Origin of the sequence: Spiroplasma endosymbiont of Phycita roborella, assembly GCF_964031195.1 — a bacterium.
Classification (GTDB): Bacteria; Bacillota_I; Bacilli_A; order Mycoplasmatales; family VBWQ01; genus Spiroplasma_E; species Spiroplasma_E ixodetis_A.
On record NZ_CAXIQJ010000004.1, the window covers coordinates 230,686 to 461,371 of the forward strand.

Consider the following 230,686-nt stretch of genomic DNA (forward strand, 5'->3'; position numbering starts at 1 on the left):
TATTAGTAATTTCGTTTAAATCATTTCATCATTGTAATAAGCAATAACTAATTGTAATATTATTTTTTTCTCCTTTAAATTTGGCTCCATTTTTAGCAACAATTTTAATATTTAAATTTAAAGTTAAAAAATCATTTGGTTTAAAAATATCAATAAAGTATAAATCTTTAAAGTAAAAATATTTTTCAAAAATTTTTATATAAACATCATACTCATCACTTGTAATAGTTTTTAAACCTAATATTGCTACTAATTTTGCTTGTAATTTATTTAAAAATTCAGATTTTATATTTTTTTTAAATTTTAATGTATCTAAATTTATATTATTAGGAATTTTTGTTGAAATATCAATTTTTGTATCTTTTTTTTTGAGTCTGGTGTATCGCAAGCAACTACAGTTAATGGTATTGGTGTTGATATTGCTAAAATTGATAATAATTTTAATAAATTTTTCATTTTATTTTTCTCCTTTAAATTCATTTACCTTCATATAAATTATATAAAATAAAACTTAAATACCATTATATAATATTATTCACGGCAATAAATAAGAATGACAAAAAAATTTCTAAAATAAAGTGTAAAAATAATTAGTAGTTTTAATGATAAAAGTTATCAAAGTTCAATAATTATTGATATAACTAAACAAACAAATATTTCAGATATTTATATGCAAAATTATTTTGCAGAGAAAACTAAACCAGTAACATCAGATAAACAGCAGGCAATTGCAAATGTTACAGATAGTTTAAAGAAAATTTAAAAAAATGAATATCTTACTAAGTCAATTAGAAGTATGTATAAAGAAAAAAATGATTTTAATCAAAGTATAATGATTATACATTAAGATTTGGTAAGAGTCCTTTAATAAAAGGTATTATTGAAGGTAGAAATGTATTAGCGCATCAATTAATTTTTATTAGTCCATATCAAAAAAATAGTGGATGGGTTACACTTTATTGGACACTAATTACATAGACAAGTGAACAAATTAGTTAAAAGAAAGGAATTATAATTATGGTCACTATTAACTCATATTCAGATGAATTTAAAAAACAAATAGTAGCTTTATATCAAAGTGGCAAATCAGTATCTTGCCTTGTTAAAGAATACAATGTTACAAGAGCAGCTACTTACAATTGAATTAAGCAATTTACTAATTCAGGTAGTTTTAAAACTAAAGATAATCTTTCAGATTTAGAAAAACAATTAATTCAAGCAAATAAAGAATTAAAACAGTTACGAATGGAAATTGATATTTTAAAGCAAGCAGCACTAATAATAGGCAGAAAGTAGAGATTATTGCAAATAATAAATCTAAATATAAAATTCGCACAATGTGTCATTTTTTAAAACTCTCTAAATCAACATATTATTTTAATTTAAAGAAAAAAAATAAAATTCAAAATAATATTTATGAACAAGCTGTTATTAGTGCTTTTAAAGAAAATAAAGAAGTTTATGGTACTAGAAGATTAAAAGTCATACTAGCAAACCAAGAAATTTATTTATCACGCAGAAAAATTAAAGAAATTATGAATAAGCATAATTTAATATCAAAATACACTAAATTATCATTCAAAAATTATCATAATAAAGTCAATGATAGTCAAATAACCAATCTTGTTAATAGAAACTTTAATAATAGAATTAAAAATGAAGTTATTGTTAGTGATTTAACTTATGTTCAAGTTAATGGTAAATGAAACTATATTTGCCTATTAATCGACCTATTTAACCGCGAAATTATTGGACATAGTGTTGGAGTTAAAAAAGATGCATCATTAGTATATCAAGCATTTATGCAATCAAATCACTGTTTAAAAGATATTGAAATATTTCATACTGATCGCGGTAATGAATTCAATAATAAAACTATTGATAAACTTTTATTAGCTTTCAACATAACTCGATCTTTAAGCAAAAAAGGATGTCCTTATGACAATGCTGTTGCTGAAGCAACTTTTAAAACTTTCAAAATTGAATTTATTAATGATAAAAATTTTACATCATTAATCCAATTAAAATTAGAATTATTTGATTACATCAATTGATATAACAACATAAGAATTCACAGTACTCTAAACTACCTAACTCCAATTAGTTATCAAAAACAAATGTCTACCAAAAAATAGTTCTAAAAAGGGTTGCCATTCCAATAGTTATTTTCCTCACTTAATTTCTACTATATATTTAGTTTTGTGATATCTTTATGAAATAGATTACTAAAAATTTATTTAGATAATAATTGGAAATTAGATATCTTTACCACTTTTAATTGTTTTAATATCTTTTTTTAACTGCTCTTTTAAAAATTTAATATCATTCTCACTATTTTTTACTTTTTTTAATGCTTCAATTTTAACTTTAGTATCTTTTTTTAATGCTTGAATCTTATCATTTTTTTCAGATCTAATTAACAATTTGGCTCCAACTTTCTTTGTTAAAATGTGTAAACCCATAAAAGGGTCTTTTTTTAATAAAAGTTTTTCATCTTCAATTAATTCTTGATTGCGAGAAGCAATAACAGTAGCTTGTAAACCACCAGAAATATTAACTGCAGTTCTGCCCATATCAAATAAACCATCTAAAGCACCAATAATACCATAAACAGCAGCGTAATAGCTACCAAAACCAAGACCACCTAAAACACCAGCTGTTACAACAGCAGCAGTTCCTGGTACTCCCGCAATTCCTAATGAAGCAACTAATGTTACAATTAAGCCATTAATAAATAAAATAGCAATTGTTCAGTTGGGGAAATTACCAGGAAGGATAACACTAAATCATAAGAAAGATAAAATAATGCCAGCTTGCACTCCAGCACAGCCACTTAAACCTATTGTTGTTGAAAGTGGCATTACTGTATCACTACCCTCTTCTTTCACTTTTAAATCTTCTTTTAAGGTATTCATAGCAATTGGTAAAGCGGCATTAGAAGACTGAGTTGTAAAACCAGCAATAATTGGTTTCTGTGCTTTTAATAATCAACGATAAGGATTAATACCAAATAAATATAATGATAATAAATGTCATAAGAAAGTAATAAGTAGTGCTAAATAAGCGACTCCAATAATAATGCCAATATTAGCAAGTGCACCAATTGGTTGATTAATAATTGCTGTTGCTAGCATACTCATAACAGCAAATGGCATAGTTTTAATAAACATCATTAATATTGAAATAATAATTTTTCACATTGTTTCTAAAGTGTTTCTTGCTTTGTCCATTCGTTCTTCATTATGCTTAGTTAGTTTTTTAATTGCAAATCCAATTAAAGCACCAAGGACAATGATTGGAATAATTAATGTTTGAGTAAAAACACCAATTAAGCTGCTAGGAACGTAACTAATGATAATTTCGGGAATTGTTTTGGCAGTAGTTTTATCGTAACTACCACCATCAGTTAAATTAAAACCTTGGCCAATTTTAAAAGCAATTCCTAGTCCAAAGGCAATAGTAAAAGCAATAGCCACATTTATTAATAAAATAGTAATACCAACTCCTGAAACTTTAGTTATTGTTTTTGAGTTACTATTTTTTTTACTAGTAATTCTAGCAATAGCTAAAAATACTAATGGAATAGTTAACATAGTAATACCAATAATAAAAATAGTTTTTAATAATTCAATTCAGTGTACAATTTCTGCAACTCAGGGTATATAGTCAGGATTAGGTTTTATTGGTGTTCCAGGTAAGTTAGGATAAGTAATGTTATGATTATTAAAACCAGTAATAACTTGGATAATAATACCAAAAATTAGTCCTAATCCCATTCCAGTAAAAATACGAATTGGAAATTTAGGTTTAGTTTTTTTAATAAAAATAGAAAGTGCTAGGATAATACTAAAAAAGACAATTATCCCGATTAGACTTTGTCAGTGTGAAATACCAACAAAGTCTCTTAATAAGTTAATATTGTCATTACTAAGAGTTGTCATAGTTGCTACCTCATTCTTTTTATTTTTTATAGGTTATGACGATGTTACTTTTCTACTTGCTATATGAATAATATCACTAGTACGAGCAAAAGGAGGTGAATAAACTAAATCTAAATTTTGTAAATCACGGATGTCCATTTTATTTCAAATGGCAGTAGCAAGAGCATTAATTCTTAATGTGGCATGATTATAGCCTGCCATTTGTGCTGCCAGTAATTGGAAATTTGTTTTATCATAAAATAGTTTCAAGTATAAAGGACGAGATTGTTTTAAGTATCTTGGTAGATCATAATCTTTAATATAAACACTACCAATTTTATTTTTATCAATCGTATCAAAACTACCAGTTTTTGTTATTTCTAAATTACCAACACGTAAAATACTTGATCCTAAAGTTCCTGGATATTTATGTTCTGGGTTTTTAATATTATCAGCAATAATACGTGCCATTTTATTAGCATTAGTTGCCAAGGGAACATATATTGATGATTTATCAAATTGACTATATATTTGTGCACAATCACCACCACTATACATATTTGAAAACTTTTTTGTAACATTTTCTTTAGAAGGAATTTGACAGAATTCGTTAATAATAATTGCTTTATTTTTATTTAATTCAATGTTGCTATTTTGTAAAAAATTCGTATTTGGTTCAAAACCAACTGCTAGTATTACTAAGTCACAAGGTATTGTTTTTCCATTTTTTTTATCACTTACACTTCTTAAACGCAAATCATTAACATTATTATGAGTCATCATTAGTTCTTCAACTTGATAGTTTAGTAAAATAGTGGCATCGTTTTTTGATTTAGTTTTATGATTAATATTTTTTTTGGTTAGTTCATCATAAATTAATTGGCTAAATTCTTTATCAACAGCGTCTGCCATTAATCGATCTTTCATTTCAACGATTGTGACATCTTTTTTTTGTTTTAAGCATGCTTCTGCCATTTCCATGCCAATGAATCCACCGCCAATAATAACTATTTTTTTAGCATTTTTCATTGCTTTTTTTAGATTTATGGCATCTTCTTTAGTAAAAACATTATAAACATTATGTGGCAAAATACCATGACTAAAAGGTGGCGGAATTTTTGGTTTGGCTCCTGTTGCAATAACTAAGGCATGATAAGATACAACTTTTGCTTTAGTTTTATCGTCTGTTGTTTTTTTGACATGAATTTCTTGTTTTGCTGTATCGACTTTAATAACATTTTGATTTAAATGAATTTTAATTTTATTTTTATTATTAGTTTTTTCTGAAAAATCTTTTTTTGTACGATCATTTAAAAGTTTTTTATCTTTAAATTCATTAGCAATATAATAAGGAATACCACAAACACCAAGTGAAATATAGTTTTTTTCTTGATAAACATGGATATCAAAATTTTTATCACTATTTTTTTCACTACGTAATAATTTACTCGCAACTCCCATCCCAGTCGCGCCAGCACCAATAATAATAACTTTAATTTTCATTTTTATCATCGCTCCACTCTCATTAATTATAATATATATTTAATAAAAATATCAATTAATAGTGTTTATCTTAAGTATTGATTCATTTTTGAACAAATTCTAAAGTAGTGTCACTAATACCTTTATCAGTTACTAAATTATATTCATTAACAACTGTGTGGTCTAAATCACCAATTAAAAAAATTTGACCGTGGTTAGCATCAAGGATAGTGTATAATGAACTTTTTTTTGGTATTTCATATCGAATTTTTTCTTGAAATAATTCGTTAGCATTAGTGTAGTTAATAAAGTGATCATTTTGACCATGAAGAAATAACATTGGCATATCAGGTATTAATTTTAAATATTTAATTGGTTGTATTTCTTGTAAACCATCGACACCAAATGTTTTTTGTGCTTTTTTCCGACTTAATTTCAGCATTAAATTAGTAGGTAAGAAAGCATAATTGTATAGTTTTTCACTATACGTACGATCTAAGCGACTAAATGTACAATCAGAAATAATGAATTTTACTTTTTGATTAATTTTATGTTTTGCATATAAATCGCTTCACATTACTACTGTTGCGCCACCTAATGAAAAACCATATAATCCTAAAGCAGTAGTTTCTTGCTTATATGTTTTACAACAGTATTCAATAATGTCTTGTAAATCTTGTGATTCTTTTAAACCAAAAGTTGTTGGTGATGCATCACTTTCACCATGGTTACGAGCATCATATCAAATAACATTATAGCCAGCACGTAAAAAAATGAAAGCCTGTTTAAATATTCAAAATCTTGTATTAGTTATTCCGTGTAATAAAATTATTGTTTTATTATTATTTTCATTTTTAAGGGCACTTTTTAAAAGATTACCGTATAATGTTAAATTGTCAATTGATGTTTTAATTGAAAAAGTAATTATATTTTCATGTTTTTCTAGGTATTCTCAATATTCAAAATACATTGGCCATTTTGCTAATTCAATTTTAACTTTCGGTTGAGATTGAGAATTATATTGCAAGCATGCTTTAAACATTTCAATTGAATTTATATTAACTTTTTGTCTTAATTTTATTCTATTAATACTACTTTGTTTCATTAGTTTTCCTCACATTTTAGGTCATACATTTTAATAGTCGATGTTATTTAGTATTGTTGGTTTTGGTTTACAACGAATATATTTTTTGTATTTTTTATAAGGTATAAATTTAATATATTTGTATTTGCTAACTACGTGTTGTCCATTATTTTTACTATTTCGTCGTAAACAAGGTTTTACTTTTTTGATTTTAAAAGTACCAAAATTAGAAATAGTAATTACTTTACCTAGTTGGTTAATATTTTTAATTTCTTCAATTACACAATTAAAAACTATTTCAATATCTTGAATGTTAAATTTAGTTTTATCTGATACTCTTGCAATTAATTCTTTTGCGTTCATAAAAATCAACCCTATCTGTTTGCCCATATCCTTCTAATATTATTTTATATTATTTTATTTATAAAATGTAATCTATAAATTTTTCGTACTTTGCTTATTAATAATTTTATATATAAAAGGCATTTTACATATTTAATTTGAATAATTTTAACATTAAAAATAATAAGAATCAAAGATAAAAATTTCTTTATTATATTCAATAGTATAAGTAAGTATATTCCTTAACTATAATTATAATTTCTATAAAATGTAATTACAAAAATAAAAGTGTTTGGCCATTGCTTTAGTTTTAAAGCAAGTGGTTTTTTATTTTTGAAAGAAAAGAAAGAGAGGTTTAAAATTATTCTAGAGATAGCGACAACAAATGTTTCAATAGGTGATATTGAAAATAAAATTAGAAAATTTAAAGAAAATTTAGAAATTTTTAAAAAAGAATTCACATTTTTCATAAATGAAAGTGTTGAGGAACAACGTAATTATAAACAAAGATATCAAGATATTTTATCAGAAGAAGAATTAGAGAATAGTAAATATGAAAAGGATTTATCTTATAAAGAAGATGATTTAAAAAACTTAAAAAGTCATATTGAAGATTTAACAAAAAGTAGGACTAATAATCAACTTAGAAATCAAACATTGGATGAAAAAATAGCAAAAGATCAAAAAGAATTAAAAAAAATAAGAAAAGAAATTAAAGCTTTGCAAAAAGATAAAGAAGAGTTTAAAGAAAAAAGCGCAAAGATAGATAAAGATACTTTTCAAGAAACTCAAAAAAATATTGAAGATTTCCAAGCTACTATGAGAACAAAAATAAAATATGTTGAAGTAGTATCAGCTTTAATTGAAGTTAATTCAAGTGATGCAAACATACAAAAGCATTGAGATGCATTATGAATCGATTATAATAATAAAGTTAAAAATGCAAAAGAAAGAATTCAAATTTTAGAAACAAAAATTTCAAGTTATAAAAAACAAATTTTAGAAAATGAAATTAGTATTAAAAGCCAAGAAAAAGAAATAATAGTATTAACGCAAGAACAATTAAAGTTAGAAATTGATATAAAAAAAATTAAAGATAAAATTGAAAAAAATATAAAAGAAATAAGGGATAAATTAAATGAAATTAATAATAAAATGAATAGTTGTTTTACTGAAAATAAATTGAATATAACCAAAAAGAGTAATGATATTATTAATTTATTTAATGAATTTAAAACTTTTCATGAAAAAATAAAAGAAGATTTTAAGTTTTTCATTACATTAAAAGAACAAGTAGATAAATTTTTAGGTGAATATTTTTTTATTAAAAACTCTAAAATTGAAAATTCTATATCAATAGTTGCTGATTATGATGCTGCACTTAAAATTATTATCAAGAATTTTACTACTTTTTTTGGAGAAAATAAATATGGTGAACTTTTAAAAAGTATAAAACAGTTTAATAACTATAAAGAAAGTAATGCTCAACAAGAATTACAACCATCAACTTCTAGTGATATCACTATTGATATCAATAATGAAAATAATGGTAAATGCAAATTATTTGATTTTGAAGTATTAAAATTAGAATCAGGATCAATAGTAAAAATGACTCTTAATTATTATAATTTTTTACAAGAATATAAAGGTCCATATTCTTATCTAATTTTTATTAAAGATGATAGTTTAAATGAAGGGAAGAATCAAAAAATAGCAAAAAACCTTTATTTTAATCCATTACTATTATTTGAAGATTGTAATGAAGAAGAACAAATGATTTTTAAAAAATTACAAAATAAAATGGCAAAAAATAGTAAAAAGAATTTTCTTTTTAATGAAAACAAAAAATTTGCTTTATTATGTACTAATGAAAATGATAGTTCGCAAAATCTTTTGTTTTTAATTGATTTTACAACGTTAATTAAAATTCCTAAAAAGTTTATTCCATTAATGTATGATTATCAAAAAAAATATAATTTAAATCAAAAAATATGTAAAAAAATAGTTAATAATTTTGAACAAAAAAATAAAAAAGATTATAAATTTATGTTTATAAAAGTTAGAGTACAAAATAATAATATTAAAAATTATATTAAAAATTTAGATTTATTATATGAAAAAATTTATCAACAAAAAGATCAATTACAAGAGTTAAAACATTTATTTTTTGAATTTAATGAATTTCTTGATTTAAATAAAAAACAGCAAAATATAAAAATAAGTGATTATGAAACGCAACAAACTAGCGAATTTCTTAAAGAAAATGATTTTGTATATAAAATGGTAAAAGAAATATCTAATATTTTAGATATAACATTAAATTCAATAAATTCAGATTGTTTGATAGGAAATTCTAATAATGTATTACAAATAGCAGATGTTGAATCAATAAATCAAGAAGTATCAGTTGGTCTAGTACTTTCTGAACAAAAGATAGCATTTACAAATAATATATAATCAAAAGTTTTAAACTTATAAATAATGCAATTTTCCAGATAATTTAATTATCTGGAATTTAAAATTAATAAGGAAAAAAAATAATAATTTAATTTTTTTATATAAATTTTGAAATACTTCTATTTTTAACATTGATTTCTTCTCATGATTTTTCATCATTAATTCTATTTTTAACATTGATTTCTTTTCATGATTTTTCATCATTAATATATTTTTTAAATAAGATTTTTGATCATAATGGTGCAAAATATGAGATTTGTTGTTCTGTAAATGATACAATTTGTTCTTTTGTAAATGATGCAATTTGTTGTTCTGTAAATCATGGAATTTGTCATCATGTAAATGCTTGAATCTGCTCTGTTGTAAAAACCGCAATTTGTGATGGCAAAAATGATGAAACTTGTTCTTTTGTAAATCATGGAATTTGTTCTTTTGTGAGTGCTGGTATTTGTTCTTTTGTGAATGTTGGTATTTGTTTTTCTGTCAATGCTTGAATTTGTTCTTTTGTGAATGCTAGTATTTGTTTTTCTGTCAATGCTTGAATTTGTTCTTTTGTGAATGCTAGTATTTTTTCTATTGTAAATCAACTGATTTGTTCTTCTGTCAATGCTTGAATTTGCTTTTCGGTAAATGCTGGTATTTGTTCTTTTGTGAGTGCTGGTATTTGTAATTTTGTAAAATGTGGAATTTGCTTTATTGTAAATCAGGTAATCTGTGCTGAGGTAAATGTTTCAATTTGTTGTTTGCTAAAGTATGGAATTTGTGTTGTTGCATTGAATGCTCGAATTTCTTTTTTAGTTAATTTTAAAATATTTAAAATATCATTTCCATTAATTGTGATTGGTTTAGGAACAAAATCCTTTGCTTTATCATTGTCTTTTCTTTCAAATATTATTGGTTTTCTTTTTTTTAAACTTTTTTCTTCAATATTTCTTTTGTCTGTTTCAGAAGTTCCTGACTCTTTATTTGAATCTTCACTATTTTTTCTTGTAATTTTTCTAGAACTTTTTTTTATTTTTTTTATCTTTCCTTTATTAGCTGGAATGGCAACCCTTTTTAGGACTATTTTTTGGTAGACATTTGTTTTTGATAACTAATTGGAGTTAGGTAGTTTAGAGTACTGTGAATTCTTATGTTGTTATATCAATTGATGTAATCAAATAATTCTAATTTTAATTGGATTAATGATGTAAAATTTTTATCATTAATAAATTCAATTTTGAAAGTTTTAAAAGTTGCTTCAGCAACAGCATTGTCATAAGGACATCCTTTTTTGCTTAAAGATCGAGTTATGTTGAAAGCTAATAAAAGTGGATGGGTTACACTTTATTGGACACTAATTACATAGACAAGTGAACAAATTAGTTAAAAGAAAGGAATTATAATTATGGTCACTATTAACTCATATTCAGATGAATTTAAAAAACAAATAGTAGCTTTATATCAAAGTGGCAAATCAGTATCTTGCCTTGTTAAAGAATACAATGTTACAAGAGCAGCTACTTACAATTGAATTAAGCAATTTACTAATTCAGGTAGTTTTAAAACTAAAGATAATCTTTCAGATTTAGAAAAACAATTAATTCAAGCAAATAAAGAATTAAAACAGTTACGAATGGAAATTGATATTTTAAAGCAAGCAGCACTAATAATAGGCAGAAAATAGAGATTATTGCAAATAATAAATCTAAATATAAAATTCGCACAATGTGTCATTTTTTAAAACTCTCTAAATCAACATATTATTTTAATTTAAAGAAAAAAAATAAAATTCAAAATAATATTTATGAACAAGCTGTTATTAGTGCTTTTAAAGAAAATAAAGAAGTTTATGGTACTAGAAGATTAAAAGTCATACTAGCAAACCAAGAAATTTATTTATCACGCAGAAAAATTAAAGAAATTATGAATAAGCATAATTTAATATCAAAATACACTAAATTATCATTCAAAAATTATCATAATAAAGTCAATGATAGTCAAATAACCAATCTTGTTAATAGAAACTTTAATAATAGAATTAAAAATGAAGTTATTGTTAGTGATTTAACTTATGTTCAAGTTAATGGTAAATGAAACTATATTTGCCTATTAATCGACCTATTTAACCGCGAAATTATTGGACATAGTGTTGGAGTTAAAAAAGATGCATCATTAGTATATCAAGCATTTATGCAATCAAATCACTGTTTAAAAGATATTGAAATATTTCATACTGATCGCGGTAATGAATTCAATAATAAAACTATTGATAAGCTTTTATTAGCTTTCAACATAACTCGATCTTTAAGCAAAAAAGGATGTCCTTATGACAATGCTGTTGCTGAAGCAACTTTTAAAACTTTCAAAATTGAATTTATTAATGATAAAAATTTTACATCATTAATCCAATTAAAATTAGAATTATTTGATTACATCAATTGATATAACAACATAAGAATTCACAGTACTCTAAACTACCTAACTCCAATTAGTTATCAAAAACAAATGTCTACCAAAAAATAGTCCTAAAAAGGGTTGCCATTCCATATCAGATATTGGTTCGGGTGTAGAAGATATTGGAAGAGGTATAGAAGATATTGGAAATGATATTGGTAAAGGATTAGAAGAAATTGGTAAAGGTGTAGATGATATTGGCTCAGATATTAGTGACATTTGAGAAGATATTTCAAAAGGATTTGAGGATTTTACAAAAGACGTAGGAAATTTTTTTGAAAAAGGTTGACAAGGGATAGAATCATTTTTTAGTGATTTATTTGAAGGATTAGACTTTTTACTTTATGCTGTACCAATAGTTATTGGAGGAGCAATTGCTGCTGCAATAAGTGTCAAAATTTATAAGTTAATAACTAAACTGCAAAAAGATAAACTAGTACGAATGAATCTTAAAGATGCACAACGTCAAAGAAAAATTAATAAAAAAAATAGTCCTTTATTAGGAACACTTAGTGATAAAATTGTAAAAAGTAAAAATAAAATTAAAAAAAGAGAAGATAAACTGCAAGACGCAGAAAATAAATTAAAAAATTTAAAAGCAAAAAATCAAAAATTAGAAGAAAAAGAACTTAATAAACAAGTTAAAATAGCTAAAAAGTTAAAAAAAATTAATAATTTTCAAAATGAAGTAAATGATAGTGAACGATTAATTACTAGATATAATTCTTCACCTTCGTGTTCATTATAATATTTTTCTTATTTAAAAAAAGATTGCAACCGCAATCTTTTTTATTGTCAACAATATAATATTTTATTCATAATATTATTTTTATAAATTATATTAAGTTATTTGTTAAAGAATGATAATTAATTAATGAATTTTGCAAAAAATGAAGTTTTATAAGTAAAAATATAGTTACTCTAACTTATCAATGTTATAATTTATCAAAGGAATAACTAATATTAATTTATGAAAATTTAGATAGAAAGGTGCTATTGCCATTAATATGTTTTTTAAAAGTGTAAAATTTAAGAAGACAAATGATAATTTTGAAACAGATGATAATTCTGAATCAAAAGGTAATATAGAAGGAAAACAAGAAATAATTACACCTTTTAAACAGTATAAAAGTAAAGATAGTAAAAATCTTTTTGCTAAAAAAATGTTATTAAAAAGAAAGCAATCAAAATTAAATAGTAAGAAAAAATTTAGTGTTCATGATTGAGGGATTGATAATACTAATTATGTTTTTATTGATTTTGAAATTGCAAATTCGAATAAAACAAGTGCTTGTCAATTAATTATGATAAAAGTAACACAAGGTAAAATTGTCAAAACTTATAGTTCATTAATTAAACCACATCCCGAAGAATTTACTTTTTCTCATGTTCATGGAATTACAAGTGAAAGCGTATCTTTAATGTCAAACTTTAAAGAATTATGAGTAGACATCGTTACTTTTTTTACTGAAAATACTGTTGTTATTGCTCATCACGCTAACTTTAACATTAATATCTTAAGATCATTAATTAATCATTATGATTTAAAATGTCCTAATTTTTTTTACATTTGTTTAGTTAAGTTATTTAGAAGAACATATGATTATCCTAATAACCGTTTAAGTGCTCTTGCTCATAGTAATCAAATTAAATTTGATCATCATGATCCATTGGCAGATGTTACCACTTTACATAAATTAATTAATATACATTTCAGTGAACATTACCATTTAAAAACTTTATGTAATAATCTTAATATTAAAATGGGGAAATTATTTGGTGATTCTTTATCTTAATTAATATAAGATGTATTTTTATATATAAAAATACTTTTTAAGTTTAAAGGTATAGTAAATAAAAATTTGCAAATTTAAAAATTAACATTATAATTATACTTATGTAGATATTAAGATAAATTATTTAAGTCAAATTGTATACAAAAGAGGTTACAGTTATGGAAAAAGAAATAGATGTTGCATATGTTTTATCACCATTGGATACAGTCACCAATGTTAATGACAAAAGTGTCTTTTCAATAAAAACACATCTTGTGCTAATAAATAAAATACTTAAAAGTAAGTAATTACTGGCTTTTAATTAGTATTAATGATTATTAATTAAAACAGTTGCTATTTTTAGGTGCAGCACTAATTCTTTAAATAATATTTATATCTTGTATAAAAGATAATGAATTATAATTGAGAAGATTATTAACTAAAATTCAATTTTATTTAATAAAAGTCTAAAAAGTACATGAATATTTTGCTTGTTTATGATAACATTACTAAAGAAATTAAAAATAAAATTTCTGATTTTTGATGTTATTAATTTTGATATGTAATATTTTATGAAATGGAGGTGAAATCAATGAAATATGACTATGAAATTATTGTAATTGGTGCTGGTCATGCTGGTGTTGAAGCGGCATTATCTTCTGCACGAGCAGGTCATAAAACCGCTATTATTACTCTTGATAAAACTAAAATTGCATTAATGCCATGTAATCCTTCTATTGGTGGACCCGCCAAAGGAGTTGTGGTTCGTGAAATTGATGCACTTGGTGGCGAAATGGCTAAAGCAGCAGATGCTACTGCTTTGCAAATGAAACTATTAAATCATTCACGTGGTCCAGCAGTTTGAGCTATTCGTGCTCAATCTGATAAAATTGCTTATTCACAATATATGCAAAATGCAATAAATAAACAAGAAAATTTAACAATTTTAGAAGTTATGGTACAATCATTAATAATTGAAGAAAACACTGCTAAGGGTGTTATTTTAGAGAATGGCGAAAAAATTACTAGTGAAATTGTGATTTTAACTACTGGCACTTATATGACAGCTTTAACTTTACAAGGTCATAATAAGAAATCAGAAGGACCAGATGGTCAAAGAACAAGTAATGGTATTTCTGAACAATTAAAAATTGTAGGCTTTAATATGATACGTTTAAAAACAGGAACACCACCTCGTATTAAAAAAAATAGTATTGATTTTGACAAAACTAATATTGAACTAGGTAGTGATTTACCTTTAGCATTTTCACATGAAACTAAAAATTTTTTACCATTAGCAAAACAGTTACCTTGTTATTTACTTTATACAAATGATAAAACTCATACCATTATTAATAATAATTTAGATAAATCACCAATGTATAATGGTGAAGCACAAGGTACTGGACCACGTTATTGTCCAAGTATTGAGGATAAAGTAGTACGTTTTGCTGATAAGCCTCGTCATCAAATTTTCTTAGAGCCAGAATCACTTGCTTTGGATTCAATTTATGTCCAAGGTTTTTCAACATCGATGCCAATTGATGTGCAAGATAAAATGTTGAGAACATTACCTGGTTTAGAAAATTGTGAAGTATTAAAATGAGCATATGCTATTGAATATGATGCTTTTGAACCAACACAATTATGACCAACATTGGAAACTAAATTAATTAAAAACTTATTTAGTGCTGGTCAAATTAATGGTACTAGTGGTTATGAAGAAGCAGCGTGTCAAGGTTTAATGGCCGGAATTAACGCACATTTAAAAATAAAAAAAGAAAAACCATTAATTTTAAAGCGTGATGAAGCATATATCGGAGTTTTAATTGATGATTTAGTAACAAAAGGAACAGTTGAACCTTATCGTTTATTAACTTCTTTAGCTGAACATCGTTTATTATTACGAAATGATAATGCTCAAACAAGATTAATTAAATATGGTTATCAAGTTGGCTTAGTTAGTGAACAACGTTGATCACAATTTAATATTCAACAAAAATTAATGTCTAATATTGTTGAAAAATTAAAAACTATTAAAGTTAGTCCCAATTCAGAAGTTGCTAAGTATATTAATAATAATAATTTAGGTCCAATTCCCGATAATCATATTATTGCTTATGAATTATTAAAACGTCCAGGTCTCAAATTATCAATGTTTACTTCACAGTTACCTTTAATAAATGATTTACAATATCATCAATTAATGGAATTAGAAATTACAATTAAATATTCAGGGTATATTAATCAACAACTAAAAATGGCGCAACAAACTAATAGTTTAGAAAAAAAACAAATTCCTGGTGATATTGATTATGATTTAGTAGAAAGTATTACTGGTGAAGCTAGAGAAAAATTAAAGCGTGTTAGACCATTAACAATTGGTCATGCTACAAGAATTTCTGGTGTTAGTCCTGCTGATATTCAAGTTTTATTATTTTTTTTAAAACGCAAATATCCAAATTTAAATATTTAATAAATTAGCGATTTTTTAATTAAGTTCGCTAATTTTATATATTAAATATTTTACTTGCATTTTAAAGTTTAAAGAAGATTTTGATTTGTGATGACCAAAAAAATTAAACAGTAATAAAAATTGTAAATCTGAAACAATGACACATATTTAAGGGGTGATAAATTTATGAATAATGAAAAACAAAAAGAGTATAAGAAAAAGTGATATCAAAAAAATAAAAAAAGAATACAAGAATATCAACAAAGACCTGAAGTGAAAGCAAAAAAGAAAGAATATGCTCAAAGGCCTGAAGTGAAAGCAAAAAAGAGAAAATATGATCGAGAGTGATATCATAAAAATAAAGATAAAAAACGAAAATATAATCAAAGTTTCAAAACCAAAGTAAGAAAAAAAGAATATGCTCAAAACCCTGAAATGAAAGCAAAAAAGAAAGAATATGCTCAAAGACCTGAAGTGAAGGAAAGAAGGAGAAAATATGATCAAGCTTGATATCAAAAATAAAGAAAAAATGAAAGAATATGCTCAAAAGCCAGAAGTGAAGGCAAGAAAACAAAAATATGAGCAAAAATCCGAGGTAAAAGCAAAAAGGAAAATATATAATCAAAAATGATATCAAAAAAGGAAAAAAACAAAACAAGAATTACAATTTAATAATAATTATCAAAAAGAAGTAATGGTAAATGCAATCAACAAATTAGCTGATGAATATCCTCCTACTGCACATGTTTTAAGTGAAAATCAAAAAATTTGAAAATCTTATTTATAAAATAAAAATAAATTAAAAAAATGAATTGATAAAAAATAAATCTAATTCTTTTTCATGTAAATCATATATAACAATTTTCTTTTCACTCAAAATAAAATTAAGTTGTGATATATAATTTTTATCAATTAATTTAATTAAAATACTATCAGTACATGATTACAAATTAAGTCTTTTACATCTATTCAAATTCAGTCGTTTAAGTTATTACAAATTCAGTCATTTTTACCAATTCAAATTGCAGCTTTTACAAAAGAGCAAATTCAATCTTTTACATTATTACAAATTAAATCATTGACAGAAAATCAAATTTCATTTTTTACGCCTTTGCAAATCCAAATCTTTACGCCAGAACAAATTCTATTTTTTACAAAAGAACAAATTTCTTGATTTACAACCGACCAAATTCAAGTTTTTACACCAGAACAAATTCCATATTTTACAAAAGAGCAGATTCAAGAGTTGACAATGGAACAGATTCAGTCTTTAATAGCCCAACAAATTCAATCTTTTACAAAGGACCAAATTCCATATTTTACAGATATGCAAATTCAATGGTTTAGAACTGACCAACGTAAATTTTTTAAAGTAATAAGAATTCCAATTATTAATAAACTAAAAACTAGTTCATTAATAATTAAAGAAAATCAATTTTTTGTAGAAGAGAAAATTGGAAAAAAAAGTAGTCAATGAAGTTTAAAAAAATTTTGATTTTTAGTTATTAGTTTCTTTTTCACAACAACTTCAATATTTAGTTTATTTTATATTTTTAAAAAAAATAAAAATCAACTTACAAAAAAAAGTAAATTAAAAAAAGAAGAAGACAACTTTAATGAAAATAGTTTAAATAAAATGTTAGAATCTAAAATTAATTTTATTGAACTTACAAAATCAGAAATTAACCAGGAATCTTTTAATAAAAGTAATATTAAATCATATAATAATCAAGTTTTTTATAGTAATTAAAATAATTATAGTAAATTATTTTTTCTAACTTCGAAGAGAAAGAAAAAAATATAATATAAATACAATTTTTTTTGGGTACTAAGTTTTTTAAGTTTTTTTATGTTAAAATAATAAAGATTTTATTACTTTACAAGTAATAATAAGTATAAGTAATAATAAAGAAAAAAATGGTGATTTATTTTATGTGAGATCGTAAAATTTTACGAAAAATTAATAAACAAGTTAAGGAAATAATTAGCCTTGATGAAACAATGAGAAAAATTAAAGATGAAGAATTAGCAAATAAAACAGTTGAATTCAGAACCAGATTGGCAGAAGGTGAGACTTTAGATGATATTTTAGTTGAAGCTTTTGCGACAATTAGAGAAGCAGCACGAAGAATTAGTGGATTACATCCATATCCTGTTCAATTAATTGGTGGTATTGTTCTTCATAATGGCGATGTTGCTGAAATGCGAACTGGTGAAGGAAAAACTTTAACTGCTGTGATGCCAATTTATTTAAATGCTTTAAGTAGTAAAGGTGTTCATGTTATTACTGTTAATGAATATTTAGCAGCAAGAGATGCCGAATTAAATCGACCAATTTTAGAATTTTTGGGAATTACTATTGGCGTTAGTCTTCGTGATCATTCTACTAATCAAAAACGTGAAGCGTATTTAAAAGATGTTACATATACAACTAATTCAGAATTAGGCTTTGATTATTTGCGTGATAATATGGTTAAGGTTTATCCAGAAAAAGTTCAACGTCAGCTTAATTATGCTATCATTGATGAGGCGGACTCTGTTTTAATTGATGAATCAAGAACACCTTTAATTATTTCTGGTGGTTCAAAAAATCGTACTCCTTTATATCAAGCATCAGATGTTTTTGCAAAAACTTTAATACCTGAAGATTATAAAATTGATTGAGAATCACGTCAAATTGCATTAACAGTAACGGGTGTTAATAAAGCCCAAAAACAGTTTAATTTAAAAAATTTATTTGATATTGATAACTCGGAATTATTTCATCATATTCAAAATGCACTTCGTGCTAATCATGTTTTCAAATTAGATGTAGAGTATGTTGTTAAAGATGGTGAAATTGTGCTAGTTGATCAGTTTACTGGTAGATTAATGCCTGGTAGAGTATATAGTGATGGACTTCATCAAGCTTTACAAGCTAAAGAAAATGTTACAATTCAACAAGAAACAACAACAGTAGCTACTATTACTTATCAAAACTTTTTCCGTTTATATAATAAACTAAGTGGTATGACAGGAACTGCTAAAACCGAAGAAGAAGAGTTTGTAAAAATTTATAATATGAGAGTAATTAAGATTCCTACTAATAAACCAATTATTCGAGAAGATAAACCCGATCATGTTTTTGCTTCATTAAATGCTAAATTTAAATCTTTAATTGCAGAAGTTAAAGAACGACATACTAAAGGACAACCAATTTTGATTGGTACTGCTAATGTTGATGTATCAGAACGAATTGCTAATATGTTAACTTTGGAAGGAATTAAGCATGAGATTTTAAATGCTAAAAATCATGCTCGTGAAGCTGATATTATTGCTAGAGCTGGTGAAAAAGGATCAATTACTTTAGCAACCAATATGGCAGGACGTGGAACAGATATTAAACTTGGTAAGGGTGTTATTGAACTTGGTGGCCTTGCTGTATTAGGTACTGAAAGAAACGAAGCACGAAGAATTGATAATCAATTACGTGGAAGAGCCGGAAGACAAGGTGATCCTGGATTTTCACGATTTTATGTTTCAATTGAAGATGATTTGATGTTACGTTTTGGTGGTGAAAAATTAAAAAAAGCTTTTGCAAGTTTAGGTGAAGACTATATTAGATCAAAAATGTTAACTAGATCAATTACTAGAGCACAACAAAAAATTGAAGGTATGAATTTTGATGCACGAAAAAACTTATTAGATTATGATAATGTTATTGCTCAGCATCGTGAAGCTACATATCATCAACGTGATAATATTTTACTTGCTGATGATTTATTAGATTTAATCAAAAATATGCACAGAACAGTAGCACGTGATTTACTAAATATTTTTAATAAAGTTGTTGGTAGAGAACAGTTTATTGATTATGATGAATTAGTTAAAGGTATTGAAAATAAATTAATTAAACCTAATGATTTAATTGCAGAAAAGTTAAATCGATTAAGTATTGAAGAAAATATTGATTTAATTGTTGAAAAATCTTATAATTTTTATCTTGAAAAAAGAGAAAAATTAAATGATGTTATTATAAAACAAATTGAAAATAGTGTTATTTTACAAACTTTTGATCAATATTGAACTAATCACATTGATGCTTTAAGCAAACTGCGTGCAGGAATCCATTTGCGTGGTTATGCGCAGTTAAATCCCTTACAAGCTTATATTGAGGAAGCTTCAAAATTATTTAATCGTATGAAAATCAATGTTGCTCATCAAGTTATTATTATGTTACATAGCATTGATCCAGAACAACATCAGGTTCGTGGTGGTCAAGATGTATTGGATACAGTATTAGCAAGTAATGTTGAAACTAAAACTAAAATTGGATAATTAATCTTTATTTAAAAAACTAAGTATTTTAATACTTAGTTTTTTAAATATGTTTTTTTATTCTATTTGATTTTTTTCTTTATGTTTTCATGACTTCTTTTTAAATATGTTTTTATTTTTTTTACTGTCATAAGTGATTGAAGTTGTTCAATGGGGGAAATTATTACCTTTAGTAACAGTATTATTATTATTCATGGGTACTAAATTTTTAATATAATTAGTTCCATCTGCTGTGGTGGGACGTTCATAAATAATAGTTCAATTTAAACTTTCAATTGGATCATTAAGCTTCGGTTGTGCAATAAAATTATGTCAAAACATTAAGGCACCCGCATAATCTCGACGGTATAATTGTGGATTAAAATTTTTGATAATTTCTCCTTTATTTCATACTTCTTCAATTTGTTGTGGCGTTCATATTGCTTGTTCATTATTATTATTATTATTATTTGTTGAAGAAGTTATGTTTTGATTAATTTCATTTTGTGAATATAGTGCTTTTGCTTCTAGTGACATATATTTCTTTTTTCTACTTTTTTTAATAAAGCATATACAAGAAATTATTAAAACTATAAAATAAAAAAATTCTAATCCTCATGGAATAATGAAAAATAGTTTTTTACGAATAGTTATCACAGAAGCAAATTTATAAAAAGCAGCATATCCACCAAAGGAAAAAAATAAAATTGATCCAATAATAAAAAATAATGATATTCATAACATAATTCTAGTTAATATTAGAGAAATAAAGTCATTATTTTTTAAAAAGATAAAAGGAAAAGCAACAATACCTAAAATTATGAAGCCAAAGCCCAATACTGCAATTGTCAGAGTTGGAAAAGTTAAATTGAATTTAAAAAATTTCTTAGTGATTAAATTATCAATAAGGATTAATAAATCAGTAGTTTCTCTTTTAAAGAAAATAATTCATAAAACTCAACTAATTATTAAAGTTATACTTGTTAATCATAAAAAAATTATAATAAGTCAATTATTATAATAGTTAATACTTTTCTTTGTTGAATAATTATCATCAACAGTTTTTTTAAATATCTTTTTTTTCATTTTTAAAAACCTTATAATATTTTATTGTTAATCAGTTCTATTAATTTTTCTTTTTTCATAATATCTCTCCAAAACTAACTTATTATTTTTGTGTATATTTTGTTACTGTATTATTGAATGCTTGTTGATAACATTTACCACTGCAATATATAAATTTATCACGATATAAAGAGTCAAATGTATATTCTTTCTCACATGATGAAATATAGCATTTAGTTGTAATAATTGGCATAATTTAATTAACCCCCTTTAAATTTATATTATATATTTTACATGATTTCTGTTTTATCATTTTATTAATTATTTTTTTATATTTTAAGTGTTTTATATATTAAAATTTATATTATTTTAAATAGTGCAATAGATTTAGTTAATAAGTTATTAGTATACAATTTTATGAAAAAAGTGTTAAAAAATAATTAAAAGTATGTAAAATATATTTATCTTCTTAAACTTAAGAAGTTATTGGTAAAAATTGAGGAGGATTAATTTATGAAAAAATATTTATCATTATTAATTGCAATATCATTAGTGCCGGTATTTTATTTTATTTATTAATTTAATAATAAAAAATAGTTTCAATTTAAAAATAGTTTAGTTATCGGTGAACATTTTGCAAGTACATTGATAACTTTTTATTTAATTTAAATTTAAAGATAATTGTAATGCTTTGTTTTTTATAACTTATTGTTTATTTATTTTTTTAAAAAATACTAAAATATATTTATCTTCTTAAACTTTAAGAAGTTATTGGAGAAAACTTGGAGGGTGATTAATTATGAAATCATTATTAACAACATTAAGTATTTTAGCAATTACAGGTAATTTAACTAATGTTATCTTAAATATAAGTTCACAAAAAATTCAACTTTTAGATAATAAAATTTCAGCAAGATACAATTTACATTGACAAAGATGGAAAACAAGTGAAAACGAGTGAAGTAGATTTATCAAATATAAATAGCAAAGAGGTTATTCAAATTGGATTTTTTCAAAATCGAGAAGGAATAATTCAAGTTGTTAAAATGCCAGTAACAATAGAAAAAGTATCTGATCAATTACCATCAGAAATTTGGAATGGCAACCCTTTTTAGGACTATTTTTTGGTAGACATTTGTTTTTGATAACTAATTGGAGTTAGGTAGTTTAGAGTACTGTGAATTCTTATGTTGTTATATCAATTGATGTAATCAAATAATTCTAATTTTAATTGGATTAATGATGTAAAATTTTTATCATTAATAAATTCAATTTTGAAAGTTTTAAAAGTTGCTTCAGCAACAGCATTGTCATAAGGACATCCTTTTTTGCTTAAAGATCGAGTTATGTTGAAAGCTAATAAAAGTTTATCAATAGTTTTATTATTGAATTCATTACCGCGATCAGTATGAAATATTTCAATATCTTTTAAACAGTGATTTGATTGCATAAATGCTTGATATACTAATGATGCATCTTTTTTAACTCCAACACTATGTCCAATAATTTCGCGGTTAAATAGGTCGATTAATAGGCAAATATAGTTTCATTTACCATTAACTTGAACATAAGTTAAATCACTAACAATAACTTCATTTTTAATTCTATTATTAAAGTTTCTATTAACAAGATTGGTTATTTGACTATCATTGACTTTATTATGATAATTTTTGAATGATAATTTAGTGTATTTTGATATTAAATTATGCTTATTCATAATTTCTTTAATTTTTCTGCGTGATAAATAAATTTCTTGGTTTGCTAGTATGACTTTTAATCTTCTAGTACCATAAACTTCTTTATTTTCTTTAAAAGCACTAATAACAGCTTGTTCATAAATATTATTTTGAATTTTATTTTTTTTCTTTAAATTAAAATAATATGTTGATTTAGAGAGTTTTAAAAAATGACACATTGTGCGAATTTTATATTTAGATTTATTATTTGCAATAATCTCTACTTTCTGCCTATTATTAGTGCTGCTTGCTTTAAAATATCAATTTCCATTCGTAACTGTTTTAATTCTTTATTTGCTTGAATTAATTGTTTTTCTAAATCTGAAAGATTATCTTTAGTTTTAAAACTACCTGAATTAGTAAATTGCTTAATTCAATTGTAAGTAGCTGCTCTTGTAACATTGTATTCTTTAGCAAGGCAAGATACTGATTTGCCACTTTGATATAAAGCTACTATTTGTTTTTTAAATTCATCTGAATATGAGTTAATAGTGACCATAATTATAATTCCTTTCTTTTAACTAATTTGTTCACTTGTCTATGTAATTAGTGTCCAATAAAGTGTAACCCATCCAGAAGTATTATGACATGGATGATTTGCTAAAAATTCAGGATTTGAAAACGATCCTAACAAATGACCCAAATTTAAAAATTAAAATTTTAAAATAATAAATATTTTTTTGTGTCATTTTATTTAATTAGTAAAGTCACTTGCTAATTAGCATCAGCAATATTTTTGCTTTAATTTGTCATTTTAATTAGATAAAATTTAATATTATTGTAAAATTAAAATAAACAATAGAGGAGTCATAATTATGGCAAGTAAATTTTATGCAGTAAAAAAAGGTAGAGTCATTGGAATATTTGAAAACTGGAATGAATGTGAAATACAAATTAGAGGTTTTGCTGGTGCTCAGTATAAAAAATTTGCAACTAAAAAAGAAGCTCAAGATTATTTAGATGATAAAATTCAAATAAAATCTGAAAATCACTATAAATATGAAGTAATAGCATATACTGATGGTAGTTTTAAAGAAGAAATTAATCAATTTTCTTATGGACTTGTTTTCTTAAATAATGACAAAAAAGATATATTTTATGAAAAATTTGATGATGAAAATTGAGCAAAATTAAGAAATGTTGCTGGAGAAATAATGGGTGCACAAAAGGCAATGCAGTTAGCTTTGGAAAATAATATAAAATCAATTTTAATTTGTCATGATTATGTTGGAATTAGTAAATGATGTACTGGTGAATGAAAAACTACTAAAGTAGAAACAAAGGCATATAAAGCATTTTATGATAAAATAGCAAAAGATGTTAATATTTATTTTAAATGAGTTAAAGGTCATAGTGGTGATATATATAATGATGAAGCAGATGCTCTTGCTTGAAAAGCATTTAATTTAAAAAAAATATCTAAACCAATAATTTAAATATTAAAAAGGTGGTAAATAACATGATTAATAAAAAAATAATATTAGCAAGTTGTTTAGGGAATATTATTGGAGGTAGTTTGTTTGCTCTTTCTGATTTATATCAAAAAAGAGAACAAAATATTTTTGAATTTGATATTACTTCAGCTGTAACAGTGTTTTCAGGGTGTTTTGCTGGTGCTCTTTTTGGTTTTATTTCAGGTCTTTTTTGTTGTTTAAATGATGGAGAAGATAATAGTGATTATAGAGAATTTTTTGAAAGTCAACAAATCATTGATAACACTCATTCTTTTCAATCTTCAAACGAATTTGCGCCTTTATTGCAAGAATATATTCTTGAAATTAATGATGAACAATTCATTCCTAATAATAATGCAGATCTTGTTTTTAATCCTAGTTTAGTTTATTAAATATAATAAAAATTATTCAAAAAATTTAATACCTTGATCATTAATAACTTTATTAATATCAATTTTATTATTAAGGATGTCTCTAATTTTTAAATCAATAGTATTAGCACAATATAAATTAATAATTTCTCTAGTTTTATTATCGTTTAATTGAGTTGGAAAAAAGCGACTTTCAGCTTGCTCATTTTCGGTTGGGTTTAATTCACGATCTAGAAAAATCATAACATCACCTTGATCTAATGTGATACCAACATTAGTAGATTTAATGTTACATAAAATAATTTTAACTTTTTTACTTTGAAAATCACTAATAGCTTTAAGTCTTTGTTCATGATTTACTTTACCAGTAATTAATTGATGATTTAATTTATGTTTATCTAAAATGTTACTTAAAATGTTAATTCCTTTATCACTAAAACTACTATAAATAATAATTGAATCATTTTCATTATCATGTAAGTAGTCTAGTAATCAATTAAATTTTGCTCCTAATTCTTTCATTCCCTCATTAATAGGTGTTGAACAAATAGTTCTTAATTTGGTAAATATTTGTAAAAAAGTTATTTTAGATTTTTTATTATAAAATAATTCTTGTTTCATAGTTTCAAGAGTATCACAATAAATTGCAGTTTGTGCTTTGGGCATAGTTAAAATTAAATCATTTTTAATAATTTTTGGCATTTCATTACGTACATCAATTTGTTTACGCATAATTGATATTTTTTTAACTAAATAATCAAATTCTGCTGCTAGTTGTGGTTTAACATTTGGTTTTGGTATATTAATAGTTACAAAATTAGTAATACGTTTTCTAATTATTCCAAAGTAACGAGCAACAAAATCTCAATAATCAATATTTTTATATAGTTTATTATCAATAATTTTTAATATACCAAAAATATCACTAGGATGATTGTTGGCGGGAGTACCAGTTAAACAATAAACTGATGATACTTTATTTGCAACTTCCAAAATTGTTGAACTTTGTGCAGTTTTGTAGTTTCTTAAAAAATGTGCTTCATCAATAACTAATGTAAAATCAAATTTAGTTAATAATTTATTTTTTATATCATTTTTAAAAGTGTTTTTAGAAACTACTAAAATACAATTATTACTATTTTTAAATTGATTATATTTTTCTGTTCGCACTTTAGTAATATCATCTTTAATAGTAATACAATTATAGGTAGTTCATTTTTTAATTTCGGGAACCCATGTTAATAAAATAGTTGACTTAGGAACAACAAATAATATTTTATTAGTTTTCATTTCTGATAATGCTGTTAAAATGGTGGGTGTTTTACCAGTTCGCATTTCATTAAATAAGCCAAATCTTTTATTTGCTTTTAAAATTGCAACATCAACACGTTGATAATTTCTTAGTTTAGGATTACCTGGATAATCATTTAAGTTTTTTTCTTGTTGGATTTTTTTTCATAATATTAGTGAGTGTTCATATATTTGTTTTAATTTATCATTATTATTTGTATATTTAAGTACTATTTCAAGAGCAAACGGAGTATTAAATATTTTAAATTCATTAGTATTATTGATATCAATAATACCTAGTGCATTTAAAATTTCTTTTTTATTTTTTTTCACTTTAATTGTAATATGTTTATTATTAAGACTTATGATTTCTAACATTATTAACCTACTTTAGTGTTTGTATATGATATTAAATATTATAATAAAATTAATATAAATTAAAAAATAATTTATTTTTGTTAGTAAATATTAGATTATTAATAATTTATTTTAAAAGAATTATAAGTTATTGAATTGTATATAGAAAATAGTATTAATGTATATATCATGTAAATTTATTATATTTATATACAATGTAAAAGAAAAACTAAATATAGTTTTCAATCTATTATTTTTTTAAGAAAGTAATGATTTTTTTTATATTAAATAAAAAAGAAAGGAAGAAGTTAGTGATAGAAGCAATTAGAAAGGAATTAAAAATTTTTAAAGAAGAAATCAAAAAAATAGATACTGTAATAAAAACAAAACAAAACAAAATAATAGTTTTAAGGATTGAAAAACAAAAATTAGAAAAAGAAAGAAAAAAACATTTTGAACAAATTAAAAAAATAGACAAGATTATAAATATTAATGAACTTTATGAAATCCAAAAACAAATAGAAAAAAATAGAGAAGAAATATTAAAATTAAAAAATCAATTACCAAATAAACAATTACAAACAACATATATGATAAAAAAATGAAAAGAAAACATAGTAGCATTAGATGAAGAAATATCCAAAGAAATGATACGAGAAGAGAAATTAGATAGTGAAATAAGAGTATTGGAAGTTGAAGGAACAAATATAGAACAGCAAATTGAAAATTTTAATGCTCATGATTTAAATAAAAAATTAATTTTATCAAAGTTAAAATTAAAAACAGCAAGATTAGCTGTTAAGTTAGAAAGAAGAACATACAAAACAAAAAGAATATTTTGTAAAATTGCTAGAAATGAACTTGAAATAGCAAATAAATTTTTTTCAATAAAACAAGAAAATTGATGATTATGTCCAAATCTAAAATTAGAAAAAGAGGTTTTAGATGCAAGATTAAAAATAAGATTAAAATTGAAGATGGAAAATATTTGCGATTTAAATCGTAGTATGAGTAGAAGAAATTTAGATATTGCAAAAATAGATAAAAAAATTGCAAAATTAAATGTTAGTATAAATAAAAAAAATATCGAAATTAATGGTTGTCTTGCAACAGTAAGACAAATTTATAATTCACAAAGTATAAAAACACAAATAAAAATATTATTAAAATCTCCTTTTATTTGATTGAATAAACAATTTCAAAAATATAAATATGAAGTAACGTTAAATCAATATCAAGCTCAATTAGAAAAATTAGAAAAAGAAATCCAAAAATTAGAAACAGATAAAGGAGGGCGAAATTTTTCTAATAAATTTTGAGTTATTATTAGTTGTGGTCGTTTTAATAATAGTAGAAGTAATGAAATTAAACAACAAAAAATTGCAAAATTATATGAAATTAAACAAAAGATTTCTGGATTAAGAAGTCAAGCAACTATGCAATCTCAACCTTCAACATCTAGACATGCTGTATCTTGAAATGAAATGGATCCCAATCGTTGTTTCAATGAAATTGGATATAACGATAATAGGGGGTTTACTTCTTCGTTTTAATATATTAAATAATTGTAATAATAAAAAAGTGAATTATTAAGAGGCTTTTTAATAATCTGTGTATCTTTGTTTTACAAAGTTACTAATTTAGATTAATTCTGTCTTCAAATTTTATCATAAAATGAGCAATTGCTGTATTTCAATTTTGAATAAGCAATGTTCATTTTTTTGTTATATTTTCAATTGCCAAGTAAAATATTTTGAAAACTGCCATATCATTAGGAAAAACTTTTTTATTTCTGATGATTTTTCGTAATTGACTATTAACAGATTACTAAACATTTCCATTATTAATTCACTTTTTTATTATTATATAATGTATTTTTCAGTTAATATATTAAACTAAAATGTGTTATTTTTTTATATTTCATCAAAAGATGAATTAATGACTTTACTTTTACATAACTTGGATAGATGGTTGATTTGAATCTGGATGATCTATCGATTCGCTTTCATTTATTAAGTTTGCATTAAATGGTTGAAAATTAAATTGTTTTATTAATTTTTTAAAACTATAATTTTGTGCTTGTTGATTAGCAAATCTTTCTATTCCTTTTATACTATTGGTTGCTATTTCTTTTGCAATTGAAATTTTTGTTCAAAATCAATCAAAATAAGAAAAAGAAAAAGAAGTAAGAGTATTTTCAAGAATTACTGTCAATAGTGTTAGTGGAAGTGCTTTTTTAATATTTTCTAAATTTATTTCTTTTTCTTCGCCATAAAGACCAGTTAATATATTTTTAAAAATTGATACAAAAAGAAGCATACTAACAGTACTACCATATTTAATAATTTTTGAAAAGTTTTGATTTTTTAAATTTTGTCATAATTTTTCAATGCAAGGTTGAGCAATTTTATCAAAAATTAATTCTTCAATTAAAATACTAATAAAAAAAATACTTATTCTTTCTATAAAAGAGATGAAGTTGAAATTTTCTTCGCTAACATATAAATATAAAAATTGATCTCAAATACTAATACCACCAATTACTAAAGAAAAAGATAAGTATTTTCATTTATTTTTTAAAGAAATAAGTTTGTAATTTAAATACGATAAATTCATTACTGTAATACCACTAATACCACTCATTAATACATCTCAAAAATTATGATAAAGATTTTCAGGTAACTTTTCTTTATGAAAATAATTTTTAGCTTCAAATAATAATACTGATCCGAAAGCAAAATTTAAAAAAAATGTATTAGGTAAAAACATATATTTTGAACTGAAAAATTTTTTTAAAAAATTAGTTTTTTCTTTATTTATTGGTAAAAAAGTAGTTAAATCCAAGTCATTTAAATTATTATTGTATTCTCTTTCTTCTTCATTATTGTATATTTTATATTTTGTTTCAATTTTTTTATTTTCATTTAAATTTGATAATTCTAAAATAACTCTGCCATCATTTAATATAATTTCTTTCATTAAATATAATTGATTATCAATATTTGCTATTTTTTCATTTAAAATATCACCTGTTATAAATTTCGTATTATATTCTCAATTACCATTAATATCTAATCTTTTCTGTGTTTTTCCACCATAACGATCATCAGTATCCCTTCAATCATTGCTAAAATTAACAATAGTATTTACTGAATCACCATCAAATAATAAACTGTTTAAATTATTATTTTCTCTTCCATTTGTTATTTGATCATCATCTAAAGTTATAATACTTTCAGTACTAGATGAATCATTATGATTTATTGACATATTTGAATTATTAATTCCATTATAATTAATATGTGCACTTGTTTCTAATAAAGGTAATTTTTCTGTATTAATCATCTTTTCATCCCCTTCAAAATAAAAAACCATTTACTTTGAAATGAAAGTAAATGGATTAAAAAACTTATATTAATTTTTATATTTATTATAAAGAAATAAAACGTATTTCACAATATATTTTTATCTGGTATTTTAAATAAAGTTTATTTAATTCATTATATTTTATTAAAATAAAATTGAATATAAACTAAAAAGCAAAAAAATATGGAAGAAACTAATAAAGCCTTTGCTCACTATAAATGATAATAAAGGGGATAGAAAATGGCAGAAAAATCAGAAAAAAAGTTTTAGACAAAGTAGTTTAAATATTAAAAATAATTTAATTATTAGATTCTTTAATATCATTAAACAATTATCACTGTGAATTCAATTATCATCATAGGCAGTTTGATTTGCTTCTATTTTAATAAAAAACAATTCTCGGTACCCAGAATTGTTTTTAAAGAAAAATTAAAAGTTATTAACGATCATCACCATTATTAATAGTACCTTTAACAATAACATAATCACATTTTGTTAATGCAGATAAATCTTTACCGCCACCATAAGAAATAGCAGATTGTAAATCTTCTTCCATTTCTTTATAAGTATCAGCAATTGAACCTTTATATGGAACAAGTATTTTTTTACCTTCAATATTTTTCGCTTCCGCTTTGTTAAAAATACTTGCTGATCCAAAATATTCTTTGTAAGATTGACCATTTATTGTAACAATTTTGCCAGGTGATTCATCATAACCCGCTAAAATACTTCCTGCCATAATCATAGTGGCACCAAAAGCTATTGCTTTAGCAATATCACCATTACATCTAATACCACCATCTGCAATTAATGGTTTAGTGGTGCTATTGGCAACATCTTGTAAAGCATTTAATTGTCAACCACCTGTACCAAATCCAGTTTTTAGTTTAGTAATACAAGCTTTTCCTGGACCAACACCAAATTTAATTGCATCAGCGCCTCATTTTTCTAAATCTTTAACAGCGGTTTTTGTCATAACGTTACCAGCAATAATAAAAGGTTTAGTATTTGTTTTAGTAAAAGTAGTTTTTATAAATTTAATCATTTCTTCCATAGCATTACTATGACCATGAGCAATATCAATAGTAATAAATTCAGGAATTAGATTCAGTTTGATTAATTGTTCAAGTAACTCTTTATCCTCTTTTTTAACACCAATGCTAATTGAAGCATATAATTTTTGTTCATGCATATTTTTAATAAATTTAATTTGATCGATATTAAAACGGTGCATTACATAAAAGTAATTATTTTTAGCCAATCAAATACATAATTCTTGGTTAATGACAGCACTCATATTTGCCGGAATAATTGGAATTTTAAAAGTAAAACCATTTAGTTTAACACTGGTATCACATTCTTTTCGCGATTTAACTATTCCTTTATTTGCAATTAGATTTATATCTTCAAAATCAAATTTCACATTCATTTTTTATTTATTCTCCTTAGTCTTTACTAATTGTAATAGTCAAAATATGTACATATTATTTTATAACGTTTTAAATAAAATGCTAAAGGACTAAAACACCATTAGTATTATATATTATTTTTTTGCAATTTAATTATCTTTATTATTAATTAAGTCTGATAATTGGTTAATCATTTTCTTTAAATTAGTAATTAATGGGTTATAAACATCAATTTGTGTTAAATCAACACCCGCATCTTTTAAAATATCTAATGGATATTTGCTGCCACCAGCTTTTAAAAAGTTAAGTAAATTTTCTTTTTTACCATTTTTAACATCTTCATAAAGTTTATAAGAAACGGTAATTGAAGTAGCATATTTATAAACATAATAAGGTGAGTGGAAAAAATGAAGAATTCGTGGTCATGAGTATCCTTTTGCTTTTTCTTCGTATTTATCTAATGCTTTTTGTCCATATTTATTAGCTGTATTTTCAAATAAATCAGCCAAAATATCGGCGTTTAATGGCACTTCTTTTTCTACTAATTTATGTGCTTCTCATTCAAATTCAGCAAATTGAATTTGACGAAAAAAAGTACCAATTACAGTTTCAATATGAGTTTGTAGTAAGTAAATGCGTTCTTGATTATTTGACGCTTTATTATATAAATAATCAAATGCTAGATGTTCATTAACTGTTGAAGCAACTTCAGCTAAAATAATTGGATAGTCAGCATTTGGATATTTTTGATATTTTTCTGAAAATAGGGTGTGAACAGAATGACCTAATTCATGAGCTAGTGTATTAAGTGAATTAATAGTATCATCTCAATTCATTAAAATAATGGGTTCTACGCCATTACCACCTGTTGAATAAGCACCAGTTCGTTTATTTGTGTCTTCATAATAGTCAATTCTACCTGGTAATAATGCTAAGTTTAATTGTTCTAAATATTCATCACCTAAGATACTTAAAATTTCTTTGATTGAATTAATACCTTCTTCAACACTGAATTTTTTGGTTGGTATTGTTGTCATTTTTAAACTAGTATCGGTACTATAAAATTTTTTAAATTTAAAAAATTTACGTTTTAAATTATAAAATTCTTCTACTAAAATAGCGTGTTTCTGTCCCATTTTTATTAAATTTTCATATAGTATTAATGGTACATCATCACTTAATAAACTATATTCTAAAGTAGTTAAATGTTTTTTATTATCTTTTTCTTTATCGTTGTTACGAATTTTTATTTCTTCAACAGCTACTTCTAAAATACTTTCATAAACTTGTGCTAATGAATGTTTTTTATTTTTAATATCTTCATAAAATTTTTTTGAAATATCAATTCTTAATTGTTGATCTTTTACTGGATTACTATTTTCTAAAATGTCTAAATATAAAGTTTGTGTTAATTCTTGTTCTTTATTTTGATAATTAAACATTGTTTTTTGTTTATCAGCATAAACCAAACTATCATATAAACCACCAGCAGCACTTCTTGATTTACTAACTTTACTAAGTAAAGTTTCATCGTGTTCACTTAAAATAAATTTTTCAAATTTAAAGAAAACTTCCATATCATGTTTATATATCATTAATGAGGGATCATTATTAATCCAGTTTTTAATAGTTTGTAAACCAATAGTTTTAATTTCTGGTTCAATCCATGCTAATTTTTCCGATAACTTACTTTGTTGAGTCGCAAATAAACTAGATAATTGTTGCAATTCTAAGTTAGTTTGATCTAAATCTCCATAATGTAAATATTGTACAACTTTAGATCCTAACATTGATATTTCTTTGCTAATTGCTAAATATTTTTTAAAGTTATCAATATTATTTAATTTTCCTTTAAAAGTTAAAAGTTGATTGGCAAATTTATCAAACTCAGGTAAAGCTTTTTTTCAAGATTCATTATTAATAAATAAATGCTTAAAATCTCAGCAGTACTTTTTTTTATCTTTTTCATTTAATTCAGAACGCTTCATAGTTTTTGCTCCATTCTATGGTAATATTACAATACAATAATAATACAATAATATTGTTTAACTTATCTATTTTTGTTGTAATTTTCGAAAATATTAATTCAGATATATTGTAATTATTTTAATATTACCATTTAGGAGTGAAAATATGGATAAAAATATTCTACTTAATGTTAGTAGTAAACTTGAATTAAAATTAAAATTAACAGCGGTATTTGCTGATAAAGTTCCTCATGAATTGATTGCTAAAGAAAAAAAAAAATTAACATTAATTTCTGAAGATAAAACTTATTACCTATATTTAGGTGATAGTAAAGGTTTAACTCGTAATGATGTTTATAATTTTTTTGTAAATTTTAGTAGTAATAATAGTCAAGATTTGGATATTGATGTCAAATCTTTTGTTACGAGTAATTTAAATGAAAGTATACTTTTACAAACTATATATGAAGCATTATGATTCGGTACTTTTAAAGAATATACTTTAAAAAGTAAAAAGAATGAAGAAAAAAAAGTTAAATATAATGTTGTTTCAACAGCAAAATTCCCTAGCTATACTTCACAACAACAGATCGAAATTCAAGGAGAAAGTATTAATTTAGCACGTAATTTGCAAGATATGCCACCTAATTTATTATATCCCGAAGTTTTTGCAAAAAAAATTCAAGATGCAGCAAAAGGTATTAAAAATTTATCAGTAAAGGTTTTAGGGCAAAAAGAAATAACAGAGCTAAATATGAATTTATTATTAGCAGTTAATGCTGGAAGTAATTTTGATGCTCGTGTTGTTGTTTTGGAATATAAAGGTGATCCACAGCATGCCGATGATATTTTGGGAATAGTTGGTAAAGGAATTACTTTTGATAGTGGTGGTTATTCACTAAAACCTTCTTCAGCAATGAAAGGTATGAAATTTGATATGTCGGGTGCAGCTAGTGTATGTAATGCTGCCATTGCTGCTGCTAAATTACAATTAAAAATAAACTTTGTCGCTGTTGCTTGTTTAACAGAAAATAAGATTGGTGGTCATGCTACTTTAGTAGAAACAGTTTTTACTTCAATGAATGGTAAAACTGTAGAAATTAATAATACCGATGCAGAAGGAAGATTGGTATTAGCAGATGGTATGACATATGCTTTACGTAAAGGAAAAGCAAATCGTATTATTGAATTATCAACTTTAACTGGCGCAATGCTAGTGGCATTAGGTAGCTATATGACTGGTGCTTTTGCTACTGATGATAAATTATTTAATGATTTTGATTTATCATCACAACAAACTAATGAGGAAATTTGAAGAATGCCAATTCATCAACAAAATATTTTAAATATGCGTTCATCTAAAATAGCTGATTTAAGTAATCTTTCTAAAGATCCATATGGTGGTTCATCAAATGCTGCTGCATTTTTAAAAGAATTTAGTGAAGATAAACCATTTTTACATTTAGATATTGCAGGAACTGCTTATAAAAATGATCGTGGTATGGGTATATTAATTAAAACATTAGTTCAATATATGAAAAATTATAGTACAAGTAAATAAAGTTATAAAAAGGAATAATCATAACAATCATTCCTTTTTTATTTTATAAAAAAGTTATTTGACAATATTTTTAGTTAATTGGTATTGAAATAATATTTGATTCTATTTTTTGTAGTGTTTTTAATAATGGTGGTAGTTGAGAATTATTAATTTTATTAATATTTAATCGATTACTTGTATCAATAGTATCATTTAATTTAATATTTATTTTTTCTAAGATTTTAATATTTTTATCAATTTTTTCATAATAATTTTTGACTAATTTTTCTAAATTTTCTTCAGTAATATTTGAACTTAATTGGAAAATTGAATTATTTGAGTAAACAGACTGATAACATTTTTTAGGAAAATTACATATATAACTTAATACTTGATAAGTATATGTATTTTTAAATCTTTCTCAATAAAAATCAGTAATATTAAGTTTAAATGAAAAACCAATTTGGGCTATTATTGCAACTATTATATTTTCTTTAGTTATTAGTAGCTTTAAATCTTTTATAAAATCTATTTTTTTGTTAGCACTTATTTGAGCAGTAATAATATCAAAATAACTATCAAGTGTCATCGAAGATACTATTGATATTAATCAAGTAAATAAATATTTAATATTTTTACAAATATTGTTATTGTAGTCATTATTAGGATTTAAAGTTTGTATTTCTAAAATTTTTTGTATTTCATTTAAATTAAATTCTAGTTTAATAAAATTTAAATCATATCATCTTTTTAAAGCAGTTATTTTTTCATATTCTAATTCAATATCTGCTTCACTAACAGTAGGTTTATTAATAATTTTTTTAATGCATTGTCATAATAATGAGTGTTTAATATTTTTTAATCCATTTTCAAATAGATTAAATTTTAATTTAAAAATTATTAATGCTAAAAAGGATACAATAATAGTTTCAAGAGCAGTAAAAGTTTTAACAAAGGATGTTGGATTTAAAGGTAAATCATTGGCTATATCGTTTTTTATAATACTTATAGAACTAGCAAAAGATACTCCGCTAGTGAAAACTGCGAAAGTAGCAATAATTTTTATTAATTCATTAGTAATTATTGAATATGCTTTAAGATTGTTATTAATGTTTTCTTCAATGGTTAATATAATATTATTTTCAGTATTATTATTTAAAAGAGTTTTAAACTTTGTAACTAATTGTTGACATAAGTTTGAAAACTCTTTCATTTGTGTTTCTAATGTATTTTTATTTGTTTCAAGAATATTAATTTTAGTTTTTATTTCCTCAAAATTAAGGTTAGTTATTTCAGTAGTATTAGTAAATACTTTATCTTTTATTTTATTTCATACTTTATAAAATAAAGTTTTTTCTAATTGACTATTACCGAAATTTGTTAAACATTTCTTTAGAAATGAAACAAAGAGTGAAATAGTAGTATTGCCAAGTACTTCTCATTTAATTAAAGTAGTAAATGCCTTTTTAAAATCTATATCCTCATTACTATTTACTTGAGTACTAATAATGTTTAAACTAGCAATTGTAATAATAGCTGATGATATTCATAGCGATCCCGAAACTAAATGTTTAATTTCTTGGTAAAATCCATTAGTTCAATTTTTAATAGTTTGTTTTCATGTGCTAGTATTATTTGATAGTGGTAATAAAGGTGTGGTTTCAGTTATTAATGATAATGGCATTAGTATTCTCCTTAATTACTTAAAATATTTGTTTTTCTTTTTAATCTTTATAATAAATTCAAATAAAATCAATAATATTTTATTAGAAATATTACTTTTCTAATAAAATATTTTATACAATATTTACTTTTAATGTTATTTATAAGATTACTATTATCAATATTATAAGTTTTCGTATAAATTAAATAATTAATTATTACTTATTTATATAAGAATAAAAAGATAAAATTTGTTAAAAATAATGTTAATTTTAAATAATTTCATTAATTTTTTTGACTTTAACTATTTTATTGTATATCATTCATTTATCTTTAAATCATTATTTGTTCTGCTAATTAAGATGGTCACACAAAACATGTGTGTATAAATATTTAGGAGGAAAATAATATATGATCAAAATGGAATGGCAACCCTTTTTAGGACTATTTTTTGGTAGACATTTGTTTTTGATAACTAATTGGAGTTAGGTAGTTTAGAGTACTGTGAATTCTTATGTTGTTATATCAATTGATGTAATCAAATAATTCTAATTTTAATTGGATTAATGATGTAAAATTTTTATCATTAATAAATTCAATTTTGAAAGTTTTAAAAGTTGCTTCAGCAACAGCATTGTCATAAGGACATCCTTTTTTGCTTAAAGATCGAGTTATGTTGAAAGCTAATAAAAGTTTATCAATAGTTTTATTATTGAATTCATTACCGCGATCAGTATGAAATATTTCAATATCTTTTAAACAGTGATTTGATTGCATAAATGCTTGATATACTAATGATGCATCTTTTTTAACTCCAACACTATGTCCAATAATTTCGCGGTTAAATAGGTCGATTAATAGGCAAATATAGTTTCATTTACCATTAACTTGAACATAAGTTAAATCACTAACAATAACTTCATTTTTAATTCTATTATTAAAGTTTCTATTAACAAGATTGGTTATTTGACTATCATTGACTTTATTATGATAATTTTTGAATGATAATTTAGTGTATTTTGATATTAAATTATGCTTATTCATAATTTCTTTAATTTTTCTGCGTGATAAATAAATTTCTTGGTTTGCTAGTATGACTTTTAATCTTCTAGTACCATAAACTTCTTTATTTTCTTTAAAAGCACTAATAACAGCTTGTTCATAAATATTATTTTGAATTTTTTTTTTTTCTTTAAATTAAAATAATATGTTGATTTAGAGAGTTTTAAAAAATGACACATTGTGCGAATTTTATATTTAGATTTATTATTTGCAATAATCTCTACTTTCTGCCTATTATTAGTGCTGCTTGCTTTAAAATATCAATTTCCATTCGTAACTGTTTTAATTCTTTATTTGCTTGAATTAATTGTTTTTCTAAATCTGAAAGATTATCTTTAGTTTTAAAACTACCTGAATTAGTAAATTGCTTAATTCAATTGTAAGTAGCTGCTCTTGTAACATTGTATTCTTTAACAAGGCAAGATACTGATTTGCCACTTTGATATAAAGCTACTATTTGTTTTTTAAATTCATCTGAATATGAGTTAATAGTGACCATAATTATAATTCCTTTCTTTTAACTAATTTGTTCACTTGTCTATGTAATTAGTGTCCAATAAAGTGTAACCCATCCAAAAATATGAGGAAATTATTATCATTAATGTCTATTTTAGGATTTTCAACAGTAACAGTAACGAATGTAGTTGCTTGTACTTCTGCTGATACTTCTATAAAACATGAAACAAAAAAGAATGGACTTACTTGATATCCACCAGATAATATGGAAAATATTATTAAAGATATCAATAATACAATTATTCCAAAAAATGGATGAGTAGCAGATGGTAATTATGAAATACCAATTTCCATGAAGGATTTGATTCAAAAAGAATATGATAAATATTTTACTGGCAAAGAAGGTACTTTAAAACCAATAAAGACTGTTGCTAAAGATGAAAATATAGTAGATTCTTTTCAAGACATTTATACTAATAGTTCTAATACCGAACAAATTTATCAAACTCAATCACAATCTAAAACTATTACTAATACTAATACTGGATGGGTTACACTTTATTGGACACTAATTACATAGACAAGTGAACAAATTAGTTAAAAGAAAGGAATTATAATTATGGTCACTATTAACTCATATTCAGATGAATTTAAAAAACAAATAGTAGCTTTATATCAAAGTGGCAAATCAGTATCTTGCCTTGTTAAAGAATACAATGTTACAAGAGCAGCTACTTACAATTGAATTAAGCAATTTACTAATTCAGGTAGTTTTAAAACTAAAGATAATCTTTCAGATTTAGAAAAACAATTAATTCAAGCAAATAAAGAATTAAAACAGTTACGAATGGAAATTGATATTTTAAAGCAAGCAGCACTAATAATAGACAGAAAGTAGAGATTATTGCAAATAATAAATCTAAATATAAAATTCGCACAATGTGTCATTTTTTAAAACTCTCTAAATCAACATATTATTTTAATTTAAAGAAAAAAAATAAAATTCAAAATAATATTTATGAACAAGCTGTTATTAGTGCTTTTAAAGAAAATAAAGAAGTTTATGGTACTAGAAGATTAAAAGTCATACTAGCAAACCAAGAAATTTATTTATCACGCAGAAAAATTAAAGAAATTATGAATAAGCATAATTTAATATCAAAATACACTAAATTATCATTCAAAAATTATCATAATAAAGTCAATGATAGTCAAATAACCAATCTTGTTAATAGAAACTTTAATAATAGAATTAAAAATGAAGTTATTGTTAGTGATTTAACTTATGTTCAAGTTAATGGTAAATGAAACTATATTTGCCTATTAATCGACCTATTTAACCGCGAAATTATTGGACATAGTGTTGGAGTTAAAAAAGATGCATCATTAGTATATCAAGCATTTATGCAATCAAATCACTGTTTAAAAGATATTGAAATATTTCATACTGATCGCGGTAATGAATTCAATAATAAAACTATTGATAAACTTTTATTAGCTTTCAACATAACTCGATCTTTAAGCAAAAAAGGATGTCCTTATGACAATGCTGTTGCTGAAGCAACTTTTAAAACTTTCAAAATTGAATTTATTAATGATAAAAATTTTACATCATTAATCCAATTAAAATTAGAATTATTTGATTACATCAATTGATATAACAACATAAGAATTCACAGTACTCTAAACTACCTAACTCCAATTAGTTATCAAAAACAAATGTCTACCAAAAAATAGTCCTAAAAAGGGTTGCCATTCCACAAAATGAATTATTCAAACTAGATGATAACCAATTTAACTGATTATCTATTACAAACGAGTTAGAAAGCAATAATATACCGTCATTAATTCCTGCTGATTGAACATTAGGTAATGGTGAGTATGGAAAGTATTTTACAAGAGCAATTATTAGTAATAATAAAATTGAAAATACTTTAAATTTATATGGTTCAAATAAATCTCAATTATTTTCTAAACTAGAATTCTATAAAGAAATTTCACAAATTGATAATAATAGTGAATTTGAGTTAAAAATTGAAAATCCGATTAATAACTTAAATCGGATTGAAATTAGTGGTATATTTGGTGCTGGAAATTATGATTTAATTTTAATAAGTGATAAACAAGAAATAAATTTAACTAATATTAATTTATTTGACAAATATAATGAAAATATTTTTTATATAAATATTGAAATTTAATATAATATATTTAATTTTGTAATTTATTATCAAAGTCACCATTTTCTATTTCTTTAATGAATTTTTTTCAAAGTTGAATTTCAAAGTCATTAAAAACTATCATTTCCATATTTTTAAATTCTGTTATTTCATCAGTATTTTTTGATTTTTGATTTTTCAATTTTAGTTGATTTTCAGTTTTTATTTTTTCACATATTTTAATTTTATCTTTTAATTACTAATTCTTTACTAAGCATATTATTAATATCTCCTTAATTTATTTGTTAATTACTAAAATATCCATCGGGATAAATTCCATTTCATTTTATATCATTTTCAGATGTAGGTTTAAATCCAAAATAAAGTGATATTTTATGTTTATCACTTACTTTATATTCTCATATAGTTACCCTCCCAGTGCGCATTACCATCATAATCTAAATAATAAGTTAAATCATTTGTTTTATGATGTGTTATTGCTCCAACTATTAATCCAGTTGTTGCTAAAAATAATGCTAAAATTGATGTTATTTTATAAAAATTTGTTTTTATTCATGTTTTCATATTAAATTACTCCTTTTTTCCTTGATTTTACTTATAAATTGTACTATTTTTGATTATTTTTACAAGTATGCTTTTAAATGCAAAATAACACCTAAATTAAAGGCGTTTATTTTATGATACCTATACTATTAATTATATTGAAATTGTTTATTATATGGCAAATATGAAAGTACTTTTTTTCGCAATACCATTATTTTAATAATAATTACGTTCTTATGTGGATTATTGTGAATAAAATAAAGAAAAATAGATTATTATTTTAATTTACTATATTTTAACACTTTAAATTTATGTAAATTAAAATTAATAATTGATGCAGAAACAGATTAGGAGAGTAAAAAATATGAGTTTTAATTATAAATGAAATTTTAGAGAACAATATGCTAAAATTGATAAATTAGTTTTAGAACATATAACAAAGAAATGAGAAAAACGAGATTGAAGAATATTTAAAACAAGAGATAAAAAGAAATATAAAATTGTTGATTATCAATATAGAACAAGAAAAACAATGTATGGATTAGTAACTTATAAAAGAAGAATTTATGAATATTTTGATGAAAAATTACAAAAATTAGTTTGTGTTTGTTTAGTTGATGAATGACTAGAATTACCTAAATATAAAAGAATTGGTGAAGATATTGAACAAACTATTATTGAATATTTTGCTGACGGAAAAAGATACCATGATATTTGTGCTATTTGTAAAAAAGCAGGTATTAGTGTTAGTACTGTTCATAGAGTTTTTAAGAATTTAGAAGTAATTGAAGCAAATCCAATAAAAGTAAAATTAGAAAAAAATCAACCTATTTTTGTAGCAATTGATCATGGTCACCGAAAATTTTGAAATTTTAAACGTAAGGGTATAAAACATTCTATGCGTTTAATAGTAACATATACAGATAATATTAATCACAAAGTACAAAATAAAAGAGTAAAAGCAATTATAAGACCAACAAAAACAGCAATTGGTGTTAAAAAAACTGCTAAATTTGTTAAAGAACACTGTCAAAAATTTTATGAAAATATTGAGCAAGCAAAAATTATTATTTGTGGTGATAGTGCAGGATGAATTAAAGATGTGGCAGATTATTTAGGGGCACAGTTTGTTTTAGATAAATTCCATTTAATTAGAACATTATATCTTGGAATAATGGCTGGAAATAAAGGAAAATATTTAAAAGAATATAATCACTGTAAAAATTTAATTAATAATGGTAAATATGATGAATTAATTGACTATTTATATAATCAATTAGATAATCATAAAAAATTAAAGAAAAAATATTTTAAAAATAATAAACAAGGTATTGAAAATCAAGGTGCAAAATGAAATATTGGTTGTTTTACTGAAACTAATATTTGACATGTTTTAAAAGAAATGCTTGGTAATAGAACATATAATATTTTGATTTATATTAAAATGGTTATTTTTAAATGTAATAAAATAAATTTAGAAACATAATTTAATGAATATAGTAATTATTGATTATTTCACAATTTGCAATAAAGTCTCAAAAATTTTAATTTTTATTTTTAAATAAATTATTCATAAAATTAATAATATAGTTATAAATATTAAAATTGGTACTAAAATCTCGCAAAAAATAATTCCAATTTTAAATTGTAATAAAGAATAATGATAATAATTATGAACAGTATAATAGTTTCCAAAATTTTTAAGAGAAATATTATTATTACTTAGAATATAATATAAACTATATTTACTTCATAATATAAAACCATTATATTTAAATATTTTTTTTAAAATTTTATGTAAAGAAATATTTTTCGAGATTACTACTTCTTTTCCATGAAATAAACCTATTATTCACAATCCTATAATTAAAGTTAAAATAGTTAAAATAAATAGTAATACAGTTATTAACTGTAAATTTTTAACTGCTTTAATTTTCATTTTTAAATTCTCCTTAATTTTATTTCATAAGTTTAACATTTAACAAACTTAATTATAAGTATTTTTGTTGCAATTTATTTAAAAAAATTATATTATTTAAATACAATTTCATAAAAATCCAAATTATTTCTTGTCTAAAATATAATAAGACTATATAGATTTAATTTATTCCGGATTTTTGATAATCTCCTATTAAATGTAACATTTGATGAAAAATCTTTATAGTTTAATATGAATATAATCTTAGTTAATCATTAACTTTTTTTAATAAAATTGAAGTTTAAACTTCAATTTTATTTTTTTTGTATTAATAAATAATTAATGTTTTTATTTTGTTTAATGAATTTTTCTTCATATTCAGTTTTAATAAATGCTTCATCATTTTTTATTATATTATTATCTTGATGTAGATTAATTGTATATTCTAATAAATTTCATTTATTTTTTTGAAATTCTAAAAGTGAATAATTAAATAAATTGTTATTATCTGTTTTAAAGTGAAGTTGACCATTTTTTATTAAAATTTTTTTGTATATTTCTAAAAATTTTTGGTATGTTAATCTTCTTTTAAAATGTCTTTTTTTAGGTCATGGATCAGAAAAATTTAAATAAATTTTATTAATTTCATTATTGGCAAAAAAATCTTTTAAATTTATAGCATCTTCTATAATTATTTTTAAATTACATAATTTATTTTCAATTAATTTTTTTAATAATATAGTTACAATAGAAATATTTTTTTCAATAGCAATATAATTTTGATTTGAATTTTGTTTAGCAAGATTTATAATGAAATTTCCTTTGCCACTTCCAATTTCAATATTGATTGGATTTTTATTTTGAAATATTTTTTTATTTCATTTCCCTTTGTAATTATAGGGATCATTAATACATAAATTATTATGTATTAAAATAAATTCTTTTGCTCATGGCTTATTTCTTACTCTCATTGTAATTCCTTTTCTAATTTAATCAACATAGTTGTTATAAAAGTGTAACTTACTAATTTTAGAATTATATCAAAATTGAAGTTTAAATATCTTTTGCTAAAAGAATTTCATTATTATATTTATATCATGTAATATTTTTATTTAAATAAATTTTGTGAAATATTATAATTATATATTACCTTTTACTTTTTTAAAGTAAGAAAATAATAAAAAAATAATGGTATTTTATTATTTTTTTAATAAAAATCTTTATTTTTTACAACTAAATTAATAGTTAAAAGATTATGAGCAAAAAACCCATTATTTTTTTTGTATTTTTTGTATTTTGCTATTCCCTTTTACCATTACACTATGTTATACTTACAAGGCATGATTGTTATGTATAAATGCTGATACACTGATATCAGTTGTCATTATATCACATGTTTTGTTCTTTATTTTATTAAAAATCGTTCTAAGGAGGATATAACCAATGGCAATCATAGGAGACAAAGTAAAAATTCGTTTAGAAAGTTATGATCACTCAGCTATTGACCAAATAGCACAGAAAATTAAAGATGTGTTAAAAAAAGAAGGTGCTGAAGTGGTAGGTCCAATTCCATTACCAACTCATAAAGAAATTTTCACTATTCTTCGTTCACCGCATAAACATAAAGATTCACGTGAACAATTTGAAAAGAGAACTCACAAAAGAATTATTGGTGCTCAATTATCACCAAAATCTTTAAATGCTCTAAGTGGACTTACTATCCCTAATAGTGTTAGTATCTCTTTGATAATCGAATCTAAAGATGAAAAAAAATCAACTTTAAATCAAGTATCAAAAAAGATTAATAAAAAAAATTATTAAAATCGATAAATATTAATTATTTACAACATATTCCAAGGAGGAAATTATGAAAGGAATCTTAGGTAAGAAACTAGGAATGTCACAAGTTTTCTTAAACAACGGACAACTAGTTCCAGTAACAATTATCGAAGTACAACCAAATGTAGTAAGTCAAGTTAAAACAAATGTAAAAGACAAATATAGTAGTTTACAACTTGCAACGTTCGATCTTCGTGTTACTTTATCAAACAAACCAACAATCGGACACTTTAAAAAAGCCGACAGTCAACCTAAGCGCTTCGTGAAAGAAATTCGTAACATGAACGGATTTAATCATAAAGATCTTATTAATGTTGCTGACGTATTCACAGCAGGTGAATTCGTTGATGTTCAAGGAACTTCTAAAGGTAAAGGATTTACAGGACGCATTAAACGTCATAATCAATCACGTGGTCCAATGGGTCATGGATCAGGTTTACATCGTCAAATGGGTTCAACAGGTTCTATTAATGCTAACCGTGTGTTTAAATCACAACCAATGCCAGGGCAAATGGGAAATGTTAAACGTAGTGTTGCTAACTTAGAAGTTATTAAAGTAGATAAAGAAAATAATTATCTTTTAGTAAAAGGTTCAGTTCCAGGACCAAAACAAGGCTTTCTTGTTATTAAACAAGCAGTTAAAAAACCAATTCTCAAAACCCCAGTATCATTAGTTGTTAGAAATCAAAATACTACAACCGAAGTTACTGATGGTCAATAAAGTTAATTATGGAGGATAGCAAAATGAAAATTAATGTTGTTAACAACGCTGGAACAAAAGTTAGCGAATTAACTTTAAACGAAAAAATTTGAGGAATTGAACCCCACAAGCAAGCGCAGTTTGATAGTTTATTAAGTTATAATGCTACAAAACGTCAAGGAACACACGCTGTTAAAAGTCGTGCTGAAGTTGCTGGCGGTGGTAGAAAACCATGAAAACAAAAAGGAACAGGTAATGCGCGTCAAGGCTCAATTCGTTCACCACAATGAAAAGGTGGGGGGATTGTTTTTGGACCAAATACTGATCGTAATTATTTAATTGGATTACCAAAAAAAGTAAGAAGATTGGCAATAAAATCAGCATTGGCTGCCAAATTCCAAAATAAAAACATAGTTGTAATTGATGAATTAAACTTTGAAAAACCTTCAACTAAAATTATGTTAGAAACTTTAAAAGTTTTAGAATTAGCAAACAATAAAACACTAATTGTTTCAGGAATAAGCAATAAAGAAACAGTTATTAAATCAGGTCGCAATTTACCTAGAACAACAACAATCGCTGCTAATAGTATTAATATTTACGATTTATTAAATGCTAAAAAAGTATTGTTTACTACTGAGGCAATTAAAATCGTTGAGGAGGCTTTAATTTAATATGCATTTAAGTGAAGTTATAGTAAAACCAGTATTAACTGAGAAAACTTATAAACAAATGGCTGAAGGTATCTATACATTTACTGTTAACCGTAAAGCTAATAAAAGTCACGTTAAAAAAGCCTTTGAACAGATTTTTGAAGTTAAAGTAGCAGACGTTAATATTATTAATAGTAAACCAAAAACTAAAACTGTTGGTAGATTTGTTGGAAAAACATCGGCAGTAAAAAAAGCTCTTATTAAATTAGCTCCTGGTGAACAATTAAGTTTGTTTAGTTCTGAAGAACAAAGCTAATGAGATTGGAAGGAGAAAAAAACAATGGCAATTAGAAAAATTAATCCCACTACTGCAGGAAGACGTAATATGACCGTTCTGGATTACAAACAGAACTTAACTATTGGTAATAGCCCTGAAAAATCTTTATTAGTAAATTTAGTTAAACAAGCTGGTAGAAATAATCAAGGTAAAATTACAGTAAGGCATCAAGGTAATGGTCATAAGGTTAAATACCGTATTATTGATTTTAAACGTAACAAAGACAATGTAGTTGGAACAGTTAAAACAATTGAATATGATCCAAATCGTAATGCTAACATTTGTCTTATTTCTTATCTTGATGGTGAAAAGCGTTATATCTTAGCACCAAAAGGAATCAAAGTAGGAGATAAGTTATTAAGTGGTGAAAACAGTGATACTGTTAAAATTGATATTACTGTTGGTAACTGTTTACCATTATCACAGATTCCACAAGGAACAGTTGTTCATAATGTTGAATTAAAACCAGGTAAAGGTGGACAAATGGCACGAAGTGCTGGTGGTAGTGTTCAAATTCTTGGTCGTGATGAAACAGCTAAGTATACATTATTAAAATTAACATCAGGTGAAGTTAGAAAAGTATTAAGTAATTGTCGAGCTACAATTGGTACAGTTGGAAATGATGATCATAACTTAGTAAATATTGGTAAAGCAGGAAGAAATCGTTGAAAAGGAATTAGACCTACTGTTCGTGGTAGTGTTATGAACCCAAATGATCACCCACATGGTGGAGGAGAAGGTAAAGCCCCAATCGGAAGAAAAGCTCCAGTAACACCATGAGGTAAAAAAGCATTAGGTTTAAAAACTCGTGATAGTAAAAAAGCATCAAATAAATTAATTGTACGAAGAAGAAATGCAACAAAGTAGGAGGAAAGTAATATATGTCAAGATCTTTAAAAAAAGGACCCTTTGCTGATAGTCATTTATTAAACAAAGTGGAAACTCAAAATAAAAATAAATCAAAAAAAATTATTCAAACTTGATCTCGTCGTTCAACAATTTTCCCACAATTTGTTGGACATACATTCGGTGTACATAATGGCAAAACACATTTACCTGTATATGTAACAGAAGATATGGTTGGTCATAAATTAGGAGAATTCGCACCCACACGTAAGTTTGGTGGTCACGGTTCTGACAAGAAAAAGCGTTAGGAGATAGAAATTATGGAAGCAAAAGCTCATTTAGATAAATTACGCATTAGTCCAAGAAAAGTGCGTTTAGTAGCCGATTTAGTTCGTGATAATGCTGTTGCCAAAGCTCTAGTAATTCTAGCTCATGAAAAAAAACGCGCAGCACAGCCAATTATAAAATTAATTAATTCAGCAGTTGCTAATGCTGCTAATAACTATGGAATGGAAGCCAACAAATTACGTATTAAGGAAATATTTGTAAATGAAGGTCCAACTATGAAAAGATTTATGCCCCGTGCTCATGGTAGAGCATATCAAATCTTAAAAAGAACAAGCAAAATCACTATCGTGGTTAGCGATAATTAGGAGGTAAATAAGTAATATGGGTCACAAAGTTAGTCCAAATGGATTAAGATATGGTATCAATAAAGATTGACAATCACGTTGATATGCAACTAGTAATGAAGATTTAGCAAAATGAATTTTAGAAGACCACAAAATTAGAAAAGCACTATTTGCGCATTTAAAAACTTCTGGTGTTTCTAAAATTGAAATCGAAAGAACTAAATCACAAATTACCTTATTTATCCACTGTGTTCGTGTTGGTTCAGTTTTAGGGCAAGGCGGTTCAAACATTGAAGTATTAACAACATTAATTCGTAAAACAATTAAAAATCGTAAAATAGGTATTAGAATTAATGTTGTTGAAATTAAAAATCCTGATATTGATGCGCAAACAATTGCTAATACATTAGCACAACAAATAAGCAATCGTATGTCACATCGTACAACACAAAAATTAGCAATTCGTAAAGCACTTCGTGCTGGAGCAAAGGGAATTAAAACTCGTGTTTCAGGAAGACTTGGTGAAGCGGATATGGCACGTGTTGAAGGTTATTCAGAAAGTAGTGTTCCTCTAGCAACATTACGTAGTAATATTGATTATGCTACTGCTGAGGCAAAAACAACTTTTGGTCAAATTGGTATTAAAGTTTGAGTATATAAAGGTGAAATTTTATCAGGAACTGACTCAACTCAACCTGAAATTATTTCAAAATATAATCAAAGAAATAATAACAATCGCCGAAATAATTACCCACAACAACCACGTAAGGAGGTAAAGTAAGATGGCTATACCTAAGAGATATAAACACTCTTGCGTCCACCGTTTAAGTTATGAAGGAACTGCAAAAGGTTGTAAAACAGTTGCTTTTGGAACTTACGGACTTCGTGCTGAAGAAGGTTCTTACATTACTGAAAGACAAATTGAAGCAGCCAGAGTAGCAATGACACGTTACATGAAACGTGGTGGAAAAGTTTGAATTAGAATCTTTCCACATTTACCAATTACTAGAAAACCAGCGGAAGTACGTATGGGTTCAGGAAAAGGTTCAATTGATCATTGAGTCTCAGTAGTAAAAGCAAAAACAGTTATGTTTGAAGTATCATATCCTAATGAAGCAACAGCACGTGAAGCATTGCGTCTTGCAATGCACAAGTTGCCAATCAAATGTAAAATTGTTACTAGAGAAATAAAACCAACAGAAGAAGTAAAGGTTGCTAAAAATTTAACAACAGAATTGGGTGAAGCAAATGGAAATGCAAGTAATTAAAAATAAATCAACTTTAGAATTACAACAAGACGAAGAAACTCTTCGTGCACAATTGTTTGCTTTACGAATTCAAAGTTCGTTAGGTAAACTAGAAACTCCGCATATGATAAATAATCTTCGTAAGGATATTGCTCGTATTAAAACTGAATTAACTATCAGAATTAATAATGGTGAAAAAATCAAACCATTACATATTAATAAAATGGTATTACCAGAAGAAAATAAAGAAAGCAAAAAAACTAAAAAAGTTGCTAAAGTTGATGATAAAAAAGATATTAAAGTTAAAACAATAACTAAATCAGAAGTTATTAAAGAATCAGATAAAATTGTTAAAAAAGAAGTTACTGAAAAAACAACTAAAGCAAAATCATCAAACAAAGAAGTTAAAAAAGTTACTGCTACTAAAGTAGAAAAACCATCTAAAAAACCTACAGTTAAGAAAACTGTAACACCAGCTAAGGAGGACAAAGAATAATGACAAATATTATTCCAAACAAACAACGTAAAACTTTTGTTGGAATTGTAAGTTCTGACAAAAATGATAAAACAATTACTGTTGTTGTTGAAACTTCAAAACGACATCCAATGTACCATAAAAGTTTTAAGTCAACTAAAAAGTATCATGCCCATGATGAAACTAACCAAGCTAAAATTGGTGACAAGGTTGAAATCATTTCAACTCGTCCACTTTCAGCTCTAAAACGCTTCCGTTTGTTAAAGATTATTGAATCTAAAACAAATAAAAAAGCTTAATTAACCAGGAGGATAAGAAAGATGTTACAAAATCTATCGTGAGCCAATGTGGCTGATAACACTGGTATTAAAGAAGTTATGGTTATTAGAGTTTTGGGTGGTAGTACTAAAAAATTTGCTAAAATTGGTGATATTGTTGTTTGTTCAGCAAAATCAGTAACACCTAATAGTGCAATGAAAAAAGGACAAGTTGTTAAAGCAGTTGTCGTACGTAGTAAATTTGGTGTAAAACGTAATGATGGTTCTTGTGTAAAATTTGATGATAATGCAGTAGTAATTATTAAAGAAGATAAAACGCCACGTGGTACTAGAGTATTTGGTGTCTTGGCTCGTGAAGTTAAAGAGCGTGGTTATAATAAAATTGCTTCTTTAGCAGAAGAAATTGTTTAGGAGGATGAAATAAATGGCAAGCAAAAAGAAACCAGTTATTAGTCTTGATACTAAATTAAAAAGAGGCGACCAAATTAAAATCATTGCAGGAAAGCATAAAGGTCATACCGGACCAATTATCCAAGTACTTCGTGAAAAAAATCGTGTTATTATTGAAGGTATTACTGCTAAGAAAAATAAAAAACCTACTCAAAATGATCAAGAAGGTGGAATTGTGGAAGTAAAAACTAGTGTTCACATTTCTAATGTAATGATCCTTGATGGTAAAAAAGATAAAAAAGTAACAAAAATTGGGTACAAAATTGATAAAGATGGCAAAAAAGTTCGTATTGCACGAAGATCTGAAACAGAATTACGATAATAAAGGAGTAACAGCATAAAAATGAATCGTTTACAAGAAAAATATAATAAAACTATTATTCCCCAATTGCAAAAAGAATTAAATTTTATATCAATAATGCAAGTACCCAAAATTGAAAAAGTTGTTATTAATATTGGTGTTGGAGATGCAAGTAGTAATCCAAAAGCCATTGATAAATCAGTATCTGAATTATCAAAAATTACTGGTCAAAAACCAATTATCACTAAAGCGAAAAAATCAATTGCCGGCTTTAAATTAAGAGCGGGAATGCCAATTGGTTGTAAAGTTACATTACGTGGCGAAAAAATGTATGATTTCCTTGATAAATTTATCTCAATTTCTTTACCAAGAATTCGTGATTTTCAAGGTTTATCAGTTAAAGCATTTGATCAAAATGGTAATTACACTGTTGGTATTAAAGAACAAATTATTTTTCCTGAAATTAATTATGAAGAAGTAGATAAAGTTCGTGGTATGGAAATCTCAATTATTACCACAACATCAAATAATGCAACAGCATTATTGTTATTAAAAAAAATAGGATTACCGTTTAAAAAACAAGGAAAGTAGGTGGCATAAGATGGCAAAAACTTCATTAAAAGTAAGACAAGCCCGTAAATCAAAGTTTAGTACGCAAGCATATACACGCTGTCAAAAGTGTGGCCGTCCTCATGCGGTTATTCGTAAATTTATGTTATGCCGTATTTGTTTTCGCGGTTTAGTATACCAAGGACAAATTCCTGGTATTAGAAAAGCATCATGATAGGAGGTATATAATTATGATGACAGATCCAATAAGTAATATTTTAACAGTTATTCGTAATGCTATTAGCGCTGCGGATAGCAGTAAACATCGAGTAGTTAGTGTACCTTCTTCAAAACAACTAGTTAAGATAGCCGATATCTTGCAAAAAAATGGTTATATTGAAAAATATCGTGTTACTAAAGAAAATCCTAGCAAATCTAAATTAGAACTTTTATTAGTTCATACTGGTAAAAGTCCAATTCTTGGTTTAAAAAGAATATCTAAACCAGGATTAAGAATGTATGCAAAATGTGAAGACTTACCAAGTGTGTTAAATGGTTATGGAATTGCAATCATTTCTACATCAAAAGGTATTATGACAAATAAACAAGCAAAAAAACTTGGTCTTGGTGGCGAAGTTCTTGCTTATGTATGATAAGGAGGAAACTATATGTCACGTATTGGTAACCGTATCCTTACCATTCCAGTAAATACTTCAATAACGCTAGATGCAAGTAACTTGTTAACTGTTACAGGAGCAAAAGGTTCTTTAAAAAAACTATTACCAAATGTTATTAAAATTAACGTTGATGAAGAGAAAAAAACAATTACTACAACAAGACCTGATGATAACAAAAAAAATAAACAACTTCACGGAACAACTAATTCATTAATTAATGGAATGTTAGTTGGTGTATCAACAGGTTTCATGAAAGAATTAGAAATAAATGGTGTTGGATATCGTGCTGCTGTCCAAGCTAATATCTTAAATTTAACATTAGGATATTCTCATCCTATTAAGTTTGAAATTCCGCAAGGAATTACCATTGTTGCTCCTAAACCAACAGTATTACAAATTAGTGGTATTGATAAACAATTAATTGGAGAAGTTGCAGCCAAAATTCGTAAATTCCGTAAACCAGAACCATATAAAGGTAAAGGAATTAAATATAAAAATGAACACATTCGTCGTAAGGAAGGAAAAGCTGCTGGTAAAGGTAAATAATCTTATACTGGCACTTAAGGAGAATAGAAAATGATTAATAAACAACAAGCTCGTAAAGTTCGTCATTATCGTATTCGTAGTAAAATTATGGGTACTAGTGAAAGACCACGCTTAAATATCTTTAAATCTAATAATAGTTTTTATGCTCAAATTATTGACGATACTGCTTCAAATACAATTATTGGTGTATCAACATTAACATTTAAAGATTTAGCATCAAAAAGCAATATAGATGCTGCTACTAAACTTGGAGAAACAATTGCTAATTTAGCTATTAAGAAAAAAATTAAAAAAGTGGTTTTTGATCGTGGTGGATATTTATATCATGGTAAAGTGAAAGCATTCGCAGAAGCAGCGCGTAGTGCTGGATTAGAATTCTAAAAAAGGAGAATTAAAAGTATGAGTTTAGAAAATAAAAAAACAATTATTGATGATAAAGAAAATACTGAAGTTCAAAAATCAGTAGCAAAACCTTCTGTTAAAGCAGAAGTAAAAAATCCTACTGGTAATGAAAATAAAATTAGACATACTAATTCATCACAACCAAGAAATAGCCACGATAAAAAAGAAAATAAAGTTCGTGAACCACGTAAAAATTTTGAACGTAAACCAAAAACTCCAAGTGAATTTATTGAAAAAGTGATTTGAATCAGAAAAATTAACAAAGTAACAACTGGGGGAAGAAGATTGCGTTTCTCTGCTGCTGTTGCTATTGGTAATGGTAAAGGAGTAGTTGGTTTTGGTATATCTAAAGCCAATGAAGTTCCTGATGCAATTAAAAAGGCAATTGAAGCTGCTCACAAAAATTTAACAACAATTACGATAACTAAAAACAGTAATTCTATTGTTCATGAAGTTAAAGGTAAATATTGTGGAAGTGAAATTTTATTAAAACCAGCTAAAGAAGGAATCGGAATTAAAGCTGGTGGATCTGCTCGTGATATTTTAGAATTAGCTGGTATTCATAATATTTATTCAAAAGCATTTAGATCTAGAAATAAAATTAATTTAGCTAGAGCAACAATTGCAGGTCTTGGCAATGTTAAACCAGCAGAATATTTTATAAAAAATAAAAATCTTACTACTAAGCGTAGTAATGGTTAGAGGTGGATTATGGAAACAACATTACATAACTTAAAACCAACACCAGGTTCTCGTAAAGACATTAAACGTTTAGGTAGAGGAACTTCATCTGGAAAAGGTAAAACGGCTGGTAAAGGGACAAAAGGACAAAATGCCCGTACCGGTGGTGGAACAAGACCCGGATTTGAAGGAGGACAAACACCACTATATCGTCGTATTTCAAAACGAGGGTTTACTAACTTTACTACAACCAATTATAGTATTATTAACTTAGAACAAATTGATTTAATTAAAGAGCATGAAATAACACCTGAACTTTTATTTCAATTAAAATTGATTAGAAGTAAAAAAGATGGTATTAAAGTTCTTGGTAAAGGTAAATTAACAACACCAAAAACAATTAAAGCTCATAAATTTTCAAAATCAGCAATTACTGCTATTGAACAAGCCGGAGGAAAAGCGCAGGTGATCTAAGTGTTCACAACAACCCGTGAATTAATAAAAAAGTATAAAGAAGTTATAATTAGAATTTTATTTACCATTTTTATTTTATTTATCTTTCGTGTTGGAGCATTTATTACAGTTCCAGGAGTAACTTTGAATGAAGATTTAAGTAGCAGTAATAGTAGTGGTATTGAATTCTTTAATTTAATTTCAATGTTAGGTGGTGGTGCTATTAGCAGATTTTCTGTTTTTGCACTTGGAGTGTCACCTTACATTACTGCATCAATTATTGTGCAGTTATTATCAACTGATGTTGTCCCTACTTTAACAAGATGAGCTAAATCAGGAGAAAAAGGTAAGAAAAAATTAGAGTTAATGAATCGAGTATTAACTGTCCCCTTTGCTATTATGCAAGGTTTTGCCACAATCTTTGGTTTACAATCTCAACATATTATTAGTGTTGATTGAAGTTCGGGATCGGGAGCAGCTGGACCAGAAGTTTTCTATTATGTATTGATTCCAGCTATTTTACTAGCAGGGACAATGTTATCATTATGAATGGCTGATCAGATTACTAATCGTGGTATTGGTAATGGAATTTCACTAATTATTTTTGGTGGAATTGCTGCTAATTTACCATTTAACTTAGCTTCAACTTTTAAGTATTGAGTAGGACCAGATACTAATAATGGTGTTATTTTTCAAGGGGCTTTAAAATTTGCTCTTTATTTTGCAGCCTTCCTACTGATTATTCTTGTTGTTGTATTCTTTAGTGAATCAGAGCGACACTTACCAATTCAACAAACTGGTAGTGGTTTAACTTTAAAGGGTGATAAAAGTTCTTATTTACCTTTAAAAGTTAACTCAGCTGGAGTAATTCCTGTTATTTTTTCTTCGGCACTAATTACTGCTCCAATGACAGTGGCGCAAATTGTTGATCAAAATAGTGGTTTTGCTAATTTTGCTAGAAATTATTTATCTTTACAGTCGTGGCCGGGAATTAGTATTTTTGCTATAATGACGATTATGTTTACCTTTTTATATGCACAAGTGCAAATTAATCCCGAACAAATGGCTAAGAATTTTCAAAAATCAGGAACTTATATTCCTGGCGTTCAGCCAGGGAAGGAAACAGAAATTTATATTAAAAGAATGTTAAATCGTTTAAGTACAATTGGTTCCTTTTTCTTAACTGCTGTTGCAGTAACCCCATTTTTAATTTCTAAATTTACTAATCTACCTTCTTCATTAGCAGTTGGTGGAACTGGATTAATAATTATGGTTGGAGTAGCACTAGATACAACAAAACAAATTAAGGGACGAATTACTCAACATTCATTCTTAAATTATAAGGAAAACAAAGATGTTAAAGAACACTTATGGTCTTAGGGGGTAACGATGAATTTAATTATTTTAGGTCCACCAGGATCAGGGAAAGGGACACAGTCACAGTTTCTGAAAGAACAATATAATTTAATGCATTTATCAACTGGTGATTTGTTTCGTGATGAAATCACGAAACAATCACCAGTAGGTAAAAAAGCTCAAACTTATGTTAATAAGGGTCAATATGTTCCTGATGAGATTACAAACGAGATTATTAGTAATACTTTAAAAGATATTAAACATAATTTTATTCTTGATGGTTATCCAAGAACAATTTCACAAGTAGCATCATTAGATAAAGTATTAACAAGTTTGAATGAAACGCTTTCAATGGTATTGTATCTAGATATTAATGAAGAAACAGTTATTAAACGTTTGTCTTCAAGAGTTACTTGTCCTCAATGTAAAGCAATTTATAATCTTAATTTTCTACCACCAAAGATTACTGGTATTTGTGATAATGATGGGGTAAAATTAATTAAACGAATTGATGATAGTGATGAAAAGACAATTATCAATCGTTTAAAAACTTACAAAGTAGCAACGGCACCATTGGTAGATTCTTATCAAGAACGTGGACTGTTAAGAACGGTGGATGCCAACCAAGATAATAGTGATATTAAAAAACAAATTAAATCATATTTATCATCATTAAAAGGAAATAAAAATAATGGTTAGCATTAAAAGTCAAAGTGAAATTCAAAATATCAAAGCCGCTAGTCAAGTTGTAGCACTTATTCATAAAGAGTTAGCAAAGATAATAAAAGTTGGAATAACTGGTAAAATGCTTGATAAAGTGGCAGCACAAATTATTAAAGAAAATAATGCTATACCTTCTTTTTTAAATTATCATGGTTTTCCTGCCACGATTTGTGTTTCAGTTAATGAACAATTAATTCACGGCATTCCTAATGATAAACCTTTTAAAATGAATGATATTGTGAAAATTGATGCTGGTGCTGCTGTTAATGGTTATCATGCAGATGCTGCCTTTACAATGTGTGTTGGTAGTAAACCAACACCAGAACAAGCAAAACTTATTAATGTGACTAAAGAATCATTAAATAAAGCAATAGCAATTATTGCACCAGGAGTTAGAATTGGTGATATTAGTAACACCATTCAAACTTATGTAGAAAGCGAAGGCTTTTATTTACCAACATCATATACTGGGCATGGTATTGGTAAAAAACTCCACGAAGACCCAGCTATTCCTAATGTTGGTAAGCCCAACACCGGAATAAAATTGCAGTCAGGAATGACAATTTGTATTGAACCAATGGTTCAAACAACAACTGATAAAATTCTGGTTTTAAGTGATAAGTGAACAGTAGTTGCTGCTGATAAACAACAAACTGCTCACTTTGAACACACTATCCTAGTAACTAATGATGGATGTGAAGTACTAACAATACTTAATGAAAATCAAAAAAATAATGAGGAATGTAATTAATGGCTAAACCAAAACAAGTAGTTAAACCCAAAGTTCAAAAAGTAAAAAAAACTAATGATAGTACTATTGAATGTGAAGGTATAGTAATAGAAGTCTTACCTAATGCTAGATTTAAAGTAAAGTTGAATGAATATGACTTTACTCCTATTGTAAGACCATCGGGTCGTATGCAAACACATAAAATTAAAATTATCAAAGGTGATCATGTAAAAGTTGAATTATCAACTTATAATTTAACTGAAGGACGAATTACTTTTCGTAACAGAATGGCTACTACACATTTACCGATAAATAAAGATGATGAAAACAAAGAAAACTAATAGTTTAACAGGAGGAAAATGATGAAAGTACAAGCATCAGTTAAAAAAATTTGTGACAAATGTCAACCAATCAAACGTAAAAAACGTAATGTAATCATTTGTGAAAATCCTAAACATAAGCAACGTCAAGGATAGAAATATTAAGGAGGAAAAATAAATATGACATCAAATACTAACAATGCAAGTCGAAGAATTGCGCAAGTAAATATTCCTGGTAATCAACATACAGTAATTGGTTTAACAAGAATTTATGGAATTGGTCGCAGCAAATCTTCAGAAATATTAAAAGAACTAAAAATTGAAGAAACTAAAAAAATTAATGAATTAACAGAAAAAGAATTAAGTTCAATTAGTCAATTAATTGAAAAGAAATATAAAACTGAAGGTGAACTAAGACGTGAAGTGTCTTTAAACATTAAAAGATTAATGGAAATTGGATGTTATCGTGGTATTCGTCATCGTAAAGGATTACCAGCCAGAGGACAATCAACAAAAACTAATGCAAGAACTTGCAAGGGACCACGTAAAACGGTTGCTAACAAGAAAAAAGCAAGTTAATTAGGAGGAAAAAAATAATGAATATAAAAACAACAGTAAAGAAAAAAATTAAAGTTAATCCTAATTTTATTAAAGCAAAAGCATTTATTAAAGCAAGTTTTAATAATACTATTGTTACTATTACTGATCTTAATGGTAATGTTATTGCTTGATCAAGTGCTGGAGCAGTAGGTTTCAAAGGAACTCGTAAATCAACTCCTCACTCAGCACAGTTAGCAGCTGAAGCTGCAGGTAAAACTGCTATGGAACACGGAGTTAAAATTTTAAGTGTTTTTGTTAATGGAACAGGACCAGGAAGAGAACCATCAATTCGTAGTTTACAAGCAGTAGGTTTTGAAATCAAAGATTTAAATGATGTGACACCAATCCCTCATAATGGTTGTCGTCCACCAAAAAAACCAAGAAAATAAAGTAGGTGAAAATAAAACATGGAACAACAATTTTTAAAACCAAAATTTAGTTTAAACAGTGAAAATAGTGCTATTAATTACAGTGAATTTATTGTGAGTCAATTAGAATGTGGTTATGGAACAACTTTAGCTAATGCCTTAAGAAGAACATTATTATCTTCAGTACCAGGTATTTCTGTATATGCAATTAGAATAAGTGGTGTATCTCATGAATTTACTGCAGTTAAAGGTGTAATTGAAAATGTTTCTGAAATAATTTTAAATGTTAAGGACTTAGTTTTAGCCTTTGATGGTGATATTCAAAAGGACGAAAAAATTGCTAATTTAAAAATTAGTATTACTGGTGAACAAGATATTACTGCTGGAGATATTAGTTGTCCAACTGATGTTAGAGTAGTTAATCCAGAATTAATTATTGCTCGAACAACTTCAAGAAATGTTCTTTTTGAAATGGAATTAATGGTAAAGAAATCTCGTGGTTATTCTTCATTTGAGGAAAATAAAAAAGAAATTGCTAATAGTTCAGGCATTATTGCTATTGATTCAAACTTTTCACCCGTTGAAAAAGTTGATTATAAAATTGAACCTGTAACTAAAACATTAAAAGGTATTGAATATGAAAAATTAATTCTTGGTGTACAAACTAATGGTTCAGTTAAAGCAGCATCAGCTATTGCAATGGCAGCTAAAATTTTAATGAGTCATATTGAATTTTTTGTTAATTTAGATGATAATGTTAAAAACTTTGAAGTTATTTCAATTACTAATGAGCAAGAAAATAATGATTTAAACAATGCCTTAGAAGAATTGAATTTAACTGTTCGTTCATACAATTGTTTAAAACGTGATGGTTATAAAACTTTGGGTGATATTGTAAGTAAAAGTTTAGATGAAATTAAACAAATTAAACATTTAGGTTCAAAATCAATTAAAGAAATTGAAGATTGTGTATCAAAACATAATTTAGAGTTTTCTATTAAAAACTAAGAAGGAGGATAAGAAAAAATGTCATATATTAACGATATCGGAAGAAATAGTGCTAAAGTAGATGCTGAAATCCGTAATTTAGCAAGTGAATTAATTGTTCATGGAAAATTAGTTTTGTTAGAAAAAAGAGCAAAAAGATTACAAACATTTATTGAACCTTTAGTAACATTAGCTAAACGTGGTGATTTGCATTCAAGAAGAATGGTAATTGCTAAATTACGTAAAATTACAACTAAAGAGCATCCAAAGGATGGTGTTATTCCAACATTATTTGGCAATATTGCTGAAAGATATAAAGACCGTAAAGGTGGATATACAAAGTTAATTAAAGTAGATAATAGAACTGGTGATAATGCGCCAATGGTATTAATTACTTTTGTTTAATTAAAAATATTAAAGCAAGAAAATTTTGGAAAGAGTAAAGCATTTTTATGTTTTCTCTTTTTTATATGGTTGACAATTTTAAATAAAATTGTATTTTTTAATACAATTATTGATAAATATTTTTTATGGTATTTTTATTATTTCAATGTTATATTATATATGTAAGTTTTATTTTATAATTAAAACTCCTTATTTTTATAAGGAGTTTTTAGTTTCTTTAATAAAAAGTAAAACTTATATATTTGATTGGGGTAGTATTTGGATTATTTGTATTTAAAACAATAATTATCAAAAAAATATCAGTCAATAATTAAAATTATTTTTGTAAAGAAATTTATTAGATATAGTAATTTTTAAATATTTATCTCAAATAAAGGAGAATAAAACATGAAAAAAATAATTATTGCTAATGCACAAGGTATTGTTGAAGAAAATCTTACTAAGGAACAAAGAGTACTTAATCATTCTAAATTTACTCCAACAGGAATTTTTGTAGTTAAAGGATCAAAAATAACAATAAAATTATTAGAAAATGATGAATCTTTACTTAGCATCTTTATTGGACAATGAGGAAGTTATAAAAATTTAAATGATGGTCAAAGTTTAAAACCAAAAGAGTATGTTATTAATGAAGAAAATCAAACTATTATTTCTGAAATAGATGGTATGTTGTATCTATATAATAAAAATGAATATACTGATTATGACGTATTGATTACTGCTGAATCAGAAATTGAATCAGAAATAGAAGATTCAACATTTGTTGCTAGTAAAATAATAAATGAAGAATTTCAACAAATGTTATATGATAATATAGAATCACCATTTGTTGAAATTATTGGAGAGCATGTTTTTGGAACATTCCAAATGGAACTTGCAAAAGAATTATGAATAGATGAAGATCCTAATAACTATAATATTAATGAAACATTTACTCGTTTAGATAAAGTTTATGAATTAACAAGTATGGTTAGTGGATTAAATTTAGAATATAATGGTATTGCTCGAAAAGTTAATAATAAAATACATATTACAAATCCTGATACTGGTGCAGGATATGCTAGTGCAACACACTATTATATTATTATTCAACAAGCTACTGGTGCGGGAAAAGCATTATTTAAGAAGAAGCCTAATGAGGCTTGATATATATGACATGAGATAGGACACACATTTCAAAATCCGCGTTATAAATGAAATGATCTAACTGAAGTTACAGTAAATATTAGTGCACTTTGAGTTGAAAGAGAATTTGGATTTCAAAATAACTTAATTAAATCACATGCTGATAAAGATATTAAAGAATTTATTTTAAATTCAAATGCTGATAAAAATTTTGATAAACAATCACTTTTTGTTAAATTAGGTATGTTTTGACAATTAGATCAAGCTTTTGGAAAATGATTTTATTCAACTTTAAATCAATCTTGTCGATTATTAGATGATAAGTTATTACCAACTGATAATGAATTAAAAAAACAATTTTTTATTCAAATGACTTCAAAAATAGCTAATCGAAATCTAATTCCATTCTTTGCTAAATGAGGAATTAAAGCTGATGAAGATACTGAAAAAATTATAAGTAAATATCCAAAGTTAACAAAAGAGATTTGAAATAATATCTTTGATGGTCATTATGATGATAATGCTATTGTTGAACATGAATTACGAAGTTATCAACCAGTGCAAGAAGTAAAAGTTATTAGTTTTTTAGAAAAAAGTATTGGTGATGAAATTTTAAAAAATGAAGTTAAAGAAAATATTATGATGGAAGATAATTTAGAAGTTGAAACTGTTGAAGATATTTCTTATCAAAAACCTGATTTTCTTGATAAAAAAAGTATTGATACTAATTTTGTAGTTATAGATAGAAATGAAGATTTTGTTGGTAATAAATATCAAATTCCAGTGAAATTAAATTTTGCAAATAGTATATTATTAGAAGGAATGGGACAGGACTTAACACAATATCGAGCAATTATTAATTTAAATAAAACTAAGAAAACATTTTTCATCAGTGGTAATAATGAAAAATTTAATATTGGTTATGGAGGCAGTGATTATATAAAAATTACTATTAAAGATGCTAATGGTAATTCAATTTATAAAAAAGTGGCAGTAGGAAAGGATCCAACATCGGTTTTTGATGATAAACTAATTAAAAAAAATATAAGTTAAAAGAATAAAAATAGAATTTACTATTAATAGTAAATTCTATTTTTATGACATAGTAATTTTGATTTTTTTGGTTTTATTTTTATATAGTAAAATTTAGTTTTTTTTATATATTTTTTAAAATTATATAAAGTTAGAAAACCTTTATGATATTATTAATTCATAATTTAATAAATGTTTAGTACTAATATGGATATTTTATCTATATTAGTTTCTTTTATGTTTATTAAATTGGAATGGCAACCCTTTTTAGGACTATTTTTTGGTAGACATTTGTTTTTGATAACTAATTGGAGTTAGGTAGTTTAGAGTACTGTGAATTCTTATGTTGTTATATCAATTGATGTAATCAAATAATTCTAATTTTAATTGGATTAATGATGTAAAATTTTTATCATTAATAAATTCAATTTTGAAAGTTTTAAAAGTTGCTTCAGCAACAGCATTGTCATAAGGACATCCTTTTTTGCTTAAAGATCGAGTTATGTTGAAAGCTAATAAAAGTTTATCAATAGTTTTATTATTGAATTCATTACCGCGATCAGTATGAAATATTTCAATATCTTTTAAACAGTGATTTGATTGCATAAATGCTTGATATACTAATGATGCATCTTTTTTAACTCCAACACTATGTCCAATAATTTCGCGGTTAAATAGGTCGATTAATAGGCAAATATAGTTTCATTTACCATTAACTTGAACATAAGTTAAATCACTAACAATAACTTCATTTTTAATTCTATTATTAAAGTTTCTATTAACAAGATTGGTTATTTGACTATCATTGACTTTATTATGATAATTTTTGAATGATAATTTAGTGTATTTTGATATTAAATTATGCTTATTCATAATTTCTTTAATTTTTCTGCGTGATAAATAAATTTCTTGGTTTGCTAGTATGACTTTTAATCTTCTAGTACCATAAACTTCTTTATTTTCTTTAAAAGCACTAATAACAGCTTGTTCATAAATATTATTTTGAATTTTATTTTTTTTCTTTAAATTAAAATAATATGTTGATTTAGAGAGTTTTAAAAAATGACACATTGTGCGAATTTTATATTTAGATTTATTATTTGCAATAATCTCTACTTTCTGCCTATTATTAGTGCTGCTTGCTTTAAAATATCAATTTCCATTCGTAACTGTTTTAATTCTTTATTTGCTTGAATTAATTGTTTTTCTAAATCTGAAAGATTATCTTTAGTTTTAAAACTACCTGAATTAGTAAATTGCTTAATTCAATTGTAAGTAGCTGCTCTTGTAACATTGTATTCTTTAACAAGGCAAGATACTGATTTGCCACTTTGATATAAAGCTACTATTTGTTTTTTAAATTCATCTGAATATGAGTTAATAGTGACCATAATTATAATTCCTTTCTTTTAACTAATTTGTTCACTTGTCTATGTAATTAGTGTCCAATAAAGTGTAACCCATCCAAATTTTACTTTTAATTTGAATAAAAAGGAGAAAATGAAAGATGATATCTATAGAAAATATTAGTAATTTAGATATAGAGATATTTATTAAGAATGTAAAAAAAATATTTCAAGAAAAAATTAATACTTATCAACTTATTGATAAATCTTTTAAAGAACTAGAAAATTTTAAAATTATAGAAGAGATAAAATTAAAATTACAAGATAATCTTGAAATAATAAAAGAAAGATTAATTAACTATGAATATGCTAAAGATGGAGATAGTTTAAAAGATTCTGCAGAATTAAAAAAGCTAGAATGGTTTTTAGAAGAATTAGAAAATATAATAGTAAATAATTATCATATTAATATTAGTTATAGATGTGCTAATTTTCTTATTATGAATGATGAAAAGGAACAATTAATAAAATTATTTAAAGTTAATGATTCAATTTTATTTAAAAGTAAATTAAGTTTTGCATTAGCAAAAAAATTAATTGAAGAAGGAAATATCAAAGGTATAAAATTATTAACTAATATTATTAGTTTAGAAGAAATAATTGATAATGAGAGTAATCTTTTTCATATTGCTGCAAATAATAGTCAAATTGATATTTTAAAATATTTATTATCAATTAATAAAGAATTAATTAATAATAAAAATAAAAATGGAGAAACACCTATTGAATGTGCTTTCGAATATGCTGCCAAACGTTTTATCAAATATGGTGAATTTGATAATGAAGTTATTGAATTTTTAATTAATAATTCTAATGTTAATTTATTGTTTACTAATAATGAATTATGAAAATCATTAGATCCTAACTGAAATATTAATTCAATTAAAGGATGAAATATATTCCATATAGCAACACTTTTTGGAAATGTAGATATTGTAAAATTATTAATACAAAAATTAAATGATCAATCATTAATAAATTATGTAGCAAAAAAAATTGGTACTCCTTTACAATCTGCAATTGTAGGTGCTAGTGTTGACACAACGGGCTTACCTAAATAGGGAATGCCTTGAGTTAATCCATTAGGTTACTTTAGATTTATATCAAATAATGATATGGGTATAAAGGACAGTAGAACTAAAATTTTAGTTGAAAATTATAAAGAAATTGTAAAAACATTGCTTTCTATTTTATCTTATGATCAAATTAATTCTAAGGACACTGAAGGAGATAGTCCAATTCATGATTGTGTACTAAGATCTAATGTTGAATTATTAAAATTAGTATTAAACGCAGGTGGTGAAATAAATATACAAAATAATTTAGGATATACTCCCTTGCATCAAGCAGTTCTTTATTCTAGATTTGAAGTAATAGAAGAACTGTTACAAATACCTAATATTGATTTAACAATAAAAGATAAAACTGGATTAACTGCATATGATTTAATTGTGAAAAAAAGTAATAGAAAAGATAAAATTAAAATAATGAATTTAATAGAAAATTATCTCTTAAGTAAAAATATTAAATTTGAACGTTTTGTTGAAGTTATTATTGATAATAATATATCTGATACTAATATATCTGATACTAATAGTTATTATGATGAGGTTGATACTGTTTCCTTATTAAGTAATGATGATACAAGTGATGTAGACAGTATAATTTGAGAATCTAATAATAATTTTCCAGATAGTTTAATTACTGATACTTTTTCTTATACAACAAGATTTTAGTGTTTAAAAATAAACTTTTTTAATAATTCTTAAATATTTTATAAAAATTTAAAAGTGTTATCTAGCAAGTATAATATATATTCAATAAAGTTTATATATAATATAGATGAAAAACTAAATATAGTTTTCAATCCATTATTTTTTTTTAAAAAAATAATCGATTTTTTTTATTTTGAAAGGAAGATTTTGATGCAGTTACTAAACAAGAAAACCGTAAAAAAGAAAGTTCAGAAATAAAAAAATGAGAAAAACTAAAATTAAATATTAATGATGAAAAAGAAGGTTTAAGTAAAGAAATTAAAAAACTTAAGATAGCTTTAAATGAAATTAAAAATAAATTAAAGGAAAAAAAAGAAAAAAATATTAAATATGAAGAAAAAGAGGTAAAGTTTAAAGAAAAAGATTTAATAAAATTAGAAAACTTAAGAAAAGAAATTGAAAATAAAGTTGAAGTAGAAGAAAAGCAACAACAACAAATACAAGAAAATATAACAAAATTAAAAGAAAATGAACAAGAAATAATAAATGAATTAGAAAAATTCAAAAAAAATGAGAAAGAAATGGAAGAAGAAATAGGTAAATTAAAAGAAACCATAGTTGATGATGATACTAATGTGAATCTTTTGATTAAAGAAAAAGAAAATGAAATATTAGAAGTAAGATTAAAAATTGCTAATTTATCTGCTAGTTTAAAAAGAAAAGAGAAAGAAATAACATTATTAGAATTTGAAGAATTTAAACATAAACAAATTATTTTAGAAAATAAAGAACAATTAATAAAAGCAAATCATAAATTATATTCAAATAAAAAAACAGAAAATGAAGTTAAAATAGCAGAATTGGAGATCAAAAAAAACAAGAGAATTTGTGAAATATATGAATTACAGCATAAACTAAATATAGTGGTTATAGATGAAGCAAATATTAATTCAAAAATTTTAAGTTTACTTTTGATAATATGTAGGCTTGAAAAATCTTCTATAAAAATTGTCAAAGAAATTACAGAAAAAAAAGATGTCTTAAAACGAATAAAAAATAATTCATTAGAAGAATCAATAATAATTTCACCAGAAGAAAATGTTACTTCTACTCAGCAAAATGCAAAACCATGATTTAAACGTATATATAAACCATTTACTAAACTTTATAGAGGTAGTAAACAAAAACTTACATTAGGATATTATCAAAGAAAAGAAAAATCTTTAGAAGCGGAAATTAGGAAATTAGAAGCTGAAAAATTAAAAGATTTTTGAAATAAATTTTGATTACTTATGAGCTGTGGTTGTTATAATAATCATGGTAAAACAACAAGAAAAATAGAAGAAAAAAAACGAGAATTAAAAGATATTAAAAAAGAACTAGAAAAATTATCAAAAAATAATATTTCAAATAATGATCCGCAACCTTCAACTTCATCAGCAGTACCCAGCTCATCTAAAAGTTGAAGTGACAAATTATTGAAATCAACAGAAGAAGTAACAAAAAATGATTCTTTATTAAAAGAAAATTCTAAAAATCCGGATATTTCTTTACATTAATTTTATAGAATAGAAATTTATATAACTTTAATTTATAAACTAAATTTTATTAGAAAATGAACAATAATTTTACTTCAATTTTGAACAGATATTGTTCATTTTTTTCTTTTTTTATAATTTTTATAAATTATAAATTGATATATATAAAATTACTGTTATAATTTTACTAGCATAATATTTAAAATGGAGTTAGAAGTAATATGAGTAAATCTAAAATTTCATTAAGTTTAAAAAATGTTGAATTTCGTTATAAACCAGAATACAATAACGCTGTTGATAATGTTAGTTTTGATATTAATCATGGTGAATATATTACTATAATTGGTCATAATGGTAGTGGTAAGTCAACACTTTCAAAAATTATTATTGGTGTTTTACACAAACAAAAAGGTACAATTCAATTATTTGGTGAAACAATTACTAATAAAAACATTAAACAATTACGTCGTCACTTAGGTATTGTTTTTCAAAATCCTGATAATCAATTTATAGGTTCAACTGTTCGTGATGATATTGCTTTTGGCTTGGAAAATCATTTAGTTGAACCCAGTGATATGCCAGCAATTATTGACAGAGTTTCTAGGGCAGTGGGTATGGAAAAATATTTAGATCATGAACCGCTATGATTATCTGGTGGTCAAAAACAACGTGTAGCTATTGCTTCAGTTTTAGCTTTAGAACCTGATATTATTATTTTTGATGAGGCAACTAGTATGCTTGATCCAAAAGGTAAACGAGAAGTTAAAGAAATTATGTTAAAATTACAAGAACAACGCAATAAAACTATTATTTCTATTACTCATGATATGGATGAAATTATTAATGCCGATAAAATTATTGTTATGAATAAAGGTAAGTTAGTTCGTTATGGAACTCCATCTGAAATATTAAAAGAATGAGAGTTTTTACAAAGTATTCATTTAGATATTCCTTTTGTTTTAAAAGTATCGTTAGGTTTAAAAAATAAGGGGATTAATATTAATGAAACATTAAGTGAAGAGGAGTTGATTTCTAGCTTATGTCAATTAAATTCAAAGAAGTAAGTTATACTTATTCTCCAAAAACCCCTTATCAATATCAAGCATTAAAAGATATTACTATTGAAATTGTTGAACAAAAAATAGTTGCTATTATTGGTGAAACTGGTAGTGGTAAATCAACTATGATTCAACATATTAATGGTTTATTAGTTCCAATGGCAGGTTCAGTTGCCATTAATGATTTTATTATTAAGGCTAATCAAAAAAAAATTCGTGATATTAAAAAAATACGTAAACAAATTGGCTTAGTCTTTCAATTTCCCGAATATCAGTTATTTGAAGAAACTATTGAACGAGATATTATGTTTGGACCAGTTAATTTTGGTGAGAAAAAAGATAAAGCACGAGAGTTAGCAAAAAAATATATTAATTTGGTTGGATTAGACGAAACATACTTATCAAGAAGTCCGTTTGATTTGTCTGGTGGTCAAAAACGAAGAGTTGCTATTGCTGGTATTTTGGCATTACAAGGTCATACTTTAATTTTAGATGAACCAACAGCAGGACTTGATCCCGATGGTGAAAAAGAATTAATTAATTTATTTTATGATTTAAATCATAAAATAAACAAAACTATTATTTTAGTAACTCATAATATGAATCATGTACTAATGGTTGCTGATGAAGTTATTGTATTACATAATACACAGATTTATAAAAAAGCAGATCCAATTACTATTTTTAGAGATAAAAAATTAATTACCGAAACCGGAATTGAACCACCAAAAATTTATAGTTTTTTATATAAATTAGAAGCAGCAGGATTTGATACATCAAAAATTACTGCTAGAAGTGATTCAGAATTAATTGACCAGCTATCAAAAATATTATCCAAAAAAAATAGCAATAAAAAGTAAGGAGTAATAAATAATGAAAGTTAGTTTTGGTCGTTATTTACCTTTAAATTCAATCATTCATCGTGTAGATCCAAGAATTAAATTACTAGTTTTAATTTGTTTAATTGCTTCACTTTTTTTTCATACTGGTTTTGAAGGTTACGCTCTTATTGGTTTTACTGTCATAACAATTTTCTTTTGTGCAAAATTACCTTTTATGATGTTATTAAAATTAATGCGTCCCATTTTATTTATGGCATTTATTTTATTTATAATTAACTGTTTTTTAACTGATGGCCCTAATGTTGGAATGATTTGACGTTGGCATGGTATTAAGGTATCATATAAAGCTATATTTGTTAGTATTTATATTGCTCTTAGAATTTATTTAATGATTTTAATTACAACAATTTTAACAACCACAACACAATCATTAGATTTAACATTAGCATTAGAAGATTTAATGTTACCATTAAAATTAATTAAATTTCCAGTACATATTATTTCAATGATTATTTCTATTGCTCTTCGTTCAATTCCTACATTATTAGATGAAGCCGGTAGAATTTTAAAAGCGCAAGCATCACGTGGTGTAGATTTAAAAAATGGTCATTTTAAAGAAAAAGTTAAATCGTTAGTATCATTAATTATTCCCTTATTAGTTTCTTCATTTCAAAAAGCAGAAGATTTAGCGTACGCTATGGATTCAAGGGGTTATGATCCACAAGGTAAAAGAACACGTTTTCGTCAATACCATATTGATTTTAAAGATATATTTTTCTTTATTATTGGTGTAGGATTGTTAGCATTTCTTATATCTTATACTTATCATCCAGAAATTTTTTGAAGAATTCCATTTATTGATGTTTATTATTCACAATAATAAACGTATATGAATTAGCTTTACTAATTTCAAGTATATAGGGACTTCGTCCCTCGCCACTACGTGGTTCACCCAAATTATAGTCCCAGTAGGTTCACTGGGACTATAATCATTTTTATTTATCTTTATTTTTAGGTTTATCTTTTTTCTTTAAAATATTATCCAATTTATCCAAACCAGCAGACTTAATATCACTATAAGTCATATCAATACTACTTGCTTCTTTAAGATATTTCTTAGGTGACAATTCACTTTTAAGTTCATGCACATAATGTAAAGCACGTGAATTATACCTTTTTAACCAGTGTCTAGGAAAAAATAAAGTCATAGCCATTGCTTCACCACTATAACTTGGAGGCATAATACCTCTTTTAATCATTTTCTTTGTTCTACGACGTGAAAATACTACTTTATTATAATCCTCAATATTAGTATATAAATTAAGATTGAATATAACAATAAAACCCAAAAAACGCATACGTTTAACTTGAACAACATACTCAACTTTTTCTCTTACTTGTACTGGTATTCTATTAGGGTGTTGTTCAATCAAATACATTGTACCATTAAACATGTGACCTATTAACTTACAAAATTGTCCTAAACTTTCTTGTTGATTTTTAAACTGTACTCCTAAATCATTAGAATTTATTTTTAATGCTAATTCATCTAAAATTATTAAATCTTGTTCCTCAAAAGCATAATTACTTTCTAACTGATTAAAAGTAAAAACATCGTTATAATTAACCAAATAAGAATAACCAGTCTTTAACTTAATAGGGAAAGGACTAACTACTCGTTTCTTATGAGTTTGTGCTAAACAACAAACAAGGGCAGATTTGCCAGTTCTTGGAGGTGCTGAAATAATATAACTACCAACTCGTTTTAAAATTTTAACATTACGAATAGTTATAAGAATTGGATAAATAATTATAATCAAACCTATAACTAATAACACATAACCATATCAAGGCATAATAAACTCCTAACCTATAATTAAACTAATTGCTCTAACAAATAATCATAAAGGTATAATATTTTCTATTCCACTAACAATATCAACATTTAAAGCAGTACTAATCGTATCTGAAAAAATATGTCGTAATAAATTATCTGTTGTAAAAAGAAATTGTCTTAATGGTTCAACTGGTAAAACTTTACCAACAACACCATAAAGTACTCATCTAAAAGCATTACGTAAATGTCCAAAAACATCATATCAACTTGGTCTTTCATATTCGGGATTAAAAGGACTATTTGGTGGCACTGGCGTTATATTTTCACTTGAAAAAATATTAATTTGACCAAAATTCAACTGTGGTGAAAAAGTTGGTCTAGTTGATTCACCATGAACATCAAAAAATACTGTTAAATGTCTTAAATTTGGAACACGAATAGGCATAGTAACAAAATTATATAAATCTTGTTGATAAATATCGTTATCCACTTTACCTTTAAAAACATATTTTGTATCACCAACATAATCTAAAAAACTAAAAGTAAAATTAGCAGTAAAAGTTTTAAAATATTCATATTCAAAATAAAACATAAAACCTTGAATATAAAAACTTAAAGGTTTATCAATTTCAAAATTTAACTGTGTTTGAAAATTTATAATACTTTTACCAGTATTAACAAAATTTAAATTATTAGTATTATTCTTTGCAACATAATTATGATTAAACATAATACGTGAAAATTCATCTAATTGTTTTCTATTAAAAGTATAAACGCCAGTTCCCATATCTATCATTTGTGACGGAACACCAACTGTATCACTATAATAATAACACGTATATAAACCTTCGTTATTACCTATAAATTCACCACTAACTAATTTTAAATCCGGTTGGTCAACATCAAAATAAGCAGAATTTCATGGAATTGTTGCTCAATCATCAAAATTATGATACTTAACATGTTTAACCATTTCTTTTGTAATATCATAATTAACGACATTAGGGTCATTTGAAACAATTAAACTAGTTGGTGCTTGAACAGAAGTATTTACAACAAAAAACAATTTAGCAAATTTAAATCACATAATTATTTACCAAACAAACATCTTAAAACTCATCATAAACCATAAAATATAATAAATCCAATAAAAAACTGCGTTCCATAAACTACTAAATTTCATAAAATAGTAGTAAATTGGTCAACCGGACTTCCTATAAACATAGTTCAATAATCAACTATACATTGATGTATTTTATTGTAAATATTTCAAACACTCATACTTAACACCTACCCAAACAATGACCTAAAAATAAATTTAATACTACGATAAATAAAATTAAAAAATACACCTAATACCAACCAAAAAGTCAAATTAAACAAAATATAAACTTCATCAGTAATATTAGTTTGATTTAAAAATATACCAATATCATTACTAGAAAATATAAAAATTAAATGCAATATACTATTAACAAAATCACTCATAACTAATTACCAACTCCTCAACCACTAGATGTTCCAGTAAATTTATTACCACCAGCAGCACCTTTAAACTTACCTTGTTTTTTATTTTTTTCTTTTAATTTATCAATACGTTTACTATGAACCTTAGCAATTTTTTACCAACAAATCTTGAACTACCTTTAATATTTTTATAACTTTGCTTTACTGTTCCAGATGTAGAAACTGGCTGAATATCAATATTTAAAAAAACAGACATAGCAAACTTTATTAAAAGAATAAAAACAACAAAAGTTCCCAAATTAAAACCTAAATCTGCCATTGGTAAATTTCAAAATTTCATAAAAATTTGTCCAAATAATTCTAAAACTTTTGAAATAAAAGCAACACCCATAATAAACTACTCCTATATTATTTTTAATAATTTTAAAATTAATGAAAAAGTAAAAAGTACTAAAATAATTGCTAACAATGGTGCTGGCATTGAAACTATTTGTTGTGAACTATCACCAAAAATAAAACTTTTAATAACCAAAGATAAATTATGTAAACCAGAAAAATCAGTAATATAACTTTGCAAAATATTTTGCACAATATTATTTAAAGAAGGTAAAAGTTTACCTAATAAAGGAAAAACAAAAATTATTGCAAAAAATAATTTAATCATAACTATTACCTCCTAAAATAACTTTATTTTTTCCTATCTAAATCCACGAATAATATGTCCTATGAATTCTTTAATAAATACTAACACCATCATAAATATTGGAATTAATACCGGTCAATTTGTCATTATAGAATCACCCGCAAATACTCAGTTAAAAACATAACTAAAAGATTCTAATAATTTTTGGCCAATACCTCCAATCATTTCTATTAAAGCACTTAAACCTTTTGGCATACTAATCACCTCCTTCCTCTAATTCTTTTCTTGCTCTTTCTTTACGTTTTTGTTCTTTACAATATCAACAATCTGGGTCAACTACATTGTGTTTTCTATGTTTAAATTTTCAAACTAACTTTTTAATAGTATCTTTAAAAGCCCAAGAAGTACCAAGCACAGCAATTATCACAACTATTCATTTAACCATTATTTTTTACCTCCTAAAAAACTATCAAAACTCACATTTTCATATAATCTCTGTTCAAAATTTCTTTTTGATTTTTTCTTATGTAACTTTTGTCTTGGCATATTTTTTCATTTATCTCTTTTCATAAATTAATTCGCTCCTTATAAAATAAACGTTTTTATTGTTTTATTTTGTTCATTAATCTTTGGAATTTCATTATTAATTTCCAATAATTTATTTTGAAATTCTAATGTTTGTTTTAAATCTTTTATTTGATTATTTAAATTTTCAAATTTTCTTTCTAATTTTTGTTTTTCATATCTTTTTCTTTCAACTTTTAAATCATTTTTTTTAATAAATTTATTTTCTTTTCTCTTAAAAACTCAATCTGTTATTTTATTTTTCATTTTATTTCATGGAATACCAATGTAACCTACAACAATACCAATTAAAATAGATACTGGTTTAATTGCAACAATTCCTAAAACTATAATGCTAGGAATTAATCCTAAAAATATACTAAATGTAATACATCCAGTTAATGCCATAAATTTTAAAATTCATCACATATATATTTTCACTTTAAACACCACCACCTAATGTATAAGCATAAGAATAATCCCAATTTAAACTTGCTCTATCCAAATTAATCTCAGACATACTATCATCATTTAAATCAACATCAACCATATCATCATCTATACTTTGATAATCATTAACACTACTATTAATTAATCTTGCTCTTTCATCAGTAAATACTTCTTGTAACTCTGTATTATTATATGTACTTCCCAAAGGTAACAATAAAGTATTAATAATCTCACTTGCACCGGCAATAATTGTAGGAATAGCAAAATAATTACTAAAATCATTATTTATACCCATAGCAACACCACTACTAATCAAACAACCACCAGTACCCATATTTGCTATCTTTCTTATATTTTGAAATCTATTAGGGATTAACTCAGTTAAACCACTAATAACATTTGCTATACCAAAACTATTTAAAGATATATAAGTATCTCAATCTACAAAAGGAACATCAATTATCGGTTTAACAGTTGTAAATGGTGGATACGTTGGTTTAGGTGGTTCAGTAGGGCATGGTGGTCAAAAACAAGGTTCATCTCTTAATAAAGAAACTGACTTATCTAAATACTGAACAAACTTAGCATAATTTATTAAACCAATTGTTCCTAAACCTAAAAATATCTTTTTATAACTATTAATAACTTTATTTTTAGTAGTAGGTCTTTGATTAATATTCCATATATCAATTCCTAACTTCTTACTAAATAACAAAGAATTAATAGAACCTAAAATTGGGTCTTTTAAATACTGACCATAATAAGCACTAATTCCTACCATAGCACTTAATGGACTTAATCCAGTTCTTAAAATTTTAGTTAAAGTATAATTACTAGTTTGTTCTAATTCATTAGGCATAAATAAAACTCCTTACTTTATATGCTAATAAGGAGCTTATTTATGAATTATAATCTAATCCATTGGGGCTTAATGAAAAATATATAATCCATATATAAGCCCCTTATTTAATTTTTACTTATTTCTTTTATTCTCTTTTCTTATTCGTTCCATTTCATTAGCAACTCTGTAACACATTTCACAACCATATACTCGTTCATAAGTTCAATCACTACATTTATGTCTCATAATTTAACTTACTTTCTTGTTGTCTCATTGCCTTATTTAAAGCGATATCTAATATACAATTTGGACAATAATATTTTTTAGTATATAAGTTTTGTAAAACTCTTTTAGGACAAATAACTTGGTCACAAAGTTTACATGTATAAATTGCTAAATGAAATGCTTGTTCACATGAACAATTATCATTTTTAGCCATAATTTAATTAACTCCTAACATATTAATAATTATTTAAAATTACCCTTTTAATAAATAACTATTTTCAATTAGAAAGTTTTTTAATATTACCGCTTAAATCAAGTTCAAGTGAATAAAAATTACCAACTTTTAAATCAACAGTAGATAAACAATTATTAAAATCACTAGCAAATTCCGGATTATATCATTTATCACGTGTTTGACCAGTTGGCACGCTTGTTTGTCATTATTTAGTGATAATTTCCTATTAGTTATCGAGTGAAAATTTCTCAAAAAGTGAAGTTAAATATACTTGGTGATAAAAATGGAAAGAAGCATGACTATGAAAGAAAAATATAAATACAAAATTATAAATGACATTGTTATTAATAAATTATCTAAACATCAAGCCAAAAATAAACTTAACCTAACTATTAGAAGAATTAACCAATTAATTCAAATTTTTAATAAAGAAGGTAAAGTTGGTTTTATTCATAAATCTCGCAATAAAATTTCTAATAAGGCAACAAAAATAGAAATTAAAAATAAAATTATAAACTTATATAAAACAAAATATTATAATTTTAATTTTCAACATTTTCAGGAAAAATTAATTAATGAAGAAAACACTAAAATTGCATATAGTACAGTTTATAATCTATTAATTCAAGAAAAAATCACTTCACCAAAAAGACATAAGAATAAAAAAAATAACTTGCATCCCACAAGAAATCGTAGAACAAATTTTGGTGAATTAATTCAAATGGATGCAAGTAATCATCATTGATTTGGTAACGATAAACCAAAAGCATTTTTACATGCTGCAATTGATGATGCTACAGGAAATATTGTTGGACTATGATTTGATCACCAAGAGACATTAGATGGTTATTATAATGTTTTTTATCAAATTTTAACTAAATATGGCATACCAAAGATATTTTATACTGATAATAGAACAGTTTTTGGATATAAGAAAAAAATTGATTCAGGTAAAATAAACACAGAAAATGACACTTATACTCAATTTCAAAAATGCTGTAATGATTTAGGTGTTGAAGTAATTAGAACCTCAATTCCACAAGCTAAAGGCAGAATTGAACGATTATTTGGAACACTTCAAAGTCGCTTAATTAGTGAATTACGACTTAATAAAATTAAAAATTTAGAAGATGGTAATAAATTTCTTAAAACATATATAAACATTTTTAATAATCAGTTTGCTTTTCCTATTGATGATAATAAATCTGCTATGGTTAAAGCTCCTACACAAAATGAAATAAATGTTTATCTTTCAAGATTTTGTAAAAGAAAAACAGATAGTGGTTCAACTATAACATATTATGGTAAAAAATATTTTCCTTATAAAAATAACAAAGTTCAATATATACAACCTAGAACTGATGTAATTGTACTTAAATCATTTATTAATGAATTCTATCTTAGTTATAATAATAAAATATATGAACTAAAAGAAATAGCATTAAAACCAATTATTAAAGAAGATTTGATAAAAACTAAAAAAGTTTATATATCAAATAAAGACCATCCTTGAAGATATGGATATCAATAATTTTTAATTAAAAGTAAAAAAACATATTTTAGAAGAGATTTATTTTATTAATACTAAACCATATAAAATTTTAAAACATTTGTATATGAGCAAATTTGGTGTCTTAAAATCAATTTTAAAGATATAAAGATATTGCAAATGCAATATCTTCCCCTTTTACATCTGTGGTGAGCTTGGTTTATATCCACTTGTTAAAGGTTGATTTTCACTGTTTGCACTGCGTTTTCATTGTTCAAAAATTGAATCAAAATCATAATCTAAACTTGATTTTAATTTTAAATATTTTCCTACATTATCAACCCTTTTTTGTCCTTTTGATTCGATTTTATCTTCTAAATCATATATATTTAATTTTTCAATATATGGAATTATTTTATATTTCTTTTTTAAATTTTCATTTAATGTTTTTAGATATATTTCTAGTTTTTCTATTTCTTCTTTAAGATTTTTTTCAGTATTTATTATATTATCTAATTCTTTATTATCTTTAATTTTACCCTCTAATTTTTTTATTTCAGAATAATAAAATTCATAAACTGGTGAATTAGGTTTAACTTTAAACATTTTTTCTTTTCTCCTTTGAATAAATAATAAAAAAACTCATTTATTTTAAGATAAAATAATGAGTTAAAAACTTATATAATTTTTTGTATAAATTAATTATACAAAAAATTTTAAAAAATTAAAAAACTTTATTTCTATTTTTATCTAGAAAAGAATTTATTTGGAATTTATGTTTATTTAACAGTATAACTTTTCAAAATAATTTATTTTTTAAAAAATATTTTTGGGAAATTTTCACTCGATATTGACAATAATAAAAGAAAAACGTTACTTAATTAAATGTTATTAATATTAAATTTAATTAAAAATTTTGCAACAAGAGTCATAATATTTATCATTTTTTTTTCTTATACTCACTATTATTTTTTTTAATTAAAAATTCTTAATTTAAATTTAAAATATATTAATAATTAAAATTAATTAAGGAGTAAGTCCGGTTGATAAATTATAATCATAAATATCACTATCTAAGTTACTTGTAACTACAATACTGTTATTTCATTCAACATTTTGTTGTGCTATTTTTTCACTAACTAACAATTGTTCAATAGCTTTATCTAATAAATTTAATTGATCTAATTCTAAATTATTTAATGCATTTTTTATAACTTGTTCATCATATACATCATCACAATTAAAATTACTTAAATCAAAAATTTGTTTTGAACTAGAAACATGATCAGATTGCAATTCTCTTTCTTTTTCTTTAATAAGTTGATTTCTTTTTTGGTCATATTTTTTCTTTCTTACTTTTATTTCGGATCTTTGATAATATTTTTTCTTTTTTGCTTTTACTTCGGGTTTTTGATCATATTTTTTCTTTCTTTGTTTATTTTTTTGGTATCACATTTGATCATATTTTTTCTTTTTTGCTTTTACTTCAGGTCTTTGTCTATATTCTTTCTTTTTTGCTTTTACTTCAGGTTTTTGTTCATATTCTTGTCATTTTCTTTTTTTTAGATTGTTTATTAACTATTTCTTCATTGGTTTGAAATGAAGAAATAGTATTAGTAACTATACTTAAACTATTATTCATGTTTTTTCCCCTAAATATAATTAAAGTTAATTTTATTTAAACTTTTATTATATATATTTTGCTATTTATTAAAAATAATATTTTTTGATACATAAAAATGCATATTATAACTTTTTCAAAGTTTTAATAATAAGATTAATAAGATATATAAATTAAAATTATATAAATTATACCAATTTTAAATGTTTTTTCAATCTGTAAATCAGGGTATTTGTTTTGTTTTTGGTGTTCTTAATTAAAATTAATTGAGAAAGGAATCAGTATATTGCTAAATTTTTAATCATAAGTATTAGTATCTAAATTACTTGTAAGTTAGTATTGTTAATAAAATTTGATTAATAAATTGATTTAATAAGATATTATCTATTACATTTTTATGCTTTTTATTAAGGGCATAAAACTTTATTTTAAGAGTATTTAAATTAATAATTAACCATAATTATTAATTTTAAATTGTGTTCTAATTGTTAATAGTAGCATTGTTTTTTTATTATTGTTACTGTTATATATGAAAATTAGATGATTATTTTTGTAGTTTTATGAAAAAAAATATTAAAAAATGATAAATTTATTGTATAATATTTAACGGTTTTACTTATAGAAACTAATATGGCGACTGTGGCGTAGCGGTCTAGCGCATCAGTTTGTGGAACTGACATTCGCGGGTTCGAATCCCGTCAGTCGCCCCATTTAATAAAATTATGTTTTTTACTACTCCTTTTTGGAGTTTTTTCTTTTTTAAATAAATATTATTATAAATTTATTTTTCGCTTTTTATTTACTAAATAAATAATGGTATAATTATTATGTATTAAATTAAGTATCACAATTCACCGCAAGATAATTTAATTAAGTATCACAATTCACCGCAAGATAATTTATTAATTATTTTGTTTTTTGTGTTATGATTATTTTGTTAGTAAAAATATATAAAATTAATAATACTGTCGAGGATTTTTATATATGCAAGAAAATTTTTATATTAAAAAAGTTTATTATGGTGCTTATGTTAAAAATATAGTTTTGCCTATGAGTGCTATTTTAAATAATAAGTGCAATGAAATTGGTATTAAAAATTTAGGGATTAATGATAAAAAATTACGTAATAATGCAATTCGGACTAAAACAAAATTAATACATAAAGCGTATCATAATTTTTATAATTCAAAAGTTTTAAGTTTTGTTACTTTGACTTATGCTGATAATATGCAAGATATTAATAAAGCAAAACATGATATTGCTATATTCTTTAAACGTTTAAAGCGTTGATGAAATGACCCTAAACGTTCTAAATATTTAGGTGAATTAAAATATATGTATGTTTATGAATATCAAAAACGTGGTGCTATACATTTTCATATACTATTTAATAGAAAAATACATAAAAGTATGTTACCACAATGATGACCATTTGGTTTTAATGATGTAAGAGTTGTTCAAAAAGGTACTAATGAAAATATAGTTAAGTATTTAAGTAAATATGTTGTAAAAGTACAAAATGATATAAAATCTCAAAATCAATATGATTTGGGTGTTCGTGCTTATGCTTTTTCTCGTAATTGTTCTAATCCAAAAGTAGTTAAAGGTCAAAAGATAATGTTATATCAACGTTTAATTGACGCTTCTGTTAATGCATTACATACACAATTTTTTAAAAAGAAAATTGATAATTTAGGTCGTACTATACTTTTTGGGGGTAGTTTTGATACTACTGTTTTTGGTGATAATTTTAAAGATTATGATGAATATCTTTCAATTGATAGTATTAGATTTAGGAATGCAATTAAATTTATACCGAAAATTTTACATTAAATTTTATTTTTAGAGTATTTTTCACATAAATTTCTGAGTAATTGTGTTTTTTCATTACTTACAGGTTTTATATTATTAGTCATAATTTCTTTATATTTATGTTGTAATTTACAAAAGTTACATTTTGATTCATAAACAATATATTCTATTCCTAATAATCCGTTATATTCTTTTCATATTTTTATATTATTGAACTTTTTTTCATCAAAATCATTTTCATTTAAACCATTGTTTCTTTTAACATAATAACAATCACATTTTTGCATTTTATCACCACCTTTTTATATAAATATTATAGTATTTTTATTTTTAATTAAAAATAAAATTTTGGTTAAAATACTTGTATATATATATATATATATATATAATGGTTATTGTCATAAAGATATTTATTGTGTCCTCGACAGACATTATTTTTCTTTATGGCGTTTTTTTGTTGTTTTTTTATTTTTTTATGTTATATTATAATTAATAATGTTAATTACCCGCATTATTAATCTGACTTTAATTAAGTCTCTGTCGAGGAGGTTAAGATGTATTTTTTATGTCAATTGACAAAAATTAGAAGTAATGAAGTAATTAAAGATGAGAAAAGTGGTAAGTCCAAAAATTATGATGTACTTACTTTTTCGCCGTTTTATGTTACTGATAAAGGTATTAAAATATCAACTGGTGAAAAGTCTAAGGATAAATGAGTTTTACATGATAGTGAATTATATACTAAACTTTCTAAAATGAATTTAAGTCTTGGTTCTTATTATGATGTTGAAATAACATGAGAAGCAAAAATTATTGATATACATAATTTAAAAACTAAATAGTTATTTATTATAGGGTAATTATTAAATAATTATTTAAAGGATTTAAGTTATGTCAAAAATTAATAATTGCGCTTGTGAACAACATTTTCATTTAGCAATGTATGTATGCAAACTTTGTGACCAAATTATTTGTCCAAAAAGAGTTTTACAAAATTTATATACTGGAAAATATTATTGTCCAAATTGCATATTAGATATTGTTTTGGTTAAACAAAAAGAACAATTACAACAAAAAGAAAATTAAAAACTAAATAGGGAGCATATTTATACTTTTTTGTGTACTTTGCTCCCATGTTATACAAATTAGTATAAATATGCTCCTTATTAATATAAAAGTAAGGAGTTTTATTTATGCCTAATGAGTTAGAACAAACTAGTAATTATACTTTAACTAAAATATTAAGAACTGGATTAAGTCCATTAAGTGCTATGGTAGAAGTTAGTGCTTATTATGGTCAATATTTAAAAAACCCAATTTTGGGAAGTATTAATTCTTTGTTATTTAGTAAAAAGTTAGGAATTGATATATGGAATATTAATCAAAGACCAACTACTAGAAATAAAGTTATTAATAGTTATAAAAAGATATTTTTAGGTTTAGGAACAATTGGTTTAATTAATTATGCTAAGTTTGTTCAGTATGTAAATAAGTCTGTGTCTTTATTAAGAGATGAACCTTGTTTTTGATCACCATGTCCAACTGAACCATCAATTTCTACTCCAATACCAACTCCTAAGCCAGTAATTGATAAATCTTTTGTAGATTGAGATACTTATATATCTTTAAATAGTTTTGGTATGGAATGGCAACCCTTTTTAGGACTATTTTTTGGTAGACATTTGTTTTTGATAACTAATTGGAGTTAGGTAGTTTAGAGTACTGTGAATTCTTATGTTGTTATATCAATTGATGTAATCAAATAATTCTAATTTTAATTGGATTAATGATGTAAAATTTTTATCATTAATAAATTCAATTTTGAAAGTTTTAAAAGTTGCTTCAGCAACAGCATTGTCATAAGGACATCCTTTTTTGCTTAAAGATCGAGTTATGTTGAAAGCTAATAAAAGTTTATCAATAGTTTTATTATTGAATTCATTACCGCGATCAGTATGAAATATTTCAATATCTTTTAAACAGTGATTTGATTGCATAAATGCTTGATATACTAATGATGCATCTTTTTTAACTCCAACACTATGTCCAATAATTTCGCGGTTAAATAGGTCGATTAATAGGCAAATATAGTTTCATTTACCATTAACTTGAACATAAGTTAAATCACTAACAATAACTTCATTTTTAATTCTATTATTAAAGTTTCTATTAACAAGATTGGTTATTTGACTATCATTGACTTTATTATGATAATTTTTGAATGATAATTTAGTGTATTTTGATATTAAATTATGCTTATTCATAATTTCTTTAATTTTTCTGCGTGATAAATAAATTTCTTGGTTTGCTAGTATGACTTTTAATCTTCTAGTACCATAAACTTCTTTATTTTCTTTAAAAGCACTAATAACAGCTTGTTCATAAATATTATTTTGAATTTTATTTTTTTTCTTTAAATTAAAATAATATGTTGATTTAGAGAGTTTTAAAAAATGACACATTGTGCGCATTTTATATTTAGATTTATTATTTGCAATAATCTCTATTTTCTGCCTATTATTAGTGCTGCTTGCTTTAAAATATCAATTTCCATTCGTAACTGTTTTAATTCTTTATTTGCTTGAATTAATTGTTTTTCTAAATCTGAAAGATTATCTTTAGTTTTAAAACTACCTGAATTAGTAAATTGCTTAATTCAATTGTAAGTAGCTGCTCTTGTAACATTGTATTCTTTAGTAAGGCAAGATACTGATTTGCCACTTTGATATAAAGCTACTATTTGTTTTTTAAATTCATCTGAATATGAGTTAATAGTGACCATAATTATAATTCCTTTCTTTTAACTAATTTGTTCACTTGTCTATGTAATTAGTGTCCAATAAAGTGTAACCCATCTAACGTGAGGGTATAGAAAAATATAAACATAGAAAACATATAAAGGAGAATGATAGTGAGCCTGATTGTATTTTTTGTCGTAAAGATTTTGAAAAGAAGAAACGTAAATTAGAAATGGAAAAACAACAAAGAGAATTAGAGAAAGGAGGTGATTAATATGCCCGCTGGATTATCAGCATTATTAAATATGATTGGTGGTGTTGGCCAACAATTATTAAATGCTTTTACTTATATTTTTGGTTGAGTATTTACAACTGGCGATGGTGGAACACTTACAAATTGACCAGTGTTAATTTCAATTGTATTTATGGTATTAGTGTTTATCAAACAATTTGTGGGACATATTATTCATGGAACACATTAGTAATTAGAAAGGAAGTAAGCAAATGGTAAAGTTATTTTTTAGTTTGGTTTTTGTTTTACCTTTATTAGGTAGACTTTTACCAGTTGTTAATACTTTGGTATAAACTATTTATATGCAGTATTTAAGTTCTTTTGCTGGATTACATACTGTGACACTTTTTATTAAGTCGTTCTTTTATGATAGTTTATACACTTTACCTTTGCCTATTCTTGCTTTAATAAATGTTAGTTTTGTATTTTATTTAATTTTAGGATTATTTAGATTTACAAGACATTAGGAGTGAAATTATGTTTATACCTTTTATTACAACCGTTATGCAATTATTTGCTTCAATTTTTATGAAGTTTTTTAGTTTTCCACTTGGTAATTTAGGTTTTAATTTAGGTACGTTAATGATATTTTTGATTTTGCTTAGATTTGCATTTAGGGTTATTTTACCCGAGTTGATGTTGCCAACATTAGGGTTAGGATATGCTGTTAAGTTTATTGGTAAAAGTTCTGTTTCTTTGGGTGTTGGTACTGGTCAACAAATTGCTAAGAGTTATCAAAGACGTGTTGAAAAAGTAAAAACAAGAAATAAACAACAAGGTAAGTTTAAAGGTGGTGCTGGCGGTAATAAGTTTACTGGTAGTTCAACTCGTGACTTTGGTATTGGTGATTAATTATGTCTAATTTTGTTTTTAGTATATTGCATTTTATTTTTATATTTTCTAGTAAAGATATTCAAATATTTTTAAATCAACCAAATATTACTAATGAAGTTTATATTTTGTTTAATTTGACTTTTTGATTGGTATTGCGTGTATTTTTTAATTTTATTTATCGTGCTATTAAATTTGTTTTTAGGTCATTGTTTGGGTAGGTGTTAAGTATGAGTGTTTTAGAAATTTACAATAAAATACATCAATGTATAGTTGACTATTGAACTATGTTTATAGGTAATCCAGTTGATGATTTTACTACTATTTTATGAAATTTAGTAATTTATGGAACTCAGTTTTTTATTGGATTTGTTTTGTTTTATGGTTCATGGTGAATTTTAAAATGTTTATTTGGTAAATAATTATGTGATTTAAGTTTGCAAAATTATTTTTTGTTGTAAATACTTCTGTTCAAGCACCAACTAGTTTAATTGCTTCAAATGACCCTAATATTGTTAATTATGATATTACAAAAGAAATGGTTAAACATGTTAAATACCATAGTTTTGATGATTGAGCAACAATTCCATGAAATTCTGCTTATTTTGATGTTGACCAACCGGATTTAAAATTAGTAAGTGGTGAATTTATTGGTAATCAGGGTACTTATATATGTTCTTATTATAGTGATACAGTTGGTGTTCCGTCACAAGAGATAAATATGGGGTCTGGTGTTTATACTTTTAATAGAAAACAATTGGATGAATTTTCACGTATTATGTTTAATCATAATTATGTTGCAGAAAAGAATACTAATCGTTTGAATTTTGTTAATGCTGATAGGAGAGTTATAAATTTTCAAACACAGTTAAATTTTGAAATTGATAAACCTTTAAGTTTTTATATTCAAGGTTTTATGTTTTATTTTGAATATGAATATTTTAAAACTTTTACTGCTAATTTTGTTTTTAGTTTTTTAGATAATGTTGGTGATACAAAGTATGTTTTTAAAGGTAAGGTTGATAATGATATTTATCAGCAAGATTTATATAATTTTGTTACTATGCCTATTCGTGTTCCAAATTTAAGACATTTAACAGTATTTTTTGATGTTCATGGTGATTCATTTTCACATATGTCACCACGGTTAAATTTTGGTCAAATTAATATTTTTTCAAGTGAGAAAGTAACCCCAGTACCACCAAATAGTCCTTTTAATCCTGAGTATGAGCGTGTTAGTTGATATGATGTTTTTGGTCATTTGCGTAATTCTTTTAGGTGAGTACTTTATGGCGTTGTTGGTAAAGTTTTACCAGTAGAACCATTAAGAGAGTTTTTTACTAAACTTGACGGATTATTGAGACGTATTTTTGATGATACTATTAGTTCTGTTTTAAATGTTGATTTTACTAGTGGTTTAGAACAAGTTTTAACATTGTGAGTATTTTTAAAAGCAGTTGGGTTTTTAGTTGGTTAGGAGTTGAAATAATGCCTTGATATGGTTATGTTCTTTTAGGACTTTTATTATTAATAATATTGTATCCATTTTTAATAACTAGAAAAAATATAAAGATATTACAACGTGTAGGTAGTTATATTATTTCTGCACCTCCAAGAACTGGTAAATCTGCTCTTGCTTGTTGTTTAGCACAAAAACATAAAGGTAGAGTAGTAAGTCCTATTCCTATTAAAGTACGTAATGAATAAAGTACGTAATGAATATAGTTATCGTTGTTCTTATGATGATGTTTTTAAATTTAATCAATTAAATAGTAATTATGCTTTTAAAGAGTGTGATATGGTTGTTTTAGATGAGTTAGGTTTGAAAATTAATAGTAATGATTTGTCACCCGAATTTAAAGAAACACAAGAAAGTTTGGGAATGTTTTGTAAATTAATAGGTCATAATTTTAATGGAATTATGTATATGATTGAACAACACCCCGATAGAATACCAAAACAAGCACGTGAAAAAGTGGAATATATTGTGCAAGTTAAAAGAATGCGTATTTTGTTATTTTTAGTTAAGTTTAAACTAAATATTTACACTAATATTGATGATTATAATAAAGTTGTATTATCTAAAAGACAAACAAAGCGAATAATTAAACGTGGTGGTTTACCACCAAGTTATAGTGGTGAAACTATGACTTTTAGTTTATGATTTCCTAGGTCTTATTTACAAAGATATAATAGTCGTGCTTTAAATTATATTCATTCTTTAAAGAGTGAATTAAGTACTGTTAAAGACTATGAACAATCACAAGCATTAGATTTTACTGTTGATGATATTAGAGTAGTAGGATTAGATAAGTTGGATAATATATTACAAACTGAAAAGAAAGAAACTGAAAATACTGTATGCCGTGCTTGTTATTATAGAAATAAATATTCTAAGAAAAATAAGAAAGATGTTAAAATAGAGTAAACCTATATTATTGGTCGAAGCCAACCAGAACCTTGGTTGGTTGGCCGTGGCGTTTACGCCACTGGGGTAAGTTGCGAAGCAACTAGGGGCAACGCCCCTATATACTTGTTTATGATTTGCAGAAAGTTGAGGTTTAAATGTATATGTACCTTAAAGAAGGGCAAATACTTTCAATTCATGCATATAAGCATAATGGCGATTTATATCGTAGTTGAAATAATTCAATTGTTTTAGAAGATACTGAAAAATATTTAGTTTTAGTAAATGAGAATGTAACAATTACTGAAATTAATGGTCGTAAATGAACAACCGTTGATCCAGCAATTTGGTTATTTTTTAAAAATGATTGATACAATATTATTTGTATGATTCGTAATGATGGTGTTCATTATTATTGTAATATTGCCAGTCCCTTTATTTTAGATTCGCAAACAGTTAAATACATTGATTATGATTTAGATATTAAAGTATTTCCTAATCGTTCTTATAAACTGTTAGATTTGAAAGAATTTAAAACTAATCGTCGAATATGAAAGTATCCAATACCTTTACAAAATATATTATGACAAAATATAAATAAATTAAAAAAAGGAGTTAAAAAAAATGAAATTAATTTATTTAATGATGATGTAATTTTAAATTATTGAAAAAATTACCAAAACCAAAGTTTACAAAAATAGTAAGAACATATGTTCTTACTATTTTTTATATTAAAACTTTTTATAATTAAATTAAATTTTTTTATAAAATAGATAATTTTTTTGCATAATTATGTTCTCTCATAATACTGTTTATATTACTTTTTTTACTTTTATTTTCAATACCATTATTTATATTTTGAATATCTATATCATTAAATTGTACGTTTTTTTTGTAATTATGATAATTAATAGCATATGTTCTTAATTTTTTTATTTCTTTAAACATTAAGTTTTTTATTTCTTGTTCAATTTCTTTATTCATTTTTTTACTCCTTTTAAAAATAAAAACCTATTTACTTTGAGAAACAAAGTAAATAGGTTAAAAACAATATTTAGTTTATAGTTATTTTTAACATCTTTTTGAAAATTTACAATTAATATATATATATATATTAATTTTATTTAGAGATTGAATATTAATTTTTGTAAATTATTTTCATATATTTTCATATTTTTTGAAATAATGTTTTAGTAAATTTAATCAATTATCTAAATTAGAACGATATTTTTTTTCTAAATCTCATAAAAAATTACCATATACATCATTACCACCAACCAGTACATAAGTTTCTTTTCAATTAATTTTTCCTTCTTCTAGTTTAATTTCTTTTACAAAACCAAGGTTTTTTAGATCACTATCAATTAAACTATTTTTTTCATTTTCTTTTCAATAATGTTCTATTATTTCTCCATTTTCATTTTTTGTAAATCAAAATTCATCTCCCACTTTACCAATTAAGTTATTAAAATTTTTATTATTTATTAATTCATTTTTTAATGATATTTTATCAATTAATTTTGAATTAGTTAAATTAGAATGAAAATCATTAATGTTATCACCCAATCTCATTACAATATGTGATGGTACATTTTTTATTGGTACTAAATCATTTTCTCAATTTTTTATTTGCATACTATTTTTATCTTTTGATGATAATTTAAAATTGTTATTATTAATATAATTAAAACGATTTTCTTTTGATATTAAATCTTTATAATTATTTGAATCATATTTAGTTACTCCTTGCATTCATCAAACATAACTATCAAGAAATGCCTTTGGATAATAATTATTTTCTAGTAGTTTTTTAGTTGGTATTGCTTCATCTCCATACTTGATATTTTCGCCTTGAAAACGATTTGAATCAAATAAAACAATACCACCACTTTTTCATACATGTTTAACAAATGCTAAAACTCCATTATAAAGTTGTTCTTCAAAATTGACTTGATGATCAACTCATTTTTTAAATTCATAATCCATATCTTTCATTTTTGGATTAAAAAATTTATAAATTGAAAAACCAATATTATTTATGAATGTTTCATCCAAATCAGTAATAACAATAGGTACATATTTATTAGCTTCAATTTTTGATTCATTATAATGCACAGTATAATTTTTATCTTCTTCATCATTTTTGGCATTAGGTTTATTTGCGGTTGCGTAAATAACATCTAATGATAAATTTTTATTTGCTTCTATAACATCATCATACTGTTTTATTGCTGCACGAAAAGTATTTAATAATGATATTTTTCTTTCTGCTGATTCTTGTCAAATTATTGATTGTAACACTTTTAAATCATAAATATTGTTATTTTTATAACATCCAATAGCGCTTAAACTTGTACTTGTAATAATTATTAAACCACTTATTATTTTTAATATTTTTTTCATGTTTTTTCTCCTTTTAAAAATAAAAACCTATTTACTTTGAGAAACAAAGTAAATAGGTTAAAAACTATATTTAGTTTGTAGTTTTTTTAACATTTTTTTTGAAATTTTACAATCAATAAAGATAATATATTTATTTTTAAAATTTAAAAGACAAGATATAATTATTTTTAACTATTTAAATTACGTATTATTGTTGATTTATATTGGCTAAATGTTAAGATAAATATAAAATTAGATACTTAATTATTAATTACATTTAGTTTTTAATAATTTTAAAAATGATTGATAAATAAAATTATTGTTTATAGATTTTAAATTTTTTTTGCATAAGATGTTAAAGATAAAGTACGAATAGTTTACTAGAAATATTGCGAAATAATAATTATAAAGAGGTAAAAAGGATGTTAAAATTTTCAAAAACATTATCTAACATTGGTATTTATCTACTTTTGACAACATTAATGCCGGTAATGGTTATTTCTATAATTATGATTTCTTTAAAAGGATTAATGGAAAGTTCTTATGAATTATTATGGAAGTTTGGAGAATGATTACAAGAAGTTTTTGATTCTGGATTAAGTACTATTCAATGATTGGGATGAATTATATTGATAGCTTGTCTAACAACTTATGGTATTCTTATATTTATTTTAGTTATGATAAATTCAAGAAAAGCATTTGAACAAAGAATTGGTTATATTCTTGGTTTAGTAATTGGAGTTGCTTCAATTGTTGTTACATTATTACCATTAATTATTGTTAGTATTGCTAGTCTTGGCAATGGAGTAATAACTTTAGTATTAGGATTATCATTTGTTTTTATTGGATTGAATGGTGGTTTAGTTGCTTGTGGATCATTATTTGGTTTAATTAGTGCAAAAAACATTATAAATTTATGAGATGCAAAGAAAAAGTAGATATAATCTACTTTTTATTATTTATATATTTACTTCATGGTAATTGTAAATTTGTTAATGTATAATGCATTAATTGTCGATGTATGCTAATAATTAAAACGTTAAATATTGTTACAATAAGTAAAATTCATCAATGATCGTTTAAAGTATTAAAATAATCAAGTTTGCTTTTAAAAACGGCAGTTTCAACTAACATAAATAATGCATTTAAAATGAAAAAAATTAATCAACCAAAACTAAATAGAATAATTAGATAACGATAAAATTTAGTTTGAAAAGTACTACCTTTGACTTTAATTTGATAAACCGTTTCATAAGTATAATGATTAATAGAAAAAGCAAACAAAATTAATAGAATTAAACTATTTATGCCAACTATTAATAAAATATTAATTATTTTTTCGCTAGTAGTATTTATTAAAATTGAACCTATTATTATAAATATAATTTGAACAATTAATCACAAAATGCTAACATAAAAAAAACTTTTTTTTGTTCAGTATTTAATTAATTCATTTTCCATTTTGTATCACCATATTAATTTTAGTATATTTTATGCAAATATAGAATAAAATTTATCTTTTTATAATTTTTCATAACATAATAAGTTTGGGAATAACTAAAATTAGAGAGGGAAATAAAATGGCAATTGAAGTAGAAATTAGGCGTATACGTCTAAGACTTGGTTGAACGCAAGCATATTTGGGGAAATTAGTAGGTGTTCGTCAAGCAACAATTAGTAGAATTGAGAGTAATGCTAAAAATTCTTCATGAGGAATAATTCATAAAATTCTTTTAGCATTATTAGTAGATATGAATGATATAAAAGGTTTTACGCATGATTTTGTATTAAAAGAAAATGATTTTGAACTATTTATTAAACTGTTAATGGCTAATTCACAATTAAAAACTAATATTTTATATAATCCTGTTCATTGCGCACGAATTATTATTGATGCATATAATAGAGGAATTATTAATTTTGATGAAAAATATGGTAAAAATAAAGCATAAAAAAATTGTAAATAAATATTAATATTTTTACTGTAGTACATTTTTTTATTTATAGGAGAAATTTATGAAATATTTTTTAAAATTATTAATTATTACTTTGTTAATAAATAGTTCGTCAGTAGGATTAATTGGATGTAGTATTCCTAGTGTTGGTGATATTTGAATAATTACTGATGGTGGTGATTTATTTGATAAAGCTTTTAATCAGCAAGTATTAGAAGGTTCAAAAGAGTTTACTAAAACATTTAATGATAATCGTATTATGATTAGTAATTTACCCGGTAATGAAGTTTGAAAAAATAAAAAAATGAAAACACGTTGAATTATTTCACGAGATAGTACTGTTTCAACTTTACAAAATAATTATAATTTAGCAACATTTGCTGGTGCTAAAACAATTATTGTTGTTGGGTTTAATCATCTTGGTGCATTAACACCAGCTATTCAAAATCAATATAAAAAGTTAGGTGTTCGTTTTATTTTAGTTGATGCTAAATTAGAAAAACCAGTTGATGTAGCGTGTTTAAGTTATTCAGCAGAACAATCAGGGTTTTTATCAGGATTAGCAGGAGCAATATGATTAGCAGCTAATCATGAAACATATGATGATAATGGTTTAAAAATGTCAACTTTTGGTAGTTTACCAGCTGATACTATTGTTAGTTATATGATGGGTTATTATTGAGGTGTATATTATTTTAATAAATATCGTAATAGCAATGATAATTTATTGGAAATGACTAATGCCATTAGAATTAAAGAGGGTAAGGAAAAAATTGAAAAATGAACTAATAAATTTGATATTCATTTTGATAAAATTGCTAAACAATTTACAGGTAGTTTTGAATCTGGTACAAAATCATCAAAAGCAATAACTTCACAATTAATTGATGGATATAAAGATGATATTGTAATGCCTGTTGCAGGAGCACAAACAATTGATTTAGTATCAGCTGTTAAAAACTCTACTACTAATAGCAAAGCAAAAATTATTGGTGTCGATGTTGATCAAAGTGTTCAATATAGTTATGCTAAAGATATTTTTATTACATCAGCTTTAAAAGGAATTCATAAGTCAGTTAATACTTGATTATGACATTCTTTTAATTTAGATTATAATAAGGATGATCAACATTCAGTTATTAAACCTATTAATGGTGAACAATACTTTGATGGCAGCATATCACAACCAGCATTAGGTGGTCAGCAATATCTTGGAATTGCTAATAATGATTCTATTAGTGCTATTTATAATAACTTAATTATTGATAGTAATGATTATTGACGTTTAGCACAAAAAGTAACTAACGCTTATAATAAATTAGTTGCTGATTTAGTTAATGATTCTACTCGTGATAAGTGAGAAAATGCTTGAAAAAATTATGTTGATGAAAGTGTTGAAAAGTATAAACCACAGTTTTAATAAAACTTTACTATATATTTTAAAAAAATTATAATTATTCTTGAATTTTTAAAGAATAAGTTTTATTATCTTATATAATGGTAGTTATGCCATTAAAGGAGAAACTAGTGTTTAGAGTTAATTGTGAAAATAAGAAAATAATTAATATTAAATACATATATACTGTATTTTTTAATAGTAAGTTATTCCCACCTATTTATTTTCAAAATTTATTTATACACAGTTTTATTTTATTTTGAATAATTGAATTAAGAAAGCAATGTTTTTGCTTTCTTTTTTTATATTTTTTTTTTATAAATATTTATATATATTTGTAGGAGGAATATAATAGTATGCGTAAAATTTTTACTGTATTTAGTGCAATATCATTGTCAGTAATAATGATATTACCAATCATTGCTTGCAATAGTCAGTTTAATGATCCAAATATTTATCGAATAACTGTTGTAACTGATGGACATACTATTAATGATGTTTCTTTTAATGAATCATCATATAATGCTGCTCTCAAGTTTAAACAAGAGTTTAATGATTGAACACATAGTGATTATGTTGATCCTCAATATAAAAATAAAAGAGTTGAGGTTTCTTGAGATAATCCCCAATTAACTAATACTGATGATTTAATGACATCATATAATAAAGCCGTTTTCATAAATAGTAAAGTAATTATTGCTTCAGGATTTTTACATCATAATGCTTTGGTTAAAGCACAAAATACTATTTTAAAACATAAAGTGAAATTTATTTTTATTGATGGTGATACTCCAAATAAAGAAGTACCAAAATCTAATAAGCAATTGGCTGGTTTACTTTACAAAGCAGAACAATCAGGCTTTTTAGCCGGATTGGCAGGGGCAATATGGTTAACTGCTCATGCTAATCAATATGGTGGACTTGATAATTTAAAAATGTCAACCTATGGTGGACTTGATATTCCAGCAGTTACTAATTATATGTATGGTTATTATTGAGCCATACAGTTTTTTAATAATAAATTTAAAAATAAAGAAGATGAAGAAAAATTAATATCATGAGTTAAAATTTTAAATTCAGATTTTAAAGAACCATTACCAAATATTAAATTTATAAATTCAGGTACTCAATTTAGTGGTGATTTTACTCAAGGTTCAAAAGGTTCACAAGCAATTAATGATGATCTTGCTCGACAAAAAACTAATATTATTTTTCCAGTAGCAGGACCACAAACCGAAGATACTTTATCATCATTAAAAAAATCTGGTCAAGGTAAAATTATTGGTGTTGATACAGATCAACAACTTCAATATCCACAATCTGCAGATAGATTTATTACTTCTGCAGAAAAAGATTTAATTAGTTCAATTAAACTTATGCTCTGAAAATCAGTTGGTAAAACTAATCAGAATCCAGAGCATCCAACTGATCCAACTGCCGATCAAACATTTATTGATGATGCACCATACAGAGGTGGACCTAATTTTACTGGAATAGCACCAAATAAAGCAATTAAAGATGGTGATAAAGATATTTACACACCATTAATGACAGAAACTACTAATTGATTAGATAAAATTTCTGCTGGATGACAAAAAGTACTCAATTTAAAAGATCATTATTGAATTAATGGTATTAAAAAAGAATATGATCCATTTAAATAATTAAGAGGGGTGATAAAATGCAAGTAAATATTGAAAAACAGAACTTACAATATGCTGTTGAAATGGAAGGTATTACTAAAGTTTTTTTAGATACTATTATTGCTAACAATAATATTTCTATTAAAATTAAAAAAGGAGAAATTCATGCTTTGGTTGGTGAGAATGGTGCAGGTAAATCGACACTAATGTCAATCTTATTTGGACTATATCAACCAACAAAAGGTATTATTAAAATTAATGGTAAAGAAGTAGTAATATCAGGACCAATTAGAGCAGGTGAATTAGGTATTGGAATGGTACATCAACATTTTAAATTAGTTGATAACTTCACTATTTTACAAAATATTATTTTAGGTAGTGAACCAGTTCATAAATGACAGTGAATTAATTATAAAAAAGCTAAGTCTAAAATTTTAGAAATTTCAAAAAAATATAAATTAGACATTAAACTTAATTTAAAAATTGAGAATGCTAGTGTTGGTATGCAACAACGTGTTGAAATTTTAAAAGTTCTTTATCGTGGTGCTAGTATTATTGTGCTTGATGAACCAACCGCGGTTTTAACACCACGAGAAATTACTAGTTTATTAACAATTATTGAAGAACTTAGACGTGATGGTAAAACTATTATTTTTATTAGTCATAAATTAGAAGAGGTTAAACAAGTTGCTGATAATGTTACAGTAATTCGTTTAGGTAAAGTTATTGAAACTTTTGAATCTAAGAGTAAAACTAAAGAAGAAATTGCTACTTTGATGGTTGGTAGAGATTTAGTTGATATTAGAAATCAAGGTAATGTTGTATTAGGGCCAGTATTATTAAAAATTGATAATTTATTTGTTCATAAAATTGGTAATAAGAAATCAATAATGGGTCTTTCTGATTTTAGTTTAGAAGTTAAGTCACGAGAAATTGTGGCTATTGCTGGTATTGAAGGTAATGGTCAAACTGAATTAATTTCAGCAATTACTGGTTTAATTAAGCCAGAAAAAGGTGATATTTTTTTTGGTAATAAGAATATGAAACACAGTTCAATTCAAAGTTTATATAAAAATGGTTTAAGTCATATTCCTGAAGATCGTCATAAATATGGACTTGTTTTAGATTATAATGTTATTGATAATATGGTTTTACAAAATATTAGCGAATATCCTTTTTCTAAGCATGGTTTGATTCGCAGTAAAGCTATTCAATCTTATGCACAAAATATTATTAATAATTATGATGTTCGTGGTAGTAAAAGTGGTTTTGCTTTAGTTAGAGGTTTGTCGGGTGGTAATCAACAAAAAGCGGTTGTTGGTAGAGAATTAACAAGAAAACATAAAATTTTAGTTGTTGCTCAGCCAACACGTGGCTTGGATATTGGTGCTATTGAATATATTCATAGTCGTATTCTTGATGAAAAAAATGAAGGTAATGCAGTATTATTAATTTCTTATGAATTATCAGAAGTTATGTCATTAGCAGATCGAATTGTTGTTTTACATGCTGGTAAAATTACTGGTAATGTTAGTGCTAAAAATGTTACTCGTGAACAGTTAGGATTAATGATGGCAGGACAAAAAATGTTAATGGAAGGAAATGAAGATAATGTTTAAACAAAAAACATGATTTTTAAAACGACGAAGTCGTTTATATCTTGGTTCAAAAGAAATGAATAGTAGTCTTACTAAATTTAAGGGTTCAATTTTTGCCATTATTTTTGGATTAATTATTGCTTGTTTTGTTATAATTGGTTCAGGTCAAAATGCTTTTACTTATTTTCAGTTGTTATTAACATATGCTTTTACAAGTTGGCCAGCTAATAATTGAGATAATACTTTAGTTTGATGAGCAATTTATATTGTAGCAGGATTAGCACTAGTTATTTCTTTCCGCTTAGGAATGTTTAATATTGGAGTTGCTGGTCAAATGTTAGCAGCAGGAGCTGTTGTTATAGCAATTGGTATTCGTTATGACTTATCACAACCATTAGCTATAATTAGCACGTTTTTTGCTGGAGTATTAGCAGCAATATTGGTGGCGTTGGTAACAGTGTTATTAAAAGTTTTTTTTAATGTTCATGAGGTTGTTACTTCTATTTTATTAAATTGAACAATTTGATATTTAGTAAAATGACTATTTAAAATCAATAAAGATTTATATGATGCTGATCACGGAACATCAGCAACTATTCATTATAGTATGAGTATGAGTATTAATGGTTATAATTGTATACTACCATTATTAATTTCTATTATTTTAATAATAACAGTTTGATTCTTATTGAAAAAAACAACTTTAGGTTATAAAATTCGAACAGTAGGTTTAAATCCATTTGCTGCGGTTTATAGTGGTATTAATCATAAACATTATTGCATAACATCATTTGTTATTTCAGGAGCATTAGCAGGAGTAATGGCTGTTATTTATTACATTGCCAAAAATCCTTCAATTAGTTTTTTAACTGATGATTTGCCGACTATTGGTTTTGATAGTATAGCTGTTGCTTTAGTTGGTCAAATTAATCCAATAGGTGTTGTGGGTTCTGCTTTTCTTTGAGGTTTAATTAAGAGCGGTGGTTCAATTGGTTCAGTATTAACATTACCAACAGCAACTGGTGATATTATTTTTGGTGTTATTATTTATTCAGCTGCCTGTGCAGTTTTATTATCTCGTTTACAGCCAATTAAATTTTTAATTCGTTATTTAAATATAGCCTTTGATGGAGAAAAACGAAAAGTTACAAATAGTTTTATTGCCAAGATGTACTATCATTTTATTGAAAATTTTAAAATAAAGAGACAATATAATAAGTTAAAATCAGATTTAATTAAAGAAAAAAATAATAAAATTAATCACTTAAAGATAGAATATAATAAATCATTATCAGATTATGAGTCAGTAGTTAAAAATTTAAAACAAAATCTTTCACAAGAAATTAATAAATTGAAACAAGAATTAAGTGATCAATTAAAGTCATTAAAAAATGAATTAGTTAAAACTAATGATAAAAAATTAAAAGAACAATTAATTTTAAAAAAATGTCAACTTCAAATTACTTATAAAATTGAAATTAAGGAATTAATTAAAAAATATAAAATTGATAAAGAACAATTAAAAGGAAAATATAATAAAATACTATGAGATGATAAGTCAGTAGTTAAAAATTTAAAACAAAATCTTTCGCAAGAAATTAATAAAGTTAATAGTGATATCAACTTACAGTTACAAGCAGTTATTAATAATAAAAATGATAAAGTTGGTGTTAATTGAGCACAATTTTTCCAAGAAAATAAAGCTTTAAATCATTATATATATAAACAATATAATGCAATTTGAAAAAAAGGTAAAATTGGTAATTGAAATAATTTTCAACAAGAAATAAAAACGATTTATGGTGAAAGTTTAAATATGTATATTAATGAAAAAATGAAATATGAAAATAATGTTTATAACTATAAGCAAGATTTAATTCGAGAAATAACATTATTAAAAAAACAAAAAGCAATATTAGATAAGTCAAGAGTAAAAGACTTAAAATTAAATCTTTATCGAGAAATTAATAAATTGAAACAAGAATTAAGTGATGAATTAAAGTCATTAAAAAATCAAAAAGTTAAAACTGATGATAAAAAAATAAAAAAACAATTAATTTTAGCAAAACATCAACTTCAAACTAATTATAAAAATAATGTTAAAGAGTTAATTAAAAATTATAAAATTAACAAACAGCAATTAAAAAGTCAAATTATCCCAATTAATAGTAATATTAATATATTAACCAAACAATTTACTAAAAAAGCGGAAATTGAAAAGACAACTTTTATTAATAAATTTACTGATATATTTAAAAATGAACAACAAGCAATTATGAAAATAAAAACCGAAAGAACAGGAGGAAAAAGTTAATGGAAGCACTCAAAATAATTCTTGAACATTCTAGTTTAATTTTTGTTGTTTTAGTACTTGGTGCATTATCTGGATTAATTTCAGAACGTGCTGGTGTTGTTAATATTGGTATTGAAGGAATGATGACAATTGGTGCTCTTGCTTTTTCTTCATTTGGAAAAAATATAGGTGTTAATTGAGGTAATTGATCACAAATTATTGCTTTATTAGTAGGTGGATTAGCGGGAATGGGATTTGCTTGTTTCCATGCTTTTGCATCAGTTACTTTAAAATCTGATCAAATTATTTCTGGCGTTGCAATTAATATTTTAGCAGCAGCAATTGCAGTTTTTGTTGTTCAGTTACCAGGGAATAATGGTTTTATTTCATTAACAAATATTTATCAATTACCAAAAATTGGTAATAATGAATTTTTTAATTTATATTTATTTTTAGCAATTATAGTTTTAGTCAGTATTGCTATTATTTTGAAATATACTAAATGAGGATTACATCATGTTGCGACTGGTGAAAATCCCAATGCAGTTGATCCTGCGGGAATTAATGTTATTAAACAACGATATGTTGCTGTATTATTATCTGGTTTTTTAGCAGGAATTGCTGGTGGTATTTTTCCAATGTATGCTAGTCAAACTTTTCGTGGAACAGTTAGTGGAAATGGTTTTATTGCTTTAGCTATTTTAATTTTTGGACAATGAAGGGTACCATTGATTACAATTGGTGCTGCCTTATTTGCTATTGTTGAAACAACAGGTGCCAGAATTACGTTTTTACCAAATATTCCTCAATGAATATCAAGTAATTCTGATATATGGAATATATTGCCTTTTGTAACATCTTTATTAGTTTTAGTGTTTACATCAAAATGAAGTAAAACACCAAAAGCATTGGGTATTGCTTTCAATAAATCTAAACGATAAAATTAGTTATTAATACAGTTTATTCATTTCAAATTAATGAAATAGTTAATAAACAATCTAATAAAGAAAAACAACAAAAATATGATCAAAAACCTGAAATAAAAGCAAAAATAAAAGAATATAATCAAAAACCTGAAGTAAAAGTAAGAAAGAAAAAATAAAGAAAGCCGAGAACAAATATGAGTAACCATGTCCAAAAATTAATTCGTATCTTGATTATTCCTTCATATGCAGCACTGGTCTTTGCTTTAAAAGAAGTACTAGCAATATTACCAAATATTGAAGTTGTAACTTTCCTATTAGCATTTTCAGCATTAGTTTTTCCATTATATATGTCAATTACTATTCCTTTAATTTTTGCTTCATTAGAAATTCTACTTTACGGTGGTAATAGTTGAATATTTTTATATTTTAGTATATGACCAATATTGGTAATAATAATTTGAATATTTCATCATTTAATTAAAAAGCATTGATGAATTTTTGTAATTATTACAAGTTTATGAGGTTTTACTTTTGGTACATTTGATGCTCTAATTCATTTAATATTATTTGGTAAATCCAGTTTTTATCTTTACTGATTATCTGGATTAAGTTTTGATGCTATTCATGGCATTGGTAACTTTATGTTTAGTAGTTTTCTGTATAAACCAATTATCAGTATTTGAAATAAATATTTACAATATTATATTATTATTGATAATAATATTATTGAAGAACGCAATGATGAACAAACATCAAATAATGAAATATTAGTTGAACCATAAAACTAAATTTATATTTAAATCATTAACTATTCATATAATATTATTTATATCATTAAACTGATGATGAAAAGTGTTTATTTCAATCTCTTATTGAATCTTTTTCTTCTAAATTAAATGAATTTATATATTTTTTCAAATCATCTTCTTTTGCAAATGATTCTTTAAGATCTTATTGTAATAAGTTTTGCTCATTAATTAATATTTGCATATTAGTTTTTACTATATCATATTTTTCTTTTAAATTTTCTTTTTCCCTATTGGTTTTTATAAATTCATTTTTATTTTCACATAGTTCTTTTTCTGTTATTTTATTTCAATCATAAAAATCTAAAGTAATACATTTAATATAAAAATTAATTCTTGGATTTATTTTCTTTGTATTTAAATTAATAATAGATTTTCTTAATTTAGAACTTTTTGACTGTAAAGTTAAAAGTTCTTTTTCTAATTTCTTTAATTCTATTTTAAAATCAAGTATTTTAGGTAATAACTCAATATAATATTTTTTTATTTTTTGATCAATTTCTTTTTCAAATATCTTAAATTTTTGCTTAACTAAAATTTCTTCTTTTTGTTTATTTTGAAATGTTTCTTGTTCTGCTTGTTGTTTTTTTAAATTTTCTTTCCATATTTTATTAGTTTTTTCTTCATATTCTTTTTGTTTAACTAAAACATTACGCGCTTCACTTAATTTTTGAAAATTAATAGTTGCTTCTGGATTATTAGTATTTTTATCTGGATGTAATTTTAAAGATAAACGTCTAAAAGATGCATTAATTTTAGGAATTGTTGCACCAATAGATAAACCTAATAATTCATAATATTGTTCCATTTTTAGTTTTTTTCCTTTTTAATAAACACTACTATATTCATAAATAATGGTTATATTTATGGTAAGTTTTGTACACGATCATTTACTGGTGTTTGACTAGTTAATTCTAAAGCATTAATTTCTTGAACAAATTTAGAACAAGAAAATTCTTTATCTTGTGAAGTGTTTTTTATACTATTTTTTTTATCATTAATATTTTTTCATAATTCAGTTAATTTAATTAAATTATTTAACTTATCATTTATTTTTTTTCTTTCTAAACTAATATTTTCAAATATTATTTTTAAATCTGTTCGTTCATTAGTTTTTTCTTGTATTTCCTTTTTATTTTTATTTAGTTTTTTTTCTATTCTTTTATTTTTATTAACAGAACCACAACTAAGCATTCAAAAAATAAAATTTTTAAAATTGCCGATTTTTTGCTTTTCCAAAAAAACATTTTCTTCTAATAAACTAGTTATTTTAAAAATAGCATCAGTAATTACATCAATATAATTTGATAATATTATGGTTCTTTTTTCAACTTCTTTATCTAATACTTTAATTTTTTCATTAAATACTTGAATTTGTTCAATTGATAATGATTTAATATCATCTTCGGTAAGTAATTGAATTTGCTCATCTGTAAATATTTTAATTTGTAAATCTTGTTTATCCTTATCCTTATCTAATGGCATATTTTACTCCTTATTTAATAAGCATTTTTGTTAAGTTGTTTTTTAACTTCATTAATCATTTTTTCTAATTGATTAATTGCTTCTATTTGTTCTACAATTCCTTTTTTAGTTTCCTTAGAAACAGAAACTGTTTCTGCTTCATTTTGTAATTTTATTAATTTATCTTTTTCTTTTTGTAATTTTTCTTGTCCAATTTCTATTTTTGATTTTAACTCATTACTAGATGTTTGTGTTTTACTTTCTTGCTGTTCCATAAGTTCATCTCCTTTTTAACATAAAAACCCATTTGCTTTAAAATTAAAACAATGGGTTTAAAAACATTATAAATTCATTATATGCCTTTCTAAGTGAAAATCAATTAAAAACATAATAAACTTCCTTTTTTAAATTTTTACTAGAATAAAATTTTTATTAACTAATATCTTTACTCCATAAATGCTCATAACTTATATTTTCTAAAATTTAATAATCAAGTAATAATATAAGCACTAATATAAACAATAATATTAATACCAAAAGCTAATAAAAAATATCATCAACGAAAAATAATTGGATAAATAACATGACTAAAAGTAATTAACTGCTGTGCTAAAATATTAATCAATATTGGGGTAATAAAAATACTAAAAACTGAAAAAATTAAAATTAAAGGGACAACGATTATAATAAAATTGTAAGATACTTCCATAGTATTATATCCCAATACTTTTAAAATATTAATCAATATTCAATTATCACGAACTAAAATATTAGTAACCAAAGTCATAATCATAAATGATAATATAATACTACAAATTGCAAAAAAACCAATAAGTAATTGAATACTTATTTCATTATTTTCTAATGCTGCTTTTTCATTACCAATTGGAACAATACCACTCAAAGAACTAACAAAACCACTAGAATTAATGTAGTCAGTATTCAAAATTTTAGTTAAATCAAGATTATAATTATTTTCAGTATTAATAAAAGTTAAGTAATGTCGTAACTCATTATCATTAAATTTACTCATTTTGGCATTATTAATTAATAATCCTGTATTTTCATTAATAGCACTATTTAAAAGTGATTGTGATACTAATAATGTTGATATTCCTAAATTCCTAAAGCCATCATAAATAATACCAATTAAATATTTTTTATTACCATTAAAATCAAAATATGGATATAAAATCGCTTTACCAATATTGTTACCATTACCAGTACTAGTATTGGATGCTGGGGCATTAGATGCTACAATCGGTAAAAAGGTAACATTTGGGGCATTAGTACTAGTAATATGCAATTGTTTTTTTATATTGTTAACATTTTTAGTAAATTCTTTATCTAATCAAAAATCAGAAGTGTTCATTGTATCACTGTTCATATTAATAAATTTTTTAAATTTACTATTAATTAAATTAGGTTTAATAAAATTATTACTATTTGCATTAATACCATAGATAGTTTGTCTTATTGTAACTTCATTACTAAAGCATGAATCATTAAAAGTTTGAGTTACACTATCATAAGTATTACCAATAGCATTATTATGACTAAAATCCAAATCATAAGAATCTTCAATATTCAATTTAATAAAAGGTAACTCATTTTGTTCTTGATAAGGAATAATACCAAAGCTAATTAATAAATCATTATTATTACCACTTTCATTTGTTAAATAATTAATAATATTTATTTGTTTTGTTCACTGTTTTTTAAATGTTTGTGGTAATAAATTTCATGTTGTCGATTTTTCAAAATTTTTACGCATCTTTAATAAATCGCTACCCAAAATATATTTATTACGTAAATCGCGAATAACGGGTGCTGGATTATTAGGATTTATTAAATATGAATCAATAGCATCTTGTAAATCTTGTTTAAGTGATACTCCTGATTCTATTTGTGAAACTGGAGCAATGTTATAAAGCAACTGCTTGTTATTATTAATAAAATTATTTTCAATGTCTTCATAATGATAACTATTTAAATAATTAAAATTAATTCCTTCAAATTGTAATGATAACATATCATTAACTAAACCACTAGCTGCAATTGAAAATAGCATTAATGTGGCAGCAAAAATACTAACTATACTAATGATAACTAATTTACCAAAACTACGCATGCTAATAGTTATTGCCAATTTATTATGATAACTAATATCACCAATAACTTTAACACTAATAAAATTAAAAATTTTGCTAATATTTAAATGATGATATTTTTTAAAATTTTTACTACTAATTAAGTCAAGTGGTTTTTTTTGTAAAAATAAATAAACTATAAAAAAACTAATAATTACTAATAACAATAAAGGAACAGTTACCATAATAATTGTCATATGCACATTTATATATCATCCATAGTTAATTAACGCTAAATACAAGTTATGACTATTAATAAGAATATGACTAATAAATACTGATATTAAAACACCAATAATAGCAAAAATAAATAAAGGTCAAATAATAGCTAAAACCAAAGAAATTGTTAATTGTCAATTTTTATAACCCAATGCTTTTAAAATTCCAATTAATTTATGATTATGATGAATCATCTTTCATACTACCATTAAAATAATAACACTAGTGACAGTAAAAATTAATGTTAAAAATATTATACCGACATTTTGTGTCAAATTAATTCGCTCATTTAAGAAAAAAATAGCATTTTCATTATAAGGTCTTCATAAATAATCATCATTTGTTAAAATACTAGCAACATTAGCAAAATTTATACCATTAGTAAGATTTTGATAATGGTGACCATATGCTAATTGATTATGTAATATATTATATAATCATGGATTTAAACTACGTTCAGGATAAACTGAATTAAAACTATTTTTTTGTTTATTTTTATCAATAAAACCCTTAAAATCATTATTGATATTAGTCATTGTATTACTATTAACAAAAGCAACTGTTTTATTTTTTGGATCCATCAATCCACTAATATTATTAGCAATAAAAGCACTATTACGACTAGTAACAAATCCTCTAACAGTAAAAGTACGATTAACAATATTATACTTATCACCAATTTTTAAATTATTATTATTAGCAAATTGTTCATAAATTAAAATTTCATTATCTTGTAATGGTAACTCTTCCAAACTTTGTTTATAATTACCTACTAAAATTGGTGGATCAATAATATTTTTAGGAACTGTTTGTGTAAATAGAAAAGATTTACCGGTCATTAATAAATCATTAACTAAAGTATATTGATTTCATTCAATATTTTGAAATAACATGCCATTAATAATTAAAAAATATAGTTGTGATTGCAAAGAAATATCAATTGTATTATATTCATGATTAGCGTATGATATTTTATGATAAATTTCATCTTGATAAATTTTTAATGCTTTATCATTTAAAATAAAATAGTTTACTTGATTAATATTTGTCTTTCCATCATAAACATAACTATTAATTAAATTACGCATTGCATTTTTATATTCTTCAGAAGAATTATAACCTTGATGATAATCATTAGGAACTAATAGTTTAAAATCAACATAATGATGATGATATTTAGTAGATATGTTATTTCCGATTTGTAAATAATTATTAGCATGAGAATCACTTAAATCACTACTACCATTAAAAATAAAACGATAAGTATCGCTATTAGCATTAACTAAAACAATTTGAAAAGTTGCATGATTTAATTTAAAAGTATCAATACTATCATCTTGTTTATAATATGACATATTTTCCAATCATAATCCTAAATGTGTTTTATAATAATTATATTCTTTTTCAAAACTATTTTTTTCAATTGGTAATTCATTTAATTCTTGAAAATTAGTATTTTGACTAATATCATTTAAATATTGATTTTCTACATATTGATCAGAAAATTGAATGCTTAAAAAAGTTATAATCATAATCATAACTAAAAAGCCTAACCCTAAAACTTGAATAATATTTTTTCTTTGTTCACGCAAATAATTGAAAAATATTTTTACCATATTCCACTAACCCCAGTTGATACTTCAAGTTAATTTTATCAATTTAAAAATATTTTTTAAAATTAAAACATTTTAATGTGTAATTTTTTATTTTAAGCAGTAAACCAGATTATATATTATTTAGTTAATGTCATTAATTGTTTATTATTAACGTTTAACTTTCAAGTAATAATGTATGAGACTAAATAAATTAAAATATTTATACTAATCATCAATGCAAAATATCATCAACGAAAAACAATAGGAAATGCGATTTTTGCAAAAGTTGCTAATAAATTAGAAAGTACCATTACTAAAGAAGGAACAATAAAAACAGCAACCAAACTACTCATTACCAATGCAGGTATTATTACCAGAAAGAAATTATAAGAAACTTCTAATGCAGTATAACCTAAACTTCGTAAAATATTAATTAATATTAAATTATCACGAACACTAATATTAGTAACAATAACAATAATCATTAGTGATAATGTAACACTAAAAATACCAAAAAATGAAATTATTATTTGTAAACTATATTGATTATTCTTCATAATACTACGTAAATTACTAATATCATACACCGATGATAATGAAGTACTAATACCTTTACTTTCCAAATATCCTGAGTGTGAAATTTGTGCTAAATCAATATTATAATCATTTTTATTACTAATAATTGGTAAGTAATGTTTAAAATCATTATCAGTAAATTTGCTTAATTTACTATTAGCAAAATTATTTTCTAATAAATCACTTTTACTACCAAATAAAATCTCATTAAGTCAAAGTTTGGGCATTACTATTATTTTTGGATCTAATTTATTAATATAATCATAAGCAACACCAATTATATATTTTGTTTGATTATCTAATCCTTTATACCTATAAATAACACTATTATTAAGTTGTTCTCCACCATTATAAACATTAACAACCGAAGGTAAAGCAGAAGTAGCGATTGGAATAAATTGAACAGGACTACTATCTGGATTTTTAATTCCTAATTTTTGAATTAAATGATTACGAATATTAATAAATTGTTTATCTTGCCAATTATTAGAAACTTCCATATCAGTTAAATTTAATTTACTAAAAGTAGAGAAATCACTTATACTAAAATTTAGAGATAAAAAATCACTTAAACTATCATCAATACCATAAGCAGTTCTTGGTGCACTTCAATTTTTAAAAGATTCTTTTGATAAGGTTTGTGTATCATTATCAAAAACAGCACCACGCTGATTAGGAAGTAACAGATTAGCCTTATCAAGTTCTAATTGTGTGTATGGTACTTCATACTGTTCATCATAAGGAATTAAACCAAAACTTATCAATAAATCAGTATTGTTTTTACCATTATTATTGGTTAAATAATTAAATAATATTTTATTTTTTTCTAAAAAATTCTTAATTATTGATGGAATCTTTGATGGATTAGCATCAATTCATTGTTTTATTTTTAATAATTCACTACCCATAATATAACGATTTTGAACATTAATCACAATTGATTTATTAGGATTAAGAGGATCAAATTGTTTAATTGCCGCTAATAATTCTGGATATAATGAAATTTTACTTTTAATATTATCAACACTATTAAATTGATACATTAATTTATTTTCGTTATTAATAAAGTTAGTTTTAATATTATCATCAAATTGATAACCATTTTGATAATTAAAATTAGTTCCCGCAAATTGTGAACCTAACATATTATTAACTAAACCACTAGCAGCAAGCGCAAAGAATACTAATGTTGCAGCAAAAATACTAGTAAAACACATAATTAATGTTTTACCAAAACTACGTAGTGAAGTAGTAACGGCCAACTTATTACGATAACTAAATCTACCAATCACATATCTTGCAATAAAAGTAAAAGTTGAACTAATATTTATTTTATATTTTTGTTTTGAAATATTATTAGTAATTAAATCTAAGGGTTTATTTCTTAATAAGAATAATACCATTAAAAAACTAATGAAAGTTAAACTAATGATTGGAATAACAAGTAATAAAATAGCAGTAACAATATTAAAATACCAACCATAACTAATTAAGGCAACAGTACTAATATTAGTAATATAAATTAAATAATGCGCAACTGGAATCGAAATTAAAACACCAATAATAGCAAAAATAAATAAAGGAGCAATAATTGAAATTACTAATGATATACTTAATTGTCAACTTTTATATCCTGTTGCTTTTAAAATTCCAATTAATTTTTTATTACGATCAATCATTTTAAAAGTAATAATAAAAATAATAATAGTAGTCACAATAAAAATTAAAATTAAAAATAAACTAGAAATCTCTTCAATAACATTAATTCTATTATTAATGGAACTAAAAGATCATTCTTGCATACTAGTATAAAATCTAGGATTATTGATATTTAAAGGTGAAACTATTTTATTATATTCAATACCATTATTATAATATTTTGTACTTGCTATATCAGTAGGTGTTTTATAAGTTGCATGAAGATAATTATAAATTCATTCATTATTTATTTGTGAATCAATATTTTTAGCCAAGTCAGGATTAATACCTAAAAAAAATCATCAATATTACTGCTAAATGCCTTTAAATCAGATTCAACTTTGTGCATCGTATTACCATTAGTAAAAGCAACAGTATTATTTTTTAAATCAAGTGAATTACCAAAATAACGACCAACAAATGCTGCTAATGAGCTTGTAGCATAACCACGAATAATAAACGTTTGTCCAGCAATTACATAATTTTGACCAATATGTAAATTATTTAGTTCAGCAAAATGTTTGTAAATTAAAATTTCATTATCTTGTAATGGTTTTTCTGTTAAACTTGGGCCACCATCTTTGACAATAATTGCTTTATTAACAATATATTCAGGTCCTGTTTCAATAAAAGCAAAATTTTTACTAGTAATTAATAAATCACGGACCATAACAGCATGTTGTCATTCAATATCTTTATATAACATTCCCATTGACATTATTTCATATAACTTAGCTTCATTTTTAATATCTATTTCACTATAGTTTCGATTAGCATATGGATACTCAGTTTTTCCTTTAAAATTATCATTATAAAACTGTAAAGCAGCTTCACTAGTAATCATAAAATTTGTTGCATTTTCTGGATGTAATGGATCATATAGATATTGATTTAGAATATTAGCATATTGTTCTATCGTTGCTTTATGAGTATCATAAGATGGATAATTAATAGGAATATTAATTTTAAAATCAATATATTTATGGCTAGTATCATTAAAAAGACTATCACCAATAGCAAAATATTCTTTACTATTAGCGAGTCCTCCATAAAAAGTAAAACGATATATATCAGGTCTAGTAGCATCTGGTATTGTTAACTGAAAAGTAGCTTTTGCCATCTTTTCTTTATCAATAGTATTATCTTTTTGATAATAATTAATATTATTTAAATAAGAACCATTTTTATCTTTTTCATTATATTTTCCATCAAAATTAACATATTCCACTGGTGAAAAAAATGTATATTGGTTAAATTCATTATGAGCAATATCGTTAACATATTGTTCAAATAAATAATTATTAGAAAATTTAATGATAAAAAGGCAATAATCATAATCATTACTAAAAAACCTAAACCAAACATTTGTAATAAATTGTTTTTTTGTTCACGAATATAATTACGTAATAATTTAAACATGATTATCCCTTCTTATGATCACTTATTAATAAATTAGATTTTGACAGTTTTGCTAAAGCTGACTTTGCTGCTTCTTGCTCAGCTTTCTTTTTATTTGTTCCTACTCCTTTCCCCATTAGTATTTTATTATCTAAATACACATGAACAATAAAATAAGTAATATTATCTTTTTTAATTTGTTCCATAGTTTTATAATTAATAGGATCTCTTTTTTCTGCCTGTACTAATTCTTGTAATTTAGTTTTATAATCAATAATTGTTTCTAACTGATTAGTTTTAATTAATTCAAATAAAGTTAAATCTAAGATTTTTTTAACGGCACTATTTCCTAAATCAAGATATACTGCAGCAAGAAATGATTCAAAAACATCTGATAAAATACTTTCGCGTTGTTGCCCACCTGTATTTTTTTCACCATTTCCCAAAAATAAATAATCTTGTAATCCTAGAGCAATTGCCACTGCTGCCAATGTTTCTTGTCTAACTGCCTTACTACGTAAACTTGTTAATTGTCCCTCATCTTTATTTGGAAATAAGTGCCAAATGTAAGTTGAAATATTTTCCCCTAAAATCGAATCACCCAAAAATTCTAATCGCTCATATGAATAATCTAAATTATGTTCGTTTGAAAAAGAACGATGAGTAAACGCTTCACGATAATTACGATTAGATTTAATTTTTTCTAAAATACTCGATTTTAAAATATGTTCAATATTAATCATATTTTTCTCCTTAATACTTATTTATAAATTATAATTCTTGAATTTGTTTAGCTATTTTATTAGTAACATCTTGCTCAATAGCACGAATTAAAAGTTTTAAAGTACTATAATAAGATTTTTTATCACTAGATCCATGTGCTTTAAAAGCAATGCCATTAATACCTATTAATTGAGCACCACCTGTATTCTTATAATCAAAAGTCTTTTTAATATTTTTAAAAATACCAATTGACATTAAACCTAAAAATTTAGTTCATAAATTTTTTTTATAACCATTTTTAATTAATGTAAATAATAATGATGCCATGCCTTCAACTGATTTTAAAACAATATTACCTGAATAACCATCACAAATAATAATATCAACATCACCACTTAAAACATTTCGTGGTTCAATATTACCGTGAAAATTTAAAAAACTTAACTTTTCATTTTTTTGTGTTAATTGTTTTAGTTTAGCATATGTTGCTTTAGTTACTTCTGGACCTTTGCTTTCTTCAATGCCAATATTTAATAAACCAATTTTAGGACGTGAAATATTTTGAATAGTTTGACAATAAATATGACCCATTAATGCAAAATTAATTAATTCATCAACAGTGTTTTCAATATTTGCTCCAACATCCAATAATACTACTTGTCGATTTTTTATTAAAGTAGGCATAATTGGCATGAATGCCGGACGTTTAATGCCTTTGATTTCGCCTAATAAAAAATGACAAGCACCAAGATAGGCAGCAGTTGAACCCGAAGTTAGAATCCCATCTGCTTTTTTATTTTTAACTAACTGAATGGCTTGATTCATAGAAGAATCAGTCATTCTAATACCAGCGAGTGGACCATCATTCATAGTTATTACTTGGGTTGTTGCTAGTATTGTTATTCTTGATGATAATGGCTTATTTTTTAATAAAATCTGCAAGTTTCCATTAATTTGTTTTTCATCACCAACTAAACAAATTTCAACGTTTTTGAATTCTTTAATAACTTCTAACGCTGCAGCAATAGCGGGCAAACTACCATGGTCTGAACCCATTACATCAAAAGCAATTTTCATAGTTCCTCCTAAAAACAAAAAATAATTTAAGAAACCTTAAATAATATTATATTATATTATTGATAGTTTAATTATACGTTAATTTTTTTAATTCCTTAAGATTAACAATCCAACTAATACTGCATTTATTTATTTTAAATATGAATATTTCATTATTTGCTAGTAAAAAGTTAAAAAACAATTTATCTCTAATTATTTTGATATTGATTTTCTAAATAATTGTTTTTATTTACACCAGTTTTTTTTAAAGACCAAAACCCTTTTATTTATTTTATTAATAAAAAAAACTTTAAAAGCAAAAAACTAATATAAATATAAAAATATCTTATCATAATTTTACTAAAATCAAAAATAATCAAAGAATTAAAAAAATATTAAAACATTTAATAGTGTTTATTTTTATTTATAAAATAAACACTATTAATTTGATTATTATTCATAAAAAATAAAAATAAAGTTAATTAAAAATAATTTTTATGTCAATATCGAGTGAAAATTTCCCAAAAATATTTTTTAAAAAATAAATTATTTTGAAAAGTTATACTGTTAAATAAACATAAATTCCAAATAAATTCTTTTCTAGATAAAAATAGAAATAAAGTTTTTTAATTTTTTAAAATTTTTTGTATAATTAATTTATACAAAAAATTATATAAGTTTTTAACTCATTTATTTTAAGATAAAATAAATGAGTTTTTTTATTATTTATTCAAAGGAGAAAATAAAAAATGTTTAAAGTTAAACCTAATTCACCAGTTTATGAATTTTATTATTCTGAAATAAAAAAATTAGAGGGTAAAATTAAAGATAATAAAGAATTAGATAATATAATAAATACTGAAAAAAATCTTAAAGAAGAAATAGAAAAACTAGAAATATATCTAAAAACATTAAATGAAAATTTAAAAAAGAAATATAAAATAATTCCATATATTGAAAAATTAAATATATATGATTTAGAAGATAAAATCGAATCAAAAGGACAAAAAAGGGTTGATAATGTAGGAAAATATTTAAAATTAAAATCAAGTTTAGATTATGATTTTGATTCAATTTTTGAACAATGAAAACGCAGTGCAAACAGTGAAAATCAACCTTTAACAAGTGGATATAAACCAAGCTCACCACAGATGTAAAAGGGGAAGATATTGCATTTGCAATATCTTTATATCTTTAAAATTGATTTTAAGACACCAAATTTGCTCATATACAAATGTTTTAAAATTTTATATGGTTTAGTATTAATAAAATAAATCTCTTCTAAAATATGTTTTTTTACTTTTAATTAAAAATTATTGATATCCATATCTTCAAGGATGGTCTTTATTTGGTATATAAACTTTTTTAGTTTTTATCAAATCTTCTTTAATAATTGGTTTTAATGCTATTTCTTTTAGTTCATATATTTTATTATTATAACTAAGATAGAATTCATTAATAAATGATTTAAGTACAATTACATCAGTTCTAGGTTGTATATATTGAACTTTGTTATTTTTATAAGGAAAATATTTTTTACCATAATATGTTATAGTTGAACCACTATCTGTTTTTCTTTTACAAAATCTTGAAAGATAAACATTTATTTCATTTTGTGTAGGAGCTTTAACCATAGCAGATTTATTATCATCAATAGGAAAAGCAAACTGATTATTAAAAATGTTTATATATGTTTTAAGAAATTTATTACCATCTTCTAAATTTTTAATTTTATTAAGTCGTAATTCACTAATTAAGCGACTTTGAAGTGTTCCAAATAATCGTTCAATTCTGCCTTTAGCTTGTGGAATTGAGGTTCTAATTACTTCAACACCTAAATCATTACAGCATTTTTGAAATTGAGTATAAGTGTTATTTTCTGTGTTTATTTTACCTGAATCAATTTTTTTCTTATATCCAAAAACTGTTCTATTATCAGTATAAAATATCTTTGGTATGCCATATTTAGTTAAAATTTGATAAAAAACATTATAATAACCATCTAATGTCTCTTGGTGATCAAATCATAGTCCAACAATATTTCCTGTAGCATCATCAATTGCAGCATGTAAAAATGCTTTTGGTTTATCGTTACCAAATCAATGATGATTACTTGCATCCATTTGAATTAATTCACCAAAATTTGTTCTACGATTTCTTGTGGGATGCAAGTTATTTTTTTTATTCTTATGTCTTTTTGGTGAAGTGATTTTTTCTTGAATTAATAGATTATAAACTGTACTATATGCAATTTTAGTGTTTTCTTCATTAATTAATTTTTCCTGAAAATGTTGAAAATTAAAATTATAATATTTTGTTTTATATAAGTTTATAATTTTATTTTTAATTTCTATTTTTGTTGCCTTATTAGAAATTTTATTGCGAGATTTATGAATAAAACCAACTTTACCTTCTTTATTAAAAATTTGAATTAATTGGTTAATTCTTCTAATAGTTAGGTTAAGTTTATTTTTGGCTTGATGTTTAGATAATTTATTAATAACAATGTCATTTATAATTTTGTATTTATATTTTTCTTTCATAGTCATGCTTCTTTCCATTTTTATCACCAAGTATATTTAACTTCACTTTTTGAGAAATTTTCACTCGATAACTAATAGGAAATTATCACTAAATAATGACATTAAAAATAATTTTTATTGTATTTTATTTTAAAAACTTTAGAATTTAGTTACTTCTTATTATATATCTAAGAAGGCATTGGGGAAAAATTAATAACACAACTAAAAACTTTACTTATAAACAGTAATTTTTTGGATATGATTTTGAAATACTTATAAATTTTTGTAGTAAAACTAATTCAAAAAAATTAATACTACTACTTTTGAGGATCTTGTTAAAAGAATATGATCCTTTTTAAAATATATACTTACTGTTATTAATAACAAATTAACATTATATTAAATAAAACTTTTGTAATTAAAAAGGAGTAAAAATGATAAATTTAAAAAAAATAAAATTAACAAAAAACAATAATCGCTTTGGTGGAAAAACAAAGAAATGAAAAAATAATAAAGGAGAATGAGAATATAAAACTGAAATTAGAAATAAATCTAATGAACTTGATTCAGTTATTTATGAATCGTATATGACAATTTATGACAAAAACAAAAATGATTTTAAATGTTGAACTAAAAGAATTGCCTTTCCAAATAGTCAAATTATTTTTGAAATATTTTTAATTAAAAATAATAAATTATATAAACACGTTAAAAAATATGAAAACATTGACAAATTATCAGATGACCTAAACAATAATAAACTTTTAGATTCCTCTCCTATCAAAGTTAAAGGAGGCGAAAAATCAGATCCAAAATATTATTATTTTTTAGAAAACGCTACTATAAATTCTATTCATAATATAGATATGTTTATAAAAAATATTACCTCATTTAATCAAGAATTAAGTATTAATATTAATTATGATAATTTATTAAATTTATATCAGTATTTAACAAATATGCAAAAAATTATTGATAATCCTACTTCGTCTAGCAATATTTCAATAAATGCCAAAATTAAAAAAACATTACCTAATTTATTGTTAGGATTACTACTAGTTTATATTGCATTTACTGGAAAAAATGCACAAAGAATAATTTCTACATATATTTTTGATGAGCAAGAATATACATCAGAAGATTATTTTTATGGAATATTTCAAAATAAACAAAACTATTTCACAACATTCATTGATACTATTTTAACGACATTTTTTACCTCAGCAATTGCTGATTGATCAAGAAATACAATTTTAAATATAATCCAAAGTCAAAAAAGTAATCCAATAAATGATTTTAAAATTAAAAAAATTCCTATTGAACCATTTGAAAAATATAAACATGAATTTTTAACCCTTTTATATGAAGAAAATGAAGTAAAATTAAAAAATAATATGTCACGAATAAAACGTATTAATAATTTAATAAAAAAACTTAATAATATTCCAAACTCTACAGATTTTGAATATCATCCAAATTTTAAAAAAGAAATTGAAAAAATTAGTGACTTTAATTGTTTAAAGAAGCCTATTGATAATAGTATAATAAAAGAATTAACATCTTCGGCAAACAAAGTGATTGATAATTTAAATAAATTAAAAAAAACTGATTTAGATACTTTAGAATGAAAAGAAAGAATAAATTATTCATTATTTGATTTATTTTTAGAATCAGTAACATGACTAATGGCACATTCTATAATGACAGGTGCAATAGCAAATGCTATACAAGAAAACTTTAAAATAAGTGATTGAATTAAATTTTTTACTAAACCAAATATTATATTAGCAAATACAATCACTTATTTTTCTATACGACCAGTTAATTATATATTTAAATGAGGATTAGAAACATTAAAAATTAAAACTAATATTTGTCCTCAAATAATTTCAAACTGAATTACAAAACAATCAAATTGTGGAAAATTTTCAATGGCAATTTTGTCATTTTTTTTCAATGCTGTTTTTACTAATATTACTAAAACAACAACACTACTTACTAAATATGAAGTTACAAAATCTCATGATCTACTTGAATTAAAATTAAAAAAATGAGAAACATGATTTTTTTTCTTAGCAACAGGTTCTCAAATGATTTCTCTTTCTATTTCAAATTTTTATAAAATCTTTAGTTTTGAAACTTTAATAAAAAAAAATAGATATTTTCATAAACCAAACATAAGTTTACTAGAAGAAAAATTAATAGAATTAGAAAATAATAGTAATATTCCAATTTTTAATAAATCAGAAGTAATAAAAATGCAAGATAGTATAAATGAAGTAAATAAGGCTTATAAAGTAATATATTCAAATACAAAAAAATTCAAGACAAAGATAATAAATAGCACTGATTATGATTCAGATCAATTTCCATTATCAAACAAAAAAATGATTTTATTTGCTTAATTCATAATATAACTTAAAAATATATTTTTTTTAAAAAATATTTATACTAATTTATGGATATTTTTAAAAAAAAGAAAAAAATAATCCAAAATTTAACATTAGAAAAAAGGATCTTTTTATTATGGATAAAGATAAGGAAATTGAAAAGTTAAGAAAACAAGATGCAGAAAATAAAAAACAATTTGAAGAAGAAAGATTAAAAAAAAGAATTGAAGAAGCTGAAAAAGAAAGAAAAAGAATTGCAGAAGAAAAAAAACAATATAAAAAAGATAAAAATTTATAGACATAATACATTTTTATTATACTTACAATATAAAAAATGGAAATGTTTAGTAATCTGTGTAACTTACAAAAATAACTATGTTTAATTAATTCTAGTAAATATAATTAAATGACTAGAAAGAGTGAGTTACAGATGGCTAAAAAAGATAACTTTAATAATAATGATCCAATATCAAAAGCAGTAGATTTATTACTAGAAAATACTGAAGATTTAACAACAGTTTTTAAACCTGGCGGTTTATATAAAGAATTAACAAAAAGATTAGTTGAAAAAATGTTGAATTCTGAAATGCAAAATTATTTAGGATATGAAAAAAATCAACATAGTACTACTGAAAATGCTCGTAATGGTACAAGTTCAAAAAAATTAATAACTCAACAAGGTAAAATTGAAATTGATGTACCAAGAGATCGCAATAGTAATTTTACTCCTGTAATAGTTCCTAAAAGGCAAAGAAGATTTGATGGTTTTGATCAACAAGTTCTTTCCTTGTATGCAAAAGGAATGACATTATCTGACATTAGAATGCAGTTGCAAGAGTTATATCATGGTGCTGATATTAGTGAAAGTGTTATTAGTCAAATTACTGATGATGTTATTGATGATGTTAAAGCATGACAAAATCGACCATTAGAAAGTATTTATCCTATTGTTTATTTTGATTGTATAGTAGTTAAAGTACGACAAGATAAACGGATTATTAACAAATCAGTTTATATAGCATTAGGAGTTGATTTAGAAGGCAAAAAAGATGTTTTAGGATTATGAATCAGTGAAAATGAAGGTTCTAAGTTTTGATTATCTAATTTCACAGAAATGAAAAATCGTGGCTTAAATGATATTCTTATTGCTTGTAGTGATAATTTAACAGGCATGTCAGAAGCAATACAATCAGTTTATCCTAAAACAGAACATCAATTATGCATTGTTCATCAAATTAGAAATAGTTTAAAATATGTTTCATACAAACATCGAAAAGGTCTAGTTGCAGATTTAAAACCAATTTATAGTGCATGTAGTGAAGAACAAGCAATGCAAGCTTTAGAATCGTTTGAAAGTAAATGAAATAAACAATATCCTCAAATTACTAAATCTTGATATAAAAATTGAGATAATTTAATGGTTTTTATTAGTTATCCAGTAGAAATCAAAAGAGTGATTTATACTACAAATGCTATTGAATCTGTTAATAGTCAATTACGAAAAATCATCAGAAATAAAAAAGTTTTTCCTAATGATATGGCAGTTTTCAAAATATTTTACTTGGCAATTGAAAATATAACAAAAAAATGAACATTGCCTATTCAAAATTGAAATACAGCAATTGCTCATTTTATGATAAAATTTGAAGACAGAATTAATCTAAATTAGTAACTGGATGGGTTACACTTTATTGGACACTAATTGCATAGACAAGTGAACAAATTAGTTAAAAGAAAGGAATTATAATTATGGTCAATATTAACTCATATTCAGATGAATTTAAAAAAAAATAGTAGCTTTATATCAAAGTGACAAATCAGTATCTTGCCTTGTTAAAGAATACAATGTTACAAGAGCAGCTACTTACAATTGAATTAAGCAATTTACTAATTCAGGTAGTTTTAAAACTAAAGATAATCTTTCAGATTTAGAAAAACAATTAATTCAAGCAAATAAAGAATTAAAACAGTTACGAATGGAAATTGATATTTTAAAGCAAGCAGCACTAATAATAGGCAGAAAGTAGAGATTATTGCAAATAATAAATCTAAATATAAAATTCGCACAATGTGTCATTTTTTAAAACTCTCTAAATCAACATATTATTTTAATTTAAAGAAAAAAAATAAAATTCAAAATAATATTTATGAACAAGCTGTTATTAGTGCTTTTAAAGAAAATAAAGAAGTTTATGGTACTAGAAGATTAAAAGTCATACTAGCAAACCAAGAAATTTATTTATCACGCAGAAAAATTAAAGAAATTATGAATAAGCATAATTTAATATCAAAATACACTAAATTATCATTCAAAAATTATCATAATAAAGTCAATGATAGTCAAATAACCAATCTTGTTAATAGAAACTTTAATAATAGAATTAAAAATGAAGTTATTGTTAGTGATTTAACTTATGTTCAAGTTAATGGTAAATGAAACTATATTTGCCTATTAATCGACCTATTTAACCGCGAAATTATTGGACATAGTGTTGGAGTTAAAAAAGATGCATCATTAGTATATCAAGCATTTATGCAATCAAATCACTGTTTAAAAGATATTGAAATATTTCATACTGATCGCGGTAATGAATTCAATAATAAAACTATTGATAAACTTTTATTAGCTTTCAACATAACTCGATCTTTAAGCAAAAAAGGATGTCCTTATGACAATGCTGTTGCTGAAGCAACTTTTAAAACTTTCAAAATTGAATTTATTAATGATAAAAATTTTACATCATTAATCCAATTAAAATTAGAATTATTTGATTACATCAATTGATATAACAACATAAGAATTCACAGTACTCTAAACTACCTAACTCCAATTAGTTATCAAAAACAAATGTCTACCAAAAAATAGTCCTAAAAAGGGTTGCCATTCCAAACTTTGTAAAACAAAGATACTAATTTAGATTAATTCTGTCTTCAAATTTTATCATAAAATGAGCAATTGCTGTATTTCAATTTTGAATAGGCAATGTTCATTTTTTTGTTATATTTTCAATTGCCAAGTAAAATATTTTGAAAACTGCCATATCATTAGGAAAAACTTTTTTATTTCTGATGATTTTTCGTAATTGACTATTAACAGATTCAATAGCATTTGTAGTATAAATCACTCTTTTGATTTCTACTGGATAACTAATAAAAACCATTAAATTATCTCAATTTTTATATCAAGATTTAGTAATTTGAGGATATTGTTTATTTCATTTACTTTCAAACGATTCTAAAGCTTGCATTGCTTGTTCTTCACTACATGCACTATAAATTGGTTTTAAATCTGCAACTAGACCTTTTCGATGTTTGTATGAAACATATTTTAAACTATTTCTAATTTGATGAACAATGCATAATTGATGTTCTGTTTTAGGATAAACTGATTGTATTGCTTCTGACATGCCTGTTAAATTATCACTACAAGCAATAAGAATATCATTTAAGCCACGATTTTTCATTTCTGTGAAATTAGATAATCAAAACTTAGAACCTTCATTTTCACTAATTCATAATCCTAAAACATCTTTTTTGCCTTCTAAATCAACTCCTAATGCTATATAAACTGATTTGTTAATAATCCGTTTATCTTGTCGTACTTTAACTACTATACAATCAAAATAAACAATAGGATAAATACTTTCTAATGGTCGATTTTGTCATGCTTTAACATCATCAATAACATCATCAGTAATTTGACTAATAACACTTTCACTAATATCAGCACCATGATATAACTCTTGCAACTGCATTCTAATGTCAGATAATGTGGATGGGTTACACTTTATTGGACACTAATTACATAGACAAGTGAACAAATTAGTTAAAAGAAAGGAATTATAATTATGGTCACTATTAACTCATATTCAGATGAATTTAAAAAACAAATAGTAGCTTTATATCAAAGTGGCAAATCAGTATCTTGCCTTGTTAAAGAATACAATGTTACAAGAGCAGCTACTTACAATTGAATTAAGCAATTTACTAATTCAGGTAGTTTTAAAACTAAAGATAATCTTTCAGACTTAGAAAAACAATTAATTCAAGCAAATAAAGAATTAAAACAGTTACGAATGGAAATTGATATTTTAAAGCAAGCAGCACTAATAATAGGCAGAAAGTAGAGATTATTGCAAATAATAAATCTAAATATAAAATTCGCACAATGTGTCATTTTTTAAAACTCTCTAAATCAACATATTATTTTAATTTAAAGAAAAAAATAAAATTCAAAATAATATTTATGAACAAGCTGTTATTAGTGCTTTTAAAGAAAATAAAGAAGTTTATGGTACTAGAAGATTAAAAGTCATACTAGCAAACCAAGAAATTTATTTATCACGCAGAAAAATTAAAGAAATTATGAATAAGCATAATTTAATATCAAAATACACTAAATTATCATTCAAAAATTATCATAATAAAGTCAATGATAGTCAAATAACCAATCTTGTTAATAGAAACTTTAATAATAGAATTAAAAATGAAGTTATTGTTAGTGATTTAACTTATGTTCAAGTTAATGGTAAATGAAACTATATTTGCCTATTAATCGACCTATTTAACCGCGAAATTATTGGACATAGTGTTGGAGTTAAAAAAGATGCATCATTAGTATATCAAGCATTTATGCAATCAAATCACTGTTTAAAAGATATTGAAATATTTCATACTGATCGCGGTAATGAATTCAATAATAAAACTATTGATAAACTTTTATTAGCTTTTAACATAACTCGATCTTTAAGCAAAAAAGGATGTCCTTATGACAATGCTGTTGCTGAAGCAACTTTTAAAACTTTCAAAATTGAATTTATTAATGATAAAAATTTTACATCATTAATCCAATTAAAATTAGAATTATTTGATTACATCAATTGATATAACAACATAAGAATTCACAGTACTCTAAACTACCTAACTCCAATTAGTTATCAAAAACAAATGTCTACCAAAAAATAGTCCTAAAAAGGGTTGCCATTCCAGATTCTAAAGCTTGCATTGCTTGTTCTTCACTACATGCACTATAAATTGGTTTTAAATCTGCAACTAGACCTTTTCGATGTTTGTATGAAACATATTTTAAACTATTTCTAATTTGATGAACAATGCATAATTGATGTTCTGTTTTAGGATAAACTGATTGTATTGCTTCTGACATGCCTGTTAAATTATCACTACAAGCAATAAGAATATCATTTAAGCCACGATTTTTCATTTCTGTGAAATTAGATAATCAAAACTTAGAACCTTCATTTTCACTAATTCATAATCCTAAAACATCTTTTTTGCCTTCTAAATCAACTCCTAATGCTATATAAACTGATTTGTTAATAATCCGTTTATCTTGTCGTACTTTAACTACTATACAATCAAAATAAACAATAGGATAAATACTTTCTAATGGTCGATTTTGTCATGCTTTAACATCATCAATAACATCATCAGTAATTTGACTAATAACACTTTCACTAATATCAGCACCATGATATAACTCTTGCAACTGCATTCTAATGTCAGATAATGTCATTCCTTTTGCATACAAGGAAAGAACTTGTTGATCAAAACCATCAAATCTTCTTTGCCTTTTAGGAACTATTACAGGAGTAAAATTACTATTGCGATCTCTTGGTACATCAATTTCAATTTTACCTTGTTGAGTTATTAATTTTTTTGAACTTGTACCATTACGAGCATTTTCAGTAGTACTATGTTGATTTTTTTCATATCCTAAATAATTTTGCATTTCAGAATTCAACATTTTTTCAACTAATCTTTTTGTTAATTCTTTATATAAACCGCCAGGTTTAAAAACTGTTGTTAAATCTTCAGTATTTTCTAGTAATAAATCTACTGCTTTTGATATTGGATCATTATTATTAAAGTTATCTTTTTTAGCCATCTGTAACTCACTCTTTCTAGTCATTTAATTATATTTACTAGAATTAATTAAACATAGTTATTTTTGTAAGTTACACAGATTACTAAACATTTCCTTGCATTCAGAATTCAACATTTTTTCAACTAATCTTTTTGTTAATTCTTTATATAAACCGCTAGGTTTAAAAACTGTTGTTAAATCTTCAGTATTTTCTAGTAATAAATCTACTGCTTTTGATATTGGATCATTATTATTAAAGTTATCTTTTTTAGCCATCTGTAACTCACTCTTTCTAGTCATTTAATTATATTTACTAGAATTAATTAAACATAGTTATTTTTGTAAGTTACACAGATTACTAAACATTTCCTTGCATTCAGAATTCAACATTTTTTCAACTAATCTTTTTGTTAATTCTTTATATAAACCGCCAGGTTTAAAAACTGTTGTTAAATCTTCAGTATTTTCTAGTAATAAATCTACTGCTTTTGATATTGGATCATTATTATTAAAGTTATCTTTTTTAGCCATCTGTAACTCACTCTTTCTAGTCATTTAATTATATTTACTAGAATTAATTAAACATAGTTATTTTTGTAAGTTACACAGATTACTAAACATTTCCAAAATTATTTAGGATATGAAAAAAATCAACATAGTACTACTGAAAATGCTCGTAATGGTACAAGTTCAAAAAAATTAATAACTCAACAAGGTAAAATTGAAATTGATGTACCAAGAGATCGCAATAGTAATTTTACTCCTGTAATAGTTCCTAAAAGGCAAAGAAGATTTGATGGTTTTGATCAACAAGTTCTTTCCTTGTATGCAAAAGGAATGACATTATCTGACATTAGAATGCAGTTGCAAGAGTTATATCATGGTGCTGATATTAGTGAAAGTGTTATTAGTCAAATTACTGATGATGTTATTGATGATGTTAAAGCATGACAAAATCGACCATTAGAAAGTATTTATCCTATTGTTTATTTTGATTGTATAGTAGTTAAAGTACGACAAGATAAACGGATTATTAACAAATCAGTTTATATAGCATTAGGAGTTGATTTAGAAGGCAAAAAAGATGTTTTAGGATTATGAATTAGTGAAAATGAAGGTTCTAAGTTTTGATTATCTAATTTCACAGAAATGAAAAATCGTGGCTTAAATGATATTCTTATTGCTTGTAGTGATAATTTAACAGGCATGTCAGAAGCAATACAATCAGTTTATCCTAAAACAGAACATCAATTATGCATTGTTCATCAAATTAGAAATAGTTTAAAATATGTTTCATACAAACATCGAAAAGGTCTAGTTGCAGATTTAAAACCAATTTATAGTGCATGTAGTGAAGAACAAGCAATGCAAGCTTTAGAATCGTTTGAAAGTAAATGAAATAAACAATATCCTCAAATTACTAAATCTTGATATAAAAATTGAGATAATTTAATGGTTTTTATTAGTTATCCAGTAGAAATCAAAAGAGTGATTTATACTACAAATGCTATTGAATCTGTTAATAGTCAATTACGAAAAATCATCAGAAATAAAAAAGTTTTTCCTAATGATATGGCAGTTTTCAAAATATTTTACTTGGCAATTGAAAATATAACAAAAAAACGAACATTGCCTATTCAAAATTGAAATACAGCAATTGCTCATTTTATGATAAAATTTGAAGACAGAATTAATCTAAATTAGTAACTTTGTAAAACAAAGATACACAGATTATTAAAAAGCCTCTGAAATTTTTAAATTTTAAATTTTTCTATTAATTTATATAATGTAGTTTACAAAGTTATTGGATTTTTAATTAATAAAATAAAAAATTTCTTCAACCGAAACTAATATACAAGTTGAAGAAATTTTTTTATTACTTTCAAATTTTCCAGGAATAATTTTCATGTTTTTTTACTAAATGCACTATAAATTATTTTAAATTGATTTTCAATAGTCTTTAGTATTTTTCTAAACTGGTTCTAATTTAGTAAACATTATATAAATTTTAAAATTAGTTTAAATATGAAAAAATTATATAATTTAAGGTTAATGATAATATCATTAACCTTAAATTTCATTAACAACTGTTAAAATCATAGGTAACTTACCAGTTTCTTTTTTAATATAATCTTGTAAATCATTTTTCATTTTAGTCTTAACTTCACTAAGACTAAAAGCAGTATTAGTTTTATATTTTTCAATAACATTAATAATAATGTTTTGCAATTTTTTCAACATTTCTTCATTATTAGTTAAATAAACAACACCACGCATTTGTGCATCAATTAAAGAAACAATTTCCTTAGTTTTACGATTTATTGTCATTCCTGTAATTAAAATACCATCACGTTGTAATTGTTTTCTTTCACTAATAACAATTGAACCAATATCACCAACACCAATACCATCTACATATACATCACCAGTTTTTATTAAGTTATCTGTTGTTTTATTAGTAGCATTTTTATCATTAAAACGAGAAGGACGTGCAACATACTGTTTAACAAAATTATCAATTAATTTACCATTTTCAAAAGTAATAACTTCACCATTATCATGAATTAAAGCATTGTTATGTAACACACCAGCATCAATGGCTGCTGCTTGTGCTGCTACAAAATCTTTATATAAACCTTTAACTGGTAAAAAATATTTTGGTTCAATAATATTAACCATTAACTTAATATCTTCATAAGAAGCATTTAAACTTCAAGCTTGTTTTTCTGATATATTAATAACTTTAACATCAGTACGTGCTAAGTCATCTAATAAGGCTGCATGAGCCAATTCATTTCCTGGAATTGGTGGAGTTGCTAAAATTATTGTATCTTGCGATTCAAGTTTTAAATAATCATCATTACCAATAGCAATTTTATTCATTCTAGTAAATAAACGTTCACCACTACCAGTAACAATAATTACTGTATCTTTAGTACCAATTGTTTGTGCTAAATTAATAATTTGTGATTTATCAATATTGAAAGCGTTTAAATCATTAACTTTTAATAAAATATCATATAAAGTTGCACCATAAACTGCAATTTTACGTTTAGAGTCAGTTTCTTTAATAGCATTAAGAATTTCACTAACACGATATAAATCTTGATCATAACATGCAAGAATAACCCTTCCTGGTGCTTCTTTTAATACTGGTTCAATAATAGTTTGAATTTTATGCTTAGGAGCTGTAAAAGCTTTTCTATTGGCACATGTTGCTTCACTAATTAATAATAAAACATCATTTTTAGAAACACTAGCTAAATGTTGAATATCAGTAGTAAAATCACTACGATATTCACCATCAAAAATATAATCACCCGTATAAACAATTGTTTCATTTAATTTAATATTTTCACCATTATTTACAGTTAAAACAAAACCTAAACTACCTGGAATTGAAGTAGTTGTTTTAAATGTTTTAACAACAACATTACCAAACGATACTTTTTGTTCAGGCTCAATAGTTTTAATTATAATTTCATTTTGATTAATAAAACGAAAACGTTCTAATTTCTGCTTAATCATAAAATCAGTTAATTTACTAGTAAAGATTGGAACTTTATACTCGGGTTTTATTTTATTAAAATCTTTTAAAATATAAGGTAGTGCTCCAAAAGCATCATCAGATGGTTTTGAAATAAATATACCTTGAATACGATGTTTATTTTCTTTTAAATATGTATAATCTGGAATAATAATATCAATTCCTAAAATTTCTCTTTCTGGGAGTCTAATGCCGGCATCAAATACAAATATCTTATCATTTACTTCAACAACATATAAGTTTTTACCACGTTCATCTAATCCACCCAGAGCAAATACTTTTATCTTTGCCATGTTTTCACCAGTTTTCAACTTTCTTTATTTTTATTTTATAAAATTTAATATCTTAGAAGAACATAAAAATTAAAATTTTAACTTAAATTCCCAAGATGCTGCTATATTATGTTATTAGTATTTTAACACTAATTTAATAATAAAACTGTAATTAATTTTCATTAAAAATAGTTTCAAATTATTTATCAATAATTTCTAAGCTAAGCTTACTATTATCTTCAACTTTAATTACTCGAACTTTAATTATATCATTGATTTTAACGACATTATTTAAATTATCAATACGTTTATTAAATTTTTTTGAAAATTCTGAAATATGAATTAAACCATCAATCTTATCTTGTAAATTAACAAAAACACCAAAATTAACAATTTTTACAACTTTACTATCAAATTCAGAACCGATTTTAATTTGAACAAGATTAACAATACTTTCAATAATTTGTCAAGCTTTATCAATGGCTGATTGTTCATTATGATAAATCATCAATCGTCCATCATCTTCAATATCAATTTTAACATTATCACAGTCGGTAATAATTTTATTAATAACTTTCCCACCAACACCAATAATATCACGAATTTTATCAATTGGAATTAACTTTTGAATAATTTTTGGAGCATTAGGTGCCAATGTAGTTCTAGGCTTTTTAATTACTTCATTCATGTTTGCTAATACTTGTAATCTCGCAACTCTGGCTTTTTCCAAAGCTTGTGTAATAATATTAAAATCAATACCAGTAATTTTAATATCCATTTGTAAAACACAAATACCATTGGCTGTTCCTGCCACTTTAAAATCCATATCACCTAAGTGATCTTCTAATCCTTGAATATCAGTTAAAATTGTAAAATCTTTTTCTTCTTTAATTAAACCCATGGCAATACCAGCAATTGCAGCTCTAATTGGTACACCACCAGCCATTAATGCCATTGATGAAGCACAAATTGCTGCTTGTGAAGTTGAACCATTTGATGCTAATACTTCTGATACTAATCTAATTGTATAAGGGAAATCTTTTTCAAGAGGAATAATTTGTAATAATGCTTTTTCACCAAGGGCGCCATGACCAATCTCACGTCGTGAAGGAACACCCATTCTTCCGGTTTCACCAACAGAAAATGGAGGAAAATTATAATGATGAATAAAACGTTTATACTCTTCTTTACCTAATCCATCAATAATTTGATGTTCAGCAAGTGCACCCAACGTTAAAACTGATAAAACTTGTGTTTCACCACGAGTAAACATTGCACTACCATGAACAATAGGTAAAACATCAATCATACTTGTTAATTTTCTAATATCATCAGCTTTTCGTCCATCAACTCGTACATTATTTTTTAAAATCATAGTACGCATTGCTTTTTGTAATAATTGATCAATACTTTTGCGTAAATTATGAATAGTTGTTTCTTCACCAATATTTAAAACTTCTTGATTAAATTCATTTTTAAAACTTTGAAATGTTTCTTCAACTAAATTTTTAATCAAGTTGCTTCGACTTTTTTTATCAACAGTAGTACTAATTTTACTAATTTGTGATTGACAATTTGTTTCTACAAATTGTTCAATATTAACAGGAATTAATGCTAACTGTGGTTCAAATTTATTTGGTTTTAATTTTTCAATGATACTTTCTTGAAAAATTATTAATTTAATAATATGTTCATGTGCAAATTTTAATGCTTTAATCATATCTTTTTCTAAAATATCATGACATCCTGCTTCAACCATATTGATGGCATCTTTTGTTCCACCAACAATTAATTCCATTTTTGAATTTAATAATTGCTCTTGTGTTGGATTAAGGACAAGTTCATCATTTATTTTACCAACAACAACAGTAGCACTAGGACCCTGAAATGGCAAACTACTTAATCCTAAAGCAAGTGAAGTCCCAAAAGCTGCATTTACTCTAACATCACAAGCATCATCTAACGCAAAAACATTATTTACAACTTGCACTTCATTAACAAAACCTTTTGGAAATAATGGACGAATTGAACGATCAATTAATCTAGCACATAGTGTTGCATATTCACTAGGTCGACCTTCACGCTTTAAAAAACCACCCGGAATCTTACCAACTGAATATAACTTTTCTTGAAAAACTATTTGTAATGGAAAAAAATCTTGATTATTAATAACTTCATTATAAGATACAGTTGTTAATACAACTGTATTTCCATAAGTAATTTTTACTGATTTTTCTGCTAAATTAGCCATTGTACCTAATTCAACAATTAATTCATATTTTCCTTCTTTAAAAAGGAATTTTTCTTTTAACATTATTTTACTCCTTAACTTCCATTTTTTGTCGCAACTATGAGCATTATAGCATAATAAAATGTTAAAATAAGTTATAGAACAATTTTATTTTAGGAGGTCATAACTTATGTTTAAACATAAAATACAAAATGAAATTTCAATTTCAAATAAAGACTTTGATAAAATTAAAAATAAAGCTTTAATTATTGATGTTCGTGATGTTGCTGAATATCAAATTTTAAAAAAAATAACAAATGATAATGGTGAACTTAATATTGTTAATATTCCTTACTATGATTTGATTAAAAATCCTAGTAAATATATTGAAAGCAAAAATCAAGTGATTATAACTATTTGTAATGCAGGAAATCGTTCAACTGCTGCTGCACTAACACTCAGAGAATTGGGCTATACTAACACTTATGTTTTAATTAATGGTATTTATGGATATTACAAAAAATAACTTATTTCTCATTATTTAATTTAATAAGATCATTAATAGCAATACTTAAATTATTACAATAAGTTCCTAGGACTAAACTAACACTATCGTCTTGGTCTAAAATACCACGATTTTTAATTTTTTTAAGATTATTAAAATTAATTTTTGAATGATCAATAATCTCTACCTTAATTTTATTTGCTGTTGCTGTTGTCCCTTTAATATTATCAATTCCTCCTAAATCAACAATAAAATTTTGTAATTTAAATGGGAATTTTTGTGGTTTATTAATGGGTTTTAAACTACTTTCTTGTTGATTGCGTAATTTTTTAGCTGTACTAACATTTCATATTCAAATCCCAATACTAGCCACAGCAAATAACAATGCAATAACTAATAATACTATTTGTCAAATTGGCATGATTACCTTCCTTAATTAATATATTTTTAAATATTTTCTTAATCTTCTTGAATAAAAGCTTTTTTTACTTTAGCAAGTAAAGAATGATGATTAAGTCGATATTCTAAAACTTGTAACGTTAATTTTGATAATTTAATTGTTACCTTATCATTTAGTTTATCATTAAAATCAAAAGTATCAACAATTAATTTTCCAAAATCGCTCAATTTACTATCTTTTTGAATATTTTTCAAAGTAATTTCATGATTTTCATCCAAAATTAGTGGTGAATTTAAACTGCGATAACTATTATTAGCTACTGGAGCAATTTCATGAAATTGCATTAAGTTATGATTTGAAATTAAAACAGCACCACCAAGTGATTTCATTAAACCCGTCGAACCAGTTCTTGTTGCAATAACTAAACCAGAACCACGAAAGTTTTCAAATAATTGATTATTAATTAACACTTGACATGAAAGAGTTGTTGTTAAATTAACAAATTTAAATTCATTAATAGCATATAAAATTTTATTATTAATATTTACTTCTAATAATGAAAATTTATTTACTATTAAATTATTATCATTTTTATCAATTCACATTAATACTTTGTCAACTTCTGTGTTTAAAAAGTTTTCATAAAAACCAAGATTACCACATTTAAAACTAACAAACTTAACAGTATTGAGTATATTATTATAATCATGAACAGCTTTTAAAAATGTTCCATCACCACCAATAATAAAAACAATATCTGGAAAAGAAGTATCTTCAAGTGCTTTAAGGGCCAATAACTTGGCCCTTAATTCCTTAGCTAATGATTGAGAATTCTCATATTTATTAGCAATAATTGTAAATTTATAATTTTTCATCATGTATTCCAATCATATTTCAATTAAAATATTTCACAAGAATCTTCAAATTCGTTTTCAATAGAACTACGTAAAAATAATTCAATCTCATCTTCATTATAACCAATTTGAATACGTTGTTTATTTTCTTGAACAATAATTGGACGTTTTAAAACAGTTGGTGAAGTTTTAATTAAATCAAAAACTTGTAACATTGTTAACTTTTCAATATTAATAGCATGTGTTTTAATAAACTTTGCTCTTGTTGAAATAATATCACCAACACCATTTGGTACAAATCTTAATAATAATTTAATTTCAATATCGGTCAATGGATTATGGATAATATTACGTTTAATATATGGAATTTTATGCTTATCAAAAAATTGAATAACTTTTTTTGAAGACAAACAACTTGGCGAAACATATATTTTAATCATGACAATACCCCTCTTTGCTTTTAGACTACATTTGATTTAAATACTCTTTTTTTAAAATTAATATTTTTTTATCTTTTAAAGATAAAAGTTAATAAACTCTACATTACTATAATAATATATATTTCCACACTATCTTTGACCAAACTTAGAAAATAAGTACATGAAAGACCTTTTCCGCTATATCCTTCACCCACATATTATATCATATTATTTTTTGAAAAATAGATACTTTTATTCCTTAAATTTTATAAAAAAATTTAACATATATTTTACTGTCAAATTTTATTTATAATTTGAATTATAATATAATGAAATTATAAAATTAAATTTTCTTTATTTTAAAGTAAATAATTAAAAATAAATAATTTTTATGCGTAAAAAACAAGGAGTTAACTAAACATGCCTATTCAAAATAATAACAGTAAATATTTTAAAGAATTTATAATTGGAACTATAATTAGTTCCACCGGAATATTATTAACTGGTCTTAGTTTATCAACTATTTTATTTTTTTTATGATAATACAAGAAATGGAAAATCAATAAAAGATAAATTAAATACTATTTTAAATCCAAATAATTTAGTAGTATGCATAATGGGTTCTGTATCTTTAATTCATAGTTTAAACATAACACAATTTGGTAATAAAAAAATAACAAATGCCACTAAGGGATTAATGGAAAATATGCTAGTATCATTTTCAAAATCTAAAAAAACAACTCCTTTATTAGCAAATAATGATGTAACGAACATCAATAACTTTGAATTACAAAACCCAGTCAATAATATAAATAATAAAGTAACAATTAATACTTTATAAACATTTCCTTTTTAAATTTAAAACCACCTCATAAAGGTGGTTTAGTTATACTAATCGGAGATAAAACATCAATTAAAATTATATAACTGTTATCTGCACCCAGAGATTAGTTTAGTAGTATTAAATAGATAGGTCTACTGGCTTAACTTCATTTTACTTGTTACCCTTCTCAAAATCTTTGATTTCAATGGATTATGTAACTTTTATCAGTATCACAGTTGCTGGGGCAGCTTAAGATTACTTAATTCCCTTTTATGAACAGTTGTTCATCTATTTAATTTTATTTAGTTGTATTTAATGATAAATGATTTAATATATTTTTAATATATTAAATTTTTTCTTTATTTTTTGTTTAATAATGACACTAATTGTGCTTTTGGTAAATTATTCATTTCATTTTGATATTGTTTAAACATATTTTTACATATTGTAAGTTCAGTTAATGCTTCTTTTAAGTTACCTCAACCTTCAATTATGACTTTCTTTTTTTGTAATTCTTTATATTGTAGAAAGAAATTAACAATTTCATCACGTAAATGTTGTGGTACATCTTTTAGATCTTGATACTCATTAAAGCGTGGATCAGAATTAACAACACCAAATAATTTAGTATCAACTTCACCACCGTCAATCATTTTAATCATTCCTAAAATTCTAACTTCTACTAAGCAACCAGGGAAAGTTGGATAAGTAATTAAACTAATAATATCTAAAGGATCACCATCGTAATCTAAAGTTTCAGGAATATATCCATATTCACCGGGATAAAAATTAGCACCATAAAGAACACGATCTAATATCATAGTTTTAGATTTTCAATCATATTCATATTTATTACTTGATCCTTTGGGAATTTCAACTACCATTTGCACAATGTTATTTTCGCTTTTATTCATTAATACTTCATCTCCTTTTAAAAATTAATTTTATTATATAATAAATAAACGTTTTTTTATATATAATTAAAATAATAAATGTATTTTAAGGAGTAAAAGATGAGTTTAAAATATGAGAAAAAGTGACAACAATTTAAAAGTAATATGAATAATTCTTTAAAACTAACTACTCATAGAATAGCATTAGTTAGTAGTTTATTAGCAGTTACGACATTAATGACCTTATTAGAAACACCACCTATTTTTTTACCTTTTTTAAAAATTGATTTTGGTAATACTATTAATTTAATTGTATTGTTAATTATTAAACTTCCTTATAGTTTGTTAATTGCCATTATTGTTCCTTGACTAAGTTTAATCTTACCTCATTTTCCTTCTGGTAATGCTGAACCAATTGGTGAATTTGCTTATATGTTAAATACTATTACTTTATTGTTATTATATAGTAGTTTTAAATTATTATTTAAGCAATTACCATTTTGAAAAACGCAATCTAATAATTCTTGAAAACGATTAATGATTATTGAAATACCAACAATTGTTATTACTTGTATTTTAGTATCATTAATTAGTGCTTTTTATAATTGAGCTTTTATTTTAGACATGTATGGTGCTGCTGATCTTAAAGATAAGATTTGAATTGTATTTGTACCATTTAATTTAATTAAATTTACTTCAGTTTTGTTTTTATATTTATTATTAGTTAGGCCAGTACAAATTTTAGTACAACATTTTAATATTTAAATAATATATTTTAATTGATCTTTTTTTATTTCTATTACTAAAGATTCTTCATTATTTTGTTTTATTTCTGATTCTTCTCAAGGTCTTTAAATATTTACTTCTTCTTTATAATCTTCATCAATTACTAATCGTTCTGAATCACTATCTTCTTCTGAATTATCAAAATAGTTGTTTTCTATTTGTTTGTTAATATTTACTGATAATAAATTTATTGCTTGTTGTTGATTTAAAAATTCTTCTTTATAATTTTGATTCTCATTATTATCACAATTTATTTCCACAATATTGATAGCTTCTTCTAATATATCTTTTGGAGTTGAGTTGACTGAATGTTTTGTTTTAAGTTCATTCTTTCTTGCTTTTTGTTTTCAAATTCAAATTGTTGTTTTTGAAATGCCAGTTTCTTTTTTTGATTTCATCATAACTTTTACCATCTTGTAAATATTGTAATACTTTTTCTTTTATTTCGAGTGTATATTTTTTTGCCATCTTTTAATCTTCCTTTTCTTTTTCAATATTTAATTTAATAAAAATCCTAATACAGAAAAATAGCTATATAAGGATTTAACACTGTTTAAATTAATGATTAATATTATAATTTATTTTTTAGTTTTTGTTATTTTTATTGTAATAAAAATTATTTATCAAATTATTATTATGATATTTTCATTGTTAATTAATTTTCTAAATTAGAGTAGTATTAATAGTTTTTATAAAAATTTAATAAATTTCTTGTTTTTTAATTAAAATTAATTTATAATTTTTATAAATAAGTATTTATTTAATTAAATACCTATTTTAAAAAGGAGAAGTTATAATGAGAGTTAAAAGTGTTGACCAAGAAAAAAAAAAGTAGATATAAAAACAAAGAAAAAAATAAAGATTAATTCAAAACAACAAATTTTTAATATTACTTTGACAGGAATTTTATTGGGATTAGCTGTTGCTTCTTCATTAATTGAAATACCTATTCAGTTTATGGGAGTAATTTTACCATTAAGAATTTTTGATTCATTAATTATTGCTTTTGCTTTACCAATTATTGGTTTATATTATACATTAGCAATTGGTATTATCGAACCTTGATTACATTTATTAGCAGATAGTGATCATCCACCAATTCAAATTTTCTTTGATAATATTGCTAATATTTTATTTATTGTTTCTTTTTATTTTATTTACTACTATCTTTTTAAATTGTGCAATAAAAGTAAAAATTTAAAAGTAGATACTATCAAAAAAATAAGTGCTGGTCTAGTAATAGTACCCTTAAATGCGATTATTGCTACTTTATCTTTTGCTTTAACTTTAGTAGTACTTTATTTTAGTCCTAACCTACCAAGACCTGATGAATATGATAATAATATTCTTAATTTTAATAATCATTCAGTAATTATATTATTTATTTTACTTGGTATTGAAATTTTAAGATTTATTTTTATCTTTATCTTATTTAGTTTAGTTGAAAGAAAGATAGGTTCTGCTAAACGTTATTATTTTTAATAAAAAGTATTTTATTTTATAAAATAAAATGTTAAATTAATACTTATTAATTAAAAATAAAATTAGGGAGCAATATATGAAGTTAATAGTTATTTTAATTATTATCATGAGTATTATTTTTTTAATTGGTTTTATAATAATATTTTTTCTGAAATTAAGAAAAAAGAAAATAAAATCATCAAGGAAAATAAAATATTGTTTATGTGTTCCAAATTCTTATCATAGCATTATCAAGAATAGAAAGTTTAAAAGTAATAATGATTTAGTAAATAATAAAAAAGTTTTGGAAATGTTAACATATTTACAGGAAAGAGATATCGCTAATTATAATAATATTATTCCTACCTTTTATAGCATTTTAGAAAAACCTATCCAATATAATTTGGAAGCTAATAAAAATGTTAATTATTTATTAACTAATATTGTTGATATTTTATGTCATCATCATCACTGTATAGTAAATCCCTTACATTTGATTAAACATTTGTTTAATAAATGTAATAATAAATTACATCAACACAAAAAACATTCTCATTTTACTCAAGAGAATAATCATTCAGTTAAACCAACACATGTTTTTAATAAAACACAAACTAATGCTTCTACACCAAAAACTAATGTTTCTATACCAAAAAAACATAATAAACATACTTTCTCATAAATTTATAAATATTCCTTTACTAGTTATTAGTCCTAACTTAACAAAAACGGAATATCTAATTAAATTCATAATTAAAATGTATTAAGTATCTACTAATTTAACTTATTAGTAGATATTTTTTTTAAAAATAAAATTTACTGTACATTATTTTGTAATAGTTTATAATAATAAGAAAATCATTATAAATGGAGTTTAAAATATGAGACGAAAATTAAATTTATTTTTTACTACCAGCCTTTTATTAAGTTCTAGTATGTCGCTTTTAGCATTCACAATTGATACAAACAATATTAGTATTAATAATTTTGCTAACAACAATGTTGATACTAAAACAGCAACTAAGTATGCTAATGAAACCTCTATTGTTGGTAAATCGTTATTAATTGGTAAAAATAAAGGTTTTAATACTAATAATTTATTAAATAATATGTATAATCAAGCCCCTTCTATTCAAATTGATAATCTTACAGGTAAGAATAATGGAAATGATTTTATTAATGATTGAACTAGCAACTTAGATGGTAATAGTATTAATACTATTCAGTCTTTATTTCAACGTAATGGTATTAATCAATCTAAAGTTGACACTATCGCCAATAATATTAATAGCTATAGTAGTTATCGTGACATATTGCCAATGGTTAAAAATTATTTAAATAATTCTATTTTATCTAATGATGATACTGTTAATATGATTGATGGAATGTTAAAAAATATTAAAAATTTAATACCAAATATTAATGATTACTTATCTTATACTAATTATATTCCAATTATAACTAATACTATTGATGAATTATTAGCAGATTGAGATCAAGAAGATAATTTTAGTGGTAATACTACTTTTGAAAAAATGCAAGATTATATGTCAAAGAAAGCGACATTTGCTCAAGCTTGAAATATTCCAAGTCATGAAAAGTGATACTATGTTAAAGATGAAGCAAAAAATTGAAATTGAAATCAATTTTATGAATATATAGCTGGTGTTAATTTTAATTATATGTTTAAGTCAATATCAGGAAAATATATTGGTGAAATGATTAGCGATAATATTAAATATGCTTTATGAGGTGCTGGACCTATTGGTTTTAATTCTGATAATTTTAATGCTACATTTAGTGAAACTCTTAATAAGATTTTAACAAATCCAGTGGCATGACCTTATTTAATAAAAACAATAATACCAATGGTTAAAAGCGAAGTATTAAAATTAACTAATCCAACTTTTGGCATTGATAGTATTACTTGAGATGATAAAACACTACTTAAAAATAATACAGTTCAACTAAAAAAAGTATTAACTATTTTTCAAGAATTAATATCTTCAAAAGATAATATGCTTAAATTAGTTACCAATTTAATGACCGGACCTTTTGGTGAAGATATTATTGCGAAAGCTACCTTTGCATGAACTGATTCATATTGAACATTACCTGAGATTCAAAAGAAATTTTCTTTTATTTCAGCTATTAGTGATATTCCTCAACAAGTTGTTAATAGTTTAGAATCAGCAATTAAAAATGTTCCAATTAGTGACACAATTAATAAAATATTTGAGTTTACTAATAAATATTTAACAACAAATCCATTAATTGATTTAAAAGATTTAGTAAAATATTTAGATTTAACTTTCGGTAGTAAAGATTTTATTAATGCTTTAAATAATCTTAAATATATTATTAATCATCCAACAACAGATAATATTAGTAAAACTAAAGAAATATTACAATTATTAGGTGTTCAATTTGGTGGTGAAACTAATTTTAAACAAGATAGTGTTTTTGCAAACTTTTCTAATTGATTAAATACTTCTACTAGTAGTTTAAATTCCTTACTAAATATAATAGTTGATAAAACACATCATAATGGTATTCTTGATAATATGTTAAAGGACCAAGAAAATTTATATAAAGATATGTATAGTAAATATTTTGATATTAACAATAATAGTTATTTTACTTTAAGTGATATTGCAATGAATACATTTAAACATGATGATGGTAGTGTTAGTGCAGTTTTAAGTTATAAAATTAAAAATAATTTAGATAATAAAAGTTATGATATTACATTTAAAAATGCTAATTTTCTTACAAGTAAAATCTTTAAAATAAAATTATTTCATATTAGTCAATAATTTTTAATAATTTTCTTCAATAATTAGATATTTTAATTTAAAAAGTATCTTAATATACAAGACGGTTATTGCATTTTTTCTTTAAACAATTTAAAATATAGATAACTTATAGATTTAAGAAAAAGTTATTGGGGAAAATAAAGGGGACTAATTATGAAATCATTATTAACAAGATTAAGTGTTTTAACACTTGCAACAACCATAGGAAATTTAATCAATATTTTAAATACCATTGAAGAAAAAAAGTAATGTAAAGATTGTTGTTTACATTACTTAATATTTTTCTATTTTCTTTATTTTGAATATTGTTTTTTAAATGTTTTGATTTTATAATGTATATGAACAGACAAGAAATATGTGCTTAAATCATTAAGCCTGTTTAGTATTATTACCTAAACAGGTTTTTTTGTTGTTTAATTAGAGAAATTTTAACTTAGAAAGAAGAGTAATTAAATGATAAATAATCAAGAACAGTATAAAAAAATTATTACTATTGCTTTAAATGCTATTGGTGCTGGTAGTGCTGGTGCAACTACTAAATTATTACATAATGCTCGTCAAGTTTCACAATGATTAAATTTAGCAAATGCTTTAAATAGGGGTGTTTTTGGGACAGCATTTACATTTTTACCAGATAGTAAAAAAGTAGCAACATTAATAGAAGTTTGAAAAATATTAACAAATACCTCATATATAGTTACAACATTAGATGTTAATTTTATTAAAACAATATTTACTAAAGCAAGTAATTGAGATTTAACAATTCCTAATTTACTACCATTTATTAGTTTTGAAATATCTGCTATTTCTGGTGTTTTGGCTGGAACAACAACACTTACACGTATTTATTTTACTAATAAAGATTCAACAACTAATAAAATATTAAAGTCAATTGAAGATGGTTTTAATTTATTATGTCCTTTTGCTGCAGTTATTGGAGGAGGATCATTATTTTGAACACCTGGTCTTGATTCAAAAATTATTGCTCCAATTTTTGCTACACTTGATGGAGTTTCTGGAACTACTAATTGATTAATAAATAAATTTTGAAATGCTATTGATTTTGAAACTAATAATGAAAATCAGAGCATATTGGATAATGAAGAAAATGGTACTTTATTAATTAATGATGAAGAATTTAAGACAAGATGTAATGAAACAAATATTGATAATGATTCATCTTCATTAAACTCTGTTAATTCAGTTTTTGTTGCTAATTAGTAATAGTTTTTTGTTAAATTTATTTAAATAAATTTTTAAAATTTAATAATAAAAAACACTAGCATCTTTATTGTTGCTAGTGTTTTTTATTGTTTGATTTGTTAACGTTATGCTAAAAGTAGTGTTTTGTGGGAGTATAAATATTTGTTATTGCATTATCTTAAAAAGCATTCTAAGATATAAATAACTTATAGATTTAATAAAAAGTTATTGAATAAAATAAAAGGGGAGGTTTTCAATATGAAAACATTGATTACTGCACTAAGTGTTTTAACATTTGGGACATCTATTGGAACTTTAAATACTGGTTTAAATAAAACTTCACAAAAAATTGAACTTTTAGATAATAAAACACAACAAGATACTATTTACATTGATAAAGATGGAAAAGAACAAACAACTAATAAAAGAGATTTATCAAATATAAAAACTACCAAAATTACTCAAATTGGTTTTTATAAAAACCAACAAGGTGAAATTCAAGTTGTTAGAATGCCAGAAACAATTAAAGAAGTACCTGACAAATTACCACCAGAAATAACTTCTTTAAATTTTATGTTTTTGGGTGCTTCACAATTTAATCAAGATTTATCAACTTGAGATGTATCTAATGTAACAGATATGCTTTCTATGTTTAATGGTAGTTTAAAATTTGATCAAGATCTTTCAAAGTGAAATGTATCTAATGTAAGAAGTGTGGGTGGTATGTTTGCTGGTGCTTCATCATTTAATGGTAATATTTCAACTTGAGATGTATCTAATGTAAGAATTATGACTGGTATGTTTGCTGGCTCAGTATTATTTGATCAAGATCTTTCAAAGTGAGATGTATCCAATGTACTAGATCACACTCATTTTGCTGTTGGTTTAGCAATTTCTGATTCTAATAAATTACCTAAATTTAAAAACTTTTTTATTAATAACACTATTTAATTTGATCAAAAGTATTTAATTTCTAAGTAATTAACTATAATAAAACTTAGAATAGTATAATAAAATATTATATTTGTTTTTTATAAAAGCATATAATATTGACAAACGGTAAGTTTAAAAAGTTTTAACTCATTTCTTTATTTTTTTAAAGTAAATGAGTTTTTATTTTTATTATTGTATGCTCTTTTATTTTACTGACTAGTCATACATTTAAAGTAATCAATTGCAATTATATGCCAAAGGTTATATAATATGGGTAATAGTGGGAAAGTGTGGGTGATATTATGCTACTAGGACAATCATTGTCAACATTAGATGAAAAGAAACGAATGATAATTCCTTCTAAGTTTAGAAGTTATTTTCATAACAATGAGATTGTTATTGTTTCTAAAGGTTTTGAAGGCTGTTTAGTTATTCGTAACGAAATTGAATTTATTAAATGACAAGATAAAATCTTATCACAATCTGAAGGTCAGAAAGAAGCCAGAATTTTGGCAAGACAAGTATTTGCTAATTCAGAAGAATTAACTATTGATAGTAAAGGTCGCATTAATATTCCACATTCATTATTGACACTAGCTGATATTAAACAAAAAGTAATTATGATTGGACTATCCAATAAAATTGAGATTTGATCAGAAACTAATTGAAATAGTTTTAATCAAGATACCAAGGATAAATTTGAGTCAGCGGCAGCAGCTCTAGATGAGATATAAAAATTATGAATAATATCAATGCAAGACACATTTCTGTAATGTTAACAGAAGCAATTGATTTCTTAAATATTAAACCTGATGGTATTTATGTCGATTGTACATTAGGACGAGCAGGTCATAGTAAAGTTATACTATCAAAACTTACCTCTGGCAAACTATATGCTTTTGATCAAGATCAAATGGCCATTGATAATAGTAAAATTATTTTAAAAGATTTTAAAGATAAATATGAAATAATTAAAAGTAATTTTGCTAATATTCAATATGAGCTTTTAAAAAGAAATATTACTAAAGTTGATGGTATATTATATGATTTAGGTATATCATCACCACAAGTTGATGAAGATATTAGAGGATTTAGTTATATGAAAGATGCTAAGTTAGATATGCGTATGGATCAAAGTCAAAAATTAAATGCGTGAGATATTGTTAATAATTATAATTATGAGCAATTAAAAACAATTATTAAAAATTATGGTGAAGAAGTATTTGCTAGTAGTATTGCTAAAAATATTATTAAAACAAGAACTTTTCAACCAATTGATACCACTTTACAATTGGTTACGATTATTAAAAAATCATTACCAGTAAGAGTATTAAATAAGCATCATCATCCTGCCAAAAAGACTTTTCAAGCATTAAGAATTGCTGTTAATAACGAGTTAGAAACATTAAAATCTTCTTTAAAACAATCTTTGAAATTATTAAATTCTAATGGTAGAATTGTTGTTATTAGTTTTCATTCTTTAGAAGATCGTATTGTTAAACAAACTTTTAATGAAGTTTTAATTGATCCACAAGCGCAATTATATGCTAAATTACCAGTTCATAATAATTGAAAAACAAAATATCAATTAATAATTAAAAAACCAATTACACCAAAGCCTAATGAAATAAATAAAAATCCAAGAGCACGAAGTGCAAAGTTAAGAGTTATTACTTATATTGATTCATAAAAATGTTTGGAGGTGAACAATATGAATTTTCAAGAATTATATGTTGTATGTCAAATTGAAGACTTTAGTTTAAAAGTTATGGTTAATAATTATGTTAATAATCAAATTCAGGTTTTATATAAAGAAACTGTTGATACTGAACAGTTTTCTGAAAATGGTGTAATTATTAATTCAATTGCTACAGGTAAGTTATTAAGGCAAATTATTAATAAAATTAATAATACTTTAAATATAAAAGTACAACGTATTGCCTTAACTTTACCTTCAAATAATTTAAAAATTTATCAATCACAAGCATCACTTGATTTTAAAGATGCTAACCACATTATTACTGATGAAGATTGTAGTAAAGTGATTGAAATGGCTAAAAACATTACTATTGATAATAGTGAAATTATTTGTTTAACTAAACCATACAATTTTAAAGTTGATCATGCAATTGGTAATGAACAATTACCAATTGCTAAAAAAGGACAAGTTATGCATGTTGATGCTTTAGTTTATTTATTACCTAAAAGTTTATATAATTCTCACCTCGAAGTATTAACTAATGCCGAAACAGAATTGTTAACGGTTACTTTAGATCAATTTGCATTAGTATGTAATATTAAAAATACTGATTTTAATCGTAATACAGTTTTAGTTGATTGAAATATTAATAGTACTAAGATTAGTGTTTTTAGTAATTCAGTATTATTTGCAACAACAAATATTAAAATTGGTTGAAATCAAATAATTCAATCATTAATGAAGCAAATGCATTGTGGTTATGATAAAGCTGAAAGATATTTACAAAAAATTATTAATATAAGTAGTAATTATTTATGCGATGTTGTTGTTGATAAGTATGTTGATGAGCAGACAAAATCTATTGTTCGTTTAACAAAAACTGATTTACAAGCAACAGTTAAAAAACAAATTAATGAAATTATTGCTTGTATTGAATATTTTCTTGATGAAGTTAGTGATAATAATAGTTCAGATATGGAAATTATTTTTACGGGAATTACTATTGGTTTATGTGGTTTTGCCAACTATTTTAAAAATAATAGCAAACTAAAAGAAGTAAAATATATGCTTAGCCAAACTCCTGGTGCATATAGTTATCAGTGAACTACTTTAATCGGTAATACTCACTACCAACATTTAGTAAATGTTTTTAGTAATAATTATATTTCATCAATACATAAACCAGAAATTGTATCAAAATTAAATCATTATACGCATTCTAATAATCATGATAATAAGCATTATAATTCCCCCTTTCAACCAAATTATCAGTATAATGATGGTAGTAAATAGAAGAAGACAATTTGATTAATCAGGAGGAAAATAAAATGGAACATAATAATTCACAATTTAAACCAATAGCATCAATTCGGGTAATTGGTATTGGTGGTGCTGGTAATAATGCTGTTAATAGAATGATTGAAGCAGAGGTACAAGGTGTTGATTTTTATGTTGCTAATACTGATGCACAAGTAGTTAATGCATCTCCAGCTGAAAATAAAATTATTTTGGGCAAAGAATTATCAAAGGGACTTGGAGCGGGAGCTAATCCCGAAATTGGTAAACAAGCCGCAATTGAAAGTGAAGCAGAGATTAAACGTGCTTTAGATGGTGCAGATATGGTTTTTATTGCTGCTGGTATGGGTGGTGGTACTGGTACTGGTGCTGCATCAATTGTTGCAAGAATTGCTAAAGAATGTGGTGCTTTAACAATTGCTATTGTTACTAAACCATTTAAATTTGAAGGACGTAATCGTAATGCTCATGCCGTAGTTGGAATTGAAAATTTAAAGAAACAAGTTGATGCAATTATTATTATTTCTAATGATAAATTATTACAAGTAATTGGTAATATTCCTCTTAAAGATTCGTTTAAAGAAGCAGATAATATTTTACGTCAAGGTGTACAGACTATTACTGACTTAATTGCTGTTCCTGCTTTAATAAATTTAGATTTTGCTGATGTTCGTACTATTATTGAAAATAAAGGTAATGCCTTATTTGGTATTGGAATGTCAAAGGGTGAACATAAAGCTAAACAAGCCGCAACAAAAGCTATTTCTTCTCCTTTACTTGATGATGTGACAATTAAGGGTGCTAAAAATGCTATTGTTAATGTTACTGGTGGAACAACAATGACATTAACTGATGCTAATATTGCTGTTGATTTAGTTCGTGATGCTGCGGGTAATGATGTTAATATCATTTTTGGTGTCGCTGTTAATGAAAATTTAAATGATGAAATGATTGTAACAGTTATTGCCACTGGTTTTGATGAAGAAGGTGCTAATGCCAATAATTTTGTTTATAGTTCAAAAGTTGATAATCATGAATTTATTACTAATAAGACTCAATATTTAAGCGAAGAAATTAAAGAACAAACAAAGAAAAAAGAAGAAGAACAACAAAATTTAGTCCAAGAAGCAGCAATGGAAGCAGATGATGATTTACCATCATTTTTACGAAGACGAAAGGAAGTTTAATTAATTATGGGATGAAGAAGTAAAAAATATAAAGACAGTGATGAAAATAGTAATTATAAAACCAGTTTTCAAGAACAAATACAAGAATTTGCTCCTAAAAATTATCAAGAAATTGAATCAATTGCTAATGCTATGATTTTACAAAAACCAATTAAAGTTAATTTAACAACAACTGTTGAAAATGATCGAAGAAGAATTATAGATTTTCTTTGTGGTATTTCGTATGTTATTGGTTTTGTTGTTGATAAAACTGATATTCATATTTATGAATTTAAAAATGAATTAAGTTAATCTTGAACAAATAGATTTTTATTTCTTTCTAATAATAAAGAAATAAAATTATTTATTTTTTAAATTGTTCTTAGATTAATTTTAGAATAAAAATCCCTTCTAAATTAGAAGGGATTTAGGAAATGTTTAGTAATCTGTGTAACTTACAAAAATAACTATGTTTAATTAATTCTAGTAAATATAATTAAATGACTAGAAAGAGTGAGTTACAGATGGCTAAAAAAGATAACTTTAATAATAATGATCCAATATCAAAAGCAGTAGATTTATTACTAGAAAATACTGAAGATTTAACAACAGTTTTTAAACCTGGCGGTTTATATAAAGAATTAACAAAAAGATTAGTTGAAAAAATGTTGAATTCTGAAATGCAAAATTATTTAGGATATGAAAAAAATCAACATAGTACTACTGAAAATGCTCGTAATGGTACAAGTTCAAAAAAATTAATAACTCAACAAGGTAAAATTGAAATTGATGTACCAAGAGATCGCAATAGTAATTTTACTCCTGTAATAGTTCCTAAAAGGCAAAGAAGATTTGATGGTTTTGATCAACAAGTTCTTTCCTTGTATGCAAAAGGAATGACATTATCTGACATTAGAATGCAGTTGCAAGAGTTATATCATGGTGCTGATATTAGTGAAAGTGTTATTAGTCAAATTACTGATGATGTTATTGATGATGTTAAAGCATGACAAAATCGACCATTAGAAAGTATTTATCCTATTGTTTATTTTGATTGTATAGTAGTTAAAGTACGACAAGATAAACGGATTATTAACAAATCAGTTTATATAGCATTAGGAGTTGATTTAGAAGGCAAAAAAGATGTTTTAGGATTATGAATCAGTGAAAATGAAGGTTCTAAGTTTTGATTATCTAATTTCACAGAAATGAAAAATCGTGGCTTAAATGATATTCTTATTGCTTGTAGTGATAATTTAACAGGCATGTCAGAAGCAATACAATCAGTTTATCTTAAAACAGAACATCAATTATGCATTGTTCATCAAATTAGAAATAGTTTAAAATATGTTTCATACAAACATCGAAAAGGTCTAGTTGCAGATTTAAAACCAATTTATAGTGCATGTAGTGAAGAACAAGCAATGCAAGCTTTAGAATCGTTTGAAAGTAAATGAAATAAACAATATCCTCAAATTACTAAATCTTGATATAAAAATTGAGATAATTTAATGGTTTTTATTAGTTATCCAGTAGAAATCAAAAGAGTGATTTATACTACAAATGCTATTGAATCTGTTAATAGTCAATTACGAAAAATCATCAGAAATAAAAAAGTTTTTCCTAATGATATGGCAGTTTTCAAAATATTTTACTTGGCAATTGAAAATATAACAAAAAAATGAACATTGCCTATTCAAAATTGAAATACAGCAATTGCTCATTTTATGATAAAATTTGAAGACAGAATTAATCTAAATTAGTAACTTTGTAAAACAAAGATACACAGATTATTAAAAAGCCTCGGGATTTATTGTTTTAATTTGTTTATTTGTTATTTTTTCATGTAATAATAAAATTTATTTCATAATAACAGTGTTTATTATTTTTATATAATATCAATGATGTTTTTATTTATCATTTTAATTAGTAAAATTAATGTAATATAAAGTATGATTTTTGTATATTATTTGCAATACGTTTTATACATGCTATTATTTAGCAATAGTTATCTTAAATATTAGAGATAAACTATATGCATTATTATAGGTAATTAACAAGAGATTTTAGAAATTGTTAATTAACTTTTTCAAATAAATTATAACTAATTTATTTTAGAATTGTTCCTTTGCTTATTTTAATGAAAATTTAAAATAAAAAATTTAAAAAAATATGTTTTTCAAGCCCATTGTTTTATTTTTAATAAAATAAATGGGTTTTTTATTTGAAAGGATGTAAAGAAGTGCCTACAGAAAGTCAAGAAATAGGTTCTGATAATAAAAAGCAAAAAAATATTAAGCATTTTAGAAAAGAAATAATTTCTAAGATTACAAGTGCAAAAATAGAAAGAAAAAGTATTGCAAACAATTAATAGTGATGACCTTGCTATATTTTTTAATAGTTTAATTAAAGCAGATTCATTATTTTGATTTTTAAATATTGTTCATCATCTTTATCAAGAGTTATTTTCTCTTTATAATAATAAAAAGTTTTTAGTATTTGATGAACTTTTATTAGAAAATTTAAAAAATTCATGACAATGAATTGAAAAAGAACGGCAAATTTTTAATGAAGAACATAATTTAATTACTGAATTAAAAAATATAGCTAAAGAAGCATTTCCAGAACAATATTTTGAAATTATAAAATTTAAACAAGAACAAGCGCGAATTAATTTTGATTACTTTTTTCCTGAATTAAAACTTCCCAATAATGCGATTAATTTTTGAAAACAAATTATACAAGAAGAAAATCTAGAACAGTTTTTATCGGTAGAGTGAAAAGAAAAAATTGCTGAGTTGTGTAACGTTTTTATTAATTTTGAAAAAAATATTAAAAAATTTAAAATTATTGGTGAAGATTATCAAGAATTTATTTTAAATCATAAAAGAAATCTAGAAAAAGTTAAAGAATGTAGTGAACAAGTGGCATTAGTTAGTAATGTGATGAAAAGAAAACAATTTTTAATTGATTTAGAAGATTATAATAATGAAAGTTATTATAATAGTTTTCAAAAAAAGATAGCAAAAAATATAAATGAATTAAAAAATTTTATTAATAATATTGAAGATTCTAGGATAATGGATTATTATTATCAATTTCTTATTCTTAATAGTACTGAACAATTTGCAGCAGATAGTTTAGAATGAAATATTAATAGAATATGTGGTGCTATCAATAATGAATTTACTATATTAAAAAAAATAAGTGATTCATATACAAGTGACTTAGCAAAAAATTTCATAATGAAATATATAACAGAAGCAGTAAAATTAACAAAAAGTACTTCTGAAAGAATAAAAGAAATTACATTACAGTTTGATAGACATTGTGAACAATTAGTTGAAGAAGAAAGTAAATCGATTGAAGTTATTAATAAAAAAATAGCAGCATTAGAAAATATTAATAAAACAGAAAGAACAACATATGAAAATTTGTCAAGAACTTTAGAAAATGTAAGTTTAGACAATGATAAAAAAGTGCTAGCAGAGTTAAAACAGCAAATTGAAAACATTAGAACTATTGCAAAAGAAAAAATAACAGAAAGTAAAAAAAAGCAAAAAGAAGCTATTGAAGAAGAAGAAAAACAAAAAACGCTTCAATTAGAAGAAACTAAACAGGGAATTATTAATAATACAAATTTAATGAAAGATAATATTAAAAATTATCATCAAAAAATTATTGAATTTATTAAGTCTTTTACAATTTCACTTTATGAATTTATTTTATGATTTAAAAATAATGAATGAGATCGTGAAAAATATAAATTAAACAATACGATCAATAATATTTTACAACCAGGATTAATTATTAAAATTGAATATAAAAATGATAATTTACAATATAAGTTACCATGATCAAATTTTATTTATTTAAAAACAGAAAATGATAATCATTTGGTATTAGCAGTTCCCGATAGTGAAGAAGCTAATTTTCAAATATTAAATAAAGAAGGTAGAAAAATTTTGCTTAAAAAATTAATTGAAGAGGAAAAATATTATTTTTTATCTAGAAAATTTTGTAATTTATACACTAAATTTATATTAGTTGAAGATAATTTCTTAAGTGAAAAGGAAGTAAGCAAAATTTTTAAAAAAATAGAAGTATTAAAGAATATTAAAACTATTGAAAATGAAACTCCTCAATTAACAAATAATAAACAAAAAGAATTTTTTCAAGCAAAACTTAATGAAATATTTCAAAAAATTGAAGAACAATATTAGTCACTTGTAACATCATTAAAAGAATTTTTTCAAGCAAAACTTAATGAAATATTTCAAAAAATTGAAGAACAATATCAGTCACTTGTAACATCATTAAAAGAATTTTTTCCTATTGAAAGATTAAAAGTTATTGATAGTTGAAAGACAATTGATAATAATGAAAATGTAGGAACTAAAGATGAAAGTTCTTTATTATTTGAAATGATTATTAAATATATTGATACATATATAGAAGATTCAATTCCAAAAATTAAAGCAGAAATTGAAAAAGAATGAGAAGAAAGCGAAGATGAAGATTGAGATGCAGTTGAAGCAATAACTACTGCTTTTAAATCTGAGTTTGAAAAAAAAGATACTGAAATTAAACATTTAAAAAAAATTATTGAAGAAAGAGAGGAAAAAATTGCACAACTAGAGACACAATTAAAAAATGTGCTGGAAATGTTTAGTAATCTGTGTAACTTACAAAAATAACTATGTTTAATTAATTCTAGTAAATATAATTAAATGACTAGAAAGAGTGAGTTACAGATGGCTAAAAAAGATAACTTTAATAATAATGATCCAATATCAAAAGCAGTAGATTTATTACTAGAAAATACTGAAGATTTAACAACAGTTTTTAAACCTGGCGGTTTATATAAAGAATTAACAAAAAGATTAGTAGAAAAAATGTTGAATTCTGAGATGCAAAATTATTTAGGATATGAAAAAAATCAACATAGTACTACTGAAAATGCTCGTAATGGTACAAGTTCAAAAAAATTAATAACTCAACAAGGTAAAATTGAAATTGATGTACCAAGAGATCGCAATAGTAATTTTACTCCTGTAATAGTTCCTAAAAGGCAAAGAAGATTTGATGGTTTTGATCAACAAGTTCTTTCCTTGTATGCAAAAGGAATGACATTATCTGACATTAGAATGCAGTTGCAAGAGTTATATCATGGTGCTGATATTAGTGAAAGTGTTATTAGTCAAATTACTGATGATGTTATTGATGATGTTAAAGCATGACAAAATCGACCATTAGAAAGTATTTATCCTATTGTTTATTTTGATTGTATAGTAGTTAAAGTACGACAAGATAAACGGATTATTAACAAATCAGTTTATATAGCATTAGGAGTTGATTTAGAAGGCAAAAAAGATGTTTTAGGATTATGAATTAGTGAAAATGAAGGTTCTAAGTTTTGATTATCTAATTTCACAGAAATGAAAAATCGAGGCTTAAATGATATTCTTATTGCTTGTAGTGATAATTTAACAGGCATGTCAGAAGCAATACAATCAGTTTATCCTAAAACAGAACATCAATTATGCATTGTTCATCAAATTAGAAATAGTTTAAAATATGTTTCATACAAACATCGAAAAGGTCTAGTTGCAGATTTAAAACCAATTTATAGTGCATGAGTGAAGAACAAGCAATGCAAGCTTTAGAATCGTTTGAAAGTAAATGAAATAAACAATATCCTCAAATTACTAAATCTTGATATAAAAATTGAGATAATTTAATGGTTTTTATTAGTTATCCAGTAGAAATCAAAAGAGTGATTTATACTACAAATGCTATTGAATCTGTTAATAGTCAATTACGAAAAATCATCAGAAATAAAAAAGTTTTTCCTAATGATATGGCAGTTTTCAAAATATTTTACTTGGCAATTGAAAATATAACAAAAAAATGAACATTGCCTATTCAAAATTGAAATACAGCAATTGCTCATTTTATGATAAAATTTGAAGACAGAATTAATCTAAATTAGTAACTTTGTAAAACAAAGATACACAGATTATTAAAAAGCCTCTTATTTTTTGGTCTTTAATATATGGTTCTAATAATTTTATTAATTCATTACCACTTAATTCTCTTTTAATATTTTCTAAATTAAAAACTCAATATGTGTAACTGTTATCAACAATAAAAGAATTATTTTTAATCATTCATTTTGGAAGTGATAATTTATATTCAACATAATCAATAAGAATAGATTGTGGTTTATCTTTAACAATTTGTTCTTTTTTAAATTCTATTTGCATAATAATCCTTTCCTAATATGTTCTGTTGCTTCTAGCATAAAGAACATATATTTTGATTTTTAGATTATTAATAATACTACTATTCGTTTTATTCATTTCAGCAATTCTGGGCTCAAAAATAAATTGTGAAATTTTAAAAAACATTGAGGCATTCGATTCAATATTTATTTAATTTGTGTTTAACAAATTAATATTTTAATTGAACCGGCACCGCTCAATTTTTTTTACAAGTTTGAAATTTATTTTCTCGCCCAAAAAAATTTTTCAATAAAAATAAAAAATAAAACCAACACTTGCTCACTGGGGAGTGGCAAGGTTGGTTAAATAAAGAATAGAATTAATATAGTAGGTTCCCTAGTAGGTCTATATATACTAGTTTCCAATTCGCTCCCACCCCAAGAATTACCATTAAATGGTTAGTATAATTTATTAGGTATCACTCCACTTTTTATTTATTCATGCAAGTCCACATGTTCTAGCTACTATTTTTAACAACTGTGTTGTAGTTCACTTTTTTAGTTCCCTAACACGTGTTGATAATAGCGTTAAAGACGGTTATTAAAAATTTTAAAATTTTACAATTACAAAAAAAGACAAGATTATTTCTTGTCTTTTTCCTTGTTAATAATTTTTATTTTATCTTATAAAATCTATATTTTTTAAAATACGTCGAATATAAATTTAAGGGTAAAAGAGAATTTAATTTGTCTATCATCATTTTTAAATGGTAATTTCGGAAATAAGTTACTAATATGATAATTAATTATTTCGTAACTTTGACAACCGCCCAAAAGTATTCCTTGCTTTAGGAAAAGTGTATTTTGCTAAAGATAATGTATCATAACTATAAAATTTATGATCTGTTATTGATTGATTAGTAATTCACTCACTATTGCTTAAATAGTTAAATTGGTTATTGAATGAAGCATTATTTTCTTCTAATTGATTTATTAGTACAGTATTTTCAATATTTATATTATTAATATTGTTTCCTAAAAAAGTTAAAGGTGGTATCACACTTAAAAAAATTAAATATTTATTCATAATTTTATACCTCTATTTTTTAAATAATTATTTAAAAAATTAATAAATATATATTTTATAACACTTTAGTCATTAAAAAGTGTTGATTTAATTATAAACATTTTATTTGAAATTAGCAAAAACTAAAAAACTTAAATAAATAATGTGTATTAAACGTACTTTACAATATGTTTCAATATTAATAATTTGCATATTAAATAAGTCCTTTTTTAAGTTATAATATTTATTTATAACTCAATGAAAAAAAATAATACGAATTTATTGGAAAAATATTATTATTATTATTATGATAATATTCTACAAAAGAATATAAAGTTTTTTAATCCTCTTATTTTAATTTTAAAATAAATGGGTTTTTTTATTTTTAGAAAGGAAGAAGAAATAATGGCAGCTGAAACTTATATTAGAAAATTAAAATTATCGCCAACATTTGCATTCACAACACAACAAATCCGTTCATTGACAAAAGAGCAAAGAGAAGCGATTGATAAAAAACAAACACCAGTATTTACAATGGAACAAATGAGAACATTCACACTTGAACAAATGGAACAACTTGCAATTGATCCAGGTCTTATTGATGAAATCATGAGATTATGGATGGGTTACACTTTATTGGACACTAATTACATAGACAAGTGAACAAATTAGTTAAAAGAAAGGAATTATAATTATGGTCACTATTAACTCATATTCAGATGAATTTAAAAAACAAATAGTAGCTTTATATCAAAGTGGCAAATCAGTATCTTGCCTTGTTAAAGAATACAATGTTACAAGAGCAGCTACTTACAATTGAATTAAGCAATTTACTAATTCAGGTAGTTTTAAAACTAAAGATAATCTTTCAGATTTAGAAAAACAATTAATTCAAGCAAATAAAGAATTAAAACAGTTACGAATGGAAATTGATATTTTAAAGCAAGCAGCACTAATAATAGGCAGAAAGTAGAGATTATTGCAAATAATAAATCTAAATATAAAATTCGCACAATGTGTCATTTTTTAAAACTCTCTAAATCAACATATTATTTTAATTTAAAGAAAAAAAATAAAATTCAAAATAATATTTATGAACAAGCTGTTATTAGTGCTTTTAAAGAAAATAAAGAAGTTTATGGTACTAGAAGATTAAAAGTCATACTAGCAAACCAAGAAATTTATTTATCACGCAGAAAAATTAAAGAAATTATGAATAAGCATAATTTAATATCAAAATACACTAAATTATCATTCAAAAATTATCATAATAAAGTCAATGATAGTCAAATAACCAATCTTGTTAATAGAAACTTTAATAATAGAATTAAAAATGAAGTTATTGTTAGTGATTTAACTTATGTTCAAGTTAATGGTAAATGAAACTATATTTGCCTATTAATCGACCTATTTAACCGCGAAATTATTGGACATAGTGTTGGAGTTAAAAAAGATGCATCATTAGTATATCAAGCATTTATGCAATCAAATCACTGTTTAAAAGATATTGAAATATTTCATACTGATCGCGGTAATGAATTCAATAATAAAACTATTGATAAACTTTTATTAGCTTTCAACATAACTCGATCTTTAAGCAAAAAAGGATGTCCTTATGACAATGCTGTTGCTGAAGCAACTTTTAAAACTTTCAAAATTGAATTTATTAATGATAAAAATTTTACATCATTAATCCAATTAAAATTAGAATTATTTGATTACATCAATTGATATAACAACATAAGAATTCACAGTACTCTAAACTACCTAACTCCAATTAGTTATCAAAAACAAATGTCTACCAAAAAATAGTCCTAAAAAGGGTTGCCATTCCATTATCAGAAGAAGAAGAACAAGTGGAACTGGCAAAAAAATTATCGTTAGAAAAAGAAAAACAATCTGACATAATAGTAAAAGAATTTAAAGAAACATCAATTCCCTCATCACAAACATTTAAAGTAGAGACAGAAGTAAAATTAGTTACTGAAGAGGAAATACTAAAACAAGGAATAAGACCCAAAGGAAGTAAGATTGTTCAACGTCAAATTCAACATACAAATAATAATCATCAAGAAAAGGCAATAATTTCCGAACCAACCATTTCACCATCTCTTTATGAAAGTAGTTTAGATTTACAAGCAACCAATGAAGATGATGAATTTGGTTTTGTAGTTGTTGATGAACCTTATAAAACATTACAATCAGAAGAAGTATCTGAGAAAGAAAGAGAAGATATTGATAGAGCGATTGCATTGTCATTGCAAGACCAATTTAATGTAGAACAAGAGCAAGAAGATATTGATAGAGCGATTGCATTAGAGGCTTTATCATTAAAAAGACAAGAAAGAAATAATAAAGCAATTGGTTTATATTTAGAAGAACAAGAAGAACTTGAAAAATCAGTACCATTATCCTTACAATCAGAAGAAGTATCTGAGAAAGAAAGAGAAGATATTGATAGAGCGATTGCATTGTCATTGCAAGACCAATTTAATGTAGAACAAGAGCAAGAAGATATTGATAGAGCGATTGCATTAGAGGCTTTATCATTAAAAAGACAAGAAAGAAATAATAAAGCAATTGGTTTATATTTAGAAGAACAAGAAGAACTTGAAAAATCAGCAAAAAGACAATCAAATTTAATGCAAGTAATCAAAAAATCTGAAATAGAAGAAATTAAAGTTTTAGAACAACAAAAAATAAATAAATTTTTAAATTTATTTATTAAATTAGTAACTTTTGGAAAAATTAATAAAAATAAGAAAATTGAATTAGAAATTAGTAAAAAATGAAAAAAAATATCAGAATCATGTAGTAAAAAGCCAAAAACAAATCCAACATTATTTTCAAAATCATTTGGAAAAGCTTTTAATAAACAACAAGTAAACAATGACTCAACAAACGCACCATTAACAAATTTAAATAAACCAAGAACATCACAAATGTAAAATATTAAGAAAAGAGTTATCTTATTTAAGATGAAATATTATTTTTTTTATCTTGGGGTGATCTTTTCTTTTTTAATTTGTTCAAAGATTCAAATTAGTTAAAATAAAATTATATTTTTGTCATTATTATTTATACTTTTTTAATTATTTTTAAAAAATTACTTATTTTATTAAGAATATTGTTAATATTATATTAAATAATAACTATTAAAAATTTAAGGAGAAATTATGGAAAATAAAATTAATTTAGATAAATTAACTATTAATTCAATTCGTATGTTAGGAGTACAAGCAGTTAATGCTGCTAAAAGTGGCCATCCTGGTATTGTTTTAGGTGCTTCACCAATGACTTTTTCTTTATTCAAAAATCATTTATCTTTTAATCCAAAAAATCCAAAATGATTTAATCGTGATCGATTTGTTTTATCAGCAGGTCATGGTAGTGCTTTATTATATTCAATATTACATCATGCTGGTTATAAATATACAATCAATAATATAAAACAATTCCGTCAATTAAATAGTAATACACCCGGTCATCCCGAATATCATTTAGACTATGGAGTAGAGACGGCTACTGGGCCATTAGGTCAGGGTATCGCTAATGCTGTTGGAATGGCGCTTACTGAGAGTTTTCTTGGTGCTAAATATAATCAAAAAGATCTTAATATTATTGATCATTATACATATGCAATTTGTGGTGATGGTGATTTACAAGAAGGTATTGCGCAAGAAGCACTTAGTTTTGCTGGACATTTTAAATTAAATAAACTAATTATTTTATATGATTCAAATGATGTTCAATTAGATTCATCTGTTAAATTAGTATATTCAGAAAATTTAAAAATGCGTCTTCAAGCATTAGAGTGAAATTATTTAAAAGTTGAAGATGGTGAAGATGATAAACTTATTTCTGAAGCTATTAAAAAAGCAAAACTTAGTGATAAACCAACTTTAATTGAAATTAAAACTATAATTGGTTATGGGGCTAGTAAACAAGGAACACCCAGTGTTCATGGCTCTCCTTTAATGGAAGATATTAAAACAGTTGCTAAAAATTTAAACTGAGAATATCCTGAATTTACTGTTCCAAAAGAAGTAAGTACTTACTTCACACAAACAGCACTTAATCATGGTTCTAAAATAGAATTAGTTTGAAATCAAAAAGTTGAAAAATATGCAAAATTATATCCAAAATTGTATAATGAAATTAAATCAGCATTGAAAAATGAAATTTTTAATGAAGATTATCAATTAAATAAAATTGATTGAACTTCAATTATTGGAGTAAATTCACAAGCAACAAGAGTAGACTCTGGTAATATTTTAAAACTTTTATCAGCTCATTGTCCAACATTAATTGGTGGTAGTGCTGATTTAGCTGGCTCAACTAAAGCATTAGTAACAGATAAAGACTTTTTACCTCTTGATCATTCAGGAAGACATATTCATTATGGAGTAAGAGAATTTGCAATGGGCGCTATTGTTAACGGTATGACGTTACATCAAGGCACAATTCCTTTTGGTTCTACTTTTCTTGTGTTTAGTGATTATCTAAAGCCTACATTACGATTAGCAGCTTTAATGTCAATTCCATCTTTGTTTATTTTTAGTCATGATAGTATCGCAGTTGGCGAAGATGGTCCTACCCATGAACCAGTTGAACAACTAACAATGTTAAGAACTATTCCTAATTTTAATGTAATTCGCCCCGCTGATACAAAAGAAACAATTGGTGCATATTTAATGGCATTATCTAGCAAAACTAACCCTAGTGCTATTATTATTACTAGACAAAATTTACCACAACTTGCAAATAGTAATATTGAGGCAGTTCAAAAAGGTGCTTATATTATTAGTAAAGAGAAGAGTAGTAAAGCTTTAGATTTAATTATTATTGCTACCGGTAGTGAAGTTTCGTTGGCTATTGCTAGTCAAGAACAACTATGAAACGATCAAAAACTTAATGTTCGTGTAGTTTCAATGCCTTCTACTTTTATTTTTGATAAACAAGATAAAACATATCAAAATAAAATTTTACCTAATGATATTATAAAAGTTGCTATTGAAATGGGTTCTAAAGATAGTTGATATAAATATGTTGCAGGTAATGGCTTTGTTATTGGCGTAAGTACTTTTGGTATTTCTGCTCCTGATAAGGTAGTACTAGAAAAATATGGCTTTACATCAAATCAAGTGTGTGATAAAATTAATAAGTTTTTAAACAGTAAGTAAGGAGAAATTAATAATGATGGTTTGGTGAGCAGTATTAATCATTGGCATTGCTAGTGCGTTAATTGGTGGATTAGTTGGTTTTATTGTTACTAAGAAGATTTTCGAAAAACAATTACAGAAAAATCCTCCTATTAATGAAAATATGATTCGTGCAATGTATTTACAAATGGGGCGTAAACCTACTGAATCTCAAATTAAATCAGTAATGCAAGCAATGAAACGTCAACAAAGTACTACTAAAAAACGATAATTTTTATTAAATATAAAGAGGCTTTTTAATAATCTGTGTATCTTTGTTTTACAAAGTTACTAATTTAGATTAATTCTGTCTTCAAATTTTATCATAAAATGAGCAATTGCTGTATTTCAATTTTGAATAGGCAATGTTCATTTTTTTGTTATATTTTCAATTGCCAAGTAAAATATTTTGAAAACTGCCATATCATTAGGAAAAACATTTCCAATATAAATTGTAAAATAGTTACTATTATGGTAACTATTTTTATTCATTATATTTGTGATAAATTTAATGTTTTATATATCCGCTTGTTGATGGCTTATTTTGTGGATAATTTTCTTCTTTTAATTCTTGTTTAATTTTTTTCTGTCATTTTTTTCTTTTTCTTGATTAGTATTTAATTTATTAATGTTACATTTAAATATTTTCTTTATTCTTTGTTCAATTTTTAAAATTTTTTTCTTATTGATTTTTAATCCAATTAATATTAAATTTTCTTTTATATTTTTTACTGAATTATTTGTATTTAAATGTATTAATATATTATCTTTAATATCATGAAATAATGAGTTATTTGAAAATTTTGGCCTATATTTAATAATTTCTACTTTCGCCTTATTTGTAATATATTCTTCATATTCTTGATAAAATATGTTTTCTAATATATTTTTTATGTTTTTATCATAAAATAAACTATCATTAATAATGATTGTCAAAGCCGTATCACCATTTTGATTTATGAAATGAATATTTGCATTATTTATTAGTAAAGTATTAACTATTTGTGCTAGTCCATTTTTAGCAGCTAAATGCAAGGCTGTATCACCATTTTGGTTTGCGTGGTTGATATTAGCGCCATTTTCTATTAAAACATTAATTATACTTAAATAACCTTTTTTAGTAGATATTATTAGTGCTGTATCACCATTTTGGTTTGCGTGGTTGATATTAGCGCCATTTTCTATTAAAATTTTAATGGAATCTATAAGTTGATAATAGTGACTTGCTACTATTAAAGGACTATCACCATTTTCGTTTGTATAATTTAGATTAGCATTTTTTTCTATTAAATTATTGATCTCTTTTTTTATTTCAGAACTAATTTTTTCTTCTTTAATTATATAATCCCAATAATTAAAATATGTAATATTTTGATATGAAGTGACAGAATTTAAAATAACTGATATTATTTTTTCACCATTAATATCTTTATCATTCATTATTTTGTTCCTCCTTTTGAAATCAAAAACCCATTTATTTTAGTGAAAAATAAATGGGTTAGAAACATATAATAATTAATAATTATATTATAACACTTTTAGTATTAATTTTATTATCGTTTAAATCATTTGTAAATTTATTTCTATGTTTAATATTATTTAGATGTATATAAAAAAAATCAGTATTAATAAGTAAATACTGATTTAATATTAGTTATCTTTTAGTGATAGTGCTGTTAATAATTTATTGTATGTAGCAACATCTTGTTTTTTAAAGTATTTTAAGAAACGTTTTCTGCTTGCTACCATTTTTAACAAACTTCGTTTTGCAGTAATATCTTTTTTTTGTACTTGTAGATGGGCTGTTAATTCTAAAATTCTTTTTGTTAAATTAATAATTTGAACTGCAGAAGAACCAGTATCTTTGGCATTTAAGCGAAATTTTTTAATCAATTCATCTTGTTTAATTTGTTCCATATTTGACAACTCTCCTTTAAATATAATTCGGCTTAAGCAAAGCTAATATCGGAGAGAATATTAACAATGTTAAGTCAACATGGTTATAATATTACATTAATTTTAAACATAAAACAAGCATTTTTTAAAAAAATATTTTTATTAATTTTGTATAAAGAGATGATTTTTTATTTTTTTTCTTCATTTGCTTTTTTATTTTTTTTATCAAAAATAGTCACTTTACGTTCAGTATGATTAAGAATTCTTTTACAATTATCTCAATGACGAATAATAATTAATATTCAAATTAGAGCCATAATTATATTAACAATATAGTATTGAGTGTCTTGTTGGGAAAGAAAAGCATGCAGTGGCATATTCGGTATTCATGATAAGATAAAAGCAAGTATCATCATTAACATTGAAGATAAAGATGACATTCTACTTAAATATAAAATAAATCATCAACTAGCAATTGTGATAACGCAATAAATAGGATTAATCATTAATAGTACTCCTAATGAAGATGCAGCTCCTTTACCACCACGAAAACCATAAAATAGTGGTCAACAGTGACCAATAATTGCAGCAAGACCAGTTGGATAAATATATGCTTGTTTAAACATTGTTTCATAATTAGGATTAGTAATATTGATAAAGGTTAAACCATATGCAATTAAAATAGGAATAGCGGGCTTAAAACCGTCAATAATTAAAATAATAGCTCCTCATTTACCACCCATAACTCGTGTTGAATTAGTAGCACCAGCATTTTTAGAGTAATAATCTCTAACATCGGTTTTAAATTTTATTTTACTAATAATAATTGAAGGTGAGATTGAGCCAATTAAATAACCAATGATAATAAAAATAAAAGTTCCTAATAGATTAATATGTTCCATTTTTTTCTCCATTCTTGTGCAAGTATTATGTTAATAAAAATTTTATTTTTTGGAAGTTAAATTGTTCTTTTTATCTTTATTATTATAATATAAATTATAAATTATTAATGTTAATAATATGATATTAATAACTGTGCCAAAGGCATTTGCTGCTAGTAAGGGAATGTTTTTAATTAAACTAGCATAAATTATGAATGAAGTTAATCCTATTTGATATATGCTATAAGAAATTAACGATAAACCTTTTGTGTTTTTAGTTTTAATTAGTTTAATAGTTTGTGGTAAAAAGGCAACCGAAATAAAAAAGGCACCTATATATCCAATAATATCAATTGCAATATTAGACATTTTTTTCCTCCTTATTTTTTTGTTTAATTAAATTGTTAACAATAATTCCAATTATTATGAAATTTAGTATAGCAGTAATAGTTTGACAAGTAATCATGGGAATATCATTACGAAGTATGCCAAATATTAAAAAAGTAAGACCTCCCAGTTGATAGATACTATATGAAAAAATAGAAAGACCTGAAGTATTTCTTGTTTTAATTAGTTTAATAGTTTGTGGTAAGAATGCCAAAGGAATACAAATGGCTGCAAGATACCCCAATATTTCTATAAAAATGTTCATTTTTTCTCCTTTTAATTAATTTAATTTATCATAGTAATTATAATAAAATATGAAAAGGAAATGTTTAGTAATCTGTGTAACTTACAAAAATAACTATGTTTAATTAATTCTAGTAAATATAATTAAATGACTAGAAAGAGTGAGTACAGATGGCTAAAAAAGATAACTTTAATAATAATGATCCAATATCAAAAGCAGTAGATTTATTACTAGAAAATACTGAAGATTTAACAACAGTTTTTAAACCTGGCGGTTTATATAAAGAATTAACAAAAAGATTAGTTGAAAAAATGTTGAATTCTGAAATGCAAAATTATTTAGGATATGAAAAAAATCAACATAGTACTACTGAAAATGCTCGTAATGGTACAAGTTCAAAAAAATTAATAACTCAACAAGGTAAAATTGAAATTGATGTACCAAGAGATCGCAATAGTAATTTTACTCCTGTAATAGTTCCTAAAAGGCAAAGAAGATTTGATGGTTTTGATCAACAAGTTCTTTCCTTGTATGCAAAAGGAATGACATTATCTGACATTAGAATGCAGTTGCAAGAGTTATATCATGGTGCTGATATTAGTGAAAGTGTTATTAGTCAAATTACTGATGATGTTATTGATGATGTTAAAGCATGACAAAATCGACCATTAGAAAGTATTTATCCTATTGTTTATTTTGATTGTATAGTAGTTAAAGTACGACAAGATAAACGGATTATTAACAAATCAGTTTATATAGCATTAGGAGTTGATTTAGAAGGCAAAAAAGATGTTTTAGGATTATGAATTAGTGAAAATGAAGGTTCTAAGTTTTGATTATCTAATTTCACAGAAATGAAAAATCGTGGCTTAAATGATATTCTTATTGCTTGTAGTGATAATTTAACAGGCATGTCAGAAGCAATACAATCAGTTTATCCTAAAACAGAACATCAATTATGCATTGTTCATCAAATTAGAAATAGTTTAAAATATGTTTCATACAAACATCGAAAAGGTCTAGTTGCAGATTTAAAACCAATTTATAGTGCATGTAGTGAAGAACAAGCAATGCAAGCTTTAGAATCGTTTGAAAGTAAATGAAATAAACAATATCCTCAAATTACTAAATCTTGATATAAAAATTGAGATAATTTAATGGTTTTTATTAGTTATCCAGTAGAAATCAAAAGAGTGATTTATACTACAAATGCTATTGAATCTGTTAATAGTCAATTACGAAAAATCATCAGAAATAAAAAAGTTTTTCCTAATGATATGGCAGTTTTCAAAATATTTTACTTGGCAATTGAAAATATAACAAAAAAATGAACATTGCCTATTCAAAATTGAAATACAGCAATTGCTCATTTTATGATAAAATTTGAAGACAGAATTAATCTAAATTAGTAACTTTGTAAAACAAAGATACACAGATTATTAAAAAGCCTCTGTGAAAATAGTTATTTATTTTATTTTAAATAATAAAAAATGTGTTTTGCTAAACACATCATTAATTTATTTTTCTTCTTCTTTAATGAAACATTTTTTACATAAAGATTTCCCTTCTTTTGTATCAAGAATGTCAAAAGGTTCAAACATCATTTCGCAATCAAAACATTTTACGGTTTTTGTTAAAGGTTCATCATCAGTTTTTTTGTTTTTTTTATTGAATCATTTCATTATATCCTTCCTTTCTAAATATATTAAATAAATGTGTCATTAACACACTTATTTAATATATTTATTTAGCACAATCTTTACACAAACATTTACCATCTGCTGCTTTAGTACATTCAGATGAACTTTTCATTTTCCCACAACCATCACATTTTTTTTGATCTTTTGCTTCTCCGGTTTTATTTCTTTTTTTAAATGGTCACATGTATATAACTTCCTTTCCTCATATCATAATTACTCTACTCAATTATAACAAATTTTATTATTTTCTATGGTATTAACTATTTTTAAAACTTTTTTGTTAAATTTTGATTAATTATTTTTTTCTATTTTAAGAATATTATTTTTGATTTCTTCAATTTCTTCAATATCAGTTATTCTATTAAATAAGTGAAAAAGCATATAGTTTAATTCTTTTGGTTTATGAAAGTGTTTTTTAAAAAATATTATTGTTTCATCAATAGTTGCCATTAGCATTACTGCTTGTTTGGTGTTAATGCTATTATTTTGTAATGGTATACGAACAAGTGTTGGCAACTGACTAACAAACATGTAGTCTTCTAAAGATTTTTCTTTTTGTGTATAATAGAAAATTTGAAAAGCACTAATTTTAGCACCAATTGTTTTAATAGCATTTTTTACTGCTGTAACTTGTGAATTAAGCATATTTTTGATTAATAAGGTAATAAAGATGGTAATTGTTCCAATTGGTAAAATAATTGATAAAATTAAGTCTAAGTTAACATTAAACTTTTGAGCAAATATTGATTTTAATAAAGTATAACCATTTTGGAATAAAATAACAGATAAAAATAAAGCAAAGTTTGGTGTTTTTCATCATTTATGCATAATTAATATTTCTGTTTTAATTTTTAAAATATATCAAAAGAAATAAGAAGTTAATACCAAGATAATACCATAAATTAATACAATGATAGTTGTTAGAAAATTGAAAAAACTAAAAACAATAGCTAAATTAACTGTAAAACCTAGATACATTTTAATATCATAAATTGGATAATCATTTGCAAATTGAGTTGTTAAACCATATTTTCTTTGAAATGCTCGACGACGATAAAGTTTAATGATTATAATAATATAAAAAAGTAAAGCAATTAAAGCGATTAAAATTGTAATAAAGATATATGAATAAGCAGTATTAATACTATTTAAACGTTGTGTTTATGCACTTCCTCAGTCACTTATTGGTGCATCATCATGTTGAGTAAAAATAAATGACATTAATGAAAAATCAATTAATGGATAATAAATAGCCATTAATTTTTTATAGAAAGGAGTTTTGTCACTTTCTTGTTTTGCGTTAGCAATTTGTTCTAGTAGTTCTTTAACATTATTTTCTTTATCAATTCTTGTTCTTTCATTTAAAAATAAGACTAATGCAGTAATTAGTAATGTAATAAATATTATTCAAAAAAATAATAAAACAAAATATTGCCCTCCCAAAAAATTATGCGGTCGTAATTTTTTAAATTGAATTTTTTGTACTTCCAAAATTTATTCCCTCCCCCAAAAAAAATATTTTTTAAAATCGCTTACTTAAATTATAGCACTAATTAAAAATTCACTTATTAATTGGTAAAATTTACTAATTGTTAAATTAAATTTAAAAATTAATTATATAATTAATTTAAAATATTATTTATATTTAAGGAGAAAACATGAAAATTGAAATAGTTAATAATATTGAAATGTTAGAACAAGCATTTTTGATTAGAAAAAAAGTTTTTGTTAATGAGCAAAAGGTTCCTTTTGAAGAAGAAATTGATCAATTTGAAGATGTATCGATTCACTTTTTAGTTTTTGATGATCATAATAAACCAATAGCTACTAGTAGAATGCGAAAAGTTGAAGATATTGTAAAGATTGAAAGAGTGTGTATATTGCAAGAATATCGTAAATTGGGTATTGGTAAAAAATTAATGGAATTTATGGAAAAAGTTGCAATTAAAAATCAATTTAAAGTTATATCTCTTTATGCCCAAATTCAAGCACTAAATTTTTATAAAAATTTGGGTTATAAAGTTTGTTCTGAAATATTTTTGGACGCTGGTATTAAACATTGTAAAATGGAGAAAAAAATATATAATGAAGGTAAATTTTAAAAAATAATATTTTAAATACATTGTTTTTAAAAAAACAATGAAAGGAAAAGAATATGTTTGAGTGAGTTAGAGAAATATTTGGAATAAATATAAATATTAATAACAAAGAAGCAAAAATGATAGATGCTATTAAAAATAAAAAGTTAGATGTAGTTAATAAAATATTAAAATATGATATTAATATTGATTATATTGATAGAACTGGTTATACGCCTTTAATGTGGGCCGCTGAAAAAGGTTATCTAGAAATAGTTAATGTTTTATTAGAATATAATGCTAATATTAATTACATATCTGTAAATGGTAATACTGCTTTAATCTTAGCTGCTAAAAAAAAATATACAAAAATAGTTAATCTGTTATTAGAACATAATGCTAATGTTAGTTGTGAGGATCAATTTGGTAATACTGCTTTAATTTTAAGTACTGAAAATGGAAATTTGGAAATAGTTAAAACTTTATTAACACTTAATGTTAATGTTAATCATGAAAATCGATATGGCGAAACTGCTTTGTTAGTGGCTGCTAAAAATGGATATACAGAAATAGTTAATGATTTACTAGCAAATGGCGCTAATATTAATCATGTCTCTATAAATGGTAATACTGCTTTAATATTAGCAATTAAATCTAATTATTTAGAAATAGCTAATGCCTTATTAACAAATTATCCTAATGTTAATAGAAAAAATATGTTTGGTTATACGCCTTTAATGTGGGCTGCGAGGAATGGTCATTTAGAAATAGTCAGAACTTTATTAGAATTGGGAGCTAATGTTAATTGTATAAATGAAAATGGTGATACGCCTTTAATGTGGGCTGCGAGGAATGGTCATTTAGAAGTAGTTAATTTGTTATTAAATAAAGGTGCAAATGTTTATTCTATAACAAAAATTTGTGGTTATACTGCTTTAATTGCTGCAGCTGGTAGAGGTCATTTAGATGTAGTTAATACTTTAATCAAAAATGGCGCTAATGTTAATCATGTAACTATTGATGGTTTGAGTGCTTTAATGTGAGCTGCTGAAAAAGGTCATTTAGAAATAGTTAATACTTTAATCAAAAATGGCGCTAATGTTAATCATGAAAATATAATTGAAGAAACCGCTTTAATTGTTGCTGCTAAAAATGGACATTTGGATATAGTTAAAACTTTATTAATAAATAGTGCAAATGTTAATTTTATAAACGAAAAAGGTTGCAATGCTTTAATGTGAGCTGCTAAAAATGGACATTTGGATATAGTTAAAACTTTATTAGCACATAATGTTAATATTGATGATGTAGATGTAAATGGCAATACTGCTTTATTATTTGCAACCAAATATAATCATTGACAGATAAAAAAGATAATTATTGAAGTAAATAGTTTAAAAAGAGAAAATTTATTAAATGTTAAAAAAATGATAAATAAAATGAATATTATTTTTATTAAAAATAAAGAAAGAATTTATTCAAAAAAAATAGAAAGAAAATTTATTAAAATATTGCAAAATTATGAAGATTATATTAATAAAAAAACCAAAAATATTGATGGACAACTAAATCTTTTTTTTAAAAAAGAATTTATTAATAGTCTAAAATTTGAAGAGGAAAATTATTCATTATTGCATATAGCAGTATTAAATGATTGACAAAAATTAGTAACTTATTTAGTAACAAAATGACCGGTTGATATTGATTATAAAGATAGTTCGGGGAATTCGGCATGAAATCATGCTTGTATGTTACTAAAAAAAGAAAATGCTTTAGCAATTAAATCAAAAGTTCAAATAAATGAAGAAGATAAAATATTTTTAGAAAAAAATATTGATTTATTATCAAGAAAAGAATCTTGTTTTATTAAACCTTTAAATAAAAAAGATAAAAATGCTAATAAAAATAGATTTAACATTATAAATTATTATTATGATGTAGATGAAGTTGCTATTGATGCTTTTGATTATTTTAAAAATAACATAAATTTAATTGAAGATGATAATACTTTTTTAACAATTAATAATAAACAAACTTTACAAATATAAAGGTAATTTTCATTTAATTATACAGATTAAATTTTAAGTAAACACTCAAATCATAATAAAATAATAATTAATGTAATATAACAAAAATTATATATAATAGGTATAGTAAAAAAGATTTAAAGATTGAGGAGAAAAATATGAATATTATAAAATCGGTATTAAGATTAATGTCGGCAGTTGCTTTAACTACAGTTAGCACAAGCTCAGTTATTGCATGTGATAATCAAGATTTCGAAGAAAATTTATTAAATGCAAAAGTTTCACAAGGTTTAAAATTGACTAATGCTACTGGTGAAGGATTATTAATGCCTACTATTAATATTGATGAAAATGATAAATCACAAGTAACTTGAAAAATCAATACAACTAATATTAAGGTAATAAATTTGATTAAAAATGATAAAAAAGCTAAAGATGAAGAAAGTTTTCAATTTTTAAAAAATGTTTTAAATATTAAAATTGATAGTGGCACAAAATTAGAAGATGCTATTTTTAATGAAACAGAATTAAATAATGTAACTACTATTATTTCAAATATTAATGTTGATTTAAATCCAGTAACACAGAAAAATGATTTTTATATTGTAAAAGGTTCATATAATATAATGTTTACAAATGGTGTTACAAAAACTGATAAATATAAAGTAGTTACAAAAACAAGTCCAAATGGAGTAATTAATCATGATATTTTTCCAATTAAAAAACAGATTTTAATAGTAATTTTCAAAGTGAATTTAAAGTAGGCCAATCAGTAAGTAAATTTCAAATTAAGAGTGATTTGACTTCAATGTTAGATAATTCTAAAGATAATGTTAAAACAATCTTTGGAATCCAAAAATTATTAAATAAAGGTTCACTAAAATTATTAGTAACAAAAAATGATAAATCAACAGGTAATTTTATAGCCACTGATAAAATTACAGTTAGATTTAAAATCGGTGAAGTTATGATTTTTGTAGGAGAAGAATTAATAGTTAACCCTTAATAATAACATCATACTCAATGCTAATTATTTTAATAAAATATATCAAAAAAATAAAAAATAGTTTTAAAAACTATTTTTTATTTAATATAACAGGAATAATTAAAGGGTTTCTTCTTTTCTTTTTAAATATATAAGGTGCTAATGTTGATTTGATAGCATTTTTTATTGTGGCAAAAGTAGGTCTTTCGCTTTTTAATACTTCATTAATAGATTTTGTTAATAATGATATTGCTTCAGATACTAAAGGTGCTGCATCGCGAACATAGAAAGAACCGCGAGAAATAAACGTTGGTGGTGCTAATAATTTATTATTTTGTGAATCAATAGAAACAACAATTGCAATTAAACCATCTTTAGAAAGAATTTGTCTATCACGGATTATTGCAGCAGTTGTTACTCCTGACATATCTTTACCACCATCAACATAAATAGGATCAGCAGCAATGCGTTTATCACTTAAAGAACATTTACCATTATCCATAATAATTGGATCACCGTTAGCACAAATAAATATATTTTCTTCAGGGATTCCAATTGATACAGCTGTTTCTTTATGAACTTTTAACATTCTATAATCACCATGCATTGGCATAAAGTATGATGGTTTAATTAAATTTAACATTAGTTTTTGTTCTTCTTGTGAAGCATGACCAGAAGTATGTAATCAATTTAATGGTGAATTTTCTTCAACAATCGCACTAAGTCGTGTTAGTTTATTAACTACTCTTTCAACGTCAGCACGGTTACCAGGAATTGCCGATGAAGAGAATATTACTGTATCACCGGGTATAATTTTTATTTGACGATGTTCGCGATTAGCAATTCTTGATAATGCTGCCATTGGTTCACCTTGGGAACCCGTACAAATAATAACAATTTGATTATTATCATATTTTTTAGCTTCTTCTGCTTTAATAAATGAACTATCGCGAACTTTTAAATGTCCCATTTGACGAATAACATTAACTATTCTTTCTAAACTTCTTCCAACAATAATAACTTTTCTATTATGTTTTGTTGCAACTTCAATAATTTGTTGTAAACGGTGTACATTAGAAGCAAAAGTAGAAATTAAAATTCTGCCCTTCGCTTTAGCAAATATTTCACTAATTCTTTTAACAACAAGCATTTCTGTCATTGTATAACCGGGTACTTCAGCATTGGTTGAATCTGCTAAAAATAATGTTACTCCTTTTTGACCCATTTGTGCCATTTTATCAATATCTGCTTTATGACCTAAAGGTGTTCAATCGAATTTATAATCACCTGTTGTTACAACAGTTCCATTTGAATTTTCTACACAAATTCCATATGCATCAGGAATTGAATGATTAACAGCAAAGAAACTAATAATAAATCTGTTAGTTTTAATTTTACTATTACCATCAACAATATTTATTTTTATTTTTGATTTTATCCCTTTGTCTTTAATTTTATGACGAATTAAAGCTGCTGCTAAATTAGGAGCGTAGATAGCCGGAATATCACTAATTTCTTTTAATAAGTATGGTATACCACCAATATGATCTTCATGACCATGAGTAATAAATATTCCTTTAATTTTATGTTTATTTTCTTTTAGGTAGCTATAATCAGGAATTACTGCTTCAATTCCTGGCATAGAAGCATCAGCAAATTTTACTCCAGCATCAATAATAATAATTTCATTATCTTGTTCAATTACATAAGTATTTTTTCCAACTTCTTCTAGTCCACCAAGCGCAAAGATTTTCGTGACGAACTTTTTAACTGGTATAGTATTTTTTGTCGATGTATCACTCATATTTTTTCTCCTTCATTCATTTTAAAATTATAAGAAAATAACATAAAACATAACATAAAAAAATGTAATGAATTTAATCATGTTTTTACTTATTACTTATTTGGTATATTATATTTAACTATAATAAAACAATTTAAAAACTTAAGTTTATCATTCTACTTTATATCATAATCCATTTATCATCATTAAGTCAAGGATTATCCTTATTAATGTGATGATAAAAGAGTTTTCTTTCTAAATGGTCTTGCTCATGTTGAAAAACAATTGCTTCATAACCTCTAACAGTTAAAGTTACTTTTTTCTTTTTTAAATAGTCATAACCTGTAACGTTGATTTTATAACTACGTGGAACTAAACCTTCATGAGGGTGATTAGTTACACTTAAACAACCTTCACCTTTTTTTAAATAAGCTATTTGTTCGCTTTTACCAATGATTTTTGGATTTATTAATGCATGTTCATAGTAAATAATCTTTTCATTTTTATCAGGAATTGGTAATAAAATATAATACATTTTTATATTTTCTCCAATTTGTGGTGCAGCAATACCAATAGCTTCGGTTAAAATGTTGTTAGCATTAAATTCTTTATCTTGTGATGCTTTTACTCAATCAATCATACGTTTCATAATATTTTCATCTTTAGGTGTTAAGGGTAAAATAACATCAGCACAAGGTTTTAATAAACTAGCTTTTGTATCTTCAGTAATTCAAGATGCTGATGGTACTTCGTTTTGTAATTTGTTTAACATTGCAGATCCTTTCATCAGTTTGTAATAAATAATAAATTAAACTAATTTGCTTTTATCAAATTTAATGATAAAGTTATTATAAACTAAATTTTGGAGAAAACATGAAAATTATTGCTGGAAAATTAAAAGGAAAAAAAATAATTACTTTAGATGGTTTATCAACACGGCCAACATTAAATCGAATTAAAGAAAATATTTTTAATATTATGTTAAATTATTGTAGTTTTGAAGATAAAATTGCTGTTGATTTATTTGCTGGAAGTGGTAATTTAATTCTTGAAAGTTTATCACGAGGGGCAAAATTTGCTTTTGCAAATGATATTAACAAAGCTGCTTGTAATATTATTAATCAAAATTGTTTTGCTTGTAATTTACAAGAACAAGTTAAATTAAGTAATTTGGATTATCAAATTTTTAGTAAAACACTAGTACAACAGTGTGATATTGTTTTTATTGATCCACCGTTTGTAAATATTACTTGTCAACAGTGAATTATTGATTTCTTTTATAAAAATAATTTACTTGCTAATAATGCTTTAATTGTTTTAGAAACAAATGTACCACTTGAAAATTTACAATTAAATTTCCATTTTAAAGTAGTATCTAATAAAAAATACGGTAAAATATATATTAAAATAATTCAATTTTATGAAAAGTAGAAAGTAGAATCTAAATGGCACAAAAAAAAGGAAAATTAATTATTCTTTCTGGACCAAGTGGTGTTGGTAAGGGTGCAATTATTGCTAAATTATTTGCTGATAAATCATTAAATTTAGCATATTCAGTTTCGATGACAACAAGAAAACCACGTAATAAAGAACAAGATGGCATTAATTATTTTTTTGTTGATGTATCAACTTTTTTAAATCATGTTAAAGGTAATGATTTTTTAGAATATACAAATTTTATTGGTAATTACTATGGTACTAGTAAGAGTTATGTTTTAAATTTGCAAAATCAAGGTTATAATGTTATTTTAGAAATTGAGGTTGATGGTGCTAGTCAAGTTTTAAAAAATTATGAACATCGCAATGATATTATGAGTATTTTTATTATGCCTCCTTCTTATCAAGAATTAGAACAAAGAATTCGTATGCGTGCTAGTGAGTCAGAAGCAATTATTGAGAAAAGGTTAAATAAAGCAAAAGAAGAATTTAAAGTTCAACATGAATATGATTATATTGTTATTAACGATGACTTAGATATTGCTGTTAAAGAAATAACAGATATTATTAAAAATAATATTAATTAGTTTTTGATTTGATAGTTTAGAATTAAATATTAAAAACATTTAACGATGTTAATTTGTATAAAAATATAATGGTATAGAAAACTATATTACAATAATTTTATAAACTTAATATCAAGTTTATTTTAAATCCTATTTCTTTAATTTTAAAGCAATAGATTTTTTGTAAACTTTTTAAATGTTAAAAATGTTTTTTATGATTTTTTTGTAATTTTGGTAACCAGAATCAGCCAAAATTTGTATTTTTGGATTAATAAAAAGTAAAAATTATAAGTAGTGCTAAAAGAAAAAAAGTGTTGAAATAAGTTTTGGTATTAAAAATTATTAAAAACTAATAAGTGTTACAATTAAACAAAGGGGGAAGTATATTATGGATTTAAGTTGATATGATTGTATTAAGGATTGAAAATTTTATTTTAAATTAGGTTTTGGTTTATTTTTTCTAGCAGTTTTATTATATGGATTATTATCACCTTTAATTAATGGAATTACTGTAACTGATCAACAAAAAAAAGATGCTAGAAATTGAATGTGATTTACTGAAGATAAAGGAGATTTTATTTTAAATTATTTTTCTTTTTTTACAATTCAAACTAATGTTTTTGTTATTATTTGATTAATATCATCTGCTATTTTTTGAGAACAAGAAGGTAGAATTAATAGTAAATGATTTGGCCAATATATGACTTTAGCAGTAACAACTTTTATTACTATTACAGGTATTGTTTTTAATGTTATGTTATTACCAACTTTAGTAAATCAACTACAAACCTTTTATGCATGATTTACTAATATTGTCCAACATATGGTAGTTCCAATTATAATGATTATTTACTTTTTTATTATGCCAAGAGAACAAGGTAGTGTTTTCACAACTAAAGAATTTTGAAAAAAGCGTATGTGAATGTACTATATTTATCCAGTTATTTGAGCAGTTATAATGTTAATTCGTGGTGAATTTCGTTGACAAGCAGGAAAGGTTTGAGATTATCAATATTTCTTTTTAAACATTCACAAATCTTTTTATGGTATTCCAGGGGCTATATGATTATTAATAACTGCATTATTAATTATTTTGATTATTTTTAGTATTTCAACTTTATTTAATTTAATTAATTTAAAACAATTAAAACGAAAATATCATACATATTATTTAAATGATACAACAAAATAAAAAAACAAATCTTGCTATGATCGTGTTTCGTTTGGTTTATAGTTTTATGAAAAGAGATTACAATTATTATATTTGTTAATTTTAATTATAGAATACTTTAATATACTAATATTATTAATTTATAATAAAGGTTAACAATTAAGGTAGGTTTAGAATAATCTTTAAGTGTGTATTCATTTTTAAAAACAAAACAGGCATAATTGTGTTAGTCATAAATTTAAATAAAAATAATAAAGTTAAATCAAAGAATATAACAAAATAATTTGCTAAAAGTACTATTTATAATTAAAAAGTAGATTATAACGTAAAGTATTTTTACGTTGTGAAAAGAGAATTTAAAAAATATTAGATAAAAACTAAATAAAAAAATATAGAAAAGAAATGATTAAAGACAATGAATGTATAGTATTTTTATTGATAAAGATTAATAAATTTCATTTCTTAAAAAATATTGTAAGAAGTATTTTTATCTTTAAAGGAATTAGCAAAACTATCAAATGCATTAAAAATGATAATACAATTAAAACAAAAATTATCTTCAAGAGAAAATAGTAAAGATAGTGATAATGATTTTTTAATAAAAGCAGAAGTAAATGAGAATTTACCAACATTATCGGTAGTAAATAAAAATAATGTTCATAACACTGTACCAAATTTATAGTAAATAAAGATAATTAACAAATAATAATTTTATAAACTTATATAAGGTAAAATCTAAAATTATTAGTAATATTAATACTCCTTTTAAAAATAAATTTAAAAGGAGTATTTTGTAAATTATGATAAGTTGTTATACTAATAATATCAAAAATAATTTTTTTACTTTATAATTAAAGTAGTGGAATCAAAAAATAAAGGAATGGTGGTATTTAATATGAGTGTATTACCGTTAAATATTATTTCGACTGTAATTTCAGCAGATATTGGAACAGTTATTGCTGAAATAGCGGTTTTATTTGGAATAACCATTTCTTTATTAATGACAATTCTTATTTTAATAGTTATGAATACTTTTATTCGTGGTAAAAAAGTTTGATGAACAACAAGAAATAAATCTCATATGAAACTACTAGCAACTTCAGAAAAGAGAATGTTAGCAAGTGTTTTAGCAGAAGCAGTGATTAAATTAGCAGAAGAAAAAATTGGAGCACTAATTACTATTGAAAGGAATGTTTCATTAAATGAATATACTGATTTGGGAGTAAAAATTGATGGTGAAGTTACTTCACAACTATTACAGTCTATTTTTATTAAAGGTTCACCATTGCATGATGGTGCAGTTATTATTCGTTTAGGTCGTATTGAATGTGCCTCTACTTATTTTCCACTAACTAATAAAAAAATATCTAGTCAATTTGGTTCACGTCATCGTGCTGCTATTGGAATATCAGAGCAAACCGATGCAGTATCAGTTATTGTCAGTGAAACTAATGGTTCTGTTTCAATAGCTCGTAGTGGTAAGTTTTTACAAGTTGAAAACTTAAATAATCTTGTTCGTACACTATATGATGAATTAGCTTCAACTAAAGAAATGGTTCAACAAGTATAATAATGAAAAGTTTGTTATTAGTAGATATTGGTAATACATTAATTAAGATTGCTATGATTTATGATAGTGAAATTATTGAACAATGAGCAGTAATAGAAACCAAAAGTAAAACTGCAATTGATCAATTGAAAAAAGCATTTAAATTAAATAAAAAATTACATTTTGAAGAAGCTGTTATTAGTTGTGTTGTTCCAAATTTTTTAATAATAATAGAAAAATTAATTGTTTTTACATATAATTTAAAACCGTTAATTGTTGATTTTAATTTGCTAAGTTCTTTACCTTTAAAACTTAATTTAGAAAATCGCCAATTAGGTAGTGATTTGATAGCATTATCATATGCTGCTTATACTAAGTATCACAATGCGATAGTTGTTAGTTTGGGAACTGCTACTACCTATAGTATTGTTGTTAATGATGTTTTGGTTGGCGTTATTATTGGACCTGGATTTAGTACAAGTAAAGATGCATTGATTGATAATGCTGCTTTACTTGTCGATTTTGAAATGCAACATTATCAATCAATGTTAGGTAAAAATACTAATCATGCTTTATCAATTGGTTATGGTTATGGTTTTAGTGCAATGATTAATAGTATAGTTGTTAGGATTCAAAATGAAACAAATATTAGTTTACCTGTAATTTTAACAGGAGGTAGTGTACCAATTTTAAAATCTTATTTTGATTTTTCTTATATTTATGAACCACAAATGTTATTTTTAGGTTTAGTTGATATTATTAAATATTTTAGAAGTAATAATAAAATAAAAGATTAATATCTTTTAATATATTTAAAATATAAGGAAAGGAGAAAAAAACTATGTTAATGTTAATAAAAATTTATAAATTAACTAGTGCACAAATTATTATAATAACTATTATTAGTTTATTAATTTTTACTATTATCGTTTTAACAAGTTTATTAGTAATTTTTAGTTCGTATAAAAATAAACAATTTATGGTTTATAAAAATTTGCAATATATTCAAAATATTAATATTAAAGAAAGATTAAATCGTATTAATCAAATGGTACAAGCAAATGAACAATATAGTTCTATTTTAGGAATTTGAATTAGTCGTTATAATCTTTTTTTAAAAAAAGATTTAAATAAGGTTTTTAAAAATTATATTCAAATTTTAAAATTACAAAATAATAAAGAATTATGAAAAAGATATAAATTAATGTATAGAATGCATAATAAGAGTAATAATTTAAAAAATCAGTTGCAGTTATTAACAATTGAAATAGATTATTTTATTAGTATTGATCAATTATTACGAGAATATCAATTATTTTTTAAACAAAATTTTAATTATTTACAAGATCAAATGATCAAGATTAATTTACAAAACGATCTTAATCGAGAACAATTAGATGAAGTTATTAAGATAATTAATGATATATTTAAAGAATTAGAAACAAATATTAATGCTATTAATGTTAGTCAAATTATTACTATTTTAAGTGAGATTGCGATTGCTGTTGTAACATTGGCAGAAATTTTAGATAATTTAACAACACTTCGTTATATTATAACATATGAAATTAAACAGAAAATGGCTGCCTTAAAAAATAAATATCAAATGATAAAAATAAATAATACTTTACTTTTACAATACGAACAATTAGTAGCAAACGTTGATGAAAAGTTAAGTTTTATTAATAAACAAATTAATAATTTACAATACAAAAAAGCTAAGGTTAACACTCAAGAAATATTAAAATTAATTGCTACTTTTAGTAATAAAATTGATAAAGAACAAATATTTTATAATATTTTTAAACAAAATTATGAAAAATTTTTAGTTATGAGTTTTAATTTTAATGAAATATTTGAAACTATTAAAAATGAAATTGCTCTTTCAAATAAAATTAATTCTAAAATGATAGAAAATAGCAAAATAACTAACTTAGAAACTATTTTTAATAAACAACTTGCTACTGTTAATCATTTTGATAATTTATTAATCATAGAACATCAAAAATCAATAAAAAATACTAGTTATGAAACATTAGTGATGTTATTAGCGGCGTTATTTGAAAATAGTATTGTTGTTTTTAATAGTTTAAAAGAGTATAATAAATTGTTGAATGAACAAAATAAAGCAAAAATTAAATTTAAAACTTATGTTGATAAAATCAATTCAATGATGTTACAAATTGATAATATTTTAAATAATATTAATTTTTATTATTTAAATGAAATTTATAAAGAAAAGTTTAGTGATTTACAATATTTAATAAATGATACTATTTTAAATTTTAAAAATGGAAATTATGATAATTCTTCTTTTAGTAAATTTAATGATTTACAAAATAAAATTTTTCATCTTTATACTGAATTAAAAATGGAAATTACTATTCATAAATTATCACATTTAACTCTTGTTTATGCTAATCGTCATCGTTCAATTAATCAGCAACTTAATAGTAAATTTAATGAAATTGAAAATAATATCACTAATAATCATAATCAAAAAGCATTAACATTATTATTGGAATTAATGGAATAAATTTTAAAAAAGAGGAAAATTAAATGGTACCAATTATTATTATTCGTTATGGTGAATTAACAACTAAAAGTAAAAATCGGATTGATTTTATTAAACAATTAAAAATAAATATTAAGTATGCTCTTAGTGATTATAAACAAATAAATATTATTCATTTTCATGATCGGATGGAACTAACCAATTTATCTCTTGATGTAATGAATGATGTTATTAATATTTTGGTGAAAATATTTGGTATTAGTTCATTATCACCTGCTTTTAGAATTGCTAAAAATATGGAAATATTATCAGAAAAAGTAATATCATTAATTTTAAGTCAAGATCTAACAAATTTTAAAACATTTAAACTTTTTGTTAGTCGTAGTGATAAGAGTTTTTCATTAAATTCAGAACAAATAGTTAAAATTATAGCTTCTATAATTTTAAAGAAAACAGATTTAAAAGTTAATGTTACTAATCCTGATTTAAAAATAAATATCAAAGTTAATAACGATGATATTTATTTATTTGCAAATAAAATTATTGGTGCTGGTGGATTTCCAGTAGGTAGTTCAGGGAAAGTGTTATTATTATTGAGCGGTGGTATTGATTCCCCTGTAGCAGCATATAAATTAATGAAACGAGGATTACAAGTTCAATATTTATATTTTGCTACTCCACCTTTTACTTTACCAACAGCATTAAAAAAAGTAGAAACTTTAGTTCAAATTTTAGCACCTTATAATGCTGGTAGTAAAAATTTATATATTTGCAATTTTACTAACTTGCAAAATGAATTAAGTCATATTAAGAAAGAAAGTTATCGTATTACTTTAATGCGTAGAATGTTTATTAGAATTGCTAGTTTATTTGCAGAAAAATATAAAATTCAAGCATTAGCAACTGGTGAAGCAATTGGTCAGGTTGCTTCACAAACATTAGCAAGTATTAATGCTATTAATATTGTTAGCAATTTACCAATTTTGCGTAGTTTAATTGCCGAAGATAAAGTTGATATTATTAATCTTGCTAAAAAAATTGGTACTTATGAAACATCAATTTTACCATTCGCTGATTGTTGTTCATTATTTGTTCCCAAAAACCCTGTTACACAACCAAAGATTAAAGAATGTGAACTTTTAGAAAATGATTTAAAGCAAATAATTGATTGAGAACAAATTTTAATAAATAGTTTTAAAGATATTGAAAAAATATAAATAAATTTATTAATAATTTAATAGTTTTAATAAATTGTAGTTTATTTACTTTAAATATAAAAAAAGAGTGAAACTTCACTCTTTTTGTTATTTTTTAATAGTAAACTATAAAATATTACAATAAGTATTTTGATTACTTGTTGAAGCTTGATTTTGTAAATCGATTGCATTTATTTCATTTACTAATAATTTTGTTTTTTCAATTCTTTTATTGATTTCATTTATTTTTTTCTTATCAATTTCTAATTGAGCAAGTTTTAAATTTATTTGTAATTTTTGATATGGATTTGGTTCTCTAAAATCAATATTGGTTGTTATTTTTTGTACTTCATTTGCTAATTCTTGAAGAGATTTAACTTCAAAATTATTTTTATTGGTTGTAACATTAAGAATAGTAGGTAATCCAAATTTATATCGTTGCTTTATTTCTTGTTCATAAATTTCATAGGCTAATCTTTCAACTATTTTTGGGTGTTTGTTTTTAGCAGCTATTGTTAAAGCTGTATCACCATTTTCAATAGTATCTAGTAGTTATAATAACCATTTGTTTTTAAATATTTGGCTATAATTATTTGTCCATTAATATTATTTAATATTCAAGGATCAGGTCTATTTTTAACTACATGATAAATATTAACATCATTATCTATTAAGATATTAACTACATCTAAATGACCATTTTGCGCTGCTCATATTAAAGCGGTTATATCATCGCATATATAATTAACATTGCCACCATTTTTAATTATTTTTTTAATTACTTGTAGATCACCACTTTTAGCAGCTTTTATTAAATTAATATTTTGAATGTCCATTTTTTTCTCCTTATTTGATTAAAAATAACAAACTCACTTACTTTAAAATGAAGTAATAAGTTGAAAACTTATATTAAGTTTATGCAGATTTTATCATATTATTGGTTTTAATATGCAAAAAATATATTATAATTTTTCCAAGTTATTTATTATTAATTATTGAAAAAAATAATGTTTATTTTAAGTGTTTTAAATAGTTTTGTATTGAAAACAATAACTTAAGAATAACCTAGCAAGATAAAATGATGTTAAAATTAACTTGTAATATAAGTCATTCAAGAATTGTAGGGGATAGTATGAAATATATAGTTAATTTAAATGTTCGTTCTAATTATTCATTTCTTTCATCAACTATTAAAATAAGTGATTATATTGAATTTGCTAAAAAAAATAATTTAAAAGTTCTATCTTTAGTAGATAAAAATATAATGTATGGTGCTTATGAATTTTGTAATTTATGTATAGAGAATGAAATTAAACCATTAATTGGTTTAAATTGTGTTTGAGAAAGTGCTAGTGATAAAGTTGAATTAACTATTATGGCAACTTCATATGCTGGTTATCAAAGATTAATAGAACTTTCTACTATTATTAGTACTAATAATAATATTGTTACTACTAATGATGTAAAAAAATATCTTAATCAAACACGTGAAGTTTTAGTTATTATTCATGCTAATAACAAAAATATTAGATATATTAAAAATAATTATGATATTTTAAATTCAACAGGTCATGAACTAGTTTATTTTGGTTTAGTACCTAGTGATATGGATAATATTACTTTATTAAAATCGATTACATCTAATATTATTCCAATTGATTTGGTTTTATATTTAGATGAAAAACAACATCGTATTTATCAAATTTTACAAGCTATTAAAGAACAAAAAACATTAAAATCAGAAGATTTATCAAAAAGTAATGAGTTTTTATATAAAACTAAACAAGATTTAATGCAACATTATCCAAATGAAATTATTGAAAACATTGAAAAGGTTATTTGATTATGTAATTTAAAATTTCCTAAAAATAAGCCAAATAGTGCAGAATTAAGTTTACCAAAATTTACTTGCCCTAATAATCTTACTAGTAATTTATATTTGCAAGAATTATGTAAGCAGGGATTAGAAGCGCATTTTCAAAGTCGTGAAATTCCTGAAACATACGTTAAAAGAGTTTTATATGAATTACAAGTAATTAATGAAATGGGTTTTGCTGATTATTTTTTAATTGTTAATGATTATGTTAAATTTGCAAAAAGCAAGAATATAATGGTTGGACCAGGTAGAGGAAGTGTTGCTGGTAGTTTAGTGGCATATGTTTTAGGAATTACTGGTGTTGATCCTATTGCTTATAATTTAATTTTTGAAAGATTTTTAAATCCAGAACGAATATCATTACCAGACATTGATATCGATTTTGAAGATACAAGAAGAGATGAAGTTATTAAATATATTCATCAAAAATATGGCAAAGAACATGTTGCATATATTGTTACTTTTCAAACAATTGCTAGTAAAATGGCAATTCGTGATTTGGGAAGAGTTTTTCAAGTTAATATTGAAGATATTAATGAAATGACAAAATTAATACCAATTCAATATAATTTTGAAATAGATATGGCTATTAAACAATCACCAAAATTAGCATGATATGCAAATAAGTATCCTTTATTGTTTACTTTAACCAAAGAAATTCTTGGTTTTCCACGACAAACTAGTACTCATGCAGCAGGAATCGTTATTACAAGTGCACCATTAGTTACTGCTATTCCATTACAATTAGGATTTCAAGGTATTTATCAAACGCAATTTCCAATGCAAACCCTAGAAGCTCTTGGTTTGATAAAAATGGATATTTTAGGATTACGTAATTTAACTATTTTGCAAAATATTTTACAACAAGTAAGTAAACATTATTTTTTAAATTTAAAATTATCTCAAATTCCTTTAAATGATGAAAAAAGTTTTAGCATTATTAAAAATGGTGATACAACCGGTATTTTTCAATTGGAATCTTCAGGAATGCGTCAAATTTTAATTAAAATGAAAGTTGATAGCTTAGAAGATATTATTGCTAGTTCTTCTTTATTTCGTCCTGGACCACAAGAGTACATTCAAGATTATATTAATCGTAAATTAGGAAAACAAAAAGTTACGTATATTCATGAAGATTTAAAAACTTATTTAGCATCAACTTATGGCATTATTATTTATCAAGAACAAATATTATTAATTTTACAGAAAGTTGCTGGTTATTCATTAGGAAAAGCTGATTTAATTCGTCGTGCAATTAGTAAAAAAGATACTACAGTTATGAAAGAACAAGCAAACTCATTTATTAAAAGTGCTGTTAATAGAGGTTATTCATCAAGAGTTGTTAAGAAAATATGAGAAGATATTGAAAAATTTGCTAGTTATGGATTTAATCGATCTCATGCTGTTGCTTATTCATTAATTAGTTATTATTTAGTTTATTTAAAAGCAAATTATCCATTGGCATTTATGGTATCGTTATTAAGTAGTGTTATTGGTAATGATCAAAAAATGTTACAATATTTGAATGAATGTCAAAAATATCAAATTAAAGTTTTACCACCATCAATTCAATTTTCTGGCATTGATTTTTTAATTGATGATGCTAAAAAAGCTATTCGTTATAGTTTACAAGCAATTAAGCAAATGAGTCAAGGTAGTTGTAGTAATCTTATTAAAGAACGTACTAGTAATGGATTTTTTCAAGATTTTTTTAATTTTTGTGCTCGAGCAATATTTATTGGTTTGAATCGTAAAAACATTGAACATTTAATTGCCGCTGGTGCTTTAGATGATATTCAATCAAATCGAACAATGTTATTATTAAACTTGGATGCTGCATTAGAATATGCCAATATGGTGCAGGTAAAAGATGAAACTAGTGGCGAATTATCATTAAATTTTAATTTAATTGCTAAACCAATTATGTTACAAAGAGAAGATGATTGAAATAATAATAGTATTAATGAACATCGTGCATTAGGACTTTATTTAAAATATAATCCTAAATTACTATGAAAAGAACAATTAGATCCTCATAATAAAGCTATTGATTTAGCATATATTAATAATTATGTTGATCAACATGTTAGAGTATATGGAGTTATCAATAATATTAGAGTAATTAAAACTAAAACTAAAAAATTAATGGCTTTCTTTGAAATGCAAAATGATAGTAATGTTATTGAAGTAACGGTTTTTGAAAAGTTATATCAAATATACCAAGAATATTTACAAGTTAATAAAGTAATTTTAATGGAAGGAAAGGTAGAAATTTATAATGATAATATTCAGTTAATTTTATCAAGAGTAATTAAAAATTTATAGTAAGCATATAATTTTATCTATGCTTACTATATTAAATAATAAATATAATCAATAGTTTTTAAATTTCTTACTTTAATTTCTAATAATAAATAAAAAATTAATGAACATAATAATTATTAATAATTTCACAATTTTCAATAGCATCTCAAAAGTTATTATCTACTTTTTTTATTTTTAAATAAATATTTAAAAAAATTAGTAATATAGTTATAAATAATAAAATTGGACTTAAAATTATAGCAAAAACAATTCCAATTTTTAGTTGTACTAATGATTTAAGATTATAGTTTTCAACAATATTTTGGAAGAGGTAATGTTTACAAAAATATAATTTATTATTAGTTAACATATAAATTAAACCACGTTCTTTTATTAAATTAAAACCATTTTCTTTTGTTATTATTTCTTGTTTTTGATAATAATTATAGAAAGAAGGAATATATTTTATATCATTTTTTATGTTAAAAAAATCTATTAGGGTTAAAGATGTAAATATAACCAAAATAGTTAAAATCAATAGTGATAGTGTTATTAAATTTATTTTTTTAAGTTTCTGAATTTTCATTTTTAAAAATCTCCTTATATTTTATTTATAGGTTAATTTTATTTGTTAGGAAAGTATTATAATATATTTTTTATTAAATAAAATTAAATTATAAAATATTTATATATAATATTTTAATAATGATTTGCTATTATTTTTTTGTTTTTTTGTTATATTATAAGTAGTAATATTTATTACCAATTTTGTGATGAATTGCAAAGCAACGAGCATTAAAATCCCAATATATTTATTTAAAATTTTAGTTTATTATTTTATTTTAAAGTAACTATTTTTCTTTTAAAGGAGCACACATTACCATGGCAATTAAAGATGTACAAAGAGATGGCAATTGTTTATTATGAGCAGTAATTGTTTCATATTTAGAACAAGTTAAAACCAATAAAAACCAATTTAAAAAAAGATATAAATCACTTTTTGGTATAGAAATCGGTTGAGAACGAATTTTTAATTTTGCTGATTTTAATTTTACTGATAAAGAAAATGAAAAATTAGTTAAAGTCTTTCGTAATCGTATTTGTGATTATATTGAAACAAATTTAGATACAAAACGGCCAGATAATAAAGCTAACTTTAGATCAATGTTATTAGAAAGTGAAATCAATAAAAAAAATAAAGAATTGTATCCTAACAATAGTGAAGATACACAAATAAGAAAAACTTTAGAACAAATGAGAAAAAATGGCGAAATAACAGGTTCTGTTGAAATTGAAGCAATTTGTAATATTTTAAATTGTAATATTATTAGAATTAATGAAGATTTTGATGTTGCAAGTAGGGAAAGATTTGAACCAGATAATAATGTAATTGCTAATAATGAGGTGAAGTTATACTATCAAGCTCGACATTATCAATATTTTTCAAATGTTACTAATCAAACACCAACAAAAAGGAATGAGGAAGAAACTACAAAAGTAGTGACGCCTTCATTTGAAGTTAATTCAAGTAATAATAGTTTTCAAGAAAGTATTTTATTTCCAAGAGAGGAAAGTGCTGATTTTTTAATTAATGCTAGATTGAAACTTAAAAATCAGTTGTCTGATAAAGAAATTAATGAAGAAACACAAAATGCTATAATTGATATTTTTATTGAAGATATAATTAAAGTACCAGCACATCAAAAAAATGAAATATTAGAAAAATCTATTTTTGAATTAAATAATCAAGATCAATTATTTACAAATCCTAATCTGGTTTTTGAATCATTTATTAAACCAATAATTAATAGTTCAAAAACAGGAGATCAACAATTATTAAAAGAAAGTACTAATGCAAATACTAATTAATTAGTATTATCAATTTTATATTTATTGATTTATTATATTAATAAAAAATAACCAAATATTTGGTTATTTTTAGTATATTTTAAATTTATTTTACTTGGTATTTAATAGTTGTATTTATATTAAAAAAAGAATTTGGTAAATGTTTGTTTTCATCATAATTATGTAAAAATACTCACAAATTATTAAGTTTTAATTCTTGATTATCAGTAATTATCATTTGTTCTGGTTTAAAATGAAAATAAATTCCTTGTTCCATTAATCCAATTTTATAATGTGATATTCTAATTTGTCTAATATAATTTTCTAATTTTGTAAAAATTTCTTCTTTATTTATTTCTGTAGGTTTTACATCTATAATTCAAGGATCTATTTTAAATTTTGCTTCGATAGATTTTTGAAGAAATGCAAAATATTCCTTATATGCCTTAACATATTCCTTGCCATATCTTTCTTTATCAGCGGCTGTTTTTATTTTTTTAATAATTTTTTCTAATTTTTCTTCTTCAGTATCAATTTTTGTAATTGTAATGTTAACTTTTCCTGTATATTTACTGTCGGCTTTAGCATGTAGTTCTGCTGAACCAGCAGTTCCTTCTGATGCTGCTTTGAAGTTTTTAATTTCAACATCATTAGCAGTTACATCTTTGTTTTGTTTAATGATTTCATCAAGAACTGTTTTTTCGGTATTAAATTTGGGGAGCGTGTCGAAGATGTCGATAACTAAAAAGTTTTAAAAATAGCTCCTTTCTTTTTTAAACCCTTGAATTAAAAATAAATGACAAAAGACGAGAATAAAATTCTTGTCTTTTTTTTGTAATTGTAAAATTTTAAAATTTTTATTATTAACATCCTTTAAATATCTACTACACGCAGTGACCAAGTAGGAGAAAGTTAATGGAATGGCAACCCTTTTTAGGACTATTTTTTGGTAGACATTTGTTTTTGATAACTAACTGGAGTTAGGTAGTTTAGAGTACTGTGAATTCTTATGTTGTTATATCAATTGATGTAATCAAATAATTCTAATTTTAATTGGATTAATGATGTAAAATTTTTATCATTAATAAATTCAATTTTGAAAGTTTTAAAAGTTGCTTCAGCAACAGCATTGTCATAAGGACATCCTTTTTTGCTTAAAGATCGAGTTATGTTGAAAGCTAATAAATGGATGGGTTACACTTTATTGGACACTAATTACATAGACAAGTGAACAAATTAGTTAAAAGAAAGGAATTATAATTATGGTCACTATTAACTCATATTCAGATGAATTTAAAAAACAAATAGTAGCTTTATATCAAAGTGGCAAATCAGTATCTTGCCTTGTTAAAGAATACAATGTTACAAGAGCAGCTACTTACAATTGAATTAAGCAATTTACTAATTCAAGTAGTTTTAAAACTAAAGATAATCTTTCAGATTTAGAAAAACAATTAATTCAAGCAAATAAAGAATTAAAACAGTTACGAATGGAAATTGATATTTTAAAGCAAGCAGCACTAATAATAGGCAGAAAGTAGAGATTATTGCAAATAATAAATCTAAATATAAAATTCGCACAATGTGTCATTTTTTAAAACTCTCTAAATCAACATATTATTTTAATTTAAAGAAAAAAAATAAAATTCAAAATAATATTTATGAACAAGCTGTTATTAGTGCTTTTAAAGAAAATAAAGAAGTTTATGGTACTAGAAGATTAAAAGTCATACTAGCAAACCAAGAAATTTATTTATCACGCAGAAAAATTAAAGAAATTATGAATAAGCATAATTTAATATCAAAATACACTAAATTATCATTCAAAAATTATCATAATAAAGTCAATGATAGTCAAATAACCAATCTTGTTAATAGAAACTTTAATAATAGAATTAAAAATGAAGTTATTGTTAGTGATTTAACTTATGTTCAAGTTAATGGTAAATGAAACTATATTTGCCTATTAATCGACCTATTTAACCGCGAAATTATTGGACATAGTGTTGGAGTTAAAAAAGATGCATCATTAGTATATCAAGCATTTATGCAATCAAATCACTGTTTAAAAGATATTGAAATATTTCATACTGATCGCGGTAATGAATTCAATAATAAAACTATTGATAAACTTTTATTAGCTTTCAACATAACTCGATCTTTAAGCAAAAAAGGATGTCCTTATGACAATGCTGTTGCTGAAGCAACTTTTAAAACTTTCAAAATTGAATTTATTAATGATAAAAATTTTACATCATTAATCCAATTAAAATTAGAATTATTTGATTACATCAATTGATATAACAACATAAGAATTCACAGTACTCTAAACTACCTAACTCCAGTTAGTTATCAAAAACAAATGTCTACCAAAAAATAGTCCTAAAAAGGGTTGCCATTCCAATTCTAAAGCTTGCATTGCTTGTTCTTCACTACATGCACTATAAATTGGTTTTAAATCTGCAACTAGACCTTTTCGATGTTTGTATGAAACATATTTTAAACTATTTCTAATTTGATGAACAATGCATAATTGATGTTCTGTTTTAGGATAAACTGATTGTATTGCTTCTGACATGCCTGTTAAATTATCACTACAAGCAATAAGAATATCATTTAAGCCACGATTTTTCATTTCTGTGAAATTAGATAATCAAAACTTAGAACCTTCATTTTCACTAATTCATAATCCTAAAACATCTTTTTTGCCTTCTAAATCAACTCCTAATGCTATATAAACTGATTTGTTAATAATCCGTTTATCTTGTCGTACTTTAACTACTATACAATCAAAATAAACAATAGGATAAATACTTTCTAATGGTCGATTTTGTCATGCTTTAACATCATCAATAACATCATCAGTAATTTGACTAATAACACTTTCACTAATATCAGCACCATGATATAACTCTTGCAACTGCATTCTAATGTCAGATAATGTCATTCCTTTTGCATACAAGGAAAGAACTTGTTGATCAAAACCATCAAATCTTCTTTGCCTTTTAGGAACTATTACAGGAGTAAAATTACTATTGCGATCTCTTGGTACATCAATTTCAATTTTACCTTGTTGAGTTATTAATTTTTTTGAACTTGTACCATTACGAGCATTTTCAGTAGTACTATGTTGATTTTTTTCATATCCTAAATAATTTTGCATTTCAGAATTCAACATTTTTTCAACTAATCTTTTTGTTAATTCTTTATATAAACCGCCAGGTTTAAAAACTGTTGTTAAATCTTCAGTATTTTCTAGTAATAAATCTACTGCTTTTGATATTGGATCATTATTATTAAAGTTATCTTTTTTAGCTATCTGTAACTCACTCTTTCTAGTCATTTAATTATATTTACTAGAATTAATTAAACATAGTTATTTTTGTAAGTTACACAGATTACTAAACATTTCCAAAAATAACTGTTAATAAACCAACTGCTCCAAAAGAATATTATCTTAATGATATAAAACTTGAACCATTAAAATTTTATGAACAGCATAATAGTTGATTTATAGGTGAAATAACAGATAACAAAACTAAAATTACTAATCCTTGTTTTAAATATAACATTACGTGAGAAGAAAACAGAAAAGGTTTTAAACTAAATAATCCATATAAACATGATGATTTACCAATTAATTATCTAGTTACTTCTTATAAGGAAATTTCAACTCATAATGAAAAAATATTTTTGTTGAACATGTAAACAAAATAAATTAGATTATTTATTCTTTAATACTAATGATATAAAAACAAGAAAATATTTTTTTAAGAGATAAAAATAGTAAAGCGATTTGTTATGATTGTATTTTAAATATTAGGTTAAGTAGGAGGTATAAATATGGATAAAGAATATTTAACTAAAAGAGGAACGATTTGCATACCAGACAGTGATGATATTGAATTTAAAATAGGACTAATTAAACTGATTGATGATTTAAAAAAAGATAATTTAGTTTGTGGTCATAAAGAATTTATTGAAGAATGTAAACCCCATGATTAATCCTATTGTTCCAGTTGTAGCACCAGTTAGTGCTAATGCTAATGTTATTTTACTTAAATTTGTTTTTATTCATACTTTCATATTAAATTACTCCTTTTTAATTTATTAAATGTTCTGCATTATTAATTTCTTCATCATTTTCTATTTTTTTGATATTTTCTAATAATTCAGGTACAAATCTATCTTCATATTCATCTGCATGTTCTTCACATGTAAAAATATTTGCTAATTCTTCGTCATCAATTACTACATGAACAATATTATCTGAAATATTATTGCATCCTTTTCTTTGACAAATTACAATTTCTTCATCAAAATTATTGTTCATTTTTTGAAATTGTTTTTGCTTACTTTTTACTTTTTTTCGAACTTTACTTCTTTTTTTACTCATAAATTCTCCTTTTTTCCTTGATTTTACTTTTAAATTGTACTATTTTTGATTATTTTTACAAGTATGCTTTTAAATGCAAAATAACGCCTAAATTAAAGGCGTTATTTTGTGAGACCTATACTATTAATTGTATTGCACTTGTTTATTATATTTTAAATATGAAAGTAGTTTTTTTAAAAATATTTACAATAAATTTAGAAATTTAAAAAAATGGTTAGGAGAAAAAATGAATTTTAATATGGATTTTAATATTGATTTTAATTATAAATGAACTTATAAAGAACAATATCCTAAAATTGATAAATTAATTTTACAACATTTTAAAAATAAATGAGAAAAATGAGATAGAAAAATATTTAAAACAAGAGATAAAAAGAAATATAAAATTGTTGACTATCAATATCGAACTAGAAAAACATTATATGGAATGGTAACTTATAAAAGAAGAATTTATGAATATTTTGATGAAGAATTACAAAAATGAATTCGTGTTTGTTTAGTTGATGAAATACTACAATTACCTAAATATAAAAGAATTGGTGAAGATATTGAAGACACTATTATTGAAAATTTTGCTGATGGAAAAAGATATCGTGATATTTGTGCTATTTGTAAAAAAGCAGGTATTAGTGTTAGTAGTGTTCATAGAGTTTTTAAAAATTTTGAAATAGTTGAAGCAAATCCAGTAAAAGTAAAATTAGAAAAAAATCAACCTATTTTTGTAGCAATTGATGATGGTCATCGAAAATTTTGAAATTTTAAACGTAAAGGTATAAAACACTCTATGCGATTAATAGTAACATATACAGATAATATTAATCACAAAGTACAAAATAAAAGAGTAAAAGCAATTATAAGACCCACAAGAACAGCAATTGGAGTTAAAAAGACTGCTGAATTTGTTAAAGAACATTGTCAAAAATTTTATGAAAACATTGAACAAGCAAAAATTATTATTTGTGGTGATAGTGCAGGATGAATTAAAGAAGTTGCTGATTATTTAGGTGCACAGTTTGTTTTAGATAAATTCCATTTAATTAGAACATTATATCTTGGTATAATGGCGGGAAATAAAGGAAAATATTTAAAAGAATATAATCACTGTAAAAATTTAATTAATAATGGTAAATATGAACAATTAATTAACTATTTATATAAAGAATTAGATAATCATAAAAAATTAAAGAAAAAATATTTTAAAAATAATAAACAAGGTATTGAAAATCAAGGTGCAAAATGAAATATTGGTTGTTATACTGAAACAAATATTTGACATGTTTTGAAAGAAATGCTTGGTAATAGAACTTATAATATTTCAATTTATATTAAAATGGTTATTTTTAAATGTAATAAGATAAATTTAGAAACATAATTTAATGAATGTAATAATTACTTATTATTTCACAATTTGCAATAGCATCTCAAAAATTATTATTTTTCATTTTTCTTTTTAAACCAATAATTAAGAATGTTAATGACAAAATTATAGACACAAAAACTGGAACTACAATTGTAGAAAAGATAATACCAACTTTTAACCATAATAAAGAATAATTATAAAAATTATGAATAATATAATAACTTCCAAAATTATTAAGGCAAATATTGTTATTAGTTAATATGTAATATCAACTATATTTACTTCATAAATTAAACCCATTATATTCATAAATTAAAGATTTTGTATTTTTAAATAAATGATTATTTTTAATAGTCACTACTTCTTTTCCATGAAATAAACTTAGTAATAATAATCCTGCAATCATAATTAAAATAGTTAAAATAAATATTAATACAGTTAATAACTGTAATTTTTTAAGTTTCATTTTTAAATTCTCCTTAATTTACTTTAAAATTTTAGCACTTACTAAATTTAATTATAAGTATTTTAGTTGCAATAAATTTAAAAAAATTATATTATTTAAATATAATTTCATAAAAATCCAAATTATTTCTTGTCTAAATTATAATAAGACTATATAGATTTAATTTATTCCGGATTTTTGACAATCTCCCAATACTTTTTTAGTAGATAACTATGGTAACCTAGTTTATAACCCTAATATAAATATTCCTGATAAAGATAAAGTAAATATTGAAAATACAAAACAAGAAATGAACAGCCACAAAAAAGTAACTATTATTAAAGATGATTATAATCCATATAGTAAAAGTGAATATTCTGATTCATACTTTACTGGTTATAATAATTGAAAATATATTCAACAAGGTGATATTGAAAAACATATTGATATTTCTAATCAAGCAGGTGCTGATAAAGTTGAACATAGCAATAATCTAAATGAAACACTAGGTTTATATTATATTGCTAAAGCAACACATGATAATAAAATTAGTAAGACAATAGCTAATAACTTAGCAATGTATTTTATTAATCAAACTAGTTTAAAAGGGCAAATTAACAATCAATTAACTAGTAACATTATTAATTTAATTATTGATAATCAAAATGTTTATAATTTTTTGAATAAATCACCACTAACATTAACTACTAAAAACTATTCATTAAATTGAATTTTTGATAAAAGTAATAATCTAGTTGCTATTTATTATAATAATTGAAAAAACACTAATAATATTATTAATGATAAAATAAATTATTCTTTTTCAGATTGACATAATGGAACATCAATCGCTACTGATAATTCTAATATTTATAATATTCTTAAGTGAAGCAATTATGCGAGAGACTGAAATACCTTCAGTAATATGTATCCAACTTTTTGTTTTATTAATTCATATTTCAAAGTATCAACTTCAACAGGAATTGAAAGTAGTCCAACACTATCAACTAATACTGCAAAAATTGAACAATATAAAAACCTCGGTAATGCTAATGTTCTTTTTATTGCTTATATTAATACTAAAGATGGTGGAGGATGAGGAACAGAAATTGCTCTTAACTTAGATCTTTGACATGATAATGATAATATTTACTTTCAATGGTATTGTTTTTTAAATTCTTCATTTGGTCGTATGACATATGTTAACATTGCATTAAACAACATAAATTTTGATAACATAATGAACAATTAATAACTTTATTTACAATTTTTAATTAATAAACAAAATTAATAATAAGGACAAAGTTTATTTTGTCCTTATTATGATTATAAAGATATATTTTTTATTATTATAATAATTTAAGTAAATCTATTCGAAAAAATTTATCTAATTTTTCTCATCCAAGATCACGATTTTGTTCAGGAGTCATTATTCAACGACCAAAAGCTTCTGGAAATAAGTCAATATATGATGTTCTTCCATATCAACTTCTAACAATACCATAACTTAAAAGTTTTTGATAAGATTTATTATTAATCTTAGTTCCTTTTGCTAATAATGAAATCATATATTTTCTTGCATCAAAATTATTATTTTGTTTATTACGAATTAAAGAATCCAAAATATGACCATATTCATGTACCATAACTTCCATTCCATACTTTATATCTCTAAAAATATCTGTATCAAGTATTATTTTAGTATTACACATATTATTATTACAAGAACCAAAATATGCTTCTCCTGACATATTTATTTTTAGACTGTTCTCACAATTTTTGATCTAATTCAATTTTTTCTAACATTTTAAAAACATTATTTTTTTCCATATAATTGAGCTAAAATATTATAAAAACGACATATTGCTGTTTTTAATTCATCAATGTTTGCATTTATATGATAATTACTAATTGTTTTAATAAATGATTCAAAATCAATTTTGCCATCAAATAAAAGATGATGATCATTAAATTGTTTTTTTAAATCTTCAAAATTTTCAAAATTATCATTATTATTTTCCAACTTTTTAAAAGCATTATTTGATTCTTCATTTGCTTTAAATTTAACTTGTTCATTTAAAATATTAATAAAATCATTTACAGCAGGTAAATTTTTAAATTCATTATCATTTAAAATATCATTTTTTCCAAATAAAATTTCTTGATGATGTTGATAAGAATAAGTAGGAACTTGTTCATCTCTTATATTCAAATCAGGAACAATATAATCTAACGTTACAAAAGATCTATTAGGACTATATTTAAGCTTTACTGTTCCAATATAAATATCTTCATTTATTGAAGTAATTATTGCTTGATTTTGGTTATTAACAATTTTAATTTCCAAACTAGTTACATCTATATTATATTTATTACTAAAAATATCTATAATTTCTTTTTTTACTTTTTCATCATCATTTATAGCAGTTATGTTTTGTCCAATATAAATTTTACCTAAATTTCTTTTTCCTTTAGGAAAAATTATTTCTAAGTTTTTTTTCTTTTCAATTTCAATTTCTTCTTCAATATTTTCTTCCATTTCAGAATTATATAAAATACCAGTAGTTGCACCACTAATTAAAACCGCAGAACTAATTATTCCGGCAATAATTTTTGAATTTTTATTTTTTTTAGACATATAATACTCCTCCATATTTTGATTTCAGAAATAAGTTCTTTATATTCTTGCCTTTGATATCAATAGATATAGACTAGTATTGTTTTTATTTATAATTTGTTTTATTAACAATTAAGATGAAAATTGTTTTAGAAATCTAAAACAATCAGTAAAAATTTTTAAAATTAGTTGATAAGGACTATTGATAATAATATAAATTTTATTAATAATCAAAAAATTATTGATTAGCACACTCTGGGCATTTCATAATTTTTCTTGCTGTTTTTGAGTTTGAAGCTAAATCATTACCATTAATTTCTTTATTACAACTTGAACAATGTAATACTTTTCTTTTTTTCATATCTCAATCTCCTTTATTTTTTTTATTAATGCTTAAAATTATAGCATCATTAATAAAAAATGCTTTTTTGATGAAAACAAAAAGGTAGTTATGCCACTCATCAATTAATAATTTTTATAAAATTTGATAATTAATAACTATTATAATATTTTTTTCTTATTATTTATGTTGAAAATAAACTCTAAAAATATTATTAATTATTTATTAAAAATTGGTTTAATACTATTTTTAACCAATATTTTAAGTTATTAATAATTATTTTATGACTTATTTACTATTAAATATTCATAAAATAGAGCCAAACGCCATGATAATATGTGGTAAAGCATTAATATAAGTTCATGTTGACTTATAATCTACATCTTTGCCAACAAATAAACCAATAACTATTATAACTGAAAGAAATGATATAAATAGTGCTCATAGTCTTGATCATAATCCAGGTTTAACTGAAAATGGTATTAGAATATAAATAATACCTATTATAACTAATGTAGCTCCATTTTCATTTCAGCCATAGAAACTATAAGTTATAACTCCCGCTGCATACAATAAACTAAAAACAATAATTCATACAGCACCAATTAGCATTAATATTTTAGGTAAAGTTAATAACTTAAGACTTTTCATTTTTTTCCTCCTTAAATATTTTTTACATTAATTGTGATTTTAGTATTTTTTTAATATTATTAATATCATCAATTGTAACATTTTCTTTTGTCCTATTAATTAAAAACCCTTTTTCACGAATATATTTTGGAATAATATGAACATGATAATGAAACACTTCTTGAAATGCTTCGCTACCATTATTAGTTAAAATATTAAATCCTTTAATTTCGGGAATAGTTTTTATTAGCAAATTAGCAATTTTATGAGTTGTGATACTAACATCACTCACTATTTTGGGTGTAGTATCAATAAAAGTTTCAAAATGCTGCTTTGGAATTACTAGAATGTGTCCTTTAGTTACGGGATTGATATCCATGAATGCTGCTGTATTTGTATCTTCAAAAATTAAGTTATTTGTATCTTTAATAATTGTACAAAAAATGCATGCTTTATTTGTCATATATTTCACCTCAACTTACTTTATAAGTATAACTTAAAATATTAAGTATTATTATGGATAAAACTCTTTTACCTTATTTCAAAATCCTTCTTCATATATATTATTTTTTGGAATATATGTTGGAAATAAATTTTGAGCAGCGATTTTAAAGTTTTCAGCTACTGGTGAATCTTTAGTTGCAGAATCACTAGCAGATATAGAATATAACATTTGTCAAAATATATTTCACTTTGTTTCTTGGGTAATAGTGCTTTCGTTAGCATCACCCCTTATATACTTAGAGAAATCTGTCTCAAGACTAGCATTACCACTATTGTTTCATGAATGAATTAAATTACTAATTTCTGGAACTCAGCCTTTGTTTTTATTATTTAAAAAACTAAAATCTAAATTTTGTAAAAGGTTTAGGAAATAAATAGGAGCAGAGTAAGTAAATGTAGCAATATTATTATTCGCAGTGTAATGTAATCCACCATTAGTTACTCAACTTGCAGCTTCTTGGGTAGTAGTAGCAGTACTTAAGAAACCATTAACACCAAAATTAGGATCAATTTCACTAATAGTTGAGGCATTACCGCTTGTTAATTGAGTAAAAAAATCAGAATTTAAAGTTTTTTCTTTTCCTGAATCATCATTTTTAACAATCGACTCTCACTTTGGAGATTCAGAAGGACTACTATTTCATTTTTGATCAATGCTTTGCGCATTTGCTAAATCAGTAGTAAAGTTTCAATTTACATTATAGTTACTCTTTTGTCAACCAGTAGTATCTTGTAATTGACTTATGTAAAGGTTATTTGTTTGGGTTGAAATTATAGGTTTACTTGCTTCATTATCTTTAATATCAACAATATTGTCTAAAATATAAGACATTGTAAATAAAGTTTGATTTAATTCTGGTAAAATTTGATATTGATAATATTGTTGATAACGAAAACGTAATCATCATTGGAAACGTTTTAAATATTTTGAATAAGTTGGAATATCAGTACCAGAAAGACCTTTTTGTGTTTTATTAATACCAGCACTACTATTTCATTTTTTAGCATCATTTGGTAATAATTTACCAATTTCATTACTATAATTGTCATCTGGATGTTTAGCAATGGCAGCTAATTGTTCATCAAAAGCAGCATCTTTATCACCATAATCTTTATATAAACTATCAGGAGTAAATATTTGATCAGGATCATTAACTTTATCAGTATCTTTATTTTTTTCTTTATAAAATTCTACATTTTGATAATTAAATTTACTTGTACCATCCTGATGTCAACTTTGATTTTGAAATAATAACTCATTATTATCTGCTGCTGATACTTTATCTAGTGAATTAGCTGTATTAATACCACTTAAGTACTTTTGAGTTAATAAATTTAATCCTAAATCATCTTTAAGTTTTATAAAAGCTTTATTGGCTTCTCCCATTGTAGTAGTACCATTTGCATTTTTTGTGTCTTCACTATAATGAAGTTTCTTATGAAAAAATTCATAAAATTTTTGCTGAGCAATTGTTCCTTCAACATCTTTTAAAATAAAATCAAGACCTTGTGAATAAGTATTCTTAAACTGAGCAGAAATCGTTTCATTAAAGTTTACTCCTAAAAAATTAAATAATACACGATTTTTATAATCATCAGGAATTTTACCACTAGGTAAATTACTCATATCACGTTCATTATCACAAGCAACTAATAATAATACAGGGCCAGATAAAAGAGTAACTGAAGTTAATAATGGTAAAATCTTTTTTATCTTTTTCATTTTTTATACCTCCCGTCTAAGAACTAATGATACTTGGATCATATCATCATAATGTTCGTTTCCCAACAACATCTAGATAATTAGCAATATTAGTATCCATACGAGCAACTGGTGCATCTTGTGTAAAGCCATCTCATGTATTATTAGTTTTTATAATATTATCCTTAAATGTTGCATTAATATTAATACCTTGTCTATTGTTTCAACGATTTTCTTTAGTTTTATCAAATCAACTTTTCATTTTTTCAACAAAGTCATTAATTTTCTTATCAGTTGGATCAAGAGGACTTGAACCAAATATATCCTGTAAATTTCAATGAATTAAACTTGAGTTATTATTAAAGTATAAATTATAATCTCATCAAGTTGCATCACCAAGGCTACCAGTACCTCCAGTAAAGGCTGTTAATGCATCATTTAAATTAAAAGTAGGAGTTGTATTTGGAGTATATTTTTGTAATAAAAAACCAGTTTGTAAATAATCAAGATAAGGAGAATCAGATAATCCACCTGGACGCTCAGATAACGGTGCTAAGTCTTTTCACTGATAAGTATCTTTTCTATGATTTTTAAATGTTTTAATTATATTATAAGTTGATTCATCGCTTTTAGGTTTGTCTTGCTGTTGATATGTGATACCTGGCGTTTGAATAAAATGAATACCACCAGTATCAATAAAAATGCCAACTCCAGGTCCATTATTAACTGCAGCATCAGGAAGTTGTGGTCCTTTTATATCTTTCATATAAACTAAATCATTATATTGACTAGTACCATCTTTACCTTTATCTTTAATACTATCGCGATCTATATAAGGAATTAAGTCATCTAAACCCTTTTCCTTGTCAGTTGGTGAAGTAAATTGTGTTAATTTATATGGTTGAATACCATCAACATTTTTACCAACACCTTCAGCACTAGTTACATAACGATATAAGTAATAATAAAAAGGACTATTCTCTTGTGAAGATTTAGTAATATCCATTAATCCTAAATCACCAGTTTTACTAACATCAGTAATAGCGGCCCCTTTTTCTTCGGTGAATGTTTGATCGAAACCATTGGTTCTAATATTGTTTAAAATTTCATTAATTTTAGTTTTATTTTGAGAAAACTGAGAAGCATTAATCTTTTCTTGTAAAGGTTTAGCAGTAGAGTCAAAAGGAATAACAATTTGACGAGTTCAAATTAATTCTTGATTTCTTAACATTACTTTAGCTATTTTAGATTGATTATCACTTAATAAGCCATCAATAGTATTATATGAATCTGTTTCATAATTACTATCATTCTTATCATCACTAGTTTTTACAACAGGAAGACTAATATTAACACCAGTTCATGTTTTAGCAATTTTGACATTATCGTTTAATTTTGCAATAGCATCTGATTCTGAATTATTAGCATTAGCAACAATTCAAATTTTGCTAGAATATTTACCAAGAGCGATACTACCTGCTTTACCATTAATGTATTCTTGTACACTATCATAAGTACCATTTGGATTGTTTTCGCTCTTTACTTGTTCTCATAAATCCTTTAATCAAATATTAATTTCATTTTGATTGTAGTATTTATAATCCTTATAATTACTAGTAACATAACTACGTTGAATAATACCTAAAGCACTCTTTTTTAAAATATTATCAATGTAAGTATTAACATCATCATCGCCCAATACTTTCTTTCATTGTTTTTCTCATGAACGACCATATTTTGCTTGTAATGATTTTATTTTATTTTCCATTTCATATTGAGCTGCTGTCAAAGCAGCAAGATAATCATCTTTATATTCTGGAGTATTTTTTAAAATTGAAAGATTAATATATTGATTAATATCAGTATATAATGTTTTACCTCATCCACTGTTGGGATTATTTAATAAGTAATTAAAAAAGGTGTCAGTCGTAGTACTTGTATCTATAAAAGCACTATTTCAGTCGAAAACATTAGTTGTGCCTCTTTCATTTGAATTATTACAAGCTATAATAGACATAGTTGATGTTGATGATAACGTGAAAGCTGCAACTAAGGCAAGAATATTGCGCACTTTATTCACTCCTTTTAATTAAATCTATAGCAAAAAAAGATTTTTTAATTTATTTTACTAAGATATCTTAACATAAAATTTATATTTAAGGGATAGTTTTTTCTAATTAATTTTAAAATGAAATAACTAATTACCAATTATTTATTTTAAAAAATTTAAAATATTATTTTTTTTAAATATTATTACTTTATAGTGCACAAATAATATTTTATTCATTTTTTAATTTTAAGAAAATTAGCACAAAATTAAGTGTATAATCATTAGTATAAGTATATTATATTTGGTGTAATGATATAGGAGTAAATATGAATAAAAAAATAAACATTAATGATAATACCTTTAAAACTGATTTTCCCTTTTTTAAAAATAATCCTGATTTAGTTTATTTAGATACAGCCGCTTCTTCACTAAAACCACAAATAGTTATTGATGCTGTTAGCGATTATTATGAAAAATATTGTATTAATCCACATAGTCAAGATTATCAACTTGCTGTTAAGGGAAATGATATATTTGAAGATACTAGAAAAACAATTAGTAAATTTATTAATAGTAACGAAAACGAAATAGTTTTTTGTCCTTCAGCAACTTTTGCTTATAATCAAATTGCTTTTGGCTTAGAAAAATATTTACAAGAAAATGATGAAATTTTATTAACCACTTTAGAACATAGCTCATTACTCTTACCATTTTATCGTTTGATACAAACTAAAAAAATTAAAATAAAATTTATTGAAACAAATAAACAAGGATTCATTACTGTTGAAAGTTTAAAAAAAGTTTTAACACCTAAAACCAGAATAGTTGCTTTTGCAAATATTAATAATTCTTTAGCAATAGAAAATGATACTGAAACATTAACTAATTTTATTAAAGAATATGGTAAAAAAAATGTTAAAAGTGATAATTGAATTTTTAAAAATATTTTAGTAATAATAGATGGTGCACAATCAATAGGACATATAAAAACTGATGTTAAAAATTGAAATATTGATTTTTTTGGATTTTCTGGTCATAAAGTTTTTGGTCCAACTGGAATCGGTGTCTTTTGAGGAAAAAACGAATGATTAAATATGCTAGATCCACTAATATTGGGTGGAGGCATGAATGGTGATATTTATGAAAATGGGAAATTTAACTTATTAAATAGTCCTTATCGTTTTGAAGGTGGAACACAAAATATTGCGGGTGTATTTGGGCTAGGTGCAGCTATTAAGTATTTATTAAACATTGGTATTGAAAATATTAGAAATCATGAAATTTTACTAAAAAAATACGCAATTGAACAATTAACAGCGCATTTAGGAAATAATATTGAAATTTATAATATTGATGGCAATAGTAGTAACATAATATTTAATATTAAAAAAGTATTTGCACAAGATGTTGCTAATTTTTTAGCAACACAAAATATATGCGTACGCAGTGGAACTTATTGTGCTAAATTATTACCTAATATAATTAACGCTGAAGTAACAATTCGTCTTAGTTTTTACATATATAATTGTAAAAAAGATATTGACTTATTAGTAATATCTTTAAAAAAAGGGATTAATGAAGGAGGAGATTTTTTAAATGAATTCTTTTAATAACAATCAAGACTATTATCGCAAACTAATTGTTGAACACTATAGTAATCCAAAAAATAAAGGTTTTAAAAATTTACCAAATAGTTTGACATATCATCAAAACAATGAATCATGTGTTGATAATTTTCATGTTGAAATTTCTATTAAAAATAAAGTTATTAATAGCGCACGCTTTACTGGAATTGGGTGTGCTATTTCAACTGCAGCAACCGATCTTTTTTGTATTTTAATTGAAGGTAAAACAATATCACAAATAAAAGAAATTATTATTAATTATCAAGCAATGTTATCAGAAAAGCAATTTAATGATAAAATAATTGAAAATCTGATTGCTTTTAAAAATGTACCAAGACAGCGTAATCGAATTAAATGTGCCCTTATTGGTATTAATGGTATTAATAAAATAATTGAGAAAGAATGTGAAAAAAATGGAAAGGGAAATTAAGGATAAAATTAGTTTAAGAACCATTTATTTAAAAAAATTAAAAAATGTTTCTAAAAATAATTATCAAAAGTGAAATAAAATTATTTTCAATAAATTTAATGAATCACATTATTTTAAACAAAATAATGTATTTGCTCTTTATAATTCCTTACCATATGAAGTAGAAACTAAAGAAATTATTGAATTATTATGAAAAAATCTAAAACAAGTTTGTTTACCAAGAATGAATGGTGAACATTTGGAATTTTACTTTATTAATAGTTGAAACGATATCGTATTTGATAATGATTTTAAAATTGGACAACCAAGTTTAAATTGCCAAAAAGTTATAGGAAGTCAAATTGATTGTATGTTAGTACCATTAATTGCCTTTGATAAAGATTATTACCGTATTGGTTATGGTAAAGGTTTTTACGACCGTTATTTATCTAAAAATAAATTTAACTTTAGTAAAATAGGACTTGGTTTTGCTATTCAAAAAATTCCTTATATAATTAATCACGATAATTGAGATATACCATTAGACTATATTTTTACTAATTAATATTTTAATCTAAAATTAAATACAATAATCAATAAATAAAAGATAGTTTAATTAATCAAATTATCTTTTTTTATTTTTATTGTATATTCATTTTTTCAATTATAGACTTAAATTAAGATTTACTTATAATAATTATTTTAAAAAGACTAAAACTACTCATTAGTTTAGTTTATACACACTTGAATTTTATAAAAACTGAATTAATTAAAATTATTTTATATTTTTTATCAAAATGAATTCAAAATTAAAAAAACAACAAATAATATTTTTAGTAAATCTTAATACTAAAAAATAAATATTTCTAAAAAAAATAATGAAAAAATACATAGGAGGCGAATAAACATGCGTTTATATAACTTAACGTGTGCTAGACTTTTAAGTTCATTATCTTTATTAACTATTAATTCAAAGCATTGTTATTTAAATAAAGAAGAACGAGCTATAGAACAAGTTGATAATTTATACGTTATTGGTGATAGTTTATCAGATAATGGTGCACTTGTTGGAGCTGGAACACAATTTTAAAGGTAATAAAATCCTTCCAAAAATTCAAGAAATTAAAATGGAGGAACCTTATCATAATAATCAGTTTTGTAATGGTCCAAATGCAGTTAGTATTGTAGCAAATTATTTTCATAAACCTTTAACACCAGCATGGAAATTTCAAAAAATACCATTTGTTGGCAAAATTTATCAACAAATTGGCGAAAATTATGCTGTTGGTGCTGCTAGATTAGAATATAGTATTTATCCAGGTGGATTTTTTGTTAGTAAATTTTCAGCACAAGCACAAGTTACTTCTCTACTTTCACAACATAAAAATATTAATGATCATGATTGAGTACTATATGTAATGGGGGCTAATGATCTTTTAGCAGTAATGCAAGATACAACTTCTCCTTTCTTAACATGAAAACTTTATTTAGATTCTGCAATCCTTAATGAAAAAATATCACTAATGCGACTACTTAAACATCATGTAGCGAATATTGTTGTTACTGATGTTCCAGATATTAGTGAAACTCCTGCTTATAATAATGATCCTATCCTAGAAACAAAAGCAGCAGCAGCTTTTAAATATTTTCATTCACAATGAAAAGCAATGATAAAAACTTTAAAAGAAGATTACCCAAAACAAATTAATGATTTTGAACTTTCATCAGTTGTTAAACAAACATTAAATGATTTAGGTAAAAGGGGAATGAATATTAAAGAAGGAGCTAGTGATATTAGTTTTTATGAATCATTTTTAAAAGATGGGATTTTACAACCCAAATTAAATCCGGGTGTAACTTTAGATACAGTTAATAACTACTTTTTTGTCGATACTGTTCATCCAACTGAAATACCATCAAAAGTGGAATGGCAACCCTTTTTAGGACTATTTTTTGGTAGACATTTGTTTTTGATAACTAATTGGAGTTAGGTAGTTTAGAGTACTGTGAATTCTTATGTTGTTATATCAATTGATGTAATCAAATAATTCTAATTTTAATTGGATTAATGATGTAAAATTTTTATCATTAATAAATTCAATTTTGAAAGTTTTAAAAGTTGCTTCAGCAACAGCATTGTCATAAGGACATCCTTTTTTGCTTAAAGATCGAGTTATGTTGAAAGCTAATAAAAGTTTATCAATAGTTTTATTATTGAATTCATTACCGCGATCAGTATGAAATATTTCAATATCTTTTAAACAGTGATTTGATTGCATAAATGCTTGATATACTAATGATGCATCTTTTTTTTAACTCCAACACTATGTCCAATAATTTCGCGGTTAAATAGGTCGATTAATAGGCAAATATAGTTTCATTTACCATTAACTTGAACATAAGTTAAATCACTAACAATAACTTCATTTTTAATTCTATTATTAAAGTTTCTATTAACAAGATTGGTTATTTGACTATCATTGACTTTATTATGATAATTTTTGAATGATAATTTAGTGTATTTTGATATTAAATTATGCTTATTCATAATTTCTTTAATTTTTCTGCGTGATAAATAAATTTCTTGGTTTGCTAGTATGACTTTTAATCTTCTAGTACCATAAACTTCTTTATTTTCTTTAAAAGCACTAATAACAGCTTGTTCATAAATATTATTTTGAATTTTATTTTTTTTCTTTAAATTAAAATAATATGTTGATTTAGAGAGTTTTAAAAAATGACACATTGTGCGAATTTTATATTTAGATTTATTATTTGCAATAATCTCTACTTTCTGCCTATTATTAGTGCTGCTTGCTTTAAAATATCAATTTCCATTCGTAACTGTTTTAATTCTTTATTTGCTTGAATTAATTGTTTTTCTAAATCTGAAAGATTATCTTTAGTTTTAAAACTACCTGAATTAGTAAATTGCTTAATTCAATTGTAAGTAGCTGCTCTTGTAACATTGTATTCTTTAACAAGGCAAGATACTGATTTGCCACTTTGATATAAAGCTACTATTTGTTTTTTAAATTCATCTGAATATGAGTTAATAGTGACCATAATTATAATTCCTTTCTTTTAACTAATTTGTTCACTTGTCTATGTAATTAGTGTCCAATAAAGTGTAACCCATCCAATATACTAACCATTTAATGGTAATTCTTGGGGTGGGAGCGAATTGGAAACTAGTATATATAGACCTGTTGTAGGGACCTATTGTATTAATTCTATTCTTTATTTAACCAACCTTGCCACTCCCCAGTGAGCAAGTGTTGGTTTTATTTTTTTATTTTTTTTGGAAAATTTTTTGGGCGAGAAAATAAATTTCAAACTTGTAAAAAAAATTGAGCGGTGCCGGTTCAATTAAAATATTAATTTGTTAAACACAAATTAAATAAATATTGAATCGAATGCCTCGATTTCTTTTTAAAATTTCACAATTTATTTTTGAGCCCAGTTTTCATGGAATGAATAAAACTAATAGTATTAATAATATAAAAATAAAAATATATATTCTTTATGCTACAAGCAACAGAACATATTAGGAAAGAATTATTATGGCAATAGAAATTCTTGATTATGAAGCACTAAGAAAGATTGATAAAAAAATTAAAAAAAGAAGAAAAAGATGTGTTGAATGTAATGAATTATATGAAGATGACAAAATCCAAATGCTTTATTATTTTAAAACAGAATTAGAATCAGAACAACATAATATTAGAAAATTTGAAGATGATTATGATATTGCTGAACATTTAGATTATACAAACCCATATGGATATGTTTGTGATTGATGTAGAAGTCATTAATTATGCAAAAAAAGTATTTTTGTTGAACTTGTAAACAACATAAATTAGATTATTTATTCTTTAATACTAATGATATAAAAACAAGAAAATATTTTTTAAGAGATAAAAATAATAAAGCAATTTGTTATGACTGTATTTTAAATGTTAGGTTAAGTAGGAGCTATAAATATGGATAAAGAATATTTAACTAAAAGAGGAACGATTTGCATACCAGACAGTGATGATATTGAATTTAAAATAGGACTAATTAAACTGATTGATGATTTAAAAAAAGATAATTTAGTTTGTGGTCATAAAGAATTTATTGAAGAATGTAAATATTGTTGATGTAATTGTGATTTGGAAATTATCAAAACAGTTGTTAGAGGTTAAGTGGGAGGTTTAAATATGAATAAACAAAAACCATTTTCTTATAAAGACCAAGAAATTATTAATGAATATAATAAAAAAAGTAATCAAGAAATAACAAAAAAACATTTAAATAATATAGAAAAATTAAGAGCAGATTTTAAAAAAGAAGTAATTAATCAATATAAGGAAAATTTAATTAATTATCTTGAAAATGAATTTATGGAATTACTTAAAGATGATATTAGTGATGTAATTAAAATTAATATTAGTAATTGAAAACTTAAATTAATAATGAAATTACAAGAAAAAATTCAAAATGGTGACTTTGAATAATGCAATATGACTTAATTATTGGAATTGACCCTGCTGGTATTGGTAATAATGGAATTGTTATATATTCAAATGAAACTAATAATATTATTTTTAATGAAACATTCAATACATTAACTGTTTTATGAACTAAAAATATTTATAAAGAAAAATTGCAATTAATTAAAGAAAAATTTATTGATAAAAAAATATTAGTTATTGTAGAAAATTTCTTTTTAAATTCAAAACAATTATTAACTAATCCATTAGCAACTCCTAAAATTATTGGTGCATTAATGGTATTAGTACAAGATGTTTTCAACTGAGATTATTTCGAAAATCACCCAAAAAATAAAAATAAAATAACAGAATATAAAGGAAATATAAAATTAACAAAACATGAACAAGATGCTTATAAGCATATTCAATATTATTTAAAAAATCATAAAAAAATATTAATTTTTGATAATTATTTAAGGAAATTATAAACATGAAAGATAAAGCAAATTATGTCAAATTAACAGTAAAACTGAGTAACACTATTGAAGCAAAATATTACGAAAAAGGTAATAAAGAATTATATTATAGTGTTCGAGGTCAATGAAATGGTTTAAACTATGTTACTTTAATTTTTAACAACCCAAAATTTTATAGACGATGTATTTTATTAAACAAAAATGATGAAATTTTAGTAACTGGTGAAATCTTTAATAATTGAAATATGAATATAAATCGTGCATTTTGTTCAATCAATGTTAAATGATTTAAAAAATGAAAAGAGTAAAAAATGATTAAAAATACACCATTAGAATATATTAATAACAGAATTAATCAACATAAAGAGAATATTAAAGAATATAAAAAAGAAATTGAAAAATTACAAAATTTTATTAAAGCAAATGAAATTAGAATGACTGAATTAGAAATAATAAAAGATATTTTACAAAAAGGAGAAAAAATATAATGAATTTTAATCAAAACCAAAAACAAATGAGTGATATAGTAATGAAAAAAGATATTGAAAAGTTATTAGAAAATTTAAAAAATAAAATAGGAACTATTGCATTTAATAATATTTACGAAGAATTAGACTATATAAATTTAATAATAAATAGAATGTCAGAATATATTTATTCATTAGAACAAGAAATAATTAGAAAAAATCAAATAATTAAAGATAAATTGGAATAAAAAATGATATTATGAAAAATTTTATTAATAGTACCAATATTAATAAGTAGCATAACACTAATAATATTTTTAATATTTATTATTAAAGAATTAAAAAATGAATATAAAGTATTAAAAATATTAAATGAAATTGCTAATCAAATTGAAAATAAGGAGAATAAGTAATGAATAGATGTACATGAACTGAAAATATAAAAAAAGAAAGACCAAATTATATTGGTATTACATCATTTCAAGAACAATGTGAAAATATGACAGAAGAGCAATTTGATGAATATGGAAGAGTATATTGTAAAGAACATAGAATTAAAGTTGATGAAATTAATAAATCAAGACATAAAAATTGTATTAATAAAGAAAAATTAATTAATTTTCTTAAAGAACAAATACAAGATGAATTAGATAAAGGTGATAATGGAATACCATATATCGAAGCTTTGGATTTAATTAAAGATTTAGAAAATGGAGACTTTGATTAATGATTATATTACCTACTTTGTTTGAAAATAAAGATGAAATTGAAATATTATCACCATTTCCCAAAGCAATTCATACAAGTAATGATATTAGAGCAATTATTTTAAGACAATATCCAAATGTTAAATCAAAACACATAATTGTTTCTGAGCCCGAAAGTAATGTTGCATTAATAGTTGGTGATAATGATGTTTATCAAGGTTGAATTAAAGTAACAATTAAAAAATTAGAAAATTAAAGGAGAATAAAATGCCAAACGAAAATACACAATCAAATTATACTTTAACTAAATTAATAAGAACTGGTATAAGTCCTATTTGTGCAATGATTGGTACAAGTGCTTATTATGGTCAAGTAATTGCAAATCCAATATTAGGTTCAATTAATAGTTTATTATTTGGTAAAAAATTAGGTTTAGATATTTGAAATTTAAATCAAAGACCAAATACTAAAACTAAATTAATTAATAGTTCTAAAAAAATAGCATTAGGATTAGGAACAATTGGTTTAGCAAATTATAGTAAATGAACAGAAAATAATATTAATCCTATTATTCCAACAACACCAATTCCAGTAACTACTACAACTACAACAGAAGGTCCGCCATGATTACTATTAAATAAACAAGAAAATCAGTCATTAATGGATTGAGATACATATATTAGTTTAAATGCTTATGGTATTTCAAATCTTATTAGTGGATTAACTGAGTTAATACCTAATAAATTTGAAACAATAAGAAAAATTTGTAATATGGCTACTGGTGGTTGTTTAATTTCAAGTGGTGTTGCAATGGGTATAAATAATGATTTTAATAATGCTTATGCAGTACCTACCATAATTGCTGGTGCAAGTGAAATAATCCATAATTTACTACCTATGGAAACTACAAATCATATTCAAGAAATGCAAGAAACACCATTTAATAATGAAACTGCAAGATTAATTAATGATAATAGATTCACAATTAATAGTGAAACAACCAGTCAATATGGTAGTGATAATATGAGCGAAGTACCATTAAATCATGATAATACTTCACTAAATTGAGATTATAATCACATGAGTTTATAAAGGAGGTGAATAATTTATGAATAAAGAAAAATTACTAGAATATTACAATGATAAATTAAAACAACATGAAAAAGATTTAGAAGACATAAGATTGAATGAACGTTTAATTGCAAATCTTTTAATAGATGCAAAATGTATGATTGAAAGAATTATTAAAGGTGAATTTGATGAATAATCAAAAATAAACAATAAATAGTTGAAAGGAAAATTTATATGAAAGAATTTTTACATGAATTAATAATTATTGGAACAAGTGTTGGAACATTAATTTGCAGAGAAATTGAGGCTTTTTAATAATCTGTGTATCTTTGTTTTACAAAGTTACTAATTTAGATTAATTCTGTCTTCAAATTTTATCATAAAATGAGCAATTGCTGTATTTCAATTTTGAATAGGCAATGTTCATTTTTTTGTTATATTTTCAATTGCCAAGTAAAATATTTTGAAAACTGCCATATCATTAGGAAAAACTTTTTTATTTCTGATGATTTTTCGTAATTGACTATTAACAGATTCAATAGCATTTGTAGTATAAATCACTCTTTTGATTTCTACTGGATAACTAATAAAAACCATTAAATTATCTCAATTTTTATATCAAGATTTAGTAATTTGAGGATATTGTTTATTTCATTTACTTTCAAACGATTCTAAAGCTTGCATTGCTTGTTCTTCACTACATGCACTATAAATTGGTTTTAAATCTGCAACTAGACCTTTTCGATGTTTGTATGAAACATATTTTAAACTATTTCTAATTTGATGAACAATGCATAATTGATGTTCTGTTTTAGGATAAACTGATTGTATTGCTTCTGACATGCCTGTTAAATTATCACTACAAGCAATAAGAATATCATTTAAGCCACGATTTTTCATTTCTGTGAAATTAGATAATCAAAACTTAGAACCTTCATTTTCACTAATTCATAATCCTAAAACATCTTTTTTGCCTTCTAAATCAACTCCTAATGCTATATAAACTGATTTGTTAATAATCCGTTTATCTTGTCGTACTTTAACTACTATACAATCAAAATAAACAATAGGATAAATACTTTCTAATGGTCGATTTTGTCATGCTTTAACATCATTAATAACATCATCAGTAATTTGACTAATAACACTTTCACTAATATCAGCACCATGATATAACTCTTGCAACTGCATTCTAATGTCAGATAATGTCATTCCTTTTGCATACAAGGAAAGAACTTGTTGATCAAAACCATCAAATCTTCTTTGCCTTTTAGGAACTATTACAGGAGTAAAATTACTATTGCGATCTCTTGGTACATCAATTTCAATTTTACCTTGTTGAGTTATTAATTTTTTTGAACTTGTACCATTACGAGCATTTTCAGTAGTACTATGTTGATTTTTTTCATATCCTAAATAATTTTGCATTTCAGAATTCAACATTTTTTCAACTAATCTTTTTGTTAATTCTTTATATAAACCGCCAGGTTTAAAAACTGTTGTTAAATCTTCAGTATTTTCTAGTAATAAATCTACTGCTTTTGATATTGGATCATTATTATTAAAGTTATCTTTTTTAGCCATCTGTAACTCACTCTTTCTAGTCATTTAATTATATTTACTAGAATTAATTAAACATAGTTATTTTTGTAAGTTACACAGATTACTAAACATTTCCTAAAATTACTATTGCGATCTCTTGGTACATCAATTTCAATTTTACCTTGTTGAGTTATTAATTTTTTTGAACTTGTACCATTACGAGCATTTTCAGTAGTACTATGTTGATTTTTTTCATATCCTAAATAATTTTGCATTTCAGAATTCAACATTTTTTCAACTAATCTTTTTGTTAATTCTTTATATAAACCGCCAGGTTTAAAAACTGTTGTTAAATCTTCAGTATTTTCTAGTAATAAATCTACTGCTTTTGATATTGGATCATTATTATTAAAGTTATCTTTTTTAGCCATCTGTAACTCACTCTTTCTAGTCATTTAATTATATTTACTAGAATTAATTAAACATAGTTATTTTTGTAAGTTACACAGATTACTAAACATTTCCGTTTGAAAAGAAATATTAACTTATTATTGTGATGGTGATTTAACTAAGACAATTAATTCCGAAGAGTTTAAAGAATGACAGGATAAATTTATTGAAAATTGTGAATCATTAATTGAAAAATGAAAAGGTAAAGAAAAATATAAATTGATATTAGATACTTGTAAAAAATTATGTGAGATTGTCAAAAGTTTAGTAAATGATGTATGTAGTGATCATGAATTTCAAAGAAGTGAATCATTAAATATTATTGGTAATAATATATTTTTACAAGCAAATATTGCTAAAGAAAATGAGTCTACTGATTTATTAAATAATAATTGAAAAGAAGAAATTAGAAGAGACTCAAATCACTTAATGCCAAAAACTGAAAAACCTTGTTGAAGAAGATATGTAATTAGAAGATAATTAGCAAAAAAATAAATATATATTTAAATAAATTAAAAAATAAGTTTTAACCCCTTGTTATTTTTTACTTTTATATGCTATTATTGTATAGGTAACGGCTCGGTAGCTCAGTTGGTAGAGCATTCGCCTGAAGAGCGAAGTGTCAGTGGTTCGAATCCGCTTCGAGCCACCATTATTTAAAATATAGGCAATTAAGCCTTTTTTTTAATTATTTTTCTTAGATTTAGGTTTAAGTTAAAATTTTAGGTATAATAGTGTCATTAGCAATTTTAAACAATTAATAATTCTAGAAAGAAGGGTATTAGTGTCTAAAATTTTAGTTTTAAATAATGCGAAAATAATTAGCATTAAGAAAATAATAAATAATGGTTTTTTAGTAATTAAAGATAATTTAATTTTCCAAATTAATGAAGGAAAGTATAATTATGAATTTCAAGATGCTCAGGTTATTGATTGTCATAATCAAACAATAATACCTGGTTTTATTGATTTACATGTACATGGAGGTTATGGCTATAGTTTAATGGATGGTACCATTGAATCAATTAATAATTTTGCAAAATTAGTTCCAAAAGAGGGAGTAACAAAGTTTTGTTATGCAACAGTTACTGCCAGCAAAAAAGAAATTGATAATGTTCTTTCAGTATTTGCTAAGTATATGAAAACAGAAAATAAAGGTAACAAGGCACGAATTATTGGTGCATATTTAGAAGGACCTTTTATCTCAGAATTACAAAAAGGAGCACATACTCCGTCATTACTTCATGTTCTTGATCTTAATTTAGTAAAATCTTGAAATATAATTAGTAACAAAAATTTAAAATTTATTGTTTATGCTCCTGAGATAGATCCTAATTTAAATAATAAAAATTCAAATTTTATTTCTTCATTAATTAAAAATAACATTATTCCTAGTGTTGGTCATAGTAATGCTACTTTTAAAGAAATAACTAAAACTGTTGAATATGGTTTAACGCATATTACCCATCTTTATAATGCAATGAGCCCATATAATCATCGTGATCCTGGTGTTGTTCCGGCATCATTATATTATGATCAATTAGTTACTGAGTTAATTTGTGATGGAATTCATGTTGATATTGATATTTTAGCAATAACATATAAAATTAAAGGTGCCGATGGAATTTGTATGATTACTGATGCCATGAGTGCGAAAGGACAGCCTGATGGTAAGTATTTATTGGGACCATTACCTGTCATTAAAAGTAATAATAAGGTTACTGTTGAAGCAACCGGAAAATTAGCAGGCAGCATTGCAACAATGATTGCTGGTTTTAAAAATTTATTAAAAATTACTAATAATAATTGACAAGATTGCATCAAAATGGCTTCTTATAATAGTGCTAAACAAGTAGGAATTGCAAATAAAACGGGTGATATTGTTATTGGTAAATTAGCAGATATTATTGTATTAACTAAGAATAATGATATTTTTTTAACAATATGTGAAGGAAAAATTGCATATCAGCAAGAATAAGTAAGTAATGTAAGGGGTTTTTAAATTATGAAATTAATTATTTTAAAAGATAAAACTGAGGTTGCTCAATTATTAAGTAAAATTATTATTGATATTATTAAAGTTAAACCAAATGCTATTTTAGGATTGGCAACGGGAAGTAGTCCAATTGAAACATATGATTTATTAATAGCAGATGCAAAAAATAACAAAAGAGATTGATCAAAAGTCGTAACATTTAATTTAGATGAATATGTTGGTTTAACTCCAGATCATGTAAAAAGTTATCGTTATTTTATGAATCATCAATTATTTAATCATATTAAAAGTCTTAATTTAAAAAATACGTATGTTCCTAAAGGTATTGGTGATTTAGACCAAAATGTGGAAGAGTATGAAAAATTATTAAAAGAAAAAGGACCAATTGATTTACAAATATTGGGCTTAGGTACTAATGGTCATATTGCTTTTAATGAACCAGGTACTCTTGCAAGTAGTAAAACACATGTTGTTAATTTAACTAAAGAAACAATTGAAGCTAATAAAAGATTTTTTTCTAAAGTTGAAGATGTACCAACCAAAGCTGTTACGATGGGTATTCATACTATTTTACAAGCTAAATTGATTGTTTTAATTGCTACAGGAACTAATAAAGCACAAGCTATTCGAGAGTTAGTTGAAGGTAAAGTTTCTCCAAATTATCCATGTACTTTTTTACAAAATCATGATGATGTTACAATTATTATTGATGAAGAAGCAGCAACATTATTAAAGCCAACTATATCAAAAAAAAAAAATTAACTTAAAGGAGAAACAAATGGAACGTAAAAAGATTATTATTGGAAATTGAAAAATGTATAAAAATATAGAAGAAACTCAATTTTTTTTAAATGAATTTAATAAATTATTAAAAACTAAAACTATTAAATATGATTATGGAATAGCAGCTAGTTTTACTAATTTACCTTTATTAAAAATGAATAAAACTTCTGCTTTAATTATTGCAGCTCAAAATTGTCATTATGAAACCGAAGGTGCATATACTGGTGAAATTTCAATTAAGATGCTAAAAGATATGATGGTTAGTCATGTTATTATTGGTCATTCTGAACGCAGAATGTATTTTAATGAAGTAGATGAAACAATAAATAAAAAATTACATTCACTATTTAATGCTAATATTATACCAATTTTATGTTGTGGTGAAACTTTAAACCAATATGAAAATAAAAAGACTAATGAAGTAATTAAAAATCAAATTAAGTTAGCATTAAAAAATATTAAAGCAGAAAATATTGCTAAGTTAGTAATTGCCTATGAGCCAATATGAGCAATTGGTACTGGTAAAACAGCAACAGCTCAACAAGCTCAAACGGTTTGTAAAATGATTCGTGAATTTATTAGTGAATTATATAATAAAAATGTTGCAGAACAAGTACGTATTCAGTATGGTGGTTCAGTAAAACCCGATAATATTAAATTAATACTTTCTGAACCTGACATTGATGGTGCATTAGTTGGAGGTGCTTCATTAGTACCACAATCTTTTTTTGATTTACTAATTTAACTCTATTTAAATTACTAATAAAAATAAGGAGTTAACTAAACATGGAATTATCAAAGATACAAATTAAAAGTATGTGAACAAAACTAACAAAAAAAATTAAACATCGTGCCTTTCCGGCAACCACTTTTGTCAATGCTTTTAGGAATAAGTCAGAAATTTTAGCATTGTTTAGTAAAAATGGTGAAGACACTAATCAATTAGAACAAATTGGCTTTATTATTTGTACTAAAACTATTTTTGCTTCTAGTAGTGATAGTATTGTTAGTGACAAAGGTATTATTACTAATGAATATTTTACTGGTGAAGTAATTGATGTTAATAATACTCTTATTCCTAATACTTATATTCATTTAGTTAAAGTTAATAGTGGACCAATCGTTATTAACGATATTCCATTATATTTAACCATCAATGAAAGTCATCATCAATCATTAGTTAATAATAAAATTGGTGCTAAATTATTTACAAATAGTTTGATGAAACAATTAAATTATAAAACTTCTAATTTTAGTTCTATTTCTATTACTGAACAAAATTTTATTGTTGTTCTTAATAATTTAAAGATAAATAGAAAACAAATATTGCAAAGTGAATGTATCATTAATTCTTTATTAGAACAAAAATTATCATTAGAACAGTTAATTTTATTGCAAAATAAAAAAGAATATAGTTATTTAAAAAAATTTAATGAAGTTGAATTACAAGAAATTATTAATTTGCAAAAAATAGCAGTTGTTGCTATTAAAACTAATAAAGATCAGCGAAAAATAACATTAATAGCAGGTAATAAACAACGAATTGAAAACTTTTTTATTAATGCTAAAAAACCAATCATTATTGCTATTAATGCTATTAATAAAAAAATTAGAGCAATTAATCAGCCTGAAAATATTCAACCAATAGCACCGATAACTAATATTACTAATTATCAAGATTTATGACAATTACAAAAAATTCATAAAGAACTATTGAAGTCATTTTCAAAATGGCGGATAGTATCTCAAGATATATTAGAAAATTTATCGCAGACTTTTGCTTATGGTTATTATTCAGAAGTCATTGATAATTTGAAAATTACTCATTATTCTTTTAATAATGATTTATTAGATTATAATTTAATGGAAATTAAAGGACACAATTTATTAGCTAATAGTAGTAATACTATTTTATTTCTTTCTAATAATATTAGTGATAATCCTAGTATGGTTATTTTATTAAGTGAAGATTTAAAATCAATTTGTGATTTAAAAACAATAATTACTAAAATTACTAAAAAGCAATCTATTAAAATAGTCTTTAAAAAAGATATTGTTATTTTGAGTACTGTTCATTATCAATGTATTACTGATTTTATTACTAAAATGATTACTATTTTTAAATCTGATAATTTTAAACATCAGTTGCAAGTTATTAAATAAAATATGAGGTGAAATTTATGAAAACAAAACAACCAATATTACTATGTATTTTAGATGGTTTTGGTATTGCAAAATCTAGTGCAACTAATGCCATTAGTTCTGCAACAAAACCTAATTTGGATTATTTATTAAAAACTTATCCGCATACTGAAGTTTCAGCTTCTGGCCTTGCAGTTGGTTTACCAGAAGGACAAATGGGCAACTCTGAAGTTGGACATTTACAAATTGGTGCCGGTAGAGTAATTTATCAGTCATTAACATTAATTAATAAGTCAATAAATGATAAAACATTTTTTAAAAATGAAACAATATTGTCAGCAATTAATCATGCCAAAAAGAATAATAGTAATGTTCATATTATTGGTTTACTAAGTGATGGTGGAGTACATGCTCATATTAATCATATTTTGGCATTATTAGAAATTGCTAAACAACAAAATTTTAAGAATGTTTATGTTCATGCTATTTTAGATGGTCGTGATACAAAAGCTGATATTTCTAAAATTTATATTGAACAGTTATTAAAAACTATGAAACAATTAGGTGTTGGTATGCTTGCTACTATTTCAGGAAGATATTATGCTATGGATCGCGATAAACGTTGAGATCGTTTAAAAATAGCATATGATGTAATAGTTAATCATGAAGGCGCTTCATTTATTGATCCTATTGCTTATGTTAATGCAGAATATAGTGCTGGTCGTAATGATGAATTTATTATGCCTGCTTATAATTCTGAAATTAATAATGGCAATATTACTAATAACGATAGTATTATTTTTGCTAATTTTCGTCCTGATCGTGCAATTCAATTAGCATCAGCATTAACAAATAATAAATATGATTTTAATATTAGTATGAAAATACCAACATTAAAAAATACTTTTTTTATTTCAATGATGGAATATGCTAAAAGTGTTAAACCACAAGGTGTTATTTTTCCACCTATATCAATGCTTGATGCTTTAGGAGAATGATTAAGTAAAAATCAATATCATCAATTACGAATTGCTGAAACTGAAAAATATGCACACGTAACTTATTTTTTTGATGGTGGTGTTGATGTTGAATATCCACTATCAACAAGAATTTTAATTCCTTCACCAAAAGTAGCAACTTATGACTTAAAACCAGAAATGAGTGCTCGCGAAATTACTACTCGTTTAGAAAGTGAAATTTCTAAAAACATATATGATGTTATGGTTTTAAATTTTGCTAATCCAGATATGGTTGGTCATACTGGTGTTTTAAATGCTGCCATTGATGCGATTGATGTTATTGATGAATGTCTTGGAAAATTGTATCAAGCAATAAAAAAAGTGAATGGTATTTTAATGATTACTGCTGATCATGGTAATGCTGAAATCATGATTGATAAAGAGGGTAATCCTAATAAAAAACATACATCGCAACCAGTACCATTTATCATTTGTAAAACAGGATTAAAATTAAAATCAGGTGGTTGCTTAGCAAATATTGCTCCAACGCTATTAGACGTTTTGGGTTTAGTTAAACCAACTGTTATGACAAGTGAGTCTTTAATTATTAAATAAAAATATATTGATTTTTTCTTTTTATTGATAAGTGCTTGTTTTAAGAATATAAAAGTATTAAAATATAGGTATATGAATTAAATATAGTGTTTCCACTTTTATTTTTTTTAAATAAATATAAGGGGTTTATTATATTTAGCTTTTATATTTTGGAAATTTATACATTTATTAAAAATTATGGAGGTAGAGTATGCCATTATCAGAGACAGTAGAATATCGAGAACTTAATGATTTTCTACAAAAATCATTAAGTTCTAAAAAAGATGAATCATCACCCAATATAACTTTAAATAGTTTGGAAGTTAAGATTGATGATATAAAAACACAATTGGATAGTAGTTTAAAAGAATATATTATTGAACTTGTATATGTAGATGAAAAGGGACGTTTAGTAAAAAAAACTAATGATGAAAACGTTAGTATTATTCAACAACCACCTTTAGTAATTAATAGTGATCAATTACAACAACTAGTAATAGTAAAAGAAAAATTAGATAGTTCTCTAGTACATTTATATCGAACTAAAAAAGAAAATGATAAGATTATTCTTGAATATTTAGGTAAAAAAGAATTACCAGCATTATTATTAAAAACTGAATCAGAATCCAATAATTTAAATAATGAAGAATATAAAGAAGAGTTAGATGATCTTAATGTTAATATTATAAAAAGATCTGAAGAGCCTATGAAATTATCATTTGCTGAAAATGGAACGTGTTATTTGTTTATTGATAATAAAAACAAAACAATTGTTCCTGTAGATATAAATGATGCTAAGGAATTTAAAAACTTTGTAGCCAAAAAATGTCCTCGTAATGGTAGTATAAATATTGAAGTTGATAAAAATGGAAAGATTTTGTTTGCATATATTATTGATAACCAGACTCATAAGAGGAAAGATATAAAAATTGCTGAAAAATTAATTGATACTTTTGAAAGAGTAATTAGTACAGCCTCTTCTTTACATTCACAACATTCACAAAATAATTCTGTTGCACCTAAAAAAGAAGTACAAAGTAATAATTCTTTTCCTGCAAAGGAAGTTAATGGTACTGAACCACCATCAAAACCAGTAGAACAAAGTGTTAAGTCAGTTTTATCTACACCAACACCATAAATGTAATAATTAAAGGAGAAAAATAAAAATGCCACTAATGAAAAATTTTAAATGATTTACAAACATTATGAGAAATATATATCAATCAGAAATAAGTGATGTTGAAGATATTGCTATTGAAGTAGAGGATGACCTATATTCAAAAAAGAATACACTTAATATTTTAAAGAATTCTTCTTTCAAGATTAATCCATTAAAAGTAAAAAAAATAGTTAGTTTAAATCAAGATGGAAAATTTGTTGTTGATAGTGGTTCATTAGTTAATACTATATTTATTAGTGATGAATCATTAACTCAAAATGATCAAAGTTTATTTAAAAAAGACCAATTAGTTTTCGTTGAAGATGAAACTGACAATACTAAAATTAAAATATATAAAATTTTATTTGATGAATCTGAAGGTGAAATAAGACCTGAATTAGGATTATTAGGAAGTATAAAATTATCAGAATTTAATGGAATTTTTATAAATTCTGGACTGTTTAAAGAAAATGATGTTTTAATTAATCAAAAGATTAATAATTTATTAGATGCTCCACAGTTGCGAAATCCATTTGAACAACCAAACCCAGTTTGAGATGTGGAACACTATAAAATTAATGATTATTCTTCAAATAGTACAATGATTGAAAATTTTAAAAAACATTTAAACTTAGTGAATGTTGAAAAAGACTATTTTATTTATCGTCAAGGAAATGAAATTTTTATTAAAAATGTTACTGATCCAAATGATACTTTTATAATCTCAACAACTGCTCAAAATATTACTGATAATGATATTTTTTATTTAAATAAAAAGATTAACGAAAATGGAGAAACTTTTTGAGAAACCTATAAAATAACAAAAAAACCTGTTCTAGGATGGTTATATGATAATGTAAAATATCAAGCATATGAATTTAATCCTTTAACCGATCAGCAATTTGATGATTTAAAAGCATTAAGTATTCCTCCACAATTAGGATTTACTATAGAACCAACAATTAATAATGGATTAGCATCTCTTCTTAAAGAAGAGCAACAAGAAATTGATTTAGTTGCTATGTGTTTTTTAGTAAATGCACCAGAAGTGTTACCAGAAGATTTACCTGAACCTTTACAGATTGCAAATAATATCTCTGAAACATTGCAAAATAATAGCATAGAAGGTTTGTATAGTTTAGTAATAGAAGATGGTAAAATAAAAATATCAGATGCTAAATCAGATCCAGAAAATGTAATTTTTGAACAAGAACTTTCTCAAGAAAATAAAAATATATGAAATAATGATATAGAAGTTGCTGGTAAGTATCAAAAAGTATACTTTGCGAAAAACCCAAGTAATAATTTAGTAGAAAAATGAGTAGTTATTGCTGATCAAAATCAACTACAATGTATTGGAACAATTTCTTTATCGGAATTAAGAAAAAGTTTTGCAAATAATAATTTATTTCCTGATGGATTAAAGGGTATTCACTGTGGAGAAAATGGAGCACAAGTTAAAGTGGCAAGAACTGCTGCTGAACAGGTAATATCACCAAAACCATCAGCTACAAAATTATCTCCAGTTATCGTTAAAAATGTTATTAATTTAAAATGAGATGATAGTAGAAAATTATGAGATTTAAATATAACAACTGATGAGCAAACATTGGATAAAAAATTAAAATTAGAAAAAAATGAAAATGATATTTTGAATAATTTAATAGAACAAAATAAAAAAGCAAATACTGTTATTTTATTTAATAAGTGTGATGGTAAATTTTTAAGAGCATATTATTTTGATGAAAATAATAAGAAAGTAAATTGCTCTAATAAGTTAAGTGATGAAGATAAAGAACAACTTAGTACCATAAATCAAAAAGCAAAAGCAAGAGTATTAGAAGCAAGAACAGTAACACCAATACTTGATTTAAAATCAAACTTATTTTTAAAAAATACTAAAACTTTTAATTTTAATATTTTTAATGGAAAATGTTATGTTTTATGTAATGATGAACTTGGAATTCCATTAAAAGCAGAAGTGAAACTTAGTCCTGAACAAATTCGTGTATTATCATATTTAGCTAAAAATGAAGTTGATTTTTCTTTAACTTTTGATAAAGATGATAATTTTAAAAGTATAAGTTATACCTTTTATAGAGATGAAGTAAAACAAAATGTAACTATTAATAGGAAAGATTTATCTGATAGTAATAATTTTAATCAAAAAAGGATTGAAACTGATGAATTAATGGAAACAATAGTTACTGCTCTTAATAATCCTGAAAGTTTAATACCAGAAGATGATGGAGTAACTTCAAAACCATGAAATAGTGATACTGCTGCTAAAGTTAATGGAGCATCATTACCAAGTAGTACAACTCAACATCCACAACAACAACAAATGTAATTAAATCATCATTATTTTAGAAGCACAAATAAAAAATATTTGTGCTTTTTTGATTCTAAACAATATTTTTTTCTGTATAATAATTAGTGAAATATTAAAGAAAGAAGGAATTAACAAATATGTCTTGCATTATTGATATTAGAGCACTACAAGTAATAGACTCAAGAGGAAATCCAACTATTCAAGTTGAATGTTGAACTGAAGATGGTGGATACGGGCTTGCTTTAGTGCCATCAGGTGCTTCAACAGGTACTAGAGAAGCTTTAGAACTACGAGACAAAGATACTAAAGTTTATGGTGGACTTGGTGTTATGAAAGCCATTAAAAATATTAATGAAAATATTGCCGAAGCTATTATTGGTTTGGAAGTTACTAATCAAAGATTAATTGATCAAACAATGATTAAGTTAGATGGAACAGAAAATAAAACAAAATTAGGTGCCAATGCTATTTTAGGGGTATCATTAGCAGTTGCTAAAGCTGCCGCTGATGAATTATATGTGCCCTTATATACATACTTAGGTGGTACTAATGCTTGTCAGTTGCCAGTCCCAATGTTAAATGTAATTAATGGTGGTGCTCATGCTGATAATAATATTGACTTTCAAGAATTTTTAATAATGCCAGTTGGTGCTAAAACATTTTCAAAGGCAATCCAAATGGCTGCCGAAACTTTTCATGCTTTAAAAAGTATTTTAAAAGGTAAGGGTTTAGTTACTGCAGTTGGTGATGAAGGTGGTTTTGCTCCTAATTTAAAATCAACCGAAGAAGCATTAGATTTAATTGTTGAAGCTATTAAAAAAGCGGGTTATACTCCAAATAAAGATATAAAAATTGCTATGGACTGTGCATCATCAGAGATTTATAAAAATGGTAAATATGTTTTTGGTAATAAAGATGGTAAAAGTAAAAATACTGAAAAATTATTAACTTCAGCGCAACTAGTAGATTATTTAGTTGATTTAACTAAAAAATATCCAATTATTTCAATTGAAGATGGTTTGGCTGAAGGTGATTGAGAAGGATTTAAATTATTATTAGAAAAATCAGAAGGTAAATTCCAAGTTGTTGGTGATGATTTATTCGTTACTAATCCAAAAATTATTAAAGAAGGAATTATTAAAAACGTTGCTAATTCAGTATTAATTAAATTAAATCAAATTGGAACATTAACTGAAACTATGGAAGCTATTGAAATGTGTCAAAAAGCTGGGTGAACGGCAGTAGTATCTCATCGTTCTGGGGAAACTGAAGATACAACGATTGCTGACTTAGCAGTAGCTTTTAATACTGGACAAATTAAAACAGGTTCAATGTCAAGAACTGATCGTGTTGCAAAATACAATCGTTTATTAACAATTGAAGCTGATTTAGCAGATCAAGCTAAATTTTTAGGTGACGATGTATTTTATAATATTAATTAATTAAAATCATATTTTATGGTTAAATTTACTGATATCCTTTTTAATTTTAAACAAATTATAATAATTATCACTAAAATAATGTAATTAGAAGAGAGGATGACTAAATATGCAAGAATTAAATAAAAGAAGAATTGGAATCTTAACTTCTGGTGGTGATTCACCAGGTATGAATAATGTTATTAATGCAGTATATAAGACTTTTCGTGGTATAAATCATGAAAATAGTAAAATTGCTACTGCTGATAAAAGACCATTTGAATTAGTTTTAATAAAAAATGGTTATAAAGGAATAATGACAAATGACATTCATGTTATTGATAACAATTGAGCAAATTTAATTGATCTAGGGACTGAGATGGGGGGAACAATCATTGGGTCTGCTCGTTTTAGAGAATTTGAGCAAGAAGAAACTCGTAAAAAATGTATTGAAATTTTAAAATCTAAAAAAATTGAAGGTTTAATTGCTATTGGTGGTGATGGCACATATAATGGTTTGCAAAAATTAAGTAATGAAGCAGCTATTGAATGTGTGGGTATTCCAGGTACTATTGATAATGATATTAGTTCAAGTGAGTTTACTATTGGTTTTGATACCGCTCTTAATACAATTGTTGAAAATCTTGATAAAATTCGTCAAACCGCTAATTCTCATGGAAGAATTATGATTGTTGAAGTAATGGGTCGTAATTGTGGTGACCTTGCTCTTCATAGTGCTGCTGCTGCAAATTGTGATTTAGTTGCAACTAAAGATTTAGGAATTGGAGAACAGTCATTGATTGATATTATTAAACAGTTGTACACTAAAAAACAACGTCGTTCATTAGTAATAGTAGTAACTGAACGTCAATATGATGTTAATAAAATAGCTAAAATCATTGAAAAAGATACTGATTGTGAAACAAGAGCAGTAATATTGGGTCAAATTCAACGTGGGGGAACACCAAGTGCATTTGATCGTTATTTAGCAACAATGATGGGTATTTTTGCTGCCGAAAGATTTGCAAATAGTAATAAATCTAGTATTTGTATTGGATTACAAGATAATAAATTAGTAGCTATTGAAATTCAAGATGCATTAAACACACCTTCAATAAATAAAAATAACGTTGCTAATAAAATTTTACGTTTGTCAGGAGTTATTTTTAAAAAAAATACTTAATAAAAAGAGGTGAATAATTTGATATCAATTATAAAAAGAACTAAATGTGTAACTACTTTAGGACCTGCTTCAAATTCTGCTGATGTTATTAAACAACTAATAGAAAATGGCTCAATTTGTGGGCGTTTAAATTTTTCTCATGGTACTCATGATGAACATTTAGCAAGGGTTTTAATGATTAGAGAAGTATCTAAACAATTAAATGTACCAGTTGCTATTATGTTAGATACTAGAGGTCCAGAAGTTAGAACACATACCTTTACAAAGGGTAGTGTAGAAATCAAAAAAAATGAAATTATTACGATAATTGATAATAAAGAGATTATTGGTACTGCCGATAAGTTTTCTGTAAATTATGTTAATTTAGCAAAGGATATTAAAGTTAATGATAATTTACTAGTAGATGATGGTAAATTAACATTAAAGGTTACAGCGGTTAAAGATCATACTGTTATTTGTCAAGCTTTAAATACACATACTATTAAAGATCGTCGTGCTATTAATATTCCAAATGTTAAATTGTCTTTACCTTTTATTTCTGAAAAAGATAGAGCAGATTTAATTTTTGGTTGTCAGCAAAAAGTAGATTATGTTGCTGCATCATTTGTTTGTTCAGCAGCTGATATTAAAGAAATCCGCAAAGTTTTAGATGATAATGATGGTAAACATATTCAAATCATTGCTAAAATTGAATCACAATTAGCAGTTAATAATTTTGATGAAATTTTAAAAGAATCAGATGCTATTATGGTTGCTCGTGGTGATTTAGGAGTTGAAATTCCTTTTGAAAAAGTTCCTTTTTTAGAACGTGAATGAATTAAAAAATGTCGTACTGTTAACAAACCGATAATTGTTGCTACGCAAATGCTAGATTCAATGATAGATAATCCTCATCCAACACGCGCTGAAGTTACTGATGTTTGGGTTGCTATGGATTGGGGAGCAACATGTACAATGTTATCGGGTGAATCTGCCAATGGTAACTATCCTGTGTTATCAATTGCAACAATGAGTAAAATTCTTGTTGATGCTGAAAGTCATCAAGAACAGAGTAAAATTGCTACTGATTTATTGCATACAAAAGATCAATTAGTTGCTAAAACTATTAAAAAAATTATTGAAGAAAAACCACAATATTTAATTACTAATAGTCAAGATAGTAATTATATTAGAACTATTGCTAATGCTCATTTGCCAGTTTATATAATTCCTATTGTTAATAATGTTATTGATTATAATAAATTTGCAATAAACTTTGGAATTTATACTTTTTTAGCAGTTGAAGGAATTCCAGTAGAATTAAGTAATTCTTCGCAATTAGTTAAAAGCATTAGTAGCACTTATATAATCCCTACTAAATCAAAAGTATTAGTAGTAGATATTAATAATAATACTAATCCTTTTACAACTTTTATTGTCAAATAACCTAGTACTACTGAGGTAAATTAGAAAAGGAATTAGGTAAAACATGAAAATTAATGTAATTAAATTAAATGGAAAAACGATGACTTATAATATTGAAAATCCAATTACTGGTTATCAATTATTAAAACAGGAAAATGAAAATATAGATTCTTCAATTATTGCTTTTACTCTGAATGGACAATTAAAAGATTTATATTGAGAAATTAAAGAAGATGCTGAAATCAAGTTTATTAAAAAAGATGATGCTTTAGGATGAACTATTTTAAATTATGGATGTGCTATGATTTTAGCTCATACTATTAAATTAATGTATCCACAAGCGTTAATTACGATTGCTAATACTAATGATAATGGTTTTTATTTAGATTTTGGTTATGAAAAGCGACTTTCTAATGATGAATTAATTAAAATTGAAGAGAAAATGCGTGAAATTTTAATAAAAAATATTGAAATTAAAAGAGTTTGTCAAACTAAAGAAGAATCTTTAAAAACTCATAAAGACAATCCTTTTGCTTTAGAATATATTAAATTAAATCATGTTAATGGATTAAAATGCTCTTATTTAGTTGATAATAAGACTTTAGTAGTGGCATCGGGTGTTGCTATTAATAATTCTTCATCAATAAAAGATTTTAAATTATTAAGTATTACTGGTGCATATTGATTAGGAAATGATAAAAATAAACAATTACAGCGCATTTCTGGTATTTGTGATTATTCAAAAGTAAAATTAGTAGATAAACTTAATGAACTTGAAGAACGAAAAAATCGTGATCATCGCAAACTAGGTAAAGAATTAAATATTTTTACTTTTAATGATGATTGTGGTAAAGGATTACCTATATTTTTACCAAATGGTATGGTTATTAAAAAAGTTTTGCAGAAATATTTGAGAAAACAAGAATTTATGTGAGATTATCAAGAAGTATCAACACCAGTTTTAGGTTCTGTTGAATTATATAAAAAAAGTGGTCATTGAGATCATTATCGTGAAAATATGTTTACTCCAATTAAAAAAGAAGAAGAACAATTGGTATTAAGACCAATGACTTGTCCTCATCACTGTATGATTTATAAAAGTGCTCTTCGTAGTTATAAAGATTTACCTTTGCGTTTAAGTGAGCATGCTTTATTATATCGTTATGAAGCAAGTGGTGCTTTAACTGGTTTAGAACGAGTAAGAAGTATGGAATTAACTGATTCTCATATTTTTGTTAGATTTGATCAAATGAAAACAGAATTTAAACGTTGTTATCAGTTAATTGCTGAGGTTTTAAAAACTTTAAATATTAAAATTGATTATTTATCATTATCTTTACGAGATCCTGCTGATAAAGAAAAATATTTTAATGATGATAAAATGTGAAATCAAGCAGAAACAGCATTACGTGAAGTATTAGATGAATTACAATTAGAGTATAAACCAATGATTGGTGAGGCTGCTTTTTATGGACCAAAATTTGATGTTCAAATTAAAACAGCATTAGGTCATGAAATTACAATATCTACTATTCAATTCGATTTCTTATTACCAAAAAAGTTTAATTTAACTTATATTGATGAAAATAATAATGAAACAAATCCAGTTATTGTTCATCGAGGATTAATTGGTACATATGAACGTTTTATTGCCACATTATTAGAACAAAATAAAGGCGTTTTTCCACTATGATTAGCACCAAGGCAAATTGCAATTTTACCAATAAATGAAAAAGAAAAAACCTTAGAATATGCTAATAAATTATTGCAAACTTGTAAACAACATAATTTACGAACTGAAATTATTAGCAGTGGAACTATTGGCAAACGTATTGTTGAAACACAAACTCAAAAAATTCCTTATCAAATTATTATTGGTGATAAGGAAATAGAAAATAATAATTTAAGTTATCGTCAGTATGGTCAAAAAGAAAGTAAAATTGTTACTTTATCAGAATTTTTAAAATTATTAACAAAACAAGTTGAGAATAAAATATAACTATAAAAATTAAAAAACCATTTAAGGTTCTAATTCTTAAATGGTTTTTTAGTTAATTAAGCAATTTAATTTTACTAAGTATATTAGTAAAATTTAAACCATTTTTTTATACGAAAAAAATATTTATATTTTTACTATTATTTTCATTGACATTGGGTTTTGTTTTCTGTAAGATATTTATTGTGCCCGAAAATAAATGGGTTACAAACTAGAAAAAACGATCTTTGAAAACTAAATAGAACAAGAATTAATCCGTCAATTTTTTATTAAAAATTAAATAAGTCAGACATCATCTTTTAACAAAAACAATTTTATTGAGAGTTTGATCCTGGCTCAGGATTAACGCTGGCGGCATGCCTAATACATGCAAGTCGAACGAAAGTAGCAATATTTTAGTGGCGAACGGGTGAGTAACACGTATCTAACCTACCATTTAGTGGGGAATAACTGTTGGAAACGACAGCTAATACCGCATATGTTATTTATTTGCAATGATAAATAATGAAAGGAGCATTTGCTTCGTTAATTGATGGGGATGCGGCGCATTAACTAGTTGGTAAGGTAATGGCTTACCAAGGTAACGATGCGTAGCCGATCTGAGAGGATGAACGGCCACATTGGGACTGAGACACGGCCCAAACTTCTACGGAAGGCAGCAGTAGGGAATTTTTCACAATGGGCGAAAGCCTGATGGAGCAATGCCGCGTGACTGATGAAGGTCTTCGGATTGTAAAAGTCTGTTGTAAGGGAAGAAGTGCTAGAATAAGAAATGATTTTAGTATCGACCATACCTTACCAGAAAGCCACGGCTAACTATGTGCCAGCAGCCGCGGTAATACATAGGTGGCAAGCGTTATCCGGATTTATTGGGCGTAAAGCGTGCGTAGACGGTTTTGCAAGTCTGAGGTTAAATTTAGGGGCTCAACCCCTGACCGCCTTGGAAACTACATTACTAGAGTATAGGAGAGGTTAGTGGAATTTCATGTGTAGCGGTGGAATGCGTAGATATATGAAGGAACACCAGTGGCGAAGGCGGCTAACTGGCCTATTACTGACGTTGTGGCACGAAAGCGTGGGGAGCAAATAGGATTAGATACCCTAGTAGTCCACGCCGTAAACGATGAGTACTAAGTGTTGCCATGAGGCAGTGCTGTAGCTAACGCATTAAGTACTCCGCCTGAGTAGTATGCTCGCAAGAGTGAAACTCAAAGGAATTGACGGGGACCCGCACAAGCGGTGGAGCATGTGGTTTAATTCGAAGCAACGCGAAGAACCTTACCAGGTCTTGACATACCTTGCGAAGCTATAGAGATATAGTAGAGGTTAACAAGGATACAGGTGGTGCATGGTTGTCGTCAGTTCGTGTCGTGAGATGTTTGGTTAAGTTCAGCAACGAACGCAACCCTTGTCCTTAGTTGCCAGCATTAAGTTGGGGACTCTAAGGAGACTGCTAGTGTAAGCTAGAGGAAGGTGGGGACGACGTCAAATCATCATGCCCCTTATGACCTGGGCTACACACGTGCTACAATGGCTGATACAAAGAGTCGCTAAACCGCGAGGTCAAGCAAATCTCAAAAAGTCAGTCTCAGTCCGGATTGAAGTCTGCAACTCGACTTCATGAAGTCGGAATCGCTAGTAATCGCGAATCAGCAATGTCGCGGTGAATACGTTCTCGGGTCTTGTACACACCGCCCGTCAAACCACGAGAGTTGGCAATGCCAGAAGTCGGTGTCCTAACCGCAAGGAGGGAGCTGCCAAAGGCAGGGTTGATGATTGGGGTTAAGTCGTAACAAGGTATCCCTACCGGAAGGTGGGGATGGATCACCTCCTTTCTATGGAGTTTAGTTTCTAATAAGAAACCAAGACAACAAGAAAAATTAGATGGATGATTTATTGGATTACTTCTTTTGTTCTGTTTAGTTTTCAGGGATTGTTTTCTCTGAGCAATTGTTCTTTAAAAACTGGATAATAGACATCTTTTAAAAAAATAAGATAATTTTTATCTTGCAATAGGATATTCTAAAAATAAATTATTAAGAGCGTATGGTGGATGCCTTGGAATTGGAAGACGATGAAGGACGCGATTACCTGCGATAAACTTCGGGGAGCTGGAAATAAGCTTTGATCCGGAGATGTCCGAATGGGGAAACCCACTATCTTTAATCAGATAGTACTGTACAATGAATTCATAGTTGTGCAGAGTGATACCTAGAGAATTGAAACATCTTAGTACCTAGAGGAAAAGAAAGCGAATGCGATTCCCTTAGTAGCGGCGAGCGAAAAGGGAGCAGCCTAAACCAGTCGTCAGACTGGGGTTATAGGACTGTCTATTAGGTTCGACCTATGAAGAGTTACAAAATTTATATATAGCAGAAGTTGTTGGGAAGCAACGCCATAGATGGTGAAAGCCCAGTATGCGAAATGTATAAATCTCTTGACAGTATCCTGAGTACGGCGAGGCACGTGGAACCTTGTCGGAATTTGCGCAGACCACTGCGTAAGGCTAAATACTAACCAATTACCGATAGTGAACCAGTACCGTGAGGGAAAGGTGAAAAGTACCCCGAGAGGGGAGTGAAATAGTTTCTGAAACCATATGCTTACAACAAGTCGGAGCCCGTTAATGGGTGACGGCGTGCCTTTTGTAGAATGAGCCGGCGAGTTACGATTACATGCAAGGTTAAGTTGAAAAGACGGAGCCGAAGTGAAAGCGAGCCTGAATAGGGCGTTTAGTATGTGGTCGTAGACCCGAAACCAGGTGATCTAGCCATGAGCAGGTTGAAGTTAATGTAACAGTTAATGGAGGACCGAACCAACGTTCGTTGAAAAGACCGTGGATGACTTGTGGCTAGCGGTGAAATTCCAATCGAACCTGGAGATAGCTGGTTCTCCCCGATATAGTTTTAGGACTAGCGTCAGAATTAGTGCAATGGAGGTAAAGCTCTGAATGTATGATGGCCCCACCTCGGGGTACTGAATGCAATTAAACTGCGAATGCCATTGTTACATATCTGGCAGTCAGTCTATGGGTGATAAGGTCCATGGACGTGAGGGAAACAGCCCAGATCATCAGCTAAGGTCCCCAAATCAATGCTAAGTGGAAAACGATGTGGAATTGTTCAGACAGCTAGGAGGTTGGCTTAGAAGCAGCCATCCTTTAAAGAGTGCGTAACAGCTCACTAGTCGAATGATTCTGCGCGGAAAATGTACCGGGGCTAAGCATTGTACCGAAGCTATGGGTCTATATATATGTTTACATATATTGTGGGCGGTAGGGGAGCGTTCTAATCTGCGACGAAGTTAGACCGGAAGGACTAGTGGAGCGTTTAGAAGTGAGAATGCCGGCGTGAGTAACGATTGAAGGTGAGAATCCTTCATGCCGATTGACCAAGGTTTCCTGGGCTAGGTTCGTCCACCCAGGGTTAGTCAGGACCTAAGGCGAGGCCGAAAGGCGTAGTCGATGGATAACAGGTTGATATTCCTGTACCACCATGGTGACTGATGGAATGACGGAGAAGGCTAAAATGTCCCAGTGGTTGGTAGTGCTGGGCTAAGTACAAAGAGGGTTGTGTAGGCAAATCCGCACAGCGTTAACCTTGAAGTACGATGGGGAGTGAACGGTTCGCTTAGTAACGAAGCATTTGATGCCATACTTCCAAGAAAAGTTTCTAAAGACATCACCATGGTGCCTGTACCGAGAACGGACACACGTGGTCAAGGAGAATATCCTAAGGCAAGCGAGATAACTATAGCTAAGGAACTCTGCAAAATAACCCCGTAAGTTAGCGAGAAGGGGAGCTCATAGCAATATGAGTCGCAGTGAAGAGGTCCGGGCGACTGTTTAGCAAAAACACAGCTCTCTGCTAAGTCGTAAGACGATGTATAGGGGGTGACGCCTGCCCAGTGCTGGAAGGTTAAAGAGATTTGTTAGCGTAAGCGAAGCTTTGAACTGAAGCCCCAGTGAACGGCGGCCGTAACTATAACGGTCCTAAGGTAGCGAAATTCCTTGTCAGGTAAGTTCTGACCCGCACGAAAGGCGTAACGATCCGGACGCTGTCTCGGCTATAGACTCGGTGAAATCTTAGTACCTGTGAAGATGCAGGTTACCCGCGATTAGACGGAAAGACCCCGTGGAGCTTTACTACAACTTGATATTGAATTTTGGTGTAGTTTGTACAGCATAGGTGGGAGACGTTGATATGCAGACGCTAGTAGGCATGGAGTCACCATTGGGATACCACCCTTGCTATATTGAAATTCTAACTTGAGACCATAATCTGGTCTAAGGACAGTGTCTGGTGGGTAGTTTGACTGGGGCGGTCGCCTCCTAAAAAGTAACGGAGGCGCCCAAAGGTACCCTCAATATGAATGGAAATCATATGTAGAGCGCAAAGGTAAAAGGGTGCTTGACTGCGAGACATACAAGTCGAGCAGGAACGAAAGTTGGGCTTAGTGATCCGGCGGTGCTGTGTGGAAAGGCCGTCGCTCAACGGATAAAAGTTACCCCGGGGATAACAGGCTAATCTCTCCCAATAGTTCATATAGACGGGGAGGTTTGGCACCTCGATGTCGGCTCATCGCATCCTGGAGGTGTAGTCGCTTCCAAGGGTTGGGCTGTTCGCCCATTAAAGCGGTACGCGAGCTGGGTTCAGAACGTCGTGAGACAGTTTGGTCCCTATCTGTCGTGGGCGCAAGAAATTTGAGGAAAACTGTTCCTAGTACGAGAGGACCGGAATGGACCTACCTCTGGTGCACCAGTTGTCACGCCAGTGGCACAGCTGGGTAGCTATGTAGGGCATGAATAAGCGCTGAAAGCATCTAAGCGCGAAGTCAGTTCCAAGATGAGATTTCTCATTCGAAAGAAGTAAGATCCCTTGAATACTACAAGGTTGATAGGTCAGGTGTGTAAGCATAGTGATATGTTCAGCTTACTGATACTAATAGATCGAGGATTTATTGAAGAATATATTCTCTATTGCAAATCAAAAGTAATCAAATTTAAAGATGTCTGTTTCTAGTTTTTAGGGAGCAATTGCTAAACTATTTGGTGTCCATGGCGGAGTGGTCACACCTGTTCCCATCTCGAACACAGCAGTTAAGCACTCCAGCGGCGAAAATACCAGCAATGGGAAAATAGCACGATGCCAAATTTTTTTTATTGTTAATCTTAATGTAAAAATTAAGATTTTTTTAATTTTTACATTAAAATAAGTAAATAATTTTATTTTTAATTTATGATTGTTTTAAACCACTTATACGCTCTGCTATTGATAAATCATTTTTTATTCATCAATATTATTAAACGCTTGCTTGATCTAAGCATGATAATGAGCATGTGCGACGACTTGCTAGTGAAGGTTGTCGTCCTCAATTACCATGAGGACAAGCATTAACAAATTTTAAAAAAACTCATATCCAATCCTTAAAATTTTACAACAATTAAAAGCCGATCCCTCTTTTTATGTTCGTAAAAGTGTAGCAAATAATTTAAATGATATTTCTAAAACACATCCTGACTTGGTTACAAAAATTGCAAAGGAATGATATGGTAAAAACAATCATACTGATTGGATTGTAAAGCACGGTTGTAGGACCCTTTTGAAAAAAGGCAATATGGAGGTAATGAAAATCTTTGGTTTTACCAATATTGATTGTGTAAATGTGATTGATTTTGCTTTAGGTGCTGAATTTGTTTCTATTGGAGAAAATATGACTTTTTCTTTTAAGATTGAGACAAAAAAGCAATCAAGGTACGATTAGAATATAGTATTGATTATGTGAAAGCAAGTGGTAAACGGAATCGTAAAATATTCCAAATATCAGAGATATATTTAAAGGAAAATGTGAAGAAATTTTACGCAAAAAAACATTGCTTTGCAGATATAAGTACAAGGATTACAGGAACTCATTCAATTTCACTTATTGTGAATGGTACTACTTGAGATACATTAATTTTAAGATGTTGGCTATTAAATAGTCTAATTAATTATTTAATTAACCTACATATCAATTTAATTAGAATTACAAAGTTGGAAAATTAAAAGATTTGTATTTTATTTTAAAAGTCTTAATATATATTATATATATTGTATACTATAAAAAACTATTAGTAGTATCAAAAAGGGGGTACTTATGAAAACATTAATAAAAACATTAAGTGTTTTAACACTTGCAACAACAACAGGAAATTTAACTAATGTATTAAACACAATTGAAGAAAAAACTAATATTGCAACTAATTATATTCAAAATAAAAAAAGTTTAGAAAATAAACATAGTGCAATTAACTTAGCAGATATAATAGTAAATAATAATTTAGGACTTATTAATAGTGGGAAGGATTTAGCACCATCTAAAATGAGTTTACTAATAGGTATTATTGAAGCAAATCATGCAATTAAATCATTAACTATTAATGATTTTGATATTAAAAGACAAGATAATAGTACTGCTACAATTATTGGTAAAGGTGATTATATAGGAACAGTTAATTTGTATTATAGTATTACTAATTTTGTTTCTCAAAAATTAACAAATGGAAACATTTATGCTTTAGGTGTTGATTCACAAGGTAATATTTTTAGAGCACAAGAAGATAAGGTTTATAAGATTACTCCAACAGGATTAGAAATTTTAATGGCAGGATTAGAAGGATATTGGGCAGTTAGAGCCTTAGTAATTGATAATGAAGATAATGTTTATGTTGATAGTGATAATGGTTTTGTTTATAAGAGTGATGGTGTACGTAGTTTTGAAAAAATTATAATACCAGGACCAAAAAACTGAATTTGAGCTTTAACATTTGATAAAAATACTGAAACTGTTTATGTTGGTAGTAATACTGGTGTATACAAAATCAGTAAAAATGGAAGCACTAGTTTAATGTAAGGAACAAATGGTGATCATATTCATAGTTTAGCAGTTGGTTCAGATGGCTCAATTTATGCTGGTGATGATGATCGTGGAATAATTTATAAAACTGATAAAATAAGTCAAACTTTTGGAATATTTCAACAAATAAACGATGGGCATCAAATTGATAGTTTAGTAGTTGACAAGGATAATACTGTTTTTGCTGGTTCTTGAAATGGTCGTCTTTATAAGATAAAGAATGGAATATATGAGGTAATATTAGAAACAAATCCAAACCACGAGGTTAAAGGTTTAGTCATTGATAGAGATAATAATTTATTTGTTGGTATTGACTCTAATAAAGTATATAAAAAAATAGAAGATACAGATTTATGTTCTGAATTATCTGGAATAAAAAATACTGATGATCATATTTTTGCTTTAGCAGTTGGTCCAGATGATTCAATTTATGCTGCTGGATCGCAAGGAATCTTATATACAGCTAAAAATTTTAATAAAATATAGGTTATATATAAGTAATTAGTATTAAAATTAATAAAAATAAAAGACTTGCTTGCTAATTATATAGTAAGTTTTTTTATTTTTATTTAAATTTATGTACTAACATATTAAAAAAATCTGTCAATATCGAGTGAAAATTTCCCAAAAATATTTTTTAAAAAATAAATTATTTTGAAAAGTTATACTGTTAAATAAACATAAATTCCAAATAAATTCTTTTCTAGATAAAAATAGAAATAAAGTTTTTTAATTTTTTAAAATTTTTTGTATAATTAATTTATACAAAAAATTATATAAGTTTTTAACTCATTTATTTTAAGATAAAATAAATGAGTTTTTTTATTATTTATTCAAAGGAGAAAATAAAAAATGTTTAAAGTTAAACCTAATTCACCAGTTTATGAATTTTATTATTCTGAAATAAAAAAATTAGAGGGTAAAATTAAAGATAATAAAGAATTAGATAATATAATAAATACTGAAAAAAATCTTAAAGAAGAAATAGAAAAACTAGAAATATATCTAAAAACATTAAATGAAAATTTAAAAAAGAAATATAAAATAATTCCATATATTGAAAAATTAAATATATATGATTTAGAAGATAAAATCGAATCAAAAGGACAAAAAAGGGTTGATAATGTAGGAAAATATTTAAAATTAAAATCAAGTTTAGATTATGATTTTGATTCAATTTTTGAACAATGAAAACGCAGTGCAAACAGTGAAAATCAACCTTTAACAAGTGGATATAAACCAAGCTCACCACAGATGTAAAAGGGGAAGATATTGCATTTGCAATATCTTTATATCTTTAAAATTGATTTTAAGACACCAAATTTGCTCATATACAAATGTTTTAAAATTTTATATGGTTTAGTATTAATAAAATAAATCTCTTCTAAAATATGTTTTTTTACTTTTAATTAAAAATTATTGATATCCATATCTTCAAGGATGGTCTTTATTTGGTATATAAACTTTTTTAGTTTTTATCAAATCTTCTTTAATAATTGGTTTTAATGCTATTTCTTTTAGTTCATATATTTTATTATTATAACTAAGATAGAATTCATTAATAAATGATTTAAGTACAATTACATCAGTTCTAGGTTGTATATATTGAACTTTGTTATTTTTATAAGGAAAATATTTTTTACCATAATATGTTATAGTTGAACCACTATCTGTTTTTCTTTTACAAAATCTTGAAAGATAAACATTTATTTCATTTTGTGTAGGAGCTTTAACCATAGCAGATTTATTATCATCAATAGGAAAAGCAAACTGATTATTAAAAATGTTTATATATGTTTTAAGAAATTTATTACCATCTTCTAAATTTTTAATTTTATTAAGTCGTAATTCACTAATTAAACGACTTTGAAGTGTTCCAAATAATCGTTCAATTCTGCCTTTAGCTTGTGGAATTGAGGTTCTAATTACTTCAACACCTAAATCATTACAGCATTTTTGAAATTGAGTATAAGTGTCATTTTCTGTGTTTATTTTACCTGAATCAATTTTTTTCTTATATCCAAAAACTGTTCTATTATCAGTATAAAATATCTTTGGTATGCCATATTTAGTTAAAATTTGATAAAAAACATTATAATAACCATCTAATGTCTCTTGGTGATCAAATCATAGTCCAACAATATTTCCTGTAGCATCATCAATTGCAGCATGTAAAAATGCTTTTGGTTTATCGTTACCAAATCAATGATGATTACTTGCATCCATTTGAATTAATTCACCAAAATTTGTTCTACGATTTCTTGTGGGATGCAAGTTATTTTTTTTATTCTTATGTCTTTTTGG

Annotated in this window: 233 protein-coding genes, 2 tRNA genes, 3 rRNA genes, 17 pseudogenes and 1 riboswitch (2 of these 256 running past the window's edge); of the genes and pseudogenes, 163 read left to right on the top strand and 92 right to left on the bottom strand. The window is 24.8% G+C overall.

What is annotated here, in order from left to right; translation table 4 throughout:
- On the bottom strand, positions 1-388 hold the 5' portion of the coding sequence (locus tag AAHM95_RS03320) for a hypothetical protein (protein WP_342274095.1). It extends 314 nt beyond the left edge of the window; the window shows 388 of its 702 coding nt (coding positions 1-388); its start codon is at positions 386-388; its stop codon lies off the left edge, out of view.
- Between the two features lie 629 nt (positions 389-1,017).
- On the opposite strand from AAHM95_RS03320, the gene AAHM95_RS03325 reads away from it, so the two are divergent.
- Positions 1,018-2,135, top strand: a protein-coding gene (locus AAHM95_RS03325; protein WP_338975281.1) for an IS3 family transposase whose coding sequence is annotated in 2 segments (ribosomal slippage) — positions 1,018-1,288 and positions 1,288-2,135 — 1,119 coding nt in all. Because the reading frame shifts where the segments join, the coding sequence is not laid out codon by codon here.
- 120 nt (positions 2,136-2,255) lie between these two features.
- On the opposite strand, the gene AAHM95_RS03330 is transcribed toward AAHM95_RS03325, so the two are convergent.
- The 4 genes from AAHM95_RS03330 to AAHM95_RS03345 form a co-directional block, all read right to left on the bottom strand.
- Positions 2,256-3,941, bottom strand: coding sequence for a dicarboxylate/amino acid:cation symporter (locus AAHM95_RS03330; protein WP_342274096.1), 1,686 nt, complete (start codon positions 3,939-3,941; stop codon positions 2,256-2,258).
- Between the two features lie 33 nt (positions 3,942-3,974).
- On the bottom strand, positions 3,975-5,423 hold the full coding sequence (locus tag AAHM95_RS03335) for an FAD-dependent oxidoreductase (protein ID WP_342274097.1): 1,449 nt from the start codon (positions 5,421-5,423) through the stop codon (positions 3,975-3,977).
- A 70-nt stretch (positions 5,424-5,493) separates the two neighbouring features.
- Entirely contained in the window at positions 5,494-6,507 is a 1,014-nt protein-coding gene (locus AAHM95_RS03340; RefSeq protein WP_342274098.1) for an alpha/beta hydrolase, read from the bottom strand.
- A gap of 30 nt (positions 6,508-6,537) precedes the next feature.
- The gene (locus tag AAHM95_RS03345; protein WP_338975615.1) at positions 6,538-6,849 is read right to left on the bottom strand and encodes an HU family DNA-binding protein; all 312 of its coding nucleotides are present in this window, start codon (positions 6,847-6,849) and stop codon (positions 6,538-6,540) included.
- A 312-nt stretch (positions 6,850-7,161) separates the two neighbouring features.
- Here AAHM95_RS03345 and AAHM95_RS03350 point away from each other — a divergent pair, with 312 nt between their 5' ends.
- Positions 7,162-9,285, top strand: a complete 2,124-nt coding sequence (locus tag AAHM95_RS03350) for a hypothetical protein (protein WP_342274099.1) — start codon at positions 7,162-7,164, stop codon at positions 9,283-9,285.
- Positions 9,286-9,382: 97 nt separating this feature from the next.
- On the opposite strand, the gene AAHM95_RS03355 is transcribed toward AAHM95_RS03350, so the two are convergent.
- Complete coding sequence (locus tag AAHM95_RS03355; protein WP_342274100.1) at positions 9,383-9,892, bottom strand: hypothetical protein; 510 nt, start codon at positions 9,890-9,892, stop codon at positions 9,383-9,385.
- A 43-nt stretch (positions 9,893-9,935) separates the two neighbouring features.
- On the opposite strand from AAHM95_RS03355, the gene AAHM95_RS03360 reads away from it, so the two are divergent.
- Positions 9,936-10,361 carry a hypothetical protein gene (locus tag AAHM95_RS03360; RefSeq protein ID WP_342274101.1) on the top strand — a complete coding sequence of 142 codons (426 nt, stop codon included), beginning with the start codon at positions 9,936-9,938 and terminating at the stop codon, positions 10,359-10,361.
- Here AAHM95_RS03360 and AAHM95_RS03365 read toward each other — a convergent pair.
- A pseudogene (locus AAHM95_RS03365) lies at positions 10,348-10,596 on the bottom strand (transposase); the annotation flags it as partial. The gene AAHM95_RS03360 and the pseudogene AAHM95_RS03365 sit on opposite strands and share 14 nt — an antisense overlap.
- A gap of 76 nt (positions 10,597-10,672) precedes the next feature.
- Between AAHM95_RS03365 and AAHM95_RS03370 the strand changes: the two are divergent.
- From AAHM95_RS03370 to secA, 9 genes are all read left to right on the top strand, one after another.
- Positions 10,673-11,790 (top strand): IS3 family transposase gene (locus AAHM95_RS03370; RefSeq protein WP_342274102.1). Its coding sequence is split into 2 segments (ribosomal slippage): positions 10,673-10,943 and positions 10,943-11,790, totalling 1,119 coding nucleotides; the frame shifts between segments, so codons are not numbered across the junction.
- A 373-nt stretch (positions 11,791-12,163) separates the two neighbouring features.
- Complete coding sequence (locus tag AAHM95_RS03375) at positions 12,164-12,469, top strand: hypothetical protein (protein WP_342274103.1); 306 nt, start codon at positions 12,164-12,166, stop codon at positions 12,467-12,469.
- Between the two features lie 259 nt (positions 12,470-12,728).
- Positions 12,729-13,517 carry an exonuclease domain-containing protein gene (locus AAHM95_RS03380; RefSeq protein WP_342274104.1) on the top strand — a complete coding sequence of 263 codons (789 nt, stop codon included), beginning with the start codon at positions 12,729-12,731 and terminating at the stop codon, positions 13,515-13,517.
- Positions 13,518-13,675: 158 nt separating this feature from the next.
- The gene (locus AAHM95_RS03385) at positions 13,676-13,804 is read left to right on the top strand and encodes a hypothetical protein (RefSeq protein ID WP_255495891.1); all 129 of its coding nucleotides are present in this window, start codon (positions 13,676-13,678) and stop codon (positions 13,802-13,804) included.
- 284 nt (positions 13,805-14,088) lie between these two features.
- Positions 14,089-15,972 carry a tRNA uridine-5-carboxymethylaminomethyl(34) synthesis enzyme MnmG gene (gene mnmG / locus AAHM95_RS03390; protein ID WP_342274105.1) on the top strand — a complete coding sequence of 628 codons (1,884 nt, stop codon included), beginning with the start codon at positions 14,089-14,091 and terminating at the stop codon, positions 15,970-15,972.
- Between the two features lie 165 nt (positions 15,973-16,137).
- On the top strand, positions 16,138-16,473 hold the full coding sequence (locus AAHM95_RS03395) for a hypothetical protein (RefSeq protein WP_342274106.1): 336 nt from the start codon (positions 16,138-16,140) through the stop codon (positions 16,471-16,473).
- Positions 16,448-16,738, top strand: a complete 291-nt coding sequence (locus AAHM95_RS03400; RefSeq protein WP_338976092.1) for a hypothetical protein — start codon at positions 16,448-16,450, stop codon at positions 16,736-16,738. Before AAHM95_RS03395 ends, AAHM95_RS03400 begins: the two co-directional genes overlap by 26 nt.
- Before the next feature lie 291 nt (positions 16,739-17,029).
- Positions 17,030-17,701, top strand: coding sequence for a hypothetical protein (locus AAHM95_RS03405; RefSeq protein ID WP_342274107.1), 672 nt, complete (start codon positions 17,030-17,032; stop codon positions 17,699-17,701).
- A 182-nt stretch (positions 17,702-17,883) separates the two neighbouring features.
- Positions 17,884-20,268 (top strand): preprotein translocase subunit SecA, encoded by a 2,385-nt coding sequence (gene secA / locus AAHM95_RS03410; protein WP_338974175.1) that lies wholly within the window; start codon positions 17,884-17,886, stop codon positions 20,266-20,268.
- 57 nt (positions 20,269-20,325) lie between these two features.
- On the opposite strand, the gene AAHM95_RS03415 is transcribed toward secA, so the two are convergent.
- Positions 20,326-21,333: a hypothetical protein gene (locus tag AAHM95_RS03415; RefSeq protein ID WP_342274108.1), complete on the bottom strand. Its 1,008-nt coding sequence runs from the start codon at positions 21,331-21,333 to the stop codon at positions 20,326-20,328.
- Positions 21,334-21,415: 82 nt separating this feature from the next.
- Positions 21,416-21,565 (bottom strand): hypothetical protein, encoded by a 150-nt coding sequence (locus tag AAHM95_RS03420; protein WP_281748502.1) that lies wholly within the window; start codon positions 21,563-21,565, stop codon positions 21,416-21,418.
- 694 nt (positions 21,566-22,259) lie between these two features.
- Between AAHM95_RS03420 and AAHM95_RS03425 the strand changes: the two genes are divergently transcribed.
- Positions 22,260-22,427: a hypothetical protein gene (locus AAHM95_RS03425; protein WP_342274109.1), complete on the top strand. Its 168-nt coding sequence runs from the start codon at positions 22,260-22,262 to the stop codon at positions 22,425-22,427.
- A 2-nt stretch (positions 22,428-22,429) separates the two neighbouring features.
- On the opposite strand, the gene AAHM95_RS03430 is transcribed toward AAHM95_RS03425, so the two are convergent.
- Positions 22,430-23,547, bottom strand: a protein-coding gene (locus AAHM95_RS03430) for an IS3 family transposase (protein ID WP_342274110.1) whose coding sequence is annotated in 2 segments (ribosomal slippage) — positions 22,430-23,277 and positions 23,277-23,547 — 1,119 coding nt in all. Because the reading frame shifts where the segments join, the coding sequence is not laid out codon by codon here.
- A gap of 316 nt (positions 23,548-23,863) precedes the next feature.
- On the opposite strand from AAHM95_RS03430, the gene AAHM95_RS03435 reads away from it, so the two are divergent.
- Both AAHM95_RS03435 and AAHM95_RS03440 read left to right on the top strand, forming a co-directional pair.
- Positions 23,864-24,484, top strand: coding sequence for a ribonuclease H family protein (locus tag AAHM95_RS03435; protein WP_281748496.1), 621 nt, complete (start codon positions 23,864-23,866; stop codon positions 24,482-24,484).
- A gap of 23 nt (positions 24,485-24,507) precedes the next feature.
- On the top strand, positions 24,508-24,894 hold the full coding sequence (locus tag AAHM95_RS03440; RefSeq protein WP_342274111.1) for a hypothetical protein: 387 nt from the start codon (positions 24,508-24,510) through the stop codon (positions 24,892-24,894).
- A gap of 12 nt (positions 24,895-24,906) precedes the next feature.
- Here the strand turns inward: AAHM95_RS03440 and AAHM95_RS03445 are convergent, their stop codons facing one another.
- Complete coding sequence (locus AAHM95_RS03445) at positions 24,907-26,541, bottom strand: DEAD/DEAH box helicase (protein WP_342274112.1); 1,635 nt, start codon at positions 26,539-26,541, stop codon at positions 24,907-24,909.
- 290 nt (positions 26,542-26,831) lie between these two features.
- Here AAHM95_RS03445 and AAHM95_RS03450 point away from each other — a divergent pair, with 290 nt between their 5' ends.
- Positions 26,832-28,073, top strand: coding sequence for a hypothetical protein (locus tag AAHM95_RS03450; RefSeq protein WP_342274113.1), 1,242 nt, complete (start codon positions 26,832-26,834; stop codon positions 28,071-28,073).
- An 82-nt stretch (positions 28,074-28,155) separates the two neighbouring features.
- On the opposite strand, the pseudogene AAHM95_RS03455 reads toward AAHM95_RS03450, so the two are convergent.
- From AAHM95_RS03455 to pepF, 4 genes and pseudogenes are all read right to left on the bottom strand, one after another.
- Positions 28,156-28,344 (bottom strand): annotated as a pseudogene (locus AAHM95_RS03455) (IS256 family transposase); the annotation flags it as partial.
- A gap of 126 nt (positions 28,345-28,470) precedes the next feature.
- Positions 28,471-29,865 carry a hypothetical protein gene (locus tag AAHM95_RS03460; RefSeq protein ID WP_338978559.1) on the bottom strand — a complete coding sequence of 465 codons (1,395 nt, stop codon included), beginning with the start codon at positions 29,863-29,865 and terminating at the stop codon, positions 28,471-28,473.
- 460 nt (positions 29,866-30,325) lie between these two features.
- Complete coding sequence (locus AAHM95_RS03465; protein WP_338975773.1) at positions 30,326-31,315, bottom strand: GMP reductase; 990 nt, start codon at positions 31,313-31,315, stop codon at positions 30,326-30,328.
- Between the two features lie 129 nt (positions 31,316-31,444).
- Positions 31,445-33,283 carry an oligoendopeptidase F gene (gene pepF, locus AAHM95_RS03470; protein ID WP_342274115.1) on the bottom strand — a complete coding sequence of 613 codons (1,839 nt, stop codon included), beginning with the start codon at positions 33,281-33,283 and terminating at the stop codon, positions 31,445-31,447.
- Between the two features lie 145 nt (positions 33,284-33,428).
- Here pepF and AAHM95_RS03475 point away from each other — a divergent pair, with 145 nt between their 5' ends.
- Positions 33,429-34,823 carry a M17 family metallopeptidase gene (locus AAHM95_RS03475; protein ID WP_342274116.1) on the top strand — a complete coding sequence of 465 codons (1,395 nt, stop codon included), beginning with the start codon at positions 33,429-33,431 and terminating at the stop codon, positions 34,821-34,823.
- Positions 34,824-34,893: 70 nt separating this feature from the next.
- On the opposite strand, the gene AAHM95_RS03480 is transcribed toward AAHM95_RS03475, so the two are convergent.
- Positions 34,894-36,486, bottom strand: a complete 1,593-nt coding sequence (locus AAHM95_RS03480; protein ID WP_342274117.1) for a hypothetical protein — start codon at positions 36,484-36,486, stop codon at positions 34,894-34,896.
- 422 nt (positions 36,487-36,908) lie between these two features.
- A pseudogene (locus tag AAHM95_RS03485) lies at positions 36,909-38,025 on the bottom strand (IS3 family transposase).
- A gap of 81 nt (positions 38,026-38,106) precedes the next feature.
- On the opposite strand from AAHM95_RS03485, the gene AAHM95_RS03490 reads away from it, so the two are divergent.
- The gene (locus tag AAHM95_RS03490) at positions 38,107-38,562 is read left to right on the top strand and encodes a hypothetical protein (protein WP_342274118.1); all 456 of its coding nucleotides are present in this window, start codon (positions 38,107-38,109) and stop codon (positions 38,560-38,562) included.
- Between the two features lie 39 nt (positions 38,563-38,601).
- Positions 38,602-39,719, top strand: a protein-coding gene (locus AAHM95_RS03495) for an IS3 family transposase (protein ID WP_342274119.1) whose coding sequence is annotated in 2 segments (ribosomal slippage) — positions 38,602-38,845 and positions 38,845-39,719 — 1,119 coding nt in all. Because the reading frame shifts where the segments join, the coding sequence is not laid out codon by codon here.
- Between the two features lie 474 nt (positions 39,720-40,193).
- On the opposite strand, the gene AAHM95_RS03500 is transcribed toward AAHM95_RS03495, so the two are convergent.
- Both AAHM95_RS03500 and AAHM95_RS03505 read right to left on the bottom strand, forming a co-directional pair.
- Entirely contained in the window at positions 40,194-40,343 is a 150-nt protein-coding gene (locus AAHM95_RS03500; protein ID WP_342274120.1) for a hypothetical protein, read from the bottom strand.
- Between the two features lie 209 nt (positions 40,344-40,552).
- Complete coding sequence (locus tag AAHM95_RS03505; RefSeq protein WP_342274121.1) at positions 40,553-40,726, bottom strand: hypothetical protein; 174 nt, start codon at positions 40,724-40,726, stop codon at positions 40,553-40,555.
- A 343-nt stretch (positions 40,727-41,069) separates the two neighbouring features.
- Here AAHM95_RS03505 and AAHM95_RS03510 point away from each other — a divergent pair, with 343 nt between their 5' ends.
- Positions 41,070-42,191 (top strand): Mbov_0401 family ICE element transposase-like protein, encoded by a 1,122-nt coding sequence (locus AAHM95_RS03510; protein WP_342273833.1) that lies wholly within the window; start codon positions 41,070-41,072, stop codon positions 42,189-42,191.
- Positions 42,192-42,937: 746 nt separating this feature from the next.
- Here AAHM95_RS03510 and trmB read toward each other — a convergent pair.
- The gene (gene trmB / locus AAHM95_RS03515; protein WP_342274122.1) at positions 42,938-43,594 is read right to left on the bottom strand and encodes a tRNA (guanosine(46)-N7)-methyltransferase TrmB; all 657 of its coding nucleotides are present in this window, start codon (positions 43,592-43,594) and stop codon (positions 42,938-42,940) included.
- A 478-nt stretch (positions 43,595-44,072) separates the two neighbouring features.
- Here trmB and rpsJ point away from each other — a divergent pair.
- The 30 genes and pseudogenes from rpsJ to AAHM95_RS03665 form a co-directional block, all read left to right on the top strand.
- Positions 44,073-44,375, top strand: a pseudogene (gene rpsJ, locus AAHM95_RS03520) (30S ribosomal protein S10); the annotation flags it as partial.
- 115 nt (positions 44,376-44,490) lie between these two features.
- The gene (gene rplC / locus AAHM95_RS03525; protein WP_174480934.1) at positions 44,491-45,183 is read left to right on the top strand and encodes a 50S ribosomal protein L3; all 693 of its coding nucleotides are present in this window, start codon (positions 44,491-44,493) and stop codon (positions 45,181-45,183) included.
- A gap of 23 nt (positions 45,184-45,206) precedes the next feature.
- On the top strand, positions 45,207-45,836 hold the full coding sequence (rplD, locus tag AAHM95_RS03530) for a 50S ribosomal protein L4 (RefSeq protein ID WP_281748516.1): 630 nt from the start codon (positions 45,207-45,209) through the stop codon (positions 45,834-45,836).
- Between the two features lies 1 nt (position 45,837).
- Complete coding sequence (gene rplW, locus AAHM95_RS03535) at positions 45,838-46,131, top strand: 50S ribosomal protein L23 (protein WP_252319250.1); 294 nt, start codon at positions 45,838-45,840, stop codon at positions 46,129-46,131.
- A 24-nt stretch (positions 46,132-46,155) separates the two neighbouring features.
- Positions 46,156-47,019, top strand: coding sequence for a 50S ribosomal protein L2 (gene rplB / locus AAHM95_RS03540; protein WP_252319248.1), 864 nt, complete (start codon positions 46,156-46,158; stop codon positions 47,017-47,019).
- A 14-nt stretch (positions 47,020-47,033) separates the two neighbouring features.
- Complete coding sequence (gene rpsS, locus AAHM95_RS03545; RefSeq protein ID WP_174480930.1) at positions 47,034-47,306, top strand: 30S ribosomal protein S19; 273 nt, start codon at positions 47,034-47,036, stop codon at positions 47,304-47,306.
- 12 nt (positions 47,307-47,318) lie between these two features.
- Complete coding sequence (gene rplV / locus AAHM95_RS03550) at positions 47,319-47,651, top strand: 50S ribosomal protein L22 (protein WP_174480929.1); 333 nt, start codon at positions 47,319-47,321, stop codon at positions 47,649-47,651.
- A gap of 16 nt (positions 47,652-47,667) precedes the next feature.
- Complete coding sequence (gene rpsC / locus AAHM95_RS03555; protein ID WP_281748519.1) at positions 47,668-48,411, top strand: 30S ribosomal protein S3; 744 nt, start codon at positions 47,668-47,670, stop codon at positions 48,409-48,411.
- A 1-nt stretch (position 48,412) separates the two neighbouring features.
- Positions 48,413-48,898 carry a 50S ribosomal protein L16 gene (gene rplP / locus AAHM95_RS03560; RefSeq protein ID WP_281748520.1) on the top strand — a complete coding sequence of 162 codons (486 nt, stop codon included), beginning with the start codon at positions 48,413-48,415 and terminating at the stop codon, positions 48,896-48,898.
- Positions 48,879-49,373: a 50S ribosomal protein L29 gene (gene rpmC, locus AAHM95_RS03565; RefSeq protein ID WP_342274123.1), complete on the top strand. Its 495-nt coding sequence runs from the start codon at positions 48,879-48,881 to the stop codon at positions 49,371-49,373. Before rplP ends, rpmC begins: the two co-directional genes overlap by 20 nt.
- Positions 49,373-49,651 (top strand): 30S ribosomal protein S17, encoded by a 279-nt coding sequence (gene rpsQ, locus AAHM95_RS03570; RefSeq protein WP_252319243.1) that lies wholly within the window; start codon positions 49,373-49,375, stop codon positions 49,649-49,651. The genes rpmC and rpsQ overlap by 1 nt, the downstream gene beginning before the upstream one ends.
- Positions 49,652-49,672: 21 nt before the next feature.
- The gene (rplN, locus tag AAHM95_RS03575) at positions 49,673-50,041 is read left to right on the top strand and encodes a 50S ribosomal protein L14 (RefSeq protein ID WP_174480924.1); all 369 of its coding nucleotides are present in this window, start codon (positions 49,673-49,675) and stop codon (positions 50,039-50,041) included.
- Positions 50,042-50,054: 13 nt separating this feature from the next.
- A complete protein-coding gene (gene rplX / locus AAHM95_RS03580; protein ID WP_338974153.1) occupies positions 50,055-50,402 on the top strand; it encodes a 50S ribosomal protein L24 in 348 nt (115 codons plus the stop codon).
- Positions 50,403-50,423: 21 nt separating this feature from the next.
- Positions 50,424-50,972 carry a 50S ribosomal protein L5 gene (gene rplE / locus AAHM95_RS03585; protein WP_342274124.1) on the top strand — a complete coding sequence of 183 codons (549 nt, stop codon included), beginning with the start codon at positions 50,424-50,426 and terminating at the stop codon, positions 50,970-50,972.
- Positions 50,973-50,982: 10 nt separating this feature from the next.
- Positions 50,983-51,168 (top strand): type Z 30S ribosomal protein S14, encoded by a 186-nt coding sequence (locus AAHM95_RS03590; protein WP_174480921.1) that lies wholly within the window; start codon positions 50,983-50,985, stop codon positions 51,166-51,168.
- A 13-nt stretch (positions 51,169-51,181) separates the two neighbouring features.
- Positions 51,182-51,586, top strand: a complete 405-nt coding sequence (gene rpsH, locus AAHM95_RS03595; RefSeq protein WP_342274125.1) for a 30S ribosomal protein S8 — start codon at positions 51,182-51,184, stop codon at positions 51,584-51,586.
- A gap of 12 nt (positions 51,587-51,598) precedes the next feature.
- Positions 51,599-52,153, top strand: coding sequence for a 50S ribosomal protein L6 (gene rplF, locus AAHM95_RS03600; RefSeq protein ID WP_252319239.1), 555 nt, complete (start codon positions 51,599-51,601; stop codon positions 52,151-52,153).
- Between the two features lie 30 nt (positions 52,154-52,183).
- Positions 52,184-52,534, top strand: coding sequence for a 50S ribosomal protein L18 (gene rplR / locus AAHM95_RS03605; protein ID WP_174480918.1), 351 nt, complete (start codon positions 52,184-52,186; stop codon positions 52,532-52,534).
- 18 nt (positions 52,535-52,552) lie between these two features.
- Entirely contained in the window at positions 52,553-53,257 is a 705-nt protein-coding gene (gene rpsE, locus AAHM95_RS03610; protein WP_339041726.1) for a 30S ribosomal protein S5, read from the top strand.
- A gap of 9 nt (positions 53,258-53,266) precedes the next feature.
- Complete coding sequence (gene rplO, locus AAHM95_RS03615) at positions 53,267-53,710, top strand: 50S ribosomal protein L15 (RefSeq protein WP_174480916.1); 444 nt, start codon at positions 53,267-53,269, stop codon at positions 53,708-53,710.
- Positions 53,711-55,069 (top strand): preprotein translocase subunit SecY, encoded by a 1,359-nt coding sequence (gene secY / locus AAHM95_RS03620; protein WP_342273068.1) that lies wholly within the window; start codon positions 53,711-53,713, stop codon positions 55,067-55,069.
- A 9-nt stretch (positions 55,070-55,078) separates the two neighbouring features.
- On the top strand, positions 55,079-55,744 hold the full coding sequence (locus tag AAHM95_RS03625; protein WP_281748525.1) for an adenylate kinase: 666 nt from the start codon (positions 55,079-55,081) through the stop codon (positions 55,742-55,744).
- Complete coding sequence (gene map, locus AAHM95_RS03630) at positions 55,737-56,519, top strand: type I methionyl aminopeptidase (protein ID WP_342274126.1); 783 nt, start codon at positions 55,737-55,739, stop codon at positions 56,517-56,519. Before AAHM95_RS03625 ends, map begins: the two co-directional genes overlap by 8 nt.
- Positions 56,519-56,839, top strand: a complete 321-nt coding sequence (gene infA, locus AAHM95_RS09655; RefSeq protein WP_348774424.1) for a translation initiation factor IF-1 — start codon at positions 56,519-56,521, stop codon at positions 56,837-56,839. The genes map and infA overlap by 1 nt, the downstream gene beginning before the upstream one ends.
- 21 nt (positions 56,840-56,860) lie before the next feature.
- Entirely contained in the window at positions 56,861-56,974 is a 114-nt protein-coding gene (gene rpmJ / locus AAHM95_RS03640) for a 50S ribosomal protein L36 (protein ID WP_174480911.1), read from the top strand.
- A gap of 24 nt (positions 56,975-56,998) precedes the next feature.
- The gene (gene rpsM / locus AAHM95_RS03645; RefSeq protein ID WP_174480910.1) at positions 56,999-57,397 is read left to right on the top strand and encodes a 30S ribosomal protein S13; all 399 of its coding nucleotides are present in this window, start codon (positions 56,999-57,001) and stop codon (positions 57,395-57,397) included.
- A 17-nt stretch (positions 57,398-57,414) separates the two neighbouring features.
- Positions 57,415-57,807: a 30S ribosomal protein S11 gene (rpsK, locus tag AAHM95_RS03650; RefSeq protein WP_252319229.1), complete on the top strand. Its 393-nt coding sequence runs from the start codon at positions 57,415-57,417 to the stop codon at positions 57,805-57,807.
- Positions 57,808-57,825: 18 nt separating this feature from the next.
- Positions 57,826-58,794 carry a DNA-directed RNA polymerase subunit alpha gene (locus AAHM95_RS03655; protein ID WP_342274127.1) on the top strand — a complete coding sequence of 323 codons (969 nt, stop codon included), beginning with the start codon at positions 57,826-57,828 and terminating at the stop codon, positions 58,792-58,794.
- An 18-nt stretch (positions 58,795-58,812) separates the two neighbouring features.
- On the top strand, positions 58,813-59,178 hold the full coding sequence (gene rplQ, locus AAHM95_RS03660) for a 50S ribosomal protein L17 (RefSeq protein ID WP_342274128.1): 366 nt from the start codon (positions 58,813-58,815) through the stop codon (positions 59,176-59,178).
- A gap of 387 nt (positions 59,179-59,565) precedes the next feature.
- On the top strand, positions 59,566-61,356 hold the full coding sequence (locus AAHM95_RS03665; protein ID WP_342274129.1) for a M60 family metallopeptidase: 1,791 nt from the start codon (positions 59,566-59,568) through the stop codon (positions 61,354-61,356).
- 252 nt (positions 61,357-61,608) lie between these two features.
- On the opposite strand, the gene AAHM95_RS03670 is transcribed toward AAHM95_RS03665, so the two are convergent.
- A protein-coding gene (locus AAHM95_RS03670; RefSeq protein ID WP_338975281.1) for an IS3 family transposase occupies positions 61,609-62,726 on the bottom strand; the annotation gives its coding sequence in 2 pieces (ribosomal slippage) (positions 61,609-62,456 and positions 62,456-62,726; 1,119 coding nt in all).
- A gap of 116 nt (positions 62,727-62,842) precedes the next feature.
- Here AAHM95_RS03670 and AAHM95_RS03675 point away from each other — a divergent pair.
- The 6 genes from AAHM95_RS03675 to AAHM95_RS03700 all read left to right on the top strand — a co-directional run bounded on the left by AAHM95_RS03675 (position 62,843) and on the right by AAHM95_RS03700 (position 68,774).
- Positions 62,843-63,802, top strand: coding sequence for an ankyrin repeat domain-containing protein (locus AAHM95_RS03675; RefSeq protein WP_342274130.1), 960 nt, complete (start codon positions 62,843-62,845; stop codon positions 63,800-63,802).
- A gap of 3 nt (positions 63,803-63,805) precedes the next feature.
- Complete coding sequence (locus tag AAHM95_RS03680) at positions 63,806-64,477, top strand: ankyrin repeat domain-containing protein (protein ID WP_342274131.1); 672 nt, start codon at positions 63,806-63,808, stop codon at positions 64,475-64,477.
- 560 nt (positions 64,478-65,037) lie between these two features.
- Entirely contained in the window at positions 65,038-66,015 is a 978-nt protein-coding gene (locus AAHM95_RS03685; RefSeq protein WP_342274132.1) for a hypothetical protein, read from the top strand.
- A gap of 200 nt (positions 66,016-66,215) precedes the next feature.
- Positions 66,216-67,058, top strand: coding sequence for an energy-coupling factor transporter ATPase (locus tag AAHM95_RS03690; RefSeq protein ID WP_252320168.1), 843 nt, complete (start codon positions 66,216-66,218; stop codon positions 67,056-67,058).
- Positions 67,034-67,912, top strand: a complete 879-nt coding sequence (locus tag AAHM95_RS03695; RefSeq protein ID WP_342274133.1) for an energy-coupling factor transporter ATPase — start codon at positions 67,034-67,036, stop codon at positions 67,910-67,912. The genes AAHM95_RS03690 and AAHM95_RS03695 overlap by 25 nt, the downstream gene beginning before the upstream one ends.
- Positions 67,913-67,925: 13 nt before the next feature.
- A complete protein-coding gene (locus AAHM95_RS03700; RefSeq protein WP_342274134.1) occupies positions 67,926-68,774 on the top strand; it encodes an energy-coupling factor transporter transmembrane component T family protein in 849 nt (282 codons plus the stop codon).
- A gap of 115 nt (positions 68,775-68,889) precedes the next feature.
- On the opposite strand, the gene AAHM95_RS03705 is transcribed toward AAHM95_RS03700, so the two are convergent.
- From AAHM95_RS03705 to AAHM95_RS03760, 12 genes are all read right to left on the bottom strand, one after another.
- Complete coding sequence (locus AAHM95_RS03705) at positions 68,890-69,750, bottom strand: zonular occludens toxin domain-containing protein (RefSeq protein ID WP_342274135.1); 861 nt, start codon at positions 69,748-69,750, stop codon at positions 68,890-68,892.
- A gap of 9 nt (positions 69,751-69,759) precedes the next feature.
- Positions 69,760-70,818 (bottom strand): hypothetical protein, encoded by a 1,059-nt coding sequence (locus tag AAHM95_RS03710; protein WP_342274136.1) that lies wholly within the window; start codon positions 70,816-70,818, stop codon positions 69,760-69,762.
- A 2-nt stretch (positions 70,819-70,820) separates the two neighbouring features.
- Positions 70,821-71,012, bottom strand: coding sequence for a hypothetical protein (locus AAHM95_RS03715; protein WP_342274137.1), 192 nt, complete (start codon positions 71,010-71,012; stop codon positions 70,821-70,823).
- 301 nt (positions 71,013-71,313) lie between these two features.
- Positions 71,314-71,589 carry a hypothetical protein gene (locus AAHM95_RS03720; protein WP_342274138.1) on the bottom strand — a complete coding sequence of 92 codons (276 nt, stop codon included), beginning with the start codon at positions 71,587-71,589 and terminating at the stop codon, positions 71,314-71,316.
- A gap of 12 nt (positions 71,590-71,601) precedes the next feature.
- A complete protein-coding gene (locus AAHM95_RS03725) occupies positions 71,602-71,862 on the bottom strand; it encodes a hypothetical protein (RefSeq protein WP_338956747.1) in 261 nt (86 codons plus the stop codon).
- Between the two features lie 33 nt (positions 71,863-71,895).
- The gene (locus AAHM95_RS03730) at positions 71,896-72,096 is read right to left on the bottom strand and encodes a hypothetical protein (RefSeq protein WP_338956925.1); all 201 of its coding nucleotides are present in this window, start codon (positions 72,094-72,096) and stop codon (positions 71,896-71,898) included.
- 1 nt (position 72,097) lies between these two features.
- Complete coding sequence (locus AAHM95_RS03735; protein WP_342274139.1) at positions 72,098-72,286, bottom strand: hypothetical protein; 189 nt, start codon at positions 72,284-72,286, stop codon at positions 72,098-72,100.
- Positions 72,286-72,411 carry a hypothetical protein gene (locus AAHM95_RS03740; protein ID WP_342274140.1) on the bottom strand — a complete coding sequence of 42 codons (126 nt, stop codon included), beginning with the start codon at positions 72,409-72,411 and terminating at the stop codon, positions 72,286-72,288. Before AAHM95_RS03740 ends, AAHM95_RS03735 begins: the two co-directional genes overlap by 1 nt.
- 15 nt (positions 72,412-72,426) lie before the next feature.
- Positions 72,427-72,846, bottom strand: a complete 420-nt coding sequence (locus tag AAHM95_RS03745; RefSeq protein ID WP_342274141.1) for a hypothetical protein — start codon at positions 72,844-72,846, stop codon at positions 72,427-72,429.
- Position 72,847: 1 nt separating this feature from the next.
- On the bottom strand, positions 72,848-73,714 hold the full coding sequence (locus tag AAHM95_RS03750) for a hypothetical protein (protein WP_342274142.1): 867 nt from the start codon (positions 73,712-73,714) through the stop codon (positions 72,848-72,850).
- Positions 73,715-73,931: 217 nt separating this feature from the next.
- On the bottom strand, positions 73,932-74,135 hold the full coding sequence (locus AAHM95_RS03755; RefSeq protein ID WP_342274143.1) for a hypothetical protein: 204 nt from the start codon (positions 74,133-74,135) through the stop codon (positions 73,932-73,934).
- A gap of 58 nt (positions 74,136-74,193) precedes the next feature.
- Positions 74,194-74,349: a hypothetical protein gene (locus tag AAHM95_RS03760; protein WP_342266246.1), complete on the bottom strand. Its 156-nt coding sequence runs from the start codon at positions 74,347-74,349 to the stop codon at positions 74,194-74,196.
- 90 nt (positions 74,350-74,439) lie between these two features.
- On the opposite strand from AAHM95_RS03760, the gene AAHM95_RS03765 reads away from it, so the two are divergent.
- On the top strand, positions 74,440-75,687 hold the full coding sequence (locus AAHM95_RS03765) for an ISNCY family transposase (protein ID WP_342274144.1): 1,248 nt from the start codon (positions 74,440-74,442) through the stop codon (positions 75,685-75,687).
- A 156-nt stretch (positions 75,688-75,843) separates the two neighbouring features.
- Here the strand turns inward: AAHM95_RS03765 and AAHM95_RS03770 are convergent, their stop codons facing one another.
- The 3 genes from AAHM95_RS03770 to AAHM95_RS03780 all read right to left on the bottom strand — a co-directional run bounded on the left by AAHM95_RS03770 (position 75,844) and on the right by AAHM95_RS03780 (position 77,287).
- Positions 75,844-76,251: a hypothetical protein gene (locus AAHM95_RS03770; RefSeq protein WP_342273977.1), complete on the bottom strand. Its 408-nt coding sequence runs from the start codon at positions 76,249-76,251 to the stop codon at positions 75,844-75,846.
- 420 nt (positions 76,252-76,671) lie between these two features.
- Complete coding sequence (locus AAHM95_RS03775) at positions 76,672-77,100, bottom strand: hypothetical protein (protein WP_342274145.1); 429 nt, start codon at positions 77,098-77,100, stop codon at positions 76,672-76,674.
- A 43-nt stretch (positions 77,101-77,143) separates the two neighbouring features.
- Positions 77,144-77,287, bottom strand: a complete 144-nt coding sequence (locus AAHM95_RS03780; RefSeq protein WP_342274146.1) for a hypothetical protein — start codon at positions 77,285-77,287, stop codon at positions 77,144-77,146.
- A 612-nt stretch (positions 77,288-77,899) separates the two neighbouring features.
- Here AAHM95_RS03780 and AAHM95_RS03785 point away from each other — a divergent pair.
- Both AAHM95_RS03785 and AAHM95_RS03790 read left to right on the top strand, forming a co-directional pair.
- Positions 77,900-77,976 (top strand) — tRNA-His (locus AAHM95_RS03785).
- A 274-nt stretch (positions 77,977-78,250) separates the two neighbouring features.
- Positions 78,251-79,099 carry a rolling circle replication-associated protein gene (locus AAHM95_RS03790; RefSeq protein ID WP_342274147.1) on the top strand — a complete coding sequence of 283 codons (849 nt, stop codon included), beginning with the start codon at positions 78,251-78,253 and terminating at the stop codon, positions 79,097-79,099.
- Here the strand turns inward: AAHM95_RS03790 and AAHM95_RS03795 are convergent.
- The gene (locus AAHM95_RS03795) at positions 79,096-79,365 is read right to left on the bottom strand and encodes a hypothetical protein (protein WP_342274148.1); all 270 of its coding nucleotides are present in this window, start codon (positions 79,363-79,365) and stop codon (positions 79,096-79,098) included. The genes AAHM95_RS03790 and AAHM95_RS03795 overlap by 4 nt on opposite strands.
- 267 nt (positions 79,366-79,632) lie before the next feature.
- Here AAHM95_RS03795 and AAHM95_RS03800 point away from each other — a divergent pair, with 267 nt between their 5' ends.
- The 3 genes from AAHM95_RS03800 (at position 79,633) to AAHM95_RS03810 (ending at position 80,787) form a co-directional block, all read left to right on the top strand.
- Complete coding sequence (locus AAHM95_RS03800) at positions 79,633-79,920, top strand: hypothetical protein (protein WP_281748544.1); 288 nt, start codon at positions 79,633-79,635, stop codon at positions 79,918-79,920.
- Positions 79,921-79,969: 49 nt separating this feature from the next.
- Positions 79,970-80,164 (top strand): hypothetical protein, encoded by a 195-nt coding sequence (locus AAHM95_RS03805; protein WP_342274149.1) that lies wholly within the window; start codon positions 79,970-79,972, stop codon positions 80,162-80,164.
- Positions 80,165-80,271: 107 nt separating this feature from the next.
- Positions 80,272-80,787 carry a hypothetical protein gene (locus AAHM95_RS03810; protein ID WP_342274150.1) on the top strand — a complete coding sequence of 172 codons (516 nt, stop codon included), beginning with the start codon at positions 80,272-80,274 and terminating at the stop codon, positions 80,785-80,787.
- Here the strand turns inward: AAHM95_RS03810 and AAHM95_RS03815 are convergent.
- Positions 80,743-81,860 (bottom strand): IS3 family transposase gene (locus AAHM95_RS03815; RefSeq protein WP_342274151.1). Its coding sequence is split into 2 segments (ribosomal slippage): positions 80,743-81,590 and positions 81,590-81,860, totalling 1,119 coding nucleotides; the frame shifts between segments, so codons are not numbered across the junction. The two genes, AAHM95_RS03810 and AAHM95_RS03815, sit on opposite strands and share 45 nt — an antisense overlap.
- A gap of 231 nt (positions 81,861-82,091) precedes the next feature.
- Here AAHM95_RS03815 and AAHM95_RS03820 point away from each other — a divergent pair.
- The 7 genes from AAHM95_RS03820 to AAHM95_RS03850 all read left to right on the top strand — a co-directional run bounded on the left by AAHM95_RS03820 (position 82,092) and on the right by AAHM95_RS03850 (position 86,047).
- Positions 82,092-82,298, top strand: coding sequence for a hypothetical protein (locus AAHM95_RS03820; protein ID WP_174480363.1), 207 nt, complete (start codon positions 82,092-82,094; stop codon positions 82,296-82,298).
- A gap of 112 nt (positions 82,299-82,410) precedes the next feature.
- Positions 82,411-82,575, top strand: a complete 165-nt coding sequence (locus AAHM95_RS03825) for a hypothetical protein (protein WP_342274152.1) — start codon at positions 82,411-82,413, stop codon at positions 82,573-82,575.
- Between the two features lie 10 nt (positions 82,576-82,585).
- On the top strand, positions 82,586-82,960 hold the full coding sequence (locus tag AAHM95_RS03830) for a hypothetical protein (RefSeq protein ID WP_342274153.1): 375 nt from the start codon (positions 82,586-82,588) through the stop codon (positions 82,958-82,960).
- A 403-nt stretch (positions 82,961-83,363) separates the two neighbouring features.
- Positions 83,364-84,416, top strand: coding sequence for a hypothetical protein (locus AAHM95_RS03835; protein ID WP_338978608.1), 1,053 nt, complete (start codon positions 83,364-83,366; stop codon positions 84,414-84,416).
- Between the two features lie 11 nt (positions 84,417-84,427).
- Positions 84,428-84,646: a hypothetical protein gene (locus tag AAHM95_RS03840; protein WP_338975815.1), complete on the top strand. Its 219-nt coding sequence runs from the start codon at positions 84,428-84,430 to the stop codon at positions 84,644-84,646.
- The gene (locus tag AAHM95_RS03845; protein WP_342274154.1) at positions 84,639-85,367 is read left to right on the top strand and encodes a hypothetical protein; all 729 of its coding nucleotides are present in this window, start codon (positions 84,639-84,641) and stop codon (positions 85,365-85,367) included. Before AAHM95_RS03840 ends, AAHM95_RS03845 begins: the two co-directional genes overlap by 8 nt.
- A 143-nt stretch (positions 85,368-85,510) precedes the next feature.
- Positions 85,511-86,047, top strand: a complete 537-nt coding sequence (locus AAHM95_RS03850) for a DUF402 domain-containing protein (protein WP_338961175.1) — start codon at positions 85,511-85,513, stop codon at positions 86,045-86,047.
- A 61-nt stretch (positions 86,048-86,108) separates the two neighbouring features.
- Here the strand turns inward: AAHM95_RS03850 and AAHM95_RS03855 are convergent, their stop codons facing one another.
- The gene (locus AAHM95_RS03855) at positions 86,109-86,330 is read right to left on the bottom strand and encodes a hypothetical protein (protein WP_281748988.1); all 222 of its coding nucleotides are present in this window, start codon (positions 86,328-86,330) and stop codon (positions 86,109-86,111) included.
- A gap of 168 nt (positions 86,331-86,498) precedes the next feature.
- Entirely contained in the window at positions 86,499-87,749 is a 1,251-nt protein-coding gene (locus tag AAHM95_RS03860) for an HAD family acid phosphatase (RefSeq protein WP_342274155.1), read from the bottom strand.
- Between the two features lie 401 nt (positions 87,750-88,150).
- Here AAHM95_RS03860 and AAHM95_RS03865 point away from each other — a divergent pair, with 401 nt between their 5' ends.
- Positions 88,151-88,666: a hypothetical protein gene (locus AAHM95_RS03865; protein WP_342274156.1), complete on the top strand. Its 516-nt coding sequence runs from the start codon at positions 88,151-88,153 to the stop codon at positions 88,664-88,666.
- A gap of 7 nt (positions 88,667-88,673) precedes the next feature.
- Here AAHM95_RS03865 and AAHM95_RS03870 read toward each other — a convergent pair whose 3' ends face one another.
- On the bottom strand, positions 88,674-89,189 hold the full coding sequence (locus tag AAHM95_RS03870; protein WP_338975820.1) for a hypothetical protein: 516 nt from the start codon (positions 89,187-89,189) through the stop codon (positions 88,674-88,676).
- 119 nt (positions 89,190-89,308) lie between these two features.
- Between AAHM95_RS03870 and AAHM95_RS03875 the strand changes: the two genes are divergently transcribed.
- The 7 genes from AAHM95_RS03875 (at position 89,309) to AAHM95_RS03905 (ending at position 98,321) form a co-directional block, all read left to right on the top strand.
- Complete coding sequence (locus AAHM95_RS03875; protein WP_342274157.1) at positions 89,309-89,680, top strand: helix-turn-helix transcriptional regulator; 372 nt, start codon at positions 89,309-89,311, stop codon at positions 89,678-89,680.
- A 64-nt stretch (positions 89,681-89,744) separates the two neighbouring features.
- A complete protein-coding gene (locus AAHM95_RS03880; protein ID WP_342274158.1) occupies positions 89,745-91,103 on the top strand; it encodes a BMP family ABC transporter substrate-binding protein in 1,359 nt (452 codons plus the stop codon).
- 332 nt (positions 91,104-91,435) lie between these two features.
- Entirely contained in the window at positions 91,436-92,743 is a 1,308-nt protein-coding gene (locus AAHM95_RS03885) for a BMP family ABC transporter substrate-binding protein (RefSeq protein ID WP_342274159.1), read from the top strand.
- A 17-nt stretch (positions 92,744-92,760) separates the two neighbouring features.
- The gene (locus AAHM95_RS03890; protein ID WP_342274160.1) at positions 92,761-94,341 is read left to right on the top strand and encodes an ABC transporter ATP-binding protein; all 1,581 of its coding nucleotides are present in this window, start codon (positions 92,761-92,763) and stop codon (positions 94,339-94,341) included.
- A complete protein-coding gene (locus AAHM95_RS03895) occupies positions 94,334-96,634 on the top strand; it encodes an ABC transporter permease subunit (protein ID WP_342274161.1) in 2,301 nt (766 codons plus the stop codon). Before AAHM95_RS03890 ends, AAHM95_RS03895 begins: the two co-directional genes overlap by 8 nt.
- Positions 96,634-97,554, top strand: coding sequence for an ABC transporter permease (locus tag AAHM95_RS03900; protein WP_342274162.1), 921 nt, complete (start codon positions 96,634-96,636; stop codon positions 97,552-97,554). The genes AAHM95_RS03895 and AAHM95_RS03900 overlap by 1 nt, the downstream gene beginning before the upstream one ends.
- A gap of 179 nt (positions 97,555-97,733) precedes the next feature.
- Positions 97,734-98,321 carry a hypothetical protein gene (locus AAHM95_RS03905; RefSeq protein WP_338962242.1) on the top strand — a complete coding sequence of 196 codons (588 nt, stop codon included), beginning with the start codon at positions 97,734-97,736 and terminating at the stop codon, positions 98,319-98,321.
- Between the two features lie 169 nt (positions 98,322-98,490).
- On the opposite strand, the gene AAHM95_RS03910 is transcribed toward AAHM95_RS03905, so the two are convergent.
- The 8 genes from AAHM95_RS03910 to plsX all read right to left on the bottom strand — a co-directional run bounded on the left by AAHM95_RS03910 (position 98,491) and on the right by plsX (position 109,245).
- Positions 98,491-99,153, bottom strand: coding sequence for a J domain-containing protein (locus AAHM95_RS03910; protein ID WP_342274163.1), 663 nt, complete (start codon positions 99,151-99,153; stop codon positions 98,491-98,493).
- A 56-nt stretch (positions 99,154-99,209) separates the two neighbouring features.
- A complete protein-coding gene (locus AAHM95_RS03915) occupies positions 99,210-99,830 on the bottom strand; it encodes a hypothetical protein (RefSeq protein WP_342274164.1) in 621 nt (206 codons plus the stop codon).
- 14 nt (positions 99,831-99,844) lie between these two features.
- On the bottom strand, positions 99,845-100,084 hold the full coding sequence (locus AAHM95_RS03920) for a hypothetical protein (protein WP_342274165.1): 240 nt from the start codon (positions 100,082-100,084) through the stop codon (positions 99,845-99,847).
- Positions 100,085-100,254: 170 nt separating this feature from the next.
- On the bottom strand, positions 100,255-103,794 hold the full coding sequence (locus AAHM95_RS03925) for an FtsX-like permease family protein (protein ID WP_342274166.1): 3,540 nt from the start codon (positions 103,792-103,794) through the stop codon (positions 100,255-100,257).
- Positions 103,795-103,910: 116 nt separating this feature from the next.
- On the bottom strand, positions 103,911-106,322 hold the full coding sequence (locus AAHM95_RS03930; RefSeq protein ID WP_342274167.1) for an FtsX-like permease family protein: 2,412 nt from the start codon (positions 106,320-106,322) through the stop codon (positions 103,911-103,913).
- Between the two features lie 14 nt (positions 106,323-106,336).
- A complete protein-coding gene (locus AAHM95_RS03935) occupies positions 106,337-107,275 on the bottom strand; it encodes a hypothetical protein (protein WP_342274168.1) in 939 nt (312 codons plus the stop codon).
- A 193-nt stretch (positions 107,276-107,468) separates the two neighbouring features.
- Entirely contained in the window at positions 107,469-108,188 is a 720-nt protein-coding gene (gene rnc, locus AAHM95_RS03940) for a ribonuclease III (RefSeq protein WP_174481262.1), read from the bottom strand.
- A 28-nt stretch (positions 108,189-108,216) separates the two neighbouring features.
- Positions 108,217-109,245, bottom strand: a complete 1,029-nt coding sequence (gene plsX / locus AAHM95_RS03945) for a phosphate acyltransferase PlsX (RefSeq protein WP_342274169.1) — start codon at positions 109,243-109,245, stop codon at positions 108,217-108,219.
- Positions 109,246-109,973: 728 nt separating this feature from the next.
- Here plsX and AAHM95_RS03950 point away from each other — a divergent pair.
- Positions 109,974-110,381, top strand: a complete 408-nt coding sequence (locus AAHM95_RS03950) for a hypothetical protein (protein ID WP_342273977.1) — start codon at positions 109,974-109,976, stop codon at positions 110,379-110,381.
- 156 nt (positions 110,382-110,537) lie between these two features.
- Here AAHM95_RS03950 and AAHM95_RS03955 read toward each other — a convergent pair whose 3' ends face one another.
- The gene (locus tag AAHM95_RS03955; protein WP_342274170.1) at positions 110,538-111,785 is read right to left on the bottom strand and encodes an ISNCY family transposase; all 1,248 of its coding nucleotides are present in this window, start codon (positions 111,783-111,785) and stop codon (positions 110,538-110,540) included.
- 395 nt (positions 111,786-112,180) lie between these two features.
- Here AAHM95_RS03955 and AAHM95_RS03960 point away from each other — a divergent pair, with 395 nt between their 5' ends.
- The 4 genes from AAHM95_RS03960 to AAHM95_RS03975 all read left to right on the top strand — a co-directional run bounded on the left by AAHM95_RS03960 (position 112,181) and on the right by AAHM95_RS03975 (position 117,002).
- Positions 112,181-114,151 carry a hypothetical protein gene (locus AAHM95_RS03960; RefSeq protein WP_342274171.1) on the top strand — a complete coding sequence of 657 codons (1,971 nt, stop codon included), beginning with the start codon at positions 112,181-112,183 and terminating at the stop codon, positions 114,149-114,151.
- A 121-nt stretch (positions 114,152-114,272) separates the two neighbouring features.
- Positions 114,273-114,434, top strand: coding sequence for a hypothetical protein (locus AAHM95_RS03965; protein WP_338957646.1), 162 nt, complete (start codon positions 114,273-114,275; stop codon positions 114,432-114,434).
- 132 nt (positions 114,435-114,566) lie between these two features.
- Complete coding sequence (locus AAHM95_RS03970) at positions 114,567-115,805, top strand: IS256 family transposase (protein WP_281749630.1); 1,239 nt, start codon at positions 114,567-114,569, stop codon at positions 115,803-115,805.
- 121 nt (positions 115,806-115,926) lie between these two features.
- Positions 115,927-117,002 (top strand): IS3 family transposase gene (locus tag AAHM95_RS03975; RefSeq protein ID WP_342274372.1). Its coding sequence is split into 2 segments (ribosomal slippage): positions 115,927-116,128 and positions 116,128-117,002, totalling 1,077 coding nucleotides; the frame shifts between segments, so codons are not numbered across the junction.
- 43 nt (positions 117,003-117,045) lie between these two features.
- Here the strand turns inward: AAHM95_RS03975 and AAHM95_RS03980 are convergent.
- Positions 117,046-117,909: pseudogene (locus AAHM95_RS03980) on the bottom strand (IS256 family transposase); the annotation flags it as partial.
- Positions 117,910-117,984: 75 nt separating this feature from the next.
- On the opposite strand from AAHM95_RS03980, the pseudogene AAHM95_RS03985 reads away from it, so the two are divergent.
- A pseudogene (locus AAHM95_RS03985) lies at positions 117,985-119,101 on the top strand (IS3 family transposase).
- A 22-nt stretch (positions 119,102-119,123) separates the two neighbouring features.
- Here AAHM95_RS03985 and AAHM95_RS03990 read toward each other — a convergent pair.
- The 3 pseudogenes from AAHM95_RS03990 to AAHM95_RS04000 all read right to left on the bottom strand — a co-directional run.
- Positions 119,124-120,041: pseudogene (locus AAHM95_RS03990) on the bottom strand (IS256 family transposase); the annotation flags it as partial.
- Positions 120,042-120,140: 99 nt separating this feature from the next.
- A pseudogene (locus tag AAHM95_RS03995) lies at positions 120,141-120,296 on the bottom strand (IS256 family transposase); the annotation flags it as partial.
- A 99-nt stretch (positions 120,297-120,395) separates the two neighbouring features.
- Positions 120,396-120,551, bottom strand: a pseudogene (locus tag AAHM95_RS04000) (IS256 family transposase); the annotation flags it as partial.
- Between the two features lie 96 nt (positions 120,552-120,647).
- On the opposite strand from AAHM95_RS04000, the pseudogene AAHM95_RS04005 reads away from it, so the two are divergent.
- Positions 120,648-121,724: pseudogene (locus AAHM95_RS04005) on the top strand (IS256 family transposase); the annotation flags it as partial.
- Between the two features lie 366 nt (positions 121,725-122,090).
- On the opposite strand, the gene AAHM95_RS04010 reads toward AAHM95_RS04005, so the two are convergent.
- Both AAHM95_RS04010 and AAHM95_RS04015 read right to left on the bottom strand, forming a co-directional pair.
- Entirely contained in the window at positions 122,091-123,860 is a 1,770-nt protein-coding gene (locus AAHM95_RS04010) for a ribonuclease J (protein WP_342274175.1), read from the bottom strand.
- A 178-nt stretch (positions 123,861-124,038) separates the two neighbouring features.
- Complete coding sequence (locus AAHM95_RS04015) at positions 124,039-126,153, bottom strand: polyribonucleotide nucleotidyltransferase (protein ID WP_342274176.1); 2,115 nt, start codon at positions 126,151-126,153, stop codon at positions 124,039-124,041.
- Between the two features lie 106 nt (positions 126,154-126,259).
- Between AAHM95_RS04015 and AAHM95_RS04020 the strand changes: the two genes are divergently transcribed.
- Positions 126,260-126,595, top strand: coding sequence for a rhodanese-like domain-containing protein (locus AAHM95_RS04020; protein ID WP_281749170.1), 336 nt, complete (start codon positions 126,260-126,262; stop codon positions 126,593-126,595).
- Between the two features lies 1 nt (position 126,596).
- On the opposite strand, the gene AAHM95_RS04025 is transcribed toward AAHM95_RS04020, so the two are convergent.
- The 3 genes from AAHM95_RS04025 to AAHM95_RS04035 are packed head-to-tail and all read right to left on the bottom strand — an operon-like array spanning position 126,597 to position 128,268.
- Positions 126,597-126,995 (bottom strand): PTS sugar transporter subunit IIB, encoded by a 399-nt coding sequence (locus AAHM95_RS04025; RefSeq protein WP_281749171.1) that lies wholly within the window; start codon positions 126,993-126,995, stop codon positions 126,597-126,599.
- A 38-nt stretch (positions 126,996-127,033) separates the two neighbouring features.
- The gene (locus AAHM95_RS04030) at positions 127,034-127,849 is read right to left on the bottom strand and encodes an NAD(+)/NADH kinase (RefSeq protein ID WP_342274177.1); all 816 of its coding nucleotides are present in this window, start codon (positions 127,847-127,849) and stop codon (positions 127,034-127,036) included.
- 23 nt (positions 127,850-127,872) lie between these two features.
- Positions 127,873-128,268: a Spx/MgsR family RNA polymerase-binding regulatory protein gene (locus AAHM95_RS04035; protein WP_342274178.1), complete on the bottom strand. Its 396-nt coding sequence runs from the start codon at positions 128,266-128,268 to the stop codon at positions 127,873-127,875.
- A 595-nt stretch (positions 128,269-128,863) separates the two neighbouring features.
- Between AAHM95_RS04035 and AAHM95_RS04040 the strand changes: the two genes are divergently transcribed.
- On the top strand, positions 128,864-129,088 hold the full coding sequence (locus AAHM95_RS04040; RefSeq protein WP_342274179.1) for a hypothetical protein: 225 nt from the start codon (positions 128,864-128,866) through the stop codon (positions 129,086-129,088).
- A 110-nt stretch (positions 129,089-129,198) separates the two neighbouring features.
- Positions 129,199-129,377: riboswitch (cobalamin riboswitch) on the bottom strand.
- 52 nt (positions 129,378-129,429) lie between these two features.
- Here the strand turns inward: AAHM95_RS04040 and AAHM95_RS04045 are convergent.
- Entirely contained in the window at positions 129,430-129,984 is a 555-nt protein-coding gene (locus tag AAHM95_RS04045; protein ID WP_342274180.1) for an inorganic diphosphatase, read from the bottom strand.
- A 99-nt stretch (positions 129,985-130,083) separates the two neighbouring features.
- Here AAHM95_RS04045 and AAHM95_RS04050 point away from each other — a divergent pair, with 99 nt between their 5' ends.
- Positions 130,084-130,728, top strand: a complete 645-nt coding sequence (locus AAHM95_RS04050; RefSeq protein ID WP_342274181.1) for a hypothetical protein — start codon at positions 130,084-130,086, stop codon at positions 130,726-130,728.
- A gap of 86 nt (positions 130,729-130,814) precedes the next feature.
- Here AAHM95_RS04050 and AAHM95_RS04055 read toward each other — a convergent pair whose 3' ends face one another.
- Positions 130,815-131,150 carry a hypothetical protein gene (locus AAHM95_RS04055; RefSeq protein ID WP_342274182.1) on the bottom strand — a complete coding sequence of 112 codons (336 nt, stop codon included), beginning with the start codon at positions 131,148-131,150 and terminating at the stop codon, positions 130,815-130,817.
- A gap of 493 nt (positions 131,151-131,643) precedes the next feature.
- Here AAHM95_RS04055 and AAHM95_RS04060 point away from each other — a divergent pair, with 493 nt between their 5' ends.
- The 15 genes and pseudogenes from AAHM95_RS04060 (at position 131,644) to AAHM95_RS04130 (ending at position 147,315) form a co-directional block, all read left to right on the top strand.
- On the top strand, positions 131,644-132,231 hold the full coding sequence (locus AAHM95_RS04060; protein WP_342274183.1) for a hypothetical protein: 588 nt from the start codon (positions 131,644-131,646) through the stop codon (positions 132,229-132,231).
- A 289-nt stretch (positions 132,232-132,520) separates the two neighbouring features.
- Positions 132,521-132,892: a hypothetical protein gene (locus tag AAHM95_RS04065; RefSeq protein ID WP_338962256.1), complete on the top strand. Its 372-nt coding sequence runs from the start codon at positions 132,521-132,523 to the stop codon at positions 132,890-132,892.
- 253 nt (positions 132,893-133,145) lie between these two features.
- Positions 133,146-135,026, top strand: coding sequence for a hypothetical protein (locus AAHM95_RS04070; protein WP_342274184.1), 1,881 nt, complete (start codon positions 133,146-133,148; stop codon positions 135,024-135,026).
- Between the two features lie 453 nt (positions 135,027-135,479).
- Positions 135,480-136,247 (top strand): hypothetical protein, encoded by a 768-nt coding sequence (locus AAHM95_RS04075; RefSeq protein WP_342274185.1) that lies wholly within the window; start codon positions 135,480-135,482, stop codon positions 136,245-136,247.
- A gap of 240 nt (positions 136,248-136,487) precedes the next feature.
- Complete coding sequence (locus AAHM95_RS04080) at positions 136,488-137,180, top strand: BspA family leucine-rich repeat surface protein (RefSeq protein ID WP_342274186.1); 693 nt, start codon at positions 136,488-136,490, stop codon at positions 137,178-137,180.
- Between the two features lie 272 nt (positions 137,181-137,452).
- The gene (gene mraZ, locus AAHM95_RS04085; protein WP_281748124.1) at positions 137,453-137,896 is read left to right on the top strand and encodes a division/cell wall cluster transcriptional repressor MraZ; all 444 of its coding nucleotides are present in this window, start codon (positions 137,453-137,455) and stop codon (positions 137,894-137,896) included.
- A 5-nt stretch (positions 137,897-137,901) separates the two neighbouring features.
- Positions 137,902-138,852, top strand: a complete 951-nt coding sequence (gene rsmH, locus AAHM95_RS04090; RefSeq protein WP_342274187.1) for a 16S rRNA (cytosine(1402)-N(4))-methyltransferase RsmH — start codon at positions 137,902-137,904, stop codon at positions 138,850-138,852.
- A gap of 21 nt (positions 138,853-138,873) precedes the next feature.
- Complete coding sequence (locus AAHM95_RS04095) at positions 138,874-140,154, top strand: hypothetical protein (RefSeq protein WP_342274188.1); 1,281 nt, start codon at positions 138,874-138,876, stop codon at positions 140,152-140,154.
- Positions 140,155-140,189: 35 nt separating this feature from the next.
- The gene (ftsZ, locus tag AAHM95_RS04100) at positions 140,190-141,344 is read left to right on the top strand and encodes a cell division protein FtsZ (protein WP_338975219.1); all 1,155 of its coding nucleotides are present in this window, start codon (positions 140,190-140,192) and stop codon (positions 141,342-141,344) included.
- A gap of 6 nt (positions 141,345-141,350) precedes the next feature.
- Positions 141,351-141,635: a cell division protein SepF gene (gene sepF, locus AAHM95_RS04105; RefSeq protein ID WP_281748120.1), complete on the top strand. Its 285-nt coding sequence runs from the start codon at positions 141,351-141,353 to the stop codon at positions 141,633-141,635.
- Between the two features lie 212 nt (positions 141,636-141,847).
- Entirely contained in the window at positions 141,848-143,086 is a 1,239-nt protein-coding gene (locus tag AAHM95_RS04110; protein WP_338976331.1) for an IS256 family transposase, read from the top strand.
- A gap of 479 nt (positions 143,087-143,565) precedes the next feature.
- Positions 143,566-143,694 carry a hypothetical protein gene (locus AAHM95_RS04115; protein ID WP_342274189.1) on the top strand — a complete coding sequence of 43 codons (129 nt, stop codon included), beginning with the start codon at positions 143,566-143,568 and terminating at the stop codon, positions 143,692-143,694.
- Positions 143,681-145,546 (top strand): hypothetical protein, encoded by a 1,866-nt coding sequence (locus tag AAHM95_RS04120; protein ID WP_342274190.1) that lies wholly within the window; start codon positions 143,681-143,683, stop codon positions 145,544-145,546. The genes AAHM95_RS04115 and AAHM95_RS04120 overlap by 14 nt, the downstream gene beginning before the upstream one ends.
- 201 nt (positions 145,547-145,747) lie before the next feature.
- Positions 145,748-146,020 (top strand): hypothetical protein, encoded by a 273-nt coding sequence (locus AAHM95_RS04125; protein WP_342274191.1) that lies wholly within the window; start codon positions 145,748-145,750, stop codon positions 146,018-146,020.
- Between the two features lie 57 nt (positions 146,021-146,077).
- Positions 146,078-147,315 (top strand): annotated as a pseudogene (locus AAHM95_RS04130) (IS256 family transposase).
- Here AAHM95_RS04130 and AAHM95_RS04135 read toward each other — a convergent pair.
- Positions 147,302-147,589: a hypothetical protein gene (locus AAHM95_RS04135; protein WP_342274192.1), complete on the bottom strand. Its 288-nt coding sequence runs from the start codon at positions 147,587-147,589 to the stop codon at positions 147,302-147,304. The pseudogene AAHM95_RS04130 and the gene AAHM95_RS04135 sit on opposite strands and share 14 nt — an antisense overlap.
- A gap of 759 nt (positions 147,590-148,348) precedes the next feature.
- Positions 148,349-148,633, bottom strand: coding sequence for a hypothetical protein (locus AAHM95_RS04140; RefSeq protein WP_342274193.1), 285 nt, complete (start codon positions 148,631-148,633; stop codon positions 148,349-148,351).
- Positions 148,634-149,017: 384 nt separating this feature from the next.
- Here AAHM95_RS04140 and AAHM95_RS04145 point away from each other — a divergent pair, with 384 nt between their 5' ends.
- The 5 genes from AAHM95_RS04145 (at position 149,018) to AAHM95_RS04165 (ending at position 154,045) form a co-directional block, all read left to right on the top strand.
- The gene (locus AAHM95_RS04145) at positions 149,018-149,284 is read left to right on the top strand and encodes a hypothetical protein (RefSeq protein ID WP_342274194.1); all 267 of its coding nucleotides are present in this window, start codon (positions 149,018-149,020) and stop codon (positions 149,282-149,284) included.
- 22 nt (positions 149,285-149,306) lie between these two features.
- Positions 149,307-150,424, top strand: a protein-coding gene (locus AAHM95_RS04150) for an IS3 family transposase (protein ID WP_338975281.1) whose coding sequence is annotated in 2 segments (ribosomal slippage) — positions 149,307-149,577 and positions 149,577-150,424 — 1,119 coding nt in all. Because the reading frame shifts where the segments join, the coding sequence is not laid out codon by codon here.
- Positions 150,425-150,468: 44 nt separating this feature from the next.
- On the top strand, positions 150,469-151,560 hold the full coding sequence (locus tag AAHM95_RS04155) for a hypothetical protein (protein WP_342274195.1): 1,092 nt from the start codon (positions 150,469-150,471) through the stop codon (positions 151,558-151,560).
- Positions 151,561-151,788: 228 nt separating this feature from the next.
- On the top strand, positions 151,789-153,795 hold the full coding sequence (gene tkt / locus AAHM95_RS04160; RefSeq protein WP_342274196.1) for a transketolase: 2,007 nt from the start codon (positions 151,789-151,791) through the stop codon (positions 153,793-153,795).
- A 13-nt stretch (positions 153,796-153,808) separates the two neighbouring features.
- Positions 153,809-154,045: a YneF family protein gene (locus tag AAHM95_RS04165; RefSeq protein ID WP_252319938.1), complete on the top strand. Its 237-nt coding sequence runs from the start codon at positions 153,809-153,811 to the stop codon at positions 154,043-154,045.
- 59 nt (positions 154,046-154,104) lie between these two features.
- Here AAHM95_RS04165 and AAHM95_RS04170 read toward each other — a convergent pair.
- From AAHM95_RS04170 to AAHM95_RS04195, 6 genes and pseudogenes are all read right to left on the bottom strand, one after another.
- Positions 154,105-154,251: pseudogene (locus AAHM95_RS04170) on the bottom strand (IS256 family transposase); the annotation flags it as partial.
- A gap of 126 nt (positions 154,252-154,377) precedes the next feature.
- Positions 154,378-155,253: an ankyrin repeat domain-containing protein gene (locus AAHM95_RS04175; RefSeq protein ID WP_342274198.1), complete on the bottom strand. Its 876-nt coding sequence runs from the start codon at positions 155,251-155,253 to the stop codon at positions 154,378-154,380.
- Between the two features lie 210 nt (positions 155,254-155,463).
- Entirely contained in the window at positions 155,464-155,730 is a 267-nt protein-coding gene (rpsO, locus tag AAHM95_RS04180; protein ID WP_252319942.1) for a 30S ribosomal protein S15, read from the bottom strand.
- Positions 155,731-155,897: 167 nt separating this feature from the next.
- Positions 155,898-156,611, bottom strand: coding sequence for a glycerol-3-phosphate 1-O-acyltransferase PlsY (gene plsY, locus AAHM95_RS04185; RefSeq protein ID WP_338975974.1), 714 nt, complete (start codon positions 156,609-156,611; stop codon positions 155,898-155,900).
- A gap of 42 nt (positions 156,612-156,653) precedes the next feature.
- A complete protein-coding gene (locus tag AAHM95_RS04190; protein ID WP_281748102.1) occupies positions 156,654-156,959 on the bottom strand; it encodes a SemiSWEET family sugar transporter in 306 nt (101 codons plus the stop codon).
- Positions 156,952-157,242, bottom strand: a complete 291-nt coding sequence (locus tag AAHM95_RS04195) for a SemiSWEET family sugar transporter (protein ID WP_338978737.1) — start codon at positions 157,240-157,242, stop codon at positions 156,952-156,954. The genes AAHM95_RS04190 and AAHM95_RS04195 overlap by 8 nt, the downstream gene beginning before the upstream one ends.
- A gap of 149 nt (positions 157,243-157,391) precedes the next feature.
- Between AAHM95_RS04195 and AAHM95_RS04200 the strand changes: the two genes are divergently transcribed.
- Positions 157,392-158,630, top strand: coding sequence for an IS256 family transposase (locus AAHM95_RS04200; RefSeq protein WP_281749630.1), 1,239 nt, complete (start codon positions 157,392-157,394; stop codon positions 158,628-158,630).
- Between the two features lie 108 nt (positions 158,631-158,738).
- On the opposite strand, the gene AAHM95_RS04205 is transcribed toward AAHM95_RS04200, so the two are convergent.
- The 4 genes from AAHM95_RS04205 to AAHM95_RS04220 all read right to left on the bottom strand — a co-directional run bounded on the left by AAHM95_RS04205 (position 158,739) and on the right by AAHM95_RS04220 (position 160,412).
- Positions 158,739-158,903 carry a hypothetical protein gene (locus AAHM95_RS04205; protein WP_281748104.1) on the bottom strand — a complete coding sequence of 55 codons (165 nt, stop codon included), beginning with the start codon at positions 158,901-158,903 and terminating at the stop codon, positions 158,739-158,741.
- 61 nt (positions 158,904-158,964) lie between these two features.
- A complete protein-coding gene (locus tag AAHM95_RS04210) occupies positions 158,965-159,132 on the bottom strand; it encodes a hypothetical protein (protein WP_342274199.1) in 168 nt (55 codons plus the stop codon).
- A gap of 80 nt (positions 159,133-159,212) precedes the next feature.
- Positions 159,213-159,749, bottom strand: a complete 537-nt coding sequence (locus tag AAHM95_RS04215) for a hypothetical protein (RefSeq protein ID WP_342274200.1) — start codon at positions 159,747-159,749, stop codon at positions 159,213-159,215.
- Positions 159,750-160,082: 333 nt separating this feature from the next.
- Positions 160,083-160,412: a hypothetical protein gene (locus AAHM95_RS04220; RefSeq protein ID WP_342274201.1), complete on the bottom strand. Its 330-nt coding sequence runs from the start codon at positions 160,410-160,412 to the stop codon at positions 160,083-160,085.
- 167 nt (positions 160,413-160,579) lie between these two features.
- Between AAHM95_RS04220 and AAHM95_RS04225 the strand changes: the two genes are divergently transcribed.
- From AAHM95_RS04225 to AAHM95_RS04240, 4 genes are all read left to right on the top strand, one after another.
- Positions 160,580-161,023, top strand: coding sequence for a GNAT family N-acetyltransferase (locus AAHM95_RS04225; RefSeq protein ID WP_281748109.1), 444 nt, complete (start codon positions 160,580-160,582; stop codon positions 161,021-161,023).
- Between the two features lie 53 nt (positions 161,024-161,076).
- Positions 161,077-163,047: an ankyrin repeat domain-containing protein gene (locus tag AAHM95_RS04230; protein ID WP_342274202.1), complete on the top strand. Its 1,971-nt coding sequence runs from the start codon at positions 161,077-161,079 to the stop codon at positions 163,045-163,047.
- Positions 163,048-163,184: 137 nt separating this feature from the next.
- Positions 163,185-163,790 carry a hypothetical protein gene (locus AAHM95_RS04235; protein WP_338978732.1) on the top strand — a complete coding sequence of 202 codons (606 nt, stop codon included), beginning with the start codon at positions 163,185-163,187 and terminating at the stop codon, positions 163,788-163,790.
- A gap of 44 nt (positions 163,791-163,834) precedes the next feature.
- Positions 163,835-164,032 carry a hypothetical protein gene (locus AAHM95_RS04240; protein WP_338976236.1) on the top strand — a complete coding sequence of 66 codons (198 nt, stop codon included), beginning with the start codon at positions 163,835-163,837 and terminating at the stop codon, positions 164,030-164,032.
- 70 nt (positions 164,033-164,102) lie between these two features.
- Here AAHM95_RS04240 and AAHM95_RS04245 read toward each other — a convergent pair whose 3' ends face one another.
- Together AAHM95_RS04245 and def are read right to left on the bottom strand one after the other, a co-directional pair.
- Positions 164,103-165,815 carry a ribonuclease J gene (locus tag AAHM95_RS04245; RefSeq protein WP_342274203.1) on the bottom strand — a complete coding sequence of 571 codons (1,713 nt, stop codon included), beginning with the start codon at positions 165,813-165,815 and terminating at the stop codon, positions 164,103-164,105.
- A 160-nt stretch (positions 165,816-165,975) separates the two neighbouring features.
- A complete protein-coding gene (gene def / locus AAHM95_RS04250; RefSeq protein WP_342274204.1) occupies positions 165,976-166,566 on the bottom strand; it encodes a peptide deformylase in 591 nt (196 codons plus the stop codon).
- 101 nt (positions 166,567-166,667) lie between these two features.
- Between def and AAHM95_RS04255 the strand changes: the two genes are divergently transcribed.
- The 8 genes from AAHM95_RS04255 (at position 166,668) to thiI (ending at position 174,249) form a co-directional block, all read left to right on the top strand.
- On the top strand, positions 166,668-167,225 hold the full coding sequence (locus AAHM95_RS04255; RefSeq protein WP_342274205.1) for an RsmD family RNA methyltransferase: 558 nt from the start codon (positions 166,668-166,670) through the stop codon (positions 167,223-167,225).
- Between the two features lie 14 nt (positions 167,226-167,239).
- Positions 167,240-167,818 carry a guanylate kinase gene (gene gmk / locus AAHM95_RS04260; protein ID WP_338957663.1) on the top strand — a complete coding sequence of 193 codons (579 nt, stop codon included), beginning with the start codon at positions 167,240-167,242 and terminating at the stop codon, positions 167,816-167,818.
- 367 nt (positions 167,819-168,185) lie between these two features.
- A complete protein-coding gene (locus AAHM95_RS04265; RefSeq protein ID WP_342274206.1) occupies positions 168,186-168,989 on the top strand; it encodes a Pr6Pr family membrane protein in 804 nt (267 codons plus the stop codon).
- Between the two features lie 508 nt (positions 168,990-169,497).
- Entirely contained in the window at positions 169,498-169,650 is a 153-nt protein-coding gene (locus AAHM95_RS04270) for a hypothetical protein (protein ID WP_338976226.1), read from the top strand.
- Between the two features lie 213 nt (positions 169,651-169,863).
- Positions 169,864-170,538 carry a diadenylate cyclase gene (locus tag AAHM95_RS04275; protein ID WP_252320291.1) on the top strand — a complete coding sequence of 225 codons (675 nt, stop codon included), beginning with the start codon at positions 169,864-169,866 and terminating at the stop codon, positions 170,536-170,538.
- Between the two features lie 2 nt (positions 170,539-170,540).
- Positions 170,541-171,314: a type III pantothenate kinase gene (locus AAHM95_RS04280; protein WP_281748037.1), complete on the top strand. Its 774-nt coding sequence runs from the start codon at positions 170,541-170,543 to the stop codon at positions 171,312-171,314.
- A 44-nt stretch (positions 171,315-171,358) separates the two neighbouring features.
- Positions 171,359-173,053 (top strand): hypothetical protein, encoded by a 1,695-nt coding sequence (locus tag AAHM95_RS04285; protein ID WP_342274207.1) that lies wholly within the window; start codon positions 171,359-171,361, stop codon positions 173,051-173,053.
- 23 nt (positions 173,054-173,076) lie between these two features.
- Positions 173,077-174,249 carry a tRNA uracil 4-sulfurtransferase ThiI gene (thiI, locus tag AAHM95_RS04290; RefSeq protein ID WP_342274208.1) on the top strand — a complete coding sequence of 391 codons (1,173 nt, stop codon included), beginning with the start codon at positions 173,077-173,079 and terminating at the stop codon, positions 174,247-174,249.
- Positions 174,250-174,773: 524 nt separating this feature from the next.
- Here the strand turns inward: thiI and AAHM95_RS04295 are convergent.
- The gene (locus AAHM95_RS04295) at positions 174,774-175,064 is read right to left on the bottom strand and encodes an ankyrin repeat domain-containing protein (RefSeq protein WP_338978710.1); all 291 of its coding nucleotides are present in this window, start codon (positions 175,062-175,064) and stop codon (positions 174,774-174,776) included.
- A gap of 296 nt (positions 175,065-175,360) precedes the next feature.
- Between AAHM95_RS04295 and AAHM95_RS04300 the strand changes: the two genes are divergently transcribed.
- Together AAHM95_RS04300 and AAHM95_RS04305 are read left to right on the top strand one after the other, a co-directional pair.
- Positions 175,361-178,429, top strand: coding sequence for a DNA polymerase III subunit alpha (locus tag AAHM95_RS04300; protein WP_342274209.1), 3,069 nt, complete (start codon positions 175,361-175,363; stop codon positions 178,427-178,429).
- An 861-nt stretch (positions 178,430-179,290) separates the two neighbouring features.
- Complete coding sequence (locus tag AAHM95_RS04305) at positions 179,291-180,277, top strand: OTU domain-containing protein (protein ID WP_338978706.1); 987 nt, start codon at positions 179,291-179,293, stop codon at positions 180,275-180,277.
- A gap of 85 nt (positions 180,278-180,362) precedes the next feature.
- Here AAHM95_RS04305 and AAHM95_RS04310 read toward each other — a convergent pair whose 3' ends face one another.
- The gene (locus tag AAHM95_RS04310; RefSeq protein WP_342274210.1) at positions 180,363-180,533 is read right to left on the bottom strand and encodes a hypothetical protein; all 171 of its coding nucleotides are present in this window, start codon (positions 180,531-180,533) and stop codon (positions 180,363-180,365) included.
- 181 nt (positions 180,534-180,714) lie between these two features.
- On the opposite strand from AAHM95_RS04310, the gene AAHM95_RS04315 reads away from it, so the two are divergent.
- Positions 180,715-181,011 carry a hypothetical protein gene (locus tag AAHM95_RS04315; protein WP_342274211.1) on the top strand — a complete coding sequence of 99 codons (297 nt, stop codon included), beginning with the start codon at positions 180,715-180,717 and terminating at the stop codon, positions 181,009-181,011.
- A 184-nt stretch (positions 181,012-181,195) separates the two neighbouring features.
- Here the strand turns inward: AAHM95_RS04315 and AAHM95_RS04320 are convergent.
- Positions 181,196-181,441: pseudogene (locus AAHM95_RS04320) on the bottom strand (transposase); the annotation flags it as partial.
- Positions 181,442-181,518: 77 nt separating this feature from the next.
- Between AAHM95_RS04320 and AAHM95_RS04325 the strand changes: the two are divergent.
- Positions 181,519-182,636, top strand: a protein-coding gene (locus AAHM95_RS04325) for an IS3 family transposase (protein ID WP_342274212.1) whose coding sequence is annotated in 2 segments (ribosomal slippage) — positions 181,519-181,789 and positions 181,789-182,636 — 1,119 coding nt in all. Because the reading frame shifts where the segments join, the coding sequence is not laid out codon by codon here.
- Positions 182,637-182,660: 24 nt separating this feature from the next.
- Here AAHM95_RS04325 and AAHM95_RS04330 read toward each other — a convergent pair.
- Positions 182,661-183,575 (bottom strand): annotated as a pseudogene (locus AAHM95_RS04330) (IS256 family transposase); the annotation flags it as partial.
- Between the two features lie 524 nt (positions 183,576-184,099).
- On the opposite strand from AAHM95_RS04330, the gene AAHM95_RS04335 reads away from it, so the two are divergent.
- On the top strand, positions 184,100-184,261 hold the full coding sequence (locus tag AAHM95_RS04335) for a hypothetical protein (RefSeq protein WP_342274214.1): 162 nt from the start codon (positions 184,100-184,102) through the stop codon (positions 184,259-184,261).
- 97 nt (positions 184,262-184,358) lie between these two features.
- Here the strand turns inward: AAHM95_RS04335 and AAHM95_RS04340 are convergent, their stop codons facing one another.
- Positions 184,359-184,652 (bottom strand): hypothetical protein, encoded by a 294-nt coding sequence (locus AAHM95_RS04340; protein WP_342274215.1) that lies wholly within the window; start codon positions 184,650-184,652, stop codon positions 184,359-184,361.
- A gap of 226 nt (positions 184,653-184,878) precedes the next feature.
- Between AAHM95_RS04340 and AAHM95_RS04345 the strand changes: the two genes are divergently transcribed.
- Positions 184,879-186,024, top strand: coding sequence for an Mbov_0401 family ICE element transposase-like protein (locus tag AAHM95_RS04345; protein WP_342274216.1), 1,146 nt, complete (start codon positions 184,879-184,881; stop codon positions 186,022-186,024).
- A 1-nt stretch (position 186,025) separates the two neighbouring features.
- Here AAHM95_RS04345 and AAHM95_RS04350 read toward each other — a convergent pair whose 3' ends face one another.
- Positions 186,026-186,478 carry a hypothetical protein gene (locus tag AAHM95_RS04350; RefSeq protein WP_342274217.1) on the bottom strand — a complete coding sequence of 151 codons (453 nt, stop codon included), beginning with the start codon at positions 186,476-186,478 and terminating at the stop codon, positions 186,026-186,028.
- 289 nt (positions 186,479-186,767) lie between these two features.
- Between AAHM95_RS04350 and AAHM95_RS04355 the strand changes: the two genes are divergently transcribed.
- The gene (locus AAHM95_RS04355; RefSeq protein ID WP_342274218.1) at positions 186,768-187,709 is read left to right on the top strand and encodes a hypothetical protein; all 942 of its coding nucleotides are present in this window, start codon (positions 186,768-186,770) and stop codon (positions 187,707-187,709) included.
- A gap of 97 nt (positions 187,710-187,806) precedes the next feature.
- Here the strand turns inward: AAHM95_RS04355 and AAHM95_RS04360 are convergent, their stop codons facing one another.
- From AAHM95_RS04360 to AAHM95_RS04390, 7 genes are all read right to left on the bottom strand, one after another.
- Complete coding sequence (locus AAHM95_RS04360; protein WP_342274219.1) at positions 187,807-188,208, bottom strand: hypothetical protein; 402 nt, start codon at positions 188,206-188,208, stop codon at positions 187,807-187,809.
- 65 nt (positions 188,209-188,273) lie between these two features.
- Entirely contained in the window at positions 188,274-189,095 is an 822-nt protein-coding gene (locus AAHM95_RS04365; RefSeq protein WP_342274220.1) for a hypothetical protein, read from the bottom strand.
- A 217-nt stretch (positions 189,096-189,312) separates the two neighbouring features.
- Entirely contained in the window at positions 189,313-189,435 is a 123-nt protein-coding gene (locus AAHM95_RS04370; RefSeq protein WP_256468302.1) for a hypothetical protein, read from the bottom strand.
- A gap of 267 nt (positions 189,436-189,702) precedes the next feature.
- Positions 189,703-190,065 carry a hypothetical protein gene (locus AAHM95_RS04375; RefSeq protein WP_252318892.1) on the bottom strand — a complete coding sequence of 121 codons (363 nt, stop codon included), beginning with the start codon at positions 190,063-190,065 and terminating at the stop codon, positions 189,703-189,705.
- A gap of 22 nt (positions 190,066-190,087) precedes the next feature.
- Positions 190,088-190,507, bottom strand: a complete 420-nt coding sequence (locus tag AAHM95_RS04380) for an HIT family protein (protein WP_281748311.1) — start codon at positions 190,505-190,507, stop codon at positions 190,088-190,090.
- A 51-nt stretch (positions 190,508-190,558) separates the two neighbouring features.
- Complete coding sequence (locus AAHM95_RS04385) at positions 190,559-192,271, bottom strand: hypothetical protein (protein WP_342274221.1); 1,713 nt, start codon at positions 192,269-192,271, stop codon at positions 190,559-190,561.
- A 16-nt stretch (positions 192,272-192,287) separates the two neighbouring features.
- Entirely contained in the window at positions 192,288-194,321 is a 2,034-nt protein-coding gene (locus tag AAHM95_RS04390; RefSeq protein ID WP_342274222.1) for a hypothetical protein, read from the bottom strand.
- 305 nt (positions 194,322-194,626) lie between these two features.
- On the opposite strand from AAHM95_RS04390, the gene AAHM95_RS04395 reads away from it, so the two are divergent.
- From AAHM95_RS04395 to AAHM95_RS04415, 5 genes are all read left to right on the top strand, one after another.
- Complete coding sequence (locus AAHM95_RS04395) at positions 194,627-195,910, top strand: aminotransferase class V-fold PLP-dependent enzyme (protein ID WP_342274223.1); 1,284 nt, start codon at positions 194,627-194,629, stop codon at positions 195,908-195,910.
- Positions 195,897-196,355, top strand: coding sequence for a Fe-S cluster assembly sulfur transfer protein SufU (gene sufU, locus AAHM95_RS04400; RefSeq protein ID WP_342274224.1), 459 nt, complete (start codon positions 195,897-195,899; stop codon positions 196,353-196,355). Before AAHM95_RS04395 ends, sufU begins: the two co-directional genes overlap by 14 nt.
- Positions 196,339-196,899 (top strand): 5-formyltetrahydrofolate cyclo-ligase, encoded by a 561-nt coding sequence (locus AAHM95_RS04405; RefSeq protein WP_342274225.1) that lies wholly within the window; start codon positions 196,339-196,341, stop codon positions 196,897-196,899. The genes sufU and AAHM95_RS04405 overlap by 17 nt, the downstream gene beginning before the upstream one ends.
- 342 nt (positions 196,900-197,241) lie before the next feature.
- Positions 197,242-197,424: a hypothetical protein gene (locus AAHM95_RS04410; protein WP_342274226.1), complete on the top strand. Its 183-nt coding sequence runs from the start codon at positions 197,242-197,244 to the stop codon at positions 197,422-197,424.
- Positions 197,425-197,461: 37 nt separating this feature from the next.
- The gene (locus AAHM95_RS04415; protein ID WP_342274227.1) at positions 197,462-198,325 is read left to right on the top strand and encodes an SGNH/GDSL hydrolase family protein; all 864 of its coding nucleotides are present in this window, start codon (positions 197,462-197,464) and stop codon (positions 198,323-198,325) included.
- Here AAHM95_RS04415 and AAHM95_RS04420 read toward each other — a convergent pair.
- Positions 198,281-199,400: pseudogene (locus AAHM95_RS04420) on the bottom strand (IS3 family transposase). The gene AAHM95_RS04415 and the pseudogene AAHM95_RS04420 sit on opposite strands and share 45 nt — an antisense overlap.
- 497 nt (positions 199,401-199,897) lie before the next feature.
- Between AAHM95_RS04420 and AAHM95_RS04425 the strand changes: the two are divergent.
- The 12 genes from AAHM95_RS04425 to AAHM95_RS04480 all read left to right on the top strand — a co-directional run bounded on the left by AAHM95_RS04425 (position 199,898) and on the right by AAHM95_RS04480 (position 203,726).
- The gene (locus AAHM95_RS04425; RefSeq protein WP_342274228.1) at positions 199,898-200,149 is read left to right on the top strand and encodes a hypothetical protein; all 252 of its coding nucleotides are present in this window, start codon (positions 199,898-199,900) and stop codon (positions 200,147-200,149) included.
- A gap of 168 nt (positions 200,150-200,317) precedes the next feature.
- The gene (locus AAHM95_RS04430) at positions 200,318-200,521 is read left to right on the top strand and encodes a hypothetical protein (protein ID WP_342273914.1); all 204 of its coding nucleotides are present in this window, start codon (positions 200,318-200,320) and stop codon (positions 200,519-200,521) included.
- A 15-nt stretch (positions 200,522-200,536) separates the two neighbouring features.
- Positions 200,537-200,833: a hypothetical protein gene (locus AAHM95_RS04435; RefSeq protein ID WP_342273913.1), complete on the top strand. Its 297-nt coding sequence runs from the start codon at positions 200,537-200,539 to the stop codon at positions 200,831-200,833.
- On the top strand, positions 200,833-201,297 hold the full coding sequence (locus AAHM95_RS04440) for a hypothetical protein (RefSeq protein WP_342273912.1): 465 nt from the start codon (positions 200,833-200,835) through the stop codon (positions 201,295-201,297). The genes AAHM95_RS04435 and AAHM95_RS04440 overlap by 1 nt, the downstream gene beginning before the upstream one ends.
- A 2-nt stretch (positions 201,298-201,299) precedes the next feature.
- A complete protein-coding gene (locus tag AAHM95_RS04445; protein WP_339040127.1) occupies positions 201,300-201,593 on the top strand; it encodes a hypothetical protein in 294 nt (97 codons plus the stop codon).
- 3 nt (positions 201,594-201,596) lie between these two features.
- Positions 201,597-201,773 carry a hypothetical protein gene (locus AAHM95_RS04450; protein WP_342274229.1) on the top strand — a complete coding sequence of 59 codons (177 nt, stop codon included), beginning with the start codon at positions 201,597-201,599 and terminating at the stop codon, positions 201,771-201,773.
- Positions 201,773-202,000, top strand: coding sequence for a hypothetical protein (locus AAHM95_RS04455; RefSeq protein ID WP_342274230.1), 228 nt, complete (start codon positions 201,773-201,775; stop codon positions 201,998-202,000). The genes AAHM95_RS04450 and AAHM95_RS04455 overlap by 1 nt, the downstream gene beginning before the upstream one ends.
- A gap of 3 nt (positions 202,001-202,003) precedes the next feature.
- Positions 202,004-202,165 (top strand): hypothetical protein, encoded by a 162-nt coding sequence (locus AAHM95_RS04460; protein WP_342274231.1) that lies wholly within the window; start codon positions 202,004-202,006, stop codon positions 202,163-202,165.
- Complete coding sequence (locus AAHM95_RS04465) at positions 202,165-202,479, top strand: hypothetical protein (RefSeq protein WP_342273909.1); 315 nt, start codon at positions 202,165-202,167, stop codon at positions 202,477-202,479. The genes AAHM95_RS04460 and AAHM95_RS04465 overlap by 1 nt, the downstream gene beginning before the upstream one ends.
- Positions 202,479-202,715: a hypothetical protein gene (locus AAHM95_RS04470; protein WP_339041654.1), complete on the top strand. Its 237-nt coding sequence runs from the start codon at positions 202,479-202,481 to the stop codon at positions 202,713-202,715. Before AAHM95_RS04465 ends, AAHM95_RS04470 begins: the two co-directional genes overlap by 1 nt.
- 11 nt (positions 202,716-202,726) lie before the next feature.
- Entirely contained in the window at positions 202,727-203,551 is an 825-nt protein-coding gene (locus AAHM95_RS04475) for a hypothetical protein (RefSeq protein WP_342274232.1), read from the top strand.
- A 16-nt stretch (positions 203,552-203,567) separates the two neighbouring features.
- Positions 203,568-203,726: a hypothetical protein gene (locus AAHM95_RS04480; RefSeq protein ID WP_342273906.1), complete on the top strand. Its 159-nt coding sequence runs from the start codon at positions 203,568-203,570 to the stop codon at positions 203,724-203,726.
- A 149-nt stretch (positions 203,727-203,875) separates the two neighbouring features.
- Here AAHM95_RS04480 and AAHM95_RS04485 read toward each other — a convergent pair whose 3' ends face one another.
- Both AAHM95_RS04485 and AAHM95_RS04490 read right to left on the bottom strand, forming a co-directional pair.
- Entirely contained in the window at positions 203,876-205,114 is a 1,239-nt protein-coding gene (locus tag AAHM95_RS04485) for an IS256 family transposase (RefSeq protein ID WP_342274375.1), read from the bottom strand.
- Between the two features lie 80 nt (positions 205,115-205,194).
- A pseudogene (locus AAHM95_RS04490) lies at positions 205,195-205,503 on the bottom strand (transposase); the annotation flags it as partial.
- A 238-nt stretch (positions 205,504-205,741) separates the two neighbouring features.
- Between AAHM95_RS04490 and AAHM95_RS04495 the strand changes: the two are divergent.
- From AAHM95_RS04495 to AAHM95_RS04580, 19 genes and pseudogenes are all read left to right on the top strand, one after another.
- Positions 205,742-206,002 (top strand): hypothetical protein, encoded by a 261-nt coding sequence (locus tag AAHM95_RS04495; RefSeq protein ID WP_342274234.1) that lies wholly within the window; start codon positions 205,742-205,744, stop codon positions 206,000-206,002.
- A gap of 96 nt (positions 206,003-206,098) precedes the next feature.
- Positions 206,099-206,174, top strand: a tRNA-Phe gene (locus tag AAHM95_RS04500).
- A 132-nt stretch (positions 206,175-206,306) separates the two neighbouring features.
- Positions 206,307-207,500, top strand: coding sequence for an N-acetylglucosamine-6-phosphate deacetylase (gene nagA, locus AAHM95_RS04505; protein WP_342274235.1), 1,194 nt, complete (start codon positions 206,307-206,309; stop codon positions 207,498-207,500).
- 27 nt (positions 207,501-207,527) lie between these two features.
- Positions 207,528-208,280, top strand: a complete 753-nt coding sequence (nagB, locus tag AAHM95_RS04510; protein ID WP_342274236.1) for a glucosamine-6-phosphate deaminase — start codon at positions 207,528-207,530, stop codon at positions 208,278-208,280.
- 16 nt (positions 208,281-208,296) lie between these two features.
- The gene (gene tpiA, locus AAHM95_RS04515; RefSeq protein ID WP_338974021.1) at positions 208,297-209,046 is read left to right on the top strand and encodes a triose-phosphate isomerase; all 750 of its coding nucleotides are present in this window, start codon (positions 208,297-208,299) and stop codon (positions 209,044-209,046) included.
- A gap of 41 nt (positions 209,047-209,087) precedes the next feature.
- On the top strand, positions 209,088-210,464 hold the full coding sequence (locus tag AAHM95_RS04520; RefSeq protein WP_338960988.1) for a hypothetical protein: 1,377 nt from the start codon (positions 209,088-209,090) through the stop codon (positions 210,462-210,464).
- A gap of 17 nt (positions 210,465-210,481) precedes the next feature.
- The gene (gene gpmI, locus AAHM95_RS04525) at positions 210,482-212,017 is read left to right on the top strand and encodes a 2,3-bisphosphoglycerate-independent phosphoglycerate mutase (protein ID WP_338974017.1); all 1,536 of its coding nucleotides are present in this window, start codon (positions 210,482-210,484) and stop codon (positions 212,015-212,017) included.
- 190 nt (positions 212,018-212,207) lie between these two features.
- Positions 212,208-213,134, top strand: a complete 927-nt coding sequence (locus tag AAHM95_RS04530) for a hypothetical protein (protein ID WP_342274237.1) — start codon at positions 212,208-212,210, stop codon at positions 213,132-213,134.
- A 28-nt stretch (positions 213,135-213,162) separates the two neighbouring features.
- On the top strand, positions 213,163-215,505 hold the full coding sequence (locus AAHM95_RS04535; protein WP_342274238.1) for a hypothetical protein: 2,343 nt from the start codon (positions 213,163-213,165) through the stop codon (positions 215,503-215,505).
- 119 nt (positions 215,506-215,624) lie between these two features.
- Positions 215,625-216,929: a phosphopyruvate hydratase gene (gene eno / locus AAHM95_RS04540; RefSeq protein WP_338975897.1), complete on the top strand. Its 1,305-nt coding sequence runs from the start codon at positions 215,625-215,627 to the stop codon at positions 216,927-216,929.
- A 106-nt stretch (positions 216,930-217,035) separates the two neighbouring features.
- Positions 217,036-218,088 (top strand): ATP-dependent 6-phosphofructokinase, encoded by a 1,053-nt coding sequence (locus AAHM95_RS04545; protein WP_342274239.1) that lies wholly within the window; start codon positions 217,036-217,038, stop codon positions 218,086-218,088.
- 18 nt (positions 218,089-218,106) lie between these two features.
- Complete coding sequence (gene pyk, locus AAHM95_RS04550; protein ID WP_342274240.1) at positions 218,107-219,513, top strand: pyruvate kinase; 1,407 nt, start codon at positions 218,107-218,109, stop codon at positions 219,511-219,513.
- 43 nt (positions 219,514-219,556) lie between these two features.
- Positions 219,557-221,491, top strand: a complete 1,935-nt coding sequence (gene thrS / locus AAHM95_RS04555) for a threonine--tRNA ligase (RefSeq protein ID WP_342274241.1) — start codon at positions 219,557-219,559, stop codon at positions 221,489-221,491.
- 310 nt (positions 221,492-221,801) lie between these two features.
- A 16S ribosomal RNA gene (locus AAHM95_RS04560) occupies positions 221,802-223,323 on the top strand.
- Between the two features lie 191 nt (positions 223,324-223,514).
- Positions 223,515-226,452 (top strand): 23S ribosomal RNA (locus AAHM95_RS04565).
- A gap of 82 nt (positions 226,453-226,534) precedes the next feature.
- Positions 226,535-226,641, top strand: a 5S ribosomal RNA gene (gene rrf, locus AAHM95_RS04570).
- Together the 16S, 23S and 5S rRNA genes form the textbook arrangement of a ribosomal RNA operon.
- A gap of 161 nt (positions 226,642-226,802) precedes the next feature.
- Positions 226,803-227,532, top strand: a pseudogene (locus AAHM95_RS09660) (DNA alkylation repair protein); the annotation flags it as partial.
- Between the two features lie 91 nt (positions 227,533-227,623).
- Positions 227,624-228,379, top strand: a complete 756-nt coding sequence (locus AAHM95_RS04575) for an NHL repeat-containing protein (protein WP_342274242.1) — start codon at positions 227,624-227,626, stop codon at positions 228,377-228,379.
- 855 nt (positions 228,380-229,234) lie between these two features.
- Entirely contained in the window at positions 229,235-229,642 is a 408-nt protein-coding gene (locus tag AAHM95_RS04580; protein WP_342273977.1) for a hypothetical protein, read from the top strand.
- A gap of 156 nt (positions 229,643-229,798) precedes the next feature.
- On the opposite strand, the gene AAHM95_RS04585 is transcribed toward AAHM95_RS04580, so the two are convergent.
- Positions 229,799-230,686, bottom strand: partial view of an ISNCY family transposase gene (locus AAHM95_RS04585; protein ID WP_342273976.1) — the 3' portion only. It continues 360 nt past the right edge of the window; only the last 888 of its 1,248 coding nucleotides appear in the window; the start codon falls outside the window, past its right edge — the gene reads right to left on this strand; its stop codon occupies positions 229,799-229,801.